The 230686-nt window shown below is 71.3% G+C and carries 195 protein-coding genes and 1 other RNA gene (2 of these 196 only partly in view); 112 read left to right on the forward strand and 84 right to left on the reverse strand.

Annotated features, from left to right (window positions below; translation table 11 throughout):
• Positions 1-293, reverse strand: partial view of an NAD(P)-dependent oxidoreductase gene (locus tag AC0VYD_RS04825; protein ID WP_475478767.1) — the 5' portion only. The gene continues 601 nt to the left of window position 1, outside the view; the window shows 293 of its 894 coding nt (coding positions 1-293); its start codon is at positions 291-293; its stop codon lies beyond the left edge, outside the window.
• Between the two features lie 108 nt (positions 294-401).
• On the opposite strand from AC0VYD_RS04825, the gene AC0VYD_RS04830 reads away from it, so the two are divergent.
• Positions 402-809 (forward strand): winged helix-turn-helix transcriptional regulator, encoded by a 408-nt coding sequence (locus tag AC0VYD_RS04830; RefSeq protein ID WP_475478768.1) that lies wholly within the window; start codon positions 402-404, stop codon positions 807-809.
• A 95-nt stretch (positions 810-904) separates the two neighbouring features.
• Here AC0VYD_RS04830 and rsgA read toward each other — a convergent pair whose 3' ends face one another.
• Positions 905-1936, reverse strand: coding sequence for a ribosome small subunit-dependent GTPase A (gene rsgA / locus AC0VYD_RS04835; RefSeq protein WP_475478769.1), 1032 nt, complete (start codon positions 1934-1936; stop codon positions 905-907).
• Positions 1933-3273: a 3-phosphoshikimate 1-carboxyvinyltransferase gene (gene aroA / locus AC0VYD_RS04840; RefSeq protein WP_475478770.1), complete on the reverse strand. Its 1341-nt coding sequence runs from the start codon at positions 3271-3273 to the stop codon at positions 1933-1935. Before aroA ends, rsgA begins: the two co-directional genes overlap by 4 nt.
• A gap of 119 nt (positions 3274-3392) precedes the next feature.
• Between aroA and AC0VYD_RS04845 the strand changes: the two genes are divergently transcribed.
• Positions 3393-4565 (forward strand): cysteine desulfurase family protein, encoded by a 1173-nt coding sequence (locus AC0VYD_RS04845; protein WP_475478771.1) that lies wholly within the window; start codon positions 3393-3395, stop codon positions 4563-4565.
• Positions 4566-4617: 52 nt separating this feature from the next.
• Here the strand turns inward: AC0VYD_RS04845 and AC0VYD_RS04850 are convergent, their stop codons facing one another.
• Positions 4618-5715 carry an NAD(P)H-dependent flavin oxidoreductase gene (locus AC0VYD_RS04850; RefSeq protein ID WP_475478772.1) on the reverse strand — a complete coding sequence of 366 codons (1098 nt, stop codon included), beginning with the start codon at positions 5713-5715 and terminating at the stop codon, positions 4618-4620.
• A complete protein-coding gene (locus AC0VYD_RS04855) occupies positions 5712-6311 on the reverse strand; it encodes a flavodoxin family protein (protein WP_475478773.1) in 600 nt (199 codons plus the stop codon). The genes AC0VYD_RS04850 and AC0VYD_RS04855 overlap by 4 nt, the downstream gene beginning before the upstream one ends.
• 135 nt (positions 6312-6446) lie before the next feature.
• Between AC0VYD_RS04855 and AC0VYD_RS04860 the strand changes: the two genes are divergently transcribed.
• The gene (locus AC0VYD_RS04860; RefSeq protein WP_475478774.1) at positions 6447-7046 is read left to right on the forward strand and encodes a TetR/AcrR family transcriptional regulator; all 600 of its coding nucleotides are present in this window, start codon (positions 6447-6449) and stop codon (positions 7044-7046) included.
• Between the two features lie 46 nt (positions 7047-7092).
• Here the strand turns inward: AC0VYD_RS04860 and AC0VYD_RS04865 are convergent, their stop codons facing one another.
• On the reverse strand, positions 7093-7695 hold the full coding sequence (locus AC0VYD_RS04865; RefSeq protein WP_475478775.1) for a peptidylprolyl isomerase: 603 nt from the start codon (positions 7693-7695) through the stop codon (positions 7093-7095).
• Positions 7696-7799: 104 nt separating this feature from the next.
• Positions 7800-8264, reverse strand: a complete 465-nt coding sequence (locus AC0VYD_RS04870; protein ID WP_475478776.1) for a PLD nuclease N-terminal domain-containing protein — start codon at positions 8262-8264, stop codon at positions 7800-7802.
• Positions 8265-8467: 203 nt separating this feature from the next.
• On the opposite strand from AC0VYD_RS04870, the gene AC0VYD_RS04875 reads away from it, so the two are divergent.
• The 3 genes from AC0VYD_RS04875 (at position 8468) to AC0VYD_RS04885 (ending at position 11080) form a co-directional block, all read left to right on the forward strand.
• Positions 8468-9286 carry a helix-turn-helix domain-containing protein gene (locus tag AC0VYD_RS04875; RefSeq protein WP_475478777.1) on the forward strand — a complete coding sequence of 273 codons (819 nt, stop codon included), beginning with the start codon at positions 8468-8470 and terminating at the stop codon, positions 9284-9286.
• A 181-nt stretch (positions 9287-9467) separates the two neighbouring features.
• The gene (locus AC0VYD_RS04880; protein WP_475478778.1) at positions 9468-10682 is read left to right on the forward strand and encodes an amidohydrolase; all 1215 of its coding nucleotides are present in this window, start codon (positions 9468-9470) and stop codon (positions 10680-10682) included.
• A gap of 212 nt (positions 10683-10894) precedes the next feature.
• Positions 10895-11080: a hypothetical protein gene (locus tag AC0VYD_RS04885; RefSeq protein ID WP_475478779.1), complete on the forward strand. Its 186-nt coding sequence runs from the start codon at positions 10895-10897 to the stop codon at positions 11078-11080.
• Between the two features lie 12 nt (positions 11081-11092).
• On the opposite strand, the gene AC0VYD_RS04890 is transcribed toward AC0VYD_RS04885, so the two are convergent.
• Together AC0VYD_RS04890 and AC0VYD_RS04895 are read right to left on the reverse strand one after the other, a co-directional pair.
• Entirely contained in the window at positions 11093-12034 is a 942-nt protein-coding gene (locus tag AC0VYD_RS04890) for a DUF3592 domain-containing protein (protein WP_475478780.1), read from the reverse strand.
• A gap of 68 nt (positions 12035-12102) precedes the next feature.
• Positions 12103-12909 (reverse strand): TIGR03089 family protein, encoded by an 807-nt coding sequence (locus AC0VYD_RS04895; RefSeq protein WP_475478781.1) that lies wholly within the window; start codon positions 12907-12909, stop codon positions 12103-12105.
• A 154-nt stretch (positions 12910-13063) separates the two neighbouring features.
• Between AC0VYD_RS04895 and AC0VYD_RS04900 the strand changes: the two genes are divergently transcribed.
• Genes AC0VYD_RS04900 through AC0VYD_RS04910 form a run of 3 tightly spaced genes read left to right on the forward strand, consistent with a single transcriptional unit; the run spans position 13064 to position 17263 of the window.
• The gene (locus AC0VYD_RS04900) at positions 13064-15160 is read left to right on the forward strand and encodes a hypothetical protein (RefSeq protein WP_475478782.1); all 2097 of its coding nucleotides are present in this window, start codon (positions 13064-13066) and stop codon (positions 15158-15160) included.
• 10 nt (positions 15161-15170) lie between these two features.
• Positions 15171-16106 carry a glycosyltransferase gene (locus tag AC0VYD_RS04905; RefSeq protein ID WP_473036474.1) on the forward strand — a complete coding sequence of 312 codons (936 nt, stop codon included), beginning with the start codon at positions 15171-15173 and terminating at the stop codon, positions 16104-16106.
• Entirely contained in the window at positions 16103-17263 is a 1161-nt protein-coding gene (locus AC0VYD_RS04910; RefSeq protein ID WP_475478783.1) for a glycosyltransferase family 4 protein, read from the forward strand. The genes AC0VYD_RS04905 and AC0VYD_RS04910 overlap by 4 nt, the downstream gene beginning before the upstream one ends.
• A 27-nt stretch (positions 17264-17290) precedes the next feature.
• On the opposite strand, the gene AC0VYD_RS04915 is transcribed toward AC0VYD_RS04910, so the two are convergent.
• Both AC0VYD_RS04915 and AC0VYD_RS04920 read right to left on the reverse strand, forming a co-directional pair.
• Positions 17291-18064, reverse strand: a complete 774-nt coding sequence (locus tag AC0VYD_RS04915; RefSeq protein ID WP_475478784.1) for a hypothetical protein — start codon at positions 18062-18064, stop codon at positions 17291-17293.
• Between the two features lie 99 nt (positions 18065-18163).
• Positions 18164-19153, reverse strand: coding sequence for a lysylphosphatidylglycerol synthase domain-containing protein (locus AC0VYD_RS04920; RefSeq protein WP_475478785.1), 990 nt, complete (start codon positions 19151-19153; stop codon positions 18164-18166).
• Between the two features lie 103 nt (positions 19154-19256).
• Here AC0VYD_RS04920 and AC0VYD_RS04925 point away from each other — a divergent pair, with 103 nt between their 5' ends.
• Positions 19257-21884, forward strand: coding sequence for a bifunctional FO biosynthesis protein CofGH (locus AC0VYD_RS04925; RefSeq protein WP_475478786.1), 2628 nt, complete (start codon positions 19257-19259; stop codon positions 21882-21884).
• Positions 21885-21956: 72 nt separating this feature from the next.
• On the opposite strand, the gene AC0VYD_RS04930 is transcribed toward AC0VYD_RS04925, so the two are convergent.
• The 7 genes from AC0VYD_RS04930 to cofD all read right to left on the reverse strand — a co-directional run bounded on the left by AC0VYD_RS04930 (position 21957) and on the right by cofD (position 30001).
• Complete coding sequence (locus AC0VYD_RS04930; RefSeq protein ID WP_475478787.1) at positions 21957-22172, reverse strand: hypothetical protein; 216 nt, start codon at positions 22170-22172, stop codon at positions 21957-21959.
• Positions 22173-22268: 96 nt separating this feature from the next.
• On the reverse strand, positions 22269-22457 hold the full coding sequence (locus AC0VYD_RS04935) for a hypothetical protein (RefSeq protein ID WP_475478788.1): 189 nt from the start codon (positions 22455-22457) through the stop codon (positions 22269-22271).
• Positions 22454-23092 (reverse strand): RNA polymerase sigma factor, encoded by a 639-nt coding sequence (locus tag AC0VYD_RS04940; protein WP_475478789.1) that lies wholly within the window; start codon positions 23090-23092, stop codon positions 22454-22456. The genes AC0VYD_RS04935 and AC0VYD_RS04940 overlap by 4 nt, the downstream gene beginning before the upstream one ends.
• Before the next feature lie 474 nt (positions 23093-23566).
• Positions 23567-25939, reverse strand: a complete 2373-nt coding sequence (locus AC0VYD_RS04945) for a chitinase C-terminal domain-containing protein (protein ID WP_475478790.1) — start codon at positions 25937-25939, stop codon at positions 23567-23569.
• Between the two features lie 128 nt (positions 25940-26067).
• Positions 26068-27303: a glycosyl hydrolase family 18 protein gene (locus AC0VYD_RS04950; RefSeq protein WP_475478791.1), complete on the reverse strand. Its 1236-nt coding sequence runs from the start codon at positions 27301-27303 to the stop codon at positions 26068-26070.
• 416 nt (positions 27304-27719) lie between these two features.
• Positions 27720-29015 carry a coenzyme F420-0:L-glutamate ligase gene (locus tag AC0VYD_RS04955; protein ID WP_475478792.1) on the reverse strand — a complete coding sequence of 432 codons (1296 nt, stop codon included), beginning with the start codon at positions 29013-29015 and terminating at the stop codon, positions 27720-27722.
• Entirely contained in the window at positions 29012-30001 is a 990-nt protein-coding gene (gene cofD, locus AC0VYD_RS04960; RefSeq protein ID WP_475478793.1) for a 2-phospho-L-lactate transferase, read from the reverse strand. The genes AC0VYD_RS04955 and cofD overlap by 4 nt, the downstream gene beginning before the upstream one ends.
• A gap of 249 nt (positions 30002-30250) precedes the next feature.
• Between cofD and AC0VYD_RS04965 the strand changes: the two genes are divergently transcribed.
• From AC0VYD_RS04965 to AC0VYD_RS04980, 4 genes are all read left to right on the forward strand, one after another.
• Complete coding sequence (locus tag AC0VYD_RS04965; RefSeq protein WP_475478794.1) at positions 30251-31540, forward strand: hypothetical protein; 1290 nt, start codon at positions 30251-30253, stop codon at positions 31538-31540.
• Positions 31541-31780: 240 nt separating this feature from the next.
• A complete protein-coding gene (locus AC0VYD_RS04970; protein ID WP_014908913.1) occupies positions 31781-32068 on the forward strand; it encodes a WhiB family transcriptional regulator in 288 nt (95 codons plus the stop codon).
• Positions 32069-32378: 310 nt separating this feature from the next.
• The gene (locus AC0VYD_RS04975; RefSeq protein ID WP_475478795.1) at positions 32379-35933 is read left to right on the forward strand and encodes a glycosyltransferase; all 3555 of its coding nucleotides are present in this window, start codon (positions 32379-32381) and stop codon (positions 35931-35933) included.
• A gap of 3 nt (positions 35934-35936) precedes the next feature.
• Positions 35937-37580 (forward strand): DUF5719 family protein, encoded by a 1644-nt coding sequence (locus tag AC0VYD_RS04980; RefSeq protein ID WP_475478796.1) that lies wholly within the window; start codon positions 35937-35939, stop codon positions 37578-37580.
• Positions 37581-37617: 37 nt separating this feature from the next.
• Here the strand turns inward: AC0VYD_RS04980 and AC0VYD_RS04985 are convergent, their stop codons facing one another.
• Positions 37618-38013, reverse strand: a complete 396-nt coding sequence (locus AC0VYD_RS04985) for a metallopeptidase family protein (RefSeq protein ID WP_473041030.1) — start codon at positions 38011-38013, stop codon at positions 37618-37620.
• A gap of 236 nt (positions 38014-38249) precedes the next feature.
• Between AC0VYD_RS04985 and AC0VYD_RS04990 the strand changes: the two genes are divergently transcribed.
• The 4 genes from AC0VYD_RS04990 to AC0VYD_RS05005 all read left to right on the forward strand — a co-directional run bounded on the left by AC0VYD_RS04990 (position 38250) and on the right by AC0VYD_RS05005 (position 41943).
• Complete coding sequence (locus tag AC0VYD_RS04990; protein WP_452546433.1) at positions 38250-38648, forward strand: DUF3499 domain-containing protein; 399 nt, start codon at positions 38250-38252, stop codon at positions 38646-38648.
• A 141-nt stretch (positions 38649-38789) separates the two neighbouring features.
• Entirely contained in the window at positions 38790-40160 is a 1371-nt protein-coding gene (locus AC0VYD_RS04995) for a phosphomannomutase/phosphoglucomutase (RefSeq protein ID WP_475478797.1), read from the forward strand.
• 45 nt (positions 40161-40205) lie between these two features.
• The gene (locus tag AC0VYD_RS05000) at positions 40206-40382 is read left to right on the forward strand and encodes a Trm112 family protein (RefSeq protein ID WP_014911237.1); all 177 of its coding nucleotides are present in this window, start codon (positions 40206-40208) and stop codon (positions 40380-40382) included.
• Positions 40383-40560: 178 nt separating this feature from the next.
• Entirely contained in the window at positions 40561-41943 is a 1383-nt protein-coding gene (locus AC0VYD_RS05005; protein ID WP_475478798.1) for a serine/threonine-protein kinase, read from the forward strand.
• Positions 41944-41969: 26 nt separating this feature from the next.
• On the opposite strand, the gene AC0VYD_RS05010 is transcribed toward AC0VYD_RS05005, so the two are convergent.
• Positions 41970-43121, reverse strand: a complete 1152-nt coding sequence (locus AC0VYD_RS05010; protein WP_475478799.1) for a hypothetical protein — start codon at positions 43119-43121, stop codon at positions 41970-41972.
• An 82-nt stretch (positions 43122-43203) separates the two neighbouring features.
• Positions 43204-43650, reverse strand: coding sequence for a MerR family transcriptional regulator (locus AC0VYD_RS05015; protein ID WP_475478800.1), 447 nt, complete (start codon positions 43648-43650; stop codon positions 43204-43206).
• A 128-nt stretch (positions 43651-43778) separates the two neighbouring features.
• Between AC0VYD_RS05015 and ahcY (AC0VYD_RS05020) the strand changes: the two genes are divergently transcribed.
• Together ahcY (AC0VYD_RS05020) and ahcY (AC0VYD_RS05025) are read left to right on the forward strand one after the other, a co-directional pair.
• The gene (gene ahcY, locus AC0VYD_RS05020; protein WP_475478801.1) at positions 43779-45215 is read left to right on the forward strand and encodes an adenosylhomocysteinase; all 1437 of its coding nucleotides are present in this window, start codon (positions 43779-43781) and stop codon (positions 45213-45215) included.
• Between the two features lie 18 nt (positions 45216-45233).
• Positions 45234-46496: an adenosylhomocysteinase gene (gene ahcY / locus AC0VYD_RS05025; RefSeq protein WP_475478802.1), complete on the forward strand. Its 1263-nt coding sequence runs from the start codon at positions 45234-45236 to the stop codon at positions 46494-46496.
• Between the two features lie 10 nt (positions 46497-46506).
• Here ahcY (AC0VYD_RS05025) and AC0VYD_RS05030 read toward each other — a convergent pair whose 3' ends face one another.
• Entirely contained in the window at positions 46507-47388 is an 882-nt protein-coding gene (locus AC0VYD_RS05030; protein ID WP_475478803.1) for an RDD family protein, read from the reverse strand.
• A 116-nt stretch (positions 47389-47504) separates the two neighbouring features.
• On the opposite strand from AC0VYD_RS05030, the gene AC0VYD_RS05035 reads away from it, so the two are divergent.
• Complete coding sequence (locus AC0VYD_RS05035; protein WP_475478804.1) at positions 47505-48497, forward strand: stage II sporulation protein M; 993 nt, start codon at positions 47505-47507, stop codon at positions 48495-48497.
• Positions 48498-48559: 62 nt separating this feature from the next.
• On the forward strand, positions 48560-48892 hold the full coding sequence (locus tag AC0VYD_RS05040) for a DUF397 domain-containing protein (RefSeq protein ID WP_475478805.1): 333 nt from the start codon (positions 48560-48562) through the stop codon (positions 48890-48892).
• Here AC0VYD_RS05040 and AC0VYD_RS05045 read toward each other — a convergent pair whose 3' ends face one another.
• The 6 genes from AC0VYD_RS05045 to AC0VYD_RS05070 form a co-directional block, all read right to left on the reverse strand.
• Positions 48893-50908, reverse strand: coding sequence for a tetratricopeptide repeat protein (locus AC0VYD_RS05045; protein WP_475478806.1), 2016 nt, complete (start codon positions 50906-50908; stop codon positions 48893-48895).
• 62 nt (positions 50909-50970) lie between these two features.
• Entirely contained in the window at positions 50971-52269 is a 1299-nt protein-coding gene (locus tag AC0VYD_RS05050; RefSeq protein WP_475478807.1) for a DUF58 domain-containing protein, read from the reverse strand.
• Positions 52269-53252, reverse strand: coding sequence for an AAA family ATPase (locus tag AC0VYD_RS05055; protein ID WP_475478808.1), 984 nt, complete (start codon positions 53250-53252; stop codon positions 52269-52271). The genes AC0VYD_RS05050 and AC0VYD_RS05055 overlap by 1 nt, the downstream gene beginning before the upstream one ends.
• A 106-nt stretch (positions 53253-53358) precedes the next feature.
• Positions 53359-54543: a DUF4350 domain-containing protein gene (locus AC0VYD_RS05060; RefSeq protein ID WP_475478809.1), complete on the reverse strand. Its 1185-nt coding sequence runs from the start codon at positions 54541-54543 to the stop codon at positions 53359-53361.
• Positions 54540-55190 (reverse strand): DUF4129 domain-containing protein, encoded by a 651-nt coding sequence (locus AC0VYD_RS05065; RefSeq protein WP_475478810.1) that lies wholly within the window; start codon positions 55188-55190, stop codon positions 54540-54542. Before AC0VYD_RS05065 ends, AC0VYD_RS05060 begins: the two co-directional genes overlap by 4 nt.
• Positions 55187-56650: a glycerophosphoryl diester phosphodiesterase membrane domain-containing protein gene (locus tag AC0VYD_RS05070; RefSeq protein WP_475478811.1), complete on the reverse strand. Its 1464-nt coding sequence runs from the start codon at positions 56648-56650 to the stop codon at positions 55187-55189. Before AC0VYD_RS05070 ends, AC0VYD_RS05065 begins: the two co-directional genes overlap by 4 nt.
• Positions 56651-57083: 433 nt before the next feature.
• Between AC0VYD_RS05070 and mtrA the strand changes: the two genes are divergently transcribed.
• The 5 genes from mtrA to hpf all read left to right on the forward strand — a co-directional run bounded on the left by mtrA (position 57084) and on the right by hpf (position 63820).
• On the forward strand, positions 57084-57761 hold the full coding sequence (mtrA, locus tag AC0VYD_RS05075) for an MtrAB system response regulator MtrA (RefSeq protein ID WP_191268349.1): 678 nt from the start codon (positions 57084-57086) through the stop codon (positions 57759-57761).
• Positions 57762-57777: 16 nt separating this feature from the next.
• A complete protein-coding gene (gene mtrB / locus AC0VYD_RS05080; protein ID WP_475478812.1) occupies positions 57778-59568 on the forward strand; it encodes an MtrAB system histidine kinase MtrB in 1791 nt (596 codons plus the stop codon).
• Positions 59569-59612: 44 nt separating this feature from the next.
• On the forward strand, positions 59613-61463 hold the full coding sequence (locus AC0VYD_RS05085; RefSeq protein ID WP_475480186.1) for an LpqB family beta-propeller domain-containing protein: 1851 nt from the start codon (positions 59613-59615) through the stop codon (positions 61461-61463).
• 120 nt (positions 61464-61583) lie between these two features.
• Positions 61584-62411 (forward strand): ComF family protein, encoded by an 828-nt coding sequence (locus tag AC0VYD_RS05090; RefSeq protein ID WP_475478813.1) that lies wholly within the window; start codon positions 61584-61586, stop codon positions 62409-62411.
• 737 nt (positions 62412-63148) lie between these two features.
• Positions 63149-63820 carry a ribosome hibernation-promoting factor, HPF/YfiA family gene (hpf, locus tag AC0VYD_RS05095; RefSeq protein WP_473036443.1) on the forward strand — a complete coding sequence of 224 codons (672 nt, stop codon included), beginning with the start codon at positions 63149-63151 and terminating at the stop codon, positions 63818-63820.
• A gap of 92 nt (positions 63821-63912) precedes the next feature.
• Here hpf and AC0VYD_RS05100 read toward each other — a convergent pair whose 3' ends face one another.
• A complete protein-coding gene (locus AC0VYD_RS05100) occupies positions 63913-64407 on the reverse strand; it encodes a hypothetical protein (protein WP_475478814.1) in 495 nt (164 codons plus the stop codon).
• A gap of 325 nt (positions 64408-64732) precedes the next feature.
• On the opposite strand from AC0VYD_RS05100, the gene secA reads away from it, so the two are divergent.
• Positions 64733-67582, forward strand: a complete 2850-nt coding sequence (gene secA / locus AC0VYD_RS05105) for a preprotein translocase subunit SecA (RefSeq protein ID WP_475478815.1) — start codon at positions 64733-64735, stop codon at positions 67580-67582.
• 136 nt (positions 67583-67718) lie between these two features.
• Here the strand turns inward: secA and AC0VYD_RS05110 are convergent, their stop codons facing one another.
• Positions 67719-68762: an SIS domain-containing protein gene (locus AC0VYD_RS05110; RefSeq protein ID WP_475478816.1), complete on the reverse strand. Its 1044-nt coding sequence runs from the start codon at positions 68760-68762 to the stop codon at positions 67719-67721.
• 298 nt (positions 68763-69060) lie between these two features.
• Here AC0VYD_RS05110 and AC0VYD_RS05115 point away from each other — a divergent pair, with 298 nt between their 5' ends.
• The 7 genes from AC0VYD_RS05115 to AC0VYD_RS05145 all read left to right on the forward strand — a co-directional run bounded on the left by AC0VYD_RS05115 (position 69061) and on the right by AC0VYD_RS05145 (position 75327).
• Complete coding sequence (locus tag AC0VYD_RS05115) at positions 69061-69798, forward strand: GntR family transcriptional regulator (RefSeq protein WP_475478817.1); 738 nt, start codon at positions 69061-69063, stop codon at positions 69796-69798.
• A 48-nt stretch (positions 69799-69846) separates the two neighbouring features.
• On the forward strand, positions 69847-71313 hold the full coding sequence (locus AC0VYD_RS05120; RefSeq protein ID WP_475478818.1) for a PTS transporter subunit EIIC: 1467 nt from the start codon (positions 69847-69849) through the stop codon (positions 71311-71313).
• A 119-nt stretch (positions 71314-71432) separates the two neighbouring features.
• Positions 71433-71669, forward strand: coding sequence for a PTS sugar transporter subunit IIB (locus AC0VYD_RS05125; protein ID WP_191268340.1), 237 nt, complete (start codon positions 71433-71435; stop codon positions 71667-71669).
• Between the two features lie 90 nt (positions 71670-71759).
• Positions 71760-72248 (forward strand): PTS sugar transporter subunit IIA, encoded by a 489-nt coding sequence (locus tag AC0VYD_RS05130; protein WP_475478819.1) that lies wholly within the window; start codon positions 71760-71762, stop codon positions 72246-72248.
• A gap of 105 nt (positions 72249-72353) precedes the next feature.
• Positions 72354-74033, forward strand: a complete 1680-nt coding sequence (locus AC0VYD_RS05135; RefSeq protein WP_475478820.1) for a glycoside hydrolase family 3 protein — start codon at positions 72354-72356, stop codon at positions 74031-74033.
• A gap of 95 nt (positions 74034-74128) precedes the next feature.
• A complete protein-coding gene (locus AC0VYD_RS05140; protein WP_475478821.1) occupies positions 74129-74785 on the forward strand; it encodes an HAD family hydrolase in 657 nt (218 codons plus the stop codon).
• Between the two features lie 89 nt (positions 74786-74874).
• Positions 74875-75327 carry a DUF6912 family protein gene (locus AC0VYD_RS05145; RefSeq protein WP_475478822.1) on the forward strand — a complete coding sequence of 151 codons (453 nt, stop codon included), beginning with the start codon at positions 74875-74877 and terminating at the stop codon, positions 75325-75327.
• Positions 75328-75420: 93 nt separating this feature from the next.
• Here AC0VYD_RS05145 and AC0VYD_RS05150 read toward each other — a convergent pair whose 3' ends face one another.
• Together AC0VYD_RS05150 and AC0VYD_RS05155 are read right to left on the reverse strand one after the other, a co-directional pair.
• Positions 75421-76512, reverse strand: coding sequence for a methyltransferase domain-containing protein (locus AC0VYD_RS05150; protein WP_475478823.1), 1092 nt, complete (start codon positions 76510-76512; stop codon positions 75421-75423).
• A gap of 294 nt (positions 76513-76806) precedes the next feature.
• Positions 76807-77124 carry a hypothetical protein gene (locus tag AC0VYD_RS05155; RefSeq protein ID WP_475478824.1) on the reverse strand — a complete coding sequence of 106 codons (318 nt, stop codon included), beginning with the start codon at positions 77122-77124 and terminating at the stop codon, positions 76807-76809.
• Between the two features lie 173 nt (positions 77125-77297).
• Here AC0VYD_RS05155 and AC0VYD_RS05160 point away from each other — a divergent pair, with 173 nt between their 5' ends.
• The 10 genes from AC0VYD_RS05160 to ssrA all read left to right on the forward strand — a co-directional run bounded on the left by AC0VYD_RS05160 (position 77298) and on the right by ssrA (position 91192).
• On the forward strand, positions 77298-78155 hold the full coding sequence (locus AC0VYD_RS05160; protein WP_475478825.1) for a helix-turn-helix domain-containing protein: 858 nt from the start codon (positions 77298-77300) through the stop codon (positions 78153-78155).
• Between the two features lie 2 nt (positions 78156-78157).
• Positions 78158-78406 carry a DUF397 domain-containing protein gene (locus AC0VYD_RS05165; protein ID WP_475478826.1) on the forward strand — a complete coding sequence of 83 codons (249 nt, stop codon included), beginning with the start codon at positions 78158-78160 and terminating at the stop codon, positions 78404-78406.
• A gap of 116 nt (positions 78407-78522) precedes the next feature.
• Positions 78523-79218, forward strand: coding sequence for an HAD family hydrolase (locus AC0VYD_RS05170; protein ID WP_475480187.1), 696 nt, complete (start codon positions 78523-78525; stop codon positions 79216-79218).
• Between the two features lie 427 nt (positions 79219-79645).
• The gene (locus tag AC0VYD_RS05175; protein ID WP_475478827.1) at positions 79646-84526 is read left to right on the forward strand and encodes an NAD-glutamate dehydrogenase; all 4881 of its coding nucleotides are present in this window, start codon (positions 79646-79648) and stop codon (positions 84524-84526) included.
• Between the two features lie 116 nt (positions 84527-84642).
• Positions 84643-85761: a peptide chain release factor 2 gene (prfB, locus tag AC0VYD_RS05180; RefSeq protein ID WP_475478828.1), complete on the forward strand. Its 1119-nt coding sequence runs from the start codon at positions 84643-84645 to the stop codon at positions 85759-85761.
• A gap of 367 nt (positions 85762-86128) precedes the next feature.
• Positions 86129-86818, forward strand: a complete 690-nt coding sequence (gene ftsE, locus AC0VYD_RS05185) for a cell division ATP-binding protein FtsE (protein WP_191268333.1) — start codon at positions 86129-86131, stop codon at positions 86816-86818.
• Between the two features lie 89 nt (positions 86819-86907).
• Positions 86908-87819 (forward strand): permease-like cell division protein FtsX, encoded by a 912-nt coding sequence (gene ftsX, locus AC0VYD_RS05190; RefSeq protein WP_475478829.1) that lies wholly within the window; start codon positions 86908-86910, stop codon positions 87817-87819.
• Between the two features lie 79 nt (positions 87820-87898).
• A complete protein-coding gene (gene smpB, locus AC0VYD_RS05195) occupies positions 87899-88363 on the forward strand; it encodes an SsrA-binding protein SmpB (protein WP_191268332.1) in 465 nt (154 codons plus the stop codon).
• Positions 88364-88398: 35 nt separating this feature from the next.
• Positions 88399-90417 carry a penicillin-binding transpeptidase domain-containing protein gene (locus AC0VYD_RS05200; RefSeq protein ID WP_475478830.1) on the forward strand — a complete coding sequence of 673 codons (2019 nt, stop codon included), beginning with the start codon at positions 88399-88401 and terminating at the stop codon, positions 90415-90417.
• A gap of 403 nt (positions 90418-90820) precedes the next feature.
• Positions 90821-91192: a transfer-messenger RNA gene (gene ssrA, locus AC0VYD_RS05205) on the forward strand.
• A gap of 254 nt (positions 91193-91446) precedes the next feature.
• Here ssrA and AC0VYD_RS05210 read toward each other — a convergent pair.
• The 3 genes from AC0VYD_RS05210 to nagA form a co-directional block, all read right to left on the reverse strand.
• The gene (locus AC0VYD_RS05210) at positions 91447-91953 is read right to left on the reverse strand and encodes an SRPBCC family protein (protein ID WP_475478831.1); all 507 of its coding nucleotides are present in this window, start codon (positions 91951-91953) and stop codon (positions 91447-91449) included.
• A 106-nt stretch (positions 91954-92059) separates the two neighbouring features.
• Positions 92060-92368: a hypothetical protein gene (locus AC0VYD_RS05215; protein WP_191268326.1), complete on the reverse strand. Its 309-nt coding sequence runs from the start codon at positions 92366-92368 to the stop codon at positions 92060-92062.
• A gap of 102 nt (positions 92369-92470) precedes the next feature.
• Entirely contained in the window at positions 92471-93604 is a 1134-nt protein-coding gene (gene nagA, locus AC0VYD_RS05220; protein WP_475478832.1) for an N-acetylglucosamine-6-phosphate deacetylase, read from the reverse strand.
• Positions 93605-94236: 632 nt separating this feature from the next.
• Between nagA and AC0VYD_RS05225 the strand changes: the two genes are divergently transcribed.
• Positions 94237-94752, forward strand: coding sequence for an NADPH-dependent FMN reductase (locus AC0VYD_RS05225; protein ID WP_475478833.1), 516 nt, complete (start codon positions 94237-94239; stop codon positions 94750-94752).
• A gap of 82 nt (positions 94753-94834) precedes the next feature.
• On the opposite strand, the gene AC0VYD_RS05230 is transcribed toward AC0VYD_RS05225, so the two are convergent.
• Entirely contained in the window at positions 94835-95746 is a 912-nt protein-coding gene (locus AC0VYD_RS05230; protein WP_475480188.1) for a hypothetical protein, read from the reverse strand.
• Positions 95747-96134: 388 nt separating this feature from the next.
• On the opposite strand from AC0VYD_RS05230, the gene AC0VYD_RS05235 reads away from it, so the two are divergent.
• The 9 genes from AC0VYD_RS05235 to AC0VYD_RS05275 all read left to right on the forward strand — a co-directional run bounded on the left by AC0VYD_RS05235 (position 96135) and on the right by AC0VYD_RS05275 (position 110276).
• On the forward strand, positions 96135-97739 hold the full coding sequence (locus AC0VYD_RS05235; RefSeq protein ID WP_475480189.1) for a GDSL-type esterase/lipase family protein: 1605 nt from the start codon (positions 96135-96137) through the stop codon (positions 97737-97739).
• The gene (locus AC0VYD_RS05240; protein ID WP_475478834.1) at positions 97739-99631 is read left to right on the forward strand and encodes an MmpA family trehalose lipid delivery protein; all 1893 of its coding nucleotides are present in this window, start codon (positions 97739-97741) and stop codon (positions 99629-99631) included. The genes AC0VYD_RS05235 and AC0VYD_RS05240 overlap by 1 nt, the downstream gene beginning before the upstream one ends.
• Positions 99628-99768: a hypothetical protein gene (locus AC0VYD_RS05245; protein ID WP_184366037.1), complete on the forward strand. Its 141-nt coding sequence runs from the start codon at positions 99628-99630 to the stop codon at positions 99766-99768. The genes AC0VYD_RS05240 and AC0VYD_RS05245 overlap by 4 nt, the downstream gene beginning before the upstream one ends.
• Before the next feature lie 230 nt (positions 99769-99998).
• Complete coding sequence (locus AC0VYD_RS05250) at positions 99999-101348, forward strand: glycosyltransferase family 4 protein (RefSeq protein ID WP_475478835.1); 1350 nt, start codon at positions 99999-100001, stop codon at positions 101346-101348.
• The gene (locus AC0VYD_RS05255; RefSeq protein WP_475478836.1) at positions 101345-105787 is read left to right on the forward strand and encodes an alpha-(1->3)-arabinofuranosyltransferase; all 4443 of its coding nucleotides are present in this window, start codon (positions 101345-101347) and stop codon (positions 105785-105787) included. Before AC0VYD_RS05250 ends, AC0VYD_RS05255 begins: the two co-directional genes overlap by 4 nt.
• On the forward strand, positions 105784-106863 hold the full coding sequence (gene pgfA / locus AC0VYD_RS05260; protein WP_475478837.1) for a cell envelope lipid trafficking protein PgfA: 1080 nt from the start codon (positions 105784-105786) through the stop codon (positions 106861-106863). Before AC0VYD_RS05255 ends, pgfA begins: the two co-directional genes overlap by 4 nt.
• A 10-nt stretch (positions 106864-106873) precedes the next feature.
• Positions 106874-107728, forward strand: a complete 855-nt coding sequence (locus tag AC0VYD_RS05265; protein ID WP_475478838.1) for an SOS response-associated peptidase — start codon at positions 106874-106876, stop codon at positions 107726-107728.
• A 232-nt stretch (positions 107729-107960) separates the two neighbouring features.
• Positions 107961-109628, forward strand: a complete 1668-nt coding sequence (thiC, locus tag AC0VYD_RS05270) for a phosphomethylpyrimidine synthase ThiC (RefSeq protein ID WP_475478839.1) — start codon at positions 107961-107963, stop codon at positions 109626-109628.
• Positions 109629-109733: 105 nt separating this feature from the next.
• Positions 109734-110276, forward strand: coding sequence for a hypothetical protein (locus AC0VYD_RS05275; RefSeq protein ID WP_475478840.1), 543 nt, complete (start codon positions 109734-109736; stop codon positions 110274-110276).
• Positions 110277-110346: 70 nt separating this feature from the next.
• Here AC0VYD_RS05275 and AC0VYD_RS05280 read toward each other — a convergent pair whose 3' ends face one another.
• The gene (locus tag AC0VYD_RS05280) at positions 110347-111165 is read right to left on the reverse strand and encodes a class I SAM-dependent methyltransferase (protein WP_475478841.1); all 819 of its coding nucleotides are present in this window, start codon (positions 111163-111165) and stop codon (positions 110347-110349) included.
• A 358-nt stretch (positions 111166-111523) separates the two neighbouring features.
• On the opposite strand from AC0VYD_RS05280, the gene AC0VYD_RS05285 reads away from it, so the two are divergent.
• From AC0VYD_RS05285 to AC0VYD_RS05300, 4 genes are all read left to right on the forward strand, one after another.
• Positions 111524-112198 (forward strand): sigma-70 family RNA polymerase sigma factor, encoded by a 675-nt coding sequence (locus AC0VYD_RS05285; RefSeq protein WP_473036415.1) that lies wholly within the window; start codon positions 111524-111526, stop codon positions 112196-112198.
• A complete protein-coding gene (gene rsrA, locus AC0VYD_RS05290) occupies positions 112195-112506 on the forward strand; it encodes a mycothiol system anti-sigma-R factor (protein ID WP_475478842.1) in 312 nt (103 codons plus the stop codon). Before AC0VYD_RS05285 ends, rsrA begins: the two co-directional genes overlap by 4 nt.
• Positions 112507-113326: 820 nt before the next feature.
• Complete coding sequence (locus tag AC0VYD_RS05295) at positions 113327-114673, forward strand: HD-GYP domain-containing protein (RefSeq protein WP_475480190.1); 1347 nt, start codon at positions 113327-113329, stop codon at positions 114671-114673.
• A complete protein-coding gene (locus tag AC0VYD_RS05300) occupies positions 114673-116004 on the forward strand; it encodes an HD-GYP domain-containing protein (RefSeq protein WP_475478843.1) in 1332 nt (443 codons plus the stop codon). Before AC0VYD_RS05295 ends, AC0VYD_RS05300 begins: the two co-directional genes overlap by 1 nt.
• A 31-nt stretch (positions 116005-116035) precedes the next feature.
• On the opposite strand, the gene AC0VYD_RS05305 is transcribed toward AC0VYD_RS05300, so the two are convergent.
• Positions 116036-116776, reverse strand: coding sequence for a GntR family transcriptional regulator (locus tag AC0VYD_RS05305; protein WP_013154702.1), 741 nt, complete (start codon positions 116774-116776; stop codon positions 116036-116038).
• Positions 116777-116920: 144 nt separating this feature from the next.
• On the opposite strand from AC0VYD_RS05305, the gene AC0VYD_RS05310 reads away from it, so the two are divergent.
• Positions 116921-118465: a sensor histidine kinase gene (locus AC0VYD_RS05310; protein WP_475478844.1), complete on the forward strand. Its 1545-nt coding sequence runs from the start codon at positions 116921-116923 to the stop codon at positions 118463-118465.
• A gap of 176 nt (positions 118466-118641) precedes the next feature.
• Here the strand turns inward: AC0VYD_RS05310 and AC0VYD_RS05315 are convergent, their stop codons facing one another.
• The gene (locus AC0VYD_RS05315) at positions 118642-118896 is read right to left on the reverse strand and encodes a WhiB family transcriptional regulator (RefSeq protein WP_191268310.1); all 255 of its coding nucleotides are present in this window, start codon (positions 118894-118896) and stop codon (positions 118642-118644) included.
• A 285-nt stretch (positions 118897-119181) separates the two neighbouring features.
• Positions 119182-120114: a diacylglycerol/lipid kinase family protein gene (locus tag AC0VYD_RS05320; protein WP_475478845.1), complete on the reverse strand. Its 933-nt coding sequence runs from the start codon at positions 120112-120114 to the stop codon at positions 119182-119184.
• Positions 120115-120225: 111 nt separating this feature from the next.
• On the opposite strand from AC0VYD_RS05320, the gene AC0VYD_RS05325 reads away from it, so the two are divergent.
• Entirely contained in the window at positions 120226-120624 is a 399-nt protein-coding gene (locus tag AC0VYD_RS05325; protein WP_475478846.1) for a hypothetical protein, read from the forward strand.
• 31 nt (positions 120625-120655) lie between these two features.
• Here the strand turns inward: AC0VYD_RS05325 and AC0VYD_RS05330 are convergent, their stop codons facing one another.
• The 7 genes from AC0VYD_RS05330 to AC0VYD_RS05360 form a co-directional block, all read right to left on the reverse strand.
• A complete protein-coding gene (locus AC0VYD_RS05330) occupies positions 120656-121414 on the reverse strand; it encodes an RNA polymerase sigma factor SigF (protein WP_014909463.1) in 759 nt (252 codons plus the stop codon).
• Between the two features lie 41 nt (positions 121415-121455).
• Positions 121456-121881 (reverse strand): ATP-binding protein, encoded by a 426-nt coding sequence (locus AC0VYD_RS05335; RefSeq protein WP_452546857.1) that lies wholly within the window; start codon positions 121879-121881, stop codon positions 121456-121458.
• Positions 121882-122006: 125 nt separating this feature from the next.
• Positions 122007-122498: an N-acetyltransferase family protein gene (locus tag AC0VYD_RS05340; RefSeq protein WP_475478847.1), complete on the reverse strand. Its 492-nt coding sequence runs from the start codon at positions 122496-122498 to the stop codon at positions 122007-122009.
• A gap of 124 nt (positions 122499-122622) precedes the next feature.
• Positions 122623-123213, reverse strand: coding sequence for a class I SAM-dependent methyltransferase (locus tag AC0VYD_RS05345; RefSeq protein ID WP_475478848.1), 591 nt, complete (start codon positions 123211-123213; stop codon positions 122623-122625).
• 211 nt (positions 123214-123424) lie between these two features.
• Positions 123425-124249, reverse strand: coding sequence for an amino acid ABC transporter ATP-binding protein (locus AC0VYD_RS05350; protein WP_475478849.1), 825 nt, complete (start codon positions 124247-124249; stop codon positions 123425-123427).
• Complete coding sequence (locus tag AC0VYD_RS05355) at positions 124249-125211, reverse strand: amino acid ABC transporter permease (RefSeq protein WP_475478850.1); 963 nt, start codon at positions 125209-125211, stop codon at positions 124249-124251. The genes AC0VYD_RS05350 and AC0VYD_RS05355 overlap by 1 nt, the downstream gene beginning before the upstream one ends.
• Positions 125212-125254: 43 nt before the next feature.
• Positions 125255-126178 (reverse strand): transporter substrate-binding domain-containing protein, encoded by a 924-nt coding sequence (locus AC0VYD_RS05360; protein ID WP_475478851.1) that lies wholly within the window; start codon positions 126176-126178, stop codon positions 125255-125257.
• 384 nt (positions 126179-126562) lie between these two features.
• Between AC0VYD_RS05360 and AC0VYD_RS05365 the strand changes: the two genes are divergently transcribed.
• The gene (locus AC0VYD_RS05365; protein ID WP_475478852.1) at positions 126563-127756 is read left to right on the forward strand and encodes an NAD(P)-dependent malic enzyme; all 1194 of its coding nucleotides are present in this window, start codon (positions 126563-126565) and stop codon (positions 127754-127756) included.
• 72 nt (positions 127757-127828) lie between these two features.
• On the opposite strand, the gene AC0VYD_RS05370 is transcribed toward AC0VYD_RS05365, so the two are convergent.
• The 3 genes from AC0VYD_RS05370 to AC0VYD_RS05380 all read right to left on the reverse strand — a co-directional run bounded on the left by AC0VYD_RS05370 (position 127829) and on the right by AC0VYD_RS05380 (position 129932).
• On the reverse strand, positions 127829-128008 hold the full coding sequence (locus AC0VYD_RS05370; RefSeq protein ID WP_475478853.1) for a hypothetical protein: 180 nt from the start codon (positions 128006-128008) through the stop codon (positions 127829-127831).
• A gap of 85 nt (positions 128009-128093) precedes the next feature.
• Complete coding sequence (locus tag AC0VYD_RS05375) at positions 128094-129080, reverse strand: PadR family transcriptional regulator (protein ID WP_475478854.1); 987 nt, start codon at positions 129078-129080, stop codon at positions 128094-128096.
• Entirely contained in the window at positions 129081-129932 is an 852-nt protein-coding gene (locus AC0VYD_RS05380) for a DUF4097 family beta strand repeat-containing protein (RefSeq protein ID WP_475478855.1), read from the reverse strand.
• Between the two features lie 192 nt (positions 129933-130124).
• On the opposite strand from AC0VYD_RS05380, the gene AC0VYD_RS05385 reads away from it, so the two are divergent.
• Positions 130125-130598: a hypothetical protein gene (locus AC0VYD_RS05385; protein ID WP_475478856.1), complete on the forward strand. Its 474-nt coding sequence runs from the start codon at positions 130125-130127 to the stop codon at positions 130596-130598.
• Positions 130599-130682: 84 nt separating this feature from the next.
• Here the strand turns inward: AC0VYD_RS05385 and AC0VYD_RS05390 are convergent, their stop codons facing one another.
• Positions 130683-130862 (reverse strand): DUF6104 family protein, encoded by a 180-nt coding sequence (locus AC0VYD_RS05390; RefSeq protein WP_191268298.1) that lies wholly within the window; start codon positions 130860-130862, stop codon positions 130683-130685.
• Positions 130863-131013: 151 nt separating this feature from the next.
• Complete coding sequence (locus AC0VYD_RS05395) at positions 131014-134655, reverse strand: multifunctional oxoglutarate decarboxylase/oxoglutarate dehydrogenase thiamine pyrophosphate-binding subunit/dihydrolipoyllysine-residue succinyltransferase subunit (RefSeq protein ID WP_475478857.1); 3642 nt, start codon at positions 134653-134655, stop codon at positions 131014-131016.
• Positions 134656-135217: 562 nt separating this feature from the next.
• On the opposite strand from AC0VYD_RS05395, the gene AC0VYD_RS05400 reads away from it, so the two are divergent.
• A complete protein-coding gene (locus tag AC0VYD_RS05400) occupies positions 135218-135613 on the forward strand; it encodes a BlaI/MecI/CopY family transcriptional regulator (RefSeq protein WP_475478858.1) in 396 nt (131 codons plus the stop codon).
• Here the strand turns inward: AC0VYD_RS05400 and AC0VYD_RS05405 are convergent.
• Positions 135599-136825: an MFS transporter gene (locus AC0VYD_RS05405; protein ID WP_475478859.1), complete on the reverse strand. Its 1227-nt coding sequence runs from the start codon at positions 136823-136825 to the stop codon at positions 135599-135601. The genes AC0VYD_RS05400 and AC0VYD_RS05405 overlap by 15 nt on opposite strands.
• Before the next feature lie 174 nt (positions 136826-136999).
• The gene (locus tag AC0VYD_RS05410) at positions 137000-138085 is read right to left on the reverse strand and encodes a suppressor of fused domain protein (RefSeq protein ID WP_475478860.1); all 1086 of its coding nucleotides are present in this window, start codon (positions 138083-138085) and stop codon (positions 137000-137002) included.
• 211 nt (positions 138086-138296) lie between these two features.
• On the opposite strand from AC0VYD_RS05410, the gene rlmN reads away from it, so the two are divergent.
• A complete protein-coding gene (gene rlmN / locus AC0VYD_RS05415; RefSeq protein WP_191268293.1) occupies positions 138297-139394 on the forward strand; it encodes a dual-specificity RNA methyltransferase RlmN in 1098 nt (365 codons plus the stop codon).
• A 6-nt stretch (positions 139395-139400) separates the two neighbouring features.
• Positions 139401-139874, forward strand: a complete 474-nt coding sequence (locus AC0VYD_RS05420; RefSeq protein WP_475478861.1) for a hypothetical protein — start codon at positions 139401-139403, stop codon at positions 139872-139874.
• Positions 139875-139877: 3 nt separating this feature from the next.
• Here AC0VYD_RS05420 and AC0VYD_RS05425 read toward each other — a convergent pair whose 3' ends face one another.
• The 3 genes from AC0VYD_RS05425 to AC0VYD_RS05435 all read right to left on the reverse strand — a co-directional run bounded on the left by AC0VYD_RS05425 (position 139878) and on the right by AC0VYD_RS05435 (position 142856).
• On the reverse strand, positions 139878-140501 hold the full coding sequence (locus AC0VYD_RS05425; protein WP_475478862.1) for a TetR/AcrR family transcriptional regulator: 624 nt from the start codon (positions 140499-140501) through the stop codon (positions 139878-139880).
• A 3-nt stretch (positions 140502-140504) separates the two neighbouring features.
• The gene (locus AC0VYD_RS05430; protein ID WP_475478863.1) at positions 140505-141875 is read right to left on the reverse strand and encodes an amidohydrolase family protein; all 1371 of its coding nucleotides are present in this window, start codon (positions 141873-141875) and stop codon (positions 140505-140507) included.
• 126 nt (positions 141876-142001) lie between these two features.
• Positions 142002-142856, reverse strand: a complete 855-nt coding sequence (locus tag AC0VYD_RS05435) for an alpha/beta hydrolase (protein ID WP_475478864.1) — start codon at positions 142854-142856, stop codon at positions 142002-142004.
• Positions 142857-142999: 143 nt separating this feature from the next.
• On the opposite strand from AC0VYD_RS05435, the gene AC0VYD_RS05440 reads away from it, so the two are divergent.
• Both AC0VYD_RS05440 and AC0VYD_RS05445 read left to right on the forward strand, forming a co-directional pair.
• On the forward strand, positions 143000-143614 hold the full coding sequence (locus AC0VYD_RS05440; protein ID WP_475478865.1) for a hypothetical protein: 615 nt from the start codon (positions 143000-143002) through the stop codon (positions 143612-143614).
• A 2-nt stretch (positions 143615-143616) separates the two neighbouring features.
• Positions 143617-143943: a transcriptional regulator gene (locus AC0VYD_RS05445; RefSeq protein WP_475478866.1), complete on the forward strand. Its 327-nt coding sequence runs from the start codon at positions 143617-143619 to the stop codon at positions 143941-143943.
• Between the two features lie 23 nt (positions 143944-143966).
• On the opposite strand, the gene AC0VYD_RS05450 is transcribed toward AC0VYD_RS05445, so the two are convergent.
• The 3 genes from AC0VYD_RS05450 to AC0VYD_RS05460 are packed head-to-tail and all read right to left on the reverse strand — an operon-like array spanning position 143967 to position 147204.
• On the reverse strand, positions 143967-145565 hold the full coding sequence (locus AC0VYD_RS05450) for an ABC transporter permease (RefSeq protein ID WP_475478867.1): 1599 nt from the start codon (positions 145563-145565) through the stop codon (positions 143967-143969).
• Positions 145562-146491 (reverse strand): ABC transporter ATP-binding protein, encoded by a 930-nt coding sequence (locus tag AC0VYD_RS05455; protein WP_475478868.1) that lies wholly within the window; start codon positions 146489-146491, stop codon positions 145562-145564. Before AC0VYD_RS05455 ends, AC0VYD_RS05450 begins: the two co-directional genes overlap by 4 nt.
• A gap of 47 nt (positions 146492-146538) precedes the next feature.
• Positions 146539-147204, reverse strand: a complete 666-nt coding sequence (locus AC0VYD_RS05460; RefSeq protein ID WP_475480191.1) for a TetR/AcrR family transcriptional regulator — start codon at positions 147202-147204, stop codon at positions 146539-146541.
• Positions 147205-147326: 122 nt separating this feature from the next.
• On the opposite strand from AC0VYD_RS05460, the gene AC0VYD_RS05465 reads away from it, so the two are divergent.
• Both AC0VYD_RS05465 and AC0VYD_RS05470 read left to right on the forward strand, forming a co-directional pair.
• A complete protein-coding gene (locus tag AC0VYD_RS05465; protein WP_475478869.1) occupies positions 147327-148139 on the forward strand; it encodes a carbon-nitrogen hydrolase family protein in 813 nt (270 codons plus the stop codon).
• A gap of 240 nt (positions 148140-148379) precedes the next feature.
• Positions 148380-148622 (forward strand): hypothetical protein, encoded by a 243-nt coding sequence (locus tag AC0VYD_RS05470; RefSeq protein ID WP_473036386.1) that lies wholly within the window; start codon positions 148380-148382, stop codon positions 148620-148622.
• 284 nt (positions 148623-148906) lie between these two features.
• On the opposite strand, the gene AC0VYD_RS05475 is transcribed toward AC0VYD_RS05470, so the two are convergent.
• Both AC0VYD_RS05475 and AC0VYD_RS05480 read right to left on the reverse strand, forming a co-directional pair.
• Positions 148907-150415, reverse strand: coding sequence for a CoA-acylating methylmalonate-semialdehyde dehydrogenase (locus AC0VYD_RS05475; protein WP_475478870.1), 1509 nt, complete (start codon positions 150413-150415; stop codon positions 148907-148909).
• 29 nt (positions 150416-150444) lie between these two features.
• Positions 150445-151731: an aspartate aminotransferase family protein gene (locus tag AC0VYD_RS05480; RefSeq protein WP_475480192.1), complete on the reverse strand. Its 1287-nt coding sequence runs from the start codon at positions 151729-151731 to the stop codon at positions 150445-150447.
• A gap of 183 nt (positions 151732-151914) precedes the next feature.
• Here AC0VYD_RS05480 and AC0VYD_RS05485 point away from each other — a divergent pair, with 183 nt between their 5' ends.
• From AC0VYD_RS05485 to lepB, 6 genes are all read left to right on the forward strand, one after another.
• Complete coding sequence (locus tag AC0VYD_RS05485; protein WP_475478871.1) at positions 151915-153519, forward strand: PucR family transcriptional regulator; 1605 nt, start codon at positions 151915-151917, stop codon at positions 153517-153519.
• Positions 153520-153655: 136 nt separating this feature from the next.
• On the forward strand, positions 153656-153841 hold the full coding sequence (locus AC0VYD_RS05490) for a hypothetical protein (RefSeq protein WP_475478872.1): 186 nt from the start codon (positions 153656-153658) through the stop codon (positions 153839-153841).
• Positions 153842-153863: 22 nt separating this feature from the next.
• The gene (locus AC0VYD_RS05495) at positions 153864-154442 is read left to right on the forward strand and encodes a MauE/DoxX family redox-associated membrane protein (RefSeq protein WP_475478873.1); all 579 of its coding nucleotides are present in this window, start codon (positions 153864-153866) and stop codon (positions 154440-154442) included.
• Positions 154439-154987, forward strand: a complete 549-nt coding sequence (locus AC0VYD_RS05500; protein WP_475478874.1) for a TlpA family protein disulfide reductase — start codon at positions 154439-154441, stop codon at positions 154985-154987. The genes AC0VYD_RS05495 and AC0VYD_RS05500 overlap by 4 nt, the downstream gene beginning before the upstream one ends.
• Entirely contained in the window at positions 154977-156848 is a 1872-nt protein-coding gene (locus AC0VYD_RS05505) for an ABC transporter ATP-binding protein (protein ID WP_475478875.1), read from the forward strand. Before AC0VYD_RS05500 ends, AC0VYD_RS05505 begins: the two co-directional genes overlap by 11 nt.
• Positions 156845-157339 carry a signal peptidase I gene (gene lepB / locus AC0VYD_RS05510; protein WP_475478876.1) on the forward strand — a complete coding sequence of 165 codons (495 nt, stop codon included), beginning with the start codon at positions 156845-156847 and terminating at the stop codon, positions 157337-157339. Before AC0VYD_RS05505 ends, lepB begins: the two co-directional genes overlap by 4 nt.
• On the opposite strand, the gene AC0VYD_RS05515 is transcribed toward lepB, so the two are convergent.
• Both AC0VYD_RS05515 and gabT read right to left on the reverse strand, forming a co-directional pair.
• Complete coding sequence (locus AC0VYD_RS05515; RefSeq protein ID WP_475478877.1) at positions 157252-159114, reverse strand: AfsR/SARP family transcriptional regulator; 1863 nt, start codon at positions 159112-159114, stop codon at positions 157252-157254. The genes lepB and AC0VYD_RS05515 overlap by 88 nt on opposite strands.
• Positions 159115-159310: 196 nt before the next feature.
• Complete coding sequence (gabT, locus tag AC0VYD_RS05520; RefSeq protein WP_475478878.1) at positions 159311-160645, reverse strand: 4-aminobutyrate--2-oxoglutarate transaminase; 1335 nt, start codon at positions 160643-160645, stop codon at positions 159311-159313.
• A 162-nt stretch (positions 160646-160807) separates the two neighbouring features.
• Here gabT and AC0VYD_RS05525 point away from each other — a divergent pair, with 162 nt between their 5' ends.
• From AC0VYD_RS05525 to AC0VYD_RS05575, 11 genes are all read left to right on the forward strand, one after another.
• Positions 160808-162256 carry a PucR family transcriptional regulator ligand-binding domain-containing protein gene (locus AC0VYD_RS05525; protein WP_475478879.1) on the forward strand — a complete coding sequence of 483 codons (1449 nt, stop codon included), beginning with the start codon at positions 160808-160810 and terminating at the stop codon, positions 162254-162256.
• Between the two features lie 138 nt (positions 162257-162394).
• On the forward strand, positions 162395-165478 hold the full coding sequence (locus AC0VYD_RS05530) for a DEAD/DEAH box helicase (protein ID WP_475478880.1): 3084 nt from the start codon (positions 162395-162397) through the stop codon (positions 165476-165478).
• Positions 165479-165579: 101 nt separating this feature from the next.
• Positions 165580-166458 carry an Fpg/Nei family DNA glycosylase gene (locus AC0VYD_RS05535; protein ID WP_475478881.1) on the forward strand — a complete coding sequence of 293 codons (879 nt, stop codon included), beginning with the start codon at positions 165580-165582 and terminating at the stop codon, positions 166456-166458.
• Positions 166459-166621: 163 nt separating this feature from the next.
• Positions 166622-167668 (forward strand): LacI family DNA-binding transcriptional regulator, encoded by a 1047-nt coding sequence (locus AC0VYD_RS05540; RefSeq protein WP_475478882.1) that lies wholly within the window; start codon positions 166622-166624, stop codon positions 167666-167668.
• Between the two features lie 172 nt (positions 167669-167840).
• Entirely contained in the window at positions 167841-169535 is a 1695-nt protein-coding gene (locus AC0VYD_RS05545) for an ABC transporter substrate-binding protein (RefSeq protein ID WP_475478883.1), read from the forward strand.
• A 68-nt stretch (positions 169536-169603) separates the two neighbouring features.
• Positions 169604-170599: an ABC transporter permease gene (locus AC0VYD_RS05550; protein ID WP_475478884.1), complete on the forward strand. Its 996-nt coding sequence runs from the start codon at positions 169604-169606 to the stop codon at positions 170597-170599.
• Positions 170596-171507 carry an ABC transporter permease gene (locus AC0VYD_RS05555; protein WP_475478885.1) on the forward strand — a complete coding sequence of 304 codons (912 nt, stop codon included), beginning with the start codon at positions 170596-170598 and terminating at the stop codon, positions 171505-171507. The genes AC0VYD_RS05550 and AC0VYD_RS05555 overlap by 4 nt, the downstream gene beginning before the upstream one ends.
• Positions 171507-172460, forward strand: coding sequence for an ABC transporter ATP-binding protein (locus AC0VYD_RS05560; RefSeq protein ID WP_475478886.1), 954 nt, complete (start codon positions 171507-171509; stop codon positions 172458-172460). Before AC0VYD_RS05555 ends, AC0VYD_RS05560 begins: the two co-directional genes overlap by 1 nt.
• Before the next feature lie 4 nt (positions 172461-172464).
• Entirely contained in the window at positions 172465-173376 is a 912-nt protein-coding gene (locus tag AC0VYD_RS05565; RefSeq protein ID WP_475478887.1) for an ABC transporter ATP-binding protein, read from the forward strand.
• Positions 173377-173420: 44 nt separating this feature from the next.
• Positions 173421-175937 carry a glycoside hydrolase family 2 protein gene (locus AC0VYD_RS05570; RefSeq protein ID WP_475478888.1) on the forward strand — a complete coding sequence of 839 codons (2517 nt, stop codon included), beginning with the start codon at positions 173421-173423 and terminating at the stop codon, positions 175935-175937.
• Positions 175938-176216: 279 nt separating this feature from the next.
• Positions 176217-176420 carry a cold-shock protein gene (locus AC0VYD_RS05575; protein ID WP_191268270.1) on the forward strand — a complete coding sequence of 68 codons (204 nt, stop codon included), beginning with the start codon at positions 176217-176219 and terminating at the stop codon, positions 176418-176420.
• A gap of 166 nt (positions 176421-176586) precedes the next feature.
• On the opposite strand, the gene AC0VYD_RS05580 is transcribed toward AC0VYD_RS05575, so the two are convergent.
• The gene (locus tag AC0VYD_RS05580; RefSeq protein ID WP_475478889.1) at positions 176587-178155 is read right to left on the reverse strand and encodes a glycerol-3-phosphate dehydrogenase/oxidase; all 1569 of its coding nucleotides are present in this window, start codon (positions 178153-178155) and stop codon (positions 176587-176589) included.
• Positions 178156-178583: 428 nt separating this feature from the next.
• On the opposite strand from AC0VYD_RS05580, the gene AC0VYD_RS05585 reads away from it, so the two are divergent.
• Entirely contained in the window at positions 178584-179438 is an 855-nt protein-coding gene (locus AC0VYD_RS05585) for a Scr1 family TA system antitoxin-like transcriptional regulator (RefSeq protein ID WP_473036369.1), read from the forward strand.
• A 77-nt stretch (positions 179439-179515) separates the two neighbouring features.
• On the opposite strand, the gene AC0VYD_RS05590 is transcribed toward AC0VYD_RS05585, so the two are convergent.
• The 5 genes from AC0VYD_RS05590 to AC0VYD_RS05610 all read right to left on the reverse strand — a co-directional run bounded on the left by AC0VYD_RS05590 (position 179516) and on the right by AC0VYD_RS05610 (position 184968).
• Complete coding sequence (locus tag AC0VYD_RS05590) at positions 179516-180265, reverse strand: MIP/aquaporin family protein (protein ID WP_475478890.1); 750 nt, start codon at positions 180263-180265, stop codon at positions 179516-179518.
• A gap of 215 nt (positions 180266-180480) precedes the next feature.
• Positions 180481-181980: a glycerol kinase GlpK gene (gene glpK, locus AC0VYD_RS05595; RefSeq protein WP_475478891.1), complete on the reverse strand. Its 1500-nt coding sequence runs from the start codon at positions 181978-181980 to the stop codon at positions 180481-180483.
• Positions 181981-182270: 290 nt separating this feature from the next.
• Entirely contained in the window at positions 182271-183059 is a 789-nt protein-coding gene (locus AC0VYD_RS05600) for an IclR family transcriptional regulator domain-containing protein (RefSeq protein ID WP_473036366.1), read from the reverse strand.
• A 180-nt stretch (positions 183060-183239) separates the two neighbouring features.
• A complete protein-coding gene (locus AC0VYD_RS05605) occupies positions 183240-184244 on the reverse strand; it encodes a threonine aldolase family protein (RefSeq protein WP_475478892.1) in 1005 nt (334 codons plus the stop codon).
• 94 nt (positions 184245-184338) lie between these two features.
• Entirely contained in the window at positions 184339-184968 is a 630-nt protein-coding gene (locus tag AC0VYD_RS05610; protein ID WP_475478893.1) for a DJ-1/PfpI family protein, read from the reverse strand.
• Between the two features lie 387 nt (positions 184969-185355).
• On the opposite strand from AC0VYD_RS05610, the gene AC0VYD_RS05615 reads away from it, so the two are divergent.
• On the forward strand, positions 185356-186732 hold the full coding sequence (locus AC0VYD_RS05615; protein WP_475478894.1) for a GntP family permease: 1377 nt from the start codon (positions 185356-185358) through the stop codon (positions 186730-186732).
• Positions 186733-186756: 24 nt separating this feature from the next.
• Here AC0VYD_RS05615 and AC0VYD_RS05620 read toward each other — a convergent pair whose 3' ends face one another.
• Positions 186757-187467, reverse strand: a complete 711-nt coding sequence (locus tag AC0VYD_RS05620) for a FadR/GntR family transcriptional regulator (RefSeq protein WP_475478895.1) — start codon at positions 187465-187467, stop codon at positions 186757-186759.
• 142 nt (positions 187468-187609) lie between these two features.
• Here AC0VYD_RS05620 and AC0VYD_RS05625 point away from each other — a divergent pair, with 142 nt between their 5' ends.
• Together AC0VYD_RS05625 and AC0VYD_RS05630 are read left to right on the forward strand one after the other, a co-directional pair.
• The gene (locus AC0VYD_RS05625) at positions 187610-188125 is read left to right on the forward strand and encodes a gluconokinase (RefSeq protein ID WP_475478896.1); all 516 of its coding nucleotides are present in this window, start codon (positions 187610-187612) and stop codon (positions 188123-188125) included.
• A 100-nt stretch (positions 188126-188225) separates the two neighbouring features.
• Complete coding sequence (locus tag AC0VYD_RS05630) at positions 188226-188720, forward strand: hypothetical protein (RefSeq protein ID WP_475478897.1); 495 nt, start codon at positions 188226-188228, stop codon at positions 188718-188720.
• 115 nt (positions 188721-188835) lie between these two features.
• Here AC0VYD_RS05630 and AC0VYD_RS05635 read toward each other — a convergent pair whose 3' ends face one another.
• Entirely contained in the window at positions 188836-189237 is a 402-nt protein-coding gene (locus tag AC0VYD_RS05635; RefSeq protein WP_191268259.1) for a hypothetical protein, read from the reverse strand.
• 341 nt (positions 189238-189578) lie between these two features.
• On the opposite strand from AC0VYD_RS05635, the gene AC0VYD_RS05640 reads away from it, so the two are divergent.
• From AC0VYD_RS05640 to AC0VYD_RS05675, 8 genes are all read left to right on the forward strand, one after another.
• A complete protein-coding gene (locus AC0VYD_RS05640) occupies positions 189579-191249 on the forward strand; it encodes an ABC transporter substrate-binding protein (RefSeq protein ID WP_475478898.1) in 1671 nt (556 codons plus the stop codon).
• A gap of 180 nt (positions 191250-191429) precedes the next feature.
• The gene (locus AC0VYD_RS05645; RefSeq protein WP_475478899.1) at positions 191430-192434 is read left to right on the forward strand and encodes an ABC transporter permease; all 1005 of its coding nucleotides are present in this window, start codon (positions 191430-191432) and stop codon (positions 192432-192434) included.
• The gene (locus tag AC0VYD_RS05650) at positions 192434-193432 is read left to right on the forward strand and encodes an ABC transporter permease (protein ID WP_475478900.1); all 999 of its coding nucleotides are present in this window, start codon (positions 192434-192436) and stop codon (positions 193430-193432) included. Before AC0VYD_RS05645 ends, AC0VYD_RS05650 begins: the two co-directional genes overlap by 1 nt.
• Before the next feature lie 2 nt (positions 193433-193434).
• Positions 193435-194505 (forward strand): ABC transporter ATP-binding protein, encoded by a 1071-nt coding sequence (locus tag AC0VYD_RS05655; protein ID WP_475478901.1) that lies wholly within the window; start codon positions 193435-193437, stop codon positions 194503-194505.
• Positions 194502-195611: an ABC transporter ATP-binding protein gene (locus AC0VYD_RS05660; RefSeq protein ID WP_475478902.1), complete on the forward strand. Its 1110-nt coding sequence runs from the start codon at positions 194502-194504 to the stop codon at positions 195609-195611. The genes AC0VYD_RS05655 and AC0VYD_RS05660 overlap by 4 nt, the downstream gene beginning before the upstream one ends.
• 332 nt (positions 195612-195943) lie before the next feature.
• The gene (locus tag AC0VYD_RS05665) at positions 195944-196765 is read left to right on the forward strand and encodes a hypothetical protein (protein ID WP_475478903.1); all 822 of its coding nucleotides are present in this window, start codon (positions 195944-195946) and stop codon (positions 196763-196765) included.
• Positions 196766-196950: 185 nt separating this feature from the next.
• Positions 196951-197385 (forward strand): thiol-disulfide oxidoreductase DCC family protein, encoded by a 435-nt coding sequence (locus tag AC0VYD_RS05670; protein WP_475478904.1) that lies wholly within the window; start codon positions 196951-196953, stop codon positions 197383-197385.
• A complete protein-coding gene (locus AC0VYD_RS05675) occupies positions 197385-197798 on the forward strand; it encodes an SdpI family protein (RefSeq protein WP_475478905.1) in 414 nt (137 codons plus the stop codon). Before AC0VYD_RS05670 ends, AC0VYD_RS05675 begins: the two co-directional genes overlap by 1 nt.
• Positions 197799-197822: 24 nt before the next feature.
• Here AC0VYD_RS05675 and AC0VYD_RS05680 read toward each other — a convergent pair whose 3' ends face one another.
• Positions 197823-198707: a 3-methyladenine DNA glycosylase gene (locus tag AC0VYD_RS05680; RefSeq protein ID WP_475478906.1), complete on the reverse strand. Its 885-nt coding sequence runs from the start codon at positions 198705-198707 to the stop codon at positions 197823-197825.
• 51 nt (positions 198708-198758) lie between these two features.
• Between AC0VYD_RS05680 and AC0VYD_RS05685 the strand changes: the two genes are divergently transcribed.
• A complete protein-coding gene (locus AC0VYD_RS05685; RefSeq protein ID WP_475478907.1) occupies positions 198759-199355 on the forward strand; it encodes an HD domain-containing protein in 597 nt (198 codons plus the stop codon).
• Between the two features lie 22 nt (positions 199356-199377).
• Here AC0VYD_RS05685 and AC0VYD_RS05690 read toward each other — a convergent pair whose 3' ends face one another.
• The gene (locus AC0VYD_RS05690) at positions 199378-201177 is read right to left on the reverse strand and encodes a hypothetical protein (protein WP_475478908.1); all 1800 of its coding nucleotides are present in this window, start codon (positions 201175-201177) and stop codon (positions 199378-199380) included.
• Positions 201178-201452: 275 nt separating this feature from the next.
• Here AC0VYD_RS05690 and AC0VYD_RS05695 point away from each other — a divergent pair, with 275 nt between their 5' ends.
• Positions 201453-202877, forward strand: coding sequence for an aldehyde dehydrogenase family protein (locus tag AC0VYD_RS05695; protein WP_475478909.1), 1425 nt, complete (start codon positions 201453-201455; stop codon positions 202875-202877).
• 25 nt (positions 202878-202902) lie between these two features.
• On the opposite strand, the gene AC0VYD_RS05700 is transcribed toward AC0VYD_RS05695, so the two are convergent.
• The 3 genes from AC0VYD_RS05700 to AC0VYD_RS05710 all read right to left on the reverse strand — a co-directional run bounded on the left by AC0VYD_RS05700 (position 202903) and on the right by AC0VYD_RS05710 (position 207388).
• Entirely contained in the window at positions 202903-204240 is a 1338-nt protein-coding gene (locus tag AC0VYD_RS05700) for an IS4 family transposase (RefSeq protein WP_475476145.1), read from the reverse strand.
• A gap of 245 nt (positions 204241-204485) precedes the next feature.
• Entirely contained in the window at positions 204486-205562 is a 1077-nt protein-coding gene (locus AC0VYD_RS05705; RefSeq protein ID WP_475478910.1) for a trypsin-like serine peptidase, read from the reverse strand.
• Positions 205563-205753: 191 nt separating this feature from the next.
• Complete coding sequence (locus tag AC0VYD_RS05710; protein WP_475478911.1) at positions 205754-207388, reverse strand: CocE/NonD family hydrolase; 1635 nt, start codon at positions 207386-207388, stop codon at positions 205754-205756.
• Positions 207389-207678: 290 nt separating this feature from the next.
• Between AC0VYD_RS05710 and dxr the strand changes: the two genes are divergently transcribed.
• From dxr to AC0VYD_RS05745, 7 genes are all read left to right on the forward strand, one after another.
• Positions 207679-208887 carry a 1-deoxy-D-xylulose-5-phosphate reductoisomerase gene (gene dxr, locus AC0VYD_RS05715; RefSeq protein ID WP_475478912.1) on the forward strand — a complete coding sequence of 403 codons (1209 nt, stop codon included), beginning with the start codon at positions 207679-207681 and terminating at the stop codon, positions 208885-208887.
• A 28-nt stretch (positions 208888-208915) separates the two neighbouring features.
• Positions 208916-210274 (forward strand): M50 family metallopeptidase, encoded by a 1359-nt coding sequence (locus AC0VYD_RS05720; protein ID WP_475478913.1) that lies wholly within the window; start codon positions 208916-208918, stop codon positions 210272-210274.
• A 244-nt stretch (positions 210275-210518) separates the two neighbouring features.
• Positions 210519-211673, forward strand: a complete 1155-nt coding sequence (gene ispG / locus AC0VYD_RS05725) for a flavodoxin-dependent (E)-4-hydroxy-3-methylbut-2-enyl-diphosphate synthase (protein WP_191268238.1) — start codon at positions 210519-210521, stop codon at positions 211671-211673.
• 417 nt (positions 211674-212090) lie between these two features.
• Entirely contained in the window at positions 212091-213551 is a 1461-nt protein-coding gene (locus AC0VYD_RS05730; RefSeq protein WP_475478914.1) for an amino acid permease, read from the forward strand.
• Positions 213552-213813: 262 nt separating this feature from the next.
• A complete protein-coding gene (locus AC0VYD_RS05735) occupies positions 213814-214617 on the forward strand; it encodes a carbon-nitrogen hydrolase family protein (protein WP_475478915.1) in 804 nt (267 codons plus the stop codon).
• Positions 214618-214673: 56 nt separating this feature from the next.
• Positions 214674-216395 carry a flavin monoamine oxidase family protein gene (locus AC0VYD_RS05740; RefSeq protein ID WP_475478916.1) on the forward strand — a complete coding sequence of 574 codons (1722 nt, stop codon included), beginning with the start codon at positions 214674-214676 and terminating at the stop codon, positions 216393-216395.
• Between the two features lie 148 nt (positions 216396-216543).
• Positions 216544-217098 (forward strand): hypothetical protein, encoded by a 555-nt coding sequence (locus tag AC0VYD_RS05745; protein ID WP_475478917.1) that lies wholly within the window; start codon positions 216544-216546, stop codon positions 217096-217098.
• An 88-nt stretch (positions 217099-217186) separates the two neighbouring features.
• Here the strand turns inward: AC0VYD_RS05745 and AC0VYD_RS05750 are convergent, their stop codons facing one another.
• Positions 217187-217651 carry an Lrp/AsnC family transcriptional regulator gene (locus AC0VYD_RS05750; RefSeq protein WP_191268233.1) on the reverse strand — a complete coding sequence of 155 codons (465 nt, stop codon included), beginning with the start codon at positions 217649-217651 and terminating at the stop codon, positions 217187-217189.
• Between the two features lie 121 nt (positions 217652-217772).
• On the opposite strand from AC0VYD_RS05750, the gene AC0VYD_RS05755 reads away from it, so the two are divergent.
• The 3 genes from AC0VYD_RS05755 (at position 217773) to AC0VYD_RS05765 (ending at position 221777) form a co-directional block, all read left to right on the forward strand.
• The gene (locus tag AC0VYD_RS05755) at positions 217773-219434 is read left to right on the forward strand and encodes an alpha/beta hydrolase (RefSeq protein ID WP_475480193.1); all 1662 of its coding nucleotides are present in this window, start codon (positions 217773-217775) and stop codon (positions 219432-219434) included.
• Between the two features lie 109 nt (positions 219435-219543).
• The gene (locus tag AC0VYD_RS05760; RefSeq protein WP_473036335.1) at positions 219544-220383 is read left to right on the forward strand and encodes a GNAT family N-acetyltransferase; all 840 of its coding nucleotides are present in this window, start codon (positions 219544-219546) and stop codon (positions 220381-220383) included.
• Between the two features lie 149 nt (positions 220384-220532).
• The gene (locus AC0VYD_RS05765; protein WP_475478918.1) at positions 220533-221777 is read left to right on the forward strand and encodes a multidrug effflux MFS transporter; all 1245 of its coding nucleotides are present in this window, start codon (positions 220533-220535) and stop codon (positions 221775-221777) included.
• A 119-nt stretch (positions 221778-221896) separates the two neighbouring features.
• Here the strand turns inward: AC0VYD_RS05765 and AC0VYD_RS05770 are convergent, their stop codons facing one another.
• Genes AC0VYD_RS05770 through AC0VYD_RS05785 form a run of 4 tightly spaced genes read right to left on the reverse strand, consistent with a single transcriptional unit; the run spans position 221897 to position 227050 of the window.
• Complete coding sequence (locus tag AC0VYD_RS05770; RefSeq protein ID WP_475478919.1) at positions 221897-223585, reverse strand: ABC transporter ATP-binding protein; 1689 nt, start codon at positions 223583-223585, stop codon at positions 221897-221899.
• Complete coding sequence (locus tag AC0VYD_RS05775; RefSeq protein ID WP_475478920.1) at positions 223582-224466, reverse strand: ABC transporter permease; 885 nt, start codon at positions 224464-224466, stop codon at positions 223582-223584. The genes AC0VYD_RS05770 and AC0VYD_RS05775 overlap by 4 nt, the downstream gene beginning before the upstream one ends.
• Entirely contained in the window at positions 224463-225398 is a 936-nt protein-coding gene (locus AC0VYD_RS05780; protein WP_475478921.1) for an ABC transporter permease, read from the reverse strand. The genes AC0VYD_RS05775 and AC0VYD_RS05780 overlap by 4 nt, the downstream gene beginning before the upstream one ends.
• Before the next feature lie 44 nt (positions 225399-225442).
• Positions 225443-227050, reverse strand: coding sequence for an ABC transporter substrate-binding protein (locus AC0VYD_RS05785; RefSeq protein WP_475478922.1), 1608 nt, complete (start codon positions 227048-227050; stop codon positions 225443-225445).
• Positions 227051-227771: 721 nt separating this feature from the next.
• Here AC0VYD_RS05785 and AC0VYD_RS05790 point away from each other — a divergent pair.
• Positions 227772-228299: an ATP-binding protein gene (locus AC0VYD_RS05790; RefSeq protein ID WP_475478923.1), complete on the forward strand. Its 528-nt coding sequence runs from the start codon at positions 227772-227774 to the stop codon at positions 228297-228299.
• A 65-nt stretch (positions 228300-228364) separates the two neighbouring features.
• On the opposite strand, the gene AC0VYD_RS05795 is transcribed toward AC0VYD_RS05790, so the two are convergent.
• Both AC0VYD_RS05795 and AC0VYD_RS05800 read right to left on the reverse strand, forming a co-directional pair.
• Positions 228365-229213 (reverse strand): AMP-binding protein, encoded by an 849-nt coding sequence (locus AC0VYD_RS05795; RefSeq protein ID WP_475478924.1) that lies wholly within the window; start codon positions 229211-229213, stop codon positions 228365-228367.
• Positions 229214-229624: 411 nt separating this feature from the next.
• On the reverse strand, positions 229625-230686 hold the final stretch of the coding sequence (locus AC0VYD_RS05800) for a LuxR C-terminal-related transcriptional regulator (RefSeq protein ID WP_475480194.1). Its footprint extends 1458 nt past the window's final position; only the last 1062 of its 2520 coding nucleotides appear in the window; its start codon lies off the right edge, out of view — the gene reads right to left on this strand; it ends in the stop codon at positions 229625-229627.

Genomic DNA, 230686 nt, shown 5'->3' on the forward strand with positions numbered 1-230686 from the left:
GTCATGTCGACCAGGTCCCTGCCGTGGAGGTCGGTTCCGGCCAGGGCCTCCTCGACCGAGGCGTCATCCAACAGGCAGGTCACCACCAGAGGTCCGGCGGCCACGGCCTCGGCGGCGGTGCCGGCCACGTCGGCGCCGAGCGCGCGGAGCGGTTCGGCACGGGCGGCGGTTCGGTTCCAGACGGTTACCGGGTACCCGGCGGCGAGCCAGGCCCTGCCGAGCGCGGTACCCATCGCGCCGAGGCCGAGCAGGACCACGCGGGGCTTGGTTGACTGTGCGGTGTCGTGTGTCATGCGTTCAGGTTCGGGCCGGGCCCGGAGAGCGGACAAGTACGCACTTCGAAGTGGGCGCGCACCTGTGGGTAAGCATCCAGTTGGGCGAGACGGAACGGAGCGGTCACGTTGGTCACCAGGCGGGCGGAGAACGCGTACCACTGCGGTATCGACGCGGCGATGGACGTGGTGGGCGGTAAGTGGAAGGTGCTCATCCTGTGGGCCCTCGACGAGCACCCGCGCAGGTTCGGCGAGCTGCGCAGGGAGTTGTCAGGCGTCACGGAGAAGGTCCTCGCCTCGCACCTGCGTGAACTGGAGGGCGACGGGATCGTGCACCGGGAGGCCTTCGTCGAGGTTCCGCCGCGCGTGGAGTACTCGCTGACGGACCTGGGGCGGAGCCTGAACCGGGCCCTGGAACCGCTGGGGCTCTGGGGCCGCGAACACGTGCTGGCGCAGGCACCGGTCGACGGGGTCGGCCGAGGCCCTGAGCCCGCGGAAGCCGGGCGGAGCCACGGGGTTTACCGGGTCGGGGAGTAGCACGGGTTCCGCGGGATGCGACGGCCGCGCGGAGCATGCCCGGAGGCCCCGCGCGGCCTGGGGCAGCCGCGGAGGGCGCGGGAGGGCCGGAGCGTTCAGGCGTGCGGGCCGGGCGGGGGCTCCGCGGCCTCGGACTCCTCGTCGCCCTCACGGCTGCTGAGCAGGCGCCTGAGCGAGGCCACCCGTTCGGGGTCGGCCTCCCCCCGGTCCAGGGCCGCCCCGATCGCGCACTCCGGGGCCTCGGGCTGGTGGGTGCAGTCGGGCGGGCAGTCCTCGGCGATCTCCGCGAGGTCGTGGAAACCGGCGACGATCTCCTCGGGTGAGACGTGCGCCAGACCGAAGCTGCGCACACCCGGGGTGTCGATCAGCCAACCGCCCCCGAACCGCAGGGCGAGCGCCGAGGTGGAGGTGTGGCGGCCGCGGCCGGTGACCGCGTTGACGTGGCCCACGGCCCGGTCGGTCCCCGGGACCAGCCGGTTGACCAGGGTCGACTTGCCCACGCCGGAGGAGCCCACGAACACCGTGGTCCTGTCGGCCAGGCGGGCGCGCAGCCCGTCGAGGCGGCCCTCCGGGCTGAGCACCTCGTACGGGAGCCCCAACGGCCTGTAGGCGCCCAGCATCTCGTCGGGGGAGGCCAGGTCCGCCTTGGTGAGGCAGAGCAGCGGCTCCAGCCCGGCGTCGTAGGCGGCCACCAGGCACCGGTCCACGAAGCGCGGCTGGGGTGCGGGGTCGGCGAGGGCGCAGACGATGGCGAGCTGGTCGGCGTTGGCGACGATCACCCGCTCCACGGGGTCGGTGTCGTCGGCGGTTCGTCTGAGCACCGAGTCGCGCTCACGGACCCGGACCACCCGCGCCAGGGTGTCGGGCCGGCCGGACAGGTCGCCGACCACGTCCACCCGGTCGCCGACCACGATGGAGCCCCGGCCGAGCTCGCGGGCCTTCATGGCGACCACGGGGACGCCGTCGACCAGGCAGCGGTACCGGCCCCGGTCGACGGCGGTGACCAGGCCCTCCACGGCGTCCTCGTGCTTGGGCCGCTTACGGGTGCGCGGTTTGGAACCGCCCCGGGCGCGTACGCGGATGTCGTCCTCGTCCAGGTGGCGTCCCCCGCCCCGCGTGCGGCTCATGCCAGGACCTCCGACCACAGGCCCGGGAAGTCGGGCAGGGTCTTGCGCGTCGTGGCGATGTTCTCCACCTCCACTCCGGGCACCGCGAGCCCGATGACCGCGCCGGACGTTGCCATCCGGTGGTCGTCGTAGGAGTGGAACACCCCGCCGTGCAGCGACCTGGGGCGGATGACCAGACCGTCGGGCAGCTCCTCGGCGTCTCCGCCCAGCCGGTTGATCTCGGCGGCCAGGGCGGCGATGCGGTCGGTCTCGTGGCGGCGCAGGTGGGCGATGCCGGTCAGCCGGGAGGGGGAGTCGGCCAGGGCGGCCACGGCGGCGATGGTCGGGGTGAGCTCGCCGACGTCGCGCAGGTCCGCGGTGATGCCGTGGATCCCGCCGGTGCCGCGCAGGGTCAGGTCCGTGCCGTCGGCGCCGGAGCGGGAGACCTCGCCGCCCATCCGGGTGAACAGCCCGCGCAGGGCGTCACCGGGCTGGGTGGTGTGCGTCGGCCACCCCTGGACGGTCACCTCGCCCTTGCTGACCAGCGCGGCGGCGAGGAAGGGGGCGGCGTTGGACAGGTCCGGTTCGACGGTGATCTCGGTGGCCCGGACCGGCCCCGGACCGACCTTCCACGAGTTCTCGGCGGTGGTGACGTCGACGCCGACCGCACGCAGCATCTCGACGGTCATGTCCAGGTGCGGCTGGGAGGGGACCGGCGGCCCCTCGTGGCGCACGTGCACCCCTTCGGTGAAGCGGGCGCCGCTGAGCAGCAGGGCCGAGACGAACTGGGAGGACCCCGAGGCGTCCAGGGTGACCTCGCCGCCGCGCACGGCACCGGTCCCGTGGATGGTGAGCGGCAGGGCGCCGCGCCCCCCGTCGTCGATGTCGGCGCCCAGGGCGCGCAGCGCGCGGAGGAGCTCGTCCACGGGCCGCTCACGGGCCCGGGGGTCGCCGTCGAAGTGCACGTCACCGTCGGCCAGGGCGGCCAGCGGCGGCACGAAGCGCATGACGGTGCCGGCGTTGCCGACGTCCACGGCGGCCGGTCCGCGCGGGGGCGCCGGGGTGACGGACAGGTCGGGGACGGCGCCCGGGGACGGTGCGGGCAGCTCCTCGATCCGGGTTCCGAGCGCGCGCAGGGCGCCCACCATGAGCTCGCTGTCCCGGCTGACCAGGGGGCCGCGCACCGTGCACGGCGTTTCGGAGAGCGCCGCGAGGATCAGGGCCCGGTTGGTGACGGACTTGGAACCGGGAAGGGAGATCCGGGCGCGCACCGGCTGGCGGGCGGTGGGCGCGGGCCAGTGCTCCCCGGCGGGGGCGGCTGCGGTCTGGTCGGGCTGCGTGGACGCGGAGTCAGGCATGCCCCAAGGTTATCGGGCCGGGCGCGGTCGCACGGTGGTCGATTCCGGCCTGTGGACAACCGGGCCGCGGGTCCCCGGGGCCGGAAGGGAGGTTGGTCGGACGTATCCTGGCATGCGCCATGGTGTATCTGGATCACGCAGCCACGACCGAGGTCCGCCCCGAGGTGATCGCCGATGTGGCGGCGGAGCTCGGTGCCCTCGGCAACCCCTCGTCCCTGCACGGCCACGGACGGGCCGCCCGGCGAACCGTCGAGGAGGCGCGCGAACGCGTCGCCGAGGCGGTGGGGGCGACCCCGCACGAGGTGGTCTTCACCGCGGGGGGGACCGAGTCGAACAACATCGCGCTCAAGGGCCTGTACTGGGCCCGCAACGCCGAGGACCCGGCGCGGGTGCGGATCCTGGTCAGCGCCGTGGAGCACCACGCCGTGCTCGACCCCGCCCGCTGGATGGCCGACCACCAGGGCGCCTCCTGCGAGGAGCTGCCCGTGGACGCCCTGGGCCGGGTCGACCCCCGGGCCCTGCGCGCGGCGATCGAACGCGACCCCGCCTCGGTCGCCCTGGTGTCGGTGATGTGGGCCAACAACGAGATCGGCACGGTGCAGCCGGTGCGCGAGCTGGCCGCGGTCGCCGCCGAGTACGGCGTCCCCTTCCACACGGACGCGGTCCAGGCTGTGGGGGCGCAGGAGGTCGGGTTCGCGTCCAGCGGGGTGAGCGCCCTGACGCTGAGCGGCCACAAACTCGGCGGTCCGGTGGGCAGCGGGGCGCTCGTGGTGGCGCGGGGCGTCGCCCCGGTGCCGGTCCTGCACGGCGGCGGACAGGAGCGCGACATCCGCTCCGGGACCCTGTCGGCCCCGCTCGCGCGGGGGCTGGCGACCGCCGTCCACCTGGCCGTCGAGGGACGCGAGGAGCACGCCAAGCACCTGTCCGCGCTCCGGGACGAACTGGAGTCCCGGGTCCGCGGGGTCGTCCCCGACGTGGTGGTCAACGGCGACCCGGAGCTGCGCCTGCCGGGGATCGCCCACCTGTCGTTCCCGGGCTGTGAGGGCGACGCCCTGCTGATGCTGCTGGACGCCAGGGGGATTTCCTGCTCCACCGGTTCGGCCTGTTCGGCGGGGGTGGCCCAGCCCAGCCACGTGCTGCTGGCCGCCGGTGCCGGGCCCGAGGCGGCCCTGAGCAGCCTGCGCCTGTCGCTGGGCCGGACCTCGACCGCCGAGGACGTGGACCGGCTGGTCGGCGAGATCGGCCCGGCGGTCGAGCGAGCCCGTGCGGCCATGGCCAAGCGGCGGCGCTGACCTCTCGGGAACGGCCCCCGGGGCCGGACCTGGGCGGCCCCGGCCGTGGCGCCTACAACTGGAGGCCGAGCACCTTGCCGGCATCGGCCACCAGCGCGGCCAGGTAGTCCCCGGCGGTGCCGCCGGGGGCCAGCAGGGCGGCCTGTCCGGACCACAGGTTGAGCCGGTCGGGCCGTTCGAGCTCCGCGGCCCTGGCCCGGATCGGCAGCATGAGGTTGTTCTGTGCCGGGTAGGGCGGGACCCGGTCCTCGGCGTCGGCCATCCCCCGCACCAGGTCGTTGGCGATCCCCCTGGCCGGGCGCCCGGAGAAGAGCCGGGTGAGTACGGTGGTCCGCGCCTCTTCGGAGCCGAGCGCCCTCCGGTGGGCCGGGCTCGCACCCGACTCCCGGGTCCGGAGGAAGCCGGTCCCCACCTGGACGCCGTCAGCGCCCAGGGTCAGGGCGGCGGCGACGCCGCGCCCGTCGGCGATTCCGCCCGCTGCGACGACCGGGACGGTCACGGCGTCACTCACCTGGGGGACCAGGGAGAACGTTCCGACGAGCGACTCGCGCACGGGCGCCAGGAACGAGCCGCGGTGTCCGCCCGCGTCGCCACCGGAGGCCACGACCACGTCGCATCCGGCCTCCTGGAGCGCCCGGGCCTCGGCGACCGTGGTGGCCGTGCCGATGAGCGGCGCTCCGATCCGCCGGGCCCCCTCGACCAACCGCTGGGGAGGCGGGCCCATCACGACGCTGATCACCGGGGGCCGGGCCGCCAGGACCGCGTCCAGCTGGGCCTCGAAGTCCACCCGGGTGTTGACGGTGTCCAGCTCGGGCGGGGCGAGCCCGAACTCGGCGTAGTAGGCGGTGAGCCGGTCGGTGTGCGCCGCCAGTGCCTCCGTGTCCGGTACGGGCCGCTCCTCCTCGGCGCGCGGTATCCACAGGTTGACGGCGAACGGTGCCGAGACGGCCGCGCGGATCCGCTCCACCAGGGGGCCGATCCGTTCGGGGGCCATGGCGTGCACGCCGTAGGATCCCAGACCGCCCGCCTCGGAGACCGCCGCGGTCAGGTCGACCGTGGACAGTCCGCCGCCGAACGGCCCCTGGACCACGGGGTGGCGGATGCCCAGAACCGAGGTGAGGGCGGCGCCGGTTAGCTGGCCGGGGTTCACGCGGCCACCGCCGCGCGCCCGTGCTCGAAACGCACCGCGGCCCGTGCGACCTGGGCGCCCAGGTGCTCGGCCGTGCGCAGGTCGCCGTCCCCGGGGGCCTGGTCGGGGCCCAGGTCGGCCGGGGACTGGGCCATGGCGCCGGTGAAGCCCGCGAGGCGGTTGAGGTCCGCGCGGCTGCCCCGGCTGGAGTACTCGCCGCCCGGGGCCAGGCCGAGCGGTACCCAGATCATTCCGTGCTGTGCGGCGAACACCGCGAGTGCGCTGAGGGCGGTGTCCTTGTTGCCGTTGGTTCCGGCGGAGTTGGTGAACCCGGCCGCGAGTTTGCCCTGCCAACGCCGTTCCTGCCAGACGGGGGCGGTGGCCTCGGCGAAGCCCTGGAAGACGGCGGAGCTGCCGCCCATGTAGGTGGGGGTGCCGAACACGATCGCGTCGGCGCTGTCGAGTGCGGCCCACAGGACGTCGTCGGGGGCGGTGACGTCGTGCAGTGAGGACCGGGCGCCGCTCGTGCTCGCGGCCCCTCGGGCGACCGCCTCGGCCTGCCGGGCGGTGTGGCCGTAGCCGCTGTGGAAGGCGACGGCGACTCGGACGTCGTGCATGGGGGACTCTCTTCCTCCGTGGGGTGGGCCCGTCGGCCCGCGTTGGGACAAACATAGACGACCGGTCAACTATTTGGCAATGCCGGGATCCTGTGACTCAACACTGATAGTTGACCGGACGTATACTCTTGGTCCATGGGACGGACGAGCGACGCGAGGGAACGCATCCTGGACTCCTCGCGCAGACTCATGCGCGCGCGGGGCTACACGGCCCTCGGGATCGCGGACATCTGCGCCGACGCCGGGGTGAAGAAGGGCAGTTTCTACCACTTCTTCGACTCCAAGCAGGCGCTGACCGCGGAGGCGGTCGACGAGCAGTGGGCCCAGGAGCGCCGCGCGCTGGAGGCAGCCCTGGCCGAGGCCGCCGGAGGGCCCCTGGGCAGGCTCCGCGCCCTGGTCGAGTGCCTGCTCGGTACCCAGCGCACCGACCACAGCGAGTCGGGGGTGATCCACGGGTGCCTCTACGGCAACCTCGCCCTGGAGCTGAGCGGACAGGAACCGCAGGTGCGCCAGCGGCTGTCCGAGGTGTTCGACGAGCAGGTCGGCATGGTCGCCCGCCTGATCGGCGAGGCGCAGCAGGCGGGACTGGTCGGATCGACGGCCGGAGCCGACGCCCTGGCCAGGTCGACGGTCGCGCAGATCGAGGGCATGGTGCTGCTCGCCCGGGTGCGCAACGATCCCGCACTGTTGGACGAGGTCTGGCCCGGCGCCGCACGGCTGCTGGGCGTGGCCTGATCCCCGGGCCGCGGCCGTCGGCCCGGGAACCCCGTGGGAATGGCCGTTAACCGTCCGCGTGGTTGATGGTCACCGACTCCAGGACGACGTCGCTGAGGGGACGGTCGTTGGCGTCCGTCTCGACCATCGAGATCGCCTCCACGACCGCCATCGACTCCTCGTCGGCCACCCTGCCGAAGATGGTGTGCTTGCCTTCCAGCGACGGGGTCGGCTCCACCGTGATGAAGAACTGGGACCCGTTGGTGTCCGGACCCGAGTTGGCCATCGCCAGTACGCCCGGCTCGTCGAAGGTCAGGTCCGAGTCGAACTCGTCCTCGAACTGGTAGCCGGGGCCGCCGCGGCCGGTGCCCTGCGGGTCGCCGCCCTGGATCATGAAGTCCTCGATCACGCGGTGGAAGACCGTGCCGTCGTAGAACTCGTCCCGGCCCGTCTCCGGGTTGGCCGGGCCGTTGCCCTCGGCGAGATCGACGAAGTTGGTGACGGTCAGTGGTGACTCGGAGGCCAGCAGTTCCACCCTGATGTCGCCCGCACTGGTGTGGAGCGTGGCGCCTCCCGCGTCCGAGGTGGGCTTCTCCTCCTCCTGGCACGCCGAGGTGGCGAACAGGGCGGTGCAGGCGAGGATCGATACCGGCAGGGTCAAACGGTTCATGGTTCACTTCCGAGATCAGGTGCGCAGCGGGCGGCACACAGAGTACTGCGCACAAGTGCACACCAAATCCCGGGGCGGTGCCTGACCGAAACTCGGCGGCCGGGTCAGGAGGCGGGGCCCGCCGGGTCCTCGTCCCCGTCGCGACCTCGCGGCCCCCCGGTCTCCGGGCCGTCGCCGGTTTCCGCCCCGGGGCCGCCGCCGGCCTCCCGGGCCTGCCGTTCCTGCATCTCCCTGGCCCGGCGGCGCTGTTCCTCGGCGCGTTCGCGGCAGCGCCGCAGGAAGGCCTCGTCCTCCTCCGGGGAGGCGGCCCGGGCGCGTCCGGGGTGCTCGTACTCGGGGAAGGGCGGCGCGGGGCCGACCGGGCCGCCGGGCAGCGCGGGCTCCCGCGGCGGGCGTCCCAGCAGGAACCACAGCGCGGCACCGAGTTTGGGCAACAGGAGGACGATCACCGCCCACACCGGCTTCGGCAGGAGCCTGATCCGCTCGGTGTCCGACCCGATGACGTCGAACAGCACGTACACCCAGAACGCGAGCGACATCAGCGCGAGGAGGAGGGCGAGGTGGACCAACGGACCTTCCAATCGGGGGAAACACTCGACAGAGAGGGGCGACATCGTCGACTTTGTGCTGACTTATCACGGATGGCCGCTCCCGCCCGGTCGCTTGACCAGCCGCCCCGGCGCGGGAGAAGGTTCGAACAGAGGGGCTGGGGCGTCGAACCGAGGGTACGTCACCACAGGCCCGCAAACCTCGGGCGAGGACGGGAGAGGTTATGGGTGTGAACACCGTGTTGCCGTCGGCGATGTGGCTCCCCTTCGGGGCTCGGGTACTGCGTGCCCGCTCCGACCGGGGCCTCTCGCGCGCCGAGCTCGCCGAGAACGTGGGAGTGACCGACGACAAGCTCCGCGAGGTCGAGGACGCGCACTGCCGACCGGCCCGCTCCCTGGTCGAACGGGTCGACACCGTCCTGGGCACCGAACACCAGCTGGTCGACGCCTGGGCGATCACCATCCAGGCGGAGGCGTTCCCCACCGAGTTCGGCGACATGAGCGAACTCGGCACGCACGCCGCCCGCCTTTGGGAGCACCAGCCGATGACGGTCCCCGTCTTCCTGCGCACCCGCGAGTACTCGCGGGCGGTCCTCGAACCCGGCCACCCCAACCTGGAGCCCGCGGAGATCGAGGCCATGGTGGACGGGGAGATGGCCGACCGGGCGGCGATGACCGGACCGGGCGGTCCGGTCCTGCGCGTGGTCCTCAACGAGTCCGTGCTCCAGCGGCCCCAGGGCGGCGCCGACGTGCTCAACGGCCAGCGCGACTTCCTCGCCGACCTCATCAAGGCGGGCATCGTCGACCTCGGGATCATCCCCGAGAAGACGCCGAACCACCCGGGGCTCGGCGGGGCCTTCCGGATCATGGAGTTCGCCGACCGCCCCAGCATGGTCTACGCCTTCGCCGCCCAGGGCGGCGAACTCACCGGGGACAGCGAGGACGTCGGCCACTGCCGGATGGTGCGCGACTCCATCGAGGAGGTCAGCGTCGACCTGAGCCCCGAGTCCGAACTCCTCACCGCGCGCTGGCCGGCCGACTGACCGGCCGCAGGGCACGGACGGGCCCACCGCCCGGTTCCGCGCGAACGGGTCGGCGGGCACGGCCGGTGGACGGCACCGGGCGCACCCCGCGGGCACCGAGGGGCGTGCACGGCCGGTCGTGGGATGATCGGTTGCGAAAGAGCCTTGGGAACGTGACCGTCCATGGGCTAGGTTGCCCGCCATGGATATCGCTATCACTTCCGGATACGTCGTCCCCGTCGACGGAGACCCCATCGACGGCGGCACGGTCCTCATCACCGACGGCAGGATCGCCGCCGTCGGCGCGGCAGCCGACGTCGCCGTTCCCGACGGCGCCGAGATCGTGGACGCCGCGGGCAAGTGGGTCCTGCCCGGCTTCGTCGAGGCCCACGGACATGTCGGCATCCACGAGGAGACCATCGGCTGGGCCGGTGACGACACCAACGAGATGACCGACCCCAACGGTGCCCGTATGCGGGCGCTCGACGCCATCAACCCCGCCGACCAGGGGTTCACCGACGCCCTGTCCGGCGGTGTCACCAGCTCCGTGATCAAGCCCGGATCGGGCAACCCCATCGGCGGCCGCACCGTGGCCGTCAAGATGTGGGGCCGCAGCGTGGAGGACCGGCTGATCAAGGAGCCCGCCAGCGTCAAGAGCGCCCTGGGCGAGAACCCCAAGCGGGTCTACGGCAACAAGGACACGCTCCCCTCCACCCGCCAGGGTGTGGCCGCGGTCATCCGCGACGCCTTCACCAAGGCCCAGGACTACAAGGCCAAGCGGGACCACGCCGAGCGGGAGGGCACGCCCTTCGACCGCGACAACACCCTGGAGACCCTCGTCCGGGTACTGGACGGGGAGGTGCCCTGGTGCCAGCACGTGCACCGCGCCGACGACATGCACACCGCGATGCGGCTGGCCGACGAGTTCGGCTACCGGCTCATCATCAACCACTGCACCGAGGGCCACCTGCTGGCCGACGAGATCGCCGAACGCGGCATCCCGGTCATCACCGGGCCGCTGATGACCAGCCGGTCCAAGGTCGAGGTCGGCAACAGAACCCTCGCCAACCCCGGCATCCTGGACCGCGCGGGCGTCAAGGTCGCCCTCACCACCGACGCCCCGGTCATCCCGATCGAGTTCCTCGTCTACCAGGCCATCCTGTGCGTCAAGGAGGGCATGGACCGCGACTCCGCGATCCGCGCCCTGACGCTCAACCCCGCCGAGATCATGGGGCTGGACGACCGGGTGGGAGCCCTCAGGCCGGGGATGGACGCCGACGTCGTGGTCTGGTCCGGCGACCCGCTCGACATCATGAGCCGCGCCCAGCGCGTGTTCGTGGGCGGCCGCGAGGTGTACACCTACGACGAGGCCAGGCGTGAGGGCGTGGCCGCCGACCCCTACTACCGGGAAGCCTGAACCCGTCCCGCCGTCTGAGGCGCCGGGAGTCCCGACCGGTGTCCTCTGAGGTACCTCAGACACCTCCGGCGCCGTGCCCCGCACCACTGAGGCGGAGCACGGCGCCGGTTTCCGGTGCACTCTCCCGATGTGGCGGCGGGGGCCTTACCGGGAGTCTGAAGTCAGCCGGAGAGAGGGAATCCGGCGGACACGGACTCACCGAAGGGGACACCATGCACCCGGAACTCGCCGCCCAGGCCGCCGACGCCTACCGAGCCGAGGCCGAACGCGCCGCCCGCGAGGAGCGCGCCGCCCGCGAGGAGCGCGCGGTCCGCAAGGCCGTGCGGGAACGGCGCCGGCAGGAGCGCCAACGGGGCCGCGGCCCGCGCGCGGCGGGCCGCCCGAACCCGGCGGTGTGAACGGACCGGCCCTCAGAAGGGGGCGAGAACCCAGAACACGAACGTCAGCACCGACCCGACGAGGGTGAACACCACGCCCACGAGGAGCGGCAGCAGGACCGGCAGGGCGCCCGGGTTCGGGTGGTCGGCCAGGGCGTAGTGCGGCGGGTGGGCGGGGTCGTAGTCGACGCGCAGGCGCTCCCCGGGCTCGGGCGCGAAGTTGCTGCGGGCGACGGGGTGGCGCAGGTGGACCTCGCGTCCGTCGGCGGCCCGGAAGCGGACCGTGAACGGGTGCAGACGCACCTTCCTGCGCCTGTTCCCGTCGCGCTTCCACCTGACCTCGGTCCAGCAGTCGGTGACCACGCCGGTGGCGGAGGCGCTGTGCTCCCGGCGGACGACCTTCCCGGTGAGCATGCGGTACACCGTGCGCACCAGCAGGCCCAGGCCCACCAGCGCGAAGAGGGGCGGGAAGAGAAGCAGCACCGTGCCGTTCATGTTCAGGACGGCCAGGGCCGCGGCCCCGAGGACGACCAGGCCTCCCGCGAGGGGGGAGACCGCCGCCACGAGGGTGGGCGGCTCGGGGATCCCGTCGCGGTACAGCGGGTAGTCGCCCATGGAGGGCTCCGGGAAGGCCGCGCGCTCCACCCGGGCGTTCGAGGGGTTCCCGGGGGCGTACAGCACCGTGACCGGGGTGCCCTCCCGCAGGAGGTAACCGCCCGTCCCCGAGCCGTCGGCGGTGTCCCAGGAGCGCCCCTGGCCGTCGTGCACCCGGACGGCCACCGAGTGCCGGCCCGAGGCGCGGTCCATGGGGTGGACGGCGGAGACCACCCCGTGGGCTCGGACCCCGGACCCGGTCAGTTCCAGGTCGCGTCGGCGGCGTGCGAGGGCGGAGAGGGTCCGGCGGCCGCCCGTGTAGAGGGCCACGCCCGCGGCGACCGCGAGCAGGAGCAGCGTGATGAGGGTGTCGTCGTTCACCGGGGTGTTCTACCAAACCGACATCACGTACAGAGGGTCGGCCTCGTCCGGGCCCGCCCGGACCGGGCTCAGCCCACCCGGCGGAAGGGCAGGTCGCCCGCGGGTTCGGTGCCGTACAGGGCGCTCACCCGTTCCGTCCCCATCCGGTCCAGGAACCGCTGGAGGCCGTCCTCGGCCGGGGCGGGGGTCAGCACCAGGGGGACCCCGGCGACGACCGCCGCGGTGAGCACCGCCAGCTCCCCGCCCAGGGCGGTGAGCGGGGCGTCCGGGGCGACGACCACGGCGAGCCGGTCCTGCGCGTCCAGCTCCCACTCCCGGGCCAGGGACCGTCCGGCGGCCACCACCTCGGAGCCGGTGAGGGTGCGCCCGGCGGACTCCAGGGCGGGTTCCGCCGGGTCCACCGGGTACGCGGGGAAGTGGTCGCCGTGCCCGCGCACCTCCACGGTGTAGTCGGTGACCATGGGCGGAACCTCGCGCAGCGGCAGGCCCAGCGGGTCCAGGGAAGTGCCCACGACCTCCTCGGCGCCGCTGTCCAGGGCGTCCTCCAGGTGGTCCGGGGCGGCCACCGCGACCTCGGCGCCCGGGGCGACCCCGTCCTCGGACAACACCGCCGCGGCCCCCACCGACCAGCAGGACAGCAGCCACGCCAACGACTGCCAGTGCGGCGGCAGGGCGAGCGCGATCCGGTCCCCCGGCTGCGTACCGAAACCGTCCACGAGCATGTTGGAGGTCTTGGACACCCAGTTGTCGAGGGTGGCCCGGGACAGCTCGATCCGGTCGCCGAGTTCGTCGTAGGAGGTCACGAACGGCCGGGAGGGATCGGTGGAGACGAGGTCGCGCCAGAGCCGCGCGGGAGAGTCGGACATGGCGCCCATGTTAGGGCGTGTTCGGCGGGCGTCCGCCCTGCCGCGCGTCGCCCGGCACGTCTCCCACCGAGCTCGCGGCCGAGCGCCCCGCCCCGGCGGCGCAACGGCCCCGACACGGGGGCGCGGTGTGCGTACCGTGCCGACAAGTGCCAGAGTTGCCCCCATGCGCCTGCTTCCCGGACGGTGCCTCGCCCGTGTGACCGCGCTCCCCGCGATCGCCCTGTCGGCCTGGCTGCTCGTGGCCTTCCCCCTCCTGATCCTCGGCCAGTTCAACCCGCTGACCGGAGCCGCCCTGGGGCTCCCCGCCGTGGTCGCGGCCTGCGCCCTCCTGCCCCGCCTCGTCCCGGACCCGCCGGTCGACGAGGACGTGCCCTGGTGGCCGGTGATCGCGGTCCTGGGCATCACGGTGGCCTTCGCAGCCGTCCAGATCGCCTTCCACGCCGAGGCACTGGTGATCCGGCGCGACCCGGCCTCCTACGCGATGTACACGTCCTGGATCGCGGAGAACGGCTACCTGCCCATCCCGCAGCAGCGCGAACTCATCGCTGGCGACGACCCGGGGCTCAGCTACCAGAGCCTCGCCCACTACCAGCGCGACGGCGTCATCTGGCCGCAGTTCATGGCCGGGGCGCCCCTGGTGCTGGCCGCCGGCTACTGGCTGGGCGGGCTCGACGGCATGCTCGTGACCGCACCGGTCCTGGGGGCCCTGGGCGTCCTCACCTTCGCCGGGCTCACCGCCCGCCTCGTCGGTGCCCGCTGGGCCCCGCTGGCCGCCCTGGTCCTGGCGGTCTGCCTCCCCCAGCAGTGGGTCAGCCGGTTCACCTACAGCGAACCCCTCGCCCAGGTCCTGCTCCTGGGCGGCCTGGTCCTCGCCTTCGACGCCCTGGCCCGGCGCCGCCACCTCACCGACCGCTGGCAGTCCCCGCAGACGCTGGCGGCCGTCGCCGGAGTGGTGTTCGGCCTGGGGGTGCTGGTGCGCATCGACGCCATCCGCGACCTCCTGCCGGTGGTGGGCTTCGTCGGGCTCCTGCTGGTCGCCCGGCGCGGACAGGCGCTGCCGCTGCTCGCCGGGCTCTGCGTGGGCCTGGCCTACGGACTGGTCGCGGGGTACGGCTACTCCTACCCCTACCTGGAGTACCTGTCGGACTCGCTGAACCCGCTCCTGCTGATCAGCGCCGGGGTCGTCTTCGCCACCGTCGTGCTCACCGCGGCCCTGTGGCGGCACGGGCTTCCGCACACCGAACGGGTGCGCTGGCTGCCCGACGCGATGGCGCTGTTCGCGCTGCTGGTCATGGCCGGTTTCGCGGTCCGCCCGCTGCTGTGGCCGGACTACGGGCACGGCAGCGACTTCACCGACCAGTGGGTCGCCTACGTGCAGGGGGTCGAGGGCCTGCCGATCGAGGGCAGCCGCACCTACTACGACATGAGCCTGTACTGGGTGGGCTGGTACGTGGGGCTGGGCACCGTGCTGTTCGCCTCCCTGGGTGTGGCCCTCGTCCTGCGCAGGCTGACCCTGCGCCGCGACCCGTACTGGCTCCTGCCCGCCATGCTGCTCGTGTGGACGGTCGGCACGACCCTGCTGCGCCCCGCCATCACCCCGGACCACCCCTGGGCCAGCAGACGCCTGATCGTGCTGGTGATCCCCGCGTTCATCCTGTTCGCGGTGTGGTTCCTGGCCTGGTTGACCCGCTACTGCGAGAGGGCCGTCGACAACACCCGGGGCGGGCCGCTCGCCAGGTCGCTGCCGTCCGTGCTCGCCGCCGGCGCCGCCGTGTCCCTGCTCGTGCCCGCGGCCGTGACCTCCGCCTGGGGGATCATGGGGTACCGGCAGGACGTGGGGACGGTCGCGCAGACCGAACGGCTCTGCGAGTCGCTGCCGGCGCACGCCTCGGTCATCGTGGTCGACTCCGGGATGGCCGGGGGGTACATGCCGCTGCTGCGCAACGTGTGCGGTGTGCCCACCGCCGCCCTGGACGACCCCACGCCGGAGTCGGTCGAACGCGTCGTCTCCGCCGTGCACGAGCGCGGCCGGGACGCCGTGCTCGCCGCGCCGGAGTGGGACCTGCTGGTCGAGCTCACCGGCCCCTCGGTGGAGCCCGAACGGCACTTCCACGTGGTCGCCGAGATGGACCCGAGTACCCTCATGGAGCCCCCGACCGGGCACTGGACCTTCAACGGGAGCGTGTGGACCTCCGTCCTGCCCGCACCCGAGTGCCCTCCGACGGCCTCGTGCCCAGACCCAGTCACCAGCACAAGCTGAGAAGAACCGGATGAGACCAGCAGACCCGAACCGCCCCGAAGGCCCCGAGCAGGACCCGCCCGTGCGGGTCACCGTCGTCCTCCCCTGCTACAACGAGGAGGAGCACGTCGTCGACGAGATCAAGCGGATCTGCTCGGCGATGGACGCCTCCGGGTACGGGTACGAGCTTCTCGCGGTCGACGACGCCTCCACCGACGGCACCCTCACCCGGCTGCGCGAGGCCGCCGGACTCTTCCCGCACATGCGCGTGGTGGCCTTCGGGCACAACGGCGGGTCGGGCACCGTGCGGCGGATCGGCAGCCAGCGGGCCCGCGGCGAGTACGTGGTGTGGACCGACGCGGACATGAGCTACCCCAACGAGCGCATCCCCGAGTTCGTCGCCATGCTCGACGCCGACCCCGAGACGGACCAGGTCGTGGGCGCCCGCACCCAGGAGATGGGCACGCACAAGGCGCTCCGGGTCCCCGCCAAGTGGCTGATCCGCAAGATCGCCGAACGCCTCACCAACACCCGCATCCCCGACCTCAACTCGGGCCTGCGCGTGTTCCGCCGCGACGTCGCCCGCCCCTACCTGCGCCTGCTGCCGCCCGGTTTCTCCTGCGTCACCACCATCACGCTGGCGTTCCTCTCCAACCAGCACCCCGTGAAGTACGTGCCCATCGAGTACGCCAAGCGCGCGGGCACGTCCAAGTTCCACTTCGTGCGCGACGCCTACCGGTACATCCTCCAGGTGTTGCGCATGGTCATGTACTTCAACCCGCTCAAGGTCCTGATGCCGCCCGCTCTGTGGCTGCTGGGGATCGGCGCGGCCAAGTTCGTCTACGACCAGGTCCGCAACCCGCTCTACATGCCCAACAACACCGTCATGATCCTGATGACCGGGCTGATCATCGCGGCGATCGCGCTCCTGGCCGACCTCATCGTGCGTTCCAGGGAGCACCCGTGACTGGACCGGACCGGACCGGGGGCGGCCCGGGGGCCCCCGCGGCGCGGAGCATCGTCCTCGTCGGCCCCGCCCACCCCTACAAGGGCGGCGGGGCCCGGCACACCACCGAGCTCGCGCACCGGCTGCGCGGCCTCGGCCACGCGGTGCGGATCGAGTCGTGGCGGGCGCAGTACCCGGCGGCGCTGTACCCGGGACGGCAGACCATCACCGACCCCGAGGGGGAGCCGTTCCCCGACACCCGGCACGACCTGGCCTGGTACCGCCCGGACGGCTGGTGGCGGACCGGGCGGCGGCTGGCCCGGGACGCCGACCTGGTGGTGCTGACCCTGTTCTCGCCGGTGCAGGTGCCCGCCTACCTGGGCCTCCTCGCCGGGATCAGGTCCCGGAGCCGGACCGGTACCGGTCCCAGGGTGGTGGCGCTGTGCCACAACGTCCTGCCGCACGAGCGCCGCGCGATCGACGTCTCCCTGGTCCGGGCGCTGCTGCGCCGGGTCGACGGGGTCCTCACCCACTCGTCCGAGCAGGGCCGCCTCGCCGAGGGGCTCCTCGTGCCAGGGCGACCGGCCCCCGTGGTCGCGGAGATGCCCCCGCACCTGCCCGAGACCGGGGGAGCGCGTCCGGGGGAGCAGCGGGGCGAACACCGGCACCTGTTGTTCTTCGGGATCGTCCGGCCCTACAAGGGTGTGGACGTACTGCTGCGCGCCCTCGGCGAGGGCGCGCCCGAGGACGTCACCCTCACCGTCGCGGGCGAGTTCTGGGGCGGCTCGGCGGACCTGGCCGCCCTGGCGGGGGAACTGGGGCTGGCCGACCGGGTCCGGTTCCGGGAGGGCTACGTGCCCGCCGAGGAACTCCCCGGCCTCCTCGCCGGGGCCGACGCCCTCGTGCTGCCCTACCGTTCCGCCACCGCCACCCAGAACGTGTGGCTGGCCCACGAACACGGGCTCCCGGTCATCGCCACCCGGGCGGGCACCCTCGCCGACCACGTCCGGGACGGGTCGGACGGCCTGCTCTGCGAGCCCGGAGACGTCTCGGACCTGGCCCGGGCGCTGGCCGGGTTCTACCGTCCCGGTGAACCGGCCAGACTCCGGGCGGGGGTCCGCCCGGTCGACGCCGAACCGTACTGGCGGGCCTACGCCGACCGGCTCCTCGGGGCCTGAGCCGGTCTCCGGCCCGGGGCGCAGGGCCTACCGCGCGGCCCTGCCCCTCAGGTGCAGGACGGCAGGCACCAGCAGGCAGAGCGCGCCGAGCACGCCCATGGCCAGGACGGCCCAGGGCAGGTGGCCCCGCCAGCCGGAGGGGTCGGTGGCCTCGTCCGCTCCGGCCTCGCGCTGCTGGTCCTGCTCCTCCTCGGTGCCGACCTGGACGCTGGCGAGCGGGCCGCCGCCGACCACCGCGCAGTCGCCGAAGCCGGGCAGGGAGAAGGTCTCGGTGGCGACGCGGACCTCGTAGAAGCCCACCGGGGGTTCCCAGTCCTGCCAGGCCAGTGCGGGCGAACCGTCCCCGGACAGGAGCCGGCCGTCGGCACCGGAGAGGGTGGCGGTCAGCGGCCCGGCACGATCGGCTGCCTCGGTCATCTCCTCGGGGGTGACCCCGGGGAGGGGACGTGCGTGCGGTGCCAGGGCGAGTTCGAGTTCGGTCACCGCCTCGGCGCCACCGGCGGTCCCAGCGTCCTCTGCGACCTCGGTGTCCCGGGCGAGTTCGGCCGCCAGGTCCAGGGAGAGCTCCGACCGTCCCTCGGCGGACCGGCTCAGGACGGGGAAGACCTGCCCGACCACGGTGACGGTGCCCGCGCCCCGGTCGCACTCGACCTCGGCGGGTTGGACGTGGGCGTGCGAGGGGCCTTCGGGCGTCGGGCCGGTGGCGGTCGCCGGAGTGGCGGCGCCGAGCAGGGCCGCTACCGGGGCCAGCGACAGGGCGAGGGCGGACAGGACACGTGGGGAGCGGGGGGCCCGGTTCATACGGCATGAGCATAGGCCGCGCCGACCATAAATGAAAGGTTTCTTTCCTGTTTTCCGCGGACATGCTCCGAAGGGGCCCGGGCCCGAGGGGGACCGCGTTCAGGCGGGGCCGGTCGCCGGATCGGACGCCGTGCCGTCAGCGGGCTCCGGCCCGTCCTCCCCGCCGGGGCCCGGAGCCCTGGTCAGCAGCACCGCCAACCCGGCCCACCCCACGTCCGCCACCGTCATCACCAGCCGTGAGAGCACCGCCACGACCAACGCCGCACCCGCGTCCACCACCGGGGCCAACGCCACCACCAGCACCGCCTCGCGCACGCCCAGTCCGGCGGGGGCGAACACCACCAGCAGTCCCAGGATCCAGGCCAGCGCGTAGGCGCCCACCGCCGGGCCGACCGAGCGCAGCGCGTCGCCGCCCACCGCCCAGGTCAGCAACCACACGTGCAGCCCCAGGGGCGCCCAGGCCACCAGGGTCCAGCCCACGGACGCGGCGACCGAACCCCCCTCGACCCTCAGCGGCCCCGCCTCGGCCACCTCCCGGAACCGGGAGAAGGGGCGCGCCGCCGACCGCACACCCCAGCCCAGCACACGCGGGTGCAGGCAGGCCAGCAGCAGCGGAGCGGCGGCCAGCGCCCACCACCAGCGGCGGGCGGCCTCCGCCGAGGACAGGGGCAGCGCCACGGCGGCCACCGCCAGGCTCACCGCCACCGTCACCGCGATCGCCAACAGGGTCGCGGCCGCCCCGCGCGAGCGCGGCACCCGCCAGTCCCGGGCCAGCTCCACCTGGGCCACGAACGCCCACACCGAACCGGGCAGGTACTTGCCGAGCTGCCCGACGAACATCACCCGGGCGGCCGCCGTGCGCGGCAGCGCGGAACCCAGGCCGGCGAGCAGCGACCGCCACGCCAGCATCTGCGCGGCCAGCCCCGCCATCCCGGCCAGGGCGGCGGCGGGCAGCACCCACAGCGGGAGCCCGGACACGGCGTCGCGGGCCTGCGTCCAGTTGGCGTACAGGGCCGCGCCCGCGCACGCGCACACCAGCGCGAGCAGGGACAGGCGCACCCACATGTTGCGTCGGAGCCGAGTCAGCACCCCGCCACCCTAGTGCGGTGCGAGGGCGTGCTCCCTTCTCCGGGGCGCCCAGGAAGGGTGGCGGCCGAGACCGGGAAGTACCAGGAGCGTAGGGTGGGCCGTTATGAGTGGTGCGAACGACCCTGCCCCAATCCCCACACCCACGGCCTCGGCGATGCGCAGGGCGCTGGCCCGAGCCCGGGACGGCAAGACCCTCGACGTCACCGAGGCCGAGGTACTCCTGCACGCCCGCGGCGAGGCCCTCGACCAGCTCCTGGAACACGCGGGGAGGGTCCGGGACGCGGGCCTGGAAGCGGCCGGGCGCCCCGACGTCATCACCTACAGCCGCAAGGTCTTCGTGCCGTTGACCCGCCTGTGCCGCGACCGCTGCCACTACTGCACGTTCGCGACCGTCCCCGGCCGCCTGGACGCCCCCTTCCTGTCCCCGGACGAGGTCCTGGACATCGCCCGCAGGGGAGCGGAGACGGGCTGCAAGGAGGTCCTCATCACCCTGGGGGACCGGCCCGAGGACCGGTGGAAGCAGGCCGCCGAATGGCTGAACTCGCGCGGCTACGACGACACCCTGTCCTACGTCCGCGCCATGGCGATCATGGTCCTGGAGGAGACCGGGCTGCTGCCGCACCTCAACCCCGGGGTGCTGACCTGGTCGGACCTGCAACGCCTCAAGCCGGTGGCCCCGTCCATGGGCATGATGCTGGAGACCACCTCCAGGCGCCTGTTCGAGGAGAAGGGCCAGCCCCACTACGGCAGCCCCGACAAGGACCCCGCCGTACGGCTGCGGGCGATGGAGGACGCCGGGCGCTCCAGCGTCCCCTTCACCACGGGCATCCTGCTCGGGATCGGTGAGACGGTCAGGGACCGGGCCGAGTCGATCTTCGCGATGCGCGGGGTCTCCCGCCGCTACGGCGGCATCCAGGAGGTCATCGTGCAGAACTTCCGGGCCAAGCCGGACACCGCGATGATGCACCGCCCCGACGCGGAACGCGACATGATGGCCGCGACCATCGCCGTGACACGCCTGGTCATGGGGTCCAAGGCGCACATCCAGGCACCGCCCAACCTCATCGCGGCCGAGCGGGGCGGCGTCGACGAGTACGAGCTGATGGTCCGTGCGGGCATCGACGACTGGGGCGGGGTGTCCCCGCTCACCGCGGACCACGTCAACCCCGAACGCCCCTGGCCCCAGATCGACGACCTCGCCGCCCGGACCGCCGCCCAGGGGTTCAGGCTGCGCGAACGCCTCACCGTCTACCCGGAGTACATCCGGGCGGGCGAACCCTGGGTCGACCCGCGCCTGAGCGCGCACATCGAGGCGCTCGTGGACCCGGAGACCGGCCTGGCCCGGGAGGACGCCCCGCTGGTGGGGCGCCCCTGGCAGGAGCCCGAGGCGGTCCTGGTCTCCTCCGGCCGCACCGACCTGCACACCGGGATCGACGCCGAGGGGCGCACCTCGGACCGGCGCGGCGACTTCGACGCGGTCTACGGGGACTGGGACGAACTCACCCCGGGGGTGGACCGCAGGGGCGCCGAGCCCAGGCGCCTGGACCCCGAGATCTCCGCCGCGCTGCGCAGTGCCGAACGCGACCCGGCGGGGCTGAGCGACTCCGAGGCGCTGGCGCTGCTGCACGCCGAAGGCGACGCCCTGGAGGCCCTCACCGGACTGGCCGACCGGCTCCGCCGGGACGCCGTCGGCGACGACGTCACCTACGTCGTGACCAGGAACATCAACTTCACCAACGTCTGCTACACCGGCTGCCGGTTCTGCGCCTTCGCGCAGCGCCGCACCGACGCCGACGCCTACACCCTCTCCCTGGACCAGGTCGCCGACCGGGCGGAGGAGGCCTGGAAGGCGGGGGCCACCGAGGTGTGCATGCAGGGCGGCATCCACCCGGACCTGCCCGGCACCGCGTACTTCGACATCGCCGCCGCCGTCCGCGAGCGGGTTCCGGACATGCACGTCCACGCGTTCAGCCCGATGGAGGTGGTGAACGGCGCGGCCCGCACCAACCTGCCGGTCCGCGAGTGGCTGACCCGTGCCCGCGACGCCGGACTCGGCTCGATCCCGGGGACGGCCGCGGAGATCCTCGACGACGAGGTCCGGTGGATCCTCACCAAGGGCAAACTGCCCACCAGCGAGTGGATCGACGTCGTCACGACCGCGCACGACCTGGGCATCCCCACCACGTCCACGATGATGTACGGACACGTGGACTCACCGCACCACTGGGTGGCGCACATCAAGCTGCTGCGCTCGCTCCAGGAGAGGGCGGTGGAACGCAACGGCAGGCGCGGTTTCACCGAGTTCGTGCTGTTGCCGTTCGTGCACACCAACGCGCCGATCTACCTCGCCGGGCTGGCCCGCACGGGACCGACCGTACGCGAGAACCGTGCGGTGCACGCCCTGGCCCGCCTGCTCCTGCACGGACACATCGACAACATCCAGGGCTCCTGGGTGAAGCTCAACGAGGGCACCTTCCGCCAGCTCCTCAACGGCGGCGTCAACGATGTCGGGGGCACGCTGATGGAGGAGACCATCAGCCGGATGGCCGGCTCCGGTCAGGGTTCGTTCAAGACGATCAGCGACATCAGGGCGCTCGTCGAACCCACGGGCCGTCCGGTGCGCCAGCGCACCACGACCTACGGTCCGGTCTCCGAGGAGCGGCAGCGCGTCGCGGAGGCCAGCGACGGCGTGGCCCCGAGCATCCTGCGCCCCGGCCTGCCCGTGGTCTGACCCCGGAACAGCAAACGAGGGGCGGGGCGCCAGTGATGGCGTCCCGCCCCTCGTCACCGCGCGGCCCGTCGGTCAGCAAATGACGCCGTCACCGAACTTCCACGCTCCGGCCGCCGCTCCCGCACCCGCGATCAGGGCGAGCCCGGGAGGAACGGCCGCGCTCAGACTGAGCAGAACGGTGGCCGTGCCGCAGAGCAGGGCGATGAGGGCGAGGAGGGCGACCTTCACGCTGACATGGGCGCTCTGGCTGTCGGTCTCGGCTGAGGGTGACTTCTGACTCCTGGCCAAGGCGGTGTTACCTCCGGTGTCGTCTTCCAGGGCAGGACAGGGCAGCGGGGGCCGGTCCCGTTCGAGACCGGCCTCCCGTGCTGGGTCGGTCGGGTGCTACGAAGCGTTTTCCTGGCTGTCCACGGTGTGCGCCAGCGCGAACAGTTCCTCGTCCACGGTGTCGGCGTCCCTCATCAGCCGGGCGACCAGGCGGCGCTTCCACGCCAGCTCCAGGTCGTCGGCGGCCTCGTTGAACAGACGGTCGAGCGCGGGGGCCTGAGCGAACCGCGTTGCGTCGTCGTTCATGGCCTGCCTCCTTCCCGGCGGGTCCTGCTCTGGTGGGTCCTGCGGTCGGTGTTCGCGTGCGGGATCTCGTCGTTCAGACCCAGGGCGACACTCAGTCGCTCCCGGCCCATGGCGAGCAGCTTTGCACGGGCACGGTCGACACGCTTCTGTGCGGTGCGGGCGGGGACGCCCAGCCGCTGGGCCACGTCCACGACCCGCAGACCGCCCAGGGCGTGCATCGTCATCGCTTCGCGCTGGAGCGGAGGCAGCTCCGCCAGCAGGGCCAGGGCGAGCCTGGTGCCCTCCCTGAGGTCGAGCATCCCCTCGGGCAGTTGGCGGGGGTCGTGTGCGAGTACCGAGGAGCGGTCGACGTCGTCGGTGAGCGACTCCATCTCGCGCTTCTCGACCTGCCTGGCGTGGAAGCGTTCGGCGACGGTCCGCATCCAGGCACGCGGGTGCTTGATCACGGTGCCCTTGGCGAGCGCCCTACGGGCCTCGTTGACAGCGTGAGCGGTCGCGTCATCGATGTCGGCGTCGGACATCCCGATGCGTCCGGTGAATTCGCGGGCCAACAGGGCCGCGGTCTCGACGAGTTCTTCCAGGGTGTGGTGCGTGTCGGAGACGGTGTGGTCCCGCTGTGCGGTGTCACGATCCATAGGGGTGGCTGCTCTCCTCTGTCCCGGGGCACAAGGAAGGTCCTCGTGTCCACTGGCATCCGGTTCCGGCGTGGTCTCACGGGTCGTTCGCCCTGATCAGGGCATGAGGGGCCCGAAAAACCAGCCATGAACTCCCACACCGAGCAGAGGAGCGCCAGCTCCACCAGTGCTGCTTGTCCTGCCCGGTGTCAGAGTTTTCCGCCCGCATGGATCGCGCGGCTGCACAGCATGCGTACCCCCTTCGTCACGAGGTCGGGTCGGACACCCATCCCTCCGCTACGGGACAGTGGTGCCGGGGGCCCCGAAAGGAGACGCGGGACTTATGTGTTCTGCATCACATGCACTTCGCCCGGGCATGCGAGGAGGGGCGGGGCGCCAGTGATGGCGTCCCGCCCCTCGTCACCGCGCGGCCCGTCGGGGATGGGCCCGGGGTGAGGGGCCGCCGGCCGCGGGGGTGGGGCCCCGCGGTGCGGGTCAGCAGGTGCCGAGTACCTCCCACGCGCCCCACTCGCCGGTGGTGCCGGGTTCGCCCTGGGTCCACCACCGGGCCCTGTACGCCGTGCCGTTGTGCGTCACGGTGTCGCCCTTGGTGTAGGTCCCGGCGGTCCACGCCGGTGCGGTGCAGTCGGCGGGCGGTTCGCCGCCGCCGCCGTCACCGCCCGCGGGTGCGTCGACCAGTGTGCCCTCCCTCGGGTGGTCGTAGGTGATCGCGTACTCGTTGGAGCCGACCGTGACGCGGAAGTTGGAGGGCTGTGAGATCGGGAGCTGGTAGCTGAGGGTGAAGTCCAGCGAACCTCCGGCCGGGATGCTCTGCCAGCCGGGGACCGTCAGCTCCACCCGGTGGAAGTCGCCGTCCAGGCCGCCGACGTTGTCCCCGCGGCTGTGCCCCGTCTGCACGTGGGTCAGCCCCATGCCGGACTGGTCGCTCATGTTGGCCGGGGCGGAGGTGCCGTAGTCGAACGTGATCGTCGAGCCGCCGGGGATCTCTCCCGCCGAGTTGTTCGTGACGGTCACGTCCGGGGTGATCGGGTAGTTGTTGTCTCCGAGGGAGAACCCGTGGAAGTCCACGTCGACGTCGAGGACCTCGGCGGGCGCGGCGGTCTCCGCCTTGAGCGCGCCGTAGGGGCCCGCGTTGCTCAGCGTCTGGTGCAGCGAGGTGACGAGCGTGTCGCCCATCTCGTACTGGCCCTTGGCGGAGTCGTAGGAGTAGTCGCCCGCCATCTCCCAGATCATCACGCCGCCCAGGCCGGTGTCGGCCACGTAGTCGGCCTTGGCGCCGATGGCCTGGTCGGCGTCGCCCGACAGGAACGTCCGGGTGTCCGCGTTCCACCACCACTCGTTCTTGGTCACGTCGTCCCAGTGGCGTGTGTAGGTGCCTTCGAGCCCGTCGGTGACGCCGTAGTCGGCCGCGTAGTCCCCGACGACCCCGTTCTCCAGGTTGAGGACGTGCCAGATCGGGTTCACGCCCGCACCGATCGCGTCGCCGGTCACCGGGTCGCTGTCGTACCACAGGTTGTCGACGCCCTCGGCGCCGTGCCCGCAGGGGACGTTGATACCGGTGCCCGGTTGGCACTGGTTCTGGTCGGGCAGTGCCGCGGTGCCCCACAGGCCGTTCTCACCGCCCTGCACGTCCTGCCAGCCACGGGTGTAGAAGGGCACGCCCAGGTTGATCCGGCCCGCCTGCATGGCGCCCCGGAAGTAGTGGTGCGCCCAGTCCGCGTTCAGGTAGCCGATGCCGTCGAAGGCGCCGTAGACGTCGCTCAGCTCGGGGTCCTGGCCGCTGTCGTAGAGCGCGGCGTTGTGGCCCACGAAGTGGTTCCAGGTGCCGTGCAGGTCGTAGGACATCATGTTGACGAAGTCCAGGTACTGGACGATCTGGTGCACCTCCTGGCCGCGCAGCAGCCAGCCGGAGGAGGGCGCCGCGACGGTCAGCTGGTAGTAGGTGCCGTCCTGGGCGGAGGCCTCGTCGAGCTTCTCGCGCAGGACGCGCATCAGTTCCTCGTAGCCCTCCCAGAGCAGGTCGCGCCGGGCGTCGGAGATCCAGTAGTCGTCCGGGCTGCCCGCGCCCTGCATCGAGGTCGCGTACTCGTAGTCGATGTCGAGGCCGTCGAACCCGTACTCGCGAACGAACTCCACTGCGGAGTCGGCGAAGGTCTCGATCCCGGCGTGGTTGACCCCGGTCTCGGTGGTGGTCGTCGAGTAGAAGCCGCCGCTGTCCACCCGCTCGCCGTCGGGACCGAAGAACCCGCCGGTCTCGGCCCAGCCGCCGACGGCGACCAGGGTCTTCACCCCCGGGTTCTCCTTCTTGAACTTGTTCAGCAGGTTGAAGTGGCCGTCGTAGCCGAACTCGGGGTCGGGCTCCAGACCGGGCCGGTCCCAGGTCATCCCGGTGGCGGGGTTGTCGGGGGTGTCGGGGCCGACGGACAGGCGGTTGTTCTCGTCGACGTGTCCGAACGCGTAGTTGATGTGGGAGATCTTGTCCCAGGGGATGTCGTCGGCCAGGTAGGCGGGCTGCCCGTTGGCGCCGTTGCGCCAGCTGGTGAAGTAGCCGATCACTCTGCGGTCGAGGCCGTTGGGCAGGAGCTCACGCCCCTCGGCGTCGTAGACGTCGCAGTAGGGGACGTCCAGCCCGGGGGTCTGGTGGAGCCCGTCGGGGCGGCAGTCCTGCCCGGCGGAGGCCGGGGCGGGCTCGCTCGGAGCCGACGAGGCCGGAGCGGGCTCGCTCGGGACCGGTGCGGGGAGGGCGGCGGCGGGAGGCGTGGCGAACAGCAGGCTCGCTGTGACGCCCAGGCCCGCGGCAGCGGCGCCCAGGGCGCGCGCCCAGCGGGGGGAGGGTGTGGCTGTCATCGGGGGTTCCTTCGGGGGAGGAGAAGGCAGACAGGACGGACGGGAGGTGGTCGGGCGGGGGAAACGGGTGAGGCAGGGGAGCGGCCCGGGGAGGGAGTGGCCCCGGACCGCTCATCGGGGGGAGGAGGTCAGCAGGTGCCGACGCGGTCCCAGACGCCCCACTCGCCGGTGGTGCCGGGCTCCTCGCCCCGGGTCCACCAGCGGGCGGTGTAGACCGAACCGCCGTGGGAGACCGAGTCGCCCTGCGTGTACACGCTGCCGGAGCTCCAGGCGGGGGCGTCGCAGCCGGGGTCGGTCGGCTCGTCGGTCGGGGAGGGGGTGGGCGTGGGGTCCGGGCCGGGGTCGCCGGGGCCGCTGCCCAGCCGGGCGGAGATGGTGTCGGCGAAGTCGTAGCCGTTGGTGGCGTCCCAGTTGATCGACCAGGTCATCACGCCGCCGATCGGGCCGTACGGGGTGGCGGGGGAGAAGGAGCCGCAGTTGGTGCCGGCTTCCAGGCAGTCCAGGGCCGCGATGATGTCGCTCGGGGGCATGTGCCCGCCGCCCGCCGCGGAGGGGACCGCGGGCAGCCCCAGTCCGACCTGGCTCGGGTCCAGGCCCATCTCCAGCTGGATGCAGGCCTGGGCGGCGACGAAGTCGCTGGTGCCCTGGTGGTAGACGCCGTTGTCACACCCCAGCATGGAGCCGGAGTTGTAGTACTGCATGTTCACGATGGTGAGGATGTCGGAGATGTTCCCGGCCAGCTGGTAGTAGCCGGCGCTGGTGCTCTGGAAGTCGATGGTCTGCGGGGCCATCGTGATGATCAGGTCGTCACCGACCTGGCCGCTGAGGTCGTGCAGGGCGTTGGACATGTGCTCGGCGTTGATGCCGTGCTCCAGGTCGATGTCCACGCCGTCGAACCCGTAGTCCTGCATGAGCTGGCGTGTGGTGTCCGCGAAGTTCCGGGCCTGGGTGGGGTTGGTGACGTCGACGTGTCCGAGTTCGCCGCCGACGGAGATGATCACCTTGCGGCCCTCGGCCTGGATACCCGCGATGTCCTCGCGGAACTGCTCCTCGGTGTAGCCGTTCAGCTCGCTGCTGGCCAGGTTGAAGGTGATGCCGCCGTCGAGTTCGGGGTGGTTGTCGGCGAAGGCCACCGCCACCAGGTTGTACTCGCTGGGGATCTCGGAGAGCGGCATCACCGTGGAGCCGTTGTCGAAGTTGTGCCAGTAACCGGTGAGCCACTGGTCCGTCTGCTGGACCTCGGTGGTGTCGGACACGGTCTCGATCTCCGTGAGCGTGGCCTGACCGCAGGCGGCGACGAGGGCGGTCGCGGCCGCGGCGAGGCCCCCGAGAAGGGTCAGCCGGGTCTTGCGGGGGGTGGGCATGCGGGGGTGTTCCTTTCGTCGTGCGGAAGACGAAGAGGTGGCTCTCTGGGAGCCGGGTCGTGAGCCGGGCTAATTGTTAGGAAACTTTAAAGTTGCCGGGGCGGGGCGTCAACGGAAACGGTAAGGAAAGTTTGCAGTTTTCTTGGGCACCCGGTACCACCCGTGACCCCGCACTCCGCACACACGGGAGCCGCCGAGCCCGCACGAGCCCGCTCCACAACCGGGTCTGCTCTGTTCGGAGCCCGCAACGCCCCCGCACGGGCGTTCGCGGTCCGCTCCCGCGACCGTGCCCCCGCCCCGGCGCACCGGGACGGGGGCACGGTGCGTCGGGGCACCAGGCAGGGGGGCGCCGCACGGGGCCGGGCGGTCGGCGCGGTTCCCGTCAGCGCACGCCCGCCGTCAGCACACGCTCCCGGTCAGCGGACCTCGACGAAGTCGTCCGGGTCGCGCGGCGGCCGGTCCCTGGGCGCCTCGGCCGCGTAACCCACTGCCACCGCGCCCATCGGACGCCAGTCGTCGGGCACGTCCAGCACCTCGCGCACCACGTCCGCGCAGAACATCGTGGAGGAGATCCACGCCGATCCCAGGCCCTCCATGGCCAGGCCCACCAACAGGCTCTGCACCCCGGCGCCCATGGCCACCAGGAACATCGACTGCTCGGCCCCGGCCCGGCGCTCGTCCGGGTAGGGGTGTGCGCCGTCGGCGACCAGGAACGGGACCACCAGGTAGGGCGCGCCGCGCAGGACGTCGCCGCGCCTGGTCCGCCTGGCGATCTGCTCCTCGGTGAAGCCGTCGCCGCGCAGGTCGGCCACCCAGGCCTGGAGCATCGAGTCGAGCAGCCGCTTACGCGTGTCCGCCGACTCCACCAGCACGAACCGCCACGGCGTGGTGTGGTGCGGGGCGGGCGCGGTCACGGCGGTGGCCACCGCCCGGCGCACCAGGGCCGGGTTGACCGGCCGGTCGGTGAAGGAACGCACGGTCCGTCGGGCCGGGACCACGTCCCGCGACCCGTACCGGAACATGTCGGCGTCGGCCGGGCGCACCAGCTCCGCGGCGCCGGGGCCGTCCTCCTCGGTGACCAGGTCGCCCAGGCCCGAGACCACCGCGACCGGAACACCCGAGGTCTTGCCCTTGACCAGCTCCCCCGCGCCCGCGATCTCGTCGGCGACAGCGTTGACCGTCGCCTCCATCAGGTTGCCGTGGGTGTCGACGGTGCCGCGCAGGTCCTGCACGGCGCGCAACCCGGCCGCACCGATGGCCACGTCGGTCTGGCCCACCCGCCACGGACGGCCGAACGTGTCCGAGACGATCACCCCCACGCGCACGCCCAGGCGCGCCCGCAGGCCCGCGCGCAGACCGCGGGCCGAGGCGTCGGAGTCCTCCGGCAGCAGGAGCACGGTGCCCTGCTCGACGTTGGAGGCGTCCACCCCCGCCGCGGCCATGACCAGCCCCTGGCGGGTCTGCACGATCCGGGTCCGGCCCATCCGCGCGACCACGCGCTCGGTCTCGGCGTCGACGGCCTCGTCGCGGTCCCCGCGCACGGAGCGCCCCTCGGCCTTGCTGACGATCTTGGAGGTGACGACCAGGACGTCGCCGTCGAGCAGCGGCTCACCCGAGGCGGCCACGGCGTCGGCGATCAGCGCGGCGATGTCGTCACCCGGGCCCACCTCGGGCATCCCGGCGAGTCCGCGTACCCGCACCCCGGCGCTCACCGCTGGCCGGTCCGGTGCTCGGACAACTCCACGGCCAGGTCCACGGCGGCCCGGGCGAGTGCCTCGGTGGCCTCGGGGCCGCTCATGTACAGCGGACGCGAGCGCACCTCGATCCCGTCCACCTCGGTGCCGGCGTCGGCCTCGTCGACCAGCCAGCCGTCCAGCAGGTCCGAGCCGAGGTGTTCGGCGACCGCGCCGGCGCTGGTCCGCACACCGATCGCGTCCAGGCAGGCGTCCGCCATCCCGCGCACGGGGGCGTCTCCGATGATCGGTGAGACGCCCACCACCGTCTTGTCGACCATGGCTTCCCGGATGCCCTCGATGTTGAGGATGGAGCCCACGCTCACCACCGGGTTGGACGGCGGGATGATGACGGCGTCGGCGTTGCGGATGGCGCGGATCACACCGGGGGCGGGCTTGGCCTTCTCCGCGCCCAGGCTGATGATCTCCTCGGCGGGCAGCGCGGCGCGGTGTCTGATCCACCACTCCTGGAAGTGGATGGCCCGGCGGCCGTCCCCGTCGTTGACGACCACGTGCGTCTCGACCTGGTCGTCGGTCATCGGCATCAGCCGCACGCCGGGCTGCCAGCGGTCGCACAGCGCGGTGGTGATCGCGGAGAGGGGGTATCCGGCAGCGATCATCTGCGCTCGGACGATATGGGTGGCGGTGTCCCGGTCGCCCAACCCGAACCAGGTGGGTTTCATCCCGTAGGCGGCGAGCTCCTCCTTGACGGTGAAGCTCTCGTCGGCCCTGCCCCAGCCCTGTTCCTCGTTGATCCCGCCGCCGAGGGTGTACATCACGGTGTCCAGGTCGGGACAGATCCGGAGACCGAAGAGGGTGATGTCGTCACCGGTGTTGCCGATGACGGTGATCTGGTTCTCTGTGGCCTGGTTCGATTCGGTGGCCGCGTCCGTTCCGAGGGCGGCCTTGAGGCCGCGGAGGAAACGTGCGCCGCCGATACCGCCGGCCGGTACGACTATCCGCATGCGCCCAAGTCTGGCAGGCTGGGGGCGTGTATGGGTCGTCTGCCCCGCAGTGGATACGATCCGGCGTGACCGATTCGGTACCGACGGTGCGTGAACCTTCGGGCGGCGGTCGCCATCCCATCTCATCGGCCCTGCGTTCGGTGTCCCCGTTGTTCCTTCCCGGGCGCGCTTGGGTCGATTCACCCGACAGCCCGACGATATGCCAAGCTTCCTCCGACGCGACGGCGAAGCAGCAGAGGGGAACCTCTCTTGAACAACGAAACACTAGAACGCCTGCGCCTGCCCGGGGCCTGGGTCCTGCTGGGCGCCGTGGGCGTCCAGATGCTCGCCGGACTCATCTCGATGATCATCCGGTCCAACGACCAGTACTCGAGCTTTCCCCTGGCGATGACCAGTAGCGGCGGCAGTTTCTACGGAACCACCACCACGCTCCTGATCATCGGCGCGGTCGCCCTGGTGCTCACCAGCGAGCGGGCCAGGGCCTCGGCCTTCCCCGTGGTCCTGACCTCGATGATCATGGTCGGTATCGGGTTGCTGTTCTGCCTCATCAGCGCGATCAGCGGTTTCGTGGACGTGAACGACGGCGGCTTGGCCTTCGCCGGCTTCCTCTCCACCGCCGCCCAGGGCGCGGTGCTCGGTTTCTTCGGGTTCTACCTGATCAAGATCTTCAACGACCCCACCGTGGTCCCGCGGGCGCAGCCGCAGCAGCAGATGTACAACCAGCAGCCGTTCCCGCCCGCGACCGGTGCCCAGCAGTCGTTCGCCCAGCCCGGCTATCCTGCGGCGGACCCCGCCCAGCAGGCCTACGGCTACGACGCCCAGCAGCAGGCCGCCTACGGTCAGGACGCCTACGGCCAGGCGCAGCCGCAGTACGGGCAGGACGCGGCCGCGCAGCAGGCCTACGGCTACGACGCCGCCCAGCAGGCGCAGCAGGCGCAGGCCTACGGCACCGGTGCCCAGCAGGCCTATGGTTACGACCCGGCGCAGCAGGCGCAGGCCTACGGGACCGGCGCGCAGCAGGCCGCCTACGGCACCGGCGCCCAGCAGGCCTACGGGCAGGACGCGGCCGCCCAGCAGGCCTACGGTTACGACCCGGCGCAGCAGGCGCAGGCCTACGGCACGGGCGCGCAGCAGGCCGCCTACGGCACCGGCGCCCAGCAGGCCTACGGCCAGGACGCCTACGGCCAGGTGCAGCCGCAGTACGGCCAGGACGCGGCCGCGCAGCAGGTCAACGAGTACGGCCAGGCCTACGACCCGTCCCAGTACGCGCCGCAGGCCGGGGCCGACCAGCAGGCCCAGGACGCCATCCAGCACGGTTGGTACCAGGACCAGGCCCAGCAGGGCCAGGACGCACCCGCCGAGCCCGGAGTTGAACCATTCTTTAACTCCGGTGAGAACACTGGTGGTGAGTCGTCCGACCAGAGTGGTGGGACGTACGGAAGCCAGTACGGTTCCGGCCCCGGCTACGGCTCTGACCAGCAGGGACAGGGCGGTACCGACAACCAGCAGAACTGGTACGGCAGCGACGGCCAGCGCTGAACCGGCTCGGGCCACCGCGCTCTCCGCACCTTGGGAAGGTACGTGAATTGCGTGGTAATCCACAGAACGGACATCGCGGGCCTGCCGTTCACGGTTCGTTACATGATATTCAGTGGATTACCACGCAGGGCGCTTGACTCACAGTGAGGCGCACGCGTGTAATTCCAATGTGGGATTTCCACCCGACCCGGGGGACGAAAAGGGTCGGGGACATCTATCGGGGGGCTACAGGAGGTGCGCATGAGCGAGGTCATCCCGCTGGCGCACGGCTCGGACGAAGATCTGGGCTGGCAGGAACGTGCCCTGTGCGCGCAGACGGACCCGGAGGCGTTCTTCCCCGAGAAGGGCGGCTCGACCCGGGAGGCCAAGAAGGTCTGCCAGTCGTGCGAGGTCCGTGCGGAGTGCCTGGAATACGCGCTGGAGCACGACGAGCGCTTCGGCATCTGGGGGGGACTCTCCGAGCGCGAGCGCCGAAGGCTGAAGAAGGCCGCCGGGGGAGATTTCGATTTCCTGGCGGACATGCTGTAGGAGTGCGCGTCACAGCGCGCCCGGGCCACGAGCCCGGGCGCGCTTTTTTCATGTTCGGTGTACTTGAGTACCCTTCGTGCCCTTGGGCATGATTGGTGACTCATGCCTTCTGAGGGCTGAATGTTCCGATATGGTCGCCCCGGGCAGACCCGACCTAATAGGCCCCTAATGGTTCGGGGTGGCGTATCGTGATGTCCCGCGCCCGCGAGTCGCGCCCGGCGCACCCCGACGCCCACCGGCCGCCCCGGCCAGCAGAACCCGGACCCGCACGCGGGCCCGTCCCTTCTCCCGGAGAGAACCCACCACAGCCGTGCTTGACCTGGATTCCGCCCGCCATGTCGTCACCGCGGTCATCGTGTCCCACGACGGTGCGCGATGGCTGCCGGAAACCCTGTCCGCGCTCCGCGCCCAGACCAGACCCGTGCAACGGGTCGTGGCCGCCGACACCGCGAGCTCCGACGACAGCACCGACGTCCTCGCGGACCACCTCCCCTCCGACGCCGTCCTCGGCCTCCCCGCCTCGACCGGCTACGGCGACGCGGTCAGGGCCGCCCTCGAACTGCCGCGGGCCGACACCGAGGTGCACGGCTTCGACGATGACGCCACGGAGTGGATCTGGCTCATCCACGACGACCTCACCCCGGAGAAGGACACCCTCGAACAGCTCCTCGCCGCCGCTGACGAGGATCCGCGCACCGCCGTCCTGGGCCCCAAGCTCCGTGACTGGTTCGACCGCCGCCTCCTCGTGGAGGCCGGTGTCACCATCGACGGCGCGGGCCGCAGGGAGACCGGGCTGGAGCAGCGGGAGTTCGACCACGGGCAGCACGACGGCACCAGGCAGGTCCTGGCCGTCTCCAGCGCGGGCATGCTGGTGCGCCGTGACGTGTGGGAGCGCCTCGGCGGCTTCGACCCGGCACTGCCCCTCTTCCGGGACGACATCGACTTCTGCTGGCGGGTGGGCGGAGCCGGGCTGAGGGTTCGCCTCGTCACCGAGGCCGTCGCCTACCACGCCGAAGCCTCGGCCCGCCGCCGCAGGAGGATCACCGCCACCCGCAACCACCCCCGCCGGGTGGACCGCAGGCACGCGGTGTTCGTGCTGCTGGCCAACCTCCCCTTCGGCGGCATGGTGTTCGCGCTGCTGCGCAACTCCGTGGGCTCACTGCTCCGCGTGATGATGTACCTGCTCATCAAACAGCCGGCCAACGCCCTGGACGAGGCCGCCGCCATCACCCTCGTCTACGGCCGTCCGTTCCGCCTGGCCCGGGCCCGGTTCCGGCGCCGCCGCGACCGCCGCCGCACCTACAGCGCCATCCGGCCGTTCCTCGCCAGGGGCGTGGCCATGCGGCAGTTCGCCGACGCGGTCACCGGCGTCCTGACCGGTGAAAGGGTCGGCGACACCGCCGGACGCCACCAGGCGGTCACCGTGCCGCCCGGGGAGGACGACGACGGGCTGGCCGACGACTCGACGTCGTTCTTCCGGAGGGTGGTCCTCCAACCCGGGGTCCTCCTGGTCATCGGCCTGACCGTCGTCACGATCATCGCCGAACGCCGGCTGCTGTTCGGCGACATGCTCGCCGGCGGCGCCCTGCCGCCGGTCACCGGCAACGCCATGGACCTGTGGAACCTGTACCTGTCCGGCCAGCCCGACAGCGGGGCGGGGGCGGGGGGACCGGCCCCGCCCTACGTCGGGTTCCTCGCACTGCTGTCCACCCTGGCCCTGGGCCAGCCGTGGCTTGCTGTGATGGTCATCCTGCTGGGCTGCGTCCCACTGGCCGGACTCACCGCCTACCTGCTCGCCAGGGAGGTGCTGCGCTTCCGCCCGGCCCGCGTGTGGATGGCCGGAGCCTACGCCCTGCTCCCCATGGCCACCGGTGCGGTGGCGCAGGGCCGGTTGGGCACCGCCCTCGTCCACGCCCTGCTGCCCGTCCTCGGACTGCTGCTGGTCCGCCTGGTCTCGATGCCGCCCAAACCCTCCCGACGGGCCGCCTGGGGGCTGGGTCTGACACTCACCGCCAGCACCGCCTTCGTCCCCCTCGTCTGGCTCCTGTGCCTGGTAACAGGGGTCCTGGTCGCGGTCGCCTTCGGCCACCTGGGGCGCCGGATCTACGTCAGCGTCGCGATCAGCCTGTCCGTGCCGGTGGTCCTGCTGATGCCCTGGTCGCTGGAGCTGCTGCTGCACCCGAGCCTGTGGCTGCTGGAGGCCGGGCTGCACCGGCCCGAGCTGTCCGACCCCGGGGCGACCCCCGTCGAGCTGCTCATGCTCTCGCCGGGCGGCCCCGGCACGCCCCCGTACTGGGTGACCGCGGGGTTCATCGCGGCCGCCCTGTGCTCCCTGCTCCTGCTCCGCAACCGGATGCTGGTCGCGGCGGGCTGGTGCCTGGCCCTCTTCGGGATGCTCATCGCCGTCCTGACCAGCCGGATCGTCATCGAACCCCACTTCGGCGGCCCTCCCGCCCAGGTCTGGCCCGGCGTCGCCCTGGCCTTCGCCGCGACCGCCGTGCTGCTGACGGCGGCGACGGCGGCCCGAGCCTTCGGGGACATGATCAGGGGAAAGACCGCGCCGCAGGCGTCCGTTGAGGGTGGCGGAGGGCGACGGGTGGGCCGGAGCCTGCGGAGGTACTTCGCGCTGGGTGTGGCCGCCCTGGCCCTGGCCACCCCCGTCTCCGCGGCGGCCCTGTGGATGTGGGAGGGCGCCGACGGGCCGATCACCGCGAACGCCCCCCGCTCGGTCCCCGGGGCGCTGGAGAGCGTCAGCTCCGACGGCACCGGGCCCCGGGCGCTCATCGTCACCCCGGCCGAGGACGGCGGTGCCCACTACGTCGTGGTCCGCGGCCGTGAACCGCGGCTGGGGGAGGAACGGGTCCTGCCCGGCCCCGGGGCCCGGGCCGCCTTGGACCGGGCCGTCGCCGAGCTCGCCGCGGGCCAGGGCGGCGAACAGCTCGTCACCCTGCTCGACCACGGTGTCCAGTACGTGGTCTACCCGCGCCCGGAGCTCGGCGGCTCCGTCGACGCCACCATGGTCGACACCCTCGACGGCACCCCGGGGCTGACCCGGCAGTCCCTGTCCGACCACTACGGGCTCTGGCGGCTCGCCGAACCCACCGGGGCCCTCCGGGTGGTCTCCGAGGACGGACTGGAGGCCGAGGCACTCCAGGTCACGGGCCCCTCGGACGAACTCACCGCCGAGGCGGGCGAGGGGCGCACCGGTCGCCGGCTGGCCCTGGCCGCTCCGGCGGACGGCGGTTGGCGCGCCACCCTCGACGGAACCGAACTGTCCCCGGTGAGCACCGAGAACGGAACCCAGGCCTGGGCCCTGCCGGTGCACGGCGGTGAACTGCGCGTCTGGCACACGGACCTGGTGCACACCGCCTGGATGGCCACTCAGGGCGCCCTGCTCCTGATCGTTGCGGTACTCGCCGCCCCGGGCGTGCGCACGGAGGAGGAGCGAAGGCTCATCGAGGCCACCCCGATGCCGTCGCCGCGGCGCCCCCGCCGGGGGCCGCTGGCCCGCTCCTCGGGGCCCGGGCGCCGGAGCGGGGTGAACAGGGGCGCCCCGGACCCCGGCCGGGGAGAGGCCCCCGGGGGGCCCGACGGCCCCGAGGACGGACCCGAGAGCGGTCCGCGGGCCCGGCAGAGCGCTCCGGAGCCGACCACGACCGGATCCATCCCCGTGGTGGGCGGCAGGCGCCGTTCCGGCCGGGGCACCCGGCGGGCCGGGAGCCGCAGCAGGCAGGAACCGGGCCGCAGGCGCCGCCCCAAGGCGGACGAGGGCGGGGGCCGGGCCGGAGGCCGACGCCGTGCGGGCTCGCCCCGCCAGCCCCGGGACGCATCGGACGGCACCGGCACCGACGAGTGGGAGGAGTAGGTCGTGCGACTGATCGTGGAGAACCGGTTCGCGCTGTTCGGGCTGGTCGCACTGGCCCTACTCGCGCTGTTCGGGGTCGCGTTCGTGATCCGGCCGATCGACGCGGAACTCGGCGTCACCGAGCCGGGGACCGTCCGGCCGGAGCTGGCCGCCCGGGTGTGCCCGGCCCCGCACGAGTCGGACGACGACGGTGCGGAGAGCTCCGTGGCCGCTTTCGCGCCCCGGGTCAGCCGGGACGACGAGGGCTCGCTGTGGGCCGTCCCCCTGTCCGGGGTCCCGGAGGAGGACGAAGAGGGAGCCGGGGACGCGCAGGACGAGGAGGAGTCCGGCGAGGCGGCGGACGAGGAGGACCCGGCCCCCGGCGCTGCGGCGGACGAGCGGGGCGAACTCCTGGGCGAGGAACAGACCGAACCCGGTCGCGTCTGGCGCACCGACACCGGCGACGCGGCCGTGCCCACCGCCCTGCACGCCGAGGGCTCCCTCGCCTCCGGCCTGGACGCCGCGCAGACCACGGTCTCCTCCGACGGTGTCACCGAGGTCCGCTGCGCCGAGCCGGCCATCGGCACCTGGTTCGCCCTGCCCGGCGCCGCGGACCCCGAAGGCGTGGACCTGGACGCCCTCACCGTGCACCTGGCCAACCCGGAAACCTTCCGGGCCACCGTCAGCGTGGACATCTACACCATGGAGGGCCCCTCCTACTCGTCGGAGAGCCGCGGCATCCACCTGGGCCCGGGGGAGTCCACCCGGCTCGACGTCACCGAGCTCATCCAGAGCACCAGCTCGATCGGTGTCCACGTGCGCACCAGCACGGGCCGTGTCTCCGCCGCACTGCTCGCCGAACACTCGGCCGGCCACAGCGACTGGGTCCCGCCCACCCGGGCACCGGACGAGCGGCAGGTCGTTCCCGGGGTCCCCGGAGGCAAGGGGACCCGCCGCCTGATCGTGGCGGCCCCCGGCGACGCACCGGTCGAGGTGCGCGTGCACGTGGTGGCCGCCCAGGAGGAGACGGAGTCGGACGGGGAGGAGGCCGGAGAGGGCGACGCCTCCGGAACCGCCGGTGACCCGCTGGTCCTGCACGTGCCACCGGCGGCCTCGGCCTGGCTGACCCTGCAGAGCGTGCTCGACGGGCGGCCGGGGACGGTCGTGGTGGAGGCGGACGCCCCCGTGGTCGCCGGGGTGATCGCCGAGGACTCCGAAGCCGTGGATGACGACCTGCGGGTCGTGGAGACCGCGTACGCGGCGTCCGTGGACCCGCTGCAGGGGCCGCTGGACACCACGGCCGTCATCCCGGACATGCCCGAGGGGACTGACGTCGAGGTGGTCCTGGGTGCCCTGGAGGGCGACGCCAGGGTCGTGGCGACCCCGATCGCCGCCGACGGCAGCATGGGCGACTCCGTGCGCGCCGAGGTGGCCGCGGGGACCACCCACGTCTTCGGAACCGACACCGAGGGCTGGGGAGCTCCGGCCGGGACCGACCCCGAGGACGGACACGCGGTGCGGCTGGAACTGCTGGAGGACTCCGGGCCGGTGTACATCGCCCGGGTCCTGCGCGCGGGCGGGGGGATCAGCGTGCTGCCGGTACGCCCCGCACCCGTGTACGTCGAACTGCCGGTCGTGCGCAACAGCATGACCGGTGTGGTTCCCTAGGCCCGCGTTCGTCCGGGCCCCGCGCGACCCGCGGAGGTCAGCTCTCCGGGTCGACCGACTCGGGTTCCACCCCGAGCAGGTTGGCGACCTCCTCGACCACGGTCTCGTGGACCAGGAGGGCCATCTCCTCGGGATCCTTCGTCCGGATCTCCACGGGGCGCCGGTAGACGATGATCCGCGCCCGCCCGGCGGGGTCGGTCTCCAGGCGGGAGAAGGGGATCGTCTCGGACAGCTCACCGCGGGGCGGGATCGGGGGAACGTCCTCCACGAGGAAGTCGACGTTCGCGAGCTCGCGGGCCCACAACCGTTCGAGGCGTTCGACCGCGTCCAGGACAAGATCGTCGAAGGCCTGCGCCCGGCTACGGGAAACAGGTAGGTCAGAGGGCACGAGAGGACCGCGGATGCCTCGGCCGCGGCGGTCCCGGCGCCGCACTCGGTCTGGTTGGCCACTGGAAAGGCGCACTCGTCGCACACCTTGAGACTAAGCCATCACGGGCCCGCAGCGTAGCCCTGGCGGCCAACCGGCGTCAGGGCCGGCCCCGGACGGGGGCGCGTCGGCCCTCCACGGCGCCGCACGACCTGCCCGGGTCAAGAACAGTCGCCCAAAAACTGTGCAGGTCATGGGACGATGCTGGCGTGTCCCTCGGTAAAGGCATACAGTCAAAAGCTGTGAGCCATGTTCGACGCTGTTCCCGCACCGCGTGCAGGCAGCCCGCCGTATTCACGCTCACGTACGTCTACGCCGACTCCACGGCCGTACTCGGTCCGCTCGCCGCCTACGTGGAACCGCACTGTTACGACCTGTGCGCCATACACGCCGAACGGCTGACCGCGCCGCGGGGCTGGGAGGTCGTCCGGCTTCCGGTCGAGACGTCGGGGGGTGGTCCAGGCAGTGATGACCTGGAGGCCCTCGCCGACGCCGTACGTGAGGCGGCGAGGCCGCCGACGCGCCCAGAGCCGTCCCCCGGGGAGCCCGTGGGTGAAGGCCAGGAGACGCTGCGCCGCGGGCACCTGCGTGTGGTCAAGTCCGACCGCGGTGAGCAGCGGCCACCGCACCCCGAGGGCTGACGGCCCCGGCCCGACCAGGCGGGTGTGCGCCCGGCCGGTGCCCGAGGGGCGGCCCGGCGGGCTCTTGCTAGTTTTGTACGGCGCTCGATTCACAGGGCGCTGGACCGAATTCGTCGCAGAACCGACCTGGCCGGAGCAGACGTGGCTGATCTCGGAAGCATCTTCAAGGCATACGACGTACGCGGTGTGATTCCGGACACCTTCAACGCCGACATCGCCCGGGCGGTCGGCTCCGCCTTCGCCCAGGTGGTCGGCGGTCCCGCCGTCGTGGTCTCGCACGACATGCGGCCCTCCTCCCCGGAGCTCGCCCGCGCCTTCGCCGACGGTGTCCTCTCCCGTGGCGTGGACGTGGTGTTCGCCGGGCTCGGCTCCACCGACCTGCTGTACTACGGTTCGGGCTCCCTCGACCTGCCCGGCGCCATGTTCACCGCCAGCCACAACCCGGCCGAGTACAACGGCATCAAGATGTGCCGTGCGGGGGCCGCGCCGATCAGCGCCGAGACCGGACTGGACGAGGTCCGCGAACTGGCGGAGCGGAACCTGACCGACCCGGAGGCGTCCGACGGCGGCCGGGGCGCGCGCGGCACCCTCACGGAGCAGGACCTGCTGCCCGGGTACGCCGACTACCTGCGCGACCTCGTCGACCTGTCCGGCTCCCGCCCGCTCAAGGTCGTCGTGGACGCGGGCAACGGCATGGGCGGCCACACCGTCCCCGCCGTCCTGGAGCAGGGGCTGCCCCTGGAGGTCGTCCCCCTCTACTTCGAACTCGACGGCACCTTCCCCAACCACCCGGCCAACCCCCTGGACCCGGACAACCTGGTCGACCTCCAGGCGAAGGTCCGGCAGAGCGGTGCCGACATCGGCCTGGCCTTCGACGGCGACGCCGACCGCTGCTTCGTCATCGACGAGCGGGGCGAGCCCGTCTCCCCGTCCGCCGTCACCGCGCTGGTCGCCGCACAGGAGCTCAAGCGCGAACCCGGCGGCACGGTCATCCACAACCTCATCACCTCCGCCGCGGTCCCCGAGATCGTGGCCGAACGGGGCGGGAAGCCCGTGCGCACCCGGGTCGGCCACTCCTACATCAAGGCGACCATGGCCGAGACCGGCGCGATCTTCGGCGGGGAGCACTCCGCCCACTATTACTTCCGGGACTTCTGGAAGGCCGACACGGGTATGCTCGCGGCCATGCACGTCCTGCGGGTCCTGGGGGCGGACGACCGTCCGCTCTCGGAGATCACGGAGGAGTACTCCCGGTACGCGGCCTCGGGCGAGATCAACTCCAAGGTCGCGGACGCCCCCGGGCGCATGGCCGCGGTGCGCGCCCAGTTCGCCGACAGGGACGGGGTCACCGTCGACGAACTCGACGGTCTCAGCGTCTCCCTGCCCGGCGGGGCGTGGTTCAACCTGCGCGCCTCCAACACCGAACCGCTGCTGCGACTCAACGTGGAGGCCCCGGACGACACGGCCGTGGCGCGCCTGCGCGACGAGGTCCTGGCCATCGTCCGAAGCTAACCCGGGTCCGCGCCCGACCCGGCCATCACACGAGGAACGAGAAGCATGAGCACGAAGATCGACGGCTGGCTGCTGGAGATCCTGGCCTGCCCGCAGAGCCAGGCCCCGCTGCGACACGACCCGGAGACCGACGAACTGGTCTGTGACGAGAGCGGTCTGGCCTACCCGATCCGCGACGGGATTCCGGTCCTGCTGGTCGACGAGGCGCGGAAAATCTCCTGAGGACGGAAAAAGGTGGGGCGGGGGGTGGAACGTTCTCCCCGTCGCGGTAGTCAGAGGGGGTACGCCCGGGTCGACGGCGCCCTCCGGGGGCCGGGTCGCGCGCGACCGTACCCGGCGTCGCCTGCCCGTACCCTGATCCTGCGCTCCCCGCCCATGACGACCTCCCTGGAGGACACCGATGCCCGGTCCCGAATCGCTACTGCCGAGCGACCCCTCATCGTTCGGTGACTACAGCGTGACCGGACGTCTGGGCAAGGGCGGCCAGGGGGTCGTCTACCTCGCCGAGGACTCCGCCGGCGACGAGTACGCGGTCAAGGTCCTCAACGACCAGTGGTCGGCCGACGCCGACCTGCGCAGACGGTTCGAGAAGGAGGTCCGCGCGGCCCAGAAGGTCGCCTCCTTCTGTACCGCCGCGATCATCGAGGCCCAGCTCGACAGCGACCCGCCCTACGTGGTCAGCGAGTTCGTCCCGGGCAAGGACCTGCAGGAGACCGTCGCCAAGGGCCGGGTGGTGCGCGGCTCCGCCCTCCAGAGGCTGGCCGTCTCCACCGCCACCGCGCTCGTCGCCATCCACCGGGCGGGGATCGTCCACCGAGACTTCAAACCCGGCAACGTCCTGATCGGCCCGGACGGGCCGCGCGTGATCGACTTCGGCATCGCCCGGGTCGACGACGGCACGGCCACCATGACCAACTCGATCGTCGGAACGCCCTCCTACATGGCGCCCGAGCAGATCGAGGGGCGCGGGATCACCGACAAGTGCGACATCTTCGCCTGGGGTTGCGTGATCGCGTTCGCCTCCACCGGGCGCGCGCCCTTCGGCTCGGACACCGTCCCGGCCGTGGTGCACCGCGTGGTCAGCGCACCGCCGGACCTGGAGGAGATCGACGAGGCGCTGCGGCCGGTCGTCGAGGCCTGCCTGGACAAGGACCCGGAGAAGCGCCCCAACGCCCAGACGCTGCTGATGCGGCTGCTCGGCCACGACGGCCCGGTCGGGTCCCCGGAGTCCGCCGACCCGTTCGAGCAGGGCGAGCGGGTCGCCCAGACCGGGCTGCTCAACGGCAACCAACTGCCGCCCGTGCAGCCGCAGGGGCCGCAGTACCCGCCCACCGGGGGCCAGCCGGGGATGGGCTACCCGCCGGGCGTCTCCGACCCGCGCCTGGGCCAGGGCCCCGGGGTGCCCAACCCCTACGGCGGACCCGGGGCGTCCAACCCCAACCCGATGGCCAACCCGGGGGTGTCCAACCCCCGCCCCGGCCAGATGGGTCACCCGGGGAGCTCGGACCCGCGGCACGGCGGGTTCGGCGCGCAGCCGGGCACGTCCAACCCCCGGCCCGGGATGCCGGGCCACCCGCAGCAGCCGCACGCCGTGCACCAGGGCGCCAACCCGATGATGACGGGCGCGGTGAACCCCAACCAGACCTACGCCCCGCACGCCGCCCGTTACCCGCGGACGGGCGGACAGGACGCGGTCCTCCAGCAGGGCTGGGTGATCCCGGCGGTGCTGATCACCATCATCATCCTGCTGCTGCTCCTGCTGATCCTGTTCCTCAGCCGATGACCGGGGCCCGCGCCCGGCCCGGGAGGTCAGACGCGGGTGAGTTCGTTCATCGAGCGGGACACCGCCTCGTCCACCAGGTCGCGCACCTGGGGCCAGCGGTCGTCCACGCAGTCCGTGGGCATCACGGTGACGCTGTCGGTCCCGGACATCTCCAGCGTCTCCCGGACCCCCTCCGAGGTCACCAGACGCGCGTTCGCGGTCACCGCCAGCACACCCGAGGGCGGGCTGCCCACGTCCTGCACCACCACGTACAGGGCCAGTGACGCCTCACCCGCCACCAGCTCCAGACACGTCCACCAGTGGGCGGCGCCCGGGGTGAACAGCAGGTGGTCGGTCGCGCGCGACCCGCGTGCGCCCATCGGGCCGCCCCCGTCCCCCGAGGACACCGTGGCGCTCGCCCGGGGGTCCAGGGCGCGGAGGATGAGCGCCACCGGGTCCCGCCGGGACCGCACGTACTCCAGGACGCGGCGGCGTGTCACGGCGGCCAGCGGAGGAACCGGTGTCCTCGCCGTGGGCACCGCACCCGGGTGCCAGCCGAGCTCACCGCGCAGGGCCCCGGTGACCAGCCGCGCGAAGTGGGCGGTCAGGGCCGCGAGCCGCTCCGCCGGATCCTGGCCGGCATCCGCCCCGGGCGGAGGTGTGCGCGGATCGAGGAGCAGCGGTGGGAGGTCGGCGCGTTGGAGCACGTGTGAGGCCAGGACCCAAGGCAGCACCCAGGGCGGACCGGCCTCGTCGGGGTCCTCCCCGGTGGCCTCGGCCAGGACCCGCACGCACTCGGCGTAGGTGTGCGCGGCTCGGACCACGGGGTGGGCCGGGGCCGCGGCGGACCGGGACAGTTCGAGGGCGTACCCGTCGGACAGGGTGGTCCGGAGCGGTCGCAGCGCGTAGCCCTCGGGGAGTTCGGCGACCCGCTCCGCCAGCGCGGCGACGCGGGGCCCGGTCATCGGATCCCCGGACACGTCCGCGCCGGTCAGCAGCAGGTCGGTGAGGGCGCTGCCGCATCCCCACTCCAGGACACGGGCGTGCGTCAGCGCCCGCCGCGCGGCCCGGCGCGCGTCCGGGGGCTGGTTGTGGCGTTGCTCCGCCCAGACCTCCCGCAGGCGGTCGACGTCCCTGAGGTCTTCGCGCACGCGCCCGGGAAGGGACTCCCGGACCGTGTCGCCGAGTTGGCTGTCCACGGTCTCTCCGTAGCCCGTGGGCTGTTTGCCAAAACATGCCGAACGGTTGGTCTGGGTGTCCGGTGGCGGCCGCGGTCCCGGGTCAACCGGAACGGTCGGTGCGCGTCCTGTCGCCGGAGCGGCCGGGGCGACGTGAGTGCAGCAACCGCATCGCCTTCTCCTTCTCGAAGTCCAGGGCCCGGGCGGGGGCCGCGGCCAGTCTGCCCAGGCGTTCACCGTGCGCGCGCACCCGGGCCAGCACCTCGGGTTCGGCGAGCACGCGCAGGGCGAAGGCCAGCGCGGCGGGCGGGATGTCGAACTCGCGTTCCAGCTCCAGCCCGCCCGCGATCGTCTCCAGGTCCTCCCCGGTGAAGCGGCGGTGCCGGTGTCCGCGGCCGGTGGGCTGTTCCTGGGTGCGGGGGAGGAGGCCCAGGCCCTCGCGGTAGCGCAGCATGCGAGCGGTGCTGCCGACCCGTTCTGCGGCCACGGAGATGGGGACCGGGGAAGGGTCGGGTCCGGGCGCTGTGGGGTCGTCGTCGAGGGCGGCCATGCACGGACCCTAACCCACGCCCGGCGCCATACCGAGCAAACCTGACATCCGCGTGTGAGCTTTGTGCCCCAGGGGCGGGTGCGGGCCTAGAATCGGGTCGCAACCACGACTTGACGAGTGAGGAACGCATGGCATTCGACTTCAAGGTCGCAGATCTCTCCCTGGCCGAGTTCGGCCGCGACGAGATCCGCCTCGCCGAGCACGAGATGCCCGGCCTCATGGCCACCCGCGCCGAGTTCGGCGACAGCAAGCCCCTCGCGGGCGCCCGCATCATGGGTTCGCTGCACATGACCGTGCAGACCGCCGTCCTCATCGAGACCCTCGTCGCGCTGGGCGCCGAGGTCCGCTGGGTGAGCTGCAACATCTTCTCCACCCAGGACCACGCCGCGGCCGCCGTCGTGGTCGGCCCCGACGGCACCGCGGACGACCCCCGGGGCGTCCCGGTCTTCGCCTGGAAGGGCGAGACGCTGGAGGAGTACTGGTGGTGCACCGAGCAGGCGCTGACCTGGCCGGGCGCCGAGGGCCCCAACATGATCCTCGACGACGGCGGCGACGCCACCATGCTCGTCCACAAGGGCGCCGAGTTCGAGAGGGCCGGCGCCGTGCCGGACCCCTCCACCGCTGACAGCGAGGAGTTCTCGGTCGTCCTGAGCCTGCTCCAGGAGAGCCTGGGGAAGGACTCCGGCAAGTGGACGAAGATCGCCCAGGGCATCCAGGGCGTCACCGAGGAGACCACCACCGGTGTGCTCCGCCTGTACGAGATGCAGCGTGACGGCAGCCTGTCCTTCCCGGCGATCAACGTCAACGACTCGGTCACCAAGAGCAAGTTCGACAACAAGTACGGCATCCGCCACTCGCTGCCGGACGGCATCATGCGCGCCACCGACGTCCTCATCGGCGGCAAGGTCGCCGTGGTCTGCGGTTACGGCGACGTCGGCAAGGGTTCGGCCGAGGCGCTGCGCGGCCAGGGCGCCCGCGTCATCGTGACCGAGATCGACCCGATCAACGCCCTCCAGGCGGCCATGGACGGCTTCCAGGTCGCCACCCTGGAGGACGTGCTGGAGACCGGTGACATCTTCATCACCACCACCGGTAACTTCAACGTGATCATGGCCGACCAGATCCTGCGGATGAAGCACCAGGCGATCGTCGGCAACGTCGGCCACTTCGACAACGAGATCGACATGGCCGGCCTGGCGAAGGTCCCCGGGATCAGGAAGAAGGAGATCAAGCCGCAGGTCCACGAGTGGACCCAGGAGAACGGCAAGTCCGTCCTGGTGCTCTCCGAGGGCCGCCTGCTCAACCTGGGCAACGCCACCGGCCACCCCAGCTTCGTGATGTCCAACAGCTTCACCAACCAGGTCATCGCGCAGATCGAGCTGTTCACCAAGCCCGACGAGTACCCGACCGACGTGTACACGCTGCCGAAGATCCTCGACGAGAAGGTCGCGCGTCTGCACCTGGACGCGCTCGGCGCCAGGCTGACCGAGCTCACCAAGGAGCAGGCCGCCTACATCGGCGTGGACGTGGCCGGGCCGTACAAGCCCGACCACTACCGCTACTAGGGGCGAGTCCGTTCACAGATGACACTCCCCTCGCATGAGGTGGCGGACCTCGGCCTGGCCGGGGCCGGGGTCCGCCGGGTGGCATGGGCCGAACGCTCCATGCCCGTGCTGCGCAGCGTCCGCGGGAGGTTCGCCCGGGAGCGGCCGCTGGCCGGCCTCCGGGTGGCCGCCTGCCTGCACGTGACCGCCGAGACCGCCAACCTGCTCCGCGTCCTGCGCGCCGGCGGGGCCCGGGTGTGGCTGGCCGCCTCCAACCCGCTCTCCACCCAGGACGACACCGCCGCGGCGCTGGTCGCCGAGTACGGGGTGGCCGTGCACGCCTGGGCGGGGATGGACACCGCCGCCTACGACCGCAACCTGGTCACCGTTCTGGAGGCGCGTCCGCACCTGCTGCTGGACGACGGCTGCGACCTGGTCAACACGGCCCACGCGGACCGCCCCGAACTGCTGGAGGGCGTTCTGGGCGGTTGTGAGCAGACCACCACGGGGGTGATCCGGCTGCGCAGGATGAGCGCGGAGGGCGAACTCCGGCTGCCGATGGTGGCGGTCAACGACACCCGCACCAAGCGGATGTTCGATAACCGCTACGGCACCGGGCAGTCGACCGTGGACGGGATCCTGCGCGCCACGAACACACTGCTCGCCGGCCGGACGGTCGTCGTGGCCGGGTTCGGCTACTGCGGGCGCGGCCTGGCGGAACGGTTCCGGGGCATGGGCTCGAACGTGGTCGTCACCGAGGTGGACCCGGTCAAGGCGCTGGACGCCGTGATGCAGGGGTACACCGTCGCGACGATGGACACCGCGGCAGCGGTCGGGGACGTGTTCGTCACCGCCACCGGCAACCGTGACGTCATCCGCCGCGAGCACCTGGCGGTGATGCGGGACGGCGCGATCCTGGCCAACTCGGGCCACTTCGACCTGGAGATCGACCTCAACGCCCTGGACTCGCTGTCCGTCGCGGTCGACCGCGGCGTACGCGAACAGGCCGACGAGTACGTCTTCGCCGACGGGCGCAGGCTCCTGCTGCTGTCCGAGGGGCGCCTGGTGAACCTGGGCGCCGCGGAGGGCCACCCGGCGGCCGTGATGGACATGTCGTTCGCCGTGCAGGCGCTCACCACCGAGTGGCTGGCCCGCGAACACGGCGCGCTCGCGCCGGGGGTGGTGGACGTTCCGGAGGAGACCGACAACGAGGTCGCCCGGCTGGAACTCGACTCCCTGGGGGTGGGGATCGACGTCCTCACCCCGGGCCAGGAGGCCTACCTGAACTCCTGGCGCCCCTGAGCGGGCCCGGTCAGCGGGCCGGGCCCCGGTACGGGTCGTTCCACCGCGGAGCCTGGTAAGGGTGGAGCCCCTGGGCCTGTGCGCGGTCCTGAGCCTGTCCCGGGCCCTGCCCCATGGCCTCCATGCTGCGGCGGCGGCGCTCGGCGAGCACGGCGGCGAGGAAGTACGGCGGGGTGGTGCCGGCCGGCGGGGGCGGGCTGACCTGCGCGGCCACCGCGTCGGCCAGTTGGACCCCCATCTCGTGCCGGGTGTGCTCGGCGAGCTCGCCGTAGCGCAGCACGTACTGGCGGGCGGCGTTCGCGGTCTCCGGGGACAGGCGCGAGAGTTCGGTGCCCGCCGCCCAGGCGGCCAGGTGCGGCGGCATCGGGACGACCGGGTCCCGGCGTCCGCCGGAACGCTCCTCCACCACCATGGTCCCGGCCACGAAGTCCCCGATCCGCCGACCGTCCCGGTTGAGCATCGAGGTGACCAGGGCGACCACGCCGAAGGTCAACCAGAGCTCCACGAACCCGGCGAGCGCCCGCCCCAGCGCCTGGCGGAAGCGTTCGGGCGAGCCGTCGGTTCCGACCACCCGCAGCCCCAGGGCCAGCTTGCCCAGGGAGCGTCCACGCGAGACGGACTCGAACGCGGCGGGGTAGCCGACCATGATCAGGATCGAACCGGTGAGCGAGATCGCGGCGGTCGCGGCGGGGTCGACGCTCACCCCGATCCAGGAGACGACGACGGCCATGGCGATCAGGGCGATGACCTGCGCCAGGAAGTCGATGGCGATCGAGGCCGTGCGTGTGGCGAACCCGGCCGGGCGCAGTTCGAGGACCACCGCGTCCCCCGTCACCAGCGGCGTCACACCGTACACGTCGTCACGGGCCTGGCCGCCACCGGGATAGGACACCAGCGCACGCTCCCTTACCGGGTGTCTGAAACCGTCGCTTTGACACTACCTGCCAGAGGAGGAGTGCGTTCGCACCCGTCACGGCTCCGGGGCCCGGATCCAGTAGTGTCCAGTGCGTGGATATCGACGTGTTCGCCGCGGCGCACGCCCGGGAGTGGGAACGGCTGGACGAACTGGTGCGCAGGCGCCGTTCGCTCACAGGTGAGGAGGTCGACGAACTCGTCGAGCTCTACCAGCGGGTGTCGACCCACCTGTCGGTGGTCCGTACCTCGGGGCAGGACCCGGCTCTGGCGGGGCGGCTGTCCTCCCAGGTGGCCCGCGCCCGGTCCGCGGTCACCGGCTCGCACGCCTCCTCGTGGGCCGACTTCGCGGGGTTCTTCACCAGGGTGTTCCCGGCGGTGCTGTACCGGCTGCGCTGGTGGTGGATCGGCGTCACGGTGGGAACCCTCACGGTGTCGACGGTGACCGGGGTGTGGATCGCCACCAACCCCGACGTCCTGGCCGCACTGGGCACCCCGGAGTCCATCGCGCGCTACGTCGAGCACGACTTCGCCAACTACTACGTCGAGAACCCTCCGGGGTCGTTCGCGGCCCAGGTGTGGACCAACAACGCCTGGGTGGCGGCGCAGGCGATCATCTTCGGGGTGGCATTCGGCCTGCCGACGCTCGGTGTGCTGTTCCTCAACGCGGTCAACCTGGGGGTGGCCGGGGGGATGATGTTCTCGCTCGGCCGCGGAGACGTGTTCTTCGCGCTGATCCTCCCGCACGGCCTGCTGGAGCTGACCGCCGTGTTCGTGGCCGGGGGAGTGGGGCTGAAGCTCGGCTGGACGCTGGTCTCCCCGGGGCGGCGGACCCGTCTGCGCGCCCTGGGCGAGGAGGCCCGCGCGGCCGTCGCCGTGGCGCTGGGCCTGGTGGTGGTGCTGTTCGTCTCGGGCCTCATCGAGGGCCTTGTCACCGGGTGGATCACCAACACCTGGCTGGCGATCGGCATCGGCGTGGTCGCCGAGGCCCTGTTCTTCGCCTACGTGTTCACCGTGGGCAGGAAGGCCCACCAGGAGGGCGAGACCGGCGACATCGAGAACGCCCCCGCTGCCGTCCCGGTCGCCTGAACCCCGCACACGAACAGACGAGAACCCCTGCGGGCGGGGCCCTCGCGTGCCAGCATGGGCCCATGAGCGAGGACACCCCCCACTGGTTCAAGAGCAGCCACAGCGGTTTCGCCTCCAACTGCGTGGAGGCGGCCGTACTGGCCGAGCCCGAGTGGTTCAGGAGCAGCCACAGCAGCATGGAGGGCGCATGCGTGGAGGCGGCCGTACTGGCCGAGCCCGAGTGGTTCAAGAGCAGCCACAGCAGCATGGAGAACAACGGGTGCGTCGAGGCGGCCTTCACGGGATCCGTCACGGTCCTGCTCCGGGACACGCAGAACCGCGATGCCGCGGTGTTGGCCGTCCAGGCGCGGGAATGGGCCGGGACCGTCCGCCTGATCTCCGGCCGCCGCAGGTGATCAGCCCCCGGTGAGCCGCCTCGTCTTCTCGAACCACTCCCGGGTCATCGAGGTGAGGGGGTGGTCCTCGCCCAGGATCTCCTCGCGGAGTTCCAGGGTCCGCGCGAACCCCTCGGCCGCCGCCCGGTGGTCTCCCCGTTCGAAGGCCACCCTGGCCAGGTTGTACCCGGTCTCGACCGTGCGCGGGTGCCGCCGTCCGAGGACGCGGGAGCGCACCTGCCGGACCCTGCGGAACCCCTCCTCGGCGGCGTCGTGCTCCCCCTGGTACATCAGGACGAAGGACAGGTTGTCCAGGGCCTGCAACGCGATCCGCTCCTCCTCCCGGGAGAGCTCCACGTGCTCCTCCCAGAGGGAGCGGAACTCCCGCTCGGCGGTGGCCAGATCGCCGCGCAACCCGGACATCAGCGCGACCTGGTGACGGCTGCTCAGCGTCTCCGGATGCGTGGGCCCCAACACCGACTCGCGCCTGCGGAACACCGTACGGAAGATCTCCTCGGCCTCCTCGATCCTGTCGAGGTCGCGAAGGGCGTCGGCCAGCGAGTGCTGCGCCCGCAGGCTCTCCGGGTGGTCCTCGCCCAGGTCGGCCCGGCTCTGGTCGACGATGCCCCGCAGGCTGCGCATCGCCTTCTCGGCGTGCCCGAGTTGCATGACGGCCCGCTGACACATGGTGTTCGCCCTGACCGGGTCCGGGTGGGCGCGGCCGTGGACCCGCAGCAGCACGGTGTGCAGGGCCGAGTAGGCCCCCGACTCCAGGGCGGGGTCGTGGTCGGCGCGGCACTCCAGCAGCCGCTCCACTGTCTCGAGTACGGGGAGGGACCCGGAGCCCAGGTTCGCACGGACGGTCTCGGAGACCAGCGGGTGCAGGCGCAGGGAGGTCTCCCCGGACCGCTGCCCGACGGTGACCAGCCCGTGGACGACGAGCGCGTTGACCGCGCGCGCCAGGTCCGCCTCGTCGGTGGTGTCCAAGGCCCCCTCTGCCAACGCGAACAGCGGAAGCCTGTACAGGGGCACGGCTGTGGCGTTGCCGCCCAGCACCGACAGGATCTGCAGGAGCGGTGCCGAGTCCGGTTCCCGCTCGGCCACCAGCCGCAGGGACAGGTCCCAGACACCGGACAGCAGGCCCCGCTCGGTGTCGTTGCCGGTGAGGAAGGGCGAGGCCAGCGCGTCGAGTCGGGCGACGTCCTCGCCGAGGTGCTCCAGCAGGGAGCGCGCATCGGGGAAGAGCACCCGGTGGGTGGCCAGGATCCGTCCGGCCAGGGACAGCGCCAGCGGCACCCCGCCCAGGCGTTCGGCGAGTTCGACGGTCCCGGGGAGCCCGCCCAGGCCCGCGTGGTCGGCCAGGACGACGGCCGCGTCCGCGTCCTCCAGAACCCCGACCCGGTACACGTTCGCGGGCGCCCACAGCGCGGGATCGTCCACCCGGCTGGTGACCAGCACGAACCCGCCCGGACTCGACCGCATCCAGCCCCGCTGCTCGCCCGGCCGGTGCTCGGGGTCCAGTTCCTCGGGTCGGTCGGCGTTGTCGATCACCAGCAGCCAGGGACGGGGCGCGGTGTCCAGGTGCCGCCAGACCCAGCGGGCCGCCTGCCGGGGAGCGGCCTTGAACCGGTCGGCCTCCTGCCGGGAGCCGCCCAGCTCGACCGCCACCTCCAGCATGCTCGGCAGGATCGCGTCCGGGCGCACCCAGAACACCGTCCACCCCTCCGAACGCGCGTGTTCGGCCAGAGCCGCCGCCACGGTGGTCTTGCCGAACCCGCCCGGCCCGGTGAGCACGTGCGGAACCGGCGCCCCGCGCACCATCGCCGACCGCAGCTCCGCCAGCAGCTCCTCGCGGCCGCGCACCGCGGTCGCCGGTCGGGGCGGGTCCAGGGACACGTCAGCGACCTGGTCGGGTTCCGGGGAGGGCGCGTTCACGGTGACGCCGCCGTGGATGTCGTGTACCTGGAGCAGTTGCCCGTACACGGCGCCCCGGGCGTCGTTCGCGGTGTGGGACCGGGCGTCGGGGGGAGAGGCCATGCCCCCATAGTGCCCGAAGGGGGCGCCCCCCGGCGGAGGTCGCCCCCTTCGGGAAACCGGTGCTACAACCGGCCCTGGGCCTTGAGGTTGATGTAGGCGTCGGCCAGGGCCGGGGCGATGCGGTCCGGGGCCGCGTCCACCACCTCCGCGCCCATGCGGCGCAGTTCGGCGCTGATCCGGTGCCGTTCGCTGAGCGTGCGCTCGGCGGAGGCGGCCCGGTACAGCGCCTCGGTGCTGCCCCGCTCCGCCGCCATCTCCTCCACCTTCGGGTCCTTGACCGCCGCCACCATCAGCAGGTGGCGCGAGGACAGCACCGGAAGCCTCGGCAGCAACCCCTCCTCCAGGGAGGTCGCGTTGAGGTCGGTCAGCAGCACCACGAGCTTGCGGGCCCGCCCCTGGGCCATCACCGAGCTCACCAGCCCCGCCGGGTCCGACTCCACCAGTTCGGCCTCCAGCGGAGCCATGGCCTCCACCACGCGGTGTACCTGGCTTCCCCTGCCCGAGGCCCTCACCTGGGCGCGCACCCTCCGGTCGTAGGCCATGAAGTCCACCCGGTCGCCCGCCCGGCCCGCCAGCGCCGTCAACAGCAGCGCGGCGTCCATGGCGTGGTCCAGGCGCGGGGTGTCCCCCACCCGCCCGGCCGAGGTCCGGCCGGTGTCCAGCACGACGAGGATCCGCCGGTCCCGCTCGGGCCGCCAGGTCCGCACCACCACGCCGCCGTTGCGTGCGGTCGCGCGCCAGTCGATGGAGCGCACGTCGTCGCCGGGCACGTAGTCGCGCAGGGAGTCGAACTCACTGCCCTGACCGCGCACCATCGCCGTGTGCTGACCTTCCAGCTCACGCAGCCGCGACAGCTTGCCCGGCAGGTGCCTGCGGCTGTGGAACGGCGGCAGCGTCCGTACGGTCCACGGGGCGGTGAGCGTGCGCTGCCGTCCGGCCAGCCCCAGCGGGCCGATACTGCGCACCGTCACCCCCGCGGAGCGGGCGTCGCCGCGCCGCGTCGGGGTGAGCACGGTCCTGACCCGGCGGCGCTCACCGGGTCCCACCCGCAGGGGTTGGGACCCGGGGGCGGCGTGCGCACTCGGCGGCCAGGCGTCCCGTACCGAGCCGCGCAGCCGGCGCCCGGTCGGGTTGGCCACCGTCACGTACACCTCGGCGCTCTCGCCCAGCCGCAGCGAGGTGTCGCCCTCCCGGGACAGGCGCATCCGCTTCGGCCCGGTCGCCAGGAACACGTCCAACGCGACCAGCAGCACCACCAGGCCCACGCAGACGTAGGCGACGGTCGCGCCGATCTGACCGGAGATCGCCACCGCGCCCGTCGCGAGGAGCGCGAGCAGCGCGGCCCGGCCGGTGACCACCATCAGCGCGGCACCTGGACGGAGGCCAGCACACCGTCCAGGATCCCGTCGGTGGTGGCCCCCTCCAACTCGGCCTCCGGGCGCAGCCCGATCCGGTGCCGCAGGGTGCCCTTGGCCAGGGCCTTCACGTCGTCGGGCGTCACGTAGTCGCGGCCGGACAGCCACGCCCACGCCCGGCTCGTGCGCAGCAGCGCCGTCGCACCGCGGGGTGAGGCGCCCAACTGGAGGGAGGGCGACTGGCGGGTGGCCCGGCACAGGTCCACGATGTAGCCGAGGACCTCGGGTGCGATCCGCACCTGCGCCACCGCGTCCCGGGCCGCCTTCAACTCGGCGGCGCCCGCCACCGCTCCCACACCGGCGGCCGCCAGGTCGCCCGGGTCGAAGCCGGCGGCGTGGCGGCCCAGCATGTCCACCTCGGCGGCGCGTTCGGGCAACGGGACCGTCACCTTCAGCAGGAACCGGTCCAGCTGGGCCTCGGGCAGCGGGTAGGTGCCCTCGTACTCGACCGGGTTCTGGGTGGCCGCGACCATGAACGGGTCCGGGAGGGCGACCGGGCGCCCCTCCACGGTGACCTGCCGTTCCTCCATGGCCTCCAGCAGCGAGGCCTGGGTCTTGGGCGGGGTCCGGTTGATCTCGTCGGCCAGCAGCAGGTTGGTGAAGACCGGGCCCTTCATGAACTCGAACTTCGCCGTGTTCTGGTCGTAGACGAGCGAACCCGTCACGTCACCCGGCATCAGGTCTGGGGTGAACTGCACCCGTTTGTGGTCCAGTGACAGGGCCTGCGAGACCGTGCGCACGAGCAGTGTCTTGGCGACACCGGGCACGCCCTCCATCAGCACGTGGCCACGGCACAGCAGTGCCACGACCAGGCCGGTCACCGTCTCGTCCTGGCCCACGACCGCCTTGGCCACCTCGCGGCGCAGGGCGGTCAGCGCCGCCCGGGCCTCGTCGGCGGATGGCAGTGCCTCGGGTGTGAAGGCGCTCACGTGCCGTCTACCTCTCTCGATACCTCAGTGGTCGGTTCTCGTCTGCGGGGGGCGCGGCCGGGGAGCGGCGCCGCGTCCGTCTCCGGCCCCGCCCCGGCCTCCGGGCTCACCGCAGCCTCCCGGCGAGCCGGTCGAGTTCGTCGGCGAGCCGCAGCATCGCCTCGTCGTCCGCCGTGTACGGGTCCGGCTGGGGCGGGTACAGGATCCGCCACAGGTCCTGGGGGTCGTCCCCGCTCCGGGCGGCGGCCGCGGCCACCACCGAATCCGGACCGGAATCGGCGCGCAGACCCAGCTTGGGCACCGAACGCTCCAGGAACCCGTTACGCAGCGCCGAGGCCGCGCGGTCGCGCGCCTTGCGGGACTGGTACAGGCCGGCACGGCCCTCGGTGGTCTCCGAGGCCCGGACCAGGGCGGGGAGCGACTCCGGGACCAGGGCGCCCATCCGCCGCCCGCGCCAGAGGGCGAACAGCAGCAGGGTCAGCGCCAGGGGGGCCAGGGACCAGCGCAGGCCCGCGGGCACGAGCTCCCACAGGGTGGCGCTCCCGACCTCCTCGGGCGCGTCCGGGCGCAGCCACACCACGTCCTCGGCGGAGAGCAGGTTCAGCGCCAGGGCGGCGTTGCCCGCGGAGTCCAGCTCGCGGTTGGTGAGCGGGTCCCCGGTGCCCAGCACCGTCGTGGTGGATCCGTCGGGTGCGGTCACCTGGAGCAGACCGGAGCCGTCAGCGGCCGGATAACAGCCCAGGGCCTCGGCCCCGTCCCCGGCCGTGTAGAGCTCCCCGGTGACACCGGCGTCCCCCGCCGCGGTCGCGGCGGGCAGCGCGCACCCGGGTTCGAGGGTGCGTTCGTCGTCGACCCGGCCGGTCATGTCCGCCCCGGGTGCGAAAGCCGTGAGGGAGCGCAGGGAGGGCCGCACCAGGACGGTGTCGGACCCCAGGTCGGCCAGGGCGTCCAGCTCCTCGGGGAGCAGCCGGTGGTCCAGCAGGACCACCAGCACGGTGTCCTCCCCCGACCGTTCCACGGCCCGCGCCGCAGCCTCGGAGGTACGGGCGACGGTGACGTCGGAATCCTCGTCGAGGAGCCGTACCAGCGCCCGTGCCCCGTCGGGTTCGGGGCTCCCGGGTTCCAGGTGGCCGGAGGGGAACTGTTCGCTGCCCAGCGACAGCAGGACCGACACCGCGACCAGCAGGCCGATCACGGCGGCGGGCGCCCGGCCGGCCCGCCACAGGCGTCCGGCGGCGGATCCCGGAGCTGAGCCGGTCGGGGGGTGTTCGGGCGGCGCGGTGGTCGTCATCGTCGCCCTTCGTCATGGGTCGGGGGCCCGGGTACGACCGGGCGTGCCGCGGCCAGCCGCACGTCCAGCTCACGCAGGGTGCGGGCGGATTCCGCGGTCGCGACCCGGTCGCCGTAGGCCACGTCGTTGAAGATCTCGGCCCCCTTGTGCAGGCCGACCGCCTCGTCCGGAAGGGTCCGGGCCGCTTCGGCGGCGAGTTCGGTGGCGGTCCGTCCGGCCCGGGGGCCGATGACGGCCCGTTCCTCCAGGTCCACGCTGATCGCGCGCAGGCGCTCGGTCACCGCCGCGGCGAAGTCGCCCGCGGCCTCGCTCCGGTCCGCCGCCGCGCGGTGGTCGGTGGCGGACCGGGCCTCGTCCTGGTGCACCGACACCTCGGCCCGGCGGTTCCGGGAGGGGCGCAGGTAGAAGATCAGGCCGACCACCAGGGCCAGAACCACCAGCAGGACGCCGGCGAGGAGCCAGCCGCCCGGGACGACCCCCTCACCCGCGACGACCAGCCGGTCCAGCAGCCCACCCAGCCAGTTGAGGAACCGGTCGATCAGGGACGGCTCGTGGTCCCCGTAGAGCGGGTCGGACAACTCCTCGATCGCGCGCCGCCGTCCCTCCTCCCGGGTGACTTCCAGGGGAGCCGAGTGCGGGGGGCTCACGTGCGGTACTCCGGAAGGTAGATCTCGGGGCCGGCCGCCTCGCCCCGCTGCGCGGCCTGGTGCAGCTTGAGGTCCAGGCCCTCGCGGCGCATGCGCAGGTCGATGTAGAGCAGGGTGTTCACCCCGGCGAGGAAGGGCTGGGTGATGGCGTAGATCAGGACGGTGACCACGTAGGTGATCACGCCCGCCAGGACCGGCGCCCACACCGCGCCCCCGCCGAGGGTGCTGATGACACCGGCGAGGAAGCCGAACGGCATGGCCAGGATCAGGTTCACCACCAGCACGATCAGCAGGGCCAGCAGCCAGTAGCCCAGCGTCCGCCACCAGTTCTGCTGGGAGAGCCGCCAGGACCTGGCCATGGCCCGGCCCGGACCGAGCCGTTCGAGTACGACCAGGGGCATGGCGTAGTAGAGCCGGATCCAGATCCACAGGGCCGGGATCCCGACGAGGGCACAGCCGACCAGCATGACCAGGAGGCCGACGGCCACGCCCACCCCCGGTTCGTCGGCTCCGAAGGCGATGGCGAAGCCGGCGATGAGCGCGATGAACAGGACGACGAAGGCGATGACGCCGATGGCCACCTGGATGCCGAGTTTGATGAAGGCCAGGCCGATGATCGCGCCGACCCGTCCGCGTACGGCCTGCCAGGCCTGCCCCATGGTGAGCCGGTAGCCGAGCACCGACATGCCGACGACCGCGGCGAGCAGGCCGAGCAGCACGGCCCCGCCGACGAGGAGGAGCAGGTCCCCGACGAATCCGAGCAGGGTGACCAGCGGGGAGGTGTTGAAGAGCGGGTCCTCGGGGTCGACCGCGTACGGGTCCGCCATGATCTCGTCGATGCTCGTGACGTAGTCGTTCGTCAGCCAGGTCGTGGAGACGGTGCTGAGCACGGACGCGATCGCCATGACGAGCAGGGCCAGCCCGACGGTGGTCCTCGGGTTGTTGCGGACGTAGCTGAACGCGCCGTTGAAGATGTCGCCGAGCGTCATCGGCCGGAGCGCGACCACACCGGGTTTGACGGCCTGCGGTCGCGGGCCGTACCCCTGCGGCGGCCCGTAGCCGGGCTGCGGCCCGTATCCGGGAGGCGGTCCGTACCCCTGCTGGGGCCCGTAGCCGGACTGGGGCCCGTACCCCTGCTGGGGACCGTAACCCGGAGGGATGCCCTGACCGGGGGTCGGATAGCCGGGGGCCGCCTGGCCCGGGGCGCCGTATCCGGGAGGCGGTCCGTACCCCTGCTGCGGCCCGGGACCGGGGGGCGCGCCCTGGCCGGGTGCGCCGTACCCGGGGGGCGGTCCGTGGCCGGAGGGCGGGGTCGCGTGGCCCTCCCGAGGCGGTTCGGCGGAGGCCCCCTGGCCGGGTGCGGCCCAGCCGCCGACTCCGGGAGCGCCTCCGGACTCGGGTGACCCCTGGCCCTCCGGGCCGCCCTCCGGAGTCTCCCGGTGGCCGTCCTCCTGGCTCATCTGCCCCGCCCTCCGTGGGATTCGGTTACTCCGCGCGATCGTTTTCGCGCCAATTCTGACCTGTCGGGAACCAACCTACCGGCCGGTTCCACCGCGCCTCGGCGGTGTTGGAGTGTGTCCCACGACAACCGACGCACTTCATTCCTTTTGTATGCTTTCTGTTACCAACCGGCCAAGTCACGAAGCTTTCTGGGCCTTCCTGGCCAGGGACGACACCGCCGGCGACCGAAAACGGTCCAAAAGGGCCCAACACCGCGGACCGCTCTTCCAACCGCGTCCGAAGCTGGCAAGGTTGGGGGAGGCCGGACGCAGTTCCCCGCGCCGGGGACACGGGCACCGACCACTGACGCCGTTTGAGTGTTCCAGGAGAGAGGAGTAGGCGCCGCGGATCCCCGCCCCCTGGGCGGTGGACAACCCGGTGCCGGACACACCGATGAAGGGACGTGTACTGGTTGTCGATGACGACCTCGCCCTCGCCGAGATGCTGGGCATCGTGCTGCGGGGTGAAGGGTTCGAGCCCTCGTTCGTCCACGACGGGGACAAGGCTCTGGAGGCCTTCCACGAGACCAAACCCGACCTGGTCCTCCTCGACCTGATGCTGCCCGGGGCCGACGGGATCGACGTGTGCCGTCAGATCCGCGCCGAGTCCGGGGTTCCCATCGTCATGCTCACCGCCAAGAGCGACACCGTCGACGTCGTCCTCGGTCTGGAGTCGGGGGCCGACGACTACATCGTCAAGCCCTTCAAGCCCAAGGAGCTCGTGGCCCGCGTGCGCGTACGGCTGCGCCGTACCGAGGAGCCCGCGCCCGAGGTCCTCCAGATCGGTGACATCACCATCGACGTCGCCGGACACGCGGTGCGCCGCGACGGCGAACAGATCAGCCTCACCCCGCTGGAGTTCGACCTCCTGGTCGCCCTGGCCCGCAAGCCGCGCCAGGTCTTCACCCGTGAGGTCCTGCTGGAGCAGGTCTGGGGCTACCGTCACGCCGCTGACACGCGCCTGGTCAACGTGCACGTGCAGCGCCTGCGCGCCAAGATCGAGAAGGACCCGGAGCACCCCGAGGTCGTCGTGACCGTCCGCGGTGTCGGCTACAAGGCCGGTACCGCCTGACCTGGCCGGGACCCACATGACCGCGTCCGAACCCGAGGAGGGGCGCAGGGCCGAACCCGAGGGGGAGCGGTCCGCCCCTCCCTCCGGCCTGCCCGAGACCGGGGGCGGCTGGCGGGACAACAACACCGGTCTGACCCGCGCCTACCTGCTCGCCCAACGGGCGGCCCGGGCCCTGGTACGCGTGGTGCACACCAACTGGCGCCGCTCCCTGCACCTGCGGGTCATCAGCACGACCCTGGTCCTGTCCCTGCTGGTGATGGCCGGGCTGGGGTACGTGCTGATCTCCGAGGTGCGCGGGGGCCTGTTGGAGGCCAAGACCGAGGCCGCGGTCAACGACCACCGCGCCGGCCTCAACTACGCGCTCCTCGAACTGCGTAAGAACGAGATCGGCGACCGCAACAGGCTCCTGAACAACATCGCGAGCGAGCTGACCAGCCGCAGCGGCGACACCGGGCTCTACAGCGTGTTCATCCTGCCGTCGGTGAGCGACGAACTCGGCTGGGCCACCGGTGAGGGCGACGTTCCGCCCAGGCTCGTGGAGCAGGTCCGCCAGTCCGAGGTGCTCGATCAGCAGTACCACACGTACATGCACATCGACATGGACGACGGTTCGGTCGAGCCGGCCCTGGTCGTGGGCGCCCAGCTCACCCACGCCTACGAGCTCTACTACATCTTCCCGCTCCAGCACGAGCAGGAGATCCTGGACCTGGTCCAAGGCACGGTCGCCCTGGTCGCGATCCTGCTGGTCATCCTGCTCGGGCTCATCGCGTTCATGATCACCCGCCTGGTGGTCACCCCCGTGCGTTCCGCCGCGCAGTCGGCCGAACGCCTGTCCTCGGGCGATCTCACCGAACGCATGACAGTGCACGGCGAGGACGACCTCGCCCGGCTCGCCATGTCCTTCAACGACATGGCGGGCAACCTGCAGGAGAAGATCCAGGAACTGGAGGAGCTGTCCAAGCTCCAGCGCCAGTTCGTCTCCGACGTCTCGCACGAGCTCCGTACCCCGCTCACCACCATCCGGATGGCCGGGGACCTGCTCTTCGACGACCGCGAGGAGCTCGACACCTCGCACCGGCGCTCCGTCGAACTGCTCCAGAGCCAGGTCGAACGCTTCGAGGAGCTGCTGTCCGACCTGCTGGAGATCAGCCGCCACGACGCGGGGGCCGCCACCCTGGGCACCGAGCCCACGGACATCCGGGACTCGGTGATGAAGGCCGTCGGCGACGCCGAACAGATCGCGGAGCGGCGCGGCATCAAGGTGATCCTGCGCCTGCCCGCGGAGCCCTGCGTCGCCGAGTTCGACACCCGGCGGATCAACCGCATCCTGCGCAACCTGGTGGTGAACGCCATCGAACACAGCGAGGGGCGCGACGTGGTGGTCGCGGCGGCCGGCGACCGCGACGCGATCGCCGTGGCGGTGCGCGACTACGGGGTGGGGCTCAAGGAGGGGGAGGAGCACCTGTGCTTCGACCGCTTCTGGCGGGCCGACTACTCCCGGGTGCGCACCACCGGCGGCACCGGCCTGGGCCTGTCCATCGCCAAGGAGGACGCCGCCCTGCACGGGGGCTGGCTCCAGGCCTGGGGGATGCCCGGTCAGGGATCACAGTTCCGCCTGTCCCTGCCGCGGCGCTCCGGGGCCGAGCTGCGGGGGTCCCCCCTGCCGCTGGTTCCTCCGGAGATCGCCCTGGGGCGCAACTTCACGTCTCTCGGCGACAAGGACGGCGCGAACGGCGGGAACGGTGCGCCGGAGACCCGGAGCCCGGAGAGGGAACGGCCCGGAGCCGACGAGGAGGAGGCCCTGTGAGCGACGTGGCGAGCCCGGGACGATGGAAGCGGGCGGCGAGCACCATGGCCGCGGGCGCACTCGCCTGCGTGTCCCTGGGGGCCTGCGCGAGCGTTCCCATGACCGGCCCCGTCGTCCCCGGCGAGGGCGGGGACACCTCGGGTGACCCCTACGGCAGCTACGTACGGCTCCTGCCCGCCGGACCCCAGCCCGGGGTGGAGCCCGAGGGCCTGATCAACGGCTTCCTCCAGGACATGGGCAGTTTCGAGGACGACCACAAGGCCGCCCGCAGCTACATGCTCCCCGAGATGCGCGAGAACTGGTCCCCGGACGGCTCCGTCCAGGTCTTCGCCGACCTGGACGCGGTGAACCTCGAGTCCGAGGTCTCCGCCGACGGCCTCACCGCGACGGTGCGGCTGCTCAGCAACGAGGTCGCCAGTATCGACGAGAGCGGCAAGTACCTCCCGGCCGACACCGGAACCGTGCTCGAGGAGACCTTCACCCTGGCCCGTGAGGGGGGTGATCCCGAAGGCGAGTGGCGGATCCAGGACCTGCCCGAGGAGATCATCCTCAGCCAGTTGGACGTCGAGCGCACCTACCGCCCGTTCAACCTCTACTACTTCAACCCGGACGGGACGGCCCTGGTCCCGGACCCGGTCTACCTGCCGGTGAGTCCCGACCAGCTCGCCGACCGCCTCCTGCGCAAACTCGCCTTTGGGCCCACCGACTGGTTGGACCCGGCGGTGACGTCCTCCTTCCCCGAGGGGGTCGTGCCCAAGGTCGAGGTCGACGCCGAAAGGGTCGTGATCAGCGTCAGGGGCCCGACCGAGGCGGACGAGTACAGCATGGGCGCGCAGATCGCCTGGACGCTGCGGCAGCTTCCCGAGATCCAGGAGTTCACCCTCCGGATCAACGGCGAGGAGGTCGGTTTCCCCCAGGCGGACGGGGAGAGCTCCGACCGGCCGCGCCCGGGCAGCGACTTCTGGGACCGGGTGAGCCCCGGCGCCATGGCCCCGGACGTGCACGCCTACTTCACGCACGAGGGCCAGCTGTGGTCCGCCTCCGACTGGGAGCCGGACACCTTCGAGGACGCCGAGCGGGTCCCGGGCCCCCTCGGAGCCGGAGACGTCCAGCTGGACCGGTTCGCGGTCTCGCTCGACGAGAGCACCGTCGCCGGTGTCACGCTGGGCGGCGGGGAGGTCGTCACCAGTTTCACCAGCCCCGGGGCGGAGACCAGGGAGGTCCTCGCCGACGGGGTGTTCACCGAGCTGTCCTGGGACGTGAACGGCAACCTCTGGGTGGTCGAGGAGATCGAGGGCCCGGACCCGGAGGAGGACTCCGAGGACGAGGGGGCCACGGAGCCGGACGCCGTCCAGCCCGACGGGGCCGGGGGCACGCGCCCGCCCGCCCCGGAGGACACCGCGCTGTGGTTGCTACGCGACGGGGACGAGGTGGTCGAGGCCCAGGTGACGGGGCTGCGGGGGCACACCCTGGTGCACTTCAGGATCTCCCGGGACGGTTCCCGGGCCGCCGTGGTCACCGAACGGGACGGGGAGCGCGCACTCCAGGTCGGCCGGGTCGTGGAGGACGAGGACGGACAGGTCTCGGTGGGCGGCTTCATCCCCCTGGCACAGCAGGAACTGGACGACGTCACCGGTATCGCCTGGCGTTCGAGCGACCAACTGGTCGTCCTGGGCAGCCGTGACGGCGGCACCCAGCAGGCGCTGTTCGTCGCCCTGGACGGAGGTACGCCCGCAGCCAGCGCCGGAGCTCCGGGCGCGGGTACGGTCACCATCACCGGAGCCCCCGGACAACCCCTGCTCGCCGGCTCCGACGACGGCAACATCTGGGCGTCCAACGACCCCCTGAACTGGCAGGTCGTGGTTGAGGGCAGCTCGCCCACCTACCCGGGCTGACCCCGGGCCCGGCGTGCCCTCCGCGTGCCCTCCCCGGAGGGGCGGGGAGGGCACGCCGGGTTTTCCACAGGCGGTGCGGCGGCACTGGCGGGGGCGGTCGCGGCGGTCGATCCTGGAACCATGGACCAACGGACCGGTGCTCTGCGCCGACGGCCACACGGTGTGCTCTCCCTGGTGCGACGCTTCCTGACCGGCCTGCTCGACCCCCTCCTCGAACTGCTGCTGCCGCACGCCTGTGCGGGGTGCGCGGGCCCGGAGGGGCCGCTGTGCGCCCGTTGCCGGACGGTTCTGGAGCGCAGGCCGCACCCGTGCGCCCCGCGTGAGCGCTGCCCGCCGACCTGGGCCGCCGGCCCCTACGCCGGGCACGACCGCAGGGTCCTGCTCGCCTACAAGGCACACGGGGACGGGCGCTTGGCGGACCACCTGGGGGAGCGTTTGGCCGCCGCCTACCACGCCTCCGGGTGGGCGGGTCCGGACACGCTGCTGGTACCGGTCCCGGGGCGCGGGGGGTCCTCGTCCCGGCGCAGCCCGGTCACCCGTCTGGCGCTGTCCTGCGCGCACCGGGCGGGCGTCGAGTCGACGGGCGGGGTGGTTCCGCTGCTGGGCTACCGGCGCGGGACGCGCCGACAGGTCGGGTTGGGGCGCGCGGAGCGTCTGGCCAACCGGGCGGGGTCCTTCACCGTCGTCCGGTTGCCCCCGGACCCGGACGGGAACGGTCAGGGCGGCGGCCCGGGGGCGGCCCGGCGGGGCCTGCGCGGTCGCAGGGTGGTCGTCGTGGACGACGTGCTCACCACCGGCGCCACGGTCGCTGAGGCGACCCGTGCGCTGCGCGAGGAAGGGGCCAGGGTGGTGGGCGCCCTGGTGCTGGCCGAACGGTCCGGGTTCCGGAACCGACTGTCTCCGGTCACGGGAGCGAGGTCGGAACGAAGGTTTTACGAACCCCCCTGAACAGGCGAAAGATGCATGTTCACAAGGGTTTGCGACGCTTCTCGGGCAGTTGGGCGCCCGTCCGCTACCTGACATCCGCGCCGGGACAGGTTACGGTCCAGGTATGGCACCCGTCCGGGTCCGTGGTTGCGTCGGATTTTTGAAGCTCCCGGGAACACCGGGGAGCGACTCCGGCAAGCCGATGCCAGGCGCAGGCGAAACGGCCCACGTAAGGCGACTTTTCGTCGACCGATCACGGTGCGCCTTAGAGGTAAGCCCTGCCCCGCGGAGGGTCCCGATGTCCCTCATGACAGGGAGAAGAGCAGTAGTCGCGGATAAGAGCGGCGACACTCTCAGCAGGCGGATGTGGGGACGAAGACCAGGTCGGCCGGACGGGTGGCATACCGACGCGCGGGGGTTCGCCGGTCCCGGAGCGCATGCTCCGGGGCCGCGGGCCCCCTACCGTCCCCTCCACGCCGACCCGGCCCGTTTCCCCGTCCTCCTACCCGCCGGGTGTTCGGTGCCGAATGGACCCAAGGTCCTTCTCGTCAGTTCAGAGGTCGTGATCAATCGTGCCCGTGGGGCGCGTGATGACCCTGCTTCTGATGGGTATACGCACTTCCAACCGAGTCGTGACCCGGATCCGACCGGTTCACAGACGGAAGGGGGCTAGCGCGTCACACCCTCCCCGGCGAGGGAGGGGAGCAGAGCCAGCCTGGCCGTCGCCTTCACGGCGGTCACGCGATGAAGGGGGTCCTATGGACATCATCGTCAAAGGTCGACGCACCAGTGTGAGTGACAAGTTCCGACAGCACGTCGAGAACAAGCTCGACAGGCTCTCCAAGTGGGAGCGCAAGGGCATGAGCGTCGATGTGGAGGTGTCCCAGGAGCGCAACCCCAAGCTCGCCGACGTCCGCGAGCGGGTTGAACTGACCATCCACTCCGATGGCCCTGTCATCAGGAGCGAAGCCGCGTCCGCGGACCGCCACGGTGCGCTCGACCTCGCGGTCGACAAGATCGAGGCCCGCCTCCGCAAGTCCGCGGACCGCCGCAAGGTCCACCGGGGAAACCACACTCCCGTCTCCGTGGCGGCCGCGACCGCCGACCTCCCCGGAGACCTGCCCTCATCCACCCCGACAACAGCCGAGGCACCCCCGGCCCAGCGCAGCGGGGACGAGGAGATCAACGGCGTCGAGCTCGACGGCCGCTTCTCCGACGAGTTCGTCGAACTCGACACCCAGGGGGAGACTCCCGTGATCGTGCGGGAGAAGTACCACCGGGCCAAGCCGATGAGCATCGACCAGGCGCTGATGGAGATGGAACTCGTCGGCCACGACTTCTACCTCTTCCACGACGAGGTCAAGGACGCCCCGAGCGTCGTCTACCGCCGCAAGGGCTTCAACTACGGCGTACTGAGGCTTGTGGACTAGGAACCCCGTCTCCGAACTCCTCCGCACGGGAGGTGGAGAGCCGAGCTGAACACGCACCGCGGCGGGCCCGAACGGCCCGCCGCGGTCGTGCGTCACGCCTTCCGGCCCCGTTTGATGTGGTGCAGCGGGGTCTGGTGCGGTTCCTCGGGCTCGTATCGCGGCGGGTCGAGCACCACGTCGCCGAGGATGTCGCAGAAGACCGCCACCGCGACCGCGGCGACCAGCAGGACCCCGCCCAGGACCAGCAGCAGCGGGGCGCCGCCCAGGGCGATCGCCAGTCCGCCGAGGGAGAATCCGGCCACGGCGAGGGCGACGCAGACCCAGGAGGCCAGGCTCCCGCGGTGGCCGTTGCTCGGGGCCAGGGTGCCGCCCTGGCGCTGGAACCCCCGGATACGTCCCTTCTCCCGTTCCTCGTCGGCCGTCGGGTGGTACTGCTCCCACGCCAGAGCCGGGTCGTACGCCGCGGCGGGACGGACGGACGTCCGCCGGGCCCCCTCCACGACCGTCTCGATCACCTCGGCCGGTGTCCTCGGAGAGAACGTTCGTCTAGCCCTCCGGGCCCGTTCGGTGCCTCTGTTCGCTCGCATGGTGACCCCTCCCGGGAGCACGTTCGCGTCGGCGGATCCGCGGTCACACGATTGCGCGCACAACCGTTCGGAACCGCCCCTGCACCCATTGCACTACCCGAAGAAATGCGCGAGTCTGCACAAACATCATGAAAAAGGCGGGAACATCCATACCCGTTCCGCTCGTTTGCTGGGAGGACGGGAAGCGGTTCCGGGTCCTCTAGGATGTAGGCCCGAGGACCAGGGGTCCCCTGATCTCCGTGGCCGCGAAAAGCGGTCAGCGGGCCTAGATCTGACTCTCCGCCCACGGTGGAGCCAACCGCGATCTGCGAGGAGCGCATAGGAAGTGCCAGGCATACTCGACAAGCTCCTGCGCGCGGGTGAAGGAAAGATCCTGCGCCGGCTCAACAAGCTGAAGGACCAGGTCAACGCGCTTGAGGGCGACTACGTCGACCTCACCGACGAGGAACTGCGCGACCTCACCCGGGAGTACAAGGAGCGCTACGAGGACGGGGAGTCCCTGGACGACCTCCTCCCCGAGGCCTTCGCGACCGTCCGCGAGGCGGCCAAGCGCACCCTGGGACAGCGCCCCTTCGACGTCCAGGTCATGGGCGCGGCGGCTCTGCACCTGGGCAACATCGCCGAGATGAAGACCGGTGAGGGCAAGACCCTGACCGGAAGCCTCGCGGTGTACCTGAACGCTCTCGCGGGCAAGGGTGCGCACGTCATCACGACCAACGACTACCTCGCCCGGCGCGACGCCCAGAACCTGGGCCGCATCTTCCACTTCCTCGGGCTCGAGGTCGGCGTGGTCGGCCCCCAGATGACCGCGGAGGCCCGTCGCAAGGCCTACCAGGCCGACATCACCTACGGTACGAACAACGAGTTCGGGTTCGACTACCTGCGCGACAACATGGCGCTCTCGCTCAAGGACACGGTCCAGCGCGAGCACTTCTTCGCCCTGGTCGACGAGGTCGACTCCATCCTCATCGACGAGGCGCGCACCCCGCTGATCATCAGCGGCCCCTCCGAGCAGAACTCGCGCTGGTACTCCGAGTTCGCGAAGATCGCGCCCCGCCTGAAGAGGGACGTCGACTACGACGTCGACGAGAAGAAGCGCACCGTCGGCATCACCGAGTCCGGTGTGGCCAAGGTCGAGGACTGGCTCGGGATCGACAACCTCTACGAGGCGGTCAACACCCCGCTGATCAGCTTCCTCAACAACTCCCTCAAGGCCAAGGAGCTGTACCGCAAGGACAAGGAGTACATCGTCAAGGACGGTGAGGTCCTCATCGTCGACGAGTTCACCGGGCGCGTCCTGGCCGGCCGCCGCTACAACGAGGGCATGCACCAGGCCATCGAGGCCAAGGAGCGCGTCAGGATCAAGGACGAGAACCAGACTCTCGCCAAGGTCACGCTCCAGAACTACTTCCGCCTCTACGAGAAGCTCGCCGGTATGACCGGTACCGCCCAGACCGAGGCGGCGGAGTTCACCCAGACCTACGGCGTCGGCGTGGTCCCCATCCCGACCAACAAGCCGATGATCCGTGAGGACGTCAAGGACGTCGTCTACAAGCACGAGGACGCGAAGTTCCAGGCCGTGGCCGAGGACATCGCCGAGCGCCACGAGGAGGGGCAGCCGGTCCTGGTCGGTACGACCAGCGTCGAGAAGTCCGAACTCCTCTCCCGGATGCTCAAGCGCGAGGGCGTCCCGCACGAGGTCCTCAACGCGAAGAACCACGCCCGTGAGGCCTCGATCATCGCGCGTGCGGGCAAGCTCGGCGGGGTCACCGTGGCCACCAACATGGCCGGCCGCGGTACCGACATCATGCTGGGCGGCAACCCCGACTTCCTCGCCGACGAGGAGCTCCAGAGCCGCGGCCTGAGCCCGCTGGAGACCCCGGAGGAGTACGAGGCCGCCTGGCCGGAGGCGCTGGAGAAGGCCAAGGCCGAGTTCGAGGCGGAGCACGAGAAGGTCGTCGAGGCCGGCGGTCTGTACGTGCTCGGTACCGAGCGCCACGAGTCGCGCCGGATCGACAACCAGCTCCGCGGCCGCTCCGGCCGTCAGGGCGACCCGGGTATCTCCCGCTTCTACCTGTCCCTCCAGGACGACCTGCTGCGTCTGTTCAACTCCAGTCGTCTGGAGGCGTTCATGAACCAGCTGAACATCCCGGACGACCAGCCGATCGAGTCCGGCATGGTGAGCAAGGCGATCGCCTCCGCCCAGGGGCAGGTTGAGACGCAGAACTTCGAGATCCGCAAGAACGTCCTCAAGTACGACGAGGTCCTCAACCGCCAGCGCAAGGTCATCTACGCCGAGCGCCGCAAGGTGCTCGAAGGCCAGAACCTGCGCGACCAGGTCGTGGAAATGCTCCAGGAGGTGCTCCGCGGCTACGTCGTGGAGGAGACCGCCCAGGGCGACCCGGAGGACTGGGACCTCGACAAGCTCTGGCGGGCGTTCAAGCAGGTCTACCCGATCAGCTTCACCGTCGACGAGTTCATCGAGCAGAACGGCGACCTGCACACCCTGACCGGTGACCTCATCGCCACCCAGGTGATCGAGGACGCCGGCGCCGCCTACGACGCCCGCGAGGCCGAGCTGGGCGAGGAGGCCATGCGTGAGGTCGAGCGCCGGGTCATCCTGCAGGTGATGGACCGCAAGTGGCGTGAGCACCTCTACGAGATGGACTACCTCCAGGAGGGCATCGGCCTCCGTGCGATGGCCCAGCGCAACCCGCTGATCGAGTTCCAGCGCGAGGGCTTCGACATGTTCCAGCAGATGCTGGAGGCGATCAAGGAGGAGTCGGTCGGCTACCTCTTCAACGTCGAGGTCCAGGTCCGCAAGAAGGAGGAGCCGACCATCACCGCCTCCGCCGCGGCGCAGACCGCCGCGGCCGTGGGCGGCGGCTCCACCGGGGCGGCCGCCGTCGCCACCGCGGTGGAGGAGGACGAGGAGGCCGTCGGGGCCGACGCTCCCGCCGAGGAGTCGGAGCCCGCCGAGGACGTGGTGGTCCCCGGTTTCGGCGAGGGCCAGCCGGACCGCCTCCAGTACTCCGCGCCCAGCGAGGACGGCGGCGTCGAGCGGCACAGCGAGACGGTGGACCACGAGTACGCGGGCACCGCTCGCAACTCGCCCTGCCCCTGCGGTTCGGGCAGGAAGTACAAGAAGTGCCACGGTGACCCCACGGCCAAGTAGCCGCTGAGGAAGCCACGGACACGCGCGTGGGCGCGACCCCCTGGGGGTCGCGCCCACGCGCTGTTGGATGCGGGCCCCGGAGACGGGCCCCGGCAGCACCGGGTCGGGCGCCGGGGCCTCGGTCCGGAGGCCGGGCTCAGGAGGTCTGGGTGACCTTGTTGAGGCCGCGCGGGACGTCGGGGTCGTAGCCCAGACGGCGGGCGAGGTGCTCGGTGAGCAGCTGGGCGGGGACGATGAGGTTCATCGGGGACACCCACTCGGGCACGTCCGGCACCGGTACGGACAGATCGCTCGCCGCGGCCAGGGCGGCGCCGCCGCCGAAGCCGAACACCGGTGCGCCGGCGGACCGGGCCCGCTCCGCGAGGGCGACCGTGCCCTGCAGGGTGGGGCCGTCGGGCGCGGCCACCAGCAGTGCCGGGGTGCGCGGGTCCACGACCGCGATCGGGCCGTGCAGCAGGTCGGCGTAGGACAGGCCCATCGCGTGCAGGTAGCAGGCCTCCTTGAGCTTCAGGGCCGCCTCCAGCGCCGTGGAGAAGGCCATGCCGCGTCCGGAGATCACCGCCCCCTGGACGGCCACCATCCGCTCGACGATCTCCTCCAGGGCGTCCGTGGGCGCCGCGAGGGTCTGCTCGATGCCCTCCGGTACCAGGTCCAGTTCACCGGCGTCGAGGTCCGCGCCCAGGCCCAGGGCGAGGACCGCGAGAGCGGCCAACTGGGTGTTGTAGGTCTTGGTGGCCGGGACCGCGACCTCGTTCCCGGCCCGGGTGACCAGGGCGACGTCGGCCTCGGCCGCGAGCGGGGAGTCCGCGCCGTTGGTGACGCCGACGGTCCGGGCCCCGCAGTCGGCGGCCCAGCGCATGGTCTCGACGATCTCCTCCGTCTTACCGGACTGGGAGATGGCCACGGCGAGGACGTCCGAGAGGTCGATCCTGGCGCCGTAGGCGGTCGCGATGGAGGGGGAGCCCAGGGTGGCCAGACGGCCGGTGTGCGCCTGCAGGAGGTAACTGCCGTAGACCGCGGCGTTGTCGGAGGAGCCGCGGGCGATGAACAGGACGTGCTTGGTGCTGCGGCCGAGCGCCTCGATCTCCGCGCGCAGGGGCAGCAGGTCGGCGAAGGTGCGGCGCAGTGCCTCGGGCTGTTCGGCGATCTCGGAGCTCATCAGGCTCGTCGTGCTGGTCATGGAGAACCCTCCGGGGTGGACGGGCGGGCCTGGACATGCGCCGGGGGCCGCGCTGGTCGCTCGTGGACGGGCCGGGGCAACGCCCGCGGCCAGTCACGATGCTGGTTCGCTCCGCGTACCACAAGGTGGATTGACACGCGGGTCGCGCTATGGTCTAGTCCGGACTATACCAGTTGATATCCGGTATGCGCCGGTACGAGTCAGGTGCCGGAGCAGGCCCCGTGTCAGGGCGTGTTCGGTGGATATGCCCTAGGGTCTAACGCCAACCCGACCGCCGACCGAGAAGGCCGCCCGCCCCATGCCGATCGACGCCAGCAACCCGCTGCCCAAGTACGTCCAACTCCGTGACCTGCTCCTGGACTGGATCACCGAGGCCGGGCTGGGCGTGGACGACATGGTGCCCTCCGAGCGCGAGCTCAGCACCACCTACGGCCTCTCCCGGATGACCGTGCGACAGACCATCGACCTGCTGGTGGCGGAGGGGCGCCTCTACCGGGTTCCGGGCAAGGGCACCTTCGTCGCCCGGCCCAAGATCGAGATGTCCCTCGTCCTGGCGTCCTTCAGCGAGGACATGCGGGCCCGCGGCTACGAACCCGGCGCCCGCGAACTGATCCGTCAGGTCATCCCGGCCAGCGGCCACACCGCCCGCATGCTCGACATCGCCCCGGGGACCCTCGTCCACCACATCGAACGCATGCGTACCGCCGACGACGAACCCATGGCGGTGGAGCGTTCCAACATCCCCGCGGACATGGTGCCGGGGCTGGAGGACTACGACCTCGCGGAACGATCCCTCTACGAGGTCCTGGAAAACGAGTTCGACATCCTGTTGGATTCCGGGGAACAGACCATCGAGGCCGGGATCTGCGACTCGGCCGACTCCCGCCTCCTCGGCCTACCCGCTGGAAGCCCGGTGCTGATCATGCAGCGCCGAAGCTTCGCCAAGGGACAGTGCGTCGAACTCGCGCTGTCCACCTACCGTGCTGACCGCTACCAGCTGCACTCCCGCCTCGACCCGAGGCAGCACGGCGACTGACGCACCGCGCCCGCAGGGCGCGCGTTCGAGAGGGAGGTACCCCCCACCATGTCGGACCCGACCCCCGTTTCCCCGGGCGCCCAACGCGGCGCCGAACGCGGAACCAAACGCGGCTCCTCGGCGCTGGCCGTACTCCAGCGGCTCGGCCGCAGCCTCATGATGCCGATCGCGGTCCTGCCCGCCGCCGCGATCCTGCTCCGCCTGGGACAACCCGACCTGCTCGGCGCCGACGGTCTGGCCGGGCTCAGCGGAATGGGCTGGATGGACCCCGTCTCGGGTGCCGTCGGCACCGCGGGCGAAGCGATCTTCGAGGCCCTCCCGCTGCTGTTCGCCATCGGTGTGGCCATCGGCTTCGCCAGGCGCGCAGACGGTTCGACCGCCCTCGCCGCCGTGGTCGGCTACCTGGTGTTCGACCGGGTGGCCACCTGGACGATGGTGACCTTCGACGGCGCCACCGGCGACATCGGCTCACGGCTGGTCAGCTATCCCCTCGCCGTCGATCCGGTGACCAGGGAGCCGCTCACCGACCCGGAGGCGGTCAACGCCGTCGCCCCGATGATCAACCACGCGGTCAAGAACCCCACCGACGTGCTCGGCGGAATCGCGGTGGGCCTGGTGGCGGCGCTGCTGTGGCAGCGCTACCACCGGATCAAACTGCCCACCTGGCTGGGCTTCTTCGGCGGCCGCCGCTTCGTGCCCATCGTCACGGCCCTGGCCGCCCTGCTCATGGGTGTGGTGCTGGGCCTGGTCTGGCCGCTCGTCGGCATGTGGATCCAGAACCTCGGCGAGGCGATCATCGGTGCGGGTGCGCTCGGTGCCGGCCTCTACGGAGTCATCAACCGCGTTCTGCTCCCCATGGGCCTGCACCACGTGGTGAACTCGTTCATCTGGTTCGTCTCCGGCACCCACACCGCCGAGGACGGCACGGTCTCCCACGGTGAGATCACCCGGTACTTCGCCGGGGACCCGGACGCGGGCGGCATGCTGTCCGGGTTCTTCCCCGTGCTCATGTTCGGCCTCCCCGGGGCCGCGCTCGCTATGTGGCTGACCGCGTCCAGGGCCAGGCGCGCGCAGATCGGCTCGATCATGATCCCCGCGGCGCTGACCGCGTTCGTCACGGGTATCACCGAACCCGTGGAGTTCGCGTTCATCTTCGTCGCACCGGTCCTCTTCGCCGTGCACATCGTGCTGACCGGCGTCTCGATGGCGCTGATGAACCTCCTCGACGTCCAGTTGGGCTTCGGCTTCTCCGCCGGACTGATCGACCTGCTGCTGAACGCGACGAAGGACAACACCCAGGGGCTGGGGATCCTGCTCCTGTTCGGGGCGTTCTACTTCCTGGTCTACTTCGGGATCTTCTACCTGCTCATCACCAGGTTCAACATCCCCACCCCGGGACGCGAGCCGGATCCCGACGAGACCGCCGCCCCGCACACGGCCCCGGCCACCGCGGAGGGCACCTCCGAAACCGGGCCGGAGGGCCCGGCCGACGGGGACGCCGGGCGTTCCGGCTGAGGGCCGCGCCGACCCGGTGACGACCGGCTACCGCGCCCGCCCTGGCAAGTGGGCGAAGTCACCCCTAAGCTCGGTCCAGGCCCCGGGGCACGCGATCCCGGGTAGAGCACGGAGGGCACATGGCGGACAAGGCAGCGGCGATCGTCGCCGGGTTGGGCGGCGCGGCCAACATCGAGGACATCGAGGCCTGCATCACCCGGCTGCGTACCGAGGTCGCCGACCCCGGACTGGTCCGGGAGAACGACCTGAAGGCGGCGGGCGCGCACGGCGTCCTCGTCTCCGGAAACGTCGTCCAGGTGGTGGTCGGCCCGGAGGCGGACTCCCTCACCGACGACATCCGGGACCTTCTGGACTAATCCTGGCGGAACGGCGCCCGAAAGCAGGACTCTGGCCTTTCGGGTGGCCGGTTCGCGGGTTAAGTTCTGTCCCTGGGGAAGATCTCCTCCATGTCAGACGTGAACGGTGCGCTGCGCGTACTCTCCCCCGTGACCGGAACGGCGATGTCCCTGGAGACAGTGCCGGACCCGGTGTTCTCCCAGAGCATGGTCGGCCCCGGGGTGGCGGTCCACCCCGAACCAGGACAGGAGGGCGGCCAGGAGTCCCAGCACGAGGCGGTCGCCCCGATCGCCGGGACCCTGGTCAAGCTCCACCCGCACGCCTACGTGGTCATGGCACCCGGCGGCGGGCGCGGGGTCCTCGTCCACCTGGGCATCGACACCGTGCAGCTCGCCGGCGAGGGGTTCGTCCTCCTCGCCCGGGAGGGAGCGGAGGTGGCGGCGGGCGACCCGGTGATCCGCTGGTCGCCCGGGACGGTGGCGGCCCTGGGCAGACCCTCGGTCGTTCCGGTGGTGGCCCTGGACGCCCGGCCGGAGGCCCTCTCCGAACAGGCGGAAGGAGCCGTCGAACCGGGAGAGGTCCTCTTCCGCTGGGAGTGAGGCCCCCGAACCCGGCCGCGCCACGGCGGGGTGCTCCCTCCCCTGCCCCGCGACCGGGTAGTCTCCGGCGGCAAGCAGCGACCCGCCGGAGAATGAAGCCCCGCCATGAGACCGTCCGTTCCACCCGCCCTGGCCCCGGCCTGCGTGGCCCTCACCCTGATCAGCACAGCCTGCTCCACACCAGAGGAGGTGGACACCTCGCCCGGGAGCGATGACCGGAGCCCCGGAGCCTCGGCCGAACCCTTCGAGCCGGTCCTGGCCCCGCAGCTGCTCGCGGACATGGACCTGGACGACAAGATCGGCCAACTCCTGGTGCTCACCGCGCAGGGCACCGCGGCCGCCGACAACGCCGCCCAGATCGAGGAGTACCGCCCCGGCGGCCTCATCTACTTCGACGCCAACCTGGACGACGCCGAGCAGATCGCCCGGATGTCGGCGGGTGTCCAGGACCTGGCCGCCGAACAGGGGCAGGGCGTCCCCCTGCTGATCGGTATCGACCAGGAACAGGGCCTGGTGGCCCGGATGCCCGTGGGCACCCGGTTCCCCGACGCCATGGCGGTCGGCGCCACCGGGGACACCGAACTGGCCGCCCTGCGCGCCGCCACCACCGCCGAGGAGCTCACCGCCGTCGGCGTCAACATGAACTACGCACCCGACGCCGACGTCAACACCAACCCCGACAACCCGGTCATCGGAATCCGGTCCTTCGGCTCCGACCCGGAACCGGTGTCCGAGATGGTGCTCGCCGAGGCCGACGCCTACGCCGAGCACGGTGTGGTCCCGGTGGTCAAGCACTTCCCGGGCCACGGGGACACCGACGTGGACAGCCACACCGGGCTGCCCGTCATCGACATGCCCCGGGACCAGTGGGAGGCCGAGCACCTCCCGCCGTTCCGGGCGGCCGTGGACGCGGAGGTGGACGCGATCATGACCGCCCACGTGCTGATGCCGCAACTGGACGCAGAGGAGGACCCGGACCCGGCCACGCTGTCCCCGTCGATCATCGACGGCATCCTGCGCGAGGAACTCGGATACGACGGAGTGGTCACCACCGACGCCCTCAACATGGAGGGCGTGCGCCAACGCCACGACGACGGCGAGGTGGCCGTCCGGGTGGTGGAGGCCGGTGTGGACCAGCTCCTCATGCCGCCGGACCCCGCGGCGGCGGTCTCCGCGCTGCGCGAGGCCGTCGGGAGCGGGCGGATCACCGAGGAGCGCATCGACCGGTCCGTCCTGCGGATCCTCAGCCTCAAGGAGAGGCGCGGGATCCTCGAGGGCGGATCCGCGGATCCGGCCGGGGCTGCCCAGGCCCTGGAGGATCCCGAGCACGCCGAGGCCGCCCAGCGGGTGGCCGACGCCTCGGTAACCCTCGTCCGCAACGAGGCCTCCCTGCTGCCGCTCGCAGAGGGCACGCGGGTGCGGGTGCGGGGCGTGGGCGCCGACCGGCTCTCCCCGGCCCTGACGGACGCCGGCCTGGAGGTCGTGGACAGCGGCGAGGAGGTGCTCGTGGTGGGCACCGACGGCGCCCGGGGGTCCCAGGAACAGCAGGGCCTGGTCTCCGCGGGCGAGGCCGCGGGCACACCGGTCGTCGTGGTCTCCCAGGGCGGCCCCTACGACCTTGAGGCGTTCCCCGAGGTGGACGCCTTCCTCGCCCTGTACTCGGCGGTGGAGGTCTCCCGGGTGGCCGCGGCGAAGGCGATCGCGGGGGAGCTCGACCCGTCCGGAACGCTGCCGGTGGCCATCCCCGGTGCCGATGTGAGCGCCGGGACCGGGCTCGGCTACTGACCGGACCGCGTGGTTGAACGGGGCGGGGAACGGGAAGAACCGTTCCCCGCCCGGACCCCTCCGGGCGGGAGACGTCCAGGAAGGGAGGGGATCGGATGAACGGCGCCCGACGCGGGGTCATCTCCGACTGGGGCGGTGTCCTCACACCGCCCCTGCTCGACGGCATCCGGGCCTGGCTCCAGGCGGACCGGATCGATGCCGAGCACTACTACGAGGTCATGCGGCCGTACTTCGACGGAAGCCTGCCCGAAAACCCCGTGCACGCACTGGAGCGGGGCGAGATCGACACGGGTGAGTTCGAGCGCGACCTCGCCGCCCTGCTGCGCTCCACGCACGGCGGCCCCGTGGTGGCGGAGGGGCTGATCCACCGCATGTTCTCGAACTTCGACCCGGTCCACGACATGTACGAGACCATCCGCTCGGTGCGGGGCAGCGGTGCCAGTACCGCGCTGCTGTCCAACTCCTGGGGCAACGGGTACCCGCGCGAACACTTCGCGGACACCTTCGACACCGTGGTCATCTCGGGCGAGGTGGGTATGCGCAAGCCCGAGGAGCGCATCTACCTGCACACCTGCGAGCAGATGGGACTCAGCCCCCAGGACTGCGTGTTCATCGACGACCTGGAGCACAACGTGGCGACCGCCGAGTCGCTCGGGATGACCGGCATCCTGCACACCGACGTGGCCAGCACCCGCCAGAAGCTGTCCCGCTTCCTGGCCCCCGAGGGCGAACCCGAACGCCAGCGGGTCTGACCGCGGAACGGTCCGCGGCGGGGTGCCGGTCCGGTCACCACGGGTTCTTTGGGAAACTCGTAGGGACCCGACCACGCCCTGGAGCTCCCATGTACGTCTTCCTTCCCAGCACCGTCCCCGCTCTGGCGGCCCTGCTCGACGCGGGCCGCCTGGAGGGTGCGGAACTCACCGCCTTCACCGCCGAGCCCGGACCGGACGGTGACCTGGAGGAGGCCGGGTACGACGCCATGTACGCGGCCGCCGACGCCTCGCTCGGACTTCTGGCACAGGACCCCGAGGCGCCCCGCCGCCGTGTGGTGCTCGCCGCGGAGATGCCCGACAACGTCGTCGAACACGAGGCCCGCCACGCCGACGGCGTCGCCCGCGTCAGCGTCCGGTCCGGTGTGCCCTACAAGAAGCTCAGGTCCGCGCACGTGGACGACGCGGACGCGGCCGAGGACATCGCCAGGGCCGCGGCGGACCCCTCCTCCGACGCCGCCGACGAGCACGAACTCATGTGGTTCGCGGTGCAGGAGCTGCGCTACCTGGTTCAGGAAGCCTGAGCAGCGCGCTCATGGAACCCGGGTCAACGAGCCCGGTTGTCCAGGAGTCACGCTGCTCTCCATCCGGTGAGAACCGGACGAAGAGCAGCGTTCCTACACCTGGTGTTCCCAGGGGCCGAGTGTGCCCGCGCGAACCCGGTACACACTGCCTTCGGTTTCGACCTCCAGCGAGAACTCGCTCAGCTCGGGCCAGCCCGCGTTCTCCAACAGGGTGTGGACCTCCGCCAGTTCCTCGACCAGGTCGCGAGATCCGCCTCCGGTTGTCGAGCCGTCAGGCCACACGTAGGCCCAGGAGTCACCGGTACCGGTTCCGAGCGCGATGATCGGGGCGGTCTCGTTGTTCTCCCAGGGACGTACGCCAACGTTGATTCCGATGCCGGGGGCGGCCAGTACCAGGCGGGTCAGGAGATCCCGGTCCAGCAGGTCCCGGGAACCAAGGGGGAAAGCTCCCTTCCGTTCGGTCTCCTTCCCCATGCCGGGGAAACGTTGGGAGGGCACACGCTGTCCCCGGTCGCGCATGAACGACCCGTCCCGTACGAAACGCCCCTTTGTCCCCCCGGTCAACGCGCCGATGGGAGTTGGCCCGCCCGCCTCGTACGGTGCCCAGGGAAGGATGAGCTTGCCCTCGGCTGTGAGGTGACGTGTCCAGTCATCGGGGACGCGGTGTGCCGAACACGTAGCGATGACCGCGTCGTAGGTCCCCTCGGGTGGCGTCACGTCGGTGAGGACACGTACCCCGGCTCCGGCCAGGCGTTCGCGTGCCCGTTCGGCCACCTTCGGGTCGATCTCCAACGAGGTGACAGAACCCGTGGGGCCGACCAGGGAGGAGAGGATGGCGGCGTTCCAGCCGGTACCTGTGCCGATTTCCAGCACTCGCGTTCCCGGACCCACCCCGGCTGCCTGGATCATGTCGGCCATCACCTGAGGCGCTGACGAGGACGAGGACGGGGTGTTGACCGCGCCGCTGCCGCCGTCGTTGGCCTGGGTGACCACCGCGTCGTCGTCATAGACGTAGGCGACCCACCGTGCTGGGTCGGCCGAGCGAATGAGTGGCAGGCCCTGGATGTCGGGCCACACCAGGTCGGGAATGTAGCGGTGCCGAGGGTGGTCGGCGAAGGCCGCCCGAATCGCGGCGGTGGTCTCCAACCGTTCGACGAGGCGGGTGTGCAGCTCTTTCAGGTTCACGCCGTACCACTTCCCCCGCATATCGGGCAGTCAACCAGTTGCTTACCCTTCCAGGGGCCGCCTCCGTCGCTTTCGAGCCAGACCTTCCCGGAACCGCCGCAGTTCGAGCAGTCGCCCGCGCGGGGATCGCTGGTGTGGAGTACCGGTGCGGTGCTCCTCCTCGGTGTCCTGGTTTCCATGTGCGTTCTCCTGAACGTGGGGGTTGTCTCTCTCGCGTCAGTAGGAGTGGCCGTGCCGTTGGGCGGCGCCACGGCAGGAGGGCGGCGCCGCCCAACAGCAGGGACACGGATCCGCTCACGTGACGTGGTAGCTCACCCGCCGGGTCTCGATGAGCGTGGCGCCCTCGGGAAGGGCGGAATCCTCGTCGTCCTCATCCAGGACGCGCAGCCAGATGTCGCTGCCGCTGGCGTAGGGGTCCAGCCGGTCCAGGAACTCCCAGAGGCTGTGCGGCAGCGGCGCGCAGGAGCACGCGCACGTGTGGGTGTTGTAGGTGGGGGCGATGGGAGAGATGCGGCCCGCGAGGGAGATGCCATCGTCGTCGGGCTCACCTCCCCGGATCACCTGGACCACTTCGGTGTACATGTCCGCGCCGGGCACGGTCATTGACGCCATGGAGTCAGCTCCTTACTCGGAGGAGGCGACACCCGGTAGGGGGTGCGCCGCTGGCTCCAGTGTAATTCTTGCGCACAAGGATTTCAATAGTATTATTTTGCCTGCAAGGATTTTTGTCGCCGAGGGGGTACTACGATCGTTGGTCAGAGCTGGAGAGAGATGTGGGGGTCCACGTGACGGCGAACCGGTCGCCTGGGGTGCGTCGGCGTCGGCTGGCCGCAGCCCTTCGGCGCTTGCGCGCCGAGTCAGGGTTGACGTCTGGCGAAGTCGCGAAGCGGATGGGTTGGACTGCTGGGGCGAGACTGACTCGGATCGAGCGCAACGAGTGGAAGTTCCCCAAACGGGACGAGGTCACCGGGCTGCTCGACATCTACGAGGTGCTGGGCGAGGAGAGGGAGCACCTTCTCAGTCTGACCCAGGAAGCTCGCGGGCGCAGCGACTGGCACCAATACGCTGACCTTTTTCCTGGATCGCTCCCTGATCTGGAGGCTGAGGCCGTCCGGATTCGGACCTACCAGGCATTGCTGGTCCCCGGTTTGCTCCAGACACCGGACTACGCGACCGCCATCTTCGAGGCCAGTCAGATCGTGCCTCCTGAGGACACCCAGCGCAAGGTCAAGTCCCGCATGGCTCGACGGGCCGTACTTGATTTGCCCAACGGTCCCCGTTTGATCGCCATCATCGACGAGGCTGTGTTGCGTCGTGTGGTGGGTTCTCACAGGGTGATGGCTGAGCAGCTTCACTTCCTCATGGGGATGGCTGCGCATTACAAGGTGACTCTGCTGGTCGTGCCGTTCGGTGCCGGTGCGCACACTGCGATGGACGGTGCCTTTTCCTTGCTGGAGTTCCCGAGCCCAGAGCCCGGCATCGTCAGTATCTCCACGGGTGTGGAGTCCCTGTACGTGGAGGATGGAGCCTACGTCGATCGGCATACGCTGATCTTCGACGCTGTTCACAACCTGGCCCTGGACCCGAAGAAGTCACTCGCCCTGATCGAGTCCATCGCCGCCGAGCACGACAAGCGAGCCTGACCATGCTGCTGGAGTTCCGTAAGTCCTCCTACTCCTCCGCGCAGGAAGATTGTGTGGAGGTCGCGCCCATCCTGACGTTCCGCAAGTCCTCCTACTCCACCTCCCAGGACAACTGCGTGGAGGTGGCCGACCTGCCCACCGGTGCCGCCATCCGTGACTCCAAGAACCCCGACCACGGCTTCCTGCCCCTGGGCGCCTCCGAGTGGACCGCCTTCGCCCGGTTGATCGCCACGCACCCCTCGCACAGCTAGCACTTCGGGCGGCTGATGGCCGGATTCGGACGTCGTTTCCTCCCCGAATCGCCCGTCCGGCACAATGGTTGCGTCCCCGAACCCCGACCGCCGAGGAGTCAGCCATCAGCCGCCTGGTGCTATGGAACATCGACCTCACCCTCCTCGACGTGGGGCAGGTGATGCGGGCCGCCTACGCCGAGGCCTTCGAGAAGGTCACGGGTGAACCGCTGGTCTACCTGACCTCGTCGGCGGGACGCACCGACTCGGAGATGTTCTTCGAGTTCTGCGCCCGGAACTACGTCGACCTCGAACCCGACACCGACGCCCTGGCCGACTTCCTGGCCGCTCTCGAGACGGCGTTCGGCGCCCGCCACGAGCAGCTCCTGGCCAAGGGCAGGGTCATGCCGGGAGCCGCGGCCTCCCTGGCCGCCGTCGCCTCCATACCGGACACCGTCCAGACCGTGGTCAGCGGAAGCACCCGGGCCAACGCCACCGCCAAACTGGTGGCCTTCGGCCTGGACACCCACCTCAACCTGGCCGTGGGCGGGTTCGGTTCGGTGAACTACCCCAAGTCCAGCCTCATCCAGTCCATCCGGCTGCACGCCACGGGCGAGGGCGGCCGGGCCTACACCGAGGAGGAGACGGTCTTCGTCACCGGTTCGGCCCCGGACGTGCGCGCCGCCCTGATCGGCGGAGCGACCCCGCTCGCGGTGCTCAACGGCACCGCGACCGAGGGCCAGTTGCGGGAGGCCGGAGCACAGATCGTGCTCCCCGACCTCAGCGACCCCAGGGCCGTGATGACCGCCGTCCACCGGGCGACGTCCCGATAACGGCCGTGACGCCGTCGACGGGCGGGTCGCGGCTCCGTGCGCACCCCCGTCAGCCGCGTCGGGGACGGTGCCGCCAGGAGCCCCGATGATCTCCGCAATCCGTTTCTTACAGTAGGTAACCACCGTGTAACGGTGTTGGTCCTGTCTTCGGGCGCGAAAAGCAGTAGCCTGTTCACGGTCCCCACGTCGTGGGGACCGCGCAGGGGCAGGGACAACGATGTTCCACCGCCCCGTTTGACGCGACCTGTGCGCACAGGTACCAAGCCGACCACCGCCTTCAGGGGTTCACTGCGACCCGAGGCGCTCACGAAAAGTCACAACCCAGCACAGAAGTTCACGGGTCAACTGACGAGCCACACACGTCACATGACCGGGTGTTCCCTCATGCGCTTGTGCGACGTTGCTCACAAAGGAGTGAGAGATCCCTATGTCCGGGCAATCCGACGTCATCCTCCAGAAGCTGCTCAGCGACGCGGCCTCCCGGTGGAATCCCGGGGACCGGCTGAGCCCCGAGTCCGCCGACGCGGTCCGCCGCTTCCTGTCCTTCTACTACCGGCACACGGACCCCGAGGAGATCAGCGGGCGCAGCCCCGAGCAGATCTGCGGGACCGCCGAGGCCCACCGTTCCTTCGGCGCCGAACGTGCCCAGGGACGGGCCAAGGTCCGGGTCTACACCCCGGACCTCGACCGGGACGGCTGGGAGCAGCAGACCAGCATCGTCGAGATCGTCACCGACAACGCGCCCTTCCTCGTCTCCTCCGTCACCATGGCCCTTCGGGACCTGGGCACCGGGGTGCGGCTGATCATCCACCCCCAGATGACCGTCGGCCGTGACCTGTCCGGACGCCTCCTGGAGGTCGATCCGGAGATCGGCGGCGACGGCCTGCTGCCCACCGACGAGTCGTGGATGCACATCGAGATCGACCGCCAGAGCGATCCCGACCGGGTCAAGGAGATCACCACCAGGCTGGAGCGCGTCCTCAACGACGTCCGCTGCGTGGACGAGGACTCCGCCAAGATGAGCGACCGGGTCATCCGGATCGCCGACGAGCTGGCCGCCTACCCGGACCGCCTGGTCTCGGGCGGCGTCGACCAGCGCGAGATCGGTGAGAGCGTCGACTTCCTGCGCTGGATGGCCGGCCGCCACTTCACCTTCATGGGCTACCGCGAGTACTCCCTCGTCACCGACGAGAACGGCGACGACTCGCTGCGCCCCGAGCCCGGCACCGGCCTGGGCATCCTGCGGATGGACTCGCCCGCCTCCACCAGCTTCGCGGTCCTGCCCCCGGAGATCCGCGCCAAGGCCCGTGAGCCCTACGTCCTGGTGCTCACCAAGGCCAACTCCCGCGCCACCGTCTACCGGCCCAAGTACCTGGACTACATCGGGGTCAAGAAGTTCGACGCCCAGGGCAACATCGTCGGCGAACGCCGCTTCCTCGGCCTGTTCACCTCCCAGGCCAACACCAGCAGCATCGCCCAGATCCCGATCCTGCGCCGCAAGCAGGCCGAGGTCCTCTCCCTGGCCGGGTTCGAGGCCGAGAGCTACGACGGCAAGGACCTGATCGAGCTCCTGGAGACCTTCCCCCGCGAGGAGCTGCTCCAGATCCCGGTGGGCGAGCTCTACAACATCGTCCGCGGCGTCCTGCGCCTGCGCGACCGCCGCGGTACCAAGCTGTTCATGCGCCGCGACCCCTACGGCGGCCGGTACATCTCCTGCTTCGTGTACATGCCGCGCGACGAGTACAGCACCCGGGTGCGGCTGGAGATCCAGAAGGTCCTCGCCGACGCCTTCCAGGGCGCCACCATGGACCACAACGTGATGATCGGCGCCGCCCCGCTGGCCCGCCTCTACCTGGTGGCCCGCGCCCGGCCCGGACACACCCTCGCCGACATCGACCAGGTCGCCCTGGAGGAGAAGGTCCGCCGGGCGGCCCGCTCCTGGGACGCCGACTTCGACGACGCCCTCATCGACGAGTTCGGCCCGACCCGCGCCACCACGCTCAAGGAGCGCTACGCCTCCGGGCTCACCGAGGCGTACAAGGTCGACAACAGCCCGGCCTTCGCCGCCAGGGACATCGCCCGCGTCGAGGGCCTGCTCAAGCGGACCACCCCGGGCTCCCGCCAGGGCGAGTTCTCGGCCGGCCTCTACCAGCCCGAGGGGGCCGACCCCTCGACCTGGCGGTTCCGCCTGGCCCGGATCGGCGAACCCATCTCACTGTCCCGCGTGCTGCCCGTGCTGGAGCACCTCGGCGTCGAGGTGGTCGACGAGCGCCCCTACGACCTGCACGTCGAGGGCCTCGACAAGGTCTGGATCTACGACTTCGGACTCGGCCCGCTGGAGTCCTCCGACCTCTCGCCCGCCCGCCTCAAGGCGCTCTTCGAGGACGCCTTCGACGCCTCCTGGCGCGACCTCAGCGAGTCCGACCGGTTCAACGCCCTGGTCGTGCGCGCCGGGCTCGACTGGCGCCAGCTCACCGTCCTGCGCGCCTACGCCAAGTACCTGAGGCAGACCGGGTCCACCTTCAGTCCGGACTACCTGGCCGACGTCCTGGTCGCCAACGTGGGGATCGCCAACCTGCTGGTGGACCTCTTCGAGAACCGCTTCGATCCCGACCGGGACGACGAGGGCAGGGACGAGCGCTGCGAGGTGATCGCCGGCAAGATCAGGAGCGAGCTGGAGGGCGTGGCCAGCCTGGACCACGACCGCATCCTGCGCTCGTTCCTGGCGGTCATCCAGGCCACCCTGCGCACCAACCACTACCAGGGCGGAGGCGAACGCCACCCCTACCTGGTGCTCAAGCTCGACCCGCAGGAGATCCCGGACCTGCCCAACCCGCGGCCCCGGTTCGAGATGTACGTCTACTCGCCGCGCGTCGAGGGCGTCCACCTGCGCTTCGGCTCCGTGGCCCGAGGCGGCCTGCGCTGGTCGGACCGGTTCGAGGACTTCCGCACCGAGATCCTCGGCCTGGTCAAGGCCCAGATGGTGAAGAACTCCGTCATCGTGCCCAGTGGCGCCAAGGGCGGGTTCGTCTGCAAGCGGCTGCCCGTCGGCGGCAGCCGTGAGGAGGTCTCGGCCGAGGTCGTCTCCTGCTACAAGCAGTTCATCAGCGGCCTGCTCGACGTCACCGACAACCTCGTCGACGGCCGCGTCGTGCACCCCGAGCGCACGGTCCGGCACGACGCCGACGACTCCTACCTGGTGGTCGCCGCCGACAAGGGCACCGCCACCTTCTCGGACACCGCCAACGCGATCTCCATCGAGCGCGGCTTCTGGCTGGGCGACGCCTTCGCCAGCGGCGGCTCGGTCGGTTACGACCACAAGGCCATGGGCATCACCGCCCGCGGCGCCTGGGAGTCGGTGCGTTACCACTTCCGCGAGATGGGCGTCGACGTCCAGCAACAGCCGTTCACCGTGGTCGGGATCGGTGACATGTCCGGTGACGTGTTCGGCAACGGGATGCTGCTGTCCAAGCAGATCAAGCTGGTGGCCGCCTTCGACCACCGCCACGTCTTCCTCGACCCGGACCCGGACCCCGCGACCTCCTGGGCCGAACGCGAGCGGTTGTTCCGCCTCCCGCGCAGCACCTGGGAGGACTACGACCCCGAGCTGATCTCCGAGGGCGGGGGCGTGTACCCGCGCACCGCCAAGTCGATCACCCTCACCCCGCAGGTACGCGAGGTCCTCGGCATCGACGGGGACGTCACGGCGCTCACCCCGGACGAGCTCATCCGGTACGTGCTCACCTCGCCGGTGGACCTGCTGTGGAACGGCGGTATCGGCACCTACGTCAAGGCCGGCAACGAGACCGACGCCGACGTCGGTGACAAGGCCAACGACCAGGTACGCGTCGACGCCTCCGCGCTGCGCGTGAAGGTGGTCGGGGAGGGCGGCAACCTGGGCCTGACCCAGCCCGCCCGGATCGAGTTCGCCCGGGAGGGCGGCCGGGTCAACAGTGACTTCATCGACAACTCCGCCGGTGTGGACACCTCCGACCACGAGGTCAACATCAAGATCATGCTGGACCGCGAGGTGCAGGCCGGCGAACTCGCCAAGGACGACCGCGACCAGCTGTTCATCGACATGACCGACGAGGTCGCCTCGCTGGTCCTGGACAACAACTACGCCCAGAACACGGTGCTGGCCGCCGCGCGCAAGCAGGCCCACGAGATGCTGCACGTGCACGGCCGCTACATGCGCCAGCTGGAGCGCGCCAAGGTCCTCAAGCGCAAGCAGGAGGACCTGCCCTCGGACAAGGCGATCGCCGAGCGGCGGGCCCAGGGCAAGGGGTTGACCGGCCCGGAGTTCGCGACGCTGCTCTCCTACACCAAGATCAGCCTCAAGGACCAGATCGAGCTCTCCGACCTGGCCGAGGACCCCTACCTGGCCTCGACCCTGACGAACTACTTCCCGACGCCGCTGCGCTCGGACCGCTTCACAGCGGGTGTGGAGTCCCACCCGCTGCGCAAGGAGATCATCGTCAACCAGGTGACCAACCAGATGGTCAACCGGTCGGGGATCACCTACGCGTTCCGCCTCAACGAGGAGCTGGGCTCCAGCGCCGCGGACATCGCCCGCGCCTACCTGGTGGTCCAGGACGTCCTCCAGCTGCGCAGGTTCTGGGGCGAGATCGAGGGGCTGGACCACCGGATCTCCGTGGACAGCCAGCTGGCGCTGCTGCTGGAGACCCGCAAGCTCGCCGAGCGCTCCGCCCGGTGGCTGCTGCGCAAGCGGACCTTCCCGTTCGACCTGAGCAGTGAGATCGGTTTCTTCGCCGAGGGAGTGGGCGAGGTCCTGCCCCAACTGGAGGACCTGTTGCGCGGCCGCGACCGGGAGGCCTTCGAGGAGCGCCGCGACCGGTACACCTCGATGGGGGTCCCCACCGGCCTGGCCGGGCAGGTCGCCGCCATGGTGCCCGCCTACTCCACCCTGGACCTGGTGGAGATCGCGCACCGCACCGGCCACCCGGTCGGCCGGGTGGCCAGCCTGTACTTCGAACTGGCCGACCGGTTCAACATCAGCTGGTGGCGTGAGCGGATCATCGACCTGTCGCGGGACGACCGCTGGGCCACGATGGCCCGTTCGGCGCTGCGCGACGACCTGTACACGGCCCACGCCGACCTGACCGGCCGGGTCCTGGAGTCGGGGACGGCGGAGTCCAACGCCGAACTGATCGCCGGCTGGGCCGAGCAGAACGAGACCGCGGTGGAGCGCGCCGGGATCACCCTCTCGGAGATCCAGGAGAACGAGCGCTTCGACCTGGCCACCCTGTCGGTGGCCCTGCGGTCGATCCGTTCCCTGGTCGACTAGGACGACCGGGAGACGGGCACACGAGGGGCGTGCGGGCGACCGCGCGCCCCTTTCGCGCCTTGACGGGAAGCGCGGATGGGGGAACGGCCCCTGTACTGGGTCCTACACTGGGTCCCGTGGCAGAACTGGACCCAGCAGAGAAGATCAAGGAACTCGCGGCGACCCTGGCGAGTGTGACCGCCGTGTTGGACCTGGAGGCGATGCAGACCCAGATCGCCGAGCTGCGCGAGCAGTCCGCGGACCCCGACCTGTGGTCCGACCAGGGCAACGCGCAGAAGGTGACGCGCCAGCTCTCCGTTCTGGAGTCCATGGTCAGCAAGGTCGGTGGTATCAGGCAGCGCCTCGACGACCTCGGGGTGCTCTACGAGCTCGCCGAGACCGAGGACGACCCGGACACCAAGGCCGAGGCGGACCGTGAGCTCGAGCAGCTCCGCAAGGACATCGGTGAGCTGGAGGTGCGTACGCTCCTCAACGGGCCGCACGACGAGAACGAGGCCATCGTCACCATCAACTCCCAGGCCGGCGGCGTCGACGCCGCCGACTGGGCGCAGATGCTCCAGCGCATGTACCTGCGCTGGGCGGAACGGCACGGATACCCCACGGACGTCTACGAGACCTCCTACGCGGAGGAGGCGGGCATCAAGTCCACCTCGTTCGTGGTCAAGGCGCCCTTCGCCTACGGCACGCTGAGGGGGGAGCACGGCACCCACCGGCTGGTGCGCATCTCGCCCTTCGACAACCAGAACCGGCGTCAGACCTCGTTCGCCGGCGTGGACGTCGTGCCGGTGGTCGAACAGAGCGACCACATCGAGATCGACGAGACCGAGCTGCGGGTGGACGTGTACCGTTCCAGCGGTCCCGGCGGTCAGGGCGTCAACACCACGGACTCCGCGGTGCGCATCACCCACCTGCCGACGGGCATCGTGGTCTCCTGCCAGAACGAGCGTTCGCAGCTGCAGAACAAGGCCACCGCGATGTCGATGCTCCAGGCCAAGCTCCTGGCCCGCAAACGCGAGGAGGAGCAGGCCGCCCTGGACGAGATCCGCGGCGACTCGGTGAGCAGTTGGGGGACCCAGATGCGCAACTACGTGCTGCACCCCTACCAGAGCGTCAAGGACGTGCGGACCGGCGCGGAGACCGGTAACACCTCGGGTGTCCTGGACGGTGAGATCGACGGTTTCATCGACGCCGAGATCCGGTGGATGCGCAGTAGGGAGAAGAACGAACAGAACTGACCCGCCGGGCCCTGTGAACCGCGGTGTCCCCGCCCCGAAGGCGGGGACACGCCCGGTCGCGGTATTCCCACCCAGAGTGAGTGAATGCGTGTGGCGAGCGGCCTTGTATCCAGATGGTGACGCCCGCGTCTCCGTAGTTTTACCGAAACTACTATATGTGAACGTTATCATCGGTTGACACCTCCGATATGCTCGTGGCTGTTGTCCGATAGTGCTCTGATCTCCACAGATCTCGCGGGTGTGACGGGACCTGGACAATCCGGGCCGCGGCCCCCTCTAAACTGTCGGTGGCCATGCGGCCGGTACGATCCCGAGCGGAGCTCTCTCCGTCGGGTGCCCATACCTTCGAGAGCCTTGTGATGCGCCTGTGATCCACTTCGATAACGTCACCAAGCAGTACCTGACCCAGAAGCGCCCCGCGCTCGACGGTGTTTCCATCGACGTGGACAAGGGCGAGTTCGTCTTCCTGGTCGGCCCGTCCGGCTCGGGCAAGTCGACCTTCCTGCGCTTGGTGCTGAAAGAGGAGAAGCCCAACGAGGGTCGCGTGCACGTCGCGGGCAAGGACCTCGCGCGCCTGTCCAACTGGAAGGTCCCGCACCTGCGCCGCCGCATCGGCTGCGTCTTCCAGGACTTCCGCCTGCTGCCGAACAAGAACGTCTTCGAGAACGTCGCCTTCGCCCTGGAGGTCATCGGCAAGCCCCGGCGGTTCATCAAGAAGGTCGTGCCCGAGGTCGTCGAACTCGTCGGACTCGAGGGCAAGGCCGGGCGGATGCCCGGGGAGCTCTCCGGTGGTGAGCAGCAGCGCGTGGCCATCGCCCGCGCCTTCGTCAACCGCCCGCAGATCCTGCTGGCCGACGAGCCCACCGGAAACATCGACCCGGCGACCTCCATCGGCATCATGAAGGTCCTGGACCGAATCAACCGCACGGGAACCACCGTCGTCATGGCGACGCACGACGCCGCCATCGTCGACTCGATGCGCAAGCGCGTGATCGAGCTTGAAGAGGGCTTGGTGGTGCGCGACCAGACGCGAGGCGTCTACGGCCAGGCGTACTGACCTCTGGCACGCTCGTCGCCGCGCGGTCGGTCGGCGACCGCGAGACAACCGGCACGGCGAAGCCCCGAAGGATGGACCTTTAACAGATCATGCGAGCACAATTCGTTCTCTCCGAGACGTGGATCGGCCTACGTCGCAACCTGACGATGACCATCGCCGTCATCACGACGGTGGCCATCTCCCTCGCCTTGTTCGGTGCCGGTCTGCTGGTCAACCAGCAGGTTTCCGAGATGCGCAACTACTGGGACCAGCGGATCACGCTGACCGTCTACATGTGCAACGACATCTCCCCGAGCGCGACCTGCGAGGAGAACGGCGCCGCGACCCCGGAGGACCGGGAGGCGCTGGAGGAGCAGCTCAGGTCGCTGTCCGAGGTCGAGGACTTCCGCTACCTCACCGCCGCCGAGGCGTGGGCCGACTTCCAGGAGCGCATCGGCTCCTCCAACGAGGCGCTCGCTGAGGCCGCGGAGGAAGGTGACATCCCGGAGAACTACCGGGTCCAGCTCACCGACCCCGACCACTACGACACGGTCCGCGCGGCGGTCGACGGCGCGTCCGGCGTCGACTCGGTCTCCAACGACCAGCGGATCCTGGAACAGTTCTTCGGGCTGCTCGACGGGCTCAAGTGGGCCGCCCTCGTGGTCGCCGGCGTCCAGCTGGCCGCCGCCGCGCTGCTGATCGGCAACACCATCCGCCTGTCGGCCTACAGCCGCCGCCGGGAGACCGGCATCATGCGGCTGGTCGGTGCGTCGAACTTCTACATCCAGCTGCCCTTCCTCCTGGAGGGCGCCATCGCCGGTTTCATCGGTGGTGTCATCGCGTCCGGGTTCATCGTGGCCACCAGGTACACGCTGCTCACCCAGATCGAGGAGTGGTTCCAGTTCGACGTGGCACTCGGTACGGGTGCCCTGCTCTACGTCATCGGTGTGTCGATGATCCTCGGTGTGCTCCTGTGCACCGTTACCTCGTTCCTCACCCTGCGCCGCTACCTGAAGGTCTGACGGGTCACCGCCGGACACGGGCGGGCCGGGTACCGGGGGGTCACACAGTGGCCCCCCGGACGCATGAAGGGATACAACCGTGGCCAAGGAAACCGGGCAGAAGAAGATCGCCCAGAACCGGCGGGCCCGGCACGACTACCACATCGACGAAACCTACGAGGCGGGTCTGGTCCTGACCGGAACCGAGGTCAAGTCCCTCCGGCAGGGGCGGGCCTCACTCGTGGACGGCTTCGCCCACATCCATGACGGTGAGGTGTGGCTGGAGGGCGTGCACATCCCGGAGTACACCCAGGGGACCTGGACCAACCACTCGGCCCGCAGATCACGTAAGCTACTCCTGCACCGCGAGCAGATCTCCCGGCTGATCGGCAAGACCCGTGAGCCCGGGCGCACGCTGGTCCCGCTGTCGCTGTACTTCAGCGACGGTCGGGCCAAGGTGGAGATCGCTCTGGCCCGCGGTAAGCGTGAGTACGACAAGCGCCACGCCATCGCCGAACGTGAAGCCAAGCGTGACATGGAACGCGCGCTTCGCCGACGCCGTTGAGCCGTCCCACGAGGCGCCTGAAAGGAACACACAAGGTGTCCCCCCGTCCCCTCGGCCGCAGGATCGCGGCCGCCAGCAGTGGCCTGATCGTCGCTCTGAGCCTTGCGGCGTGTACAACCCACCCCAGCCCGGAGGTGGCGGTCAGGTCCTTCCTCCTGGCCTGGCAGGACGGGAACTACGCCGAGGCGGCCCGCCACACCGACGGTGACCCCGAGGAGGTCGAGCGGGCCCTGGCCGACGTCCACGACCAGCTCGACCTCGCCTCGATCCGTTTCGACCTCGGCCAGATGTCCCTGCGGGACGAGTCCGCGACCGCCGAGTTCGAGGTCACCGCGGACCTCGGCATCGGGGACCCGGTGTGGAGCTACACCGGGCGGATGCCCCTGGAGGACGGCCCCGCGGGCTGGCGGATCAGCTGGTCGTCCGGGGTCATCCACCCCGACCTGGGCGAGGGTGAACGCCTCGCGGTCAGCTACGAGATCGAGGACCGCGGTCAGATCCTCGACCGCGAGGGCGAACCCCTGGTCTCCGCGGACAGCGTCACCGCCTTCGGTGTGCTGCCCGCCGACATGGAGGACAAGGAAGCGGGCGTCACCGAGCTCGCCGAACTCCTCGACGAGGAACCCGAACCGCTGCTCAACCGGGTGCGTTCCGCCCCACCGGAGCAGTTCCAGCCGCTGGTCCTCATGCGCGACGCGGAGCTGGACGGAGCCCTCCTGAGCGAGGCCGGGAAGATCTCCGGTGTCGACACGCAGGAAGTCAAGATCAACCTGTCCCCCCGGGTCGCGCCCTTCCTCCTCGGTGAGGTCGCGGGTACCGCCGAGCACCGGGTCTCCGCCCGGGTCTCCGGCTCCTACCAGGCCGGCGACACCGTCGGCCTGAGCGGCCTGCAGAACATCTTCCAGCACGAACTCGCCGGCTCGGCCACCACCCAGGTGGTGACCCTCGGCGGGGACGGTGAGCAGACCGACGTCCTGGAGTCGTGGGAGGGCGTCCGCAGCGGCGGCGTCGAGACCACCCTCGACCTGGCCACGCAGAGCGCCGCGGAGAGCGCGCTGGAGGCGCTGCCCGGCAACGGGTACATCGTCGCCGTCGACTCCACCAACGGTGAGGTCCTGGCCGCGGCGAACGCCTCGGGCAGCACGGCCGACGACGGCGCCTTCACCGGTTCCTACGCCCCGGGCGGTGCCTTCACCCTGGTGTCGTCCCTGGCCGCCCTGGACTCGGGCGCGGTCACCGCGCAGAGCCCGATGCCCTGCGGCTTCCAGTCCGAGATCGGTGACCAGGTCTTCACCAACCCCAGCGGCGGGTTCCTCTCCGCCGACCCCACGCTGGCCCGCAACCTGGCCTACATGTGCACCGTAGGCTTCGCGGACATCTCCTCCGAGGTCGGCCCCGAGGCGCTCACCGAGACCGCCGCCCGGCTCGGCCTGGGCGCAGACTGGCAGCTCCCGCTGCCCGTCTCCTCCGGCACCGTCGAGATCGACGGCGGCGAGGCCGACGTGGCCTCCGCGATGGTCGGCGAGCACGGTGTCCGGACGAGCCCGCTGGCCATGGCCCTGGCCGCCGGCGCCGTCGCCGACGGGTCCTGGCACGAGCCCACCCTCGTCCGGGAGGAGGGGCCGACCCGCTCGGGGGAGAACGCCCTCGACGAGGCGCACCTGGAGGTGGTCCGGGAGGGGCTGCGGAACGCGGTCGTCAACCGGATGCCCGAGCTGAACCTCGGCGGGGAGGCGGTGTCCGGCCAGGCCGCCCGCACCGAACAGGACGACACCGCCCTGCACTGGTTCGTCGGCTACCAGGGGGACGTCGCCTTCGCGGTACTGGCCGAGGTCCAGCCCGAGGTGAGCCTGCTGCAGCAGCACGCCGTCACCGCGGCGGTGAGTTTCCTCAACGGGATGGCCAACGGGACCGTGCCCGAGGGCCAGGTGCCCCCGGTCGGGGACCCGGCCCCGCCGGCGGACGCTCCCGGCACCCAGACCGGTCCGGGGACCGAGGCCGGTCCGGGGACGGAGGCCGGTCCGGGGACGGAGACCGACCCCAACGGGACCTGACCGGAGGACGCGGAGAAAAGAAGGGCGCCGCCGAGCAACCCGCGGGTGCTTCGGCGGCGTCTTCTCCTATGACTGGGATCGCGACAGGGGGTAGCGGCCAGTCGCAGAGGGCAGGACCTCGTCTCGGGGGAGGCCCTGCCGGTTCCACAGGTCGGCCCGACCCTGCCGACCGCCCCCGTGAGCTGCGTAGACCAGATCTTGCGTCCGCCTCACGGGGGTTTCTCCCTGTTCTGGAGGGCGCAGGGGGACCGCTCCGGCCCGAACCGGGATCTTTGCCCGCACCGGGAATCAGCTTGGTTCCCACACTGTTCAACAGGTAGAGTGACGAACACGAGAGTGCTCGCACGCTCGCATGTCGGCCGCTCCGAACCCACGGGTGACGGGTGGTCTTGACAACTTCACAGGGGGTGATCGGTTTCGACTTCGGTAGTCGTTCCAGGGGAAGCGGGTCGAGGGTTGCGTCTGTGACCTCGTTAATCCTGCATTCGCATAAATTCAAGTGCCAATTCTAAGCGCACTGAGTTCGCTCTCGCTGCCTAAGCGATTGTGACTCTGTCGGCCCGGGCTCGTCATCGGCTCGGGATCCGGCACCATTCAGATGACTCACCGCTCAGATCAGGCCACGGGGCCTGAGTGGGACATTTTCGTGGCTGGGCCCGTCAGCGATGTGTCTGTGCAAGCGCTGGGGCCGAGTAGAACGACACCGCAGACTGCACCCGGAGAAGCCCTGGCTCGGTGCTGAAGGACGCGGGTTCGATTCCCGCCACCTCCACCTGACAACGAGACGGCCCTGTTCGCGCATTCGCATGCGAACAGGGCCGTTTTGTCGTTCCCGTTGGGGAACCGCCTCAGAACCCCTCGCGCTCCTCGGTCCCCGGACCGGGGAGGGCGCTTTCCCGTGTCCGGGCCCGGGTGCGGGGGCCGCCATGACCCTCGTGCTCCGACTCCGCCCCAAGCTGTCCGCCAGGGACCGGAACCGCTGACCCCGGCCGCTCCTGCCGGGGTCAGCGACCGGGGCTCCTGCCGGGGTCAGCGCACTTCGGTCAGTGGGCCGAAGTGGTTTCGGGTGTCCTTGACCAGGGAGGCGAGCAGGCTCTCGGCCAGGGGCCTACCCAGCTGGAGAGCGCTGTCCAGACCCTTCCACGGGGTGAAGGCGAACGACCACACGAGCTTGCTTCCTCCGTCGAAGGGGAGCACGTGGTAGTCCTCGGCGAAGGCGCCGAACACGGGGAGGGTGCCCTCGGTGGCGTGGAAGGACTTGCGGCGTTCGGCCTCGTCCCAGCGGAAGAAGCGCTCGCGCATCCGGTACGCCCCCAGAACACTCGCCTCGCGGGTGGTGCCCACGCCGAAGGGCGCCTCGGAGGTGTAGCGCACGTCGGGCAGCGCCCGGCACCAGGACAGCGGTAGGGGAGAGGTGAGCCCGGCCCAGACCTCGTCAGGGGAGGCTGCCAGTTCGAGCCCCACGCGCCAGCGCATGGGCGCGGTGTCGAAGAAGGTCTCGTCGACGGGGTCGAGGGCGTAGCGGAAGGTGGTCACGAGGGGTCCTGTTCGTCCGGGGGCGCCTCCGGTGAAGGTACCAACTCCCGCGGTGGCACGGAGAGGGGGCGGTGCCGGTCGGCACCGCCCCCTGGCGTACGGCTTCCTATTCCTTGGTGGCCCCGACGAGCCATGCGACCTTGTGGGCGGTGAGCGGCACGCTCCCGCTGTTGCCCAGATGAACCCCGAACGAGGCGATGAACGCGAAGTCGTGTTCACGGCGCTCGCAGATCACGTCCTCGACCGCGTGCGCGGAGGACGGGTTGCGCACCCGGAGACAGAGCGCGGGTTCGTCGACCACCTCCGCCCGGACCTCGTAGCGGGACAGTTCGCTGGCGAGTTTGCCGAGGTGTTCGTGTTCCTCGGAGGGCACCCGGGTCGGCTGCTGCTCGTCGGCCTGTCTCGACTTGGCCATGGCGAATCCTTTCGTGTCAAGCACGGTGCTTTCCTCGACGCCCTGTCCATAATTGTTGCTCAGGGGCAAGTTACTAATCCGTACCGTGCGCACGACACGCCGTTACGCTACCCAACTGCCCCGATACATCACGGAGTCGACCGAAAGGTCCTCATTGAGCACCACGAGGTCGGCGTGGCCCCCGACCTCGACGCTCCCGACGCCGGACAGCCCCAGCGCCGCGGACGGGACCGAGGACGCCGACCGGATCGCCTCCGCCGTGGGAACGCCCGCGGCGACCGCGTTGCGCACCGCCTGGGGCAGCACGATCGTGCTGGAGGCGATCGCGCCGGTCTCCACCACGTGTGCTCTGCCGTCCGTCACGCGCACGCGCAGCTCGCCGAGCGTGTACTCGCCGTCCCCCAGGCCCGTCGCCGACATCGCGTCGGTCACCAGCGAGACCCGGCCCGGGCCGGCCGCGTCGAACACCAGCCGCGCGGCCCCCGGGTGGACGTGCACGTTGTCCAGGATCAGCTCCACGGTCACGCGTTCGTCGCCCAGTACCGCGGCGATCGGCCCCGGGTCGCGGTGGTTCAGCGGGCGCATCGCGTTGTACACGTGGGTGGCCACCCTCGCCCCGGCGTCGATCGCGGCGACGGTCTGCTCGTAGCTGGCCTCGGTGTGCCCGACCGCCGCCACGACGCCGGAGGAGTGCGCCGCCCTGATCAGGTCCAGGGCTCCGGGCAGCTCCGGGGCCACCGTGATCATCCGGACGTGTCCGCGCCCGGCCCTGAGCCAGGCGTCGAACTCGGCGGTGTCGGGGTCGCGTAGCAGGTCGGGGTCGTGGGCGCCGCATTTGGACCGTGCGATGAACGGCCCTTCGAGGTAGATTCCGGCCAGTTCGCCCGCGTCGCACAGTTCGGCCAGTGCTTCGACCTGGCGGAGCGTGTTCCGGGGGCTGGCCGCGACCAGGCCGCCGACCAGGGAGGTCACCCCGGCCCGGCGGTTGAAGGCCACGATCTCCCTAACCCCCTCTGGGTCGGCGTCGGGGAAGGCGTGCCCCGTGCCGCCGTGGATGTGGGTGTCGACCAGCCCCGGTGCGACCAGCCGTCCGCCGACGTCGTGCCGCTCGCCCGGGCCGGGGTCGCCGGTGCCGAGCCCGGCCACCCTGCCGTTCTCGATCCGGACCCAGGTTTCACGGGTTCCGTCGGCCGTCACGGCGCGCGCGCCGGTCAGGATGAGGGGTGTCTGGACCATGTTTCGGGCTCTCCCTGCGTCTGGGGGTCCGCTGTTGAGCGGGCGCCGATTCCTGTGTGTCGTAAATTACATCCGGGTGACCGAGCGGTTCGGCGGAGGCCGTGCGCACCTCAGCCGGGTCGCGTATTCCCAGCGGAACAGGGTGATCCCGCTCCCTGGGACGGTTGTCCGCGAGGTGGACCGGGCCGCGCGGAGCCCGCCAGCCCCGAAGGAGGGGAGGCGGCACGCATTGACGATAGCGGCCGGGGCGCCCCATGATGGAGGCATGTCCGCCGGTGAGCTGCTTGTCCAGCGCCTGCATGTCGATCTGAGACAGCAGGCGAGCGCGCTCTGTCGTAGCTAGCGCCTTGCGGGGCTCGCGCCCCGCGCCACGGTTCTGACCCGTGCCCCTGTGCCCTTACGCAGACACCGGACGCTCATCTCTCCCAACTGGGTCCCGGACCTCTTCCACCGGTCCGATTGAGCACCCCGCCCGAGCCGACGCACACGAGCCCCGGACGACGAGGTCCCGCTCCGCTTCGGTTCATGAGGAACAACGGTCCTCCTCCGGTGTCAACGATTCCGATCACCGCCCCCCGCGTTCCTTCCGGTCGATCCCGGCTCGCTCTGACCGAACCCAGGAGTTCTCCGCCATGACCCGTTTCACCGTGCTCGTCGCCGCACCCCAGCCCCACTCCTCCGTGCACACGGCCGCACTGCGCGCCGCGGCGGAGGTCGCCACCCGGGCCGGCGTGACCTCCCGCCCCGAACTCATCGACCTGGCCGAGATGGGTCCGGACCTGCTCAGCGAGTCCTCGGACGCCGTGGCCGAGGCCCTGGACCGGATCCAGCGCAGCGACGTGCTGCTGGTGGCCTCCCCGCAGGTGCACGGCACCTACACCGGGCTGCTCAAGGTCTTCCTGGACCGGCTGCCCGAGCTCGGCCTGGGCCACACGGTCGCGGTCCCGCTGGCCGTCGTGGAGGACCTGCGCAACAGCCGCGGCATCGAGGAGGACCTGCGGATCCTCCTCGCCGACCTGGGCGCCTGGGTCGCCGAGCCCGGCCTGATCCTGGCCACCGACGAGACCCACCAGCCGGAGAGCGTCGTGCGCGCCTGGGCAGACGTGGCCGCCCCCGGTCTGCGCGAGGCCGTCTCCGTCGCCGCCTAGCGCGGGCCCCGGCCGGGTCCGGGCGGCCCCGGCCGCCGCGGGCCTGCCGTGCGGGGACCGCCGGCGGTCCGGCCGCCCGGGACTACTCGGCCCGTGCGGGGGAGTCCTGCCCGCGCAGCCTGCTGGTGTCGGCCTCCGCCGTGGCCACGTTGCCGCGGACCAGGACCACCACGACCAGGGTCAGCGCGAAACCACCGATCCGCAGCGCCAGCGTCAGCGGGTCCTGGGGCAGTTCTTCGCCGAACAGGACCGTGCCGGCCACCACCACGAACACGTTGCCGACCACGTTGGACACCGGAGCCGTGATGGAGGCGCGGGAGCGCTGGAGCGAGGTCTGGAAGAGCACGATGCCCACCGCCCAGCCCAGCGCGTACAGGTAGGGGTAGGGCGAGAGCAGGGCGGGGACGATCGCCGCCAGCAGACCGTTGTCGGCGAGCAGGCCGCCCAGGCCCTTGCCCTGGAGCCCCGCGCTGCCCTGGGCGAGTCCGGCGGCGGCGCCCATCGCGGCGGCCGAGACGTACCTGCCCCGGCCGCCCGCGAGGCCCATGGCGGCCACGCACGCCACGACCGTGACCACACTGACCGTGATCAGCAGCGGGGCGCTCGCGGTCGTGCCGGTCTCGGCGCCGTCGGCGGTGGACAGGCTGAGCAGGGCCAGGGCCACCGGCATGACGCCCAGTGCCACGTACTCGCCCCGGGTGATCCGCTCGCCCATCACCAGCGTGACGACCAGCAGCATGGTGGCCACGCCCGCCGCGAAGGCCGGTTGGGCCACGGACACCGGGGCCAGGCCGAGGGAGACGATCAGGCCCACACTGCCCAGGGCGGCGAAGGCGCAGCCGAACACCCAGCGCGGGTTACCCAGCAGTACCCTGGCCAGATGCAGGGGGCGGTTGATCGAGATCGACTCGCAGCCGTGCAGGGCGCGCTGTTCGACGGTCAGGCCGACCGTGTAGACCACTGCGGAGAGCAGCGCGACCAGGAGTCCGATCACGGCGGGCACCTTTCGGCTCGGTGTGGTGGGGTCCGGCTGGGCCAGCGGGTTGACGGGCTCCATATAACCAGTTCTAGTCTGGTCTGGCGAGCTTATGCCCCCAGGTCGTCCGACCGGGGGTGATGGTGCTCTGATGTCGGACAGGAACCTGTAACTATCCGCGAAGCGCGGCGGCGGGAGATGGGGCACGGTGCAGGACCCGGGCGAGGACGACGCCACCCCCGACGAGGAATCCCCGGAACACGGCGCCCGACGGAGCCGCTGGTCCCCGCGTGTGCCCCACTGGCTGACCGCCGAGCACTGGCGCGGTCTGACCTGGCGCGATCTCGCGGCCCGGCAGCGGGCCGGATCCCGCTTCGAACCCGGCCCCCTGGGTCTGCTCGGCGTCATGCTCGCCGCCATGGCCGTCACCCTGCTGCTCCTGCAGACCGGCTCCGGCGGACTGGGCGGAGGCCGGGACGAGCTCGCCGACGGACCAGTCCCCGTTCCGGGGCCGCCCGACGGGCGGCTGCGCATGATGATGGTGGGCGACTCCGCGACCCAGGGCAGCAGCGGCGACCACACCTGGCGCTACCACCTGTGGTCACACCTGTCCGACCAGGGCGTCGACTTCGACTTCGTCGGCCCCAGCGACGACATGTACTCCCTCGACGAGGGGGAACCCGGCGACCGCACCTACGCCGAACCGGACTTCGACACCGACCACGCCGCCCGCTGGGGCGCCACCGCCCAGGACCTGTCCTCCGACGTCGCCCGGGTCGCCGACGAGTACGAACCCCAGTACCTGCTCCTCCTCGCCGGGACCGAGGACATCCTGGCCGGGGGCGGCGCCGACCACGCCCTCGACGGCATCGCCGAGACCGTCTCCACGGTGCGGGTGGTGCTCGACGAGGCCCGGTTCGTGGTCGGCGAGCTCCCCGGCGTGCACGGCACCGACGACGACGGGCGGGTCAACGACGAGATCGCCCGGTTCAACATGGGTCTGGTCGACCTCGCCGGACAGATGTCCTCCGCGTCCTCGCCCGTGGTCGTCGCCCAGGTCGCGAAGGACTACTCCCCGGCCAACGACAACTGGGACGCGAGCAACCCCAACGTGCGGGGCGAACTCAGGATCGCCGCGGCCTTCGCCGACGCGCTCGCCGAACCGCTGGGCGTGGGGGCCGCTTTCCCCCGGCCGCTGCCGGAGCTCTCCACCGGCCCTCGGATCGCCCCCGAACCCGACCACGAGGAGACCGACGACGGGCTCCTGCTCACCTGGGCGGCTGTCCCGGGCGCCACCGACTACCGGGTCCTGCAGCGCAGGGTGAGCCCCTCCCCGGACGAGGCGTCGGTGCTCCCCGCGGAGGTCGGCGGCGAGGGGGACGAGCGTTCCGTCCGCGTCGAGTCGCTCTTCAGCGGCGCCCGTTACGAGTTCACCGTACGCACCCTCAAGGGCCGTGACGAGGGTGTGGAGTCCGAGCCGATCCAGCTGGTGTGGGACGACGATCCGCCGCCCGGGCCCTCCTGGGTGCGGGTCCAGGCGGAGGGTTCGGTGGTGACCTGGGAGGACGTGGCTGAGGCCGGACACTACGAGGTCTGGGTCCGGCAGTTGGAGTGCGTCCCCGACGACCGCCCGGCGCCCGACGACCGGCGTGCGCCCGGTGACGTCCAAGCGGAGGACCCGGGCACCGACGGGCAGGACGGCACCGGCGGCAGGGAACCCGGGGAGGCGGAGCCGAGACCGTCCCCCTCGTCGCCGCAGACACCGCGGCCCGAACCCGAACCGGCCCCCCGGCCCTCCCCGCCCCCCGCTCCGGAACCCTCGGGCGGCACGTCCTGTGAGCCCCGGGACGGACGGGGGCCCGAGGACGGCGAGGGCTGGCGCACGCTCGGCTCGGCCGGTGAGCGGCCGCGCTGGGAGGCGACGGTCTCCGGGCCCTACGAGATCGTGATCCGCTCCTACCGGGACTACGTGGAGGGCGGCTACTCCGACAGCGTCGTCCTGGAGGACTGATGGGAGCCCCCGCGCGCGTGCTGCCCTGGGCGGTGGGCCTGGTCGCGGCGGTGCTCGCGCTGGGACCCGCGCTGGGGCCCGGGTACGTGCTCCGGTACGACATGCTCTTCGTCCCCCGGCTCTCGCTTCCCACGGTGCTGGCCGGAGCGGACGGTTTTCCGCGGGCGATCCCGAGCGACGCCGTGGTGGCGGCCCTGTCCCTGGTCCTGCCGGGTGACGTGGTGCAGGCCCTCGCCCTGCTGGCGGTGTTCACCCTGGGCGGGGCGGGCGCCTTCCGGCTGCTGGCCCGGCTGGTGTGCGGTGCCGGGCGGGTCCCGGGGCCCGTGTTGGCGGCAGGTGCGGCGGCCGGGACGGCCTACGTCTGGAACCCGTTCGTGGCCGAACGCCTGCTGTTGGGCCAGTGGGCGGTCCTGCTCGGTTACGCCGGGCTGCCGTGGGTGGTGTGGGCGGTGGTCCGGACGGCGTCGGCACGGCCGGCGGCGGGCCTGGCCGGCCTGGTGTGCTCGCTGGTTCCGGCTGCGGTCGGGGGTTTCTCCTCGGTGGTGCTGAGCGCGCTCACCGCCGGCCCGCAGGCTCTGGCGGGACCGCGTCGCCCACGGGTCGCGGGCCTGTTCCTGTTCGCGTTGGTACTGGTGTCCCTGCCGTGGCTGGTGCCGTCGCTGTCCAGCGGCGCGGCCACGGACCCGGCCGGGGTGGAGGCCTTCGCGGCCCGGGCGGACACCCCGTTCGGGGTGCTGGGGTCCCTGTTGGCGCTCGGCGGGGTGTGGAACTCGGGCGCGGTGCCGCCGGGCTACGGCGAACCGGTGACGGCGCTGGCGCGACTCATGCTCTGTGCGGCTTCCCTGGCCGGGTGGGGCTGGTGGCTGTACAGGTCCCCGCCGGCGGTGGGGATCGGGCTCTCGGTTTCGGCCGCGGCGGGGTTCGGGGTCGCGCTCCTGGGGGTGTTCGCTCCGGGGAGGCAGTTCCTGGCCGCGCTGATCGGCCTGTGGCCGGGGTTCGGGCCCCTGCGCGACGGTCAGCTGTACCTGGCGCCGCTCGCCCTGGTGCAGGCACTCGGGCTGGCAGCGGTTGTGCTGTGGCTGTTGCGGGCGCCGCCGGTCCGGGGAGGCGCGGGACCTGCTGCGGACACGGGCGGAACGGGTTCGTCGGGGGAGAGGGATCGGAGCGGTTTGCCTCTGTGGCGGGTGGGGGCCGTGGTGTTCACGGTGTGCCTGCCCGTGGTGGTGCTGCCCGGGTTGCTGTGGGGGGCGGGGGGCCGGTTGGTCCCGGTGCAGTATCCGGATTCGTGGCTGGCGGCGCAGAACGCGGTGGCCGCCGACGACCGTCCCGGTGCCGTCCTGGTGCTGCCGTGGAGCGCGTACCGGGGGCTGGAGTGGTCCGGTGAACCGGTGGTGGTGCTCGACCCGGCGACCAAGCTGTTCGACCGCCGCGCGATCTGGAACGACGACCTGAGGGTGGGCACCGGGGACGGCGGGACCGTCGTGGTGACCGGTGAGGACGCCCGGGCACGGGAGGCGGCCCGCCTGCTCGCACCCGATCCCGAGACCGCTCTGCCCGGGACCGGCCGGTCGCGCGACCCCGATGCGCTGGCGGAGCTCCTGGGTGGTCTCGGGGTGCGCTACGTGGTCGTGTCGGCGCCAGTCGATAACCGGTTCTGGTCTGGTGCCGAAACTTTGTCGCCGGTGGTCGAAGAATCCGACATGACCTTGTTGGAAGTGTCGGACCAGCACATCAAGGCGGATAAAGAGGACATCTCAGGGTTGGAAGTTACCGGGGGGTTAGTTACAGTTGGGGCAATCATCTGGTCTATAGCTAGATCAGGTTCTAGTCTCGGGTTCCAGCGCCCCCAACCACGAACGGGCCGGGGCGCGCGGAAGGAGATCCCCAAGTGATCAAGGTAATCGCCGCCTGTGTGATCGGTGCGGCTCTGGCGGGAGGTGCCACCGTGGTGGCCACCAGCCTCGCCACCGAGTCCACCGCGACCGCGGAACCGGTGAACGAAACCCTCTACAACTACGGCGACCGCTAGAGCGCCGTTTTCTGCGGAGGGCGGGCGCCCCGCCGCCAGCGGGGCGCCCGGCCCCGCACACCCCTCGCGACCGCACCCCACGCGGCCGCCCACCCCCAATGACGTCCGGTCGACGGGTCTGCTCGGCGTGCTCTCGGCACACCCCGAAGCAGTTACGCACGGTTCCTGGTCAATTTCCCTTCGTGGTCAGGCCCAGGCGTCGAGCCGGACACCGCGCGGAAGGAGTGCGTGTGGTCTTCCAGAAGGTCCCGACCCGGGTGGAGCCCGGGCACCACCCGGTAGCCCCCGCCCCGGCCGCCATCCCCGCCCCCGCCCGGGCGGAGGCCGGCGAGTCCGCAGCACCCGAACCCGTCACGGTCCCGCCCCGGACCGACCTCGGCCCCCGCCTCGACGGCGTCCGGATCGTCATGGTCAACTGGCGCGACCCGTGGCAGTCCGCCGCGGGCGGCGCCGAGGAGTACGCCTGGCGGATCAGCCGCCACCTGGCCGAACGCGGTGCCATCGTCACCTTCCTGACCAGCCGCGAACCCCACCAGGCCCGAGTCGAGACCAAGGACGGCATCGTCATCCGCCGGATGGGCGGCAAGTTCACCGTCTACCCGCGGGTGATGGCCTGGCTCGCCCTGTGGAGACGCGAGTTCCACCTCGCCTTCGACTGCATGAACGGCATCCCCTTCTTCTCCAGGCTCGTCCTGCGCCGTCGCACCAGGGTGGTCAGCGTCGTCCACCACGTCCACGACCTGCAGTTCAACGCCTACTTCTGCGCGCCGCTGGCCTGGTTCGGCCGGTTCGTGGAGTCGGCCGTGGCCTCCCGGGTCTACCGGAACTGCACCACCGTCACCGTCTCCGAGTCCTCCCGCGCCGCCATGCGCGACAAGCTCGGCTGGCGGGCACCCATAGAGATCGTCCACAACGGGGGCGTCGCCCCGCAGAACCCGGGCGAGGTCCCCGCCGCCCCCGCTCCGGGCACCGCCCCCGCGCTGGTCAGCCTCGGCCGGCTCGTCGTGCAGAAGCGCGTGTCCCGGGTCGTCGACCTCGCCCGCACGCTCAGCGACGACCATCCCGGCCTGCGGGTCCACATCATCGGCCGAGGCCCCGAGGGCGAGCACCTCGCCGAACAGGTCGGTCGGGACGGCCTCCGGGAACGGGTGGACCTGCACGGCTTCCTGTCGGAGGAGGACAAGAACTCCGTACTGGCCTCCTGCCACCTGCACGTCACCGCCTCCGAGTTCGAGGGATGGGGCCTCACCGTCATCGAGGCCGCCCGGCTCGGTGTGCCCACCGTGGCCTACGATGTGGACGGACTTCGTGATTCGGTCCGCGACGGCGAAACCGGATGGCTCGTCCGCGAGGGCGAGACCCTCCAGGACGTCGTCTCCGGGGCCCTCAAGGAACTGTCCGACCCCCGCAGGGCCGAGGAGGTCCGGCGCGCCTGTCGCGCCTGGGCGGCCCACTTCACCTGGGATGCCAGCGGCGCCCGGATGACCCGCCTCGTCGCCGCCGAACTCGGCACCGGCGGATCCACCTGCACGCCCCCCGGCACCACCGACCCCACAGCAGGCAAGAAAGCGAAGATGTGACTTCGGCGGAATCCACCGCCAGGCGCGAACCGGAGGATTCCAGAACACCGACCGCCCCCGGCGGAGTGGACGAGAAGCTGCTGGCGCGGCTCAAGGTCCTCGCGGTGTGTCTGCTCCTGGGAGCACTGGCAGCGAGCATCGACCCCGGCAGGATCGTCAGCGACACCAAGATCGACCTGACGGTCAACCCCCTGGGGTTCATGGAGCGGGCCCTCCACCTCTGGGACGCCTCCTACTTCGGCCAGCTCCAGAACCAGGCCTACGGGTACTTCTTCCCCAACGGCCCCTTCCACCTGCTGTTCGACGTGCTCGGCATGCCAGAGTGGCTCATCCAGCGCCTGTGGATGGCGGTCCTGCTCATCGCGGCCTTCGTGGGCGTCTACAAGGTCGCCGGGGCCCTGGGGCTGGGCACCGTCAACACCCGGATCCTCGCCGGCGTCGCCTACGCGCTCGCCCCGCGCGTGCTCACCCTGCTCTCCTACAACTCGGCCGAGCTCCAGCCCATGCTGCTGATGCCGTGGATCCTGCTCCCCCTGGTGCTGGGGACCAGGCGGGGGTACTCCCCGGCACGGGCGGCCCTGCTGTCGGGTCTGGCCTTCCTCCTGTGCGGCGGTACCAACGCCGCCTCCGAGCTCGCCGTCCTCGTCGTCCCCGGCCTCTACCTGCTCACCCGGGCGAACGGCCCGCGCAAGTGGCGGCTCATCCTGTGGTGGTCGGGCGCGCTCGTCCTCGCCTCGTTCTGGTACATCGCCCCGCTGCTCATCATGTCGCGGTACGTGTACTCGTTCATGCCCTACACCGAGGACGCCGCGGTCACCACCGGGATCACCTCCCTGTTCAACTCCCTGCGCGGTACCTCCAACTGGATGGGCTTCCTGCCCGACATGGGCAACACCGCCCTGCCCTCGGGGGCCGAACTCTCCCTCACCCCCTGGCTGGTCGCGGTCACCGCGCTGGTCGCGGGGCTCGGCCTGGCCGGGCTCATCAACCGGCGCACCCCCGAACGCCTCTTCCTCATCAGCAGCCTCCTCGTGGGAACCGCGATCATCGTCGCGGGCTTCACCGGAGCCCTCACCGGGCCCTTCGCGCCCCACATGCGCGAGCTGTTCGACGGCGCCCTCGCACCCTTCCGCAACGTCCACAAGTTCGACGCGCTCATCCGGCTGCCGATCGTCCTCGGCCTGGCGCACCTGCCCCTCGTGGTCGCCCGGGACCGGGCCGACCGTGTCGGCCCGTCCCCGTCCACCAGGGTCAGGAGGGCCGTCGCCGGGGCCGGCGCAGCCGTCTTCCTGGTCACGCTGGTTCCCATCGCCACCGTCGGTATCGCGCCCAAGGGCGGTTTCGTGGAGATCCCCGACTACTGGTACGAGGCGGTGGACTGGTTGGAGGAGCGGAGCGACGAACGCGACATGACCATGGCGCTGCCCGGTTCGGCCCGCGGGGAGTACCAGTGGGGCCGCCCCCTGGACGAACCCCTGCAGCCCCTGTTCTCCGGTGCCTGGGCCAACCACCAGATCATCCCGTGGGGCTCCTCCGGCATCTCCCGGATCAACCACGAGATAGACCAGCGGGTCTCCTCCGGGCGCGGCTCCGCGGGGCTCGCGGACACCTTCGCGCGCCTGGGCGTCACCCACCTGATCGTCCGCAACGACCTCCAGCGCGTGGACAACAACGGAGGCTGGCCCGCCCGCGTCCACCAGTCCCTCCAGAACTCGCCGGGCATCACCGAGGCCGCCGAGTTCGGGCCGGTGCTCGGTTCCCTGGACCACCAGTCCGCCTCCCAGTGGTTCGACCAGCCCTACCCTGCACTGACCGTCTACGAGGTCGAGGGGGCGGCCCCCCGGGTCGGCACCGTGCCCGCGGGGGAGGCGCTGCGGGTCACCGGAGGACCCGAGTCCGTCCTGAGCCTGGCCGAACAGGGGCTGGTCAACGACGACCGGCCGATCCTCCTCGGTGACGACCCCGGTGCCGGGGAGATCGCCGCCGGGGACACGATCGTCACCGACACCGCCCGCCGCCGCGAGGTCGTCTACTCCGACGTGCGCCGCAACGTGTCGGCCACCATGACACGGGACCAGGAGCTCGAACGCGACGTCCCCGCCCCCGACATCCTGGACCCCGCCTGGGAGGAGTACGTCGCGCACGCCGAGGACCTCGGCGTCGCCGGGGTCACCGCGTCCACCTCCGAGGCGGGGGTCGAGGCCCACGCCGCCAACCGGGATCCGGGACACGCCCCCTACGCGGTCCTGGACGACGACCTCGGGACCGCCTGGCGCTCCAGCGGTTTCGCCGGGGCCCTGCGCCAGTGGATCGAGGTCGAGTTCACCGAGCCCCGGGACCTCACCGGGCTGAGCGTGGCCTTCGAGCAGCTGCCCGACGAGCCGCCGCCCTCGCGTGTCACCCTCATCACCGACAACGGACGCTCCGAGGCGGCCGTCGCCGCCACCGACGAACCGCAGGAGCTCACCGTCCCGCCGGGGCGGACCACCAGACTGCGGATCCGGATCGACGAGCTCGCCTGGGAACCGGAGTTCCGCTTCGGCACCCGGGTGGGCGTCTCCTCGATCTCCGTCCCCGGGCTGGAGGCCTCCCGCACCCTCGACGTTCCCGGGCCGGCCGACGCCGGCACCCTGCTCTTCACCGGGTCGACCGGCACCGCCCCCGGCTGTATGGAGGGTTCGCACGTGTGGGTGTGCAACCCCGCGCTGGAGGTGACCGGCGAGGACGCCAACAGGCTCGACCGCACCTTCGAGCTCTCCGCCGGGGCGGCCGCCGCGGCCCACCGGATCTCCGGGGAGGTGGTCCTCACCGACCCCCGGGAGGCGGAGAACGCCGCCAACCGGTCCGGCGGCCTCCCGCACGTGAGCGGCTCCTCGACCGCCGTCCAGCACCCCGCGGCCATGGGCCGGGGCGCGCTCGACGACGAGGAGGGCACCGTCTGGTACCCGGACCCGGAGGAGAAGAGCCCCTGGCTCGACATCGAGTTGGGCGACCCGACGACCGTGGACCACATGAAGGTCGACTTCCCCCGTGCCGACAGCGTGATGCGGCCGATCAAGGTCACGGTCGAGGGCGGCGGAACCGTCCGCGAGGGATGGCTCGACGGCAGCGGCCGGGTCGACTTCGCACCGCTGACCGCCTCCTCCCTGCGGCTGACCTTCGAACGCCCCGAGGGCCAGGCCCTGGAGATCGGGACCATCGAACTCCCCGGTGTCCCCGCGGTGGACGCCGCGCCCGAAGGTGACGCCGCCACCGCCTGCGGACTCGGTCCCACCCTGCGGGTCAACGGTCAGCGGGTGGAGACCCGGATCAGCGACGGGACCCTCGCGGACCAGCTCACCGGTGGCCCGCTGCACTACGAGACCTGCACCGACCTGGACCTGACCGAGGGCGGGAACCGGGTCGTCGTCGATCCCGGGAACCGGTACCAGGTGCGGTCGGCCCTGGTGGAGTCCGCCGGGGAGAGCGTCGCCGATCGTCCGGAGGTCCGGATGGCCGAGGTCGGAACCCTGCACTCCTGGGGGCCGGGCGAGCGCCGTTTCGACGTGGCCGCCGACGAGGACAGCCTGCTCGTGGTGAACGAGAACTTCAACGAGGGCTGGGAGGCCCGGATCGAGGGCCGCGACGGGCCGCTGGAACCGGTTCGGCTGGAGGGTTGGAAGCAGGCCTGGCTGCTGCCCGAGGGCAGCGCCGGGACCGTCACCCTCACCTACACCCCCGACGCCGTCTACCACCGCGTCCTGGCGGCGGGCGGGGCGCTCGCCGCGCTGCTCGTGGTCCTGGCGCTGTGGCCGCGCCGCTGGCTGCCCGCCGGGCGCCGGCTCCGTACCGGGCCTCCGACGGGTTCGCGCGCCCTGCCCGGTGCGGGCCCCGGCTGGCTGCCCCGCTGGGCGGTACTGCCGCTGGGCCTGGGCTACGGCGTGTGGATCGCGGGCTGGGCCGGGGCCGCCGTGGTCGGCGTGCTCCTGCTGTCCCTGTGGTGGCTGGCGCGCCGGGCGCCCAGCAGGCTGCGCCACGCCAAGCCGGGGAGACCCGCCATGGGCGGCCGGATACTGCCCCACCTGGCCGGGCCGTGGGTGGTCGCCGCGTCCCTGTCCCTGGCCGGGCTGGCGGCGGCCTCGGGGACGTACCTGGCCCTGCACATGCCCTTCCACGACATCACACAGACCCTGGGGACGGCTCTGCGCGGCTGGGTCCCGCAGGTGCTGTGCCTGCCCGCGATGGCCCGCCTCGTCCTCGCCCTTGGACAGCCCGGACCGGAGCACGGGCCGCCGGCCGCCGTGCGGCCTCCGGCCCGGGCGCGCACCGGTACGGCCGACGGGGACGCGGGCCGGGCGGGCCCGACCGGCGCCAACGGGCACGGCGGACCCGGCCCCGGGCCGGACGGTGAACCCGGCCGGGTCGTGGCCGGGCACGGAGCAGAGGAGGCCCACCGGTGAGCACGTCCTCGAACGCGGGCGCGGCGCCCGCCCCCGGCCCCGGGGGCACCCGCCCGGGGCCCGGCCTGCCCGGGGGCACCCTCCCGGTGGCGGCGGGCGCCTTCCTGCTGACCCTGTCGCTGCTGCTGCCGTTCTACGTCCACGACCGGGTCGCCCCGCTCCCCGCGGAGGCCTCCTTCGACCTGCGCATGGTCGACAACCAGGCCAGCTACCTGGACACCGCCACCTGGACCCGGACGCAGGACGTCCGAGTCGAACAGGTCACCCAGGTGGAGGCCTCCGCGCACACCGGCGACTGGTCCGCCTGGGAGATGACGGTGAACACCTCCGCCGCCGACCGGGTCATCGACTACCGGAGCCGCCGCGTCATCGTGCACCGGGAGACCGGCCGCGCGGTCAACTGCTGTGGTGAGCACGTCGACGGTGACCACGCGGTACGCCAGGCCGGGCTGATCCTGTACTGGCCGCCCGGGGCGGCCGAGAGCGGACACTCCTTCTACGACGCCGAGGTGCGTTCGGCCCCCGCGGTCGAGTTCGAGGAGGACGACGAGGCCGCCGGTGTGGCGGTGCGCCGCTACACCCAGGACCTCGACGCGACCCAGGTCCCGGAGTCCGCGCGGGAGGTCCCCGCCGCCCTCTTCGACCCCGGCGCGGAGGGCACGGTGACCGCGACCCGATGGCTGGAGGTACGGAGGACGTTCTGGGTCGAACCGGTCACCGGCATGGTGGTGAACATGGAGGAGGACCGGTCCGAGACCCTGCGTCCGCAGAACGGTTCCGGTGAGGCGGCCCTGCTCGACGCCGAACTCGCCCTGGCCGACGGGCAGGTCTCCGCCTACGCGGAGCAGGCCCGGGTGCGCTCGCTGCTGCTCCGCGCCCTGGACACCTGGGCCCCCCGGGTCCTGGGCCCGCTCGGCGCGCTCGCCGTGTTCGCCGGGCTGTTCCAGGCATGGCGGTCCCGCCCCCGGACCACAGGGCCCGCGGTGGTCGCAGGACCGGCCCGGACCGCGGAGCGCGCGGCCCGGGCCGGGGAGGAGACTGTGGAAAACCGGGAGCAGCGGGCTTCCGCACCGTAGAATCGGACACATGTGCGGTCGATATGCCCAGTCCAGGAACGTGCACCAGTTGCAGCTCGCCTTCGGCCTGCCGGAACAGGCGGTCGGGGAGGAAGAGGACCCGCGGTCCTGGCCGCCGCTGGAGGACCTGGAGCCCGACTACAACATCTCGCCGGGAAGACCCGTCTACGCCGTGCTCGGACCGCCGCCGCAGGGCGCTGACGGGGGTCCTGCGGGCCCGCGCTCCCTGCACACGATGCGCTGGGGGCTCGTGCCCTCCTGGGCCAAGGACCGCAACATCGGCTACCGGATGATCAACGCCCGGAGCGAGACGGTCGCGGACAAGCCCGCCTTCCGCACGGCCTACCGCCGCCGCCGCTGCCTGCTTCCCGCCGACGCCTACTACGAGTGGCAGTTGCTCAACAGGGACGGCACCGCCCAGGCCAGTACCTCGCCCGTCACCGACCCCGAGCACCGCAGGCGCAAGGCCAAGGCGGCCAAGAAGCCCTTCTCCATCCACTACTCCGACGCGCAGCCCCTCGCCCTGGCCGGGATCTTCGAGCGCTGGCGCGACCCCGAGGTCCAGGACGAGAGCGATCCCGCCGCCTGGTTGTGGTCCTGCGCGGTCATCACCACCGAGGCCGCTCCCGAACTCGCCCACATCCACGAACGCATGCCCGTCGTGGTGCCCGCCGAGGGCTGGTCCGCCTGGCTCGACCCGGGCTCGGGCCCCGACGACCTCGCCCACCTGCTGGGGGAGACCCCGGTGGACAGGTTCGAGGTCGACGAGGTCTCCACCGACGTCAACAGCATCAAGAACAACCGTCCTGACCTGCTGGAACCCGTCGAGGACACCGGGCCGGACCAGCCGGAGACACTTTTCTGACCCCGGCGGAGGCTGGACAGGCCCGGGGACGCCCTGTGTATGGTGTGCGAGGCCACAGGGGAGTGCTTCCCCGGGCTGGGGACACCGTGATCGAGGTGTCCCGGCACATTCGACGTGCACACATGTGAATACGCAACGCGGGAGCTCGCGCCATGGCGGGCTGAGAGGGCGGCTCAAGGGTGCCGCCGACCGCAGAACCTGTTCGGGTAATTCCGACGTAGGGAGGCATGCCATGACGGCTCTTGACGGTCGTGAGGTTTCCACCGCCGACGAGCACCGGGTGACCACTGGTCCCATCATGGGATCACGGAAGGTCCACCGGGAGATCGACACCCCCGAAGGTCTCACGCTTCGCGTCCCCGCACGCCGGGTGGAACTCAGCAACGGCAGCCACTTCGATCTGTACGACACCTCTGGCCCGTACACCGACGACACCGCGGACATCGACGTCCACCGGGGCCTGCCCAGGACCCGTGAGGCCTGGGCCCTGGACCCCGTGAACGGATCGGTCAGCCAGCTGGCCTACGCCAAGGCCGGGATCACCACTCCGGAGATGCGTTTCGTGGCCGCCCGCGAGGGCGTGGACCCCGAGTTCGTCCGCGAGGAGGTGGCGATCGGCCGCGCGGTCATCCCGGTCAACCGCAACCACCCCGAGTCCGAACCGACCATCATCGGCAAGAACTTCCTGGTCAAGATCAACGCCAACATCGGCAACTCCGCGGTCACCTCCTCGGTGCCCGAGGAGGTCGAGAAGATGGTGTGGGCCACCCGCTGGGGCGGCGACACCGTGATGGACCTGTCCACCGGCAAGCGCATCCACGAGACCCGCGAACGCATCATCCGCAACTCCCCGGTGCCCATCGGCACGGTCCCCATCTACCAGGCACTGGAGAAGGTCGACGGCGACCCCACCCGGCTCAGCTGGGAGATCTACCGCGAGACCATCATCGAACAGGCCGAACAGGGCGTGGACTACATGACCGTCCACGCGGGCGTCCTGCTGCGGTACGTGCCGCTGGCCGCCCGCCGCGTCACCGGGATCGTCTCGCGCGGCGGTTCCATCATGGCCGCCTGGTGCCTGGCCCACCACCGGGAGAGCTTCCTCTACACCCACTACGAGGAACTCTGCGAGATCTTCCGCCGGTACGACATCACCTTCTCCCTCGGGGACGGCCTGCGGCCCGGTTCCATCGCCGACGCCAACGACGAGGCCCAGTTCGCCGAACTGCGCACCCTGGGGGAGCTCACGCACATCGCCCGCTCCCACGACGTACAGGTGATGATCGAGGGCCCCGGCCACGTGCCGATGGACAAGATCAAGGAGAACGTGCGCCTGGAGGAGGAACTGTGCGGCGAGGCGCCGTTCTACACGCTCGGCCCCCTGGCCACGGACGTCGCCCCCGGGTACGACCACATCACCTCCGCGATCGGTGCCGCCCAGATCGGCTGGTACGGCACCGCGATGCTCTGCTACGTCACCCCCAAGGAGCACCTGGGCCTGCCCAACCGGGACGACGTCAAGACCGGCGTCATCACCTACAAGCTCGCCGCCCACGCCGCCGACGTCGCCAAGGGGCACCCCGGGGCGCAGGCCTGGGACGACGAGCTGTCCAAGGCGCGCTTCGAGTTCCGCTGGCAGGACCAGTTCCACCTGTCGTTGGACCCCGAGACCGCCCAGTCCTTCCACGACGAGACCCTCCCCGCCGAACCCGCCAAGACCGCGCACTTCTGCTCCATGTGCGGGCCCAAGTTCTGCTCGATGAAGATCTCCCAGGACGTGCGCAGGTACGCCGAGGAGAACGGCCTGGACACCGTCGAGGCGATCGAGAAGGGCATGGCCGACAAGTCCGCGGAGTTCGCCGAGGGCGGAAACCGCGTCTACCTGCCCCTGGCTGACTGATCGGAGGGGGGACCGGTGCCCGCGGGCCCGCGGGCACCGGTCCCCCGGGTGCCGGATCCCCCGGGACCCGTGCCAGGGTGGGTTTCCCCCTCAAGAGAGGTCCGTATGGATTTCCTCCTCCGTGACGCCGCCATGACCCTGGCCGTCTTCGGTTTCTTTTCCGCCGCGTGGTTCGGCTGGGCCCAGGAACGCCCGCCGGCGGGCGCCGCCAGGTGGTTGCTGGGCGCGGGCTCGTCACTGGGAACCCTGGTCGCCGTGGCCGGCGGACTGCTGGCCTGGCAGCACTGGAACGGCGGTTCGGTCCTGGCCGGGGACCCGGACGTGAACCTGTACCTGATCATCCTCGGGGTCGAGTTCGGCCTGGCGCTGCTCGGTGTGCTCGTGCTGCTGGCCCTGGGCCGCAGCGACTACTTCGCCCCGTGGGTCTGCCTCGTGGTGGGGGTGCACTTCTTCCCGCTGGCCCCCGTGCTGGCCAACCCGGTGCTGTACGTACTGGGCGCGTGGCTGACCGTGTGGCCCTTCCTCGCGGTTCGCTGGGCCCACCGCCAGGACCTGGCTCCCAGCTTCACCACCGGCACGGGTGCGGGCCCCGTCCTGCTGCTGGCCGCCCTGCCCGCCGCCGCGGCCCTCCTCCGCGCCGGGATGTGAACAGAGGCCCCCGCCACCCCTGGCCGCGGTGCCGTCGTCCTCCACCGCGCGCAGGCGGGGGGGGCGGGGTTCAGCGCGGCTTGTGGGCGCTGGCCACCAGGTGGACCCCGACGTAGTCGTCGGAGTCGGCCGCGTGCAGTTCCATCTCCACCAGCCGCGCCATCGAGCGGGGGTCGCGGGCCAGCATCATCTCCACGGTGGAGGCCGACAGCACCGTACGCGGCTTGATCCACTCCAGTTCGAGCCCGGCCTCGGTGACCATCTCGGTGAGCTGTTCGGCGGTGAAGCAACGGGTGATGGAGCCGTCCGGCCAGGGGACGAGGAGCACGTCCGCGCTGGGGGCGTGGCTCAGTTCGGGCCAGTAGTCCTGTTCCGCCAGCAGCGCCATGCCCAGCACCACCGAGTCCACGCAGACCAGGATCCGGCCGCCCGGACGCAGGACCCGCGCTACCTCGGCCATCGACGACTCGGTCGCCAGCTGGCGGGAGAACACCCGGTTGTCGGCGATCACCCCGTCGAAGGAGCCGGGCGCGAAGCTGCGCAGGAAGGCGGAGTCGCCGACGACGTGGCGCAGCCTCCCCCTGCTGGCGGGAGGCGGGACCGTGGCCCGCCCGTTCACCAGGGTGAGGGGGCGCATCGCCATGTCCGCGGAGGGCAGCAGGGTGACGACGTCGTGTCCGGCGGCCACGGCGCGGGGCGTCCCGTGGAAGTCGGGGCTGGACAGGTCGAGCAGGCGGGAGGGCGAGGCCGGGAGCCACCGGCTGATCTGCGCCTCCGCGACCGCCCAGTAGAACCGCCAGTAGTCCGAGAGTCGGTCGGTGGTGGCGAACTGCGCCGCGGGCGATCGGGGGCGGTCGGAGGCCGGAGTCGGGGACGGTCGCACGTGCACTCCTCTCCCATCCTTCAAAGGTTTCTACCCGCACTCTGCCATGCCTCACCTTCACCGACCGGGCCAAACGACAAAGTTCGGCCGCGGAGGGGGCTTTGGTCCCCGGTGCGGGCGGAATCAGCTCGGGGAGGACGTTGTTGTCACCAGCACCGTCCGAGGAGCAGATGCCCGGAGGGTGTTCGCGACACGAGGACAGGGAAGGGGCTGGGTTCGGAGCATGCCGACCGCCGGAGCGTGCCTTGAGCGCGGGGAAGCGGTGTCGACGCCACGCGACACCGGTGCGCAGGTCCTGGCCGTGGGGCCGTATCGTTGGGATATGGACGCCCCACCAGGGACCAGCGCGAGGAGGCCGAAGGGCTTGGATCAGAGCCAGGAGACAGCCGAGGAACGGGACGAGCGGTTCGAGAGGGACGTGCTCCCCTTCCTCGACCAGCTCTACTCGGCGGCACTGCGTATGACCCGCAACCCCGCCGACGCCGAGGATCTGGTCCAGGAGACCTTCGCCAAGGCGTTCGGTTCCTTCCACCAGTTCAAGGCGGGGACCAACCTCAAGGCGTGGTTGTACCGCATCCTCACGAACACCTTCATCAACTCCTACCGCAAGAAACAGCGGGAGCCGAAGCAGGCCGGGACCGAGGACGTCGAGGACTGGCAGTTGGCGCAGGCCGCCTCGCACACCGCGGCGGGCCTGAAGTCGGCCGAGGCGGAGGCGCTCGAACACCTCCCCGACAGCGACGTCAAGCGTGCCCTGCAGGAGTTGCCCGAGGACTTCCGGATCGCGGTGTACCTCGCCGACGTCGAGGGCTTCGCGTACAAGGAGGTCGCCGAGATCATGGGCACCCCGATCGGAACGGTGATGTCCCGCCTCCACCGGGGCCGGCGCCAGCTGCGTTCCCACCTGGAGGAGTACGCGGTGGACCGCGGTTTCCTCCCCGCGGAGAGAGCGGCCGAGACCGCCGGGGCCGTCGCTTCGGCAACCCCGGCCGGAGGCCGGGCACAGGTGAGTGGGTCGGATCGAGGAGATCTGCGATGAGCGGCGGCCACGACAACGCGGAGACGGACACCCCGTGCAGCGAGGTGCTCGGCAAGCTCTACACCTACATCGACGGTGAGCTTGAGGAGGGCAACTGCGCGGAGGTCAGGGAGCACCTGGACGGATGCAGCCCGTGCCTGGACGAGTACGGCCTGGAGGAGGCCGTGAAGAAGCTCGTCGCCAAGCACTGCGGTTGCGATCCGGTCCCGTTGGACCTGCGCGACAAGGTCCTCGGGCGCCTGGCTGAGGCGCGTAACGAGCAGTTGGCCCGTGAGGCCAGGGCCCAGTCCCCCGGGACGCCCGCCTGAGCTCCGGCTGAGAGGCGGGCCGCCGGGGCGGGTCGAAACAGGGTGGCGGGAGCTGGCATTCCAGCTCTCGCCACTTTTTGCGTGCTCGGGGAATGTTGTTCTGATCTGCTGTCTTATAGTCTATTTGTGTGGTTTTGTGCAAAGGGAGCGGTTGCTCTCCTTCGTTACGGGGGTTTTGGTCATCGGGGTGCCCCGTGGGTGGTTCTCTGCGGGTTCGACACGCCCGGTCGCGGGAATCGGTTTTCGGCCGTGACCGAGTCGGAATAAATTTCCTCGTCCTGCGCTGCGCCCGTTTCGATTGGTAACTAACAGTAGTCATGACTGATGGCTGTCAGGGTGAGGTGTTGCGAGATCGCCCGAAGGGAGGGGGATTTCCGGGGGGTGCTTTGTAGGGTCTTGTAACTCTCAGTAGTGGTGTTCAATTGCTAATTGAATTAGTAATTCCACGCTTCGGAACTTGGTCCCCCTGTGGGTGTCCGGGGTGGCCCCGGTTCGGGTTGGGGGTAATCAGGAAGGTGCCATGGCCCGTTAAACTGGACTCCTTATCCAACGAATGAGGTAATTTGCGCGGCGTGCTCGGTGGATGAGGGGGCCGCCGCCGTGGGGAGAAGGGGACAACGATGTTCGTCAGCATGTTCGGTGCCATGATGGCTGCTGTTTTGATGGCTTCCACTTTTACCGGGTGGTCTTGGTGGTAGAACAGAACCGGTGAAACCATGACAGTCCGGTCGTCGTCGGCGGGGGGTGAACGGGGGTGCGGGCTCTTCCTTGGGGCGCGCGTGTCTACGTCGGAATCATCGTTGTCAGTGCTGTCGCCATCGTGCTCATCGGTCCTTACACGGGTATCGATCTGGGGACCCTGGTGCTCATCGCGGTTCTCTTCGTCGTCGCGGAGTCGATAAGCACGCACGTCGTCGTCGACGTCAAGGAAGCCGGAATCTCACCGAGTTCGGCGGTGTCTCTCGCCGCCGTCGTCCTGGTGGGGCCGGTCGGCGCCGCGGTGGTCGGTTTCTCCTCCTGTCTGGCGGTACGCAGACAGGGCCCGGTCAAACGGGCCTTCAACGGAGCACAGTTCGCACTGGCGGCCTACACGGCCGGACACGTCTATCTCCTGCTCGGTGGCACCGTCGGAGTGCCGGGTCAGTCGGACTTCCCCGGCATCGTGCTCCCGTACGTCGCCGCGGTCCTGACGCACACACTGCTCAACTCGGTGCTCATCGGCGCTCTGATGTGGTGCCTGGGCGTCACCCGGCCCGCCGGGCCCGGGCCCGTGCGCTGGCGTCCGCTGATCGTCCTGGAGGTCACCTCCGTCGGCTACCAGATGCTCGGCCTGGCGATCGCGGCGATCTGGGGGGCGGTGGGGATCATCGCTCCGCTCCTGGTCCTGATACCGCTGTTCATCGCCAGGTGGGTCTTCGGCCAGCAGACCGCCGAGGCCCGGGCGCACGAGGCCACCCTGGCCACCCTGTGCCAGGCGGTGGAGACCAAGGACTACTACACCCGGGGCCACTGCATGCGGGTGGCCGAGGGCTCCGCAATGATCGCCGCGGAGCTGGGGATGCCCGCCGAACGGGTGCAGAAGATCCGGTACGCGGGCATGCTGCACGACATCGGCAAACTCGGTGTGCCCACCAAGGTTCTGCAGAAGAACGGGAAGCTCACCGACGACGAGTACGCCGCGATCAAGCTGCACCCCACGCGCGGTTACGAGATCGTTCGTGAGATCAGCTTCCTCGACGAGGCGCTGGCGGGGATCCGGCACCACCACGAACGCCTCGACGGACGCGGTTACCCGATGGGGCTGCTCGGAATGGAGATCCCCGAGTCGGCCCGGATCATCAGCGTGGCCGACGTCTTCGACTGCCTGACCTCCACACGGTCCTACCGCAGGGCCTGGTCGGTCGAGGCCGCCATCGCCGAACTCCGGCGCTGCGCGGGAAGCCAGTTCGACCCGAGGATGGTCGAGGCCCTGGTCCGGGCCGTCTCCCGCGAGGGATGGCAGACCCCGGACATCGCCGAGCCGCCCGGCGGGCGTTACTGTGCGACCAAGGACCCCGAGCCCGGCGGTCCGAGCGCTCCGGTGCCCGCCCCCGCGGAGCCGGGGAGGACGGTGCCGGTGGCGGAGTCCACATCGGCCGGAGCGGTGACGGGTGGTCAGGACCGGTGATGACGCAGAAGCAGCCGGACAGCCCGGTCCCGGCCGGTCCCGGATCCGGTGGACCGGAGGGCGGCGCGCTCAGCCACCAGCGTTCGGGTGAGCCGCTCTGGCGCACCCCGCGGCCCTTCCGGGCCGTCCTGGTCGGCGGGGTGGGCGCTGCCGCCCTGGCGGCACTGGTGTCCACGGCCGCCACCGGGTTCGCCGACCCCTTCGTGGCGCTGGCCTTCTGCCTGGTGATCGCCGGCGGCGAGCTGGCCAGGATCACGCTGCCCGGTCACCGGGAGTCCGCCCCGATCGCCCTGGCCGGGGCGATCGCCTACGCGTTCCTGCCCAGCCTGGGCGGGGAGCCGGTACAGCACACCGCCTGGCAGGTGACGGCGGTGGTCGCCCTGGGGGTGGCCCTGGGCGAACTGCCGCACGTGGCGGTGGGGCGCAGCCCCCGGCTGGAGGACGTCGCGCGCAGGGTGCTCACGGCACTCCTGCTCGCCGCGGCGTTCCGGCCGCTGGTGGAGTCGCTGTCGTTGACCGGACCCTCGGTCACCGTCGCCCTGCTCATGACGGCTCTGGTCGCGGCGGCCTGGGTGCTGGACGTGGCGGTCTCCGCGGTGCTGCGTGCCGAGCGGCTCCGCACCCGGCTGCGGGTGGCGATGCGCGACGAGACCCTGGCGCAGGTCGCCACGGGCGGGGCCATCGCTTCCAGCGGCGTGCTCATCGCGCTGGCCTGTACGGTGACGGGCCTGGTGGGCCTGTTGGTGTTCACCGCCCCGCTCCTGGTCTCCCAGGTGGCCTTCCGCAGGCACTCCGAGGTCCGCCGCACCTATCTGGAGACGGTCCGGGCGCTGTCCCGCGTCACCGAGGTGGGCGGTTACGTGGAGAACGGGCACTCGCGCCGGGTCAGCCAGCTCTCGCACGGGATCGCCTGCGAACTGGGCCTGGCCGAGGCGGAGCTGCTGGAACTGGAGTACGCGGCCCTGATGCACGACATCGGCCAGCTCTCGCTCCGCGAGCCCATCGCGGGCGGGGCGACCGTACTGGCCTCGCCCAGGGAACAGCGCCGGATAGCGGAACTGGGATCGGCGATCATCCGGGAGACCGGGGTGCTGGACAACGTCGCGGAGATGGTCCGCCGCCAGTGCGAGCCCCTGGCGGGGGACGGCGACGAGGGGGTGCCCCCGCTGGGCAGCCGGATCATCAAGGTCGCCAACGCCTTCGACGATCTGGTCGGCGAGAACGGCGACGCCGAACGCAGGGCCGCCGTCGTCGAGCGCCTGCGCATGGACACCGACAGCGAGTACGACCCCCGCGTGGTGGACGCCCTGGCCAGCGTGCTCGCCCGCTGACCGGGACGCCGCCCGGGGGAGCGGCCGGGGGTCAGTCCCGGGGCGGGCGCAGGCGGGTGACGAACTTGTACCTGTCGCCGCGGTAGAGCGAGCGGACCCACTCCACCGGGTGGCCGTCGCCGTCGAAGCTGTGCTGGCAGTGCAGGACCAGGGGCAGTCCCACGTCCACCCCCAGCAGCCGCGCCTCGTTCGGGGTGGCCAGCACCGTCTCGATCGAAGCCTCCGCCTCCGCGAGGGAGACGTCGTAGGCGCTCGCCAGAGCCTCGTAGAGCGACGCGTAGCGGTCGAGCTGCCTACGGAGTCCGGGGAAGCGCCTCGCGGCCAGGTGGGCCGTTTCCACGGCCATGGGTTCGCCGTTGGCGAGGCGGAGCCGCTCGATCCGCAGCACGCGGCCGCCGGAACGGATCGCCAGCAGCTCGGCGAGCTGGTCGTCGGCGTTGATGTAGCTGACGTCCAGGATGCGCGTGGCAGGGTGCAGGCCGTGCGCCCGCATCTCCTGCGTGTAACTGGTCAGCTGGAGGACCTGGGCGACCTTCGGCTTGGCGACGAACGTCCCCTTGCCCTGGATGCGCAGCAGCCGCCCCTCCACGACCATCTCGGTCAGGGCCTGGCGCACCGTGGTGCGCGAGGTGCCGAACTGGGTGGCCAGAGCACGCTCCGGCGGGACCGGGTTCCCGGCCGGCATCGCCTCGATCAGCTCCAGCAGCTGCTTCTTGACCTGGTAGTACTTCGGCACCCGGGGGTTGCCGTCCAGTGTGCGCTGCCCAGTCATCAGTCTCCTCCGCCGCGTCCCGCGCTTGTCCCACACCCCGCCCGGAAGTGGCCGGTCCGGCTGCCCTTCGGCCGCCGATTGGTGTGGACCACTGGTCGAGTGCGTGTCTCTTGAGTATGCACGGCTCCATGGGATGATTTGTGAGTGCCTCACCTCAGCGACCTCATTCGCCGTCACACGTCACTCAAGCAGGCGGACCTGGAGTGGATCCACTCCCTGGTCTCCGACTGGCAGCTCCTGGCCGACCTCTCCTTCGCGGACCTCGTGCTGTGGGTGCGCCTACGCGGGGACGACGGCTGGGTCGCCATCGCGCAGATGCGTCCCACCACCGGACCCACCGCGTTCCAGGACGACCTGGTCGAGACGGTGCTCAGGGACGACATGACCGATGTCACGTCCCGTTCCGGCCCCAGGGTGGTCGGCCGCCGCGCACTCATAGACCGGGCCTGGACCGAGGGCCGGATCTGCCGGGACGGCGACCCCGACTGGTCGGGCGGCGTACCGGTGCGGGAGGAGACCATTCCGGTCCGCCGTGCGGGCAACCTCATCGCCGTCATCCAGCGGAGCACCAACCTGAGCTCGGCGCGCACACCGAGCCGTCTGGAGCTCACCTACCTCCAGAGCGCGGGCGACCTCGCCCAGATGATCGCCGAGGGCGCCTTCCCGTTCAGCGACCAGGGGCCGCTCATGGTCCGCTCCCCGAGGGTGGGCGACGGTCTGCTCCGGCTGGACCAGAACGGCGAGGTGGTCTACGCCAGCCCGAACGCCCTCTCCGCCTACCGGCGCCTGGGGCTGACCGCGGACCTGGTCGGCGCGCGCCTGGACCGGACCACGCTGGAGCTGGCCGTCCAGGGCGAGGCCCGCGACGAGAACCTGACCTACACCGCGAGCGGGCGCGCCCCGCAGGAGGCCGAGGTCGAGGCACGCGGGGTCACCGTCCAGCTGAGGTCCATACCCCTGGTCATCGACGGTGTACGGATCGGCGCCCTGGTGATGGTCCGCGACGTCACCGAGCTCCGGCGGCGCGAGCGCGAGCTCATGACCAAGGACGCGACCATCCGGGAGATCCACCACCGGGTGAAGAACAACCTCCAGACGGTGGCGGCGCTGCTGCGCCTGCAGTCGCGGCGCCTGGACATCCCCGAGGCGCGGGCGGCCCTGGACGAGGCGGTCGGCCGGGTGGGTTCGATCGCGATCGTGCACGAGATGCTCTCGCACACCCCGGACGAGGTCGTGGACTTCGACGACATCGCCGACCGGGTCATGCAGATGGCGGCGGAGGTGTCGTCCACGGGCAGCACGGTGGTGCCCCGGCGCGACGGGCACTTCGGGCTGTTGAACGCGTTGGTGGCCACACCGCTGTCGATGGTTCTGGCCGAACTGGTGCAGAACGCGGTGGAGCACGGGCTGGGGCAGGGGCCGGGGCTGATCGAGGTGAGGGTGCACCGGTTCGACGCGGGTCCGGGCTTCCCGGGCACGAGCAGCCTGGAACTGGCCGTCTCCGACGACGGGGGCGGCCTCCCGGAGGACTTCGACCTGGAGGGGACCACGAGCCTGGGTCTGCAGATCGTGCGAACCCTGATCGTGGGCGAGCTCGGGGGGACTCTGGCGATCAAGCCAAAGGAGAGCGGCGGTACGGAGGTGGCGATCAGCCTGCCTCTGGAACACGAGGAGAGGGAGGCTCCCTAGCCGACCGCGTCCGCACGGCGGCGGGACCGCGCCCGCACGGCCGTGTGCCGGCCCCCGCCGCGCCAAGCGGGGGGTCGGTGGGCATCACCGCCACGCGGTGCCCGGAGGCACCGTTGCGCTCCGGGGCGTACCGGGACGGTTCTCGCGTGGTGTCCGTCGGCGACGGAGCGGGAGGATCAGCTGCGGACCATGGGCCGCAGTGCGGAGCCGCGGCGCTTGATGCGACGCCGCTCCTCCTCGGAGGTCCCTCCCCAGACCCCGCCGTCCTGGCCGCTTTCCAGCGCCCACTTCAGGCAGGCGGAACTGACCGGGCAGCGCTGGCAGACTGCCTTGGCCTCCTCGATCTGGATCAGTGCGGGGCCGTAGTTGCCGATGGGGAAGAAGAGTTCGGGGTCTTCGTCACGGCAGGCTGCGTCATGGCGCCAGTCCATGCGGTCCACTCCTCACAGTGAGGCGATCATTTGTGAAGCTTTTCACGATCGGAATGTGCAAGGGCGCCCGGTGGATGGGGACCACCGGGGGGCGTCCAGGCCGAGGTAGTTGAGGTTTCACCCCACGGCCACGTGGGAAGCGCCCAAATTAACTCGCCCGTAACTCGCGGCGATAACTTGAGCGTGACAGGATCGCGGGGGCCATGCAAGAGCTCCCGAGGCCGAAGGTCCTGTTCGGCGTGTCGGGTGCGTCACAGTGGTCGTGAATGGCTGCTTTCCCGGTAATTAACAGAAGATTCGTAATGCCTTCGGTACCGAGTGGAAGTTGACCTGTTTGCGCTCTCCCAGGTATTCACCGTCGATTTGGAAGGCTCTCGGATGGCTTGACGAGATCCGGAGCTCCGGCTGGTCGTGCCAGGTCACGTAGCCGTCCCCGCGTGCGGGAAGACCCTTGGGGAAGAACATCTGGGAAAGAACCCAACCAGTCAGCGCGTGTGAGGACTGGGTCAGCGCGAAAGCGTCCAGGCCGAGCTCGAAACGGGAGTCCGGGGTCGGTTGAAGCGGTAGCGCTCCCGCGTACGTCCACGGAGTGGTGTTCGTGACCAGTGCGAAATAGACATGGTCCAGGGACCTTCCACCACCGGACACGCTGAGTGACGGATCGCGTATATCCCCTTGGAAGAACAGCTTTACCGCGGCTTCCGCGTAGAGGGCCGGAGTGGCCTTCCTGCCGTTGCCGCGTTCGTGTTCCACCTGTTGCACCACGTCGGCGTCCCAACCGAATCCGGCACAGAACGTGAAGTACCGGTCGTCCTGGTCGCCGGTGATCCGGCCCAGCCCGATCTCCTTCTCGCGCCCCGCCCGGATCGCCTCCAGCACCGCGCCGGTGGCCTCGATCGGGTCGCCGGGGACGCCCAGAGCACGGATGAACACGTTGGCGCTGCCCCCGGGGATCACGGCGTAGCGGGGGCGGGTCAGCTCCTGCGGGGTGGCGAGGAGGCCGTTGACGACCTCGTTGACGGTGCCGTCGCCGCCCAGGCTCAACACGAGTCCGTAGCCTTCGGCCGCGGCCGTCGCGGCCAGTTCACGGGCGTGGTCGCGGTAGGCGGTCTCGACGGCGGTGACGTCCAGCTCGGACGCCAGGGCGCCCAGGATCACCTCGCGGGTGCGCGAGGTGGTCGTGGTCGCATGGGGGTTCACGATGAATAGGGCTCGCACCCGGCCAGTCTAGGCGGTGGGCACCTCGCGGGGGGTGTAGCGGATCTCCGCGGTCCGGAGCGGGGCGGGGGCGGGGAGGGGGGAGCCCCGGGGCGCGTATAGGCTCTTCGGGTGTCCTCGCGTCCCATCACCCTCGTCGTCGCCGCCGCACTGGAGGCCCTGGTCGGGCTGGCCGCGGCGGCCGGCGGCCTCTACAGCCTCTACACCGCGGTCACCGGCCGGGCCGGCGACCCGGTCACCTCCGCCGTCCCGCTCACCCTGATCGGCGTCGGGGTCGGCGCGTTGCTGGTCTTCGTCGCGCGCGGGCTGTGGCAGTTGCGCGACTGGGCCCGCACCCCGGTGGTGGTCACCCAGCTCTTCATGGCCGTGGTGGCGTACTACATGTTCACGGGGGAGCAGTACCTGTTCGGCGCCCTCATGCTCGGCACGGCCGTCGTCGCCGCGGCCGCGGTCCTGGCCCCGCCGACGACCGCGGTGCTGTTCCCCGGGCCCGAAGAGGGTCGCCGGTAGCCAGCACCGCGGCCGAAGGCCACGGAACAGGTCAGTCGTCCGTGGTGAGGGCCTGCCGCAACTGTGCCAGGGTGCGCGCCAGCAGACGCGACACGTGCATCTGGGAGATCCCCAGCTCCTGGGCGATCTGCGACTGGGTCATGTTCCCGAAGAAGCGCAGCAGCAGGATGCGCTTCTCCCGGGGCGGTAGCTGTTCCAGGAGAGGTTTCAGCGACTCGCGGTACTCGACGCCCTCCAGCGACTCGTCGACGATCCCCAGGGAGTCGGCCACCGCGGGGGCGTCCTCGTCACCGCTGTCGGGAGCGTCCAACGAAACCGTCGAGTAGGCGTTGGCGGACTCCAGGCCCTCCAACACCTCCTCCTCGGTCATCTGGAGGTGCTGGGCCAGTTCCGCCACGGTGGGGGAGCGCCCCTCCCGCTGCGAGAGGTCGCTGACGGCCTTGGTCAGCGAGAGCTTCAGCTCCTGGAGGCGGCGGGGAACCCGTACCGCCCAGCCCTTGTCCCGGAAGTGACGCTTGATCTCACCGACGATCGTCGGGGTCGCGTAGGTGGAGAACTCCACCCCGCGCTCCAGGTCGAACCGGTCGATGGACTTGATGAGCCCGATCGTGGCCACCTGGGTGAGATCGTCCAGCCACTCACCGCGGTTGCGGAAGCGCCGGGCCAGGTACTCCACCAAGGGCAGGTGGAGTTCCACCAGCTCGTCCCGGATCCTCCGGCGCTCGGCCGAATCCGCGTCGAGTTCGTTAAGGCGCTCGAACAACTCTCTCGCGCGCGCCCGGTCGGGCACCGCGTGCTCGGTCTTCGCTGTCAGAGCGGGCCCCCTTTCGCTCACGCCGGCTCCAGGGTGCCGCGGCGTTTGTACAGGACGATGTAGACGCGATCGTCCGGGCCGACCCCCGCGTCGACATCCCCCGCGAGAGCGGACAGGACGGTCCAGGCGAAGGTGTCCCGGGCGGGGAGGCGTCCGTCCGCGGTCAGCACCGAGACGGAGATGCGCATCCCATCGGGGGTGAGTTCGAATTCCGTGGTCAGATCTGTGCCCGGCAGCGCCTGGGAGAGGAGCATCGCGCACGCCTCGTCGACCCCGATCCTCAGGTCCTCGATCTCGTCGAGGGTGAAGTCGAGCCGTGCTGCCAGCCCTGCCGTCGCCGTGCGCAGGACAGACAGATAAGCGCTGTCGGCGGGCATGTTGACGGTGACAGCGTCGCGTACACCGGTGGCGTCGGCCGTGGGCACAGCGGTTTCTTCGGTCACGTCCCTCCTTCGGGGGGCGAGGTTGCCGCTTGAGAGCAATGTATCTCGTTTCACCCTGCCACTGACGCAGGGAGGGTGGATCGTGTCCGTCCGTCAAGGCGCGGACACGAGACGAACGGCCCGGCTCAGCCCTTTGTGGAGCCCAGGTCGGCCAGCGCGTCGCCGTCCAGGCGACGGACCGTCCACTCGTCCAGGGACGTCGAACCCAGGGACTTGTAGAACTCGATCGCGGGCATGTTCCAGTCCAGTACCGACCACTCCAGCCGGGTGTACCCGCGTTCCACGCAGAGTCGGGCGAGGTTCCTCAGCAGGGCCAGGCCGTAGCCGTTTCCGCGTAGTTCGGGGCGGACGTACAGGTCCTCCAGGTGGATGCCGTGCCGACCGGTCCAGGTGGAGTAGTTGCGGAACCACAGGGCGAACCCCGCGGGGGCGGGCGGGCCGTTGCCGCCCGCGTGTTCCGCCACGTGCGCGTAGACGGAGGCGTCCGGTCCGAACAGCGCGGTGTGCAGATCCTCCTCGGTCGAGACGACCGCTTCGGGCTCCTTCTCGTACTCCGCGAGTTCCCGGATCATCTGATGGATCTCGGGAACGTCGTCGGGGCGTGCGGGACGGATCATCGGTCCACCTCGGTCGCGGGTCAAAGCTGCGGTCGTTTCCAGGGTATGTGCTGGACGGGCGGGGTTCGCGGGGACCGGGGACCCGCGTGGCGGTCGTCCCGCGGGAGCCGTCCCGCCGGTCCGCTCAGCGCGGCCGGTGCGCGACCAACCGCTCCACCAGTCCGAGGAGCAGGCGGTCGTGGTGGCCCACCTCGAAGCCGACCTCCTCGGCCACGGCCCGGGGCAGTCTGCGCGGGTGCTTGCGCAGGCGTTCACGCAGCCGGAACGGGAACCGGGTGTACTCGATGTGGTCGACCAGCAGCAGCCGCCCCCCGGGTACCAGTACCCGGTGCATCTCCGCCAGCGCGCGCTCCTGGTCGGGGATGGCGCACAGGGCGAGCACGCACACCACGGTGTCGAAGGAGCGGTCGGAGAAGGACATCTGTTGGGCGTCGCCCTCCACCAGGGAGACCGGACGGCCCTGTTCCTCGGCCCTGTCCCGGGCTCCGGCCAGCATGGCGGGGCTCAGGTCCAGGCCGGTCAGCTTCACCTGGGGCGGGTAGTACTCCAGGTTCCGTCCCGTTCCCACGGCCACCTCCAGGGTGCGCCCCCTGGCGCCGCCGCAGAGCAGAGCGCGGGTCCGCAGGATCGCCGGCGGCTCGTAACGGACCCCGGTGTCGTAGCCGCCCGCCCGGTGCTCCCAGAGCCGACGTGCCTTCTCCGTACGCGCGTCCATGCCTCTCCCCGGGGTCCAGGCCCTGATTCACGGATCACTCCAGACCGTCTGGGTGCCCCTGGGAAATGACTCTGGCGTTGGGAGGCCCTCCGGTCAAGGGCATCGGGCCCCGGCTCGGCGGGCGTCGCCGTGTCGGGGCACGGGCGGGGCCCGGCCCCGCGCTCGCGGAGGAACGCGGGGCCCGGGACGGTCCGACCGGGTGGACCCGGTGTCAGAGGACCTTGGAGAGGAACGCCTGGGTGCGCTCGTGCCGGGGGTTGGAGAGCACCTCGGCGGGCGCCCCCGACTCCACCACGACGCCGTCGTCCATGAAGACCAGCGAGTCGCCGACCTCGCGGGCGAAGCCCATCTCGTGGGTGACCACGACCATGGTCATGCCGCCCCTGGCCAGGTCCTGCATGACGTCCAGGACCTCACCGACCAGTTCCGGGTCCAGGGCGCTGGTGGGCTCGTCGAACAGCATGAGCGACGGCTCCATGGCCAGTGCGCGGGCGATCGCCACGCGCTGCTGTTGGCCGCCGGAGAGCTGTTCGGGGTAGGCGTTCGCCTTGTCCGGCAGCCCGACCCGCTCCAGCATTTCCATGGCACGCTCGGTGGCTCGGGCCCTGGGAACCCGCTTGACCTGGACCGGAGCCTCGATGATGTTGCCGAGCACGGTCAGGTGGGGGAACAGGTTGAAGCGTTGGAAGACCATTCCGATGTCGCTGCGCTGGGCGGCGATCTCGCTGTCGCGCAGCTCGTACAGGCGCCCGCGCTTCTGGCGGTACCCCATCAGCTCGCCGTTGACCCACAGGCGGCCCGCGGTGAGCTTCTCCAGGTGGTTGATACAGCGCAGGAAGGTGGACTTCCCCGACCCCGAGGGGCCGACGACGCACATGACCTCGCCTCGCCGGACCTGCAGGTCGATGCCCTTGAGCACCTCCAGGCGCCCGAAGCTCTTGTGCACGTTCTCGGCCACCACGAGGGCGTCCCCGGGCGCGCCCGCCGCGGTTTCGGGTGCGGCCTGCTCCCCGTGGTCCCTGGTCTTCTCAGCCATCAGTGCGCCCCTCCGGCGATGCTCTCCCGGGCCGTGCCGCGCCCGCTCCGGTTGAACCTGCGTTCGATGAAGTACTGACCGGTCATCAGGACACTGGTGATCGCCAGGTACCACAGGCACGCCGCCACCAGCATCGGGAAGATCTGGTAGCTCCGGGTGCCGATGGCCTGGAGCTGGTAGAACAGCTCGATGGTCACCGGTACGTAGGCGAGCAGCGCCGTGTCCTTGAGCATGGCGATGGTCTCGTTGCCCGTCGGGGGGATGACGACCCGCATCGCCTGCGGCAGGGTGATCCGCCGCATGATCTTGCTCTTGCTCATGCCCAGGGCCTGGGACGCCTCGGTCTGCCCCTTGTCGACCGACTGCAGGCCGGCGCGGATGATCTCCGCCATGTAGGCGCCCTCGGACAGGGACAGGGCCAGCAGACCCGCGGTGTAGCCGGTGAGCAGGGTGCGCGCGTCGATCTCGAAGAAGCGGGCGTCGCCCTCGAGGCCGAGCCACGGCATCCAGTAGTTGTCGAACGGCAGGCCGATGTGGATGGTCGAGTACAGGATGGCGAGGTTGCCGAAGAGCACCGCCAGCACGAGCCGGGGCACGCCGCGGAAGAACCACGTGTACGTCCAGGAGACCGTGACCAGGACGGGGTTCCCGGACAGGCGCATCACCGCGAGGACGATGCCCAGGACGACGCCGATGACCATCGACAGCACGGTCGCGCTCAATGTCACCCACACGCCCCGGACCACCGGTTCCGAGAACATGTTGTCGAGCATGAACGGCCAGTTGAACGCGGGGTTCGTGAACAGCATGTGCACGAACATCGCGGCGAGGACGAGGATGATCCCCGCTGCCACCCACCGTTCGGGGTACCGGACGGGGACGGCTGTGATCGGTGCGGCCGAACGGCCCGGGGTCGGTTCCTTCGGCCCCGGGCCGCCCACCGGTTCGCTCGGTGAGGTCACGTTCAGACTTTCGCTTGGTGTCGGGCGGGAGCGGTCGGAGGAGCTACCCCTCGACGGAGGGGTTCACCTCAGCGGCCTCCATGGCGCCGACCTCGATACCCCACTCGCCGAGGACCTCCTCGTAGGTGCCGTCCTCGATCATGGCGTTGAAGGCGGCGGCGACGGCCTCCGCGAGCTCCTCGTCGTCCTGGTGGGTGAGGATGCCGTAGGGGGCGGCGTCGTACTGGTCGCCGATGAACTCCAGCTGTTCGCCGGTCTGCTGCAGGGCGTACAGCGAGGTCGGCAGGTCCGCCAGGGAGGCGTCGTTCAGGCCGGAGACGACGGTCTCGGTGGCCTGCGGCTGGGTCTGGAACTTCTCGATGGTGATGGCCTCCTCGCCGGCGTCGACGCACTCCTGGCTGCGGGCCTCGATGTCCGCGTCGTGGGTGGTGTTCGACTGCACGGCGATGCGCAGGCCGCAGGCGCTGTCGGGGTCCACGCCCTCGGGGTTGCCCGCCGGGCCGAACCACTGGGTGCCGGAGGAGAAGTAGCTGACCATGTTCACGGCCTCCATCCGGTCCTCGGTGACGGTGAAGGAGGAGGAGCCGAGGTCGTAGGTGCCGGTGTCGACCCCGATGATGATCGAGTCGAAGGTGGTCGGCTCCCAGTCTGCCTCCAGGCCGAGCTTGCCGAGGGCGGCCTCCAGCAGGTCGACGTTGAAGCCGAGGACGGTCTCGCCGTCCTCGTCCAGGTACTCACCGGGCGGGTAGGAGGCCTCGACGCCGATGGTGACGGAGCCGGCCTCGGCGATGTCCTCGGGGACGAGCGCGGCGAGCTCCTCGTCGACCGCCACCTCGGGCGCCTCGGGCGCCGCCGTGTCGTCGGTGGCGTCCTCTCCGCCGCCGCAGGCCGTCAGGGCCAGGACACCGGCCGCGGTGAGGGCGGTGAGGTAGGTCCGGGGCTCGGACAGGGGCTTGCGCAGTGCCATGTGGGGTCTCCTTCTGGGAGCACGGAGTGCCTGTTCAGAGCCGGGTTCAGCGTTGGACGCGGCCTGCCGGTGGCGACATTCAGGACATTATGCTTCATGAAGTGATGCGTCGGTAACGTTCCATCGTGTCGACCCGCGATTTTCCTCTGGTCACCGTTGTGAGAGGATTGCGTAACGGGTCATCCCCGTGAGAGGCGGACGCGCAGTACTCGCATAGGAGTCCGGCGAAGACTTGTCTCCCCCGGCGACACAACCGGTCATGGCCGACCGGCGCCGCGGAGAGCTCCCCTAGCACCCTTACGTCTTCGCGCGCGGTCCGTGGCTAACGCCGACCGTCCCCGTCATGGCCGACGTGGACGAACAGCAGACCGAGGGGTTTGAGTAGTGACCACCTTTTCTTCGCGTACCCAGAACACGTCCAAGCTGGACGAGGACCCGGCTTTCGCCATGCACCGCGGCGGCAAGCTGCACGTGACCTCCTCCGTGGACGTCAGTGACCACGAGGGCCTGTCCCTCGCCTACACCCCCGGCGTCGCCCGCGTCTGCGACGCCATCGCCGAGACCCCCGACCTCGTCGAGACCTACACCTGGAAGAGCAACCTGGTCGCCGTCGTCACCGACGGCACCGCCGTGCTCGGCCTGGGCAACATCGGCCCGGAGGCCTCCCTGCCGGTCATGGAGGGCAAGTCGCTGCTCTTCAAGCAGTTCGGCGACGTCGACTCCGTGCCGATCGCGCTCAACTGCACCGGCGTCGACGAGATCGTCGAGACCGTCGTGCGGATGTCGCCCTCCTTCGGCGGCATCAACCTGGAGGACATCGCGGCCCCGCGCTGCTTCGAGATCGAGGCCAAGCTGCGTGAGCGCCTGGACATCCCGGTCTTCCACGACGACCAGCACGGCACCGCCATCGTGACCGTCGCCGCGCTGCACAACGCCGCCCGCCTCACCGGCCGCACCCTGGCCGATCTGCGCGTCGTCGTCTCCGGAGCGGGCGCCGCGGGCGTCGCCGTCACCAAGATGCTCGTCGACGGCGGTATCGGCGACATCGCCGTGGCCGACTCCAAGGGCATGATCTACGACGGCCGCGAGGGCCTGACCCCGGTCAAGCAGGAGCTGGCCTCGATCAGCAACAAGGCCGGGATCCAGGGCTCCATCGAGAGCGCCCTCAACGGCGCCGACGTGTTCGTCGGGCTCTCCGCGGGCGAGGTCCCCGAATCGGTCGTGGCCACCATGGCCGACGACGCGATCATCTTCGCCATGGCCAACCCCAACCCGGAGGTGCACCCGGACGTCGCCCGCAGGTACGCGAGCGTCGTCGCCACCGGGCGCAGCGACTTCCCGAACCAGATCAACAACGTGCTGGCCTTCCCCGGCGTCTTCCGGGGCGCCTTCGACGTCCAGGCCACCGACATCACCGAGAACATGAAGCTGGCCGCTGCCAAGGCGCTGGCCGAGCTCGTCGGTGACGACCTGAGCGCCGACTACGTCATCCCCAGCTCCTTCGACGAGCGGGTGGTCCCGGCGGTCTCCGCAGCGGTCGCCGCACAGGCCCGCCAGGACGGCGTCGCCCGCCGTTAGGCACGGGCCCCGGGAGCCACAGGCCCGGGCACGACACGAGGGGCCCGGTCCGCGACCGTACGGACCGGGCCCTCACATCAGCTCTGCGGGGGTGCCGAACTCCTCGGTCAGGAGCGCCAGGGCCGCGCGCAGGTCGGCGAGTGCGGCGTCCGGGGTGTCCCCCTCGCCGTGGGCGCCGGTGCCGGGGCGCAGCAGGGCGCGGGCACGCCAGCGGCCGCTCTCGTCCTCCTCGATCGTGTACGGGACCAGCACGGGTTCTTCCTTCTCCTTCGGATGATGCGACCGAGGGGCCCGGAGGACCACGCCCCCGCGCGGTCCTCCGGGCCCCTGCTGCCGGTCAGTCCCTCTTCCGGTCGTCCTCGCCGGTGGCGGCGGACCAGGGGTCGCCTCCGGTGGGCGGCATCGGACGGGCGTCCCGGCGCGACCCGGGCTCCTCGTCCGACGGCCCCTCGTCCGCGCCCTGCGGCCCCCGGGGCCCCTCGTCCGCGCCCTCCGGGCCCTCGCGGTCCTCCCCGTCGTCCTTCTCGGGCGGGCCCCAGCGACTCATGTCGCGGCGGATCACCTCGACGGTGTCGTCGAGGATGCGGCGCAGGTCGTGTGCGGCGGACCCGCCCACCTGCCCGGCGCCGCGGACCATGTCGCGCACCCGCACCGAGAAGTCACGCAGGGCGTGCTCCAGGTCCGGGCGGTCGTCCTTGCCCGCCCCTTCCCCGGACTCCTCGCCGGTGTGCTCGCCCCGTTCGGATTCGTTGCGGCCCCAGGCGGCCCCGAAGGAGCCGAGGCCCTGGGCGAACCGCTCCCACTCGCGGGCCCACATGCCGCTGTCCCCGCAGTCGCGGTCCCGCTGCCGCTCACGGCCCCGGTCGTCGTCGGCGCGCCCGTCCGGCTCCCGCTCCTCGGAGCGCTGCTCTCCTGCGGCCTCGCCGGCCGGGTCGCGGCGGCTCCCGCCCGCGGTGAACTTGAGTTCGTCGCGCAGGGAGCTGATGGTGGCCCGCACGTCCTGCTTGACCGCCCGGGCGATGTCGCGCACCGAGTCGGTGATCTCCTGCTCCAGGTCGTCCAGGTCGCCGCTGCGGGCGCGCAGTTCCGCACGCCCCTTGTCGGTGAGGCTGTAGACCTTGCGGCCGCCCTCCTCGGTGTGCGTGACCAGGCCCTCCTCCTCCAGCCGCGCGAGCCGGGGGTAGATGGTGCCGGGGGAGGGCGAGTACACGCCGAGGAAACGGTCGCGGAGCAGGCTGATGATCTCGTAACCGTGCCGCGGGCTCTCGTCCAGCAGCTTGAGCAGGTAGAGGCGCAGCCTGCCGTGGCCGAAGATGGTACTCATTCAGGCCCCCTCGGGGATCGCGGCCGGAGCCTCGGGCGCGCGTCGCAGCAGTGCGGTCCGGCCGGACACGGTGTTGACACTGATGGAGGCGGGGTCGACGCCCACGCCGATCTTGCCGCTCAGGGCGCTGCGGGCCGGAGCGCTGCGCCGGTCCAGGCCGAAGTCGGAGTCCACCTTCCCGGTGACGGTGCGCAACTCCACGGTGGCGGAGCTCTCCGAGGGGACCCGCAGGGCCACCTCGCCGGAGACCGTGTTCACCCGGACCCGGGCGGAGGGCGCCAGGTCCGTGTCGACCAGCACGTGGCCGGAGGCGGACTTGGCGCGCAGTTCGGACAGGCGGCCGCCGGCCACCGCCAGCTGGCCGCTGGCGCTGTTGAAGCCCAGGGCGCCGCCGGGGGCGCGCACCGAGGCGTTGCCCGAGGCGGTGTTGAGCTCGGTCTCGCCGGAGACGCCGTCCAGGGTGATCTCGCCGGTGGCGGTGCGCACCCGGGTGCGGGAGGTCAGGCCGGCCACCACCACGGGGGCGCTGGCAGTGGTCACCTCGACCGGACAGGCGCGCGGAACCCGCAGGTTGACCGTGGCCCGTCGCGAGGCGATGTTCCTGTACCCGCTCAGCTGGATGGGCTTGAGCCGGTCCAACAGGCCCTGGCCGGTGAGGTCCCGGTAGTGGACGGTGAGGATGCCCGCCTCCTGGGTGACTTCCAGGGGCTCGCCCTCGATGTCGGTGATCTCGAAGGTGACCGGGTCATCCGTGGGGATGATGTTGACCTGGCCGCCGACGATCCGCACCTTCAGGGCGACGATGCCGTCCAGGGTGTGGGTCATCGGACTGTCGATGGTCCATCGTGCCATCGTGAACCCTTTCCGCTCGCTCTCGATGACTTCACGATATGTCTCGTGTCTGCCGAACTCAAGATATGTCGCGGATTTCAGGGTCGGCTCAGGGGTACCTAGGGGCTTCCCCCGGCCGCCGGGGGCGCGGGCCTGCGCTTGAATGGGGACCCAACCTGCGAATACGCACAAAACAGCGAGGAGTACCCCACCGTGCATCCCCCACAGGCCCCCGCCGAGAAGGCGTCCCTGCCCGAGAGCCCGCCCATGCCGCGCGCCCTGCGGTTCCTCCGCGTCCTGTTCAGCCTCACGGCGACCCTCTCCGCCCTGAACTTCCTCTTCGCCGGGCTGGGCGTGTACGCGCTGTTCACGCAACCCGAGGCCTTCGGCGAGCCGGCCCTGACCCCGGCGGAGGAGGTGGGCACCGTCGCCCTCAGCGCCCTGTGGGCGGTCCTGTACGGCACCGCCGCCGTCCTGCTCGGCCGGGGCGGGCGGACCGGACGGCGCTGGGCCCTCGCGGCGATCGGCTGCGACACGGCCCTCGTGCTGGCCGACGCGGTCCTGAACGGGGGCACGGAGCCCTTCCTCTGGGCCGCGATCCTGGGCGCGCTCATTCTGCCCGGACTCTTCCTCCTCCTGCTGCTCGCCAGGTCCAGCCGGGAGTGGTTCCGCGCGACCGCCGTCTGAGGCCCCGGACACACGCGAGGGGCCCGGGTCGGATCGACCCGGGCCCCTCCGGCCGGAAGCACCGCTCAGCGCGGCTCCGTGCGACTACTCCTCGTCCTCGTCGTCCAACCGGGCCAACCAGGTGGCCAGTCGTTCGACCGGTGTCTCGAACTCGGGGTTGATGTCGGTGAACACCCGCAGCTGCTCGGCGAGCCAGGCGAAGCTGACCTCCTCGTCGCCGCGGCGGTTCTCCAACTCCTCGATTCCGCGATCGGTGTAGTACATGCTGTTCCTTCTACGGCCTCACAAGTTCGGCCGGGGCTCAGGGCGTTTGGGAGGCCAGGGGTTCTTCATCCTCGTCGGCGCCTGACGCTCGTTCCTCGCTAGCGGCTTGACTCGTCTTGCAGAACCCTGGCACGCCCTTCGCTTCCCAGTCCTACTCGGCGGGCGGGAACACCGTGTCCACCAGGGCCCGCTGCTCGGCCTCGTGCCGCTTGGCCGAACCGGCCGCGGGCGCGGAGGAGGCCGGACGCGAGATCCGGGTGAACGGGCGGTCGAGCTGCTCGGAGAAGACCAGCGCGACGAAGGGCCACGGCCCCATGTTCGCCGGCTCCTCCTGGACCCACAGGACCTCACCCGCGTTCGGGAAGGCCTTGAGCTGCTCCCGGATCTCCTCGATCGGCAGCGGGTAGAGCCGCTCCGCCCGGATGATCGCGGTGTGCTTGTCACCGCTCTTGCGGCGGGCCGCGTCCAGGTCGTAGTAGATCTTGCCCGAGCAGATGACCACGCGGCGGACCTTCTCCGGCGCGAGCGAGTCGTCCCCGACCAGCGGCTGGAAGTGGCCCGAGGTGAAGTCCTCGGCGGCCGAGGTCGCGGCCTTCAGCCGCAGCAGCGACTTCGGCGTGAACACCACGAGCGGACGCTCGAACGGCGACTTGGCCTGCCACCGCAGGAGGTGGAAGTAGCTCGCCGGGGTGCTCGGCATCGCGACGGTCATGTTCTCCTGAGCGCACTGCTGCAGGAACCGCTCGATACGGGCCGAGGAGTGGTCCGGCCCCTGGCCCTCGTAGCCGTGCGGCAGCAGCATGGTCACGCTGGAGCGCTGGCCCCACTTCTGCTCGCCGGCGCTGATGTACTCGTCGATGATGGTCTGGGCGCCGTTGACGAAGTCGCCGAACTGCGCCTCCCACATCACCAGGGCGTCCGGCCGGGTCAGCGAGTAGCCGTACTCGAAGCCCAGCGCCGCGTACTCGCTGAGCAGCGAGTCGTGCACGTGGAACTTGGTGGTGCCGTTGTCGAACTGCTTGAGCGGCGTGTGGTTCTCACCGGTCTCGCGGTCCATGAGCGTGGCGTGCCGCTGGCCGAAGGTGCCGCGGCGGCTGTCCTGACCGATCAGGCGGACCGGGTGGCCGTCCATCAGCAGCGAACCGAAGGCCAGCAGCTCACCGGTGGCCCAGTCGACGGTGTCGTTCTCGACCATCGACGCGCGGCGGGAGAGCTGGGGCGCCAGCCGCGGGTGCGGCGTGAAGCCCTCGGGCAGCGACACCTGGGTGTCGATGATCCGCTTGACCGTCTCGGTGCTGACCGCCGTCTCGACCTTGGAGTGGTCCAGCCGGGACTCGGTGAAGACCTCGGGCTTGACCACGGCGCCCGCCTCGACCGGCTTCCGCTCGACCTCGCGGGTCTCGGTGAAGGCGCGTTCGAGCTCGGTCTGGTAGTCGCGCAGCGCCGACTCCGCCTCCTCCACCGTGATGTCACCGCGGCCGATGAGGGACTCGGTGAACAGCTTGCGGGTGGAGCGCTTGGCGTCGATGACGTCGTACATCAGCGGCTGGGTGAACGCGGGGTTGTCGCCCTCGTTGTGCCCGCGGCGCCGGTAGCAGACGAGGTCGATGACGACGTCCTTGTTGAAGGTCTGACGGTAGGCGAAGGCCAGGTGCGCGACCCGGACCACGGCCTCGGGGTCGTCCCCGTTGACGTGGAAGATCGGCGCCTGCACCATCCGTGCGACGTCCGTGGCGTACACGCTGGAGCGGCTGTCGGTCGGCGAGGTGGTGAAGCCCACCTGGTTGTTCACGATGACGTGCACCGTGCCGCCGGTCCGGTAGCCGCGCAGCTGCGAAAGGTTCAGGGTCTCGGCGACCACGCCCTGACCGGCGAACGCGGCGTCGCCGTGGATCAGGATGGGCAGGACCGTGAACCCCTGCGGGCCCTTGTCCAGGACGTCCTGCTTGGCGCGGACGATGCCCTCGGCCACCGGGTCCACCGTCTCCAGGTGGGACGGGTTGGCCGCCAGCGTGATCTGGATCTTGTCGCCGTCGGCGGTCTGGAACGTGCCCTCGGTGCCCAGGTGGTACTTGACGTCACCGGAGCCGTGCGCGCTGCGCGGGTCGAGGTTGCCCTCGAACTCACCGAAGATCTGCCCGTAGGACTTGCCGCAGATGTTGGCCAGCACGTTCAGGCGGCCGCGGTGGGCCATGCCGATGACGGCCTCGTCCAGCTCGGCCCTGGCGGCCTTGGAGATCACCCCGTCCAGCAGCGGGATCAGCGACTCGCCGCCCTCCAGGGAGAAGCGCTTCTGACCCACGTACTTGGTCTGCAGGAAGGTCTCGAAGGCCTCCGCGCTGTTGAGTCGGCGCAGGATGTGCAGCTGCTCGTCGCGGTCGAGCTTCTCGTGCTCGCGCTCGACGTGCGCCTGGATCCACTCCCGCTCCTCCGGGCTCTGGATGTGCATGTACTCGATACCCACCGTGCGGCAGTAGGTGTCGCGCAGCACGCCCAGAACGTCGCGAAGCTTCATGACCTGCTTGCCGCCGAAGCCCCCGGTGGGGAACTCGCGGTCCAGGTCCCAGAGGGTCAGGCCGTGCTCCAGCACGTCCAGGTCCGGGTGCTTGCGCTGCTCGTGGTCGAGCGGGTTGGTGTCGGCCATGAGGTGGCCGCGCACGCGGTAGGCGTGGATGAGCTCCTGGACCCGGGTGGTCTTGTCGAGCTGGGTCGCCTTGTTGACGTGGATGTCCTGCACCCAGCGGACCGGCTCGTACGGGATCCGCAGCGAGTTGAAGATCTCGTCGTAGAAACCGTCGTCGCCCAGAAGCAGCTGGTGGATCCGGCGCAGGAACTCGCCCGACTGGGCACCCTGGATGATCCGGTGGTCATACGTCGAGGTGAGCGTCATGACCTTGCTGATGCCGAGCTCGCTCAGGGTGTCCTGGGACGCGCCCTGGAACTCGGCCGGGTACTCCATGGCGCCGACACCGAGGATGGTGCCCTGCCCGGGCATCAGGCGCGGCACGGAGTGCACGGTGCCGATGCCGCCGGGGTTGGTCAGGCTGATCGTGGTGCCCTGGAAGTCCGGAACGCCCAGCTTGTTGTTGCGGGCCTTGCGGACCAGGTCCTCGTAGCCGCCCCAGAACTCGTTGAAGTCCATCTCGTCGGACTTCTTGATGGAGGGCACGACCAGCTGACGGGAGCCGTCGGGCTTCTGCAGGTCGATCGCCAGACCGAAGTTCACGTGTTCGGGCTTGGCGACGCCGGGCTTGCCGTCCAGCTCCGTGTAGGAGTGGTTCATCTCCGGCATGGCCTTGAGGGCCTTGACCATGGCGTAGCCGATGAGGTGGGTGAAGGAGACCTTCCCACCGCGACCGCGCCGGAGATGGTTGTTGATGACGATGCGGTTGTCGAACAGCAGCTTGACCGGCACCGCGCGCACGCTCGTCGCGGTCGGCAGGGTCAGGCTCGACTCCATGTTGGTCGCGGTGCGAGCGGTTGCGCCACGCAGCCGCTCCTCCTTGACCTGGAGTGCATCATCGGTGCTCTTGTTGTCCTTGGCGGCAGCGGCGGGGGCCGCGGCCTTCTTCTTCGGCGCGGGTGCGGCAGGGGCCTTCTCGGTCTGCGCCTTCGCGGCCGCAGTGCCCCCACCCTTCCCGTTGGCCGAGTCCGCGGGCTTGTAGTCCGCGAAGAAGTTCCACCAAGCCTTGTCAACCGAATTCGGGTCGGTGAGGTACTTCTGGTAAAGCTCCTCGACCAACCACTCGTTCGGGCCGAAATCTGTCAGGGGTTGAGACGCCTCAGACGACACGGCGGAGATCGCCCACTTCCGCAGCTCGCTTGTGAATGTGTAGGAAAGACGGGTGGCTGCTGGCAAGGCGGGCTCAAAGAAGCATGTGGTCGCTCCCCGCACAGGGGGAGAATCTGCCCTGGCCAGCACTCGTCGGATACCAGGCTACTTGTACCGGCCTCCCTGACGGGAACTTCGGTGTTGTTGAAACTGGGAGATAGCTAACAATCTTTCACACGAACCTTGTCGCTGCGTGTCCGTGTCTTTGCCTTGCGTGGCCATCGTGTCGCGTTTGCTCATGTTTGACGGGTTTTTTGGCGTGCTTGTGCGTGTCCGGCTCCGGCCGCCTCCGATGTGGCGCGTCACACGTTTCCGGGCGGGGCGGGGGCGCCGCCCGCGGAAGCCGGAGCGGGGCCCCGGGACAGCAACCGACGGTGCCCGCGGGCCGTCCGGCGGTGAAACGCCGGTGATCGGCGGCGGAGGTGCCCGGATCTGTGTGCTCTCCCCGGTTCTCCCACACCGCGACCCCGCCGGTACCTACGATCGCCTGTGCAAACACCGACACACCGGGTGGGGGAGGCGCATGAGGGGGCTCGGGGAACTGGAGGCGGCCATCATGGGTGCCCTGTGGCGCTCGGAGGGGCCGCTGTCCGTACGCGGGGTCCGGGAGAGCATGGTCTACGACCGGGACATCGCCTACACCACCGTCATGACGGTCGCGAACATCCTCTTCCACAAGGGACTGCTGGACCGGGAGAAACACGGTCGCGCCTGGGTCTACTGGCCCAGGGAGAGCCACGCCGAGTACACGGCCCGGGTGATGGGCGAGGTCCTCGAAACCGGTCCCGACCCCGGCGCGACCCTGCTCCGCTTCGTCGAACGCTTCAGCGACGAGGAGATGGCCCGGCTCCACCACGTTTTCCGCCAGGTCCGAGACCGCCGCGGCGCCGGCCGCCCCCGCACCTCACCGACGGCGTAGCGAACGCACGCTCCGCGCGCAGACCGCGGCCAGCGTCGCCGTCAGCGTCAGCGCCGCCACGACCAGCAGCGACCGGCCGGGCCCGATCGCCTCCGCGACCGGCCCGATCGCCACCTGCCCCACCGGCATCGCCACGAACGAGCCCAACGCGTCGTAGGAGTACACCCGCGAGAGCCGTTCCGGCGGGACGTTCTCCTGTACCGAGACCTCCCACGCCACACTGAACTGCTCCACCGCCGCCCCGGCGACGAACATCGCCGCGAACAGCAGCGGCACCACCGGGGAGGGGTCGGCCAGCACGAAGAACGGCAATGTCTGCACGGTGACCAGCGCCGTGCCGTAGAACAGCGCCCGCTGCGGTTGCCACCGGGCCGCCAGCACACCGCCCGCCAGCAGCCCCACGCTGTTGGTCGCCATCAGCAGCCCCCAGACGGTCCGCCCGAACGCGGCGTCGGCGATCCCCGGGCCCAGCACCGAGGTGGCCGCCGACCATCCGGCGTTGACCACCATGAACTGCAACACGATGATCCACACCCACGGCCGCGCCACGAACTCGCTCCACCCCTCCAGCAGGTCGCGCAGCACGCCGTTGCCGCCCGGCACCGCCGTGGACGGCACCCGCAGGAAGAGGAAGGCCGCCCCGGCCGCGGCGAACATCACCGCGTCCGCGCCGATCGCCCACCCCGGCCCCAGGAGCCCCACGGCCACGCCGCCCGCCGACATCCCGGCGAACATCCCCAGTTGTTTGGCGATCCCCGCCAGGGCGTTGGCCTGGCGCAGCAGGGCGTGCGGCACGGTCTGCGGGGTCAGCGCCGTCACGGCGGGCAGGTTGGCGGCGGCCGCGGCCCCGTTCAGCAGACTCAGCGCGACCATCAGCGCCAACGAGGCCGTACCGGTGAGCAGGGACAGAGCCAGCAGCCCCTGGGAGAGCGCCGCGAGCATGCAGGCTCCCCGGATCACCAGGGTGCGCGGCAGCCGGTCGGCGAGGACCCCGCCCAGCAGCAGGAGGGACACGTTGGCGGCCGAGCGCGCGCCCACCACCAGCCCCACCTGGGCCAGGGATCCGGTCACGTCCAGTACCGCGAAGGCCAGGGCCACCGAAGCCATACCGTTGCCGAAGAGCATCAGGACCCGGCCCGCGACCAGGGCCCGGAAGGGCCGGTACGCCAGTGGCGCGGTGATACCGGGGCCGGAGCCCCTCGTCTGTGTCATCTCGGATCCGTCCCCGCGGTCAGCCTGCCGACCGGAGCACTGTCTCCGAACGCGGAGGCGGGGGCAATCCCTTTTCCGGGGCGCCGCGCGACCCGGCGCCGGGCCGCGCCGTCAGTCCGGGACCCGGCGCCGGGGGAGTGCTTTTACCCCAGGACCCAGCGCTGGGAGGTGCTTTTAACCCAGGACCCAGCTGCGGCCCTCCGCGGCCAGCTTCTCCACCAGGGTGGCGCTGTCGTGCTCCTTGGCGAACAGGTGCTCGGGGCGGCTGATCGGCACGATCCACAGCCACCGCACCGGGTCGCCCTGGAAGGTCAGTCCGGAGGTGTCCGGCGGTGTCCGGGAGGGGTCGTCCACCAGGGCCCCGGGGTCCTCCAGCAGCAGGACCGCGCCCGCGCCCCGGCGCATCGCCCGGTCCTCGGGGTTGTCCAGCCACTTGACCGTGTGCCCGGCCCCGAACCAGGTGACCGCCCGCCACGGAAACGCCCCGATCCACCGGAAGATCCGCGCGGCGTGGTGCGCGGGCAGCGTGGTGGCCAGAGCCAGCTCCACCCGGGCGTACCCCGAGGTGTCGGCCATGTACCGGTCCAGGGTGGGCATCCGCTGCCCGCACATGCCCACCGTGGACAGGACGGTGAACGGCCGCTCCTGCGAGGGCGGGCGCTCCGAGACCCGCAGCAGCGGCGGGTGCCCGTCCGAGACGTCCCAGTAGTGTCCGGCCTCGCCCACCCGGCGGTTCAGATGGCTCAGAACCGTCCGCTGCACGCTGCGCCAGGCGCCCGAGGCCCGCCGCCAGTCCCAGTACGCCTCGGCGTGCACCACCCGCGGCCACAGCTGGTTCCGCACCGAGTCCAGTTCCCAGGCGTAGGCACTGCGTCCGATCGCCTCCCGGGCGTACCCCGGCAGGCCGCTGTCGGCCTCCGCCCAGCCCGGTATAACCGCGAGCAGGCCCTCCTCGTCCACGAGGGCCACCCCGTCGCCCTCCTCGAACCACACCGCGCGCAGCGTGGCCGGGTCGAAGCGGGGGCGCCCCTGCGGGTGCTTGGTGTAGGCCTCCGGCATCAGCGGTGCCCGGCCCTGGTAGAGACCGCTCGAATCGCTCTCCAGGGGTGCGATCTCGTGGTTGGCCAGCCACACCGGGACCCGGATGCGCTCACGGGCGTCCAGCAGGTAGGCGGCCGTGGTGTGGGAGTCGCACTCGACGACGACACGACGGCTCTGATAAGGACTGATCTCGTCGAGCAGGACGTCGATCTCGGTCACCGGCCCTCCCAGGCACCGACGGGCTCTCGTGTTGTCGTGGCTGCCGCCGGGGCGGACCTGCCCGGGCTGTCCCCACATTAAGTAGAATCGACGCTAGTGCCCTGACAGGCGGAGCAGCACCGCGGTCGCGTATAGGTCGTATAACGACCCGCGACACCACATCCCTCCCGCACCGGGCGCAGTCCACCGACTCCACTCCTTACGGATTCTTATGCCCGCCGAGCTCACATTCGTCGCACCCCGTCGCGCCAAGCCGCCCCGGCACCTGGCCGACCTCAGCCCCGAAGAGCGGCAGGAGGTCGTCAGGGAGCTGGGCGAGAAACCCTTCCGGGCCAAGCAGATCGCCAAGCACTACTACGGCGGGCTGGAGTCGGACACCGCCAAGATGACCGACCTCCCGGAGGCCTCCAGGGAGAAGCTCGGCGAGGCGCTGCTGCCCACCCTGCTCACCCCGGTCCGGCACATCACCTGTGACAATGGGATGACCCGCAAGACCCTCTGGAAGGCCTTCGACGGGGTCATGTTCGAGTCGGTGCTGATGCGCTACCCGGACCGCGTCACCCTGTGCATCTCCTCCCAGGCCGGATGCGGCATGAACTGCCCGTTCTGCGCCACCGGCCAGGCGGGCCTGACCCGCAACCTGTCCACCGGCGAGATCGTCGAGCAGGTGGTCGCCAGCGCCCGCGACCTCGACCGCGGCGAGGTCGCCGGCGGCCCGGGCCGGATCAGCAACATCGTGTTCATGGGCATGGGCGAGCCCATGGCCAACTACAAGCGGGTGCTGCAGACCGTCCGCCAGATCACCGACCCGGTCCCGGGCGGCATGGGCATCTCCCAGCGCGGCGTGACCGTCTCCACGGTCGGCCTGGTCCCGGCGATCAACAAACTCATCGACGAGAGGATGCAGGTCCGCCTCGCGATCTCGCTGCACGCCCCGGACGACGAGCTCCGGGACGAGCTGGTGCCGATCAACACCCGGTGGAAGGTCCAGGAGGTCCTGGACGCCGCCTGGCGCTACGCCGGGACCACCGGCCGCCGCGTCTCCATCGAGTACGCGCTGATCAAGGACATCAACGACCAGGCCTGGCGGGCCGACCTGCTGGGCAAGCTCCTCAAGGGCCACCTGGTGCACGTCAACCTCATCCCGCTCAACCCCACCCCGGGGTCGAAGTGGACGGCCTCGCGTCCGGAGGACGAGCGCGAGTTCGTGCGGCGGCTCCAGTCCCACGGTGTGTCGGTGACCGTCCGCGACACCCGCGGCCAGGAGATCGACGGCGCCTGCGGACAGCTCGCCGCCGCCGAGAAGTAGTCCGAGGTGGTCGAGACCGCCCTGGCCTTCGTGGTGGCCACCGCGGCAGGGCTGGTCCCGCTCATCAACATCGAGGTCTACCTGCTGGGCGCCGCCGCCCTCAACGGTGACGGCGCCCTCGTGGCGATGGCCGTGGCCGCGGCTGCGGGGCAGACGCTCGGCAAGATCCCCTACTACTACGTGGGGTACGGGACGATCACCGCGCCCTGGCTCAGGCGGAAGGCCGCCACCCCGGGCAGGTGGGCCGAGCGGACCGCCCGCTGGCGGGCGAAGGCCGAGGAGCGCCCCGCCTGGGGCGCGGGCCTGCTCGCCCTCAGCTCCTTCGCGAGCGTGCCGCCGTTCATGGTGGTGGCCGTCCTGGCGGGGGTCCTGCGGATGAACATCGTGCTGTTCTGCGCGGTCACCTTCGTCACCCGCACCGCGCGCTTCCTCGTCCTGGTCCTGGCCCCCGGCTGGGCGATGGACGTCCTGCCCCTCTGAGCCCTACCCGTCGGACCGGGCGGGCCGGACTTCGGTGCCGCCCACCAACCGGACCAACAGCGACCGCAGATCGCGGATGTGCGCCGCGGCGTCGAACCCGGGTTCGGTGGCGGCGCGCAGGAAGAGCGCGCCGACAAGCGTCTGGATCCAGGTCGCGGTGGCCTCCGGGCTCAGGACCGGATCGGCCCGGCCCTCCCGGGCGGCCCGGGACACCAGGTGGGTGAGGGTTTCGAGTTCGCAGCTGCTGTCGGCCTCCAGCACCTCGGCCAGTTCGGGATCCCGCTGGGCCTGCCGTAGCCCCTCCATCACCAGTCCCGCGGCCACGGGGCTCGCCGACGGCGCGGCGAGGTGCTCCACCAGTTCCAGGAGGGCCGTCCACGGATCGTCGTGGGCGCGTGCGGCGGCGATCCGCTCGGCGCTGCCACCCCCCTCGTCGGTCAGGAGGGCGACGAAGATCGCGCGCTTGTTCGGGAAGTAGTGGAACAGCGCACCCGAACTGATCCCGGCGGCCCGGCGGATCTCGGTGGTCGAGGTCCCGTCCAGGCCCCGGGCGGCGAACAACGGGGCGGCCGCGTTCATGACGTTGCGGCGTTTGGCCCGGTACTGGGCGGGGTCGACCTTGCGCACGACTCACCTTTCTACCACCGGGCGGCCGTCACGGTAGACCGCGGCCACGTCGCGGATCGCGGCGATGTCGGCCAGCGGGTCGCCGGTGACGGCCACCAGGTCGGCGGCGCGGCCCACCTCGATCGCGCCGACCAGGTCGGTTCCCAGCACCCGGGCGGCCTCGCTGGTCGCCGCCCTCAGCGCCGCCTGCGGGCCCAGCCCGCTGCCGGCCAGCAGTTCCAGCTCCCGGTGCAGGCCGGCGCCGAAGGGGACCCCGGGCACGGCCGCGTCGCTTCCGGCCACGATCCGGCCGCCGGCGGCGTGCAACTCCTCCAGCCGGTCCCTGAGCAGACGGTGCTGGTCCGGGTCGGTGTTCACCTCGGTGACGGCCAGCGTCGGCGTGAGAGCGACGTCGCGCTCGACCAGCTCGGCCAACAGGTCCTCGGGCCAGCCGTCGAGGACGCCCCGGGCCTCCAGGTGCTCGACCCCGTCCACCCCGGCGGCCAGGACGTCGGCCAGGTCCTGCTCGGAGCCCCAGTGCGCGGTGACGGAGAGCCCGTGTCCGTGCGCCTCGGCCACGATGGCGCCGAGCACCCCGGCGGGAAGGGGGTCCATCTCCATGCGGGCGGGGTCCCCCCGCTCCTGCACCACCTTGACGAGGTCCACCGGAGCGCTGCCGGTGGCGAGCTCGCGCACGGCACGGCGGGCCTCCTCGGCGGTGGCGGGCAGGCGGACGGTGTCGGAGCCGGCCGCCACCCCGAAGGTGACGACGGGGTGGCCGCCGCGGGTGGTGAACAGGGGGCCCGAGGTGTACAGGCGGGGCCCCTCCAGTTCTCCGGCGCGGAGCAGCTCCCGCATCTCCACGATCCAGGCGTGCTCGTCGCCCAGGCAGCGCACCGTCGTCACGCCGTGTTCGAGCAGGGCCCGGCGCGCGGTGGGCGCGTGGCGCACCGCCTCGTAGACCAGCCCCGGCATGTCGGCCGGTCCCAACCCCTCCCCGGGTTCCTGCTGCGGGAAGCCCATGTGCACGTGGAGGTCGATGAGACCGGGCAGGAGCGTGTGGCCGCTCAGGTCCACGGACACGGTGCCCGCTGGAAGCGTCAGGGCGCCGTCGTCGGCGATCTCGGTGATGACGCCGTCGGAGACCAGCACCGTGGTGCCCGCACGCGGTTCCAGGCCCTCCCCGGTGAGTACCGTGGCGCCGGTCAGGGCGAGGCGGCCCCGGTGCGGGCCCTCCCGCGGGCGGTACAGGGTGGCGAGGTAGTGGCCCACGCCTCCGGCTCCGGCGAGGATCCCCAGTCCGCCCAGCACCAGCAGCCCGCGCAGGAACCGCCTCCGGGTGCTCTTCCCGGGGCGCCGGGGGTGTTTCTCCGTCCTGCCGTCCGTTTCGCCCATCGACCCTCCAGGGGCTCGCGATTTAATAGACCGAGTGCTCTGTTTATAACAGAGTCCGCAGTGCTCCTGAAGATGCCGGTTCCCGCTGTGCTCGCCGGGAGCGGTGCGGGCGAAGAGGCGCGGGTGCTAGGACGCCTCGTCGGCCAGGCGGACGAACGCCCGCACCACCTCGGGGCCGTGGACGGTCTCGGGGTCGTTGTGGCCGGCTCCGGGCAGTACGACCTCCTCGAACAGGTTCGCGCTGGCCCCGGCGACCTCACGGCTCTGCTCCGGGGGCACGACGCGGTCGGCGTCGCCGACGAGCACGCTGGTGGGCCGGTCGATCCCCGCGACCCGTTCCGTCACCGGGTAGCGGTCCCGCAGCAGCAGGCGCACCGGCAGGAACGGGTAGTGGTGGGCGCCCATGTCGGCCAGGGAACTGAACGGCGAGCGCAGGAACAGCGCGGCGGGCGGCCGTTCGGCGGCCAGGCCCGCGACCACCGCGGCGCCCAGGCTCTCCCCGAAGTAGATCGTGTCTGCGGGGCCGAAGCCCCGCTCCTCCAGGAGGGAGGCGGCGGCGCGGACGTCGGCGGCCAGCCCCTCCTCGGAGGGGCCTCCGGGATTGCCGCCGTAGCCCCGGTAGTCGAACAGCAGCACGGAGAACCCCTCGGCGGCCAGGGCGCGGGCCAGGGGCGCCCGGCTCTCCCGGTTCCCCGCGTTGCCGTTGGCCACCAGCACGGCGGTCTCCCGGTCCGCGTCCCGGGCGGGAACGAACCAGCCGCCGAGTTCGAGTCCGTCCCCGGTGCGCAGGCGCACGTCCTCGGCGCCCTCGATCACCTCGGCGGCGGACGGGGGCTCCCCGCCCAGGGGCACGTAGACGACCGATCTCTGCACAGCCCACAGGAGTCCCAACAGCACCACCAGTACAAGCGCCACCACCGCGGCCACGATCAGGATGCGCCTTCCCCGGCGCCCGGGGGAGCGGGTGTTGGCGCTGTTCACGATGGTTCCCTTCAACGGGTTTTCGGTGTTCCTGCGGTGCGGGTTACCCGATGGCGAGCGGAAGCATCCAGGTTTGCATTGCAAACCAAAGAGGAGGCCGCCTATGGTGAAGAAAAGGTTTGCACTACAAACCGGAGGCTCGGATGCCCACCCCCCACGAGATCGACCGTCTGGAGAACGCCCGAGCGGTCACCGCCAACTACACCGACTTCAAGGGTCTCTACCTGGTCATCATCGGCCTCTTCCTGGGCACGATGGCGTTCCTCGTTCGGAACGGGAACCTGGGCCCCCTGATCCTGGGGCTGCCCGTGTTCGTTGTCCTGGGCCTGCTGGTCAGGGCGTACTACCGACGGCGTTTCGGTGACGTCCGGCCGTTGCAGACACCACAACGGATCGCCGCGCGCACGTTCCTGCCCGCCCTGGTCCTCGTGGCCTTCTTCACCGCGATCGCCGTCGCCAACAACCTCGGGGTGAACGGGGTGTGGCTCTTCACCGCCTTCATGGTCGGTGTCTTCCTCATGATGGTCGGGAGCCCCTGGCGGAAGCGGATCCACTACCTGGTCAGCGCCGCGCTCCTGGCCGTGCTGTTCCTGGCTCCCCTCGGGACGCTCACCCCCTCCGGGGCGCACCCCTTCGAGTGGGAGTACCCCAACCTGGCCCAGGTGACCGTGGCGGTCCTGTTCGTGGTGAACGGGCTGCTCGACCACCGTACGCTGGTGCGCACCCTTCGACCGGTGGCAGAGAGCGAGACCGACTGACCATGGGCACGCCCTTCGAGGACATGGCGGAGATCGACCGCCTGGTGCACGAACCCTCGCGGCTGGCGATCACCAGCGCCCTGCTCTCCTGTGCGAGCGCGGACTTCCTCTTCCTGCAGCGGATCACCGGACTGTCCAAGGGCAACCTGTCCAGCCACCTGTCCAAGCTGGAGGCGGGCGGAATCGTGGAGATCCTCAAGACCTCCGAGGGGCGCCCGCGCACGACGATCAGCCTCACCCCGGCCGGGCGTGACACCGTCGCCGAGTACTGGGACCGGCTGACCCGGCTGCGTGACGCCGCACGCGACTGGACCGCCCCCGGGGAGTGACCCCCGGTGGCGGTCCGGCGGTGTCAGGCCGTGGCCAGGTCTCGGTTGCGGAACCCGACCAGCGACAGCGCACCGAGGAGGAGGACCGCGCCCGCGTACAGGACGTAGTGCAGGGGCTCGAAGTCCTCCACCGGCAGCCGCGGCAGGATCTCGAAGGCGCTGAGGTTCATCGCCCACTCCGGGAACTCCAGCAGACCGCCCATCACGGTGGCCAGGATGCTGTACCCCAGCCACAGCCAGAGCAGGCCGGTCAGCCTCGGGGCGGCCCCCAGCAGCAGGGCCGCCAGGGCGCCGAACACCAGTGCCGCCGGAAGCTGGGCCAGGACCGCCTCCAGCAGTCGGCCGACCCACGCCCCGTCCTCCAGGACGGCGGCGGCGCCCAGGCCGAGCCCGAGGCCGCCCGCCACCACGACGAACAGGGTCGACAGGGCGGCCACCGCCAGTGCGGAACCGAGCCAGGCCACCCGGCCCACCGCGGTGGCCAGGACCAGTTCGGTGCGGCCGGAGTCCTCCTCCGCGCGCAGCCGCAGCACGGACAGGGCGCCGAAGGCCGCGGCGCCCATGATCACGTAGCTGGTGACGAAGGACAGGAACCCGCCGATCACGTCGTCGACGCCGGTGCCGAAGACCGCCTGCAGGTCCGGGTTGGTCTCGAACATCCCCTCGACCTCGGCGGCGAGGGTGCCGAAGGAGACCGCGAACAGCAGGACCGCCAGCGTCCAGACGATGATCGAGCCGCGCTGCTGGTGCAGTTGGAGGGTGGTCACACCGCGCAGCAGCCGACCGGCCCCCTCCGGGCCGGGGCGGGCCGCGACCAGGCCGGCGCCCAGGTCACGGCGGCCGGACAGCAGGTGGGCGGCGACCACCAGGGCCACGATGACCAGGCCGTACAGGGCGATCGGGGCCCAGCGCAGATCGTGGAAGGGCTGGGCCTGCTGCCCCCAGGCGAACGGGGAGAGCCAGGAGAGCAGGTTGCCGCCGGACTCGGCCATGTCCCCCACCACGCGGAGCATGAAGAGGACGCCCGCGGCCAGGAAGGCCAGCCCCGAGGCGGTGCGTGCGTGCCCGGAGACCTGGGCGCACACGGCGGCGATCGAGCCGAAGGTGATCCCGCCCAGCGCCAGGCCGAGGCCGTAGGCGAGCGAGTCCGCGGCAGCCAGGTCGAAACCGATCAGCGTGAGCGCGATGGTCCCGCCGATGAGCAGGTTGACCAGCGTGATCGTCAGCAGGGCCGAGGCCATCGGCGCTCCGCCGCCCAGGACGTTGGCGCGCAGCAGTTCGGCGCGCCCGCTCTCCTCCTCGGCCCGGGTGTGCCGGATGACGTGCAGGATGCTCATCACCGCCATGGCGATGAGCAGGGTCATGGTCATCTCGTTGACCATCATCGGACCGAGGGTGTAGTCGTCCAGCCCGTACCCGGGGCCGCCGAAGACGATGCCGGTCGGCGTGTCCATCAGGGCGGCGCGGCCCTGGCGCTCCTCCTCGGTGGAGAACATGTCGTCCAGGACGGGGACGGTGGCGGCTGTGGTCCCGGCCAGTGCCAGGGTCCACACCGACAGGCGGATCCTGTCGCGCCGCAGGATGAACCGGGTCAGCGTTCCGGTGCCGGTGAAGCCGCTCACCTGCGCTCACCTCCCTCGGCGCCGCCGTCGGGCGCGGCCGTCTCGTCGCCGTAGTGGCGCATGAACAGTTCCTCCAGCGAGGGCGGGTTGCTCACCAGGGAGCGCACCCCCAGGGAGGTGACCTCGCTCAGGACCGGTCCCAGGTGCTCGTGGTCCACCGAGAACGAGATCCGGCGGCCGTCGATCTCCGGGTCGTGTACCCCGGGCAGGGCGGAGAGGGGGGCTGGGTCGCCCCCGACCTCCGCGTGCACGGTGGAGCGGGTCAGGTGGCGCAGGTCGTCCAGGGTCCCCGACTCCACGGCGCGTCCCTGCCGGATGATGGTCACGGTGTCGCAGAGCTTCTCGACCTCGGACAGGATGTGGCTGGAGAGCAGGACCGTGCGCCCCTCCTCCTTGACCTCGCGTACGCACTCGGTGAACACCGCCTCCATCAGCGGGTCCAGGCCGGAGGTGGGTTCGTCGAGGATGAGCAGTTCGGCGTCGGAGGCCAGCGCCGCCACCAGGGCGACCTTCTGCCGGTTGCCCTTGGAGTAGGTCCGGGCCTTCTTGCTGGGGTCGAGTTCGAAGCGCTCCAGGAAGTCCTTCCTGCGCCGGGTGTCGAGCCCGCCGCGCAGGCGGCCCAGCAGGTCGATGGCCTGGCCCCCGGTGAGGTTCGACCACAGTGAGACGTCCCCGGGCACGTAGGCCAGGCGCCGGTGCAGGGCGACGGCCTCCTTCCACGGGTCGCCGCCCAGGAGCCGGACGCTGCCGGAGTCGGCGCGGAGCAGGCCGAGCAGGACGCGGATGGCGGTGGACTTGCCCGAGCCGTTCGGGCCGAGGAACCCGGCGACCTGGCCGGCTTCCACGGTGAGATCGAGCTTGTCGAGCGCCTGGAAGCGTCCGAAGTACTTGTCGACGCCGCGGGCGTCGATGACGGGTGCGGTCATGGTGGTGCGACTCCTGGTCCGGTGGGGATCCTCTGTTCTGGGGGAGGTCAGCGTTCCTTCTCGGGGGGATCGCTGACGTAGAGCAGGTAGCCGTCCAGCATGGTGCGGTCCACCAGCAGGCCCTCGGTGTACACCTCCAGGGCCGGGAGGACGTACTGCTCCTGCCAGTCGCGCAGGACCCGGCCGAAGTCGGGGTTCTCCTGGTCCTGGTACAGGGTGGCGAGCACCAGGAGCGACCCGAAACCGTTGGCGGCGAGCCAGCGGGCCCGCTTGGCCGGGTCGCGGCTGGGCCGTACGGTGCCCTCCCGCACGCCCAGTTCCAGGTAGCTCTCCACGTCGGCCACCATCGCCTCGTACAGGTGGCGGCCGAGGTCCCCGCCCGTCTGCATGGAGCGGAAGAGGTAGGCCAGCAGCCCGGAGTACCTGTCGATCTCCTGGAGTGAGCGGGCCATCCCGTCCGCGCTGGGGCGGCTCACCGACTCCTTCTTGGTCTCGTAGACGACCCGCCTGACGTGCTCGTCACAGGCCTCCCGCAACTCTGCCTTGCTGCCGAAGTGGTGGATGACCAGCCCGGGTGAGACCCCCGCCCGTTCCGCGATGGCGCGCACGGTGACGCCGAACCCCCGTTCGCCGAAACAGGCGACGGCCGCGTCGCGGATGCGCGCACGGGTGCTGAGGTCCTCGTCGGGAGGAGTTTTCTTCCTTGAACCCATGTTCAATAGATTAAACGTCTGTTCAGTCATGACGCAAGGGGCCGCCTGGGCCGGGGACGTACACTCGGGGCACGTTCGGCGCGGCCGGAGGGGTCGCGTCCAGGCCACGAGGGGGAAGTTCGATGGTGCAGGTCGCGGTCGCCCAGTTCGCGCCGGGTCAGGACAAGGCCGAGAACCGGCGTTCGGTGGCGGAGCTGACCGCCCGTGCGGCCGCCGACGGGGCGCGGGTCGTGCTGTTTCCCGAGTACACGATGTTCACCGCGCCGCGCACCGACCACCGCTACGTCGGGGCCGCGGAGCCCCTGGACGGCCCCTTCCTCGCGGACGCCGCGGACACCGCCCGCCGTGAGGGCGTCTACCTCGTGCTGGGGGTGAACGAGTCCGAGGGGGAGGGCGCCACCCGCTTCACCAACACGCTCGTCGCGCTCTCCCCCGAGGGCGAGCGGATCGCGCTCTACCGCAAGATCCACCTCTACGACGCCTTCGGGGTGAAGGAGTCGGACGTGGTGGCCCCGGGGCCGATCGAGGCACCGGAGACCTTCACCGTGGACGACGTGGTCTTCGGCCTCCAGACCTGTTACGACCTGCGCTTTCCCGAGGTGACGCGGCGGATCGCCGACGCCGGCGCGCACGTGGTGCTGTTGGCCGCCCAGTGGGTGCCCGGTCCGCTGAAGGAGGACCACTGGCGCACGCTGGCCCGGGCCCGCGCCATCGAGAACACGGTCTACGTGGCCGCGGCGGGGCAGGCGGCGCCCACCGGGGCGGGCAACAGCATGGTGATCGATCCGATGGGGACCGCGCTCGCGGCACTGGGGGAACAGGCCTTCGAGGTCGCCTCCGCCCGGGTTTCGGCCGCGCGTGTGGAGGCGGTGCGTGTCACTAATCCGGCGCTGTCGCTGCGCCGTTTCGGGGTCACCCCGCAGGACGAGGACTGAGCCCCAGGTCCCCCTCCGTCCGTACATTTCTGGCGCTTCGTATGAAAAACCGACTGTGTTCTGGGGTCTTCCCAGGGTCCGTTACTTAGGGTTATGATCGCCGTGCACGGAGTGATTTAGATCGGTCCGGGCCCTTCCAGGCGCCGAGAGCTTCTGATTCAATTAAGAGCCGGTAACTATCGGCCCGCCAGGCTGTCCTAAACCACGGGGGGAGCAAGGACATTGCGCGGAACGAGCACTATGTGCAAACCAGACACGACGCCTGACACCGCATCCGAAAGCTACGTCTACGACCCGAGCTGGCTGAGCAGGGCGCAGCGCATGGGGGATGCCTGCGCCGTCTGCCACACCAAGTGGCCACGGCCCCGCCGGGTCCTGGGTGAACAGCCGGACGGGAGTCACGTGTACGGATGTGACGAGTGCGCGGGGATCATCGGCTACCAGCCGGTCTCCGCGGGCGAACCGCTGGTCGCGGCCCGCTGACACGGGTGGCGGCCGCGGGCGGTCGGCGAAGAGGGGAAGCGAAGAGGAGGAGACGGTCGCGCTCCGGGTCCGGGGGGAGTCGTGCGGACCCGGAGCGCTTCCGCTGACACGCCCGCTTCCATGGGGAGGAGGGGAAATGAGCGTGTCCATCCAGGATGGTCTCTCGTGACGTACGTGGCCCACGGCCACGCCCCGTGAGGGGCGTCGGTGCACAACGATACTCCGTGTCGCCCTCCGTAGACCGTCAGTGAGAGACATCCGACCGTTATTTCGGTGAACTCCGGTTAGCCGTTGGTCGGGAAGCCCAGGTTGACGCCGCCTTCGGGCCGTTTGCCCGGGTCGGTCCAGCGGGCCGTGACCGTCTTCGTGCGGGTGTAGAAGTGAACACCCTCCGTGCCGTGCGCGTGCGAGTCACCGAACAGCGACTGCTTCCAGCCGCCGAAGGAGTAGTAGGCCATGGGTACCGGGACGGGCACGTTGATGCCCACCATGCCCACCTCGATCTCGTTCTGGAAGCGCCGTGCGGCGCCGCCGTCGTTGGTGAAGACCGCGGTCCCGTTGCCGTAGGGGTTGTCGTTGACCAGCCTGACGGCCTCGTCGTAGTCGCCGACCCGGACCATGCTCAGCACCGGGCCGAAGATCTCCTCCCGGTAGCAGGACATCCGCGGACCGACGTGGTCCAGGACGGAGGGGCCCAGCCAGAACCCCTCCGGGGCGCCGCCCAGGACCGGGTGGACCCGTCCGTCGACGGCCAGGGTCGCGCCCTCGCGGACCCCCGACTCCAGGTAGGAGGCGACCCTGTCCCGGTGTTCACGGGTGACGAGCGGGCCCATCTCGCTGCGGTCGTCGTCGCCGGGGCCCACGCGCAGCCGTGCGACGCGCTCCCTGATCCGCTCCAGGAGGTCGTCGGCGACCGACTCCACCACCGCGACCGCGGAGACGGCCATGCACCGCTCGCCTGCGGAGCCGAACCCGGCCGAGACCGCGGAGTCCGCCGCCAGGTCCAGGTCGGCGTCGGGCAGCACGACCATGTGGTTCTTGGCTCCGCCCAGCGCCTGCACCCGCTTGCCGTGCTCGGCGGCGGTCCGGTAGACGTACCGCGCGATCGGGGTCGACCCCACGAAGCTGACCGCGGCCACGTCCGGGTGCTCCAGGATCGCGTCCACCGCGACCTTGTCGCCGTGGACCACGTTGAAGACCCCGTCGGGCAGTCCGGCCTCGGCCCAAAGCTCGGCCAGCAGCAGCGACGCGGAGGGGTCCTTCTCGCTGGGCTTGAGCACGAAGGTGTTGCCGCAGGCGATCGCCACCGGGAACATCCACATCGGGACCATCGCCGGGAAGTTGAACGGGGTGATCCCGCTGACCACGCCGAGCGGCTGCAGGATCGAGTAGGAGTCCACCCCGGTGGACACGTTCTCGGAGTAGCCGCCCTTGAGCAGGTGCGGGATGCCGCAGGCGAAGTCGACGACCTCCAGGCCCCGGGCCACCTCGCCCCGGGCGTCGGAGACGACCTTGCCGTGTTCGGCGCTGACCAGGGCGGCCAGCCGGTCGCTGTTGGCGCGCAGCAGCTCCCGGAACCGGAACAGCGTCTGCACGCGCCTGGACAACGACGTGTCCCGCCACCCCGGGAAGGCCGCTGCGGCCGCGGCCACGGCGGCTCCGACCTCGCCGGGGCCGGCGAGGTCCACCGTGCCGGTGACCTGGCCGGAAGCCGGGTTGTAGATGTCCCCGGTGCGTTCGGCGGGCCCCTCGTGCGCCCTACCGCCGATCCAGTGGGTGACGTGCTCGCTCATGGTCTCCCCTTCCTCCTCGTCACGGGGCCTCATGCCCGGTCGGCGACCGCGTGGACGGCGTCCAGCAGGATGTCCCGGCCCTCGGCGGCCTCCTCGGCCGACAGGGTCAGCGGCGGGGCCATGCGCAGCACGTTGCCGTGCACGCCGCCCTTGCCCACCAGCAGGCCGCGCTCCCGGGTGGCCTCCAGGACCCTCCCCGCCAGCGGTGCGGAGGGGGCGCCGGTCTCCGGGTCGACCATCTCGACCGCGAACATCAGGCCCTTGCTCCGGACGTCCTTCACGCACGGCAGTTCGCGCAGCTCGCGCAGGCCCTGGACGATCGTGGCGCCCTGGCGCAGCGCGTTGCCCTGGAGGTCGTGCTCCAGGACGTAGTCGAGGGTGGCCCCGGCCGCGGCCATGGACACCGGGTTGCCGCCGAAGGTGGCCACGCCCAGCGCCGTGAGCCCGTCCATCAGGTCACCGCGGGCCACGACGCCGCCCACGGCGAAGCCGTTGCCGAGCCCCTTGGCGAAGGTCATGGCGTCCGGGGTCACCCCGTGGTTGCCGATCCCGAAGAAGCTGGTCCCGGTCCGTCCCCAGGCGGTCTGCACCTCGTCGGAGACGAACAGGATGCCGTGTTCGTCGAGGACCTCCTTGTAGGCGGCGTACAGGCCGTCCGGCGGCATCGCGAACCCGCTGACGCCCTGGACCGGCTCGGCGATCAGGCAGGCCACGTCGGGAGCGGCGGTGTCGAGGACCTCGCGCAGGTCGGTCACGCACACGTCGACGTACTCGCGTTCGGACAGCCCGCGGAAGGCGGGGGAGGCGTGGTCGGTGCCGTGCAGGTAGTGCACGTTGAGCGGCGACAGCGAGGAGTTCTTCCAAGCCTTGTTGCCGGTCACCGCCACGGTGCCGAAGGAGCGTCCGTGGTAGCTGCCGCGCATGGCCAGCACCTCGTCGCTGCCGCGCGCGTGCGTGGCCAGGAGCAGGGCGGTCTCGTTGGCCTCGGTGCCGGAGTTGGTGAAGAACACCTTGGCGTCGGGGATCCCGGACAGGCGGGCGATCTTCTCCGCCAGCTCCACCTGGGAGCGGATGAGGTACAGGGTGGAGGTGTGCACGACCCCCTTGGCGATCTGGCGTTCCACCGCCTCGCGCACCTCGGCGACGTCGTAACCGAGCATGTTGGTCACGATGCCGGTGAAGAAGTCCAGGTAGGTGCGTCCCTCGGCGTCCGTGACACGGGCTCCCCTGCCGCTGACGACCTCCAGCGGGGACTCGTAGTACAGGGGCAACCAGGAGGGCATGACCGCGCGGTGGCGGGAGAGCAGTTCCGACATGCCCTCAGTCTCCCCGGGAGCGGAGGGCATGGCCAGGATCAGCATGTTGACAACATGCTGGGCGCGTTTACGGTCTGTAAAGTGCCCGCCGGACTATGGAAGCGGAGCTCACAGCCCTGTCCACGAGTGCACGATGTAAAGCGAAATGCCCTCCTGGCTGACAGAACGTCCTAGACTGTCAGGGTGCTTCCCACCCTTGCCGAGGTCCTCCGACTCCCCGCCCTGCAGCGGGCCCGGCCCCGTGTGGTGGCCGGTTCCGAGTACCTGGACGTGGCCGTTCGCTGGGTGCACATCGCCGAGGTCACCGACCTCGCCCACCTGTTGCGCGGCGGGGAGCTGGTGCTCAGCACGGGCATCGCCATGCCCGACGACCCCGACGCCCTGCGCCGCTACATCGAGGACATCGCCGACGCCGGGGTCAGCGGCATCGCGGTCGAGCTCGGCCGCAAGTACCACGCGGAACTCCCCGGGGCCTTCCTCGACGCCGCCCGCGACGCCCGGATCCCCGTCATCCTGCTCGACCGGGAGGCGCGCTTCGTCGAGATCACCGAGGCCGTGCACATCCGGGTGGTCAACGAACAGCTGGAGGAGCTGCGCGAGTCCGAGAAGCTCCACTCGGTCTTCACCCAGCTCTCCGTCGAGGGGGCCGACACCGGACAGATCCTGCACGAGGCCGCCCAGCTCTCCGGCTGCCCGATCGTCCTGGAGAACCTCACCCACCAGGTCCTGGCCTGCGACCTCAACGGCGAGGACCCCGGGACCCTGCTGACCTCATGGGAGAGCCGCTCACGCGCGATCCGCACCGGAACCCGTACCGTGCACGCGCCCGCCACCGGGTGGCTGGTCACCCCGGTCGGCGCCCGGGGGCAGGACTGGGGCCGCCTGATCCTCATCGCCGGAGCCACGCCCACCGCCCGCCAGACCATGCTCATCGAGCGGGCGGCCACCACCCTCGCCCTGGGGCGCCTGCTGGAACGCCACCAGGAGAGCCTGGAGCGCCAGACCCACCGCACGATCATCGCGGGCATCATCGACCGCGCCTACTCCGACCCCGAGGAGGCCCTGGTCCGGGCCCGTGCGGTCGGGGTGCCCCTCAACGGCCGTGAACTGGTCGGACTCGTCCTGCGCCTGCGCGAGGGCGGGACGGGTCTGGCCGCCCAGGCCCGCCTGTCCGACACGGCCGAGGGCGCGGCCAGGGCCTGCCGTGAACTCCGCCTGCCCGCCCTGGTGGGTTCCCTGGACGACCTGCGCGTGGGCATCCTGCTGGCCCTGCCGAACCGTCAGGGCCTGGACGCCGCACTGCACCTGCTCGCGGACCGCCTCCGGGGGGCGGTCGGGGACGCGGCCGTACTGGCGGTGGGTTCCACCGCCGACGGCATCCGTGAGGTGCGCCGGTCCTTCCTGGAGGCCCGCCAGGTCGGTGACGTGGCCATCAAGCAGAGCGACCGGCGCCCCTTCTACCGGCTGCCCGACCTGCACCTGCGCGGGCTGCTGCACCTGTTCCGCGACGACGAGCGCCTCCAGACCTACGTGGAGCGCGAACTCGGCCCGCTCCTGGACCACGACGCCAGGCACGGCGGGGACCTCGCCGACATGCTGCGCCACTACCTCGGCGCGGGACGCAACAAGGCGCTGGCCGCGAGCCGCGCGCACCTGTCCCGGCCGGCCTTCTACGAACGGCTGCGCCGGATCTCCAACGTGCTCGACGCGGACCTGGAGTCGGTGGAGACGTGCCTGTCGCTGCACGTGGCGCTGCTGTCGCTGGACTCGGTCCGCAACGAGCGCTGAGGAAGGACCCGCCCGGGGACCGGTGGGGCCCGCACGCGGTGTATCCGGTGTGTAGGAGGGCTATCGAGGGCCGCCCTACAGTTGCGTCGAGCCGACCGGAGGAGCCGGGTCGGCCGCAACAGAAAGGACCCACGCAATGGTGGAAAGGATCGGTGCGCTGAGCGACCACATCCTGTCCCTCCTCGTGCCCCGGGCCCGGGCCTCGGCGACGCAGTGCTGGTACGAGTACAACCCGGTCAGGCCGCCCTGCCAGCGCCGGTACTGCTGTGCCCGGTCGGGCCACCCCGGTCCGCCGAGCTGCACCGGCTACTCGTACTGCTGAGCCCTGACGGGGTCGACCGCTGATGCTCCACGCGCTGACCGCCTGCCAGTGTCTCCTGGCCCTGGTGTTCGCGGCCTCCGCCTTCGGCAAGCTGCGGAGCCGCCGGGCCTTCGGTGGGTACGTGTCCGCCGTGTCGCGGCTGGCGCCGCGGTGGGCGGTCGGTGCGCGGCGGGGCCCCGGCCCCCCGCACCGGGCCCGAGTGCTCGCCCTCGTCCTCGTGTCCGCCGAGGCCGTGGTCCCCCCGCTCCTGTTCCTCCCCGCGAGGGGCGTCCTCGGGTTCACGGCCGCCGCCCTCCTGCTCGCCGCGTTCACGGTTGCCGTCGTCGCGGTCCTGCGCCGTGGCGACCGCGTCCCCTGCCGTTGTTTCGGCCGTGCCGACCGGGACCTGCGACCGGCGCACGCCGCGCGCAACCTGGTGCTCACCGCGGTCGCCGTGGCCGGTCTCGCGCTGGCCCCCTCCGCCCCGGACACCCTTCCGGCCCCGGCCGACACCGCCGCCGCCCTCGCCCTCGGCGGGTTCGCGGCCCTCCTCGTCCTGCTCCTCGACGACCTCCTCGACCTGTTCCTCCCCGCCAAGCCCAGGAGCCTGCCCGCACCATGACCCCTCTACTGTTCGTCGTCGCCCTCCTGGTCGGCGCGCTGTGCGTGTTGAACCTGATCCTCACCGTCGGCGTGATCCGTCGCCTGCGGGAGCACACCGAGCTGATCCAGCGGATCTCCGGGCCGTGGCGCCCGGAGGGGGTCATGGTCCGGCCCGGGGACACGGTGGGGCCGTTCACCGCCGGGACCGAGGACGGGGACGAGGTCAGCCGGGACGGTCTGGCCGGGGAGACCCTGGTGGCGGTCCTGTCGCCGGACTGCCCGGCGTGCTCCGAGCAGCTGCCCCACTTCCTGGAGCTGGCCCGGACCTTCCCCGGGGGGAGGGACAACGTCCTGGCCGTCGTCGTGGGACCCCCCGGAGAGGCCGCGTCGCACGGAGAACTGCTCGCGCCGGTCGCCCGGCTGGTGGTGGAGGAGGACGGCGGGGCCGTGGCCACCGCCCTGGGGGTCCGCGGTTTCCCCTCGTTCGCCCGGCTGGACGGTTCCGGCCGCGTACTCGCCAGCGGATTCCTGGCGGGCGACCTCGAGACCCGCGTTGACGCCTGACCCGGCCGCGGAGCCGACCGCCGACCGGGTGCGGACGAGCCTGCGCGGGGTCGGAGCGGCCCTCGCGCTCTGCTGGTACGCGGGCCGGTACCTGGCGATCGCCTACGGCGCCCTCAGCCTGGTCCGGGCCGCCGTGCCCGTGGCGGCGGCGTGGCTGACGAAACTGGCCCTGGACGTGATCGCGGCGCCCGGGGCGGGGGTCGAACAGCTCCTGCCGATCGCACTCGCCCTCGCCCTGGCCGGGGCGGTCGGGGCCCTGCTGCCCCACGTCATCCAGTACCTGAGCGGCGAGCTGCAGCGCAGGGTCGGCCTGCTCTCCCAGGACCGTCTCTTCGGCGCGGTCGAGAGGCTGACCGGCCTGGCCAGGTTCGAGGATCCGGCCTTCCTCGACCGGCTGCGCCTGGCCCAACAGTCCGGCGGTCAGACGCCGGGCATGGTGGTGGCCGGGGTCTTCGCGGTGGGCAGCGGCGTGGTCACCATCCTCGGGTTCCTCAGCGCCCTCGTGGTGATCAGTCCCTGGATGGCCTTCGCCGTCCTCACGGCCGCCGTGCCGGCACTCGTCGCCGAGCTCCGGCTCTCGCGGCGGCGGGCCGCGATGATGTGGCGGATCGGCCCGGTCGAGCGCCGGGAGTTCTTCTTCCGGGAACTGCTCTCCGACGTTCGCGCCGCCAAGGAACTGCGGCTGTTCGACACGTCCGGGTACCTGAGGAAGCGGATGGGCCGTGAGCGGCGCGCCTCCAACACCGAGCGCCGCGCCATGGACCGGCGCGAGCTGGCCACCCAGATCGTGTTCGGCCTGCTCACGGCGGCTGTCGCCGGCGGGGGCCTGGTGTGGGTGGTGCTCGCCGCGGCACAGGGGCGAATCACGGTCGGCGACGTCTCGCTGTTCGTCGCGGCCGTGGCCGGGGTGCAGGGCGCTCTGGTCGGTCTGGTGCGCGAGGTCGCCATGGCGCACCACGAGCTGCTCATGTTCGACCACTACCTCCGGGTCGTGGGTGCCGGCCCCGACCTGCCGGTCGCGGAGCGGCCCGGTCCGGTGCCCGCCCTGCGGCGCGGTATCGAGTTCCGCGACGTGTGGTTCCGCTACTCGGAGGACCATCCGTGGGCGCTGCGCGGCGTCGACCTCGTGCTGCCCCACGGCCGGTCGGTGGCCCTCGTGGGCCGCAACGGGGCGGGCAAGAGCACCCTGGTCAAACTGCTGTGCCGGATGTACGACCCCGACCACGGCGCGGTGCTGTGGGACGGCGTGGACCTGCGTGAGATGGACCCCCGGGAACTGCGCCGCCGTATCGGCGCCGTCTTCCAGGACTACATGGAGTACGACCTGAAGGCGAGGGAGAACATCGGCCTCGGTGACGTGGACGTCCTGCGCTCGCAGGGGGAGGGCAGGATCCGCTCCGCCGCCGAACGCGCGGGTGTGCACGAGACGGTGGCCGCACTGCCGCGCGGCTACGAAACGCTGCTGACCAGGATGTTTCCCGACGGCGACCTGGAGTCGGACCCGAGGGCGGGGGTCACACTCTCCGGCGGCCAGTGGCAGCGGGTCGCACTGGCCCGCGCCTACCTGCGCGGAGAGCGCGACCTGTTGATCCTGGACGAGCCCAGCTCGGGACTGGACGCGGAGGCCGAGCACGAGGTGCACACCGGTCTGCGGGAGCACCGCCGCGGACGCACCAGTCTGCTCATCTCGCACCGCCTGGGTGCGGTGCGTGACGCCGACCGGCTCGTGGTGCTGGCGGAGGGCCGGGTGGTGGAGTCGGGCGACCACGAGTCGCTGATCGCTGAGCAGGGCGCCTACGCCCGTCTGTTCGGACTCCAGGCCAGGGGATACCAGCGCACCGGCACCGGGGAGGGGGCGTGACCGTGCTCGCCCTGACGGCGGCGGTGCTGCCGGTGCTGGCCCTGGCGGGCGGAGCGCTGCTGTGGCTGCGGCGAACCCTGACGGTGGTCGAGATCGTGGGGGAGAGCATGTTGCCCCGCCTCGCTCCGGGGGACCGCGTCCTGGTGCGCAGACGGTCGTTGGAGCACGTTCGCGCCGGGGACGTGGTCGTGGTCGAGGAGCCGGACGGGCCGGGTGTGTGGTCCGGCCCGCGTCGGGTGCCGGTGTCCCGGGGCGCCTGGGTGATCAAACGGGCGGCCGTGCTGCCCGGGGACTCCGTGCCCGAGGCCTTCCGCGGCGCGCCGGGAGCGGTCCCGGGCGCTCCGGTCCCGCCGGGGCACCTGCTGGTCCTGGGGGACAACCCGGACTGCAGCGTCGACTCCCGCTACTGGGGCTGTGTTCCGGCGGAGCGCCTGCTCGGGGTGGTGCTGCGCGGACTCGGTTCCTCGGCCTCGGCCCGCTCCGTCGCGTAGGCGCGGAGCAACCCCGTCATCCGGTAACCGCCGGGGCACACCGGTTCGATCAGCCGTAGGTCCGCCAGGCGGCCCAGCGCGGTGGTCGCGACGGCGGCGTCGCGGGCCAGCAGGGCCGACGCCAGGTCCACCCCGAAGGTCTCGATCCGTGTCGGGCCGAGCCTGCGGAAGAGCACGGCGGCCTGCCGGTCGACGGGGCCCCGGCCCTCGCGAAGCTGCCGGTAGCCCAGGTCCAGGGCGGCGCGGAACGAGCGGTCCCCGCAGCACAGTGCGTCCAGCCGGTGCTGTTCGTCGGAGAGCAGGCGGGCGAACACGGCCATCGACCACTCGCGGCGTGCGGACAACCGGCTGCCCGAGATCCACAGGGGGAACGGCTGGCGGTCGCACAGTTCCGCGACGCGTTCCGAGGCCCCGGGATCCGCCCGGACCCGTTCCGCGCCGCACCGCGCGGAGAGCAGGTCGAGGGCCTCGGTAAGCGGCATGGGGCCGAGGCCGACATGCCGGACCCCCTCCAGCGCGCTGAGCGGGCTCCGGCAGGTGATCAGGGTGGCCGAGCCCGCCGCGGTCGTGAGCAGCGGGCGGACCTGGGCCTCGTCCACGGCGTTGTCCAGGAACAGGAGCATGCGGCGCTCCGACACGAACTCCCGGAACAGGCTCAGGAGCTCTTCGGGGTCAAAAGCGCGTGCGGACACGTCCGCCCCGAGCCCGCGCAGCAGGGCGCCCAGCACGTCGGCGCGGCTGCGCGCGAGGGCTCCTGCCGGACCCCTCAGGTCCACGTGCAGCCCTCCGTCGGGGTAGTGGTCGGCCAGGGCGGCGGCCGCCTTGGCGGCCAGGAACGACTTGCCGCTTCCCGCGCAGCCGTGGACCGCGACAACGGCGGGGCGCGCACCGGGGCGCAGGGCCCGTTCCAGGTCGGCGAGCTCGTCCTGCCTCCCGACGAGCGTGTCGGGTTCGGGCGGGAGCGTGCGGGGGGCGCGGTCGCGCGCGGTGCTTCCCCCGGGGGCCGGTTCGGTCCTGTCCAGGGCGGGGTCGCGGTCCAGGATTCGTTTGTGCAGGAGGACCAGTTCGGCGCCGGGTCCGACACCGAGGTGTCGGTCCAGGGCGTGACACGCGGCCCGGTAGGCGTTGAGCGCGGCGGTGGTGTCGCCCGAGCGGTACAGCGCCAGCATCAGGCTGCGCCAGAGGCCCTCCCGGGTCGGGGCCTCCGCGGCCAGGGTGCGTAAATCGGGGACGAGTTCGGCGTCGGTGCCCAGGGCGAGCCGGGCCCGCATGAGGTCCTCGACCGCGGTGTGGTGCTGTTCGTCGAGGGCCTCCAGCCGCGGCGCCAGCTCCATCGTCCGGGGCGTCCCCTCGGCGGCGGGCCCCCGCCACAGGTCCAGTGCGCGCTCCAGTTCCGCCACGGCCGTCTCCGCGTCGCCCTTCCGGAGGGCCGTGTGCCCGCGGCGCTGGTGCTCGGTGAAGGCGGAGGCGTCGAGTTCGCCGGGGCGGACACGCACCAGGTAACCGGGCCGGTGGGTCACGAGACGATCGCGGCCCCCCGCGGACGGGGCGATCCGCCCCCGTAACCGGTTGGCGTAGGTGCGCAGGTTCGCCAGGGCGGACGGCGGTGGCGCGTCCTCCCACAGCGCCGCGGTCAGCCGGTCCAGGGGGACCACCCGGTTGGGGTGCAGGAGGAGCGCTGTGAGCAGGCTGCGCTGTTTGGGCGCGCCGAGCGGGAGTTCGACCCCGCGGTGCAGGACCCGTACCGGGCCGAGGAGTCTGAACTCCAGTTCCATACGACCTCCAGAGATCGTTTGGAAGCGCTCCCAACGAAGGCATACTAACGGCGCCCCCTTCCGGTTTCCAGCTTCCGCGGGGGCGGGATCCCTGCGGGCGAAGGGATCCGGGTCCCTTCACCCGACGGCGGCCCGGGGCCCGCCGGGCCCCGGGCGGAGCCGCGCCCGCCGGGGCGCGGCCCGTCGCTCCGGCGGGCTACAGCCCGGCCAGGGCCTCCTCCAGGATGTTCAGGCCCTCGTTGAGCAGCTCGTCGCTGATGACCAGCGGCGGAAGCATACGGATCACGTTGCCGTAGGTACCCGCGCTCAGCAGGACCAGACCGCGGGAGTGGCAGTGCCCGAGCACCTGCGCCACGGCCTCGGGGTTGGGCGTCCTGCCGTCGGAGACCAGCTCGATCGCGATCATCGCGCCGCGGCCGCGCACGTCGCCGACCACGTCGAACCTGTCGGCGAAGGAGCGCAGACGGTCCAGCATGAGCTCGCCGATCTCCCGGGCGCGGCCGGTCAGGTCCTCGGACTCGATGACGTCGAGTGAGGCCAGCGCCGCCGCGCAGGCGGCCGGGTTGCCGCCGTAGGTACCGCCCAGACCGCCGCCGTGCACTGCGTCCATGAGCTCGGCGCGGCCGGTCACCGCGGCCAGGGGCAGGCCGCCCGCGATGCCCTTGGCGGTGGCGATCAGGTCCGGCACCACACCCTCGTGGTCACAGGCGAACATGTCGCCGGTGCGCGCGAAGCCGGTCTGCACCTCGTCGGCGACGAACACGATCCCGTTGGCGCGGCAGAACTCCGCCAGCGCGGGCAGGAAACCGGGGGCGGGTTCGATGAAGCCGCCCTCGCCCTGGATCGGCTCGATGACCAGCGCGGCCACGTTCTCGGCGCCGACCTGCTTGGCGATCTGGTCGATCGCCGCGGCCGCCGCCTCGGGGCCGCAGTTCTCCGGGCCCGTGGGCCAGCGGTAGGGGTAGGCCATGGGCATCCGGTAGATCTCGCCCGCGAACGGACCGAACCCCTGCTTGTAGGGCATGTTCTTCGAGGTCAGGCCCATGGTGAGGTTGGTACGGCCGTGGTAGGCGTGGTCGAACACCACGACGGCCTGGCGCCCGGTGGCGCTGCGGGCGACCTTGACGGCGTTCTCCACCGCCTCCGCGCCCGAGCTCAGCAGGACCGAACGCTTCTCGTGGTCGCCCGGGGTGATCCGGTTGAGCGCCTCGCAGACCTCCACGTACGCCTCGTACGGGTTGACCATGAAGCAGGTGTGCGTGAAGCGGCCGAGCTGTTCGGCGGCGCGCTCCACCACGCGGGGGTTCGCGTTGCCGACGTTGGTCACGGCGATGCCGGAACCGAAGTCGATCAGGGCGTTGCCGTCGACGTCCTCGACGATGCCGCCGCCCGCGCGCTCCACGTACACGGGCAGCACACTGCCCACGCCCTGGGCGACGGCGGAGGAGCGGCGCTGCTGGATCGCGCGGGACTTGGGGCCGGGGATCTCGGTGACGATCCGGCGGGACTGGGCGACCTCGGTCGGGGCCATACGGCTGCCTCCCTGTGGAGTGGTGGTACGGGTGCGGACTCGCAAGACACTAGGCCGCGTCGAACCGGACACCCATGGACACAGTGGATAATCGAATGAGCGTCCTGCGCCATTGCGTCAGGGCGTGGCGGACCACGGGCAGAGCTACGGGGGGAGAGGCGGATGCCGCCGACACTGGGGGCCCTGCTGCGCACGCCCCACCTGCGCCTGCGGCTGCTCGCCGGGCAGGACCGGGTGCACCGTCAGGTGGAGTGGGTGGCGGTCAGCGAGCTCGGCGACCCCACCCCCTACCTCGCCGGGGGAGAGCTGGTGCTCACCACCGGCGTGCGGTGGGTCGAGCGCCTGCCCGACCTACGCGCCTACGTGCGCCGCCTGGCGGAACGCGATGTCGCCGGGCTCGGCTTCGGCGCCGCGGTCAACTTCGAGGAGACACCCGGGGAGTTGCGCGCCGCAGCCGAGGAGTTCGGCGTCGCCCTGCTCGAGGTCGACCGCCGAACGCCCTTCATCGCGGTCGGCAAGGAGGTCTCACGGCTGCTGGCCAAGGAGGAGTACGAGGGGCTGAACCGTGCCTTCAACGCCCAGCGCGAGCTCACCCGGGCGGCACTCACCGGGGCGTCCGCCGTCGTGGACCGGCTCGCCCGGGAACTGGGCGGGTGGGTCCTGCTGCTGGCACCCGACGGCTCCGTCCGGCACGCGGCCCCCGCCGCCGCGGCCGACCGCGCCCCCGGGCTGGCCGCGGAACTCTCCCGGTTGCGCGGCGCGGGCCCCAGATCCAGCGTCTCGGTGGCCTCCCGGGACGACCGGGTCTCCGTCCAGCCCCTGTCCACGGGGCGCCGGGCCCGCGGGTTCCTGGCGGTCGGCGGGGTGCGGGTGTCCGGCTCCGAGGACCGCACCCTGGTGAACGCGGCGGTGTCGCTGCTCTCCCTCGAACTCGAACGCTCGTCCCCGGGCCGGGTCGGCCTGCTGCGCGCGGGCGTGCTCTCGGCCCTGCTCGACGGAGCCCTCGACCCGCTGCACCCGGGCGCCTCCGGGCTGCGCGCGGTCCTGCCCGCCGAACCCGTGGTGCTGGCCGTCGCGGAGGGGGCGCAACCCGAGGGACCCCTGCCCGAGGGCGCCCTGGTGACGGAGCACGAGGGGCGCACGGTGCTGTTGGCGGCCGCGGACACGGAGGAGAGCGTGTTCGCCGAGGTCCTGGACGGTCCCGCGGGGTTGAGCGCCCCGGTCGGCTACCCGGACCTGGCCGCCGCCCGGGCCCAGGCCGAGCGCGCCCGCACGGCCGCGGTGGAGGACGGCAGCGCCCTCCAGCGCTTCGACCTGCTGCCGGGCGGCCTCCTCGGCCTGCTGGACACCCCCGAGGGCGCCAGGCTGGCCGACGACCTGCTCGCTCCGATCGACGACCAGCGCGGCGCCCCCGAACTCCTCGCCTCGCTGCGCGCCTACCTGGCCGCCTCGGGGCGCTGGGACGCGGCCGCCGAACGGTTGGGCGTGCACCGGCACACCCTGCGCTACCGGATGAGGCGTATCCGGGACCTGCTCCCCGGGGACCTGGACGACCCCGACCACCGCACGGAACTGTGGATCGCCCTGCGTCTGCGCGAGGCCCGGTCCTGACCAGTCCCCGCGGTCGGGGCCGAAGCGGTGACGGGTTCCGGCGTTCCCCGGGCAGCCCCGCGGAAAATGCACCACAATGAACCCTGATAGCGGGGAGTAGTCGTCTGATCACCAAAGGTCGGACGGTCAGGGGGGCTCGTGAGGTCACTGCGGGACGACGAACAGATCACCGGAACCGGACCGTATCCGCCGCCCGGCGGACACGCTCCCGGTGGATACGGCCAGACCGGCAGGACCGGGATCGGCGCCGCCTCCCTGCTCTGGAACCCCCCGGTGGACCGGGGCGGGGTCCGCGCCTTCCTGGCCTACCTCAGGGCCTGCCTGCGCAGGGAGGCCGTGCACACCCACACGGTGCGGGCCGAGCACCTGGGCTCCGACGCCTGCGCCTGCCTGCCCGCCGGCCCCGAACTGCTGTTCAGCGGGGCCCGCGACACGCTTCCCCTGCACCCGGAGGGCGCACGGGTCCTGCGCCTGGCCGGACGCCACGGTCAGACCCTGCGCTACGGCTACCCCCTCGTGGTCCTGGGGCGGGGACCGGAGCGCGTGGTCCTGCCGCTGCTCACCGTGGACGTGCGGGCCGCGGACGGGGCCGAGGAGCACGGCGGCCGTGCGGGCGGCGCCGCCCCGCCGGTCCGCGCCGTGGGACCGCCCGACATCAACGCGGCCCTCCTCGGCCGGCTCGGCATCACCGACCCCGAGGACCTCTTCGAACTGCGCGCCCGACTCCGCGCCGGGGCCCCCGACACCTCCCGGCGCCCCGCCGCCGTCGCCGACCTGGCGGCCAAGGTGCGCACCCTGCTCACCCGGCTGGAGATCGAACGGGTCGACGACATCGCCCCGCTCGGCACCCGGGGCCGCCCCCGTACGCTTGCCGAGGGGGCCCACAACACCGCCGTGCTCTTCCGCGCCGGGCCCGGCGGGCCGGACGGCGCGCAGGAGCGGGGCGGTGCCGAGGGCGTTCTCGCCGACCTGGACCCCGCGGACCGCGACGGGCTCGACCCGGACGCCGTCCCGGGCACCGCTCTGGAGCCCCTGCTCCGCGGAGTCCCGCGCGACCGGGGCGCCGAACCGCGGACGGCCCCCGGCCTCCTGCGCAGGAGCGCCCGGTCCCAACGTCGTGCGGCCGGAGCCGATGACCACAACCCGGCACCGGTGCCCGTCTCGACCACCTTCCTCAGCCAGGCCCAGTACACGGTCCTGCGCTCCGCCATGCGCGAGCAGCTCACCGTGGTCGCCGCACCGCCCGGGAGCGGGCTCCACGACCTGGTCGACGCCCTGGCCCGCACCGCCGTCACCCACGGCCAGCGGATCCTGGTGTGCGGCCGCACCGAGGCCGACCTCGACGAGGTCCTGGCCCGGGCCGACACCGCGCCAGGCCACCCCGCGGTCCGAGCGGGCGGGCCCGGACCCCGCGCCGCGGAGCACCGCCTCCTCACCGGGCTGCTCGCCCGGGACGCCGACGTCCCGCCCGTCGCGAGCCCGCCGGGCCCCGGGGAGGAGGGCACCTCCCACCGGACTGAGCTGGCCGCGTCCTGGAACAGGGTCCTGCAGGTCTGGGCGGCCATGGACACGATGGCCTCCGGCGGGCACGTCCTCGCCCGCCTGGCCGGGGAGCGCAGTCGCAGCATCGCCCGCGGCTGGGACCCCGACAGCCTTTTCACCCCCGAACGCGGTGGCCCCGAGTACTGGCTGTACCGCGCCGAACGCGCGGCCGCGGGCGGTCTGGGCGGGCTGCGCCACCGGGCCGCCGTCCGCCGGGAGCTGGGGGTGGCCACCGACCCCGAAGGGCTGAGCCAGCTGGGCTCGGTGGCCCGCCTGGAGAGCGAGTGGCGCGAGGCGGTGGACCGCAGAACGCGGTGCGCGCCCCTGAACGAACTGACCGGAGAACTTGCCGATGCTCTGGCCGATCACCGGCGAGCCGGCTCCGACTGCCTGGCCGCCGTCACCGGTCCCCGCCTCCGGCGCGGCCGCACGGCGGTCGAGAACCGCCTCGAAACGCTCAACTGGAACCACGGAGAGGGCTGGCCCGGGCTAGCCAACCTCCTCGACACCCTGCCCGTCTGGGTGTGCCGTACCGACCAGGTCCGCTCCCTGCCGCCGCAGGCCGGCCTGTTCGACCTGGTCGTCGTGGTGGGCGCCGAACAGACCCGGGTCAGCGAGCTGCTGCCTGCGCTCTACCGGGCCAACCGTGCCGTGGTGGCGGGCGACCCCGCCCATCCCGGACCGGGGACCGTGCTGGAGCCGGGGGAGGAGCGCCGGGCCCTGGCCGCCGCCGGACTCGCCGCCGACCAGTTGGACGACCGCGCGTTGCGGCACGGTACGGGTTCGGCGCTGCACGCGGCGCGGGAGGCCGGACCGCCGGTGCTGTGGTTGGACGAACACGAGGGAGCGCCCGAGGCCCTGGCCGGCGCCGCGTCCCGGCACTGTTACGGCGGGCGGGTCCGGGGGCCGGGCCGCCCCGGCCCCGCCGGTGCGCCCGTCCTCGACTGGCGCGACGTCAGCGGGGAGTGCGAGGCGGCTCCGGGCTCCTCCTACGTCAACCGGGAGGAGGCCTACCGGGTGGCCGTGGTCGTGGCCGAGCTCGACCGGGAGCTGCCCGAGGGGCACGGCCTGGCAGTGGTGGCTCCGATGCAGCCGCAGGTGGCGCTGGTCCGCAGGTTGCTGCGCCAGCGCACGCTGAGCCGCCCGGTGCGGGTCGGCGGGCCCGCGACGCTGGACCGCGACACCGCGGCCGTCGACGTCACCGTGCTCTCGCCGATGCTGGCAGCCGGTGCTCCGGCCATCGCCGAACGCCGGGTGCGCGGGATGACCCACCTGTGGTCGTCGGTGCTCACCCGTACCCGGAGACGGCTCGTGGCGGTGGGCGACCGCGCGTACTGGTCCGGCGACCGGGGACCGTTGGGCGAACTGCTCACCGGGCACCCCCGGCCCGGAGCCGACCCGGTGGGCGCCGCCCTGGTGGACGCCCTGCGCGCGGCGGGCACGGACGTGGCCGTGGGTGAGGGCGTCCACGGCCGGACCGCGGACCTGGTGGTCAGCTACGGGGCCCGGCGCGTACTCCTGTTGCTCGACCGGGAACCGGACGGACCCTCCCTGCGGCGCCTGCTGGCCAGGGGCGAGGCCCTCAACCAGGCCACCGAGGACCTCGTGGTGGTGGTCCCCGCCTGGCGGTGCCTGGCCGACCCCCGGACTCTGGTGGAGGAGATCCTGTCCGCCTGTTGACCGCCGGGCGCGCACTATCCTGTGGGCGACGAGCACATGCCCGAAAGGACCTGGTCCGCCCGGATACCCGGGCGGTGTGAGGGGCGGGGAGGGGAGCACGGGTGCCTGAGGGCCATACGCTGCACCGGTTGGCGGCGCACTTCGACAAGACCTTCGGCGGCACGGCCGTACGGGCCAGCAGCCCCCAGGGGCGCTTCACCGGGGGAGCGGCCCGCCTCGACGGGCGGGTCCTCACCGAGAGCGAGGCGCACGGCAAGCACCTCTTCCTCGGCTTCGACTCCGGGGAGTGGCTCCGCGTGCACCTGGGCCTCTACGGCGCCTGGACCTTCGGCGACGCCGACGGCGAACGCCACCTGGGCGCGCCCAGGACCGCGGGAGCCGGCCGGAGCGAGCTGGAACACGGCCCCGACGGCTTCGTCGTCCCGCCCGGTCCGGTGGGCGCGGTCCGGGTCCGGCTGGTCAACTCCTCCGGCTGGGCCGACCTGCGCGGCGCCTCCGCCTGCGAGGTCGTCACCGCCGACGACAAGCGCGCCGTCCAGGACCGCCTCGGCCCGGACCCGCTGCGCCCCGACGCCGACCCCGAGCGGGCCTGGCGCGCGGTGAGCCGTTCCCGCAGCAGCCTCGCGGTGCTCCTCATGCGCCAGGACGTGATCGCGGGTATCGGCAACATCTACCGTGCCGAGTCCCTCTTCCGCGCCGGGATCGATCCGAGGACCCCCGGCCGGGAGCTCACCAGGGAGCGTTGGGACGCCCTGTGGGCGGACCTCACCGGTCTGCTGCGGGACGGCGTCCGGGACGGCTACATCATCACCACGCGCCCGCGGGACCGCCCGGATCCGGAGGCGTACCCGGTGCCCCGGCCCGACACCCTCTACGTCTGCTACCGGACCGGTGAGCCCTGCCGGGTGTGCTCCTCGCCGGTCGCCGCCGCCGAACTGTCGGGGAGGACCCTGTACTGGTGCCCGGGCTGCCAGGCCTAGCCCGAACGGCCCCGCCGCCGCGCTCCGGACGAGAAACCCCCTGGGGGGCCGGGATCCCCGTGTGTAAAATCCCCTCCGATCGCTTAACCGGTTCAGCCGAACCGGGCTCCGCGAGGTGCGTCGGGGAGGAACCTGTGCTGGGGGGAACACTGTGGGGGCTCTGATGCGACGGCCGACCATCATGGACATCGCCAAGGCCGCGGGGGTGTCCAAGGGGGCGGTCTCGTACGCGCTCAACGGGCGCCCGGGGGTCTCCGAGGGGACCCGCAAACGGATCCTCGACATCGCCCGTGACCTGGGGTGGGCTCCCAGCAACCCGGCCCGGGCGCTGTCGGCCGGCGGCAGGGTGGGCGCGGTCGGACTGGTGGTGGACCGACCGGCCCGATCGCTCGGGATCGAACCGTTCTTCATGCAACTGGTCTCCGGTATCGAGACAGAGTTGGCCGCCACCGGAGTCGACCTGTTACTCCAGGTCACCGAGGACGTGGACGCGGAGCTGGCGGTCTACCGGCGCTGGGCGTCGGAGCGCCGCGTCGACGGGGTGGTCATGGTCGACCTTCGGGTCGACGACCCCCGTCCGGCCGCGGTCCGCGGCCTGGACCTGCCCGCCGTGCTCCTCGGCGGCCCCGGCGGGGCGGGCGACCTCCCGTGCCTGTACACCGACGACGCCTCCTCGGTGCGCGAGGTGGTCCACTACCTGGCGGCGCTCGGCCACCGGCACGTCGTCCAGGTCTGTGGACCGGAGGAGTTCGTGCACACCGCGGACCGGGGCGAGGCCTTCCGGGAGGCGGCGGACCGGGCGGGTCTGGCGGAGGCGTACTCGGTGCACTCCGACTACACGGGGGAGGCGGGCGCCAGGGCCACGCGGCGGCTGCTCGCCGCGGCCGAGCGACCCACCGCGCTGGTGTACGACAACGATCTGATGGCGGTGGCCGGCCTCGGGGTCGCGGCGGAGATGGGGGTGGACGTGCCCTCCCAGTTATCCATCGTGGCCTGGGACGACTCCGCGCTCTGCCGCCTGGTTCGGCCCTCACTGACCGCGATCAGTCGGGACGTGGTCGGTCACGGACGCCAGGTCGCAAGGATGCTCGGCCGCGTCCTGGCGGGTGAGCCGGTTGCGAGTCAGGAGTCCTCGGCCGGTGAGCTGTACCCCCGCGGGAGCACGGGTCCACTGGCGGTTTCCCACGTATCTGCTGTTACAAGCGAATAACAGCAAAGTGTCGGGGATTGACGGGGTTCGTCGGTCCGTGTTGTTGTTAACGTCACTTACCCGGTTCAGCAACGGTCCTTTGCGCTCCCGATTGGGAGCGCTCCCAGCCTTCCGAGACAGGAATCGGCTTCCCCCCATGTGGAGGGCCGACCGGGTGGAAGGAGGAGTCGAGATGAGATTTCTGAGGCTTCCCGCCGTTCTGGCGGCGGCGGCGCTCATTGCCACCGCCTGCTCGAGCGAGGGCGGAGACAGCAACGGTTCGGAGGGTTACCCCCGGGACGAGACGCTGTACACCACCGGCACCGCCTGGGGTCCGCCGGTCAACTGGAACCCGATCATGCGCGGCCAGTACGCCGTGGGCACCTTCGGTCTGGCCTACGAGCCGCTCTTCCACTTCGACCCGGAGGAGAACGAGTACGTCCACTGGCTCGCCGAGAGCGACGAGTGGACCGACGAGACCACCCACGTCATCACCCTCCGCGAGGGGATGACCTGGAGCGACGGCGAACCGATCGTGCCCCAGGACGTGGTGACCACCATCGAGCTCGGCCAGAAGGACGTCTCCTACAGCAACATCTGGAACTTCATCGAGGGCGTCGAGGCCACCGGGGACCGCGAGGTCACCGTGACCTTCTCCGAGGCCCGCCCCCAGGAGTGGATGAACTGGGCCTACAGCCACCCCATCGTCCCGGACCACATCTGGGCCGACAAGGACCAGCAGAAGCTCACCGACGACCCCAACAAGGACCCGGTCGGCAGCGGTCCCTACGTCTACGAGGCGCACGCCGACGACCGCATGGTCTGGAGCCGCAACGACGACTGGTGGGGCACCGAGGCGCTCGGCCTGGAGATGCAGCCGACCTACATCGTGGACATCGTCAACGCCTCCAACGAGGTGACGATGAACATGCTCAGCAACAACGAGGTCGACCTGTCGAACAACTTCCTGCCCGGGATCGACCAGATGATCGACGGCCAGGCCATCACCAGCTACTACGACGGCCCGCCCTACATGCAGTCCGCCAACACCGCGTGGCTGGTGCTCAACCACGACCGTGAGCCGATGAACGACGCCGAGTTCCGCAAGGCGCTGGCGCACTCCATCGACATGAACGCGATCATCGACGGTCCCTACTCCAACCTCGTCGAGGCCGCCAACCCGACCGGTCTGCTCCCCCAGTGGGACGACTACATCGACCACGAGCTGGTCGCGGAGAAGGGCTACACCCACAACGCGGACGAGTCGGTCGCCCTCCTGGAGGACGCCGGCTACACCGACCAGGACGGGGACGGCTTCGTCGACACCCCTGACGGCGAGCCCATCGAACTGACCCTGCAGGTGCCCTCCGGCTGGACCGACTGGATGGAGGCCGCCCGGGTCATCGCGGAGAACGCCCAGGAGGTCGGGATTAACGTCGTGGCGGAGTTCCCCGACCACGACCTGCTGGTCGAGGAGCGCAACAAGGGCGAGTTCGACATGGTGGTCAACAACGAGCGCCAGCTGAGCAACACCCCGTGGACGTACTACGACTACCTCTTCCAGCTGCCGGTCCGCGAGCAGCAGAGCACGGTCAACTTCGGCCGCTACGAGAACGAGGAGGCCTGGGCCCTGGTGGAGGAGCTCGCCGCGATCCCGGCCGACGACGTGGAGGCCGCCGCGGAGATCACCTCGCAGATCCAGGAGATCCAGCTGGAGGAGCTGCCGGCCATCCCGCTCTGGTACAACGGCCTCTGGTCGCAGCAGACCAACACCACCTGGACCAACTGGCCCAGTGACCAGGGCAGCCCTGGTTACGCGACCATGTGGGACGGATGGTTCGAACTCGGAGCCATCCGCACCTTCGCCGAGATCGAACTGGCCGAATAGCACGTGTGGAGCGCGCCCCCGGTGCGGGGCGCGCTCCACACCCGTGCCCCCGCACCTGGAGGACACCCGTGTGGCGTTACATGGGCCGCAAACTCGGGATCTACGGCATCACCTTCGTCGTCGCGGTCACCATCAACTGGATGATCCCGCGGTTCATGCCCGGCGACCCCGTCAGCAGCATGCTCAACAGGGCCTCGGTCTCCGACCCGGAGGCCCTGGAGCGAATGACCAACTACTACAACGAGGTCTTCGGCCTCGACACCCCGCTCTACCAGCAGTACCTCAGCTTCTGGGCCGGCCTCCTGCGCGGTGACCTGGGCATCAGCGTGTGGCTCTACCCCGAGCCCGTCACCGACATCATCCTGCGGCACATCCCGTTCACCCTGGGCCTGCTGCTCCCCGCCATCATCCTGAGCTGGATCGTCGGCAACCGCTTCGGCGCGTTCGCCGCCCGCAGCAAGATCCTCGACAACACCGTGCTGCCGGTCGGCTACATCCTGACCGCGACCCCCTACATGTGGCTCGCCCTGCTGCTGGCCTGGGCGCTCGGCGTGGTGGGCGGCTTCTTCCCGACCGCGGGAGGCTACAGCTTCGCGCTCACGCCCTCGTGGTCGTGGCTGTTCATCTCGAACCTGCTCACCCACTGGTTCCTGCCGTTCCTGTCCATGTTCCTGGTGGCCCTCGGCGGTTGGGCGATCGGTATGCGCAACATGATCATCTACGAGCTGGAGGCGGACTACTCGAACTACCTCCAGGCGCTGGGGGCCCCGCGCCGGCTGATCCGCCGCTACGCCTTCCGCAACGCGATGCTGCCGCAGATCACCGGCCTGGCCGTGCAGCTCGGCACCATCATCGCGGGCGCGCTGCTCACCGAGATCGTCTTCAACTACCCCGGCCTGGGGACCCTGGTACTCAACTCCCTGAACAACAACGACTTCTTCCTGCTGCAGGGGATCTTCCTGTTCGTGGTCGTCGGGGTGCTGATCGCCAACTTCATCATCGACATCATCTACGTCCTGGTCGACCCGCGCACGCGAGTCCAGATGACGGGAGGCGGATCATGACCGACGTCCCCGCGACCCCTGGAGCGGCTGACTCCGGTACGGCACCGGAACCGGCCGGCGAACGCAAGTTCTCCGAGGGCCTGCACTTCGCCCGGCGCAACCCCAAGCTCCTCATCGGCACGGCGATCGTGCTCGCGCTCCTGTTCACCGGCCTGATCGGCCCCCTGTTCATCGACCACGGGCCCAACGTCTACGTCGGTCCCAAGAGCCAGCCGCCCAGCTCCGAGTACTGGATGGGCACCACCTCCTTCGGCCAGGACATCTGGGCCCAGTTCGTCTACGGGCTGCGTTCGACCTTCCTGGTCGGGGCCCTGGGCGGAGGCATCGCCTTCATCGTGGGCACCGCGGTCGGGTTCGTCGCCGGCTTCAAGGGCGGACTCGTCGACGAGCTGCTCAACATGTTGACCAACGTGGTGCTGGTCCTGCCCACCCTGGTGGTGCTCATCGTCGCCGTCGCCTACCTGGACGTGCGCGGTGTGGTCGTCCAGGCGCTGTTCATCGGACTGACCTCCTGGCCGTGGGCGGCGCGCGCGGTCCGCTCCCAGGCGCTGTCCCTGGCCACCCGCGACTACGTGGACCTGGCCCGGCTGAGCGGCCGCCGCACCTGGCGGATCATCACCACCGAGATCGCTCCGAACATGAGTTCCTACCTGGTGATGTCGTTCATCCTGCTCTTCGGCGGGGCCATCCTCATCGCCGCCGGACTCGACTTCATCGGCCTCGGACCCGCGAACGGCGTCTCCCTCGGCCTCATGCTGGAGAGCGCCGTCGCCTGGAGCGCCCTCCAACTCGGCATGTGGTGGTGGTTCATTCCACCGGGTGCCGGGATCACCCTCCTGGTCGGTTCGATGTACATCCTCAACGTCGGGTTGGACGAGGTCTTCAACCCCAAGCTGCGGGAGCTGTAATGACCCTGCGCGTCAACGACCTGAAGGTCTACTACCAGACCCTGCGCGGGGACGTCCACGCCCTCGACGGGGTGAACTTCGACCTCGCCGACGGGGAGATCATGGGCCTGGCCGGGGAGTCCGGCTGCGGCAAGAGCACCCTCGGCAAGAGCCTGATCCGGCTGGACGGCCGGATGCGGCACGTGGACGGCACGATCGAGCTGGACGGCGAGAACGTGCCCATCGCCGACGACCGCGCGATGAACAGGTTCCGCTACCACGAGATCTCGCTCATCCCGCAGTACGCGATGAGCGCGCTCAACCCCACCCGCAAGATCGGCCGGATGATCAACGAGCTGCTGCGTTCACGCGGCGTGCGTCCGGGCGACGTCGCGGAGGAGCTGGACCGCCGCCTGGAGCTGGTCGGCCTGGACCCGGCCGTGCTCGGACGGTTCCCGATCGAGCTGTCCGGCGGGATGAAGCAGCGCGTGGTCATGGTCATGGCCACCCTGCTCAACCCCTCGCTGCTGATCGCGGACGAGGCGACCTCGGCCCTGGACGTGTCGACCCAGCGGTCGGTGGTCGAGTCCATGGTGGAGTTCCGCGACCGCGGTTACGTCAAGAGCATGATCTTCGTGACCCACGACATCTCGCTCGTCTACCAGATGGCCGACACGGTCATGGTGATGTACGCGGGCCGGATCGCGGAGAAGGCCCCGGCGTCCACGATCATCAACGACCCCCAGCACCCGTACACCAAGATGCTCATCGGTGCGCTGCCGGAGGTCGGTACGACCACGGAGGACACCCGTCTGGAGGGCATCCCGGGCACCCCGCCCGGCCTGCTGCACCCGCCGACCGGCTGCCGGTTCAAGGACCGCTGCCCGATCGCCTCCGAGGAGTGCTCGCAGACTCCGCCCCTGGTGGAGATCGAACCCGGCCACTGGGCCGCCTGCTGGAAGACGGGGAGGTAGAACCGTGCTGGAACTGAGCCACGTGCACAAGGTGTACCGGGTGGGCGCCTTCGGCGGCGCCAGGCTGCGCGCGGTCCGCGACGTCAACCTGACGGTGGAACCCGGCGAGGTGGTGTCGCTGATCGGTGAGAGCGGCAGCGGAAAGAGCACGATCGGGAAGATGGTGCTGGGCCTGACCAAGATCAGCTCCGGCCAGATCCTCTTCGAGGGCGAGGACGTCTCCCGGATCCGCGGGTTCTCCGCGAAGAAGGAGTACTACCGGAGGGTGCAGGGCGTCTTCCAGGACCCCTTCAGCTCCTTCAACCCCATCTTCAAGGCCGACCGCGTCTTCGAGATGATCCGCTCCTCCTACTTCCCCGCGACCTCGGACGCGGACTGGAGACAGAAGGTCCTGGACGCGATCGGCACGGTGCGGCTGGACCCCGGCAACGTCCTCGACAAGTACCCGCACCAGCTCAGCGGCGGGCAGCTCCAGCGGCTGCTCATCGCGCGTGCGCTGCTGCTGGACATCAAGCTGCTGGTGGCCGACGAGATCATCAGCATGCTGGACGCCTCCACCCGCATCGACGTGCTCAACCTGCTCGCCGACCTCAAGGAGCGCGGCCTGGGCATCCTGTTCGTCACCCACGACCTGTCCCTGGGCAACTACGTCAGCGACAGGTCCGTGATCCTGCGCAAGGGCGCCATCGCCGAGATGGGGCCCACCAGGGCCGTGTTCGAGAACCCGATGCACCCCTACAGCCGGCACCTGCTCTCGTGCGTGCCCCAGCTGCACCGCACCTGGGCCGAGGTGGACGAGGAGCTGGCGGCCAACCCGCCGGAGGACGTCGTCCTGCCCACGGTCGGTGAGGACGACGACTCCGCTCCCCTCACCGAGGTCGAGAAGGGGCACTTCGTCGGGATCGACCAGCACTGAGCCGCGCCGCGACCGCCACACACCACGGGAAAAGAGGAACACGCATGACCGCGTGGTTCGACCTGCACGACGGCTGGAAACTGACGGCGGTGCCCCACGAGGGCGCCCTGCCGGAACCGGCCGCCGAGGTCGGCGAGGTCGGCGCCACCGTGCCGGGCTGCGTCCACACGGACCTGCTCGACCACGGCCTGATCGCCGACCCCTACCTGGACGACAACGAGGACCGGCTGGGCTGGATCGGCCGGACCGACTGGAGGTACACGCGTTCCCTGGCCGCGGAGGTCCGGGCCCTGGGCGGCGCGGACCGGGGCGCCCCGGACGCGGAGCGCGTCGACCTGGTCTGCGAGGGCCTGGACACCGTCGCCACCGTCCGGGTCGGCGGCCGGGAGGCGGGACGGACGGCCAACATGCACCGTTCGTACCGCTTCGACGTCACCGATGCGCTGGCGGGCGGGGAGGCCGACCCCTCCCTGGAGGTGGAGTTCGCCTCGCCCTACCGGTACGCGGAGGCCAACCGGGAGCGGATGGGCGCGCTTCCCGCCGCCTATGACGAGCCCTACCAGTACATCCGCAAGATGGCCTGCAACTTCGGCTGGGACTGGGGGCCGACCGTGGTCACCTCCGGGATCTGGCGGCCGATCCGGTTGCACGCCTGGTCCACGGCGCGGCTGGCCTCGGTCCGGCCGCTGGTGTCGGTCTCCGCTGACGGATCACTGGGGCGGGTCGGCGTGCGGGTGGAGGTGGAGCGCAGCGGGCCCGGGCGGGACACGGACCTGACGCTGACCGCCTCGGTCGCGGGCGCGGAGGCCACCGCGGTGGTGGCGGCCGGGGAGACGGAGGCGGCCCTGGAACTCGTGGTCGCCGAACCGGAGCTGTGGTGGCCGCGCGGCCACGGCGGCCAACCGCTGTACGGCCTGGGGGTGGAGCTCTCCGCGAACGGGGAGGCCCTCGACGGCTGGGAGCGCCGGATCGGCTTCCGCAACGTGGCGGTGCGCAGCGGGCCCGACGCGGACGGGTCCGCCTTCGCGGTCCGGGTCAACGACCGCGACATCCTGGTCCGGGGGGCCAACTGGATCCCCGACGACGCCTTCCCGCACCGGGTCGGCCGGGACCGCTACCGGGAGCGGATCGAGCAGGCCCGGGACGCCGGGATGAACCTGCTGCGCGTGTGGGGCGGCGGGATCTACGAGTCCGAGGACTTCTACGAGCTCTGCTCCGAGCGCGGCATCCTCGTGTGGCAGGACTTCCTCTTCGCCTGTGCCGCCTACCCCGAGGACGAACCGCTGGCCTCGGAGGTCGAGGCCGAGGCCCGTGAGGCGGTCGCGCGGCTGGCGCCGCACCCCAGCCTGGCGGTGTGGTGCGGCAACAACGAGAACATCTGGGGTCACGAGGACTGGGGGTGGAAGGAGGAGCTCGACGGTCGGGCCTGGGGCGCCGGGTACTACCTGGACGTGTTGCCCCGGGCGGTCTCCGAGCTCGACCCGACCCGCCCCTACTGGGCGGGCAGTCCCTACTCCGAGGCCGAGGGTGTCCACCCCAACGAGCCCTCGCACGGGACCATGCACCTGTGGGACGTGTGGAACGAACTCGACTACACCGTCTACCGGGAGCACCGCCCCCGGTTCGCCGCGGAGTTCGGGTACCAGGCGCCGCCGACCTACGCCACGCTGCGCGGTTCGGTGTCCGACGACCCGCTCACCCCGACCTCGCCCGGGGTGATGCACCACCAGAAGGCGATCGACGGCAACGGCAAGCTCGCCCGCGGGCTCGCCGCGCACTTCGGCGACCGCGAGTGGGGGTTCGAGGACTGGCACTACCTCACGCAGGTCAACCAGGCGCGGGCCCTGACCCTGGGGATCGAGCACTTCCGTGCCACCTGGCCGTACTGCACGGGCACGGTGATGTGGCAGCTCAACGACTGCTGGCCGGTCACCTCGTGGGCGGCGGTCGACGGGCAGGGGCGGCACAAGCCGCTGTGGTACGCGCTGCGCCGTGTGTACGCCGACCGGGTGGCCACGGTGCAGCCCGCCCCCGGAGGCGGGCTGCAGGTGGTCCTGGGCAACGACACCGGTCAGGAGTGGGTCGCCGAGGTGACGGTGGCACGTCGCGACACCGTGACGGGAGCCGAGTTGGCCGCCTCCGCGCACCCGGTCCGGGTGGCGCCCCGCGGGGCGCTGCGGATTCCGGTGCCCCCGGAGGTCGCGGGGGCGGGTGCGGCCCCCCGCGAGGTGCTGACCGTCGACGGTGCGGGAGAGCGGGCCTGGTGGTTCTTCTCCCGGGATCTCGACCTGGACTACCGAAAACCTGAATTCGAAGTCGAAACACGGGTGGAAGGTTCCGATTTGCGGGTGAACGTACAAGCCCGTGTGCTGTTGCGGGATCTGGTGCTGAACGTCGACAGACTCGACCCCGGGGCGAGTGCGGACAGCGCGCTGGTGACGCTGTTGCCCGGCGAGTCGCACACGTTCACGGTGTTCGGCGGCGCGGATCTCGACCCGGGGGCCGTGACGGCGCCACCTGTGCTGAAGTGCGTCAACGATGCCCTCGTGAACCCTCGGTGACATCTGCGTGACACGCCGGTGATCTTCACTCGGCTCACACGCGTCTCCCGCCCGGCCCGCCGGTATTCCCCGGCGGGCCGTGCGAGTTGCCACACCGGAAACCCTCGACAGCCGCTCAGGCTGTGGTACGTTCGTTAGAGATTGTTAGTCGTTGAATTTCGCAGTTGGTGTCTTGCCCGCGGAGTTTGTGACCGGCGGGCGGTTTCTCTTGGAGTCGGCTCGCGGCAATTTTCGGGCGTGTGAGTATGCGTCCGTGTACACCGAGCTGAAGGAGAAAACATGGCTCAGGGAACTGTGAAGTGGTTCAACGGCGAGAAGGGCTTCGGCTTCATCTCCCCCGACGACGGTGGCCCCGACGCCTTCGTTCACTACAGCGCCATCCAGGGCACGGGCTTCCGTAACCTGGAGGAGAACCAGCGCGTGGAGTTCGAGGTTGTCGCCGGCACCCGCGGCCCGCAGGCCGAGAACGTCGTCGGTATCTAAGACCGCAAAGACGTAGCGTCGTCACCCCTTGCAGGCGTAGACGTCGCTGAACGCCCCCGGAGGGTATCCACTCTCCGGGGGCGTTCGCGCGTCCGGGGCCCCGCCTCGGACAGCACCGGACCCCGGAACCGTCACTGACGGCTCCGGGGTCCTGTGCGTGCGGGGGTCAGGCCTCCAGCAGGGCCCGGGTGCGTTCGCGGACCTCGGTGGTGTCCAGGCCCCGCACGGTGACGGTGGTCCGGCGCCGCAGCACGTCGTCGACGGTCACCGCCCACTCGCGGTCGCGGGCGAACACCACCTGGGCCCACACGTCCGGGCCGTCGGGGTGGATCCGCTCGCCCAGGCCGGGGTCGGCGCGCACCAGGCCGGCGATGTCCATGGCCAGGCTCCCGTAGTGCGAGGCCAGGTGCCGGGCGACCAGCGGGTCCAGGCGGGTGCCCGGCTCGCGGTCGATGATGAGGCGCTGGGTGACCGCGTCCGGACTGGCCAGCCCGGGCAGCGGCACGGTCCGCAGCGGGTCCGCCATGTCCTCGGCCAGCGGGACCGTCGCCACCTTGCGCAGCTCCTCCAGGACGGTCCGGCCGATGTGCCGGTAGGTCGTCCACTTGCCGCCGGCCACGGAGAGCATCCCGCCCCGCCCCTGGGTGACCACTGTCTCCCGCTTGGCCGAACTGGTCTCGCCCGGGCCGCCCGGCAGGACGCGCAGCCCGGCGAACGAGTAGGTCATGCGGTCGCGGTCGAGGTAGGGGGCGTCGATGCCCAGGGCCGCCTCGCCCAGGATCTGGTCCACGTCCGAGGGCACCACCCCCACGTCGGCGGGGTCGCCCTCGTAGGCCTCGTCCGTGGTGCCCAGGAGCAGGTGCCCCTCCCAGGGGATGGCGAAGGAGACCCGGTACTTGTCCACCGGGATGGTGAGCGCGGCCCGCCACGGGTCCGGGGTGCGCAGCACCAGGTGGGCGCCCTTGGACAGCCGGACACTGGGCGCGGCGTTCGGGTCCTCCAGCCGGCGCAGGTGGTCCACCCAGGGGCCGGTCGCGTTGAGGACCAGCCGTGCGTCGATCCCGAACTCGCTCCCGTCCACCCGGTCGCGCAGGTCGGCCCCTGTCACCCGGCCCCGGGTGGTGCGCAGCCCCCGGACCTCGGCGTGGTTGAGCACCACGGCCCCGGCGTCCACGGCGGCGCGTACCGTCATGACCGCCATCCGGCTGTCGTTCATCTGGTGGTCGCTGTAGGCGGCCACGGACTTCAGGCCCTCGGTGCGCAGCCCGGGGGCGAGGCGCTTGGCCTGGAGCGGGGAGAGCAGGCGGCCCATGCCGTCCCCGAAGGCGGACAGCGCCGAGTAGAGGAAGACGCCCGCGCCCATCTTGGCGGCCCCGTGCGGGCCGCCGGAGTAGATCGGGACCAGGAAGGGGCGGTGGTTGACCAGGTGGGGGGCCACGTCGGAGGCGAGGGAGCGCCGTTCCTTGTGGTTCTCCGCGACCAGGCGCACTTGGCCGCTCTGGAGGTAGCGCAGGCCGCCGTGTACGAGCTTGGAGGAGGCGCTGGAGGTGGCCCCGGCGAAGTCGCCGGCGTCGACCATGGCCACCCGCAGGCCCGCCTGGGTGGCGGTCCAGGCGACGGAGGTGCCGAGGATCCCGCCGCCGATGACGAGGAGGTCGAAGGTACCCCGGGTGAGTTCCTCGCGCGTGTGCGCGCGGATGGTGGGGGCGTCGCTTCGGTGGGTGCTGGCGGTCATGGCTGGTGCTCCGTCCGTTGGGAAGGGGGGCGGTTACCGCACGTACCTGAACGGGCTCCACGATTCAGGTGGGCGTCGTATGCATGATACGACAATGCCGAACGTTGGTGAAGATGGGCACCGCCATTGGCGCGAGCTCCCTGGTGCTGTCCGGTTCTGGGTGGTGCAGGCAAGGGCAGTTGTCACCCAAGGGGCTCGTGGTGTCGCTTGCTGTGTCTGAAGTTCGGCATTGTCGAACGCATGGTCTGAGCGGGTGATCGGACGGGTTCCCGTCCGGAGGGGTCGCCCCGCGGCGCGGGGCGGGGCCCCTCGGAATGAAGCTGGAATCCGGGTCCTGAGAAGACGGTGTCCCGGTTTTGCGGACCGAGGTGAGGCCTGGACTCCGAGTTCCCCGGATTGCCCCACTTGGGGACATCTCCGGTCCTACGATGAACGACATCATGGCCACTAGGTACTCACCCACGATCCGGCGGCGCCGGCTCTCCGCCGAACTCAGGCGCGTCCGGCTCGCCGTCCGCAAGACCAGCGAAGAGGCCGCGGCGGACGCGGGCCTGTCCAAGTCCACGTACTCCAACATCGAGTCCGGGGTGAAGAAGCGCCCCAGCCTCCAGGAGGTCAGATCGATCCTGGACGCGTGCGAGGTGCCGCGGGGCAGAGAGTTCGACGAGATCCTGGACCTGTGCCGCCAGTCGCTCGAACGCGGCTGGTGGACGCGGTACCGGGACGTCCTCGCGGCCAGGTTCGTCGGCTTCGAGACCGAGGCCCGGTCCATCACGACCTGGCAGCCACTGATGATCCCCGGACTCCTGCAGGTCCCGGAGTACATGACGGCCACCGCGCAGTCCTGTCTGGCCAACCCCCAGGAGATCCGCCGGGCCGTCGACGCCCGGATGACCCGGCAGCGGATCCTCCAGGACCAGGACCCGCCGGAGCTGTGGGCGATCTTCGACGAGGGCTCCCTGCTGCGTCTGACCGATCACCCCGAGGTCCGGCGCACCCAGGTCAAGCACATCCTGGAGATGGCCCAGCGCCCCAACGTCACCGTGCAGATGACCAGGGCGGCAAAGCTCAACCCCGGGTGCGGGGGCTCCTGCGTGATCCTGGAGTTCCCCGACACCATCGACCCCACCGTCGTCTTCCTGGAGACCGCGACCGACGGCATCTACCTGGAGGAGCCCGACGACGTGGCCCGGTACCAGAACCTGGTCAACCACCTCAGGCTGGTCGCCCTCAGGCCGGGGGAGACCCTCGACTACCTGGAGGAGGTCCACCTGAGCCCGTAGGGGGACCGGCCGCACCGGACACGTCGGGGGCGCCCGGCCCGAGCCGGGCGCCCCCGGGAGGGCGGAGGAGGGTCCGATCAGCCCCCGAAACCGGTCAGGTTCCAGATCCAGGCGCCGATCACACCGCCCAGCAGCGGGCCGACCACCGGGATCCAGGCGTAACCCCAGTCGGAGGAACCCTTGCCCGGGATCGGCAGCAGCGCGTGCGCGATGCGCGGGCCCAGGTCGCGGGCCGGGTTGATGGCGTACCCGGTGGGGCCGCCGAGGGACAGGCCGATCGCGAACACCAACAGGCCGACCAGCAGCGGGGACAGGCCGTGGGCGAACAGGGCGGACAGGTCGGCGTCCCCCCGGGTCACCGAACCCTCGTTGGCTCCGATGCCGAGGATGCCCAGCACCAGCATCGCGGTACCGATGACCTCGGTGACGAGGTTGGCGACCGGACGGCGCACCCCGGGCGAGGTGCTGAAGACGCCGAGCTTGGCGTCGGCGTCCTCGGTGGGCTCCCAGTGCGCCAGGTAGGCCAGGTAGACCAGGCAGGCGCCGAAGAAGGCGCCGGCGACCTGGGCGCCGAGGTAGCCGGGTACCAGGGCCCAGTCGAACTCGCCGATGCTGGCGAGGCCGACGGTGACCGCGGGGTTGATGTGGGCGCCGCTGGTGGTGCCGACCACGTAGACGGCCATCGCGACCGCCATACCCCAGCCGAACGTCACCACGATCCAGCCCCCGTTGAGGGCCTTGGACCGAGCGAGCGAGACGCCGGCGACGACACCGCCGCCGAGAAGGATCAGGATCGCCGTACCGACGAACTCTGCCAGATAGACCATGGGGACCTCCGCCCCGTGCGGGGCAGCCGAGTCACGGGAGTGTCCTGCCCGGGGAACGGAACCGTTCCACCACAGGCATAATCGGACTCACCCGTCACGAGTTGATGGGGGAGGGGCACCGGGCAGGTGACCCCGAACCGCGTCCCAGGGGTTCCAGTTGGCGCTAGCGTCCCTGGGGCGCGGTCGTGTGTGTGGGGCGGGAATCGTCCGCCCCGTTACCTGTCGTCGTTGTGCTCGACCCAGCCCAGGGTGCGCTGCACGGCCTTGTTCCAGTTGTGGTACTCGCGCTCGCGGACCTCGGGGTCCATCTTCGGGTTCCACTCGGCGGCCTTGTGCCAGTTGGCGCGCAGGGTCTCCACGTCGGGCCAGTAGCCCACGGCGAGCCCCGCCGCGTACGCCGCGCCCAGGCAGGTGGTCTCGGCGACCATCGGCCGGACGACCTCGGCGTCCAGCACGTCGGACAGGATCTGCATGAGCAGGTTGTCCGCGGTCATTCCGCCGTCGACCTTCAGCGTGGTCAGGTCGAGCTGGGAGTCGGCGTTCATGGCGTCGACGACCTCACGGGTCTGCCAGGCCGAGGCCTCCAGGACGGCACGGGCGATGTGGCCCTTGTTGACGTAACCGGTCAGCCCGGCGATCACGCCCCGGGCGTCGCCGCGCCAGTGCGGGGCGAACAGTCCGGAGAAGGCGGGGACGACGTAGCAGCCGCCGTTGTCCTCCACCGAGAGCGCGAGCGTTTCGATCTCGGGCGCGGTGGAGATCAGTCCCAGGTTGTCGCGGAGCCACTGGACCAGGGAGCCGGTGACCGCGATGGAGCCTTCCAGGGCGTACACGGCCGGCGCGTCGCCGATCTTGTAGCCCAGCGTGGTGAGCAGGCCGTTGGTGGAGGTCACGGGCTCGTTTCCGGTGTTCATCACCAGGAAGGTGCCGGTGCCGTAGGTCCCCTTGACGTCGCCCTTGTCGAAACAGGTCTGGCCGAACAGGGCGGCGTGCTGGTCACCCAGCGATGCGGCCACGGGCGTGCCGGCCAGGTAGCCCCGGGCCTCGCCGTAGACCTCGGAGGAGGAGCGGATCTCCGGCAGCAGGCTGGACGGGATCTGCATGGCCTCCAGGATCTCGGGGTCCCACTCCAGGGTGGCCAGGTTCATCAGCATGGTGCGGCTGGCGTTGGTCACGTCGGTGACGTGGCGGCCGGTCAGCTTCCAGATGAGCCAGGTGTCCATGGTGCCGAACAGCAGCTCGCCGCGCTCGGCCCGCTCGCGCACCCCCTCGACGTTGTCGAGGAGCCAGCGGATCTTGGGGCCGGAGAAGTAGGTGGCCAGGGGCAGGCCGCACTTGGGGCGGAAGCGGTCCTGGCCCTCCTCGGCACCGAGCTCGCGCGCGAGGTCGTCGGTCCGGGTGTCCTGCCAGACGATGGCGTTGTGGACGGGTTCGCCGGTCTCGCGGTCCCACAGCAGGGTGGTCTCACGCTGGTTGGTGATGCCGATCGCGGCGACCTGGTCCGGGCTGATGTCGCTCTTCTGGAGGGACTCCTGGACCACCGCCTCGACGTTGGTCCAGATCTCCATGGCGTCGTGTTCCACCCACCCCGGCTGCGGGAAGATCTGACGGTGCTCTCGTTGGTCGACCGAGACGATGCGCCCGTCCCGGTCGAAGAGGATGCAGCGGCTCGACGTGGTGCCCTGGTCGATCGCGGCGACGTACTGCTGACTCATCGGTGCTCGCCTTCAGGAGAACGGCTCTGGGTGCGGACTCGGTTGGTTCTCGGTCGGTGCGCAAGTAGCGGTTGACCCCGCACGATGTACGACATTGACGTATGATTAGGCGTAAGTTTCATCCGACTTTCCTGCCTGTGTCAAGGCAGCGTGACGCAATCGTGTCGCGTGGATCACGTGTTCGGATGGTTACTGTCTCAGGGAGAGCGGGGTCGCGGAAGCACCGCACCGGGGAGTCCCGCGGTGCGGTCGGGCGGCCCTTCGGCGGCGGGGCCCGCCGCGCCCGGCGCTCAGTAGGGTGTGGCGCCCAGTTCGCGGGAGATGGCCCGGGCGGCGTCGCGCACGTAGGAGACCTGCTCCATGTCGGGCTTGCCGTCGTCGCCGCGCAGCCGCTCGACGGCGCCGCGCACCCCGATGGCGCCGACGGTGACTCCGCGCCGGTCGCGGATGGGCGCGGCGATGGAGACCTCGCCGTCGACCAGCTCCTCGGCCTCCCAGCCCCAGCCGCTGTCCCGGATCCCGGTCAGCCGCCCCTCCAGCGAGGCCATGGACGTGACGGTGTGCCTGGTGAAGGCGGTCAGCTCCACCGGGGAGTCGGGCTCCACCGAGGCGACCTCCTCGGGGACCGCCAGGGGGTCGAAGGCCATCAGCACCTTGCCCAGGGCGGTCGCGTGCAGTGGCAGCAGGGTTCCCACGTCCAGGGTCTGCCGGGTGGAGTCCGGGCGGAAGACGTGGTGCACCACCAGGACCTGGTGCTTGTGCAAGGTGCCGATGCGCACGCTCTCGCCGCTGCGCGAGGCTAGGGTGTCGGCCCAGTTCAGCGCCCGGGTGCGCAGTTCGTTGCCGTCCAGGTAGCGGGTGCCCAGGCTCAGCATCCCGCCGCCCAGCCGGTAGCGGCCGGACTCCGGGTCCTGCTCCACGAAGCCCACGTGCTGGAGCGTGCGCAGGATGCCCAGGGCGGTGCCCTTCGGCAGTTCGAGGGAGCGGGAGACCTCCGCCAGGCTCAGTCCGCGGGCGCCACTGGCCAGGAGCCGGAGGATCGCGGCGGCGCGTTCGATGGACTGGATTCTTCCCGGCATTGCGGTGCTACCACTCTCTAGTACGACAATGTCATACGCTCGATGCTACTACGCGATGTGATGCGCAACACCTCCCGGTGCCTCGTGTTCGCGCGGGACCGGCCAAGTGTACCGACGGGCCACCGTGCTGACCTGCGAGCTTTTCGGAGGCGCCGATTCGGTCACACCGGGCGAGCACCCTCAGAGCGCCGCGACGGCTTTCGCGATCGCCCCGGCCGCCTCCTCGACGTCGCCGTCGGTGATCTCCAGGCTCAGCACCAACCGGATCCGGGAGCCCCCGCCCAGCCCGCGGACCCCCTGCTCGGCGAACGCCTCCGCGTACCGGGCCGCCTCCCCCTCGGGGGTCGAGACCAGCACCATGTTGGTCCGGGCGACAGCGGAGATCCCCGGCAGGCCGTCCACCCGTGCGGCCAACCGGGCCGCACGCTCGTGGTCCAGCACCACCCGTTCCCGGTGGTGGCGCAGCGCGTACAGGGCGCCCGCGGCGATGATCCCCGCCTGGCGCATGCCCGCGCCCAGCAGTTTGCGGCCCCGTCTGGCCCGCCGGATCGTGTCCGCGTCACCCGCCAGCGCGGAGCCCACCGGGGCGCCCAACCCCTTGGAGAAGCAGACCGACACCGTGTCGAACCCCCGGGCCACCTCCTCGGGGGAGGCCCCCAGGTGTGCGGCGGCGTTCCACAGGCGGGCCCCGTCCAGGTGGGCGCGCAGCCCGTGCGCGTGCGCGAAGTCCGTCACCCGCCGCTGCTCGGCCAACGGCACCACCCGGCCGGTGAAGGTGTTCTCCAACCAGAGCAGGGCGGGGTCGGCCCGGTGGACGTCGCCGAGCCCGGAGATCCATGACTCCAGCAGTTCCTGCGGGGGGAAGGGGTCGCCCGAGTACAGGCGGGGCAGGACCCGGGAGAGCACCACCGCGGCACCCTGTTCGTCCCCGATGAGGTGGTGGTGCTCGTGTGCCCACACCTCCTCGCCGCTGCGGGTGGACACGTACAGCCCGAGCTGGTTGGCCATGTGGCCGGAGGGCACGTAGAGGGCGGCCTCGCGGCCCAGGAGGGCGGCGGTCTCCTCCTCCAGGGCGCGCACCGTCGGGTCTTCACCCCACACGTCGTCGCCCACCTCGGCCTCGGCCATGGCCCGGCGCATGTCGGGGGTCGGACGGGTCAGGGTGTCCGAGCGCAGGTCGATCAAGGGTCCCCCCGGTGTGGTGCGGTGCCGTCGCGAGTACGCGGTACTGCCCTGACGATACTGGGGCGGGTGGTGACCGGATTCCGCCAGGTGCGGATCAGCCCTCGTCCGCCAGGCTCAGGCGGGCGCTCCCCTCGTGCAGGGCGTGCAGCCGGTACCAGGCGTCCAGGGTGCGCCAGGTGTGGGCGTCGAGCCTGGCGAGGACCTCGCGGGCGAACTCCACGGCGGCGGTGGGTCCGGCGGTGACGAGGTCGATGTCGGTGACCGCCAGTTCCGACCGGTACCGGTGCGCGCCCGCGTACCCCGTCGCCAGCAGTTTCTCCCGGGTGCCGGTGTGGTCCCGGTGGTCGAGCAGGCCCTCCCGGGCCAGCCCCGCGGTGGCGTCACCGATCGCGGCCACCGGGATTCCGGCGTCGAGGAAGATGCCCGCCGCCGAGGCCAGCGGGGCCATCACCTCGGGGGAGGAGTCCCACTCGGGAGCGCCCGGCAACACCAGCATCGCGCTGGCCGAGGGCTTGAGCTGCGGCAGCGCGAGGTCCGGCAGAACGGTGAGCCCGCCCGCCGTCGTGACCGGCGCCCCGGTGAGCCCCACCGTGAGGACCCGGCGGCTCCCGGTGCCCTGCGGGCCGATGCCCGCCCGCGCGTGGGCGACCGCGTGGCCGTACTGCCAGTCGGCCATCTGGTCGTAGACAGCCAGGTGGAGGGGGGTGCGGGGCTCAGCGTTCATGGCACGAGGTTGGAGGCAGGGGCGCCGGGGTGTCAATTTTCGGAAACCGGGTCCCCGGGGGCCGCTGCGAGCGGCTCCGGTTTTATTCGCCGGTGCCATGAAAAAACCGTTCTGACCCGGGCGGTGCACGGGCCCGAGGCGGTCGTACCCCACGGGCGGGGGCGCCGGGCCGCGGGGCCGCTCCGGACCGGCGGCTGGACGGCCGCGCCGGGGTGTCTCCCACGGATTCCAGGCCTGTGACCTGCGTCTCCATCACAAAATCGAAACCTGGAGTTCACATGGGATCACAAATGGTATTACCATTCTCGGGGCCTGGTCCAAGAGCAGGTCAAGGGCGTGTTCCGGCACGGCCAAGCACCACCGTCCCGTCCACTGGAAGGCTCCGTCGTGGAGAACTTCGCACCCGTCTACGGCACGGGTCCCCTCCTCGGGATCGCGGCGGGGGCCATCGCGCTCCTGCTGCTCCTGATCATCCGCTTCAAGCTGCACGCGTTCATCGCGCTGGTCCTGGTCAGCGTGCTCACCGCCCTCGCGGCGGGAATCCCGGTCGACGGGGTGGTGCCCACCCTCCTCGACGGGTTCGGCGGCACGCTCGCCAACGTGGCCCTGCTCGTGGGGCTGGGCGTGATGATCGGCCGCATGCTGGAGGTCACCGGTGGCGCCGCCGTCCTCGCCGGGGCGCTCATCAAGCTGTTCGGTGAGAAGCGCGCGCCCCTGGCGCTCGGCGCGGCCTCGCTGCTCTTCGGCTTCCCGATCTTCTTCGACGTCGGCCTCGTGGTCATGCTGCCGATCGTCTTCAGCGTGGCCCGCCGGCTCGGCGGCTCCGTGCTCACCTACGCCCTGCCCACGGCGGGCGCCTTCGCGGTCATGCACGCCTTCGTGCCGCCGCACCCCGGGCCGGTCACCGCCGCCGTCGAGGTCGGCGCGGACATGGGCCTCACCCTGCTGGTGGGCGCGGTCCTGGCCATCCCCACCTGGTACCTGGCCAGCTACCTCTACGGCCTCTGGGCGGGCAGGCGCTTCCAACTCCCCGCCCCCGACGACGTCACGGCCGACGGCGAGGTCAACCACGAGAACCCGCCGCGTCTGGCCACCGTCCTCAGCATCCTGCTGCTGCCGATGCTGCTCATCTTCGCCAACACCGGCACCGGAACCCTCGTCGCCACCGGGGCCCTGTCCGAGGGCGCCGCCTGGGTCCAGTCACTGCTGCTGCTCGGCCAGACGCCCATCGCGCTGCTCATCACCGTCCTCTACGCGATGGCCGTGCTCAGCAGGGGCCGCTTCACCCGGCAGCGGGTCGAGGAGATCGTCGGCGGCGCGCTCGGCCCCGTCTGCGGCATCATCCTCATCACCGGCGCCGGCGGCATGTTCGGCGGCGTCCTGCGCACCAGCGGGATCGGTGACGCACTCGCGGGCAGCCTGGAGTCCACCGGGATGCCGGTCATCGTCGCGGCGTTCGTCATCGCCCTCGCGCTGCGCGTCGCCCAGGGGTCGGCCACGGTCGCCCTCACCACGGCCGCCGGGCTGGTCGCCCCGGCCGTGCAGAACACCTCCGGACTCAGCTCGATCGACCTGGCCCTGATCGTGATCGCCATCGCCTCCGGCGCCACCGCGCTCTCGCACGTCAACGACTCCGGGTTCTGGCTGGTCGGGCGCTTCCTGGGGATGGACGTCAGGACCACGCTCAGGACCTGGACCGTGATGGAGACCCTGATCGGCTTCATCGGCTTCGGGTTCGCCTTCGGCCTCCACCTGATCCTGTGACCCGGGGCGCGGGCGGGCTGCGGCTCAGGGCGAAGGCGGGCCGTCACCCCTGAGGGCCTCCGCGACCTCGGTGACGATCGACCGCATCGCCGCCTCGGCCACGTCGGGCAACCCGTCCCGGATGGCCTGTGCCACCGCCGTGTGCAGGCGCAGGGCCTCCGGGCGGGGGTTGTGCGGCATCAGGTCGTAGGAGGTACGGCCGACCAGTACCTCGGTCACCACCTCGGCCAGGCCGGACAGCATCTCGTTGCCGGACAGCTCCAGGATGCGGCGGTGGAAGACCACGTCGAGTTCGAGGAAGGTCTCCAGCTCGCCGGCCCGGCCGGTCCGGGACATCTGCTCGGCCACCACCACGAGCTGGGCCCGCTCGTCGGCGGGGCCGCGTTCGGCGGCCAGGGCGGCGGCGCCCGGTTCCACCGCGGCGCGCAGTTCGTTGAGCGAGCGCAGCTGCTCCATCCGGCCCGAACCGGTCAGGCGCCAGCGGATCAGCTGCGGGTCGAAGACGCTCCAGTCCCGCTGGGGCCTGACCCGGATGCCGGTCCTGGGCCGGCTGACCACCAGCCCCATCGATTCCAGGACGCGGACCGCCTCGCGGGCGACCGTCCGGGACACCCCGAACTCCTGCTCCAGTCCCTGGAGGGTGAAGGCGTGCCCGGACACGTACTCACCGCCGGCGATCGCGGGGCCGAGGACCGCCAGCACCCGGTTGTGCAGCGTTCGGTGCTCGGTCGCCATCGTCGTTCCCCGTTGCTTCCCAGGTTTCGTCCGCCCCGGCCGGGCCCGGCCGGGGTCTCAGGCTGAAGCCTAGCCGGATTGATTGATATCACTATTGGTGGCGGCGTCGCGGCCGTGCGGCGGGCCAGGACACGGAGAGATCATGCACTTTGTCTTCATGGGCGTATCCGGCAGCGGTAAGACCAGTGTCGCCGAACGGGTCGCCGAGCAGCTCGGGCTGCCCTTCGCGGAGGCCGACCACTTCCACCCCGAGGCCAACATCACCAAGATGTCCTCCGGGACGCCGCTGACCGACCGCGACCGGTGGCCCTGGCTGCGCGAGCTGGCCGGGTGGATCGCCGGGCACGAGGAGCGGGGCGAGGCCACGGTCATGGCCTGCTCCGCGCTCAAGCGCACCTACCGGGACGTGTTGCGGACCGGGGCCCCCGGGGTGGGCTTCCTCCACCTGCACGGGCCCTCCGAGGTGATCTGGGAGCGGATCGGAGCCAGGGAGGACCACTTCATGCCGCCCGCCCTCCTCCGCTCCCAGACGGAGACGCTGCAAAGGCTCGGCCCGGACGAGGCGGGCGTGGAGCTGGACCTGTGCGGTGACCTGGACCCGCTCGTCGCCCAGGCCCTGGAGTACGTGTCGGGGCGGCTGCGCGCCACCCGGGACTGAGCAGAGGTTTTCGTGTGGATATGTGACGATATGGCAACCGTGTGTCCGGGAGATCGTGCTCCACTTGTGTAGTGCGTCCCGGCACGCGACCCTGTTCGTCATGCAAGACACCCAAACGTCCCCCGTCTCCTCCGCCTCCCGGCCCTTCAGCGTGGTTCCGGCGCCCCGGCAGAGCATTCTCGCCGCACGCCACCCGGGCGTGCGACCCCCGCAGGACGTTCGGCAGACCTGTGTCCTGATGTTCGCCGCCGCCGCCGGGTACGCCCTGCTGGCCTACCAGTCCTGGACGATGCTGGACGCGGGCGCTCCCGGCCCGGTCGTGGGCGATCTGCGGTTCCTGCTGGTCCTGGCCGGGCTGGTCGCCCTGGGGATGGCGGTGCTGGCGCTGCCCGTGCGCCGTGCGGGCCACGTGCTGTGGCGCTCGGCCCAGTTCGGGGCGCTGGTCGCGCTCGGCACGGCCGTGTCCGCGCTGTACACGGCCGCAAAGCTGGCGGACACCCCGATGCTGGGTGTCGGGCTGCTGGCGACCCTCTTCGCGATCATCGTGAACATCGCGCTGTGGAGCACCAGCGTGCGCCGCTGGTGCGGCCTGTAGGCCCGCGGAGGGCCGGTACACCAGGGGCCCGGTGGGGCGGGAGCACTCCCGCCCCACCGGGCCCCTCACCGTGCGGGGGACGTGCGGCGGCCGGCCCGGGGCCGCCCCGGTCGGATCAGTCCTCCTCGCCGTCGGCCAGGACGTGCAGGCGGGCCAGGTGCTCGCTGTCGTCCTGGCCGTGCCGGGCCGTGTAGAGCTCGCGCGCCTCGTCGGCGATGTCGCCGACCTCGTCCTCGAAGCCGTAGTCGAGGAGGTCGTCCAGCAGGTCGAGCGCCCGGTGCAGCGGATCCCCGTCGTCGGGGTCCTGGGCCGAAGCCGCGGAGGAGTGCTCCGTGGTCCGGGACAGCACGACGGCCCGGGCCTCCTCCACCGCGCTCTCCGCTCCGGCCGCGGCGCTCAGGCGGATGCGTGTGATGGGGTCCTCGTCGGCGACGAGCATCAGCTGCTCGGCCAGCCAGGCGCTGTCCTGGCCTTCGAGGAACGCGGTGAGGTCCGCGTCGTCAAGGGGAGTGTTCATCCGCAGATCATAGGACGCACGGCGCCCCCGCGCGGCCCCGGGTCGGGCCCGGGAAACGGACACCGCGTCGAAAAGGTTATTCGTCCCATGGTCGGATAAAGGAATTGGCAATGGTGGCCGGGCGAATGGCCGGGGGTTGCCGGAGCAAACCCCGGAGAGCCCGCGGAGACGGACGTCAGTTGAACACCTGTGGGCCAAAAACCGACCTATGGATCACGGCACAGATCTGAAACGGTTGTATTAATACCAAGCCGTCTACCTTCCCAGGCGGTCATGGTGCGGTTTAGGGTCCGACTCATCGTTCAGGGACCCGACCCCCCGGCCCCACACTGAGGTGGACCATGTTCACGAAGTCTTCCCGAAATCCGCTCGGCCTCCTGGCCGCCGCGGCGTCGCTCACGCTCGTGGCGACGGCCTGCGCGGAAAGCGACCGAGACGCCTCTGACGGCGGAGAACAGCCGTTCGTCTTCGCGTCCGCCGGCGACATCGCATCGCTCGATCCCTTCCTCGCGACCGACGGAGAAACCTTCCGTTACAGCCGCCAGGTCTTCGACACCCTTCTGCAGCACGAATCCGGCGGTTCCGAAATCGTCGGTGGACTGGCCGAGACCTGGGACCAGTCCGAGGACGGAACCGTCTGGACCTTCGGCCTCCGTGACGGCGTGGAGTTCCACGACGGAGACGAACTGAACGCCGAAGCGGTCTGCGCCAACTTCGACCGCTGGTTCAATCTGACCGGTGCCTACCAGAGCTCCAACAACTCGTACTACTGGCAGAAGATCTTCGGCGGTTTCGCCGAGAACGAAGAGGACCACGCTCCGCCGGAGCCGCGTTTCGTCTCCTGCGACGCCGAGGACGAGCTCACCGTCGTCATCGAGGTCAGCGAGTACTCCTCCCTCTACCCGGGTGGTTTCAGCCTCGCGGCCTTCGGCATCATGAGCCCCAGCAGCCTGGAGGCCATGGAGGGCCAGGAGATCGGTGGTGAGGAGGGCAACCCGACCCTGCCCGAGTACAGCCAGGTCCCGGGGACGGTCGCCGGTACCGGTCCGTTCACGGTCCAGGAGTGGAACCAGGACCAGGGCGAGATCACCCTCAACCGCTTCGACGGCTACTGGGGCGACCCGGCGGGCTTCGAGACGATGATCATCCGGGCCATCCCGGACGAGAACGCCCGCCGCCAGGCGCTGGAGGCCGGCGACATCCACGGCTACGACCTGGTCGCTCCGGCGGACGTCGCCCCGCTCCAGGAGGCGGGCTTCGAGGTGCCCACCCGCGACGTGTTCAACGTCCTCTACCTGGCCTACCAGCAGGACCACGAGGCCCTGGCCGACCTGGAGGTCCGTGAGGCCCTCTCGCACGCGGTGAACCGCCAGCGCATCGTGGACACCATCCTCCCCGAGGGCGGCGAGGTCGCCACCCAGTTCCACCCGGACACCCTCGACGGATGGTCCGAGGACGTGCGCGAGTTCGAGTACGACCCGGGCCTTGCCCGGGAGATGCTGGCCGACGCCGGTTACGGGGAGGGGGAGCTGGAGGTCGAGTTCTGCTACCCCACCGAGGTCACCCGTCCCTACATGCCCGCCCCCAAGGACATCTTCGACGTCGTCACCGAGGACCTCCAGGAGGTCGGTGTCACGGTCGAGGCCACCTCCTACGAGTGGGCCGAGTACATCAACCAGACCGACAGCGGTAACTGCCCGCTCTACCTGCTCGGCTGGACCGGTGACTACAACGACGCCTACAACTTCATCGGCACCTGGTTCGCCGGCCCCAGCAGTGCCTGGGGCCTGGATGACCAGGAGCTGTTCGACCGGATGGCCGAGGTGAGCTCCAACCCGGACGCCGAGGAGCGCGTCGCCGGCTACCAGGAGCTCAACGAGATGGTGATGGACGTCCTGCCGGGCCTGCCCATCTCCAGCTCGCCGCCCTCCATCGCGTTCTCCGGGGACGTCAACCCGCCGAACGTCAGCCCGCTGACCCAGGAGAACTTCGCCGAGGGTTCCTGGAAGTAGCCGGACCCCCTCTCCCCGCCCCGGGAGAGGCACGCACCGGGCCCGGCCGGCCCAGACCGGCCGGGCCCGCCTCGCAGGACCCCCCTCCCCGGCACCCCGGGACCCACACGTACATCCCGCCACACCCCGGCGGGGACGCTTCGCGTCCATCGTTCCCACCACTGGCGAAAGGCGGCGAAGGTGCTGCGATTCATCGTCAGGCGACTCCTACAGCTGATCCCCACCCTGGGCGGCCTGTCGATCCTGCTGTTCGTCTGGCTCCAACGGTTGCCGGGCGGTCCGGAGTACGCCCTCCTCCCCGACGACGCGACCGCCGAACAGCGCGCCGCGCTACGGCGTTCGCTCGGCCTGGAAGAACCCGTCGCGGTTCAGTACCTGGCCTTCCTCCGCCGCATCACCCAGGGCGACCTGGGAACCTCCATCCAGACCGGGCGCCCCGTGCTGGAGGAGTTCCTCCTCCGGTTCCCCGCCACGTTCGAACTCGCCGTGACCGCGATGCTCATCGCCGTCACGGCCGGTCTGCCGCTGGGCTACCTCGCCGCGCGCCGACGCGGCACGGTGCTGGACTTCGCCGCCGTCGGCGGCTCCCTCCTGGGCATCTGCACACCGGTGTTCTTCCTGGCCTTCATCCTCAAGGTGATCTTCGCCGAGCGGCTCGGCGTCTTCCCGTCGGCCTTCCGGCTCTCCCCGGGGCTCAGCCGCACCGACATCACCGGGTTCGTCGTCCTCGACGGCCTGATGACCCGGGAATGGGACGTCGTCACGGACGCCCTCGCCCACCTGGTGCTGCCCGGGCTCGCGCTGGCCTCCATCCCGCTCGCCGTCATCACCCGGATGACCCGGGCCAGCGTCCTGGAGGTGATGGGCGAGGACTACGTCCGCACCGCCAACGCCAAGGGCCTGCAACGCACGACCGTGCGCACCCGCCACGTGCTCCGCAACGCCCTGCTGCCGGTGGTCACCGCCGTCGGCCTGCTGGCCGGAAGCCTCTTCGCCGGAGCGGTCCTCACCGAGAGCGTCTTCGCCTTCCCGGGCATCGGATCGTTCGTCTACGAGGCCACGCAGAACCGCGACTACCCGGTGCTCACCGGGTTCATCCTGCTCATCGCCACCATGTACGTGTTCATCAACCTCCTGGTCGACATCTCGTACAGCCTCCTCGACCCGAGAGTGCGGGCCCAGTGATGCCTACGACACCGAGCACCGACCCGTCCCAGGTCCCGTTCCACCAGCGCAGGGCTGCCAAGGCCGACCGGCTCGCCGAACTCATGGGCGAGCGCGGCGACGAGGGCCACGGCGCCGGGATCTGGCGAGAGGCCCTCCAACGGATGCGCCGCAGCCCGATGGCGATCACCGGAGCGGCCATCGTCGCGCTGTTCGTCGTCGTGGCGCTGCTCTCGGAGTTCATCGCCCCGTACGACGCCACCTCCCAGACCTGGGGCGGCGAGGTCTTCCCCAACCGCAACGAGTTCGTCGGCCCGCGGGCCGAGAACTGGCTGGGCCTGGACCACCTGGGCCGGGACATGTTCTCCCGGATGGTGATCGGCGCCCGCCAGACCCTCCTGGTCGGCGTGGTCGCCACCCTGGTCGGATTCCTGTTCGGCGCGCTCCTCGGCGGTGCCGCCGGCGCCTGCTCGGTCCTGGGCGGCCGGTGGGGGCGCCAGGTCGACAACGTCGTCATGCGCGTCATCGACATGATGCTGGCCATGCCGACCCTACTGCTGGCCGTCACCGTCGCCGCCCTGGTCGGACCCAGCCTCACCACGGTCATGCTCGCGGTCGGCGTCGCCCAGATCCCGATCTTCGCCCGCCTGCTGCGCGGGGCGATGATCTCGCAGGGCAGCCGCGAGTACGTTCTGGCCGCCGAGGCGCTGGGCGTGCGCAGGCACAGGATCGCCCTCACCCACATCCTGCCCAACTCCATGGGCCCGGTGATCGTGCAGTCCACGCTCACCCTGGCGACCGCCATCATCGACGCGGCCGCACTGTCCTACCTGGGCCTGGGAAACCCGGACGCCTCCTCCCCCGAGTGGGGGACGATGCTCTCGGAGGCCCAGCGGTTCCTGTCCAGCGCACCGTCCCTGGCCGTCTATCCGGCCCTGGGCATCATCATCACCGCGCTCGGCTTCACCCTGCTGGGTGAGGCGCTGCGGGAAGCGCTCGACCCGAAGTTGAGGAAGTGACCATGACTACCAGCACACCGCTGCTGGCGGTGGACGAGCTGTCCGTGGCGTTCCACCGGAAGGGGCAGGGCGAGACGCGCGCCGTCGACGGGGTCTCCTTCGCCCTGGAGGAGGGCCGGGTCACCGGCCTGGTCGGCGAGTCCGGCTGCGGCAAGAGCGTCACCTCCCTGGCCCTGATGGGGCTGCTGCCGGACCGGGGGGTGAAGGTCGGCGGGAGCGCCCTCATGCGCCTGCCCGACGGAGAGCACGACCTGTTGAAGGTCTCCCAGCGGCGGATGCGCGACCTGCGCGGGTCCCAGCTGGCGATGATCTTCCAGGACCCGCTCAGCTCGCTCAACCCGGTGGTCCCCATCGGCGTCCAGGTCACCGAGATCCTCAGGAGGCACCGTGGCATGCGCGGCGCCGCGGCCCGCCGGGAGGCGGCGGACCTGCTGCACCGGGTGGGCATCCCCGACCCGACCCGGCGCCTGGGCGAGTACCCGCACCAGCTGTCCGGCGGTATGCGCCAGCGCGCGCTCATCGCGATGGCGGTGGCCTGCCGGCCGCGGCTGATGATCGCGGACGAACCCACCACCGCCCTGGACGTCACCATCCAGGCCCAGATCCTGGAACTGCTCAGGGACCTGGTCACCGAGGAGGGCACCGCCCTGCTCATGATCACCCACGACCTGGGGGTGGTGGCCGGGCTGTGCGACGAGATCAACGTCCTGTACGCGGGCAAGGCCGTGGAGACCGCCCCGCGCGGCCCGCTGTTCGCCGACCCCGCCCACCCCTACACGGTGGGCCTGCTCGGCTCCATCCCCCGTCTGGACGCGCCGCGCGGCGATCCGCTCACCCCGGTGCGCGGTTCGGTCAACGACAACATCGCCTGGGCGGACGGGTGCGCGTTCGCCCCCCGCTGCGACCACTACACGATGGAGTGCCTCCAGGGGGCGCCCCCGCTCGTCGGGGCGCCCGGCCGGGAGGAGGACCCCGGCCACATCCACCGGTGCGTGAACCCCGTCGGCCGCGCCGGCCCGGACCGACCCGAACCGGAGACCCCGGCCGCGGCGAGTGAGGAGGAGCGGGGATGAGCCTGCTGGAGATCAGGGACCTCAAGGTCCACTTCCCGATCAGACGCGGGGTGGTCGTCGACCGCACCATCGGTCACGTGCGCGCCGTGGACGGGGTGTCGCTGGGTATCGAGCGCGGCCGGACCTACGGTCTGGTCGGCGAGTCCGGCTGCGGCAAGACCACCCTGGGCCGCGCGGTCCTGCGGTTGAACGAGATCACCCACGGCGAGGTCTGGTTCGACGGGCGCGACCTGGCCGGGCTCGACCCGGAGTCGATGCGCCGTGAGCGCGCCAACCTCCAGATGGTCTTCCAGGACCCGCTGGGCAGCCTCAACCCGAGGCAGAACATCGGGTCCATCCTCCTGGAGGGCCTGCAGACCCACGGGATCGGCGGTCCCTCCGACGAGGAGGCCAGGGGGCTCACCCGGAGACAGCGGCGCGCACGGACCGCGCAGGACCAGCGCCGCCGGGTGGTGGCTGCGCTGGAACGGGTGGGCCTGTCCGCCAGGGCGCTCCAGCGTTACCCGCACGAGTTCTCCGGCGGCCAGCGCCAGCGCATCGGCATCGCCCGCGCCCTGGTCCTGGAACCCGACCTGATCATCTGCGACGAGCCCGTCTCCGCGCTGGACGTGTCCATCCAGGCGCAGGTACTCAACCTCCTGGAGGAGCTCCAGGACGAGCTGGGGCTGACCTACCTGGTGATCGCGCACGACCTCGCGGTGGTGCGGCACGTCAGCGACGTCGTGGGGGTGATGTACCTGGGGTCGTTGGTGGAGGAGGCCACCGGCGACGAGATGTACGGCTCTCCGGCGCACCCCTACACCCGGTCGCTGATGTCGGCGGTGCCGGTACCGGACCCGACGGTGGAGGACACCCGGGAGCGCATCCTGCTCGCCGGTGACCTGCCCTCGCCCGCGGACCCGCCCCCGGGCTGCCGTTTCCACACCCGGTGCCCGTGGCGGCAGGAGGAGCGCTGCGACACCGAGCGCCCCGAGCTGCGCCCCCTGCACGGTGCGCAGGGCAGCGGTACCCACCGGGTGGCCTGCCACTACGCCGAGCAGATCCTGTCCGGGCAGCTCCGGCCGAGCGCGGACCAGGCGGAACGGATCGTGCGCGGAGCGGGCTGAGCCGGGGTGGCGGCGCACGTACACCCGGGCGTCGAGCAGGCCCACCACGGCGCCGTCCCGCAGGGCGACCGGTCCCGCGGAGGACGCGCGCGGTCCCTGCCCCGCCGGAGGGGGTGGTCCGGCCCGGGCGGGGCCCTGAACAGGCGGAACCCCGGTCACCCTTCGCGGTTGAGCCAATCCCGGTATTCCGAGCCAAGTTTCTTGATCGTGATTTTTCGGTTACGGGTTTGTCAGGCGTGCCACGGGGAACAGCAGTAAGTTTCTTGTGTACCTTTCGCAACTTCTGTCCACTCCCGCCCCGGTGGACCGCATCGACCACACAGGAGTCCCCCGTGTTCCCTTCCCCCGGCACCGGTGCGCTCAGCACCCGACTCATCACCGGCGTGGCCCTCACCGTCGGCCTCGTCCTCGGCAGCGGTGCCTTCGCCGCCGCGGCCCCCGGCGCCCCCGGTGACAACGGAACGGTGAAGATCCACAACCCCGAGACCCCGGAGGAGGACAACCGCAACGAACCGAAGGTCTGCGACTTCCAGGTCGTCGCCTTCGGCTTCGACTCCGTCCAGGAGGTGTCCTGGGAGATCCTGGCCCACGGCGGGTCGAGCGATGCGGGCACGGTGAAGCTGGACGGCGAGCTCGTCCTCGACGACGAGGGCGCCGGCAGCACCGAGCTCCTCACCCTCGACGACGGCCACTACAAGCTGGAGTGGACCTTCGAGGGGCAGAAGGGCAGGGCCAAGCACAAGGTCTTCAAGGTCGAGTGCGCCGACGAGGAGGAGGAAGGCGAGACCGACCCGACCCCGACGCCGACCCCCGCCCCGACCGACGAGCCGGAGACGGAGACCCCCGAGGACCCCGAGAACCCGGAGACCCCCGAGGACCCCGAGAACCCGGAGACCCCCGAGGTCCCGGACGACGGCAAGACCCCCGGCGGGGAGAGCGAGCAGCCCGGGGACGGGACCACCGGGGAGCCCGAGCCCACCACCCCCGTCACCGAGCCGGGCCAGACCCCCGGGGACGACGGGGACGACCTCGCGGTGACCGGTTCGGCCCTGGCCGGCCTGGTGGCCGCGGGCGCCCTCGCGGCGGCCGGCGGCGGCGCGGCCCTGTACATGAGCCGTAAGCGCCGCGGCGAAGGCGCCGACACCGAGGTGTAGGCGGAGCGCGGCGCACCGGCTCCGCCGGGCGCGTCACCGGGGCGGGATCCGCACGGGTCCCGCCCCTCGCCGTGTCCGGGCGGAGGAGGCCGGGGCGCGGTCATGGCAGCAGGCACGGCGCGACGTGCGGCGGACCGTGACATCCGTGACTGTCACGGCGCGCGGAACTGCGGCAGAATGGGGGTATGGGACGAGGAACGGACGCGAGCGCGTTTCCCGGTGCCGGGCTCTTCCTGTACGACCGGGACTGCGGTTTCTGCCAGCGGGCGGTCGGCTTCGCCCGGGACCGCCTGCGCACCCGGACCGCCTTCGCGGCCTGGCAGGACGTCGACCTGGCCGCCGCGGGACTCACCCCGGAGCAGGCCGACGAGCGGGCCTGGGTCGTCTACCCGGACGGGCGGCTGCTCGCCGGGGGCGACGCGGTCGCCGGGGTCCTGCTGGCGGCGGGGCTCCCCGCCAGGGTCCTGGGCCGCCTCATGCTGCTGCCCGGGGTACGCCTGCTCAGCCGTGCCGCCTACCGGGTCGTGGCCGCCAACCGGCACCGGCTCCCGGGCGGGACCGCCGCCTGCTCCCTGCCCCCGGAGGACGCCCCCGCACGCAGAACGACGGAGGACCGGTAGTGACCCTGATCGCCCAGCCCGCCGAGCAGACCATCCCCCTCGCCCCGCTGGTCCTGGTGATGCTGAGCCTGTCCGGCGCGGCCGCGGCCCTGGTGGCGGTAGGCGTCCTGGGGGCGCGACGGCGGCTCGCACCCAACGAACTCGTCGGAATCCGCACCAGTTACACCCGGTCCAGTGACGCCGCCTGGTACGCGGTGCACGAGGCCGCCGCCCGCTGGTCGGTCCTGGCCGGACTGGCCTTCCTGCCGGCCGTGGTCCTCACCCCGCTGGTCTCCGACCCGAACGGCCAGGTCGCCGCGGTCCTGGGCCCGGTGGCCGCGGGCATGCTGCTGCTGATCGTGGGCGCGTGGCGGGGCCACCACCTCGCCCGGGAACGCCTGGCCCGCGAGGAGGGCCGGGCCGACCTGCCCTGAGGCGCCCCCGCCCCCGCGGCCCCCTCAGGCCGCCGCGCGCAGGTCCCGGCACACGGCCAGGAGCCGCTCGCGCAGGACCGCGCCGCGTTCGGCGAAGTCCCGCTGGTACTCCATGTAGGCGGCCTTGCCCTCTGCGGTCTCGATCCGCACCGGCTGGTACCCCCAGTCCCGGAGGTCGTACGGCGAGGCGCGCATGTCCAGTACGCGGATCTCCCTGGAGAGCTCGAAACAGTCCGCCACCAGTTCCGACGGCACCGCCGGGGTGAGCTTGTACGCCCACTTGTAAAGGTCCATGTTGGCGTGCAGACAGCCCGGCTGGTCCAGTTCCGCCTGCGCCTCCCGGGTGGGCTGCAGGGTGTTGAGCGGACGCGCGGGGCCGGTGAAGAACCGGAAGGCGTCGAAGTGCGAGCACTGGACGCGGTGCGACTCCACGACCCGGTCGGTGCCCTCGTGGCCCAACCGCAGCGGGACCTGGCCGTGCCTGACCTCCTCGGTCCGGTACACCATCGCCCACTCGTGCAGGCCGAAACAGCCCAGGTGCGCGGGGCGACCCGCCACCGAGGACAGCAGGCGCTCCACGAAGTCCAGCACCGGGCGGGCGGCCAGGAACGCGGGCACGTCCAGACCCGCCCCGCCGGGGAGTTCGGTGTAGAACCGCTCCTGGAGCCGGTCCCGGGCGCCCCCGCCCAGCAGCACCGACCCGACACCGGGGTGCCAGCGCCGCAGCTGCGCGGGTTTGAGGTTGTAGTAGGTGAACAGGAAGTCCTCGACCGGGTGCCGCTCACCCGCGCGTCGGCGCCGCAGGTGGTCGCCGACCAGCGCGTCCACGCGCTTCTCGTGCCGCTCGGCGCGCTCGCGCCACTCCTTCTCCGCCAGGCCCGTCACGGCCTCGGTGCTCGTTCCCGTCACGGGCCCCAGGGTATGCGCAGACGGGGCGGGGCCTGCGGTTAGTGTGCGGATGTGCTGATTCCCACCGACGAACAGATCCGCGCCCTCCACGAGCGGCACGCGCCCACCCCCGAGGCCTTCGAGCGCGTGTACACGCACTGCCGGGCGGTGTGCGCCGTGGCCGAACAACTCCTCGACCGCGCGGCCCCCGGGGTGAACGCCGACCTGGTCCGCGCGGGGTGCCTGCTGCACGACATCGGCGTCTACCGGTTGATCGACGGCTCCGGGCGCATCGACCACGCCCGCTACGTCAGCCACGGGGTGCTCGGCCACGGGCTCCTCGCGGAGGAGGGGCTGCCCGAGGTCCTGTGCCGGTTCTGCTCACACCACACCGGTGTCGGGGTGACCAGCGAAGACGTTCGTGAGCAGGGCCTGCCCCTCCCGGTCGCCGACTACCTCGCCGAGTCCCCCGAGGAGGAACTGGTGATGTACGCCGACAAGTTCCACAGCAAGACCGACCCGCCGGTCTTCCACTCCGCGCAGAGCTACGCCGCCAAGGTCCGGCGGTTCGGCGCGGACAAGGAGATCCGGTTCAAGGAGATGGTGGAGTCCCACGGCGAACCGGACCTGGCACCGCTCTCCCGGAGTTTCGGGCACCGGGTGCTCTGAGCGCGCGCCCGGGCCCGTCGGCTCAGTTGGACTGCTGGACGGGCAGGTGGCGGCCCAGGTAGCCCACGTACACCCGGTTGGTGGTGTCCGGGCCCAGGTGCGGGAAGAAGTACAGGCGCGGACAGATGCCGTACTCGATGTCCAGTTTGATGTGCGCGTACATCGGTACCCGGCCCGCCGGGTCCACCTCGGCCGGGACCCGGAACACCCGCTTCTCGTTGAGCTTTCCCCGGTTGCGCACGTAGTCCGACTCCTGCGAGGCCAGCCTCTTGACCGGGATCACCCGGTAACCGTCCGGGGGCTCGCGCAGGTAGGAGTGGAACCCCAGACCGCTGCCGGGGTTGTCGAACTGGTAGCGGGCGTAGTCGTTCAGGGCCAGCAGGGCCTCCCAGGCCCGGGTCACCCAGAGCGTCTCCTTGCGGCTCTCGGACAGCTCGTACACCGTCCGGTCCTCGATGGTGAAGAACAGGTGGGGCAGCGCCGTCCCGTCGGTGATCCGCTCCAACAGCTCCGACACGCTGGACGGGGGGCGCTGCTCGGGGTCGCGTGGTGCCTGGGCCGCGGCCAACCGGAACAGGCCCGCCTCCCGCACCTGGTCACGCAGCCACCGGGCCTCGTGACGGGCGGCACGCCGTTCCTCCCGGGCGGTGTCCAGTTCCTCGGTCAGGTCCGCGGTCTCCGCGAGCAGGGCCTGGCGTTCCTCCGACAGCTCTCCGATCCGCGTGCTCAGTCGGCGCACCTCCTCCCTCAGGCGCCGTGTCTGCTCCTCCTGGGCCTGGGTGGCGGCGAGTTCCGCCAGGGTGACCGAATCCTGCTCGGACTGGTGGGCGATGGCGTTCCCCGATCCGGTCGGTGTGGTCCGCGCGGGGAGCGGAACGGAAGTGTACGGGCCCCGGCGCAGGTCCTCGGTCTCCTCCGCCAGGAGGGCGTTGATCGCTCTGAGCGGCCCGGGCAGGGTGAGCCCGAGGGCGTTGTCGCGGACCCTGCGGGAGAGGGCGGCGCCCACCCAGTTGCGCACGCGCGCGCCGTCGCGGGCGGTGTCGAGTGTGGCCGGGCTCATCCGGGGATGGCGCTGGGCGTTCTCCGTGTCGGTGAGGTCCACCCCGGGTAAGAACGTGCGCACCCCGCCGGCGGGGACGTCCAGCTCCCGGGGCAGCAGGCGGCCCACCCGTTCCAGCGCGGCCCCGTCCAGCACGTACCCGGCGCACATGCCCATGCAGCGGGACAGGACGCCCGCCATCGTGTTGCGCCAGTCGGCGACGGTCACGCCCCCGGGCGCACCGGTGGCGACGACCGCCATCCGTCTGAGGGGGTCGCGGACGGTCGAGAGCAGGGCGGACACGTCGGCCTCCTCGCGGCCGCGCACGATCCTGGGGCAGGGGCGCAGCGGGTGCGCGCCGTCGTAGGCGCCCACCGACTCCAGCAGCATCCGCGCGGCCTCGGGCGGCATCACGTCCAGCCGGGGGGAGTCCGGGGCCGCGCCGGCGGTCGCGGCGTCGACGGTCATGTCGATCCACAGGTGGTTCCACGGGGAGAGCTCGGGGTCGACGACGACGGTGGCGAGGGTCCGCCACACCCCGTCCGGCTTCTCGGACTCCGTGGTCAGGCGGAGGAAGGTGAGGCCCTCGTCGGCGTTGTCGTGCCGCGCGACCAGCGCACGGGAGCGGTTGCTGAGCTCATGGCGGCCGGAGGAGCCGAAGTCCACCCGCGCGCCCGAGTTGCCGCGTTTGCTCAGCCAGCGGGAGAGTACGGCCGAGGCGACGGCGACGAGGTCCCCCTCGTCGTCGGGGACGGCGACGAGCGTGCGGTAGACGAGCGGCAATGGGCACTCCCGGGTTCCCGTCGGCGGCGGTGGACCCGAGGGTCTGGCCGAACGTGCTGGCAGAGCCCTCTCCCACCACTGTGTATCAAGGAGCGCGCGGACGCCAGCCGGTTGACCGAAGATCCACCGCCGGGATCGTCGTCCTGCGGGCGCCGCGGCCTGCCGACCACACGGGGTTCCGGTGCCGTCAATGCGCCACAGTGGCCAATCCGAGCTTCCGGATTGGCAACTGTGGACAAGGCGGTCGGTGTCCTCGGGGGTCTAGCGTCACGGACATGACCACGCACCCGTTCTGGCTGGCCGGCACCGCTGCGACCGGCGACACCGAGATGACCGTTCTCAACCCCTACACCGGCGGGGCGGCCGGCGTCGTCGCCGTACCGACCGCGGCCCAGGTGGAGGCCGCCGTCGCCGCCGCGCACGCGGTGGCCGCCGAGGCCGCCGCCCTGCCCGCGCACGTGCGGGCCGGGGCCCTCGACCACGTCTCCCGGCGGATCGCCGAACGCGCGGAGGAGATCGCCCAGGTCATCACCGCCGAGAGCGGAAAGCCGATCAAGTGGGCCCGTGCCGAGGCCGGGCGCGCCGTCTCGGTGTTCCGCTGGGCTGCGGAGGAGGCCCGCCGGGACAGCGGCGAGCTCCAGCGCCTGGACACCGACCCCGGCGGCACCGGGCGGATGGCCCTGGTCCGCCGGGTCCCCAAGGGACCGGTCCTGGGCATCTCCCCGTTCAACTTCCCGCTCAACCTGGTCGCCCACAAGGTCGCCCCGGCCATCGCCGTCGGCGCTCCGGTGGTCCTCAAGCCCGCCCCGGCCACCCCGATGACCGCCCTCATCCTCGGTGAGATCCTCGCCGAGACCGGGCTTCCCGAGGGCATGTTCTCGGTGCTGCCCATGCCCAACGAGCTCGCGGCGCCGCTGATCACCGACGAGCGGCTGCCCGTCGTCTCCTTCACCGGCGGCCCGTTCGGCTGGGAGATCCAGCGGAGGGCCCCGCACAAGCACGTCACCCTGGAGCTCGGCGGCAACGCCGCGGCCGTGGTGCTGGACGACGCCGACCTGGACTGGGCCGCCCAGCGGGTGGCGCTGTTCGGCAACAACCAGGCCGGGCAGGTGTGCATCGGGGTCCAGCGGGTCGTGGTCACCGACGCCGTCCACGACGACTTCCTCCCGCGCCTGGTCGACCGGGTCGAGGCTCTGGGCACCGGCGATCCGGCCGACCCGGGGACCGACGTCGGTCCGCTGGTCGACGAGGCCGCGGCCGAGCGGGTGGCGGCCTGGGTCGAGGAGGCGGTCGCCGCCGGAGCCAGGCTCCTGACCGGCGGACACCGTGACGGCGTCACCATGGCGCCGACCGTCCTGGCCGACGTGCCCTCCGACGCCAGGGTGGTGCGCGAGGAGGTGTTCGGCCCGGTGCTGGTCGTGCAGCGGGTCGCCGACACCGACGCGGCCTTCGCCGCGGTCAACGACAGCGACTTCGGCCTGCAGACCGGGGTCTTCACCCGGGACCTGCCCACCGCCTTCCGGGCCCACCGGGAACTGGAGGTCGGCGGTGTGGTCATCGGTGACGTGCCCACCTTCCGCGCCGACCAGATGCCCTACGGCGGCGTCAAGCGCTCGGGCGTGGGCAAGGAGGGGCTGCGCGCGGCCATGACCGACCTCACCCACGAGCGCGTCCTGGTGCTCACCGGCATCGACCTCTAGTCCCAATGCTGTTCAGTTAAGGCGTTCAAGGGTCTGTCAACACCGCGATGTCCACGGTGGCCTTGTACGTGGTCCGATCCACCCCGTTGGAGCGGGCGTGGTACTTGGAGATCGCGCGTTTGACCACCCGAGGCACTGTGCGTAGACGCCGCTCGGGCAGCAGGTTCGCCAACACCTGCCGCCCGAGCAACCCCCGCACGTCGATGCGCTCGCCAGCGATGACGTTCTCGGCCCGCACCAGCAGGTCGCGGGCGCTTTCCACCGCCACCGCGAAACTCGCCCGCAGCGGGCTGTGCCCGGTAGCGGTCAGCGCGTCAGCGATCGCGCACCGCACCACCTGGTAGGTGGCCAACAGCGCCCACACCTCCTGTTCCAGCCCCTCGGGGTCCTTGGCCCGCAGCACCCGGCGCCCGAGCAGGGCCGACTTCAGCTCGCAGTAGGCGGTCTCGATCTCCCACCGCTGGTGGTAGAGCGCCACCAGACCCGTGGCCGGATACAGGTCGGGATCGGTCAGAGTGGTGGCCAGCCGGTAGGAGCCGGTGCGCTCGCCCTGGTCTGTGGCGATGGTGATCTGGGCTTGGATGAGCCGCATCCGTACCTTGCCGCGCTGCACCAGCCAGGTGCCATCGCCCAAACGACGAAGGCGGCGGGGTTTGCTCTGCGAGCCCATCCGAACCAGGAGCTGGGCCCCGCTGGCATGAAGATCTTTGAGCAGGTCGGCGGCGTCGAACCCGCGATCGGCCAGGATGAGCTGGCCCGGACCCATGGCTGGGAGCAGACGGGCGGCCATGGTGGTCTCGCCCTGGGTGACGGGTCCAAAGACCGCGCCCAGCAGTGCCCGGGATCCGGTGGCGACCAGGGCGAGCAACCGTACTTGGGGGTAGCCGGCCCCGGCCCAGCGGGTGGCTCCGCTGGAGCGGTGCACGGCCCGGTTGGCTTGTGTGGCGGGTACGTCCAGCAGGGTGCCGTCGATGGCGCACACCAGCAGCCCGTGGAAGCGGTGGGCGCTGTGGGTGGGGCCAGAGAGCAGCTCGAACAGAGCTTTGAGGGGTGCTGGGCCCAGGCGTTTGCGGGCGTAGAACAGTGCGGAGGCGGCCGGTTGGGTGCACAGGCTCACCCCGGCGGTGAGTTTGCGCCACAGGGCGGGCCAGCCGCAGTGGGTGAAGAGTCCGGCTGTGAGCAGGAGGTAGACGACCACGCGGGAGGGAAGCAGGCGTGAGCGTCGTTGGTGGCTGTTGGATTCCTCCAGGACGGAATCGACCATCTCAAAAGGCACGATCTGGGTGAGTTCTCCCAGGTGGCCGGGGGCCAGGGCGCCGGGTGCGTGGTGGGTCTGTCGGGTCGTGACACAATGGTCGGGCAAGGGGCTCCTTGGGAACAGCTGGGGTGAGATACAGCTGTCCTACCAGGGAGCCCCTTCTTCGTCTGGGTCAGGGTTGACGGACCACCACAACCCTTAACTGAACAGCATTGCCTCTAGTCCCGAGGCGTCGTCCCCTACCGGTACGGGACGAGGGCCGGGTGCGCGGCGGGGCGGCGGCGGCCGGTCGGGGCCGCCACCGCCCCGCCGTTCCCGTGTTCCTGGCGGGTCCGCGGTTCCCGGTGGTCCTACAGTTTGGCGGCGTGCTCGAAGAGGCGCTCGGCCTCCGCGCCCAGACGCGGCCCGTACTGGGTGTTGCGGTCGTCGGCGTACTTGAAGCTGACGACCGAGGAGACGGTCCCCCTGCCGGTGTCGGTGTCGAAGTCGCTGAACCAGGGGCCGCCGCTGGAGCCCTGGGTCATGGTGCAGCGGACCCCGTTGGCGGTGGTGCCGCCGGTGTCCGGGACGGTCCGACCGGAGCAGTAGTGCAGGTCGCGGCCGTTGTAGGGCGAGGCCGACGGGTAGCCGAAGGTGTACACCTGTACGCCCTCGCGGACCCGCTCCCGGGTCCAGGTGTCGAAGGCCAGGCGCTGGGCGCCGACCCGGTCCTGTACCGGGGTGCCGTCGTCGCTGTTGAGCACCACCATCGCGAAGTCGTAGCTGTCGTCGGCCTCGCGGGCCCACTTCGGGGAGACCATCAGGTCGCGGGCGGTGAACCTGCCGTAGGGGTCGGCGCCGTCGTCGTGGCCGGGGACGAAGGTCCAGTTGCGGGCCCAGGAGCCCCGGCCGTCCTTGGCGCAGTGCCCCGCGGTCACCAGGGTGCTGCTGTTGGCGGAGTCCACGACCGAGGCCGAACAGGTGAAGTCGCGGCCGTCCATGGTCAGGTACACCTTGCCGGTGGTCCTGGCGACCAGGCCCCCGTCGCCCCAGAGTTCGCCGTCGCTGTCGGGGCGGGCGGCCTGGGGCTCGGTCGCGGCGGCGCCGCCGCGGGGCCCGGCGAGTCCGAGAGCGGAGTCGACCAGGCTGGAGATGGGCTGGGCCGCGGCCATCCGCTCGCTGGTCCAGTAGTCGAGGACGGCGTCGTGCTGCTCGTCGGTGACCGCTCCGGTCTGGTGGACGACCCCGTCCGTTCGGGAGAGGGAGGCCTGGCTCCGCCGGGCCGGCTCTTCGGGGGCCTGGGCGGCCGGGAGTACGGCCGGGGCTTGGATGGCCCGGGTCACCGCCGCTGCCGGGGCGGGAAGTCTGTCGATGAGGGCAAGACCCCCGAGGGCGACCGCGGCGGCGGCCAGCGGGGCGAGGATCTTCTGTGTGGTGGACGAGGTCATGGCCACGATCTTTGCATACTTGGAGTAGTCTATTGACTACTTTAGGTTTGTGTCGTGGCTTTCTCGGGAAACAGGCACCGGCCCCCGGCGCCTGCACGCCGGGGGCCGGGCCGGGGAGGCGGCCGGCCCGCCCCGCGGGAGTTCGGGCCGACCGGCCGCCGGCTCCGTCGGCCGACGAACGGCCGGAGGGGTCAGCCGAGCGGAATGGTCACCCGGGTCGGGTTCTCCTCGGGGGAGGTCACCTCGACGCGGTCCCCGAGATCGCTCTCAGCGAGGTAGCGGGCGTCCTTGCTGTCCACCACCACCGCCAGCCGGTGCCCGGCCGGAACGTCCCACACCACCGAGGAGAGCTCGGTCTCCACCGTCACCGGCTCGCCCGGGACGGAGTCGCGCAGGGTGACGGGCGCGTGGCTCAGCAGCGAACCGGTGCCCCGGCTGTCGATCGCGTACAGGTACACGAACACCGACTGGTCCTCGGCGGTCGGGGTGAAGGTGAACGTCGCCTCGGGGGTTCCGGCCACCCGTGCCCCGTCCGGGTAGGCGGGGCTGGTCCACACCGCCGCCCGGTACCGGTCCACGAGGGGCAGCGAGACCCCGGTGGGCACGTCGAAGAACTGCTGGAGCGCCCCGGACAGGATCACGGTGCCGCTGCGCGCCGTCGTGCCGATACCGGTGCGGAAGTCGTAGCCCCATCCGGTCGAGGGATCGGGCTCCATGGTTCCGCTGCTCTGCCAGCGGCCCCAGCTGGTGCTGGGCCTGTCGAGGAAGTACTGGTCGCTCCCGGTGCTCACCGAGGCCCAGTCCGGGTGCGAGGTCCAGTCCCCGTTCCCGTTGTTGGGCCTCAGGCGCACCGGCTTTTCGGTGTCGATGCCGTTGTCCTCGCCCTTGAGGTGGTGGTCGAACCAGCGGGCCAGGTCCTCCCACACCTCGTTGGGCAGGCCCACCGCGCCGAACGCTTCCTGGGTGGCGTGGTCGCCGGGGGCCAGCATCAGCCGTTTGGGGCCGGAGAGCTCCTCGTAGAAGTCGGCGAGGTGCCCGACGGGGAACATCCCGTCGTTCCACCCGTGCGCGATCATGACCGCGGTGCCGTTGGCGTTGATCGCGTCCACCTTGGTGGCGGCGGAGCGGTCCGGGGCCAGTTCGAGGATGGGGTCGACGTTGCCCCTCCGGTACTCGCGCTCCATCTCGCGGAGCGCCTCCCCGGGGGTGCCGAGCAGGTTGCCCGCCAGGAGCAGGAGTTCGGCGGACTGCACGTCGATGGTCTCGTTGGGGTAGAGGGAGGCCTGCAGGTCGGCCCAGCCGCTCATGGAGCCGACCGCCCGGACCCGTTCGTCCTCGGCCGCGGTGAGCAGGCTGATGCCGCCGCCGTAGGAGATGCCGGCCATGCCGATGCGGTCGGCGTCGGCCTCGGTGTTCTCCAGGGCCCAGTCGATGACGGCGCTGGCGTCGGCCCGGTCGTCGGGCCCGGCGACCTCGATCCCGCCGCCGGAGTCCCAGAAGCCGCGCGAGGTGTAGGCGACGACCTGGTAGCCGGACTCCTCGGCCAGCTTCTTGGCCGCCCCGACGTAGAGGATGTGCGGGGTGCCCCAGGCGGAGGGCATCACCAGCAGCGGGCGCGGGCCCTCGGCGCCGGTGGGGGTGATGACCTTGGCCTTCAGTTCGGTGCCGTCGTGGCTGACGATCGTCTCGTAGCTGATGCTGGAGCCGGTGGCCGCCGCGGCGGCGGTTGCGGGGGACAGGGTGGCGGCGGCGACCACGGCCGCGACGACCCAGGAGAGGGTTCGGGTGCGCGCGCCCCGGGCGGGGCGCGCTCTGGTGGTGAACATGTCGGGAACCTCGGGGGTGGGGGAGGCGGGGAGGCTCCGATGGACACTCGCGCCGTCGCCATCGGGGCGGGCCGGTGTTCGGTCGCACCGGCGGTGATCGGCATCTCTCTTTACTGTGAGGTAACTTACTCACGGGTCAAGTTAAACGATCCCGGCGCCCCTGTAAACCTCCCGTGTCCTCCGGTGCCCGGAACCGCCGACCGGCCGCGGGCCCCGTCCACAACCCCTCGGCAGGCGGGCGCGGGGTGCGCGACAATGGAGCGGTGCGAGAAGAACAGCAGCGAACAGTAGTGATCCTCGGTTCCACCGGCTCCATCGGGACCCAGGCCATCGACATCGTCCAGCGCAACCCCGAGCGCTTCCGGGTGGTGGGCCTGGCGGCCGGGGGCGGCCGGGTTGACCTGCTGGCCAAACAGGCGGTCCAGCTCGGGGTCGACCGGGTGGCCGTGGCCGACCCGGCGCGCGCCGGGGAGCTCACCCGCCTCCTCGGCGAGCAGGGCGCGGCCGCCGAGGTCCTGGTCGGCGCCGAGGGCGTGGCCGAACTGGCCGCGACCCCCTGCGACGTCGTCCTCAACGGGATCACCGGCGCCCTGGGCCTGGAGTCCACCCTCGCCGCGCTGCGCGCCGGGACCACCCTGGCCCTGGCCAACAAGGAGTCCCTGATCATCGGCGGTCCGCTCGTGCGCGACCTGGCCGCACCGGGGCAGATCGTCCCGGTCGACTCCGAGCACTACGCCATCGCCCAGTGCTTCCCGTACCTGCCCGAGGGAGAGCTGGCCAGCCCGGCCCAGGGGCTGGTGCACGCCCGGCGCGGCGATGTGCGCCGACTGGTCGTCACCGCCAGCGGCGGCCCCTTCCGCGGCCGCCGCGCGCACGAACTCGCCGACGTCACCCCGGCCGAGGCGCTCGACCACCCCACCTGGAGCATGGGGCCGGTCATCACGGTCAACTCCGCGACCCTGGTCAACAAGGGGCTGGAGGTGATCGAGGCCAACCTGCTGTTCGACGTGCCCTTCGAGCGGATCGACGTGGTCGTCCACCCGCAGTCGATCGTGCACTCCATGGTCGAGTACGTGGACGGCACCACCCTGGCCAAGGCCAGCCCGCCCAGCATGATGATTCCGATCGCCTACGGGATCGGCGCCCCCGAACGGGTCCCCGACGCCGCACCGGGCATGGACTGGACCAGGGCGCAGAGCTGGACCTTCGAGCCGCTGGACCACGAGGCCTTCCCCGCCGTGCGGCTGGCCGCGGAGGTCGGCGCCGCGGGCGGGACGGCCCCCGCCGTCTACAACGCGGCCAACGAGGAGGCGGTCGACGCCTTCCTCAAGGGAAACCTCGCGTTCTGGGCCATCATGGACACCGTCTCCCGGGTAGTCTCTGAACACCAGCGGGTGGACCGTCCGGGGGCTTCGACCCTGCCCCTGACCCTGGACGAGGTGTACGCCGCTGACAACTGGGCCCGAACCCGCGCGCGCGAGCTGCTCACCCGCGGCTGAGGACCGACGTCGGCTTGAGGAGAGATGCATGGTCGTGCTGCTGACCGTGGTCGGGATCGTCCTGTTCGTGCTGGGACTGCTGTTTTCGATCGCCTGGCACGAGCTCGGCCACATGTCCACCGCGAAGATGTTCGGCATCAAGTGCACCGAGTTCATGGTGGGCTTCGGCAGGACACTGTGGTCGGTGCGCAGGGGCGAGACCGAGTACGGGATCAAGGCCGTGCCGCTGGGCGGGTTCGTGCGCATGGTCGGCATGCTGCCGCCCGCCCGGGTCCGGGAGGATGCCGGCGCCCGGAAGATCTCCCGTTGGCGGGCGATGGCCGAGGACGCCCGGGAGGCCTCCTACGTGGAGCTGGCCCCCGAGGACCAGGACCGGCAGTTCTACCAGCGGGCCCCCTGGAAACGCCTGATCGTCATGTTCGCCGGACCGGCGATGAACCTCGTCCTCGCGGTGGTCCTGCTGGGCGTGCTCTTCATGGGCATCGGCGTCCCCAAGGACGTCCCCCAGCTCGGCGCGGTCCGTGAGTGCGTGGTCCCCGCCCAGGTGACCGCCACCGAGTGCACCGACGAGTTCGCCCCCACCCCGGCCCACGAGGCCGGGCTGGAGCCCGGTGACACCATCGTCTCGATCGACGGCGAGCCCACCCCCGACGGGGCCACCGTCAACCGGGCGATCCGTGCCTCGCTCGGCCCCACCGAGTTCGTCATCGAGCGTGACGGCGAGCAGTTCACCACCACCGTCGACATCGTCGAGAACGAGCTGGCCGCCCGGAACGCCGACGGCGACCCCGTCTACGAGACCGACGCCGAGGGCGACCTCGTCTACGACGAACAGGGGCGCCGGGTCGTGGCCACCGAGACGGTCGGCTTCCTGGGCGTGCTGTTCATGCAGGAGCGCCAGCCCCTCACCGTCGCGGAGTCGGCCTCCGAGGTGGGTTCCATGCTGGTCGGCGTCGGCGAGGCCATCATCGCGCTGCCCAGCCGGGTCCCGGAGGTGTTCGGCGCCGCCTTCCTGGGCGAGCAGCGCACCGAGGACTCCCCCGTGGGCATCGTCGGTATCTCCCGCATCGGCGGCGAGATCATGTCCCAGGGCCTGCCGCTGATCGACACCGTCGCCATCATGCTCAGCATCCTCGCCAGCGTGAACCTCTTCCTGTTCGCCTTCAACATGCTGCCGATCCTGCCGCTGGACGGCGGGCACATGGCGGGGGCGATCTGGGAGTCCGTCAAGAGGTGGACGGCCCGGCTGTTCCGGCGCCCGGACCCGGGGCCGGTGGACGTGGCGCTGCTGACCCCGGTGGCCTACGTGGTCGTGGCCTGTTTCCTCGTGTTCAGCGTCATCCTGCTCGTGGCCGACCTGATCAACCCGGTCCGGCTGTTCGGCTGACCCCGACGCGGGAACCGCGGGTGAACTCTGTCCGAACCGGTGTGAGCAGGGCCACGACGTGCCGAGCGTTCGCCCGGGGGCGGGTAACCTTGGGGTCGCGTTCCGGGAACGACGCCGCGGCCCAGGCCGCCCGGACGGAATCCCGGACGCGGTTTCGGGCGCTGTGCTCCGTGTGCCCTTTCCCACGAACCGGACGACATCAAGTGCCGCTCTCCCTCTCGGCGGCAGACGAGGTGAATCAAGCGTGACCATCGATCTCGGTATTCCCGCCACACCGCCGCGCCCGCTGGCGACCCGGCGCAAGACCCGGCAGATCATGGTCGGGAACGTTCCTGTCGGCGGGGACGCCCCGGTGTCCGTGCAGTCGATGACGACCACCCGCACCTCCGACGTCAACGCGACCCTCCAGCAGATCGCCGAGCTGACCGCTTCCGGCTGCCAGATCGTCCGCGTGGCCGTCCCCACCAACGAGGACGCCGACGCGCTGCCGATCATCGCCAGGAAGTCGCAGATTCCGGTGATCGCCGACATCCACTTCCAGCCCAAGTACGTGTTCGCGGCGATCGAGGCGGGCTGCGCCGCGGTCCGCGTGAACCCCGGCAACATCAAGAAGTTCGACGACAAGGTCGCCGAGATCGCCAAGGCGGCCGGCGAGGCCGGTACCCCGATCCGGATCGGGGTCAACGCCGGCTCTCTCGACAAGCGCCTGCTCGCCAAGTACGGCAGGGCCACACCCGAGGCGCTGGTGGAATCGGCGCTGTGGGAGTGCTCGCTGTTCGAGGAGCACGGCTTCCGGGACATCAAGATCTCGGTCAAGCACAACGACCCGGTGGTGATGGTCAACGCCTACCGGTTGCTGTCGCAGGCCTGCGACTACCCGCTGCACCTGGGTGTGACCGAGGCCGGTCCGGCCTTCCAGGGCACCATCAAGTCCTCGGTGGCCTTCGGTGCGCTGCTCTCGGAGGGGATCGGCGACACCATCCGCGTCTCCCTGTCCGCCCCGCCCGCCGAGGAGGTCAAGGTCGGCGCGCAGATCCTGGAGTCGCTGGGCCTGCGTGAGCGCGGCCTGGAGATCGTCTCCTGCCCGAGCTGCGGCCGTGCCCAGGTGGACGTGTACACGCTCGCCGAGGAGGTCACCGCCGGGCTGGAGGGCATGGAGGTGCCGCTGCGGGTGGCCGTCATGGGCTGTGTCGTCAACGGCCCGGGTGAGGCGCGCGACGCCGACCTGGGTGTGGCCTCGGGCAACGGCAAGGGGCAGATCTTCGTCAAGGGCGAGGTCATCAAGACCGTTCCCGAGTCCAAGATCGTGGAGACCCTCATCGAGGAGGCCATGCGCATCGCCGAGGAGATGGGCGAGGCCGGGGCCGAGGGCGAGCCCAGCGTCTCCGTGGCGGGCTGACCCGCACCACGGTTCCCGAAAGGGGAGCACGGCAGCCGCCGTGCTCCCCTTTCGCGTGTCCGGGGTCGCCGTGCGGCCCGGTCGGTGGCGGTTGGTCCGGCCTCCGCTCCCGGCCGGGATGGAACAGCACGGGGCTGCGGGCGTTACACCTACCGGTGCGCTCCACCGACGTCGTCGCAGGTCAGACGATTTCAGTCACGGAGCGTAATTTTATATGACCTGCATCACGCCCGCGTGCGTTTTCTTGTCCGGATACGCACGATTGCAGCGTTTAAGCCAGACAAATGCAATGAATGTGGGTCATGTTACTCAGGCAACACCATTACCGTTGCCTAGGGCACATTTGGGGCGCCGTTGGTTCGATGAGCGGCGCCGATTCCGGTGTGCCCGTCCCGCAGAACGTCGAGGAGTCATTTCGTGGTGGACCAGAAGACCCCCGCGCCGATGGGCACGGCCGTGCCCACGCTCGGGCAGCGCCTGAGCCGGCGCAAGCCGGTGGAGAAGCTGGTGGCGGAGACCGAGAGCGGCACCGGGCTGCGCCGAACCATGGGTTTCTGGCAGCTGTCCATGATCGGCATCGGTGCCACCCTGGGCACCGGCATCTTCGTCGTCCTGGGTGAGGCCGTCCCGGTCGCCGGGCCCGCCGTCATCCTGGCGTTCGTCCTGGCCGGTGTCACCGCGCTGTTCTCCGCGCTCGCCTACGCCGAGATGGCCGGGATGATCCCCGCCTCCGGCTCGGCCTACTCCTACAGCTACGCCACCATGGGCGAGTTCATGGCCTGGGTGTGCGGCTGGTGTCTGATGCTCACCTACGGCGTCTCCGTCGCCGCGGTCGGCGTCGGCTGGGGCCAGTACATCAACGAGCTCCTCGAACTGACCACGGGTCTGGCGCTGCCCGGCGCCTTCCTGGCCGGGCCCCTGGAGGGCGGCCTGGTCAACCTGCCCGCCGCCATCGTGGTCCTGCTGTCCATGTTCGCCCTGCTCGCCGGGGTCCGTGAGAGCACCCGCGCCAACGCCGTCATGGTCGCCATCAAGATCGCCGTCCTGGTGATGTTCGTGGCCATCGCGATCACCGCCGTCCAGGACGGCAACTTCGCCCCGTTCATGCCGATGGGCATGGCCGGTGTCTCCGCCGCCGGCGCCACCCTGTTCTTCTCCTACATCGGCTTCGACTCGGCCTCCACCGCCAGCGAGGAGGCCAAGAACCCCCAGCGCGACCTGCCGCGCGCCATCATGTTCTCCATGATCGTGGTCACCGCGATCTACTGCCTGGTGGCCTTCAGCGCGATCGGCGCCCTCAACTGGACCGAGTTCGCCGCGGGACGCACCTCCCTGGCCGGGATCCTGACCGCGGTCACCGGAACCCCGATCTGGGCGGTCATCTTCGCCGCCGGCGCCGTCCTGGCCCTGGCCAGCGTCGTCCTGGTCGTGCTCTACAGCCAGACCCGCATCCTCTTCGCGATGTCCCGCGACGGGCTCATCCCCAAGGCCTTCTCCGAGGTCGACGCCAAGGGCACCCCGCGCGCGAACACCGTCATCACCTCGGTGTCCATCGCCGTCCTGGCGGCGCTCATCCCGCTCGGTCCGCTCGCCGACGCCACCGCGATCGGTACCCTGTTCGCCTTCGCCCTGGTCAACGTGGCCGTCCTGGTGCTGCGCAGGAACCGTCCCGACCTCAAGCGCGCCTTCCGGATGCCCGGAGCCCCGGTCACGCCGGTCCTCGGCGTCCTGGCCTGCGCCTACCTGATGATCAGCATGCCGATGAGCGTGTGGATCGCCTTCGGCGCCTGGCTCGTGGTCGGCCTGGCGGTCTACTTCGGCTACGGCATGCGCCGTTCCGCGCTGGAGACCGAACCGGCCACCGAGGTCCGCGCCTGAGACGCGCACGGGCCGCGCTCCGAGCCGGGCGCGGTGTGACCCGACCGGGGGCGGGACCGGGGAATCCCCGGTCCCGCCCCCGTGTTCTCCGTCAGCGGCGGTGCTGAACGATCCGGCGCGTATGTGCGCATCAGCGCAACGAAACGGGTCATGTCGGCGATAACTCGCAACAGAGTGCCTGTCCGACACACGGTTCCCACGCCCCCGCACGCCTAGAGTGGACGCGGCCGACCAGCGACGAAACACCGGGAGGTGGCAGGCGATGCCCGAAACACTGCGAGTGGCCCTCGACCAGGGCACGGGACGCAGCGGCGACCCCGCATCCTCCCTGGACCGGCTCCGGGAGCGGGCCCGGGCGGCCGCGGCCGACGGCGCGGCCCTGCTGGTCACCCCGGAGATGTCGATGACCGGCTACAACATCGGGGCAGGGGTCGAACGGCTGGCCGAGCCCGCCGACGGGCCCCTCTTCCGGGCGGTCTCCCGGATCGCCGCCGACACCGGGGTCGCGATCGTCTACGGCTTCCCCGAGCGGGCGGACGGGAACGTGTACAACGCGGTGCGGTTCGTGGACGCCACGGGGGCCTCCCGCGCGCTCTACCGCAAGACGCACCTGTTCGGCGACCTGGACCGGAACCTCTTCGCCCCCGGCGGCGAACTGGTCGTCCAGGTCGACCTCGGCGGCCACCGTGTCGGCCTGCTGGTCTGCTACGACGTGGAGTTCCCCGAGGCCGTGCGGGCGCACGCGCTGGCCGGGACCACCGTCCTCGTCGTGCCCACCGCCCTGATGGGGCCGGACACCTCGGTGGCCACCCTCCTCGTCCCCGCCCGGGCGATGGAGAACCAGATCCACCTGGCCTACGTGAACCGCTGCGACACCGAGGGGGAGCTCGACTACGTCGGGCTGAGCACCCTCGTGGGCCCCGACGGCACCGAACTGCTGCGGGCCGGCCCCACGGAGGCCCTGCTGGTCGGTGACGTCGACCCGGCCGCCACCGAGGCCGCCCGGGCGGAACTGTCCTACCTGGGCGACCGCCTGCCGGCCCTGTACTCGGCGCTCGAGCGCTGAAACCCGAACCCGCATCCCGAAACCCGTACACCCAGCCCCAGCGTAAGGAGGGCCTCATGACGTCTGCCGTGCCCACGGCCGCAGGTACCGCACCCGCCACCGCCCCGGCGGATGAACGGCCGCTGACCATGTCCGGGCCCGACTTCCCGTTCGCCTACGACTCCTTCCTGGAGCACCCCGCCGGGCTGGGCCAGGTTCCCGCCGAGCACCACGGCACCGAGGTCGCGGTCATCGGCGGCGGCCTCTCGGGCATCGTCACCGCCTACGAGCTCATGAAGATGGGCCTGAAGCCGGTCGTGTACGAGGCCGACCGGATCGGCGGCCGCCTGCGCACCGAGCGCCTCCCCGGCTGCCCCGACGACGTGGTCGCCGAGATGGGCGCCATGCGCTTCCCGCCGTCGTCCACCTCCTTCTGGCACTACGCGGACCGGATGGGCCTGCGGACCAGCCCCTTCCCCAACCCGCTCGCGGCGTCCACCCCGAGTACCGTCGTCGACCTCAAGGGCGAGTCGCACTACGCGACGCACCTGGACGACCTGCCGCAGGTGTACCGGGACGTGGCGCAGGCCTGGGACCGGACCCTGGAGAGCGTCGAGCACACCCGGATGCAGAAGGCGATCCGGGAACGCGACACGGCCACCCAGAAGGAGATCTGGAACCGGCTGGTCGAGAAGCTGGACAACCAGACCTTCTACGGTTTCCTGTGCGAGTCCCCGGGCTTCTCCTCCTTCCGCAACCGCGAGGTCTTCGGCCAGGTGGGCTTCGGCACCGGCGGTTGGGACACCGACTTCCCCAACTCCATCCTGGAGATCCTGCGGGTCACCTACACCGGTGCCGACGACGACCACATGGGCATCGTGGGCGGCGTCGACCAGCTTCCGCTGCGCCTGTGGGAGGACGCCCCGGACAAGCTCGTGCACTGGGCGCAGGGCACCTCCCTGGCCTCGCTGCACGGGGGCGAGCCGCGGCCGGCCGTGACGGCGCTGCGCCGTACCGCGGCCAAGGGCTCCCCGGCGGGCAACATCACGGTCACGGACTCCTCCGGCTCCACCCGCACCTACGCGTCGGCGGTGTTCACTGCGCAGTCCTGGATGATGCTGTCCAAGATCGACTGCGACGACGACCTGCTGCCGATCGACCACTGGACGGCGATCGAGCGGACCCACTACATGGAGTCCTCGAAGCTGTTCGTGCCGGTGGACCGCGCGTTCTGGCGGGACAAGGACCCCGAGACCGGTAGGGACGTCATGAGCATGACGCTCACCGACCGGATGACCCGGGGCACCTACCTGCTGGAGGGCGAGGACCCCGAGGCCCCCGCGGCGATCTGCATGTCCTACACCTGGTGCGACGACTCGCTGAAGTGGCTGCCGCTGTCGGCCAACGAGCGCATGGAGGTCATGCTCGCCTCCCTCGGCAAGGTCTACCCGGACGTGGACATCCGCTCGCACATCACCGGCGACCCGGTGACCGTCTCCTGGGAGGACGAGCCCTACTTCATGGGCGCGTTCAAGGCCAACCTGCCCGGCCACTACCGGTACCAGCGGCGCCTGTTCACCCACTTCCACCAGGACGACCTGGCCGAGCGCCACCGGGGGCTGTTCCTGGCCGGCGACGACGTGTCCTGGACCGCCGGCTGGGCCGAGGGCGCGGTGCAGACGGCCCTGAACGCCGTGTGGGGCGTCATGCACCACTTCGGTGGTCGGACCGACCCCGCCAACCCCGGCCCGGGCGACCTGTTCGACGAGCTGGCCCCGGTCGCCCTCCCCGAGGACTGACCCACGCGCTGGCCCACGGAACGAGGCCCCTGCCGGGCCTCCCGGGACCCCGGACGCGCTCCCCGACAGCGCGCCCGGGGTCCTTTCCTGCGCCTACCTGGTACTTTGTTCCGGTTCTCTGTCCCAGAACCGTGAAGGCACATCCCCCATGCCATCCCACACGAGGGTCTCGCTTCGTCAGGTGCTCTGGTCTCCGGCGCCGCTCGCTCTGTGCCTCCTGCTCTTCATGCCTCTGGGCATGCTGTACGTGTCCGCGGACCCACGCATAGGCCCGGTCGACGCTGTTCCGGTGTTCTTCGTGGTAACGGGCCTGATCTGGCTGATCCTCGCCACCGTGTTCGGGCGCCACGTGTGGATCGGTCCCCGGCGCATCCGGGTGAACGGCGTCCTGTCCACGACTCGGCTGGACCTGTCCGACATCCGGAAGGTCACGGTGGATGAGTGGGGCGGGATCAGGATCGTTCTCCTGAACGGTCAGGTGGTGAAGGCCACCTCCCATCAGCGTGGCCCGAAGTTTCCGTTTCCGCTCAGCAGGCAGGCGGAGCGGGCGGCCGCCGCGATCCGCCAGGCGGCGCGTGCGGCCCGCCCCCGGCGCTGCGGCCCGGTGACCCTGGACCGCAGTTGGTGGCCGGTTCCGGCCTACCTCGGTCTCGCGCTGGTCTTCTGCCTGTTCATGCGGGCCGTCTTCGCGCAGACCTACTAGTGCGGTGACCGCAGGGCTCTACCGGGCTCGTCCTTTCCTCGGCGCGCAGGCCCCTGGTCCACACCGGACAGCGCTCCCGGTCAGCCCACTAGTCCAGGCCGGCGGCTCCGGCGAGGACGGGCTGGTCGACCAGACGGGACAGCACCAGGGTGCTCTTGGTGCGCACCACGAAGGGTTCGGCGCCGATGCGCTCGATGACCTCTTCCAGGTGGTGGGTGTCGCGGGCGCGGACCTGGACTATGGCGTCGGCCTCACCGGTGACGGTGCACGCCGAGGTGATCTCCGGGTAGCCCGCGAGGCCGACGCGGATCTCGCCCGGGGAGGTGCGCGCCCGGCAGTAGAGCTCGATGAAGGCCTCGGTGGTCCAGCCGATCGCCTGGGGCTCGACGACCACGGTGAAGCCGCGCACGGCGCCGGACTCGATCAGGCGGTCCACCCGGCGCTTCACGGCGGAGGGGCTGAGGCCGACCTCGCCGCCGATCTCGGCGAAGCTCATCCGCGCGTCCGCACCGAGTATCGCGATGATCCGCTCATCGACACGATCAAGCCGCATTGTGCCCCTTTTGTCCACGTCTGATCTGACCAGGGCACATGTTACCGGGAGAGTGTCCACCTGGGCCCCGTGTCGCTTCCCAATGTCACCCTCAGTAACAGAGACAATGCACAAGGACAATATGGTCGGCATCGGGGGTAGACGAGTGCGATCGACGGGCACGCAGTGGGCAGCCATCTCCGCCGGGGCCCTGCTGGCCTCCCTGCTGGCCGCACCTGCGGCGCACGCCGCCCCCGGCGAGGCGGCGGCCGCGCCCGCCACCCGGATCGACCAGAAGGCGCTCGACTGGCAGCCCTGCGAGGACCTCGAACCGGTCGGCGGCACGAGCCTGGAGTGCGCCGCCATCACCGTCCCGCTGGCCCGGACCGCCGGCGGCGAACGCGTCGACGACCTCGCCGAGACCGTGGAGATCGCCCTCTCCCGCGTCCCCGCCACCGGCACCGCGGAGCACACCGTACTGGTCAACCCCGGCGGACCGGGCAGCGCGGGCCGCACGTGGGCCGCGCACACCCACAACCGGATGCCCGAGGAACTCCGCCGGAACCACGACGTGGTCGCCTTCGACCCGCGCGGCATGGGAGCCTCCACCCCCGCCGTCAACTGCGACCCCGGCTTCTTCGCCCCGGTCCGCAAGGACACCGTCCCCGCCGACGCCGTGGCGGAACGGGCCCTGCTCGCCGACGCCGAGGCCTACGCCGCAGCCTGCGCCGAGGACGCCGGGCCGCTCCTGGACCACATGCGCACCGAGGACACCGCGCACGACATGGACGACATCCGGGTCGCCCTCGGCCTGGAACAGATCGACTACCTGGGCTACTCCTACGGCAGCTACCTCGGCACCGTCTACGCCTCGCTCTACCCCCGCAGCGTGCGCGCCCTGGTCCTGGACAGCGTCGTCAACCCGGACAACCCCTGGTACGAGAGCAACCTCGTGCAGAGCCGCGCCCTGGACCGGTCCGCCGGAAACTTCTTCGACTGGGTCGCCCGCCACGACGACACCTACGGCCTGGGCACCGACGGGGAGACCGTCGCCGGGGCCTACTACGACCTGCGCGCCGAACTGCGGGAGGCCCCGGACCTGGACACGGTCGGCCCCACCGAGCTGGAGGGCGCCGTCATCGTCGTCGCCTACAGCGGGAAGACCTGGCCCGCCGTCGCGGGCGCCCTGGCCGCCCGGATCAACGAGGACGACCCCGATCCGCTCCTCGCCCTGCACGAGGCCTACGGCGACGACGCGGACAGCGACCCCGGCTACGGCGGCTACCTCGCGGTCCAGTGCACCGACGCCCTGTGGCCCCGGGACTGGGACACCTGGCGCTCGGACGCCCGGGAGGTCCACCGGGACGCACCCTTCATGGGGTGGCACAACATCTGGTACAACGCCCCCTGCCTCTTCTGGGAGGGCGAACCCGACCTCTGGTTCCAGGTCGGAGACGGCCCCTACGACCACCCCGCCTACGACGGCGACGCCCTCCTCGTCCACGCCACCGAGGACGGCGCCACCCCCGTGGAGGGGGCGCACGCCCTGCGCGACCGCCTGCCCGGCTCCTCCCTGGTCATCGAGGAGGGCGGTGTCACACACGGCGTCTCGCTCACGGGCAACACCTGCGTCGACGAGGCCGTCGTCGCCTACCTCCGGACGGGGGACCTGCCGCGGCGCCGAGACCAGGGACCGGACCTGACCTGCGATGCCCGGCCCGAACCGCAGCCGCGCAGCGCCCAGAGCACCCCCCGCACCCCGGTGGACCGACTCGGCCCGTTCGGACTCGAAACATCCAGGTGAGTCCGGGCAGGTGGTCGAATAGTCTGGAATCGGCGCGAATTCGTCGTGGGCCCGCGAGCCGCTCCGGCATCCCGCCGGACACGGTGACCGGGTAGATGGGGGAGATGCGATGCTGCGAACCTCGGCGGTTCGGATCCTTGGAGAACGAGACCGGGAGGCCGTCAGCGCGCTCCTGGACACCGACCCCGTAGGCAACGTCTTCGTCGCCTCACGCCTGATGACCACCGGTATCTCCGGGGGCGGCGGCGCCGAGGTCTGGGGCCACACCGAACGCGGCAGGCTCACCGCCCTGTGCTACTCGGGCGCAAACCTCGTCCCGGTCAACGCCGGACCGGCCGCCGTGCGCAGCTTCGCCGACCACGCCCGCTGGCGGGGCCGCCGCTGCTCCTCGATCGTCGGCCCGGTGGAGGCGGTCAACGACTTCTGGCAACAGGTCACCCCGGCCTGGGGCCCGGCCCGCGTGATCCGGGCCAGCCAGCCGGTCCTGGAGATCGACGGGCCGCCCGAGGTCGCCCCCGACCCGCTGGTGCGACGCGTCCGGATCCACGAGATCAACACCCTGGTGCCCGCCTGCGTCGCCATGTTCACCGAGGAGGTCGGGGTACCGCCGGACTCCGGCGACGGCGGCGCGCTCTACCGCGCCCGCGTCGAGGAACTGGTCCGCACCGGCCGCGCCTTCGCGCGGATCGAGGACGGCCGCGTGGTCTTCAAGGCCGAGATAGGCGCCGTCACCCGGCACGCCTGCCAGGTCCAGGGCGTGTGGGTGCATCCCGACCTGCGCGGCCGGGGCCACTCCAGCGCGGGTATGGCCGCGGTGGTCAACTACGCGCTGGCCGAGATCGCGCCCCGGGTGACGCTGTACGTCAACGACTTCAACACCCCGGCCCGCGCCACCTACCAGCGGGTCGGCTTCCGGCAGGTCGGAGAGGTCATGTCGGTCCTCTTCTGACCGCGCCCGTCCGATGGCCGTGCCCGCCCGGACCCCGTTCCTGACCGGTCCCCGTCAGGTTGGGCCCGGGCACGGGGGCGCCGGCGCGACGGCTCGGTACCGTGGACGGGCCGCCCCGCCCACGTCCCCCGGTGCCCGAGAGAGGCCTGATGCTCCGCAACCCGACCGGGCGCGCCCGCCTGGGCCTGGCCCTCCTGCTCGCCCTGCTCACGGTGTTGGGCCCGCTCAACATCGACATGTACCTTCCGGCCTTTCCGGAGATCTCCGCCGACCTCGGGGCCAATGCCTCACAGGTGCAGTTGAGCCTGACCTCCTGCCTGGTCGGACTCGCCGTCGGTCAGGTGGTGATCGGGCCGCTCAGCGACGCCCGGGGCCGCAGGGGCCCGCTCCTGGTCTGCCTCGCCCTGTTCGTCCTGGCCTCGGCCCTGTGCGCCCTCGCCCCCGACACGGCGGTGCTGGTGCTCGGCCGCTTCCTCCAGGGGTTCACGGCCAGTGCGGGCGTGGTGCTCTCCCGGGCGGTGGTGCGCGACGTCTTCGACGGCGCGGCGCTGACCCGCTTCTTCGCCCTGATCATGGCCGTGGTCGCGGTGGCCCCGATGGTGGCGCCCGTTCTCGGCGGCGGGGTCCTGTGGTTGCCCTTCACCGACTGGCGGAGCGTCTTCTGGACGCTGGCCCTGCTCGGCGCCGTGATCGTGCTGGTCGTCGCCCTGCGCCTGCCGGAGACCCTTCCGAGGGAGCGCCGCATCCCCGGCACCCCGGGCGGCAGTCTGCGCACGATGGGCGCCCTGCTGCGCGACCGCCGGTACCTGGGATACACCCTGGTGGTCGGGCTGCTGCACGGCGGCAGCTTCGCCTACGTCGCCGGGACCCCGTTCGTCTACCAGGACCTGTACGGGGTGTCCCCGCAGGTCTTCGGGGTGCTCTTCGGGGTCAACGGAATCGCGATCATCCTGGGCAGCACCGCCGTGGGCCGGCTCAGCGAGAGGTTCGGTGAACGCTCCCTGCTGCGCCTGGCCGTGGCCACCGCGGTGGCGGCGACGTCGGTGGTGCTCGCCACCGCGCTCCTCCAGGGCCCGCTGGTGCTCCTGGTCGTGCCCATCTTCGCCTACATGACCTGCATGGGCGTGGTCCTCACCGGCTCGTTCGCCCTGGCGATGGAGGGCCAGGAGAACCGGGCCGGGAGCGCCAGCTCACTCCTGGGCGCCCTGCCCATGCTGATCGGTGCCGCGGTCGCCCCCCTGGTCGGCCTGGACGAGACCACGGCGGTCCCGATGGGGCTGCTCCTGTTCGGCACCTCGGCCCTGGGGCTGCTGGTCATGGCCACCATGACCCGCCCGCCGACCAGGGCCGGAGAGCCCGACCCGCACACCGGCGCCCCGGCACCGGGGGAGTGAGCCCTCCGGGGCGCGGACGTCGGCCGCGACCGCCCCCGGTGAACGCGGAGGCGGGGCGCGCACCGCACACCCCGCCTCCGCGTTCGGCCTCCGCGGGCCCGTAGCACCGTCGGGGGGGCTCAGCCCTCCACGGCCCGCTCCTCCTCCGCCAGGCCCAGACGCTCCTGGGCGCCCGGGAAGGACAGCTCGAAGTCCGGGGTGTCGGCGATCAGCGCGCGCGTGTACTCGTGCTGCGGCGCCGACATGACCTGACCGACCGGACCGTACTCGACGATCTCGCCCTTGTTGAGGATGGCGACCCGGTCCGCGATGTTGGACACCAGCGCGATGTTGTGCGTGACGAACAGCAGCGCCATGCCCTGGTCCTGGAGGCCGCGCAGCAGTTTCACGATCTCCGCCTGCACCGACACGTCCAGCGCCGAGGTGATCTCGTCGCACACCAGCAGGGCCGGGTCGGTCGCCACCGCACGCGCGATACACACGCGCTGGCGCTCGCCGCCGCTGAGCTGCTCGGGGAAGCGGTCCGCGTAGGAGGCGGGCAGCGCGGCCCGCTCCAGGGACTCGGCCACCACGGCGTCCGGGTCCTCCGGGCGGCCCACCAGGTGCCGGTACGGGCCCAGGATCTGCTCCCGCACCCGCTTGCGCGGGTTCAGCGCCTCGTACGGGTTCTGGAACACGTACTGCACCCGGCGGCGCTGCGCGGCCGTACGGCGGTAGCTGCTGGTCGCGAGCCGATCGCCGTCGAAGAGGACCTCACCGGTGAACTGGTGGTGCAGGCCCGCCACCGAACGCGACAGGGTCGTCTTGCCCGAACCCGACTCGCCCAGCAGGGCCACGCACTCGCCGCGGGAGACCGAGACGTCGATCCCCTCCAGCACCTTCGTGCGCCCGTACCCGGCGGTCAGACCGGAGACCCGCAGCAGCGGTTCCTCCTCCGGCTCGGCCTCCTCGTGCCCCGACGTCCGCAGCAGCGGCACCGCCAGCAGCAGTTGCCGGGTGTACGCGTGCCGGGGGTCGGAGAGCACCTCGGCGGCGCGTCCGCGCTCGACGACCTCGCCCCGGTACATGACCGCGATGTCGTCGGCCAGGTCGGCCACCACGGCCATGTCGTGGCTGATGTACACACCGGCGGTCCCGTAGTCACGGGTCATCGCCCGGATGGTCTCCAGCACGTGCGCCTGCGTGGTCACGTCCAGTCCGGTGGTCGGCTCGTCGAGCACGATCACCTCCGGACGGCCCACGAACGCCATCGCGATCGCCACCCGCTGCTGCTGGCCGCCGGACAGCTGGTGCGGGTAACGGCGCAGGAAGGCGTCGTCGTCGGGCAGCGCCACCTCGCGCAGGACCTCGCGGACCCGCCCGACGACCTCCTGCTCCGACAGCGAGTCGTCGTGCAGTGCCTCCCGCAGCTGTACACCCAGGCGCAGGGCCGGGTTGAGCGCGGAGGCGGGCGACTGGGGGATGTAGGCCACCGCGCGGCCGCGCAGCCGCCGGACCCCCTTCTCGTCCAGCCCGGCCAGGTCCTGGCCGCCGACACGCACCTGGCCGCCGGTGATCTCCGTGGCGCGCTTGCAGTGCGCCAGCAGCGACAGCCCCAGCGTGGTCTTGCCCGAACCGGACTCCCCGACCAGGCCGAGGATCTCGCCCCGCTTCACGGTGATCGAGACGCCGCTGATGATCTCGACGTCCGAGGGGCGACCGATCACGGTCAGACCGTCGACCACCAGCACGGCCTCGCCGTCGCGGGCCGCGCCGCCGGCGGCCCCGGACCCCGTGTCCGTGTTCTCCGTGTGCTCGTTCTCCGTCACTTCTCGACCCCCCGGTCGATACCGATCGCCGCACGGGAGAGCCCGTCGGTGATGAGGTTGGCGCCGACGGTCAGCACCGCGATCGCGGTCACGGGCAGTGCCACCGCCCACGGCTGCACGGCCATGCCCTGGCGGTTCTCGTTGATCATCAGGCCCCAGTCCGCTGTGGGCGGCTGCAGGCCCATGCCGAGGAAGCCGAGCACGGCCACCACGCCGATGGAGTAGGTCAGGCGCAGACCCAGCTCCACCAGCAGCGGGCTGGTCACGTTCGGCAGGATCTCCACCGTCATGATCCGCCAGCGCGGCAGCCCGATCGCCTCGGCGGCCTTCACGTAGTCCTGCTCGATCACCTTGCGGGTGGCCTCGCGGATGACCCGGGCGACCCGCGGCATGTGCGAGACGGCGATGACCGCCACGATCAGCCACACCTTCGGGCCGATGATCGACATCACCAGCAGTGCGGCGATCAGCTGCGGGAAGGCCAGCAGCACGTCGTTGGCCCGCATGAGGACGTCGTCCACCCAGCCGCGGCGGTAACCGGCGATGATGCCGACGACCGTTCCGGCGGCCACGCCGACGGCGGCGGCCGAACCGGCCAGCAGGAGCAGCGTCCAGCCGCCCCACATGAAGCGGGTCAGCACGTCGCGGCCGCGGTTGTCCCCGCCGAACAGGGCGCCGTCGACGCCCGTCTCGTACGGTTTGGCCACGAACTCGGTCGGGGTGTACGGGGCCACGAACGGGCCCAGCACGGCGATCAGGACGATGAGGGCGGTCAGGGCCACACCGACCTTGGTGCGGCCGAACCGCCACGCGGTCCGGAAGAGCCCCGGGCGGCGCCGGGCCGGCGCCGCGGGGGCGGTACTCGTCGAAGATCCACTCATCGGTTCGCGACCCTCACCTTCGGGTTGGCCGCCAGCCCGATCACGTCCGCGATCAGGTTGACCAGGATGTAGATCCCCGCGATGAGCAGAACCACGGCCTGGATCAGCGGCACGTCGCGGTTCTCGATGGCGTCCATGAGGACCTTGCCGACACCGGGGAAGTTGAACAGGAACTCGATGGCCACCACACCGCCGGCCAGCCAGGCCAGCTGGAGGGCGACCACCTGGGCCACCGGCCCGATCGCGTTGGGCGCGGCGTGCCGCCACAGCACCGTGCGCTCGCTCATGCCCTTGAGCCGGGCCTGTTGCACGTACTCGCTCTCCAGGACCTCGATCATCGTCGCCCGCATCATGCGGACGATCGGCGGGGCGACCGCCAGCGCCAGTGTCAGCACCGGAAGGACCCACTGCTCGGGGCCGCCCTCACGGGCGTAGACGGACGGGAACAGCCCCAGGCCGCCCGGGCCGAGCATCAGGATCAGCAGGATGCCGACCACGAACTCGGGGATGGACGCCACGACCAGGGTGCCCATAGAGGAGGCGTGGTCGAAGGTGCGGTCCCGCCGCAGGGCGCTGAACGCGCCGATGAACAGGGAGACGGGGGTGGCGACCAGGGCGGCCAGTCCCATCAGGGTCAGCGAGCTCTGGACGGGGCTCAGGAGGTACTCGGCGACGGGCAGCCCGTTGGAGAAGGAGGTGCCCAGGTCGCCCTGGACGATCCCCTGGAGCCACTGCATGTACTGCACGGCCACGGGCTCGTGCAGGTTGAGCTGGTCGCGCAGCGCCTCCAACCGCTCCGGGGTGGCGTCGCGGCCCAGGATCAGCTGGGCCGCGTCGCCGGGCAGTGCCTGCGTGGCCGCGAAGACCACGAGGGACACCGCCCAGAGCGTCAGTGCGCCGAAGAGGAGGCGGACGACGATGAGTCGGGTCATGGTGAGCTTTCGTCAGCGGGGTGGGCTCGGGAACCGGGCGTCCGCTAGGACTGCTCCTTCCACATGGTGTGGAAGGCGTAGGAGCCGAGCGGGTGCCCCGAGACCGCCGGCTCCAGGCCGTGCACGGAGGCGGCGTGGGCGTCGAGCAGGTTCACGAAGCCCCACACGATGTAGCCGCCCTCCTCGTACTCGATCTCCTGCGCCTTGCGGATCAGCTCGTTGCGCTCGTCCTCATCGGCGGTCCGGCGCGCCTCCTCCAGGTAGCCGAGCCACTCCTCGTGCTCGCCCCACATGGTCTCGTTGTAGGGCGCGCCCACGATCGAGCCCTGGGCGGTCTGGGTGATGTAGTTGCGGGCGCTCCAGAAGTCCTGGCCGAAGGCGTAGGGGAAGCCCTCCTCCGGGCTCCAGTAGTCGCTGGGGTTGACCCGGCGCAGGTTGACGGTGACCCCGGCCTCGCGGGCCTGCTCCTGGAAGACCTCGGCGGCGGCGACCACTCCGGCGTTGATGTCGGAGGTGACCAGCTCGACCTCCAGCCCGTCCTCGTGGCCGGCCTCGGCCAGCAGGCGCTTGGCCTCGTCGATGTCCTGGTCGCGCTGCTCGAAGTCCTCGGGGTAGGAGGGGTCCATCCGCGCGTACATGTCGTTGCCGATCTGGCCGTATCCGGCCAGTGCCTGGTTGATCATCTCCTGGCGGTCGACGATGAGCCGGAAGGCCTGGCGGACGCGGACGTCGTCGAAGGGCTCCTTCTCGAGGTTCATCGTGAACGGCAGCCACATGCCGGTCTCGGACTCCAGGATGTTCACGCTGGGGTCGCCCTCGATGATGGCGACCTGGGCGTGCGGGACCTGGCTGATCACGTCGACGGTGCCGCTGCTGAGCGCGTTGACGCGGGCGTCGTCCTCGGGGAAGTCCACGATCTCCAGCTCGTCCACGTAGGGCTGGCCCTCGACGTGGTAGCCCTCGTGGCGCTCGAAGACGCTGTACTCGCCGACCTTGAACTCGGAGTACTTGAAGGGACCGGAACCGATCGGGTTCTTGGGGTCGTAACCCACCGGGACGACGCAGTTGTAGTACTCGGCGAGTGCCTCGTTCAGGGTCACGAAGGGCTCGTTGGTACGGATGACCACCGTGCGGTCGTCGACGATCTCGGTCTTGTCCAGGTCGACGCCCTCCAGGTCGCCCGCGCCCCGCATGGGGTTCTCGGGGTCGAGGATGCGCTCCAGGGAGAAGAGGACCGCCTCGGCGGTGACCGGGGAGTCGTCGTGGAAGAGCAACCCCTCCCGCAGCACCACGGTCCACTCGGTGGCGTCGTCGTTGGGCTCCATCGACTCGGCCAGGTACGGCTCGAGCGTGCCGTCGTTGGCGAAGTGCATGAGCGAGGTGTAGAGGGCGTAGTTGCGCGCGATGTCGACGTTGTCGGTGGGGTTGTGCGCGTCCAGCGTGTCGTTGGCGCCGCCGCCGGCGATGCCGACCTTCAGGCGGCCGCCGTACTGGGGCTCGCCGCCGCCGTCGGCGCCGCCGGACTCGGAGTCACTGCCGCAGGCGGCCAGGACCGGTGCGACGGCCGCGCCGGCGGCGGAGGCCTTGAGCAGGGTCCGGCGGGAGGTGAAGCGGTTCGCGGCGGGGGTGGAGTCTTCGGGCAGGGCAGGCACGGGACACCTCATGTGGGACGGGGAACTTCGGTCGGCCGACACCGTGGTGACACGGTGGGGCTGGAGGTACCCCTGGGGTTTTTGTCGGTATCGGCCCCCAATGATCCTTGTTCGCACTACAGGAAGCGTCAAACGACGGTGTGAGCGGGACGGGGGTGTCCAGGAGATTTCCTGCCGTATGTCCGGAGTGGTGTTTCGAAGTCTGTTGAAACACGCTGTGGCCTGGGGGTTTCAGGTGGTATGAGCGGAAGTCGCGAGCGCTCGTGTGCGCATGCCGACCGAGCCGTGCCAGCGCTCATGGGCGCGCTTCCATCGCTTCCCGTTGTGTCCTCATCGTTGTCGCCGGGTAGCGAAAACGTGGCGTTTAGTCGCTGCTTTTTCGTGTTTTCCGGGGGGTCGGCTACCCAGGGTGAGGCCTGTCCGGCCGGGGATCGGTTCCGGGCCCGTTCCCGAAGCGGCGGCTCCCGTTCCGGGGTGTGCGCGGGTCGGGCCGCGGTCAGGTCACCGCCGGGTATTGCCAACGTGTTACACCTCACATGGCCGGTACTGGACCGCGGGCAGTTTCCTTTGTCCTCATCGGGGAGGACACAGGACGGGGTTTTGTGGCCAATCCCCAGCGTTGGGAACGCGGGTGTGCTGTTCTGGAGCAGGTACACCCTTGTCTAAGGTGAGTGCAGGCGGCGCAACCCGCGCGCCCGTCGCGGGTGATTGGAGTGACCGGATGGCTGAGGCGAGGCAACTCCGGGACCACGTGCCCGCGGATGCCCCAGACGCCGCGACGTCGACCGCACCGACGATCGAGGTCGGCGACCTCACGGGTGGGGTCACCGACCACACCGTGTGGAGCTGTGCGGGGAACCTGACCGCGGTGCGTTCCATCCGCGCCCGGGTCCGTGAGTTCCTCACCAGGACCGGGCACAGCGAGGGGGCTATGGACGACGCCGAGCTGGCCGTCAGCGAGCTGGCCACCAACGCCCTGCTGCACTCGCGTTCGGGGCAGAGCGGCGGGGTGATGACCCTGTTCATCCGCTCCGACGCGGGACGGCTCCGGGTGGCCGTCGCCGATCAGGGCGAACGCGACCCGGCCGACTCCGAGGGCGGCGGCCTCCGGGAGGACGGCGGCGACTACGGGCGCGGCAAGCTCATCGTCGACAGCTGCGCCACGCGCAGCGGCGAGTACCGCAGCGAGGCGACGCACGTGGCCTGGTTCGAGATCGACGACGAGGTCGCCGTCGCCGAGCCCGCCTGAGCGGACCGGTGCGGGCCCGCGTCAACGGCCCCGCGCGGGCGTCCTGACCCCGGCGACCAGTACGCCTAGCGCACGCCGTCCGGGTGGGGGAGGCTGATCCGGGTGGGCGCGGGGTCGCACGCGACCGTCACCCGGCGGCCCTCCGGGGGCGGGCAGTCGTCGCCCGCGACCACGCAGGCCCCGGTCCACAGCGCCAGTGCCACCAGGGCGAGCCGGGTGGCCTCGTCCCCCCGCTCGCCCACCGCGACCACGTCGTCGGCGGTCAGGGCCAGCCCCGCGCGCAGTTCCGCGAAGCGGGCCAGGAGATCGTGGTGGGTGTGCAGGGTGGTGAGGATGTCGTCGCCGACGGTCTCGTAACCCAGGAGCCCGTTGTCGAACAGCCCGCGTGCGGGGCTGTAGCCGTTGCCGTCGGGACTGGGCAGCAGCAGGTCGGCGAAGGGCGTCGTGCCCAGGGCGGTGCCGAACGTGATGATCTGCCGGATCCTCGACCGCTCCGCCAGCTCCAGGGCCCGTCCGGCCAGGTCGGCGCTGACCAGGAGCAGCCGTGCGTCGGTCTCCGCCAGGGCCCGGTACTGGGTGCGCAGGTCGGACTCGGGCGAGACGGTCAGGGCCCGCCCGCCGACGGCCATCACCGTGTACGAGGCCAGGAAGCGGTCGGGGGAGACGGGGGCGAGTACGCCGACGACGTCCCCGAGGCACATACCGCGGCGGCTCAACCCCGCGGCGGCCTGTTCGACCGTCGCGGCGAAGGTCAGCGCGTCGGTCCGGCCGGAGCTCCCCCGGATCGTCCCACCGCGGCCGGGCCGCAGTCTCAGACGCTCGCACAGGCCTCCGGTGAGTGAGCCGATCGGGTCGTCCCGACGCGGCAGGTGACGGCCGGGTCGTCCGGTTCCAGAAGTCAGCCCTACCCCCATGCGTTCTCCCCTTCGAACAGCGTTCTGGCGGGACCGCTACCCGGGCTCGTCACGCCCCCTCCACGTGACGAGCCCGGAAGCGCCGTGCCGGGCGTTCGCCGCGAGGGCCCTCCCCAGGTTCTCCCTCGCGCCGGCACGGTTGCCCACCGGTTCCGGAACCGGCTCCGGAACCGACGGCGCGACGGGGTCCCGGTGTTCAGCCCGGGATCCGGCGGCCGTTTCTGGGACCGGCAGGGCCCTGTTCGCGCAGTGCCGAGAGCCTGATGTCCCATGGCTTGAAGCCTAGCGTGTTCACAGCCATATGCACATGCATCTTGCTATGCAGATGCATATGTAGATTCATGGCAGGGGGAAACTACACAACCCTCGTGCGGCTGGAGCGCACGTTCGGGCGCGGCGTGCCGTCGGGGGTCAGGCCGTCCGGTGCCGCTCGATCCACGCGGTGATCTGCGTCCGCGAGTGGAACCCCATCTTCCGGTTGATGTTGGCGACGTGCCTGGCCGCCGTGGACGGTGTGATGAACAGGTCCCGGGCGATCTCGGGGTTGCTCCTGCCCGTACTCACCAGCTGGGCGATCTCCAGCTCCCGGCGGGTGAGGAGCTGCCGGGGATCCGTCGACTCGGGACAGGGCCCGGCGGTCCGCCCGGCGCGGCCCCCGTCCCTGCGTCCCCGCCGCGAACCGGACCGGGGGCTAGGCGGGGAGGAGGGGCGGCGGCCCTCCTCGGCCAGCCGTTCCGCCTCCCGGACCGCTTCGGACAGGCCGAGGACGTACCCCTGCTCCCACCAGCCCACCAGGTGCCGACGCCGCCGACGGACCCGCTCCACGTCCAGGAACGGCCACGGGGCCCCGTGCACGGGCAGGCCGACCTGGGCCCGCGCCGCCATGGCCGCTCCGGCCAGGCGGCAGGCGGGCTCGCGCAGCCCCGAACCGAACGCCGCCCGGGCCAGGGAGAGCAGGGTCCGGGCCGCTTCGGCGCGCTGTCCGCTCCCGTGGCTGAGCAGCAGGCCCTCGCTCAGGTAGTCGTAGGCCTGACCGACGGAGCCCTGGGCGTGCGCGACCCGGCCGATCCCGGCCAGACAGCGCGCCTCCTCCGAGGTCGCGCTGATCAGCCGCTGGGTGTCCAGCGCCTCCCGGTAGCAGCGGTCGGCGGTCATCAGGTCGCCGTTGGCCTCCGCGGCCCGGGCCTGACCGATCAGGACCACCCCCACCCCCCAGCGGTGGTCGATCCCCCGCAGCAGGGTCAGGGCGGCGTTGTAGTGGTGGTCGGCGGCGGGGTAGTCGCCCTGCTGGGCCACCAGCGCGGCCCTGGTCCCCAGGGCGATGGCCTCCCCCCACAGGTCGCCGGCCTCCCGGCACAGCCGAAGGGCCTCCTCGACCCGGACCGAGGCCAGGTCCGGCCTGCGGTCGCGCACCTCCACCAGCGCCAACAGGTTCAGACAGGTGCGGACGAACACGTCGTCGCCGGCCTCCCG

This window comes from Nocardiopsis sp. iso_40 (assembly GCF_056173285.1).

Excerpts from the sequence above, each read along its gene's own strand:
- thiC (WP_475478839.1), top strand. The coding sequence starts at position 107,961 with ATGACGGCTCTTGACGGTCGTGAGGTTTCCACCGCCGACGAGCACCGG.
- ftsX (WP_475478829.1), top strand. The coding sequence starts at position 86,908 with ATGCGAGCACAATTCGTTCTCTCCGAGACGTGGATCGGCCTACGTCGC.
- AC0VYD_RS05475 (WP_475478870.1), bottom strand. The coding sequence starts at position 150,415 with ATGAGCGAGCACGTCACCCACTGGATCGGCGGTAGGGCGCACGAGGGG.
- AC0VYD_RS05215 (WP_191268326.1), bottom strand. The coding sequence starts at position 92,368 with ATGGCCAAGTCGAGACAGGCCGACGAGCAGCAGCCGACCCGGGTGCCC.
- AC0VYD_RS05740 (WP_475478916.1), top strand. The coding sequence starts at position 214,674 with ATGACGTCTGCCGTGCCCACGGCCGCAGGTACCGCACCCGCCACCGCC.
- AC0VYD_RS04860 (WP_475478774.1), top strand. The coding sequence starts at position 6,447 with ATGGGACGGACGAGCGACGCGAGGGAACGCATCCTGGACTCCTCGCGC.
- AC0VYD_RS05695 (WP_475478909.1), top strand. The coding sequence starts at position 201,453 with ATGACCACGCACCCGTTCTGGCTGGCCGGCACCGCTGCGACCGGCGAC.
- AC0VYD_RS05610 (WP_475478893.1), bottom strand. The coding sequence starts at position 184,968 with ATGAACGCTGAGCCCCGCACCCCCCTCCACCTGGCTGTCTACGACCAG.
- AC0VYD_RS05540 (WP_475478882.1), top strand. The coding sequence starts at position 166,622 with ATGCGACGGCCGACCATCATGGACATCGCCAAGGCCGCGGGGGTGTCC.
- AC0VYD_RS05455 (WP_475478868.1), bottom strand. The coding sequence starts at position 146,491 with ATGACCGCACCCGTCATCGACGCCCGCGGCGTCGACAAGTACTTCGGA.
- mtrB (WP_475478812.1), top strand. The coding sequence starts at position 57,778 with ATGACCGCGTCCGAACCCGAGGAGGGGCGCAGGGCCGAACCCGAGGGG.
- AC0VYD_RS05380 (WP_475478855.1), bottom strand. The coding sequence starts at position 129,932 with ATGGCACGATGGACCATCGACAGTCCGATGACCCACACCCTGGACGGC.
- AC0VYD_RS05590 (WP_475478890.1), bottom strand. The coding sequence starts at position 180,265 with ATGGTCTATCTGGCAGAGTTCGTCGGTACGGCGATCCTGATCCTTCTC.
- AC0VYD_RS05600 (WP_473036366.1), bottom strand. The coding sequence starts at position 183,059 with ATGCCGGGAAGAATCCAGTCCATCGAACGCGCCGCCGCGATCCTCCGG.
- AC0VYD_RS05735 (WP_475478915.1), top strand. The coding sequence starts at position 213,814 with ATGCCCGAAACACTGCGAGTGGCCCTCGACCAGGGCACGGGACGCAGC.
- AC0VYD_RS05225 (WP_475478833.1), top strand. The coding sequence starts at position 94,237 with ATGACCCGTTTCACCGTGCTCGTCGCCGCACCCCAGCCCCACTCCTCC.
- AC0VYD_RS05490 (WP_475478872.1), top strand. The coding sequence starts at position 153,656 with ATGGTGGAAAGGATCGGTGCGCTGAGCGACCACATCCTGTCCCTCCTC.
- AC0VYD_RS05440 (WP_475478865.1), top strand. The coding sequence starts at position 143,000 with ATGCCCACCCCCCACGAGATCGACCGTCTGGAGAACGCCCGAGCGGTC.
- AC0VYD_RS05175 (WP_475478827.1), top strand. The coding sequence starts at position 79,646 with ATGTCCGGGCAATCCGACGTCATCCTCCAGAAGCTGCTCAGCGACGCG.
- AC0VYD_RS04925 (WP_475478786.1), top strand. The coding sequence starts at position 19,257 with ATGAGTGGTGCGAACGACCCTGCCCCAATCCCCACACCCACGGCCTCG.
- AC0VYD_RS05115 (WP_475478817.1), top strand. The coding sequence starts at position 69,061 with ATGCCGATCGACGCCAGCAACCCGCTGCCCAAGTACGTCCAACTCCGT.
- AC0VYD_RS05345 (WP_475478848.1), bottom strand. The coding sequence starts at position 123,213 with ATGGACGCGCGTACGGAGAAGGCACGTCGGCTCTGGGAGCACCGGGCG.
- AC0VYD_RS05265 (WP_475478838.1), top strand. The coding sequence starts at position 106,874 with ATGTGCGGTCGATATGCCCAGTCCAGGAACGTGCACCAGTTGCAGCTC.
- AC0VYD_RS05125 (WP_191268340.1), top strand. The coding sequence starts at position 71,433 with ATGGCGGACAAGGCAGCGGCGATCGTCGCCGGGTTGGGCGGCGCGGCC.
- gabT (WP_475478878.1), bottom strand. The coding sequence starts at position 160,645 with ATGGCCCCGACCGAGGTCGCCCAGTCCCGCCGGATCGTCACCGAGATC.
- AC0VYD_RS04945 (WP_475478790.1), bottom strand. The coding sequence starts at position 25,939 with ATGACAGCCACACCCTCCCCCCGCTGGGCGCGCGCCCTGGGCGCCGCT.
- AC0VYD_RS05350 (WP_475478849.1), bottom strand. The coding sequence starts at position 124,249 with ATGGCTGAGAAGACCAGGGACCACGGGGAGCAGGCCGCACCCGAAACC.
- AC0VYD_RS05235 (WP_475480189.1), top strand. The coding sequence starts at position 96,135 with ATGCTCGCCGCCATGGCCGTCACCCTGCTGCTCCTGCAGACCGGCTCC.
- AC0VYD_RS05660 (WP_475478902.1), top strand. The coding sequence starts at position 194,502 with ATGAGCCTGCTGGAGATCAGGGACCTCAAGGTCCACTTCCCGATCAGA.
- AC0VYD_RS05780 (WP_475478921.1), bottom strand. The coding sequence starts at position 225,398 with ATGACCCGACTCATCGTCGTCCGCCTCCTCTTCGGCGCACTGACGCTC.
- AC0VYD_RS04970 (WP_014908913.1), top strand. The coding sequence starts at position 31,781 with ATGAGCGAGGTCATCCCGCTGGCGCACGGCTCGGACGAAGATCTGGGC.
- rsrA (WP_475478842.1), top strand. The coding sequence starts at position 112,195 with ATGAGCGGCGGCCACGACAACGCGGAGACGGACACCCCGTGCAGCGAG.
- AC0VYD_RS05375 (WP_475478854.1), bottom strand. The coding sequence starts at position 129,080 with ATGAGTACCATCTTCGGCCACGGCAGGCTGCGCCTCTACCTGCTCAAG.
- AC0VYD_RS05090 (WP_475478813.1), top strand. The coding sequence starts at position 61,584 with ATGGACCAACGGACCGGTGCTCTGCGCCGACGGCCACACGGTGTGCTC.
- AC0VYD_RS05300 (WP_475478843.1), top strand. The coding sequence starts at position 114,673 with ATGACGCAGAAGCAGCCGGACAGCCCGGTCCCGGCCGGTCCCGGATCC.
- AC0VYD_RS04950 (WP_475478791.1), bottom strand. The coding sequence starts at position 27,303 with ATGCCCACCCCCCGCAAGACCCGGCTGACCCTTCTCGGGGGCCTCGCC.
- AC0VYD_RS05555 (WP_475478885.1), top strand. The coding sequence starts at position 170,596 with ATGACCGACGTCCCCGCGACCCCTGGAGCGGCTGACTCCGGTACGGCA.
- AC0VYD_RS05400 (WP_475478858.1), top strand. The coding sequence starts at position 135,218 with ATGAGGGGGCTCGGGGAACTGGAGGCGGCCATCATGGGTGCCCTGTGG.
- AC0VYD_RS04845 (WP_475478771.1), top strand. The coding sequence starts at position 3,393 with ATGGTGTATCTGGATCACGCAGCCACGACCGAGGTCCGCCCCGAGGTG.
- AC0VYD_RS05525 (WP_475478879.1), top strand. The coding sequence starts at position 160,808 with ATGCCGCCGACACTGGGGGCCCTGCTGCGCACGCCCCACCTGCGCCTG.
- AC0VYD_RS05470 (WP_473036386.1), top strand. The coding sequence starts at position 148,380 with ATGTGCAAACCAGACACGACGCCTGACACCGCATCCGAAAGCTACGTC.
- AC0VYD_RS05630 (WP_475478897.1), top strand. The coding sequence starts at position 188,226 with ATGCAAGACACCCAAACGTCCCCCGTCTCCTCCGCCTCCCGGCCCTTC.
- AC0VYD_RS04915 (WP_475478784.1), bottom strand. The coding sequence starts at position 18,064 with ATGAACCGGGCCCCCCGCTCCCCACGTGTCCTGTCCGCCCTCGCCCTG.
- AC0VYD_RS05040 (WP_475478805.1), top strand. The coding sequence starts at position 48,560 with ATGAGCGAGGACACCCCCCACTGGTTCAAGAGCAGCCACAGCGGTTTC.
- AC0VYD_RS04855 (WP_475478773.1), bottom strand. The coding sequence starts at position 6,311 with ATGCACGACGTCCGAGTCGCCGTCGCCTTCCACAGCGGCTACGGCCAC.
- AC0VYD_RS05155 (WP_475478824.1), bottom strand. The coding sequence starts at position 77,124 with ATGGCGTCAATGACCGTGCCCGGCGCGGACATGTACACCGAAGTGGTC.
- AC0VYD_RS05650 (WP_475478900.1), top strand. The coding sequence starts at position 192,434 with ATGCCTACGACACCGAGCACCGACCCGTCCCAGGTCCCGTTCCACCAG.
- AC0VYD_RS05015 (WP_475478800.1), bottom strand. The coding sequence starts at position 43,650 with ATGGCCGCCCTCGACGACGACCCCACAGCGCCCGGACCCGACCCTTCC.
- AC0VYD_RS04880 (WP_475478778.1), top strand. The coding sequence starts at position 9,468 with ATGGATATCGCTATCACTTCCGGATACGTCGTCCCCGTCGACGGAGAC.
- AC0VYD_RS05360 (WP_475478851.1), bottom strand. The coding sequence starts at position 126,178 with ATGGCACTGCGCAAGCCCCTGTCCGAGCCCCGGACCTACCTCACCGCC.
- AC0VYD_RS05430 (WP_475478863.1), bottom strand. The coding sequence starts at position 141,875 with ATGGGCGAAACGGACGGCAGGACGGAGAAACACCCCCGGCGCCCCGGG.
- AC0VYD_RS05275 (WP_475478840.1), top strand. The coding sequence starts at position 109,734 with ATGGATTTCCTCCTCCGTGACGCCGCCATGACCCTGGCCGTCTTCGGT.
- rlmN (WP_191268293.1), top strand. The coding sequence starts at position 138,297 with ATGCCCGCCGAGCTCACATTCGTCGCACCCCGTCGCGCCAAGCCGCCC.
- AC0VYD_RS04900 (WP_475478782.1), top strand. The coding sequence starts at position 13,064 with ATGCGCCTGCTTCCCGGACGGTGCCTCGCCCGTGTGACCGCGCTCCCC.
- glpK (WP_475478891.1), bottom strand. The coding sequence starts at position 181,980 with ATGAGTCAGCAGTACGTCGCCGCGATCGACCAGGGCACCACGTCGAGC.
- AC0VYD_RS05060 (WP_475478809.1), bottom strand. The coding sequence starts at position 54,543 with ATGACGACCACCGCGCCGCCCGAACACCCCCCGACCGGCTCAGCTCCG.
- AC0VYD_RS05720 (WP_475478913.1), top strand. The coding sequence starts at position 208,916 with ATGGTCGTGCTGCTGACCGTGGTCGGGATCGTCCTGTTCGTGCTGGGA.
- AC0VYD_RS05745 (WP_475478917.1), top strand. The coding sequence starts at position 216,544 with ATGCCATCCCACACGAGGGTCTCGCTTCGTCAGGTGCTCTGGTCTCCG.
- AC0VYD_RS05620 (WP_475478895.1), bottom strand. The coding sequence starts at position 187,467 with ATGGCGACCGAGCACCGAACGCTGCACAACCGGGTGCTGGCGGTCCTC.
- rsgA (WP_475478769.1), bottom strand. The coding sequence starts at position 1,936 with ATGAGCCGCACGCGGGGCGGGGGACGCCACCTGGACGAGGACGACATC.
- AC0VYD_RS05045 (WP_475478806.1), bottom strand. The coding sequence starts at position 50,908 with ATGGCCTCTCCCCCCGACGCCCGGTCCCACACCGCGAACGACGCCCGG.
- AC0VYD_RS05750 (WP_191268233.1), bottom strand. The coding sequence starts at position 217,651 with ATGCGGCTTGATCGTGTCGATGAGCGGATCATCGCGATACTCGGTGCG.
- AC0VYD_RS05110 (WP_475478816.1), bottom strand. The coding sequence starts at position 68,762 with ATGACCAGCACGACGAGCCTGATGAGCTCCGAGATCGCCGAACAGCCC.
- AC0VYD_RS05000 (WP_014911237.1), top strand. The coding sequence starts at position 40,206 with ATGAGCACGAAGATCGACGGCTGGCTGCTGGAGATCCTGGCCTGCCCG.
- AC0VYD_RS05545 (WP_475478883.1), top strand. The coding sequence starts at position 167,841 with ATGAGATTTCTGAGGCTTCCCGCCGTTCTGGCGGCGGCGGCGCTCATT.
- AC0VYD_RS05085 (WP_475480186.1), top strand. The coding sequence starts at position 59,613 with ATGGCCGCGGGCGCACTCGCCTGCGTGTCCCTGGGGGCCTGCGCGAGC.
- cofD (WP_475478793.1), bottom strand. The coding sequence starts at position 30,001 with ATGCGGATAGTCGTACCGGCCGGCGGTATCGGCGGCGCACGTTTCCTC.
- AC0VYD_RS04875 (WP_475478777.1), top strand. The coding sequence starts at position 8,468 with ATGGGTGTGAACACCGTGTTGCCGTCGGCGATGTGGCTCCCCTTCGGG.
- AC0VYD_RS05790 (WP_475478923.1), top strand. The coding sequence starts at position 227,772 with ATGGCTGAGGCGAGGCAACTCCGGGACCACGTGCCCGCGGATGCCCCA.
- AC0VYD_RS04940 (WP_475478789.1), bottom strand. The coding sequence starts at position 23,092 with ATGGATCGTGACACCGCACAGCGGGACCACACCGTCTCCGACACGCAC.
- AC0VYD_RS05145 (WP_475478822.1), top strand. The coding sequence starts at position 74,875 with ATGTACGTCTTCCTTCCCAGCACCGTCCCCGCTCTGGCGGCCCTGCTC.
- hpf (WP_473036443.1), top strand. The coding sequence starts at position 63,149 with ATGGACATCATCGTCAAAGGTCGACGCACCAGTGTGAGTGACAAGTTC.
- AC0VYD_RS05585 (WP_473036369.1), top strand. The coding sequence starts at position 178,584 with ATGAACGACATCATGGCCACTAGGTACTCACCCACGATCCGGCGGCGC.
- AC0VYD_RS05795 (WP_475478924.1), bottom strand. The coding sequence starts at position 229,213 with ATGGGGGTAGGGCTGACTTCTGGAACCGGACGACCCGGCCGTCACCTG.
- AC0VYD_RS04935 (WP_475478788.1), bottom strand. The coding sequence starts at position 22,457 with ATGAACGACGACGCAACGCGGTTCGCTCAGGCCCCCGCGCTCGACCGT.
- AC0VYD_RS05070 (WP_475478811.1), bottom strand. The coding sequence starts at position 56,650 with ATGAGCCAGGAGGACGGCCACCGGGAGACTCCGGAGGGCGGCCCGGAG.
- AC0VYD_RS05655 (WP_475478901.1), top strand. The coding sequence starts at position 193,435 with ATGACTACCAGCACACCGCTGCTGGCGGTGGACGAGCTGTCCGTGGCG.
- AC0VYD_RS05710 (WP_475478911.1), bottom strand. The coding sequence starts at position 207,388 with ATGTTCACCACCAGAGCGCGCCCCGCCCGGGGCGCGCGCACCCGAACC.
- nagA (WP_475478832.1), bottom strand. The coding sequence starts at position 93,604 with ATGGTCCAGACACCCCTCATCCTGACCGGCGCGCGCGCCGTGACGGCC.
- ahcY (WP_475478801.1), top strand. The coding sequence starts at position 43,779 with ATGGCATTCGACTTCAAGGTCGCAGATCTCTCCCTGGCCGAGTTCGGC.
- AC0VYD_RS05575 (WP_191268270.1), top strand. The coding sequence starts at position 176,217 with ATGGCTCAGGGAACTGTGAAGTGGTTCAACGGCGAGAAGGGCTTCGGC.
- AC0VYD_RS05465 (WP_475478869.1), top strand. The coding sequence starts at position 147,327 with ATGGTGCAGGTCGCGGTCGCCCAGTTCGCGCCGGGTCAGGACAAGGCC.
- AC0VYD_RS05100 (WP_475478814.1), bottom strand. The coding sequence starts at position 64,407 with ATGCGAGCGAACAGAGGCACCGAACGGGCCCGGAGGGCTAGACGAACG.
- AC0VYD_RS04865 (WP_475478775.1), bottom strand. The coding sequence starts at position 7,695 with ATGAACCGTTTGACCCTGCCGGTATCGATCCTCGCCTGCACCGCCCTG.
- AC0VYD_RS05580 (WP_475478889.1), bottom strand. The coding sequence starts at position 178,155 with ATGACCGCCAGCACCCACCGAAGCGACGCCCCCACCATCCGCGCGCAC.
- AC0VYD_RS05495 (WP_475478873.1), top strand. The coding sequence starts at position 153,864 with ATGCTCCACGCGCTGACCGCCTGCCAGTGTCTCCTGGCCCTGGTGTTC.
- AC0VYD_RS05640 (WP_475478898.1), top strand. The coding sequence starts at position 189,579 with ATGTTCACGAAGTCTTCCCGAAATCCGCTCGGCCTCCTGGCCGCCGCG.
- AC0VYD_RS05515 (WP_475478877.1), bottom strand. The coding sequence starts at position 159,114 with ATGGAACTGGAGTTCAGACTCCTCGGCCCGGTACGGGTCCTGCACCGC.
- AC0VYD_RS05140 (WP_475478821.1), top strand. The coding sequence starts at position 74,129 with ATGAACGGCGCCCGACGCGGGGTCATCTCCGACTGGGGCGGTGTCCTC.
- AC0VYD_RS05755 (WP_475480193.1), top strand. The coding sequence starts at position 217,773 with ATGGTCGGCATCGGGGGTAGACGAGTGCGATCGACGGGCACGCAGTGG.
- AC0VYD_RS04885 (WP_475478779.1), top strand. The coding sequence starts at position 10,895 with ATGCACCCGGAACTCGCCGCCCAGGCCGCCGACGCCTACCGAGCCGAG.
- AC0VYD_RS05135 (WP_475478820.1), top strand. The coding sequence starts at position 72,354 with ATGAGACCGTCCGTTCCACCCGCCCTGGCCCCGGCCTGCGTGGCCCTC.
- AC0VYD_RS05760 (WP_473036335.1), top strand. The coding sequence starts at position 219,544 with ATGCTGCGAACCTCGGCGGTTCGGATCCTTGGAGAACGAGACCGGGAG.
- AC0VYD_RS05480 (WP_475480192.1), bottom strand. The coding sequence starts at position 151,731 with ATGTCGGAACTGCTCTCCCGCCACCGCGCGGTCATGCCCTCCTGGTTG.
- AC0VYD_RS05625 (WP_475478896.1), top strand. The coding sequence starts at position 187,610 with ATGCACTTTGTCTTCATGGGCGTATCCGGCAGCGGTAAGACCAGTGTC.
- AC0VYD_RS05165 (WP_475478826.1), top strand. The coding sequence starts at position 78,158 with ATGCTGCTGGAGTTCCGTAAGTCCTCCTACTCCTCCGCGCAGGAAGAT.
- AC0VYD_RS05005 (WP_475478798.1), top strand. The coding sequence starts at position 40,561 with ATGCCCGGTCCCGAATCGCTACTGCCGAGCGACCCCTCATCGTTCGGT.
- AC0VYD_RS05635 (WP_191268259.1), bottom strand. The coding sequence starts at position 189,237 with ATGAACACTCCCCTTGACGACGCGGACCTCACCGCGTTCCTCGAAGGC.
- AC0VYD_RS05340 (WP_475478847.1), bottom strand. The coding sequence starts at position 122,498 with ATGATCCGTCCCGCACGCCCCGACGACGTTCCCGAGATCCATCAGATG.
- AC0VYD_RS05445 (WP_475478866.1), top strand. The coding sequence starts at position 143,617 with ATGGGCACGCCCTTCGAGGACATGGCGGAGATCGACCGCCTGGTGCAC.
- mtrA (WP_191268349.1), top strand. The coding sequence starts at position 57,084 with ATGAAGGGACGTGTACTGGTTGTCGATGACGACCTCGCCCTCGCCGAG.
- ahcY (WP_475478802.1), top strand. The coding sequence starts at position 45,234 with ATGACACTCCCCTCGCATGAGGTGGCGGACCTCGGCCTGGCCGGGGCC.
- AC0VYD_RS05130 (WP_475478819.1), top strand. The coding sequence starts at position 71,760 with ATGTCAGACGTGAACGGTGCGCTGCGCGTACTCTCCCCCGTGACCGGA.
- AC0VYD_RS05500 (WP_475478874.1), top strand. The coding sequence starts at position 154,439 with ATGACCCCTCTACTGTTCGTCGTCGCCCTCCTGGTCGGCGCGCTGTGC.
- AC0VYD_RS05305 (WP_013154702.1), bottom strand. The coding sequence starts at position 116,776 with ATGACTGGGCAGCGCACACTGGACGGCAACCCCCGGGTGCCGAAGTAC.
- aroA (WP_475478770.1), bottom strand. The coding sequence starts at position 3,273 with ATGCCTGACTCCGCGTCCACGCAGCCCGACCAGACCGCAGCCGCCCCC.
- AC0VYD_RS05050 (WP_475478807.1), bottom strand. The coding sequence starts at position 52,269 with ATGGTGGTCACCGGCCGGGCCGCGCTGCTCGCGCTCCTCGCGACGGGC.
- AC0VYD_RS05705 (WP_475478910.1), bottom strand. The coding sequence starts at position 205,562 with ATGACCTCGTCCACCACACAGAAGATCCTCGCCCCGCTGGCCGCCGCC.
- AC0VYD_RS05560 (WP_475478886.1), top strand. The coding sequence starts at position 171,507 with ATGACCCTGCGCGTCAACGACCTGAAGGTCTACTACCAGACCCTGCGC.
- AC0VYD_RS05390 (WP_191268298.1), bottom strand. The coding sequence starts at position 130,862 with ATGTACTACACCGATCGCGGAATCGAGGAGTTGGAGAACCGCCGCGGC.
- AC0VYD_RS04895 (WP_475478781.1), bottom strand. The coding sequence starts at position 12,909 with ATGGGCGCCATGTCCGACTCTCCCGCGCGGCTCTGGCGCGACCTCGTC.
- AC0VYD_RS05570 (WP_475478888.1), top strand. The coding sequence starts at position 173,421 with ATGACCGCGTGGTTCGACCTGCACGACGGCTGGAAACTGACGGCGGTG.
- AC0VYD_RS05775 (WP_475478920.1), bottom strand. The coding sequence starts at position 224,466 with ATGAGTGGATCTTCGACGAGTACCGCCCCCGCGGCGCCGGCCCGGCGC.
- AC0VYD_RS05670 (WP_475478904.1), top strand. The coding sequence starts at position 196,951 with ATGGGACGAGGAACGGACGCGAGCGCGTTTCCCGGTGCCGGGCTCTTC.
- AC0VYD_RS05405 (WP_475478859.1), bottom strand. The coding sequence starts at position 136,825 with ATGACACAGACGAGGGGCTCCGGCCCCGGTATCACCGCGCCACTGGCG.
- AC0VYD_RS05765 (WP_475478918.1), top strand. The coding sequence starts at position 220,533 with ATGCTCCGCAACCCGACCGGGCGCGCCCGCCTGGGCCTGGCCCTCCTG.
- AC0VYD_RS05315 (WP_191268310.1), bottom strand. The coding sequence starts at position 118,896 with ATGGACTGGCGCCATGACGCAGCCTGCCGTGACGAAGACCCCGAACTC.
- AC0VYD_RS04905 (WP_473036474.1), top strand. The coding sequence starts at position 15,171 with ATGAGACCAGCAGACCCGAACCGCCCCGAAGGCCCCGAGCAGGACCCG.
- AC0VYD_RS05460 (WP_475480191.1), bottom strand. The coding sequence starts at position 147,204 with ATGGGTTCAAGGAAGAAAACTCCTCCCGACGAGGACCTCAGCACCCGT.
- AC0VYD_RS05240 (WP_475478834.1), top strand. The coding sequence starts at position 97,739 with ATGGGAGCCCCCGCGCGCGTGCTGCCCTGGGCGGTGGGCCTGGTCGCG.
- AC0VYD_RS05120 (WP_475478818.1), top strand. The coding sequence starts at position 69,847 with ATGTCGGACCCGACCCCCGTTTCCCCGGGCGCCCAACGCGGCGCCGAA.